The organism is Paenibacillus sp. FSL H8-0048, from assembly GCF_038002825.1.
Taxonomy (GTDB): Bacteria; Bacillota; Bacilli; order Paenibacillales; family Paenibacillaceae; genus Paenibacillus_AQ.
In genome coordinates this window covers 461,374-692,059 of sequence record NZ_JBBODF010000001.1, presented here as the reverse complement: position 1 = coordinate 692,059, position 230,686 = coordinate 461,374, and the positions used below count along the sequence as shown (strand labels likewise).

At 50.9% G+C, this 230,686-nt stretch carries 206 protein-coding genes, 5 pseudogenes and 2 riboswitches (2 of these 213 running past the window's edge); of the genes and pseudogenes, 117 read left to right on the top strand and 94 right to left on the bottom strand.

Translation table 11 applies throughout. The features are described from left to right. From NSU18_RS03230 to NSU18_RS03190, 9 genes are all read left to right on the top strand, one after another. Positions 1-973: the 3' portion of a sugar efflux transporter gene (locus NSU18_RS03230; protein WP_341022006.1), read on the top strand. The gene continues 263 nt to the left of window position 1, outside the view; only the last 973 of its 1,236 coding nucleotides appear in the window; the start codon falls outside the window, past its left edge; the stop codon is at positions 971-973. Beyond that, positions 970-2,103 carry a glycosyltransferase family 2 protein gene (locus tag NSU18_RS03225; protein WP_341148197.1) on the top strand — a complete coding sequence of 378 codons (1,134 nt, stop codon included), beginning with the start codon at positions 970-972 and terminating at the stop codon, positions 2,101-2,103. Before NSU18_RS03230 ends, NSU18_RS03225 begins: the two co-directional genes overlap by 4 nt. A 125-nt stretch (positions 2,104-2,228) precedes the next feature. Next, the gene (locus tag NSU18_RS03220) at positions 2,229-3,221 is read left to right on the top strand and encodes an alpha/beta fold hydrolase (protein WP_341022010.1); all 993 of its coding nucleotides are present in this window, start codon (positions 2,229-2,231) and stop codon (positions 3,219-3,221) included. A gap of 217 nt (positions 3,222-3,438) precedes the next feature. Further along, on the top strand, positions 3,439-4,683 hold the full coding sequence (locus NSU18_RS03215) for an MFS transporter (RefSeq protein WP_341148196.1): 1,245 nt from the start codon (positions 3,439-3,441) through the stop codon (positions 4,681-4,683). A gap of 37 nt (positions 4,684-4,720) precedes the next feature. Further along, entirely contained in the window at positions 4,721-5,407 is a 687-nt protein-coding gene (locus NSU18_RS03210) for a response regulator transcription factor (RefSeq protein ID WP_341148195.1), read from the top strand. Further along, positions 5,394-6,383, top strand: coding sequence for a sensor histidine kinase (locus NSU18_RS03205; protein ID WP_341148194.1), 990 nt, complete (start codon positions 5,394-5,396; stop codon positions 6,381-6,383). Before NSU18_RS03210 ends, NSU18_RS03205 begins: the two co-directional genes overlap by 14 nt. Positions 6,384-6,464: 81 nt before the next feature. Next, positions 6,465-7,148, top strand: coding sequence for an ABC transporter ATP-binding protein (locus NSU18_RS03200; protein ID WP_341022016.1), 684 nt, complete (start codon positions 6,465-6,467; stop codon positions 7,146-7,148). Then, positions 7,145-9,751: an ABC transporter permease gene (locus NSU18_RS03195; protein ID WP_341148193.1), complete on the top strand. Its 2,607-nt coding sequence runs from the start codon at positions 7,145-7,147 to the stop codon at positions 9,749-9,751. Before NSU18_RS03200 ends, NSU18_RS03195 begins: the two co-directional genes overlap by 4 nt. Positions 9,752-10,362: 611 nt before the next feature. Continuing rightward, a complete protein-coding gene (locus tag NSU18_RS03190; RefSeq protein WP_341148192.1) occupies positions 10,363-12,030 on the top strand; it encodes a hypothetical protein in 1,668 nt (555 codons plus the stop codon). 12 nt (positions 12,031-12,042) lie between these two features. On the opposite strand, the gene NSU18_RS03185 is transcribed toward NSU18_RS03190, so the two are convergent. Continuing rightward, entirely contained in the window at positions 12,043-14,334 is a 2,292-nt protein-coding gene (locus NSU18_RS03185) for an AraC family transcriptional regulator (protein ID WP_341148191.1), read from the bottom strand. Between the two features lie 303 nt (positions 14,335-14,637). Between NSU18_RS03185 and NSU18_RS03180 the strand changes: the two genes are divergently transcribed. The 14 genes from NSU18_RS03180 to NSU18_RS03115 all read left to right on the top strand — a co-directional run bounded on the left by NSU18_RS03180 (position 14,638) and on the right by NSU18_RS03115 (position 33,585). After that, entirely contained in the window at positions 14,638-15,564 is a 927-nt protein-coding gene (locus NSU18_RS03180; protein WP_341150975.1) for an ABC transporter permease, read from the top strand. A gap of 15 nt (positions 15,565-15,579) precedes the next feature. Continuing rightward, positions 15,580-16,449, top strand: coding sequence for a carbohydrate ABC transporter permease (locus NSU18_RS03175; RefSeq protein ID WP_341148190.1), 870 nt, complete (start codon positions 15,580-15,582; stop codon positions 16,447-16,449). A gap of 43 nt (positions 16,450-16,492) precedes the next feature. After that, a complete protein-coding gene (locus NSU18_RS03170) occupies positions 16,493-18,061 on the top strand; it encodes an extracellular solute-binding protein (protein ID WP_341022022.1) in 1,569 nt (522 codons plus the stop codon). Between the two features lie 84 nt (positions 18,062-18,145). Beyond that, positions 18,146-21,202 (top strand): CBM96 family carbohydrate-binding protein, encoded by a 3,057-nt coding sequence (locus NSU18_RS03165; RefSeq protein ID WP_341148189.1) that lies wholly within the window; start codon positions 18,146-18,148, stop codon positions 21,200-21,202. A gap of 49 nt (positions 21,203-21,251) precedes the next feature. Continuing rightward, positions 21,252-22,028 (top strand): glucosamine-6-phosphate deaminase, encoded by a 777-nt coding sequence (locus tag NSU18_RS03160; RefSeq protein WP_341148188.1) that lies wholly within the window; start codon positions 21,252-21,254, stop codon positions 22,026-22,028. Beyond that, complete coding sequence (locus NSU18_RS03155; RefSeq protein WP_341148187.1) at positions 22,025-23,191, top strand: N-acetylglucosamine-6-phosphate deacetylase; 1,167 nt, start codon at positions 22,025-22,027, stop codon at positions 23,189-23,191. The genes NSU18_RS03160 and NSU18_RS03155 overlap by 4 nt, the downstream gene beginning before the upstream one ends. A gap of 75 nt (positions 23,192-23,266) precedes the next feature. After that, positions 23,267-23,584, top strand: coding sequence for a hypothetical protein (locus tag NSU18_RS03150; protein ID WP_341148186.1), 318 nt, complete (start codon positions 23,267-23,269; stop codon positions 23,582-23,584). A 73-nt stretch (positions 23,585-23,657) separates the two neighbouring features. Further along, entirely contained in the window at positions 23,658-25,610 is a 1,953-nt protein-coding gene (locus tag NSU18_RS03145; RefSeq protein WP_341148185.1) for a DUF4838 domain-containing protein, read from the top strand. A 30-nt stretch (positions 25,611-25,640) separates the two neighbouring features. Next, entirely contained in the window at positions 25,641-27,209 is a 1,569-nt protein-coding gene (gene nagZ, locus NSU18_RS03140) for a beta-N-acetylhexosaminidase (RefSeq protein ID WP_341148184.1), read from the top strand. A gap of 183 nt (positions 27,210-27,392) precedes the next feature. Then, on the top strand, positions 27,393-28,988 hold the full coding sequence (locus NSU18_RS03135; protein ID WP_341148183.1) for a hypothetical protein: 1,596 nt from the start codon (positions 27,393-27,395) through the stop codon (positions 28,986-28,988). A gap of 131 nt (positions 28,989-29,119) precedes the next feature. Next, positions 29,120-30,997: a beta-L-arabinofuranosidase domain-containing protein gene (locus tag NSU18_RS03130; RefSeq protein WP_341148182.1), complete on the top strand. Its 1,878-nt coding sequence runs from the start codon at positions 29,120-29,122 to the stop codon at positions 30,995-30,997. A gap of 5 nt (positions 30,998-31,002) precedes the next feature. After that, entirely contained in the window at positions 31,003-31,809 is an 807-nt protein-coding gene (locus tag NSU18_RS03125) for a TetR/AcrR family transcriptional regulator (protein WP_341148181.1), read from the top strand. A 23-nt stretch (positions 31,810-31,832) separates the two neighbouring features. Further along, positions 31,833-32,585, top strand: coding sequence for a (S)-benzoin forming benzil reductase (locus tag NSU18_RS03120; RefSeq protein WP_341148180.1), 753 nt, complete (start codon positions 31,833-31,835; stop codon positions 32,583-32,585). Next, the gene (locus tag NSU18_RS03115) at positions 32,578-33,585 is read left to right on the top strand and encodes a hypothetical protein (RefSeq protein ID WP_341148179.1); all 1,008 of its coding nucleotides are present in this window, start codon (positions 32,578-32,580) and stop codon (positions 33,583-33,585) included. The genes NSU18_RS03120 and NSU18_RS03115 overlap by 8 nt, the downstream gene beginning before the upstream one ends. 91 nt (positions 33,586-33,676) lie before the next feature. Here the strand turns inward: NSU18_RS03115 and NSU18_RS03110 are convergent, their stop codons facing one another. Beyond that, positions 33,677-33,913: a helix-turn-helix transcriptional regulator gene (locus NSU18_RS03110; protein WP_341022036.1), complete on the bottom strand. Its 237-nt coding sequence runs from the start codon at positions 33,911-33,913 to the stop codon at positions 33,677-33,679. 236 nt (positions 33,914-34,149) lie between these two features. Here NSU18_RS03110 and NSU18_RS03105 point away from each other — a divergent pair, with 236 nt between their 5' ends. The 7 genes from NSU18_RS03105 (at position 34,150) to NSU18_RS03075 (ending at position 39,987) form a co-directional block, all read left to right on the top strand. Continuing rightward, positions 34,150-35,559: a helix-turn-helix transcriptional regulator gene (locus NSU18_RS03105; protein WP_341148178.1), complete on the top strand. Its 1,410-nt coding sequence runs from the start codon at positions 34,150-34,152 to the stop codon at positions 35,557-35,559. A gap of 256 nt (positions 35,560-35,815) precedes the next feature. Further along, entirely contained in the window at positions 35,816-36,016 is a 201-nt protein-coding gene (locus NSU18_RS03100) for an aspartyl-phosphate phosphatase Spo0E family protein (RefSeq protein WP_341022040.1), read from the top strand. Beyond that, entirely contained in the window at positions 36,006-36,683 is a 678-nt protein-coding gene (locus NSU18_RS03095) for a response regulator transcription factor (protein ID WP_341022041.1), read from the top strand. Before NSU18_RS03100 ends, NSU18_RS03095 begins: the two co-directional genes overlap by 11 nt. Beyond that, positions 36,680-37,690 (top strand): HAMP domain-containing sensor histidine kinase, encoded by a 1,011-nt coding sequence (locus NSU18_RS03090; protein WP_341148177.1) that lies wholly within the window; start codon positions 36,680-36,682, stop codon positions 37,688-37,690. Before NSU18_RS03095 ends, NSU18_RS03090 begins: the two co-directional genes overlap by 4 nt. A 91-nt stretch (positions 37,691-37,781) precedes the next feature. After that, a complete protein-coding gene (locus NSU18_RS03085) occupies positions 37,782-38,495 on the top strand; it encodes an ABC transporter ATP-binding protein (RefSeq protein WP_341148176.1) in 714 nt (237 codons plus the stop codon). After that, a complete protein-coding gene (locus NSU18_RS03080; RefSeq protein WP_341148175.1) occupies positions 38,492-39,241 on the top strand; it encodes an ABC transporter permease in 750 nt (249 codons plus the stop codon). The genes NSU18_RS03085 and NSU18_RS03080 overlap by 4 nt, the downstream gene beginning before the upstream one ends. Then, positions 39,238-39,987, top strand: a complete 750-nt coding sequence (locus NSU18_RS03075) for an ABC transporter permease (RefSeq protein WP_341148174.1) — start codon at positions 39,238-39,240, stop codon at positions 39,985-39,987. The genes NSU18_RS03080 and NSU18_RS03075 overlap by 4 nt, the downstream gene beginning before the upstream one ends. A 9-nt stretch (positions 39,988-39,996) precedes the next feature. Here NSU18_RS03075 and NSU18_RS03070 read toward each other — a convergent pair whose 3' ends face one another. Next, positions 39,997-40,878, bottom strand: a complete 882-nt coding sequence (locus NSU18_RS03070) for an alpha/beta hydrolase (RefSeq protein WP_341148173.1) — start codon at positions 40,876-40,878, stop codon at positions 39,997-39,999. A gap of 99 nt (positions 40,879-40,977) precedes the next feature. Here NSU18_RS03070 and NSU18_RS03065 point away from each other — a divergent pair, with 99 nt between their 5' ends. Next, a complete protein-coding gene (locus tag NSU18_RS03065; RefSeq protein ID WP_341148172.1) occupies positions 40,978-41,886 on the top strand; it encodes a LysR family transcriptional regulator in 909 nt (302 codons plus the stop codon). 73 nt (positions 41,887-41,959) lie between these two features. Here the strand turns inward: NSU18_RS03065 and NSU18_RS03060 are convergent, their stop codons facing one another. Then, complete coding sequence (locus NSU18_RS03060; RefSeq protein ID WP_341148171.1) at positions 41,960-42,595, bottom strand: FMN-dependent NADH-azoreductase; 636 nt, start codon at positions 42,593-42,595, stop codon at positions 41,960-41,962. 243 nt (positions 42,596-42,838) lie between these two features. Between NSU18_RS03060 and NSU18_RS03055 the strand changes: the two genes are divergently transcribed. From NSU18_RS03055 to NSU18_RS03000, 12 genes are all read left to right on the top strand, one after another. After that, complete coding sequence (locus NSU18_RS03055) at positions 42,839-44,413, top strand: peptide ABC transporter substrate-binding protein (protein ID WP_341148170.1); 1,575 nt, start codon at positions 42,839-42,841, stop codon at positions 44,411-44,413. A 445-nt stretch (positions 44,414-44,858) separates the two neighbouring features. Then, positions 44,859-46,598, top strand: coding sequence for an ABC transporter ATP-binding protein (locus NSU18_RS03050; RefSeq protein WP_341148169.1), 1,740 nt, complete (start codon positions 44,859-44,861; stop codon positions 46,596-46,598). Between the two features lie 151 nt (positions 46,599-46,749). Next, entirely contained in the window at positions 46,750-47,496 is a 747-nt protein-coding gene (locus NSU18_RS03045; protein ID WP_341022054.1) for an SDR family NAD(P)-dependent oxidoreductase, read from the top strand. A 45-nt stretch (positions 47,497-47,541) separates the two neighbouring features. Then, positions 47,542-47,889, top strand: a complete 348-nt coding sequence (locus NSU18_RS03040; RefSeq protein ID WP_341022055.1) for a winged helix-turn-helix transcriptional regulator — start codon at positions 47,542-47,544, stop codon at positions 47,887-47,889. 164 nt (positions 47,890-48,053) lie between these two features. Further along, entirely contained in the window at positions 48,054-49,649 is a 1,596-nt protein-coding gene (locus NSU18_RS03035; RefSeq protein WP_341148168.1) for a glycoside hydrolase family 43 protein, read from the top strand. A 201-nt stretch (positions 49,650-49,850) separates the two neighbouring features. Continuing rightward, on the top strand, positions 49,851-50,687 hold the full coding sequence (locus NSU18_RS03030) for a class I SAM-dependent methyltransferase (RefSeq protein ID WP_341022058.1): 837 nt from the start codon (positions 49,851-49,853) through the stop codon (positions 50,685-50,687). A 91-nt stretch (positions 50,688-50,778) separates the two neighbouring features. After that, positions 50,779-51,801 carry a hypothetical protein gene (locus NSU18_RS03025; RefSeq protein WP_341148167.1) on the top strand — a complete coding sequence of 341 codons (1,023 nt, stop codon included), beginning with the start codon at positions 50,779-50,781 and terminating at the stop codon, positions 51,799-51,801. A gap of 32 nt (positions 51,802-51,833) precedes the next feature. Next, positions 51,834-52,013, top strand: coding sequence for a hypothetical protein (locus tag NSU18_RS03020; protein ID WP_341148166.1), 180 nt, complete (start codon positions 51,834-51,836; stop codon positions 52,011-52,013). A 140-nt stretch (positions 52,014-52,153) separates the two neighbouring features. Continuing rightward, positions 52,154-52,738, top strand: a complete 585-nt coding sequence (locus NSU18_RS03015) for a GNAT family N-acetyltransferase (protein WP_341148165.1) — start codon at positions 52,154-52,156, stop codon at positions 52,736-52,738. 220 nt (positions 52,739-52,958) lie between these two features. Further along, the gene (locus tag NSU18_RS03010) at positions 52,959-53,150 is read left to right on the top strand and encodes a hypothetical protein (RefSeq protein WP_341022064.1); all 192 of its coding nucleotides are present in this window, start codon (positions 52,959-52,961) and stop codon (positions 53,148-53,150) included. Between the two features lie 119 nt (positions 53,151-53,269). Continuing rightward, the gene (locus NSU18_RS03005; protein WP_341148164.1) at positions 53,270-54,826 is read left to right on the top strand and encodes a glycine betaine uptake BCCT transporter; all 1,557 of its coding nucleotides are present in this window, start codon (positions 53,270-53,272) and stop codon (positions 54,824-54,826) included. A gap of 137 nt (positions 54,827-54,963) precedes the next feature. Then, positions 54,964-55,515, top strand: a complete 552-nt coding sequence (locus NSU18_RS03000; RefSeq protein WP_341148163.1) for a hypothetical protein — start codon at positions 54,964-54,966, stop codon at positions 55,513-55,515. 257 nt (positions 55,516-55,772) lie between these two features. Here the strand turns inward: NSU18_RS03000 and NSU18_RS02995 are convergent, their stop codons facing one another. Next, positions 55,773-56,672 carry an AraC family transcriptional regulator gene (locus NSU18_RS02995; protein ID WP_341022070.1) on the bottom strand — a complete coding sequence of 300 codons (900 nt, stop codon included), beginning with the start codon at positions 56,670-56,672 and terminating at the stop codon, positions 55,773-55,775. Between the two features lie 229 nt (positions 56,673-56,901). On the opposite strand from NSU18_RS02995, the gene NSU18_RS02990 reads away from it, so the two are divergent. From NSU18_RS02990 to NSU18_RS02975, 4 genes are all read left to right on the top strand, one after another. Continuing rightward, positions 56,902-57,762, top strand: a complete 861-nt coding sequence (locus tag NSU18_RS02990; RefSeq protein ID WP_341022071.1) for a hypothetical protein — start codon at positions 56,902-56,904, stop codon at positions 57,760-57,762. Positions 57,763-58,177: 415 nt separating this feature from the next. Then, positions 58,178-58,396, top strand: a complete 219-nt coding sequence (locus NSU18_RS02985) for a hypothetical protein (protein ID WP_341022072.1) — start codon at positions 58,178-58,180, stop codon at positions 58,394-58,396. Positions 58,397-58,431: 35 nt separating this feature from the next. After that, entirely contained in the window at positions 58,432-59,604 is a 1,173-nt protein-coding gene (locus NSU18_RS02980) for an FAD-dependent oxidoreductase (RefSeq protein ID WP_341148162.1), read from the top strand. Positions 59,605-59,658: 54 nt separating this feature from the next. Further along, positions 59,659-60,330, top strand: a complete 672-nt coding sequence (locus NSU18_RS02975; protein WP_341148161.1) for a TetR/AcrR family transcriptional regulator — start codon at positions 59,659-59,661, stop codon at positions 60,328-60,330. A 52-nt stretch (positions 60,331-60,382) separates the two neighbouring features. Here the strand turns inward: NSU18_RS02975 and NSU18_RS02970 are convergent, their stop codons facing one another. Then, entirely contained in the window at positions 60,383-61,549 is a 1,167-nt protein-coding gene (locus tag NSU18_RS02970) for a DUF418 domain-containing protein (RefSeq protein WP_341022077.1), read from the bottom strand. Positions 61,550-61,732: 183 nt separating this feature from the next. Between NSU18_RS02970 and NSU18_RS02965 the strand changes: the two are divergent. The 4 genes and pseudogenes from NSU18_RS02965 to NSU18_RS02950 all read left to right on the top strand — a co-directional run bounded on the left by NSU18_RS02965 (position 61,733) and on the right by NSU18_RS02950 (position 64,497). Next, positions 61,733-62,295: pseudogene (locus NSU18_RS02965) on the top strand (response regulator transcription factor). Next, positions 62,282-63,589 (top strand): HAMP domain-containing sensor histidine kinase, encoded by a 1,308-nt coding sequence (locus NSU18_RS02960; protein ID WP_341022080.1) that lies wholly within the window; start codon positions 62,282-62,284, stop codon positions 63,587-63,589. Before NSU18_RS02965 ends, NSU18_RS02960 begins: the two are co-directional and overlap by 14 nt. A gap of 44 nt (positions 63,590-63,633) precedes the next feature. Next, on the top strand, positions 63,634-64,041 hold the full coding sequence (gene psiE, locus NSU18_RS02955; protein ID WP_341148160.1) for a phosphate-starvation-inducible protein PsiE: 408 nt from the start codon (positions 63,634-63,636) through the stop codon (positions 64,039-64,041). A gap of 30 nt (positions 64,042-64,071) precedes the next feature. After that, positions 64,072-64,497 (top strand): SRPBCC family protein, encoded by a 426-nt coding sequence (locus NSU18_RS02950; RefSeq protein WP_341148159.1) that lies wholly within the window; start codon positions 64,072-64,074, stop codon positions 64,495-64,497. Between the two features lie 131 nt (positions 64,498-64,628). Here NSU18_RS02950 and NSU18_RS02945 read toward each other — a convergent pair whose 3' ends face one another. After that, positions 64,629-65,027, bottom strand: a complete 399-nt coding sequence (locus NSU18_RS02945; RefSeq protein WP_341022084.1) for a VOC family protein — start codon at positions 65,025-65,027, stop codon at positions 64,629-64,631. A gap of 160 nt (positions 65,028-65,187) precedes the next feature. Between NSU18_RS02945 and NSU18_RS02940 the strand changes: the two genes are divergently transcribed. Further along, complete coding sequence (locus NSU18_RS02940) at positions 65,188-65,754, top strand: dihydrofolate reductase family protein (RefSeq protein WP_341022086.1); 567 nt, start codon at positions 65,188-65,190, stop codon at positions 65,752-65,754. Further along, the gene (locus NSU18_RS02935) at positions 65,744-67,999 is read left to right on the top strand and encodes an excinuclease ABC subunit UvrA (protein ID WP_341148158.1); all 2,256 of its coding nucleotides are present in this window, start codon (positions 65,744-65,746) and stop codon (positions 67,997-67,999) included. The genes NSU18_RS02940 and NSU18_RS02935 overlap by 11 nt, the downstream gene beginning before the upstream one ends. On the opposite strand, the gene NSU18_RS02930 is transcribed toward NSU18_RS02935, so the two are convergent. Both NSU18_RS02930 and NSU18_RS02925 read right to left on the bottom strand, forming a co-directional pair. Further along, positions 67,994-69,757, bottom strand: a complete 1,764-nt coding sequence (locus tag NSU18_RS02930; protein WP_341148157.1) for a sensor histidine kinase — start codon at positions 69,755-69,757, stop codon at positions 67,994-67,996. The two genes, NSU18_RS02935 and NSU18_RS02930, sit on opposite strands and share 6 nt — an antisense overlap. After that, positions 69,754-70,479, bottom strand: coding sequence for a response regulator transcription factor (locus NSU18_RS02925; protein WP_341148156.1), 726 nt, complete (start codon positions 70,477-70,479; stop codon positions 69,754-69,756). The genes NSU18_RS02930 and NSU18_RS02925 overlap by 4 nt, the downstream gene beginning before the upstream one ends. Positions 70,480-70,686: 207 nt before the next feature. On the opposite strand from NSU18_RS02925, the gene NSU18_RS02920 reads away from it, so the two are divergent. Both NSU18_RS02920 and NSU18_RS02915 read left to right on the top strand, forming a co-directional pair. After that, positions 70,687-71,652 carry a M23 family metallopeptidase gene (locus tag NSU18_RS02920; protein WP_341148155.1) on the top strand — a complete coding sequence of 322 codons (966 nt, stop codon included), beginning with the start codon at positions 70,687-70,689 and terminating at the stop codon, positions 71,650-71,652. 163 nt (positions 71,653-71,815) lie between these two features. Further along, positions 71,816-72,193, top strand: a complete 378-nt coding sequence (locus tag NSU18_RS02915) for an MBL fold metallo-hydrolase (protein ID WP_341148154.1) — start codon at positions 71,816-71,818, stop codon at positions 72,191-72,193. Positions 72,194-72,224: 31 nt separating this feature from the next. Here NSU18_RS02915 and NSU18_RS02910 read toward each other — a convergent pair whose 3' ends face one another. Beyond that, positions 72,225-73,829, bottom strand: coding sequence for a M4 family metallopeptidase (locus NSU18_RS02910; RefSeq protein ID WP_341022093.1), 1,605 nt, complete (start codon positions 73,827-73,829; stop codon positions 72,225-72,227). A gap of 677 nt (positions 73,830-74,506) precedes the next feature. On the opposite strand from NSU18_RS02910, the pseudogene NSU18_RS02905 reads away from it, so the two are divergent. The 15 genes and pseudogenes from NSU18_RS02905 to NSU18_RS02835 form a co-directional block, all read left to right on the top strand. Further along, positions 74,507-74,782: pseudogene (locus NSU18_RS02905) on the top strand (alanine--tRNA ligase-related protein); the annotation flags it as partial. After that, positions 74,765-75,274 (top strand): hypothetical protein, encoded by a 510-nt coding sequence (locus tag NSU18_RS02900; protein WP_341023332.1) that lies wholly within the window; start codon positions 74,765-74,767, stop codon positions 75,272-75,274. The pseudogene NSU18_RS02905 and the gene NSU18_RS02900, both read left to right, overlap by 18 nt. A gap of 827 nt (positions 75,275-76,101) precedes the next feature. Continuing rightward, positions 76,102-76,374, top strand: coding sequence for a carbohydrate kinase family protein (locus tag NSU18_RS02895; RefSeq protein ID WP_445321844.1), 273 nt, complete (start codon positions 76,102-76,104; stop codon positions 76,372-76,374). A gap of 591 nt (positions 76,375-76,965) precedes the next feature. Then, positions 76,966-77,421 (top strand): GNAT family N-acetyltransferase, encoded by a 456-nt coding sequence (locus NSU18_RS02890; protein WP_341022096.1) that lies wholly within the window; start codon positions 76,966-76,968, stop codon positions 77,419-77,421. A 197-nt stretch (positions 77,422-77,618) separates the two neighbouring features. Further along, on the top strand, positions 77,619-79,076 hold the full coding sequence (locus NSU18_RS02885; protein WP_341148152.1) for a 4-hydroxyphenylacetate 3-hydroxylase family protein: 1,458 nt from the start codon (positions 77,619-77,621) through the stop codon (positions 79,074-79,076). 62 nt (positions 79,077-79,138) lie between these two features. Beyond that, positions 79,139-79,417, top strand: coding sequence for an NAD-binding protein (locus NSU18_RS02880; protein WP_341148151.1), 279 nt, complete (start codon positions 79,139-79,141; stop codon positions 79,415-79,417). Between the two features lie 126 nt (positions 79,418-79,543). Beyond that, a pseudogene (locus NSU18_RS02875) lies at positions 79,544-80,590 on the top strand (glycoside hydrolase family 3 protein); the annotation flags it as partial. A gap of 336 nt (positions 80,591-80,926) precedes the next feature. Beyond that, positions 80,927-81,397 (top strand): annotated as a pseudogene (locus NSU18_RS02870) (DinB family protein). Between the two features lie 251 nt (positions 81,398-81,648). After that, positions 81,649-83,961, top strand: a complete 2,313-nt coding sequence (locus NSU18_RS02865) for a helix-turn-helix domain-containing protein (RefSeq protein WP_341148150.1) — start codon at positions 81,649-81,651, stop codon at positions 83,959-83,961. A gap of 160 nt (positions 83,962-84,121) precedes the next feature. Then, complete coding sequence (locus NSU18_RS02860; protein ID WP_341148149.1) at positions 84,122-85,756, top strand: hypothetical protein; 1,635 nt, start codon at positions 84,122-84,124, stop codon at positions 85,754-85,756. A gap of 2 nt (positions 85,757-85,758) precedes the next feature. After that, the gene (locus tag NSU18_RS02855; protein ID WP_341148148.1) at positions 85,759-86,688 is read left to right on the top strand and encodes an ABC transporter permease; all 930 of its coding nucleotides are present in this window, start codon (positions 85,759-85,761) and stop codon (positions 86,686-86,688) included. Between the two features lie 15 nt (positions 86,689-86,703). Beyond that, positions 86,704-87,603 carry a carbohydrate ABC transporter permease gene (locus NSU18_RS02850; RefSeq protein ID WP_341148147.1) on the top strand — a complete coding sequence of 300 codons (900 nt, stop codon included), beginning with the start codon at positions 86,704-86,706 and terminating at the stop codon, positions 87,601-87,603. A gap of 39 nt (positions 87,604-87,642) precedes the next feature. Further along, a complete protein-coding gene (locus NSU18_RS02845) occupies positions 87,643-89,484 on the top strand; it encodes a hypothetical protein (RefSeq protein WP_341148146.1) in 1,842 nt (613 codons plus the stop codon). A 96-nt stretch (positions 89,485-89,580) separates the two neighbouring features. Continuing rightward, entirely contained in the window at positions 89,581-90,525 is a 945-nt protein-coding gene (locus NSU18_RS02840) for an aldo/keto reductase (protein WP_341022108.1), read from the top strand. Positions 90,526-90,547: 22 nt separating this feature from the next. Further along, on the top strand, positions 90,548-90,934 hold the full coding sequence (locus NSU18_RS02835; protein ID WP_341022109.1) for a MerR family transcriptional regulator: 387 nt from the start codon (positions 90,548-90,550) through the stop codon (positions 90,932-90,934). Between the two features lie 19 nt (positions 90,935-90,953). Here the strand turns inward: NSU18_RS02835 and NSU18_RS02830 are convergent, their stop codons facing one another. Continuing rightward, positions 90,954-91,697 carry a suppressor of fused domain protein gene (locus NSU18_RS02830; protein ID WP_341148145.1) on the bottom strand — a complete coding sequence of 248 codons (744 nt, stop codon included), beginning with the start codon at positions 91,695-91,697 and terminating at the stop codon, positions 90,954-90,956. Between the two features lie 166 nt (positions 91,698-91,863). Here NSU18_RS02830 and NSU18_RS02825 point away from each other — a divergent pair, with 166 nt between their 5' ends. Further along, a complete protein-coding gene (locus NSU18_RS02825; protein ID WP_341148144.1) occupies positions 91,864-92,397 on the top strand; it encodes a 3'-5' exonuclease in 534 nt (177 codons plus the stop codon). Between the two features lie 186 nt (positions 92,398-92,583). On the opposite strand, the pseudogene NSU18_RS02820 reads toward NSU18_RS02825, so the two are convergent. Next, positions 92,584-92,862 (bottom strand): annotated as a pseudogene (locus tag NSU18_RS02820) (GNAT family N-acetyltransferase); the annotation flags it as partial. A gap of 194 nt (positions 92,863-93,056) precedes the next feature. Between NSU18_RS02820 and NSU18_RS02815 the strand changes: the two are divergent. The 17 genes from NSU18_RS02815 (at position 93,057) to NSU18_RS02735 (ending at position 115,346) form a co-directional block, all read left to right on the top strand. Then, positions 93,057-98,411, top strand: coding sequence for a sugar-binding protein (locus NSU18_RS02815; protein ID WP_341148143.1), 5,355 nt, complete (start codon positions 93,057-93,059; stop codon positions 98,409-98,411). A 268-nt stretch (positions 98,412-98,679) separates the two neighbouring features. Then, the gene (locus NSU18_RS02810) at positions 98,680-99,828 is read left to right on the top strand and encodes an AMP-binding protein (protein WP_341022114.1); all 1,149 of its coding nucleotides are present in this window, start codon (positions 98,680-98,682) and stop codon (positions 99,826-99,828) included. Beyond that, positions 99,821-100,102, top strand: coding sequence for a phosphopantetheine-binding protein (locus NSU18_RS02805; RefSeq protein WP_341022116.1), 282 nt, complete (start codon positions 99,821-99,823; stop codon positions 100,100-100,102). Before NSU18_RS02810 ends, NSU18_RS02805 begins: the two co-directional genes overlap by 8 nt. 26 nt (positions 100,103-100,128) lie before the next feature. Then, the gene (locus tag NSU18_RS02800; RefSeq protein WP_341022118.1) at positions 100,129-100,401 is read left to right on the top strand and encodes an acyl carrier protein; all 273 of its coding nucleotides are present in this window, start codon (positions 100,129-100,131) and stop codon (positions 100,399-100,401) included. Position 100,402: 1 nt separating this feature from the next. Then, positions 100,403-101,362 carry a DUF6005 family protein gene (locus NSU18_RS02795; protein WP_341022119.1) on the top strand — a complete coding sequence of 320 codons (960 nt, stop codon included), beginning with the start codon at positions 100,403-100,405 and terminating at the stop codon, positions 101,360-101,362. Next, positions 101,313-102,686 (top strand): glycosyltransferase family 4 protein, encoded by a 1,374-nt coding sequence (locus tag NSU18_RS02790; RefSeq protein ID WP_341148142.1) that lies wholly within the window; start codon positions 101,313-101,315, stop codon positions 102,684-102,686. Before NSU18_RS02795 ends, NSU18_RS02790 begins: the two co-directional genes overlap by 50 nt. Further along, entirely contained in the window at positions 102,673-104,469 is a 1,797-nt protein-coding gene (locus NSU18_RS02785; RefSeq protein ID WP_341022122.1) for an ABC transporter ATP-binding protein, read from the top strand. Before NSU18_RS02790 ends, NSU18_RS02785 begins: the two co-directional genes overlap by 14 nt. Continuing rightward, positions 104,466-106,010 carry a class I adenylate-forming enzyme family protein gene (locus tag NSU18_RS02780; protein WP_341148141.1) on the top strand — a complete coding sequence of 515 codons (1,545 nt, stop codon included), beginning with the start codon at positions 104,466-104,468 and terminating at the stop codon, positions 106,008-106,010. The genes NSU18_RS02785 and NSU18_RS02780 overlap by 4 nt, the downstream gene beginning before the upstream one ends. Then, a complete protein-coding gene (locus NSU18_RS02775; RefSeq protein ID WP_341022125.1) occupies positions 105,994-106,251 on the top strand; it encodes an acyl carrier protein in 258 nt (85 codons plus the stop codon). The genes NSU18_RS02780 and NSU18_RS02775 overlap by 17 nt, the downstream gene beginning before the upstream one ends. After that, the gene (locus tag NSU18_RS02770; RefSeq protein WP_341148140.1) at positions 106,248-107,390 is read left to right on the top strand and encodes a hypothetical protein; all 1,143 of its coding nucleotides are present in this window, start codon (positions 106,248-106,250) and stop codon (positions 107,388-107,390) included. The genes NSU18_RS02775 and NSU18_RS02770 overlap by 4 nt, the downstream gene beginning before the upstream one ends. Before the next feature lie 4 nt (positions 107,391-107,394). Next, complete coding sequence (locus NSU18_RS02765) at positions 107,395-108,387, top strand: hypothetical protein (protein ID WP_341148139.1); 993 nt, start codon at positions 107,395-107,397, stop codon at positions 108,385-108,387. Next, the gene (locus NSU18_RS02760) at positions 108,377-109,246 is read left to right on the top strand and encodes a sugar phosphate isomerase/epimerase family protein (protein ID WP_341150974.1); all 870 of its coding nucleotides are present in this window, start codon (positions 108,377-108,379) and stop codon (positions 109,244-109,246) included. The genes NSU18_RS02765 and NSU18_RS02760 overlap by 11 nt, the downstream gene beginning before the upstream one ends. Continuing rightward, the gene (locus NSU18_RS02755) at positions 109,243-110,529 is read left to right on the top strand and encodes an ATP-grasp domain-containing protein (RefSeq protein ID WP_341148138.1); all 1,287 of its coding nucleotides are present in this window, start codon (positions 109,243-109,245) and stop codon (positions 110,527-110,529) included. Before NSU18_RS02760 ends, NSU18_RS02755 begins: the two co-directional genes overlap by 4 nt. A gap of 2 nt (positions 110,530-110,531) precedes the next feature. Then, a complete protein-coding gene (locus NSU18_RS02750; RefSeq protein ID WP_341148137.1) occupies positions 110,532-111,800 on the top strand; it encodes a hypothetical protein in 1,269 nt (422 codons plus the stop codon). Between the two features lie 23 nt (positions 111,801-111,823). Next, positions 111,824-112,876 carry a hypothetical protein gene (locus tag NSU18_RS02745; RefSeq protein ID WP_341022132.1) on the top strand — a complete coding sequence of 351 codons (1,053 nt, stop codon included), beginning with the start codon at positions 111,824-111,826 and terminating at the stop codon, positions 112,874-112,876. An 88-nt stretch (positions 112,877-112,964) separates the two neighbouring features. Beyond that, positions 112,965-113,696, top strand: a complete 732-nt coding sequence (locus NSU18_RS02740; RefSeq protein ID WP_341022133.1) for an MBL fold metallo-hydrolase — start codon at positions 112,965-112,967, stop codon at positions 113,694-113,696. 225 nt (positions 113,697-113,921) lie between these two features. After that, a complete protein-coding gene (locus NSU18_RS02735; protein WP_341022135.1) occupies positions 113,922-115,346 on the top strand; it encodes a glycoside hydrolase family 1 protein in 1,425 nt (474 codons plus the stop codon). 95 nt (positions 115,347-115,441) lie between these two features. On the opposite strand, the gene NSU18_RS02730 is transcribed toward NSU18_RS02735, so the two are convergent. Continuing rightward, complete coding sequence (locus NSU18_RS02730) at positions 115,442-116,185, bottom strand: MurR/RpiR family transcriptional regulator (protein WP_341022136.1); 744 nt, start codon at positions 116,183-116,185, stop codon at positions 115,442-115,444. A gap of 218 nt (positions 116,186-116,403) precedes the next feature. On the opposite strand from NSU18_RS02730, the gene NSU18_RS02725 reads away from it, so the two are divergent. Then, positions 116,404-118,266 carry a beta-glucoside-specific PTS transporter subunit IIABC gene (locus tag NSU18_RS02725; protein ID WP_341148136.1) on the top strand — a complete coding sequence of 621 codons (1,863 nt, stop codon included), beginning with the start codon at positions 116,404-116,406 and terminating at the stop codon, positions 118,264-118,266. 51 nt (positions 118,267-118,317) lie between these two features. Here NSU18_RS02725 and NSU18_RS02720 read toward each other — a convergent pair whose 3' ends face one another. Further along, complete coding sequence (locus tag NSU18_RS02720; protein WP_341022139.1) at positions 118,318-118,674, bottom strand: winged helix-turn-helix transcriptional regulator; 357 nt, start codon at positions 118,672-118,674, stop codon at positions 118,318-118,320. A gap of 105 nt (positions 118,675-118,779) precedes the next feature. Here NSU18_RS02720 and NSU18_RS02715 point away from each other — a divergent pair, with 105 nt between their 5' ends. Both NSU18_RS02715 and NSU18_RS02710 read left to right on the top strand, forming a co-directional pair. Beyond that, the gene (locus NSU18_RS02715) at positions 118,780-119,361 is read left to right on the top strand and encodes a flavin reductase family protein (protein ID WP_341022141.1); all 582 of its coding nucleotides are present in this window, start codon (positions 118,780-118,782) and stop codon (positions 119,359-119,361) included. Between the two features lie 19 nt (positions 119,362-119,380). Next, positions 119,381-119,953: a flavin reductase family protein gene (locus tag NSU18_RS02710; protein ID WP_341148135.1), complete on the top strand. Its 573-nt coding sequence runs from the start codon at positions 119,381-119,383 to the stop codon at positions 119,951-119,953. A gap of 485 nt (positions 119,954-120,438) precedes the next feature. On the opposite strand, the gene NSU18_RS02705 is transcribed toward NSU18_RS02710, so the two are convergent. The 3 genes from NSU18_RS02705 to NSU18_RS02695 are packed head-to-tail and all read right to left on the bottom strand — an operon-like array spanning position 120,439 to position 122,267. Beyond that, a complete protein-coding gene (locus tag NSU18_RS02705) occupies positions 120,439-120,933 on the bottom strand; it encodes an arsinothricin resistance N-acetyltransferase ArsN1 family A (protein WP_341150973.1) in 495 nt (164 codons plus the stop codon). A gap of 21 nt (positions 120,934-120,954) precedes the next feature. Beyond that, positions 120,955-121,761 carry an arsenite methyltransferase gene (locus tag NSU18_RS02700; protein ID WP_341148134.1) on the bottom strand — a complete coding sequence of 269 codons (807 nt, stop codon included), beginning with the start codon at positions 121,759-121,761 and terminating at the stop codon, positions 120,955-120,957. A 56-nt stretch (positions 121,762-121,817) separates the two neighbouring features. Beyond that, complete coding sequence (locus NSU18_RS02695) at positions 121,818-122,267, bottom strand: MarR family winged helix-turn-helix transcriptional regulator (protein WP_341148133.1); 450 nt, start codon at positions 122,265-122,267, stop codon at positions 121,818-121,820. A gap of 133 nt (positions 122,268-122,400) precedes the next feature. Between NSU18_RS02695 and NSU18_RS02690 the strand changes: the two genes are divergently transcribed. The 5 genes from NSU18_RS02690 (at position 122,401) to NSU18_RS02670 (ending at position 126,224) form a co-directional block, all read left to right on the top strand. Further along, positions 122,401-122,727: an ArsR/SmtB family transcription factor gene (locus tag NSU18_RS02690; protein WP_341148132.1), complete on the top strand. Its 327-nt coding sequence runs from the start codon at positions 122,401-122,403 to the stop codon at positions 122,725-122,727. Positions 122,728-122,843: 116 nt separating this feature from the next. Further along, positions 122,844-124,133 carry an arsenic transporter gene (locus NSU18_RS02685; RefSeq protein ID WP_341148131.1) on the top strand — a complete coding sequence of 430 codons (1,290 nt, stop codon included), beginning with the start codon at positions 122,844-122,846 and terminating at the stop codon, positions 124,131-124,133. 21 nt (positions 124,134-124,154) lie between these two features. Continuing rightward, a complete protein-coding gene (gene arsC / locus NSU18_RS02680) occupies positions 124,155-124,574 on the top strand; it encodes an arsenate reductase (thioredoxin) (protein ID WP_341148130.1) in 420 nt (139 codons plus the stop codon). A gap of 47 nt (positions 124,575-124,621) precedes the next feature. Further along, positions 124,622-125,053, top strand: coding sequence for a protein-tyrosine phosphatase family protein (locus tag NSU18_RS02675; protein WP_341148129.1), 432 nt, complete (start codon positions 124,622-124,624; stop codon positions 125,051-125,053). A gap of 595 nt (positions 125,054-125,648) precedes the next feature. Then, positions 125,649-126,224 carry a dihydrofolate reductase family protein gene (locus NSU18_RS02670; protein ID WP_341148128.1) on the top strand — a complete coding sequence of 192 codons (576 nt, stop codon included), beginning with the start codon at positions 125,649-125,651 and terminating at the stop codon, positions 126,222-126,224. 19 nt (positions 126,225-126,243) lie between these two features. On the opposite strand, the gene NSU18_RS02665 is transcribed toward NSU18_RS02670, so the two are convergent. Further along, positions 126,244-127,137, bottom strand: a complete 894-nt coding sequence (locus tag NSU18_RS02665) for a LysR family transcriptional regulator (RefSeq protein WP_341150972.1) — start codon at positions 127,135-127,137, stop codon at positions 126,244-126,246. A 128-nt stretch (positions 127,138-127,265) separates the two neighbouring features. Here NSU18_RS02665 and NSU18_RS02660 point away from each other — a divergent pair, with 128 nt between their 5' ends. Further along, on the top strand, positions 127,266-128,306 hold the full coding sequence (locus tag NSU18_RS02660) for a YeiH family protein (RefSeq protein WP_341150971.1): 1,041 nt from the start codon (positions 127,266-127,268) through the stop codon (positions 128,304-128,306). A gap of 5 nt (positions 128,307-128,311) precedes the next feature. Here NSU18_RS02660 and NSU18_RS02655 read toward each other — a convergent pair whose 3' ends face one another. Together NSU18_RS02655 and NSU18_RS02650 are read right to left on the bottom strand one after the other, a co-directional pair. Continuing rightward, positions 128,312-130,129, bottom strand: a complete 1,818-nt coding sequence (locus NSU18_RS02655; RefSeq protein WP_341148127.1) for an ABC transporter ATP-binding protein — start codon at positions 130,127-130,129, stop codon at positions 128,312-128,314. Further along, positions 130,116-131,858, bottom strand: a complete 1,743-nt coding sequence (locus tag NSU18_RS02650) for an ABC transporter ATP-binding protein (protein WP_341148126.1) — start codon at positions 131,856-131,858, stop codon at positions 130,116-130,118. Before NSU18_RS02650 ends, NSU18_RS02655 begins: the two co-directional genes overlap by 14 nt. Positions 131,859-131,967: 109 nt before the next feature. On the opposite strand from NSU18_RS02650, the gene NSU18_RS02645 reads away from it, so the two are divergent. Further along, entirely contained in the window at positions 131,968-132,798 is an 831-nt protein-coding gene (locus NSU18_RS02645; protein WP_341148125.1) for a MerR family transcriptional regulator, read from the top strand. An 83-nt stretch (positions 132,799-132,881) separates the two neighbouring features. On the opposite strand, the gene NSU18_RS02640 is transcribed toward NSU18_RS02645, so the two are convergent. Together NSU18_RS02640 and NSU18_RS02635 are read right to left on the bottom strand one after the other, a co-directional pair. Next, positions 132,882-133,355: a C40 family peptidase gene (locus NSU18_RS02640; RefSeq protein ID WP_341022148.1), complete on the bottom strand. Its 474-nt coding sequence runs from the start codon at positions 133,353-133,355 to the stop codon at positions 132,882-132,884. Positions 133,356-133,479: 124 nt separating this feature from the next. Continuing rightward, positions 133,480-135,261, bottom strand: coding sequence for a glycoside hydrolase family 2 protein (locus NSU18_RS02635; protein ID WP_341148124.1), 1,782 nt, complete (start codon positions 135,259-135,261; stop codon positions 133,480-133,482). Between the two features lie 99 nt (positions 135,262-135,360). Here NSU18_RS02635 and NSU18_RS02630 point away from each other — a divergent pair, with 99 nt between their 5' ends. Then, positions 135,361-136,176 (top strand): helix-turn-helix domain-containing protein, encoded by an 816-nt coding sequence (locus tag NSU18_RS02630; RefSeq protein ID WP_341148123.1) that lies wholly within the window; start codon positions 135,361-135,363, stop codon positions 136,174-136,176. 24 nt (positions 136,177-136,200) lie between these two features. Here NSU18_RS02630 and NSU18_RS02625 read toward each other — a convergent pair whose 3' ends face one another. Beyond that, positions 136,201-136,758 carry a GNAT family N-acetyltransferase gene (locus NSU18_RS02625; RefSeq protein ID WP_341022151.1) on the bottom strand — a complete coding sequence of 186 codons (558 nt, stop codon included), beginning with the start codon at positions 136,756-136,758 and terminating at the stop codon, positions 136,201-136,203. Positions 136,759-137,049: 291 nt separating this feature from the next. Next, positions 137,050-137,253, bottom strand: coding sequence for a hypothetical protein (locus tag NSU18_RS02620; RefSeq protein ID WP_341022152.1), 204 nt, complete (start codon positions 137,251-137,253; stop codon positions 137,050-137,052). A 153-nt stretch (positions 137,254-137,406) separates the two neighbouring features. Here NSU18_RS02620 and NSU18_RS02615 point away from each other — a divergent pair, with 153 nt between their 5' ends. After that, a complete protein-coding gene (locus NSU18_RS02615; RefSeq protein ID WP_341148122.1) occupies positions 137,407-138,009 on the top strand; it encodes a TetR/AcrR family transcriptional regulator in 603 nt (200 codons plus the stop codon). On the opposite strand, the gene NSU18_RS02610 is transcribed toward NSU18_RS02615, so the two are convergent. Continuing rightward, positions 138,006-138,959 carry an NADP-dependent oxidoreductase gene (locus tag NSU18_RS02610; protein WP_341148121.1) on the bottom strand — a complete coding sequence of 318 codons (954 nt, stop codon included), beginning with the start codon at positions 138,957-138,959 and terminating at the stop codon, positions 138,006-138,008. The genes NSU18_RS02615 and NSU18_RS02610 overlap by 4 nt on opposite strands. Before the next feature lie 173 nt (positions 138,960-139,132). Between NSU18_RS02610 and NSU18_RS02605 the strand changes: the two genes are divergently transcribed. Continuing rightward, positions 139,133-139,495, top strand: coding sequence for a ribosomal protein L7/L12 (locus tag NSU18_RS02605; RefSeq protein ID WP_341022157.1), 363 nt, complete (start codon positions 139,133-139,135; stop codon positions 139,493-139,495). Between the two features lie 97 nt (positions 139,496-139,592). Here the strand turns inward: NSU18_RS02605 and NSU18_RS02600 are convergent, their stop codons facing one another. The 5 genes from NSU18_RS02600 to NSU18_RS02580 form a co-directional block, all read right to left on the bottom strand. Further along, a complete protein-coding gene (locus NSU18_RS02600; protein ID WP_341022158.1) occupies positions 139,593-140,231 on the bottom strand; it encodes an ABC-2 transporter permease in 639 nt (212 codons plus the stop codon). After that, on the bottom strand, positions 140,224-141,093 hold the full coding sequence (locus NSU18_RS02595; protein WP_341148120.1) for an ABC transporter ATP-binding protein: 870 nt from the start codon (positions 141,091-141,093) through the stop codon (positions 140,224-140,226). Before NSU18_RS02595 ends, NSU18_RS02600 begins: the two co-directional genes overlap by 8 nt. Next, the gene (locus tag NSU18_RS02590; RefSeq protein ID WP_036695325.1) at positions 141,090-141,470 is read right to left on the bottom strand and encodes a GntR family transcriptional regulator; all 381 of its coding nucleotides are present in this window, start codon (positions 141,468-141,470) and stop codon (positions 141,090-141,092) included. The genes NSU18_RS02595 and NSU18_RS02590 overlap by 4 nt, the downstream gene beginning before the upstream one ends. A 100-nt stretch (positions 141,471-141,570) precedes the next feature. After that, entirely contained in the window at positions 141,571-142,251 is a 681-nt protein-coding gene (locus NSU18_RS02585) for a succinylglutamate desuccinylase/aspartoacylase family protein (RefSeq protein WP_341148119.1), read from the bottom strand. Positions 142,252-142,406: 155 nt separating this feature from the next. After that, positions 142,407-144,953, bottom strand: a complete 2,547-nt coding sequence (locus NSU18_RS02580) for a diguanylate cyclase domain-containing protein (RefSeq protein WP_341148118.1) — start codon at positions 144,951-144,953, stop codon at positions 142,407-142,409. 642 nt (positions 144,954-145,595) lie between these two features. Between NSU18_RS02580 and NSU18_RS02575 the strand changes: the two genes are divergently transcribed. Then, the gene (locus NSU18_RS02575; RefSeq protein ID WP_341148117.1) at positions 145,596-146,753 is read left to right on the top strand and encodes a C45 family peptidase; all 1,158 of its coding nucleotides are present in this window, start codon (positions 145,596-145,598) and stop codon (positions 146,751-146,753) included. Between the two features lie 8 nt (positions 146,754-146,761). Here NSU18_RS02575 and NSU18_RS02570 read toward each other — a convergent pair whose 3' ends face one another. Further along, positions 146,762-147,292: a GrpB family protein gene (locus NSU18_RS02570; protein ID WP_341148116.1), complete on the bottom strand. Its 531-nt coding sequence runs from the start codon at positions 147,290-147,292 to the stop codon at positions 146,762-146,764. Between the two features lie 93 nt (positions 147,293-147,385). On the opposite strand from NSU18_RS02570, the gene NSU18_RS02565 reads away from it, so the two are divergent. From NSU18_RS02565 to NSU18_RS02550, 4 genes are all read left to right on the top strand, one after another. Then, positions 147,386-147,556, top strand: coding sequence for a hypothetical protein (locus NSU18_RS02565; RefSeq protein WP_200869561.1), 171 nt, complete (start codon positions 147,386-147,388; stop codon positions 147,554-147,556). A gap of 194 nt (positions 147,557-147,750) precedes the next feature. After that, positions 147,751-148,566, top strand: a complete 816-nt coding sequence (gene murI / locus NSU18_RS02560) for a glutamate racemase (RefSeq protein WP_341148115.1) — start codon at positions 147,751-147,753, stop codon at positions 148,564-148,566. Further along, positions 148,563-149,336: a GNAT family N-acetyltransferase gene (locus tag NSU18_RS02555; protein ID WP_341148114.1), complete on the top strand. Its 774-nt coding sequence runs from the start codon at positions 148,563-148,565 to the stop codon at positions 149,334-149,336. The genes murI and NSU18_RS02555 overlap by 4 nt, the downstream gene beginning before the upstream one ends. 284 nt (positions 149,337-149,620) lie before the next feature. Next, entirely contained in the window at positions 149,621-150,217 is a 597-nt protein-coding gene (locus NSU18_RS02550; RefSeq protein WP_341148113.1) for a DUF2441 domain-containing protein, read from the top strand. Here the strand turns inward: NSU18_RS02550 and NSU18_RS02545 are convergent. From NSU18_RS02545 to NSU18_RS02455, 19 genes are all read right to left on the bottom strand, one after another. After that, complete coding sequence (locus NSU18_RS02545) at positions 150,195-151,397, bottom strand: response regulator (protein WP_341148112.1); 1,203 nt, start codon at positions 151,395-151,397, stop codon at positions 150,195-150,197. The two genes, NSU18_RS02550 and NSU18_RS02545, sit on opposite strands and share 23 nt — an antisense overlap. Continuing rightward, positions 151,394-153,181, bottom strand: a complete 1,788-nt coding sequence (locus tag NSU18_RS02540) for a cache domain-containing sensor histidine kinase (protein WP_341148111.1) — start codon at positions 153,179-153,181, stop codon at positions 151,394-151,396. Before NSU18_RS02540 ends, NSU18_RS02545 begins: the two co-directional genes overlap by 4 nt. A 91-nt stretch (positions 153,182-153,272) precedes the next feature. Continuing rightward, positions 153,273-154,097: a carbohydrate ABC transporter permease gene (locus NSU18_RS02535; RefSeq protein ID WP_341148110.1), complete on the bottom strand. Its 825-nt coding sequence runs from the start codon at positions 154,095-154,097 to the stop codon at positions 153,273-153,275. An 18-nt stretch (positions 154,098-154,115) separates the two neighbouring features. Continuing rightward, positions 154,116-155,006: a carbohydrate ABC transporter permease gene (locus tag NSU18_RS02530; RefSeq protein WP_341148109.1), complete on the bottom strand. Its 891-nt coding sequence runs from the start codon at positions 155,004-155,006 to the stop codon at positions 154,116-154,118. A 199-nt stretch (positions 155,007-155,205) separates the two neighbouring features. Further along, positions 155,206-156,582 (bottom strand): extracellular solute-binding protein, encoded by a 1,377-nt coding sequence (locus tag NSU18_RS02525; RefSeq protein ID WP_341022178.1) that lies wholly within the window; start codon positions 156,580-156,582, stop codon positions 155,206-155,208. 92 nt (positions 156,583-156,674) lie between these two features. Further along, positions 156,675-157,136 carry a GNAT family N-acetyltransferase gene (locus NSU18_RS02520; RefSeq protein WP_341148108.1) on the bottom strand — a complete coding sequence of 154 codons (462 nt, stop codon included), beginning with the start codon at positions 157,134-157,136 and terminating at the stop codon, positions 156,675-156,677. A 170-nt stretch (positions 157,137-157,306) separates the two neighbouring features. Further along, positions 157,307-158,146 (bottom strand): membrane protein insertase YidC, encoded by an 840-nt coding sequence (gene yidC / locus NSU18_RS02515; RefSeq protein WP_341148107.1) that lies wholly within the window; start codon positions 158,144-158,146, stop codon positions 157,307-157,309. A gap of 30 nt (positions 158,147-158,176) precedes the next feature. After that, positions 158,177-158,407, bottom strand: a complete 231-nt coding sequence (locus tag NSU18_RS02510) for a hypothetical protein (RefSeq protein WP_341148106.1) — start codon at positions 158,405-158,407, stop codon at positions 158,177-158,179. Between the two features lie 107 nt (positions 158,408-158,514). Then, positions 158,515-159,147 (bottom strand): hypothetical protein, encoded by a 633-nt coding sequence (locus NSU18_RS02505; RefSeq protein ID WP_341148105.1) that lies wholly within the window; start codon positions 159,145-159,147, stop codon positions 158,515-158,517. Between the two features lie 152 nt (positions 159,148-159,299). Next, positions 159,300-161,501 (bottom strand): DEAD/DEAH box helicase, encoded by a 2,202-nt coding sequence (locus NSU18_RS02500; protein ID WP_341148104.1) that lies wholly within the window; start codon positions 161,499-161,501, stop codon positions 159,300-159,302. Further along, complete coding sequence (locus NSU18_RS02495; RefSeq protein WP_341148103.1) at positions 161,498-162,817, bottom strand: ATP-binding protein; 1,320 nt, start codon at positions 162,815-162,817, stop codon at positions 161,498-161,500. The genes NSU18_RS02500 and NSU18_RS02495 overlap by 4 nt, the downstream gene beginning before the upstream one ends. Before the next feature lie 9 nt (positions 162,818-162,826). Continuing rightward, positions 162,827-164,572, bottom strand: a complete 1,746-nt coding sequence (locus NSU18_RS02490; protein WP_341148102.1) for a TerB N-terminal domain-containing protein — start codon at positions 164,570-164,572, stop codon at positions 162,827-162,829. A gap of 823 nt (positions 164,573-165,395) precedes the next feature. Then, positions 165,396-167,015 carry a response regulator transcription factor gene (locus tag NSU18_RS02485; protein WP_341148101.1) on the bottom strand — a complete coding sequence of 540 codons (1,620 nt, stop codon included), beginning with the start codon at positions 167,013-167,015 and terminating at the stop codon, positions 165,396-165,398. Further along, complete coding sequence (locus NSU18_RS02480; RefSeq protein ID WP_341148100.1) at positions 167,012-168,832, bottom strand: cache domain-containing sensor histidine kinase; 1,821 nt, start codon at positions 168,830-168,832, stop codon at positions 167,012-167,014. Before NSU18_RS02480 ends, NSU18_RS02485 begins: the two co-directional genes overlap by 4 nt. A 30-nt stretch (positions 168,833-168,862) precedes the next feature. After that, complete coding sequence (locus NSU18_RS02475) at positions 168,863-169,711, bottom strand: carbohydrate ABC transporter permease (RefSeq protein ID WP_341022193.1); 849 nt, start codon at positions 169,709-169,711, stop codon at positions 168,863-168,865. Positions 169,712-169,714: 3 nt separating this feature from the next. After that, positions 169,715-170,623 (bottom strand): carbohydrate ABC transporter permease, encoded by a 909-nt coding sequence (locus NSU18_RS02470; RefSeq protein ID WP_341023342.1) that lies wholly within the window; start codon positions 170,621-170,623, stop codon positions 169,715-169,717. 61 nt (positions 170,624-170,684) lie between these two features. After that, entirely contained in the window at positions 170,685-172,028 is a 1,344-nt protein-coding gene (locus NSU18_RS02465; protein WP_341022195.1) for an ABC transporter substrate-binding protein, read from the bottom strand. 187 nt (positions 172,029-172,215) lie between these two features. Beyond that, entirely contained in the window at positions 172,216-173,433 is a 1,218-nt protein-coding gene (locus NSU18_RS02460) for an MFS transporter (RefSeq protein ID WP_341148099.1), read from the bottom strand. Positions 173,434-173,741: 308 nt separating this feature from the next. Then, positions 173,742-174,509: a DUF1836 domain-containing protein gene (locus NSU18_RS02455; protein WP_341148098.1), complete on the bottom strand. Its 768-nt coding sequence runs from the start codon at positions 174,507-174,509 to the stop codon at positions 173,742-173,744. A gap of 115 nt (positions 174,510-174,624) precedes the next feature. On the opposite strand from NSU18_RS02455, the gene NSU18_RS02450 reads away from it, so the two are divergent. Next, positions 174,625-175,947 (top strand): hemolysin family protein, encoded by a 1,323-nt coding sequence (locus tag NSU18_RS02450; protein WP_341022202.1) that lies wholly within the window; start codon positions 174,625-174,627, stop codon positions 175,945-175,947. A gap of 338 nt (positions 175,948-176,285) precedes the next feature. Here the strand turns inward: NSU18_RS02450 and NSU18_RS02445 are convergent, their stop codons facing one another. After that, positions 176,286-176,792, bottom strand: coding sequence for a GNAT family N-acetyltransferase (locus tag NSU18_RS02445; RefSeq protein WP_341022204.1), 507 nt, complete (start codon positions 176,790-176,792; stop codon positions 176,286-176,288). A 79-nt stretch (positions 176,793-176,871) separates the two neighbouring features. Then, a complete protein-coding gene (locus NSU18_RS02440; RefSeq protein ID WP_341148097.1) occupies positions 176,872-177,231 on the bottom strand; it encodes a VOC family protein in 360 nt (119 codons plus the stop codon). Between the two features lie 149 nt (positions 177,232-177,380). On the opposite strand from NSU18_RS02440, the gene NSU18_RS02435 reads away from it, so the two are divergent. After that, a complete protein-coding gene (locus tag NSU18_RS02435) occupies positions 177,381-178,733 on the top strand; it encodes a TrkH family potassium uptake protein (protein ID WP_341022206.1) in 1,353 nt (450 codons plus the stop codon). Between the two features lie 86 nt (positions 178,734-178,819). Here NSU18_RS02435 and NSU18_RS02430 read toward each other — a convergent pair whose 3' ends face one another. Further along, positions 178,820-179,074, bottom strand: coding sequence for a hypothetical protein (locus tag NSU18_RS02430; RefSeq protein WP_341148095.1), 255 nt, complete (start codon positions 179,072-179,074; stop codon positions 178,820-178,822). Between the two features lie 189 nt (positions 179,075-179,263). On the opposite strand from NSU18_RS02430, the gene NSU18_RS02425 reads away from it, so the two are divergent. The 3 genes from NSU18_RS02425 (at position 179,264) to NSU18_RS02415 (ending at position 182,349) form a co-directional block, all read left to right on the top strand. Further along, a complete protein-coding gene (locus NSU18_RS02425; protein ID WP_341022209.1) occupies positions 179,264-180,508 on the top strand; it encodes an aminopeptidase in 1,245 nt (414 codons plus the stop codon). 51 nt (positions 180,509-180,559) lie between these two features. Next, positions 180,560-181,789: an aminopeptidase gene (locus NSU18_RS02420; protein WP_341150970.1), complete on the top strand. Its 1,230-nt coding sequence runs from the start codon at positions 180,560-180,562 to the stop codon at positions 181,787-181,789. A gap of 383 nt (positions 181,790-182,172) precedes the next feature. Then, on the top strand, positions 182,173-182,349 hold the full coding sequence (locus tag NSU18_RS02415) for a hypothetical protein (protein WP_340753439.1): 177 nt from the start codon (positions 182,173-182,175) through the stop codon (positions 182,347-182,349). Positions 182,350-182,511: 162 nt separating this feature from the next. On the opposite strand, the gene NSU18_RS02410 is transcribed toward NSU18_RS02415, so the two are convergent. The 7 genes from NSU18_RS02410 to NSU18_RS02380 form a co-directional block, all read right to left on the bottom strand. Then, positions 182,512-183,204, bottom strand: a complete 693-nt coding sequence (locus NSU18_RS02410; protein WP_341148094.1) for an AlkZ-related protein — start codon at positions 183,202-183,204, stop codon at positions 182,512-182,514. 36 nt (positions 183,205-183,240) lie between these two features. Beyond that, positions 183,241-183,828, bottom strand: coding sequence for a TetR/AcrR family transcriptional regulator (locus tag NSU18_RS02405; RefSeq protein ID WP_341022213.1), 588 nt, complete (start codon positions 183,826-183,828; stop codon positions 183,241-183,243). Then, a complete protein-coding gene (locus tag NSU18_RS02400; protein ID WP_341148093.1) occupies positions 183,821-184,549 on the bottom strand; it encodes an MBL fold metallo-hydrolase in 729 nt (242 codons plus the stop codon). Before NSU18_RS02400 ends, NSU18_RS02405 begins: the two co-directional genes overlap by 8 nt. 394 nt (positions 184,550-184,943) lie before the next feature. Next, positions 184,944-185,720, bottom strand: a complete 777-nt coding sequence (gene pstB / locus NSU18_RS02395; RefSeq protein ID WP_036695365.1) for a phosphate ABC transporter ATP-binding protein PstB — start codon at positions 185,718-185,720, stop codon at positions 184,944-184,946. A gap of 97 nt (positions 185,721-185,817) precedes the next feature. After that, on the bottom strand, positions 185,818-186,714 hold the full coding sequence (gene pstA, locus NSU18_RS02390; RefSeq protein WP_341148092.1) for a phosphate ABC transporter permease PstA: 897 nt from the start codon (positions 186,712-186,714) through the stop codon (positions 185,818-185,820). Further along, positions 186,711-187,544 carry a phosphate ABC transporter permease subunit PstC gene (pstC, locus tag NSU18_RS02385; protein ID WP_445321785.1) on the bottom strand — a complete coding sequence of 278 codons (834 nt, stop codon included), beginning with the start codon at positions 187,542-187,544 and terminating at the stop codon, positions 186,711-186,713. Before pstC ends, pstA begins: the two co-directional genes overlap by 4 nt. Before the next feature lie 166 nt (positions 187,545-187,710). After that, entirely contained in the window at positions 187,711-188,664 is a 954-nt protein-coding gene (locus NSU18_RS02380; protein ID WP_341022216.1) for a phosphate ABC transporter substrate-binding protein PstS family protein, read from the bottom strand. Positions 188,665-188,924: 260 nt separating this feature from the next. Between NSU18_RS02380 and NSU18_RS02375 the strand changes: the two genes are divergently transcribed. Further along, positions 188,925-189,839 (top strand): LysR family transcriptional regulator, encoded by a 915-nt coding sequence (locus NSU18_RS02375; protein ID WP_341148091.1) that lies wholly within the window; start codon positions 188,925-188,927, stop codon positions 189,837-189,839. A 279-nt stretch (positions 189,840-190,118) separates the two neighbouring features. Here the strand turns inward: NSU18_RS02375 and NSU18_RS02370 are convergent, their stop codons facing one another. The 10 genes from NSU18_RS02370 to NSU18_RS02325 all read right to left on the bottom strand — a co-directional run bounded on the left by NSU18_RS02370 (position 190,119) and on the right by NSU18_RS02325 (position 197,804). Beyond that, positions 190,119-190,955: a class I SAM-dependent methyltransferase gene (locus tag NSU18_RS02370; protein ID WP_341148090.1), complete on the bottom strand. Its 837-nt coding sequence runs from the start codon at positions 190,953-190,955 to the stop codon at positions 190,119-190,121. A gap of 73 nt (positions 190,956-191,028) precedes the next feature. Beyond that, the gene (locus tag NSU18_RS02365) at positions 191,029-191,943 is read right to left on the bottom strand and encodes a DMT family transporter (RefSeq protein WP_341022221.1); all 915 of its coding nucleotides are present in this window, start codon (positions 191,941-191,943) and stop codon (positions 191,029-191,031) included. Between the two features lie 161 nt (positions 191,944-192,104). After that, positions 192,105-193,241 (bottom strand): zinc-dependent alcohol dehydrogenase, encoded by a 1,137-nt coding sequence (locus NSU18_RS02360; protein WP_341022223.1) that lies wholly within the window; start codon positions 193,239-193,241, stop codon positions 192,105-192,107. Positions 193,242-193,332: 91 nt separating this feature from the next. Continuing rightward, positions 193,333-194,145 (bottom strand): VanW family protein, encoded by an 813-nt coding sequence (locus NSU18_RS02355; protein ID WP_341022225.1) that lies wholly within the window; start codon positions 194,143-194,145, stop codon positions 193,333-193,335. 53 nt (positions 194,146-194,198) lie between these two features. After that, the gene (locus tag NSU18_RS02350) at positions 194,199-194,360 is read right to left on the bottom strand and encodes a hypothetical protein (RefSeq protein WP_341148089.1); all 162 of its coding nucleotides are present in this window, start codon (positions 194,358-194,360) and stop codon (positions 194,199-194,201) included. A gap of 96 nt (positions 194,361-194,456) precedes the next feature. Further along, on the bottom strand, positions 194,457-195,179 hold the full coding sequence (gene queE, locus NSU18_RS02345; RefSeq protein WP_341148088.1) for a 7-carboxy-7-deazaguanine synthase QueE: 723 nt from the start codon (positions 195,177-195,179) through the stop codon (positions 194,457-194,459). Continuing rightward, positions 195,172-195,654: a 6-pyruvoyl trahydropterin synthase family protein gene (locus NSU18_RS02340; protein WP_341148087.1), complete on the bottom strand. Its 483-nt coding sequence runs from the start codon at positions 195,652-195,654 to the stop codon at positions 195,172-195,174. Before NSU18_RS02340 ends, queE begins: the two co-directional genes overlap by 8 nt. After that, on the bottom strand, positions 195,654-196,319 hold the full coding sequence (gene queC, locus NSU18_RS02335; protein ID WP_076158075.1) for a 7-cyano-7-deazaguanine synthase QueC: 666 nt from the start codon (positions 196,317-196,319) through the stop codon (positions 195,654-195,656). Before queC ends, NSU18_RS02340 begins: the two co-directional genes overlap by 1 nt. 45 nt (positions 196,320-196,364) lie before the next feature. Further along, positions 196,365-196,865 carry a preQ(1) synthase gene (gene queF, locus NSU18_RS02330; RefSeq protein ID WP_341022235.1) on the bottom strand — a complete coding sequence of 167 codons (501 nt, stop codon included), beginning with the start codon at positions 196,863-196,865 and terminating at the stop codon, positions 196,365-196,367. Between the two features lie 82 nt (positions 196,866-196,947). Continuing rightward, positions 196,948-196,991, bottom strand: a riboswitch (PreQ1 riboswitch). 72 nt (positions 196,992-197,063) lie between these two features. Then, complete coding sequence (locus NSU18_RS02325) at positions 197,064-197,804, bottom strand: ZIP family metal transporter (protein WP_341148086.1); 741 nt, start codon at positions 197,802-197,804, stop codon at positions 197,064-197,066. Positions 197,805-197,980: 176 nt separating this feature from the next. Between NSU18_RS02325 and NSU18_RS02320 the strand changes: the two genes are divergently transcribed. Continuing rightward, a complete protein-coding gene (locus NSU18_RS02320; RefSeq protein WP_341148085.1) occupies positions 197,981-198,316 on the top strand; it encodes a hypothetical protein in 336 nt (111 codons plus the stop codon). 96 nt (positions 198,317-198,412) lie between these two features. On the opposite strand, the gene murB is transcribed toward NSU18_RS02320, so the two are convergent. The 14 genes from murB to NSU18_RS02250 form a co-directional block, all read right to left on the bottom strand. Then, the gene (murB, locus tag NSU18_RS02315) at positions 198,413-199,327 is read right to left on the bottom strand and encodes a UDP-N-acetylmuramate dehydrogenase (RefSeq protein ID WP_341022240.1); all 915 of its coding nucleotides are present in this window, start codon (positions 199,325-199,327) and stop codon (positions 198,413-198,415) included. Positions 199,328-199,493: 166 nt separating this feature from the next. After that, entirely contained in the window at positions 199,494-200,303 is an 810-nt protein-coding gene (locus tag NSU18_RS02310) for a (2Fe-2S)-binding protein (protein ID WP_341148084.1), read from the bottom strand. 9 nt (positions 200,304-200,312) lie between these two features. After that, on the bottom strand, positions 200,313-201,119 hold the full coding sequence (locus NSU18_RS02305) for an ABC transporter ATP-binding protein (protein WP_341022245.1): 807 nt from the start codon (positions 201,117-201,119) through the stop codon (positions 200,313-200,315). 187 nt (positions 201,120-201,306) lie between these two features. Next, positions 201,307-203,124 (bottom strand): APC family permease, encoded by a 1,818-nt coding sequence (locus tag NSU18_RS02300; protein ID WP_341148083.1) that lies wholly within the window; start codon positions 203,122-203,124, stop codon positions 201,307-201,309. A 129-nt stretch (positions 203,125-203,253) separates the two neighbouring features. After that, a riboswitch (cyclic di-AMP (ydaO/yuaA leader) is annotated at positions 203,254-203,414 on the bottom strand. A gap of 226 nt (positions 203,415-203,640) precedes the next feature. Next, positions 203,641-204,075, bottom strand: coding sequence for a disulfide oxidoreductase (locus NSU18_RS02295; RefSeq protein WP_340993133.1), 435 nt, complete (start codon positions 204,073-204,075; stop codon positions 203,641-203,643). Beyond that, positions 204,072-204,836 carry a DsbA family protein gene (locus tag NSU18_RS02290; protein ID WP_341022247.1) on the bottom strand — a complete coding sequence of 255 codons (765 nt, stop codon included), beginning with the start codon at positions 204,834-204,836 and terminating at the stop codon, positions 204,072-204,074. The genes NSU18_RS02295 and NSU18_RS02290 overlap by 4 nt, the downstream gene beginning before the upstream one ends. 93 nt (positions 204,837-204,929) lie before the next feature. Beyond that, positions 204,930-206,849, bottom strand: a complete 1,920-nt coding sequence (locus NSU18_RS02285) for a sensor histidine kinase (protein ID WP_341022249.1) — start codon at positions 206,847-206,849, stop codon at positions 204,930-204,932. Between the two features lie 180 nt (positions 206,850-207,029). Then, on the bottom strand, positions 207,030-208,346 hold the full coding sequence (locus NSU18_RS02280; protein WP_341022250.1) for a hemolysin family protein: 1,317 nt from the start codon (positions 208,344-208,346) through the stop codon (positions 207,030-207,032). 312 nt (positions 208,347-208,658) lie between these two features. After that, complete coding sequence (gerQ, locus tag NSU18_RS02275) at positions 208,659-209,060, bottom strand: spore coat protein GerQ (RefSeq protein ID WP_341150969.1); 402 nt, start codon at positions 209,058-209,060, stop codon at positions 208,659-208,661. A gap of 192 nt (positions 209,061-209,252) precedes the next feature. After that, the gene (locus NSU18_RS02270; RefSeq protein ID WP_036695386.1) at positions 209,253-209,675 is read right to left on the bottom strand and encodes a cell wall hydrolase; all 423 of its coding nucleotides are present in this window, start codon (positions 209,673-209,675) and stop codon (positions 209,253-209,255) included. A gap of 240 nt (positions 209,676-209,915) precedes the next feature. Continuing rightward, a complete protein-coding gene (locus tag NSU18_RS02265) occupies positions 209,916-210,314 on the bottom strand; it encodes a DUF2500 domain-containing protein (protein WP_036695387.1) in 399 nt (132 codons plus the stop codon). A gap of 186 nt (positions 210,315-210,500) precedes the next feature. Continuing rightward, positions 210,501-210,677: a hypothetical protein gene (locus NSU18_RS02260; RefSeq protein WP_341148082.1), complete on the bottom strand. Its 177-nt coding sequence runs from the start codon at positions 210,675-210,677 to the stop codon at positions 210,501-210,503. 327 nt (positions 210,678-211,004) lie between these two features. Next, positions 211,005-212,297 (bottom strand): WD40/YVTN/BNR-like repeat-containing protein, encoded by a 1,293-nt coding sequence (locus tag NSU18_RS02255; RefSeq protein ID WP_341148081.1) that lies wholly within the window; start codon positions 212,295-212,297, stop codon positions 211,005-211,007. A 29-nt stretch (positions 212,298-212,326) separates the two neighbouring features. Next, positions 212,327-213,712 (bottom strand): APC family permease, encoded by a 1,386-nt coding sequence (locus tag NSU18_RS02250; protein WP_341022256.1) that lies wholly within the window; start codon positions 213,710-213,712, stop codon positions 212,327-212,329. Positions 213,713-213,905: 193 nt separating this feature from the next. On the opposite strand from NSU18_RS02250, the gene NSU18_RS02245 reads away from it, so the two are divergent. Then, positions 213,906-214,835, top strand: a complete 930-nt coding sequence (locus NSU18_RS02245; RefSeq protein WP_341148080.1) for an L-lactate dehydrogenase — start codon at positions 213,906-213,908, stop codon at positions 214,833-214,835. Between the two features lie 280 nt (positions 214,836-215,115). On the opposite strand, the gene NSU18_RS02240 is transcribed toward NSU18_RS02245, so the two are convergent. Both NSU18_RS02240 and NSU18_RS02235 read right to left on the bottom strand, forming a co-directional pair. Next, complete coding sequence (locus NSU18_RS02240) at positions 215,116-216,045, bottom strand: tyrosine-type recombinase/integrase (RefSeq protein WP_341022260.1); 930 nt, start codon at positions 216,043-216,045, stop codon at positions 215,116-215,118. 35 nt (positions 216,046-216,080) lie between these two features. Next, complete coding sequence (locus NSU18_RS02235; RefSeq protein WP_341148079.1) at positions 216,081-216,992, bottom strand: LysR family transcriptional regulator; 912 nt, start codon at positions 216,990-216,992, stop codon at positions 216,081-216,083. A gap of 121 nt (positions 216,993-217,113) precedes the next feature. Here NSU18_RS02235 and NSU18_RS02230 point away from each other — a divergent pair, with 121 nt between their 5' ends. Continuing rightward, complete coding sequence (locus NSU18_RS02230) at positions 217,114-218,388, top strand: APC family permease (RefSeq protein WP_341022264.1); 1,275 nt, start codon at positions 217,114-217,116, stop codon at positions 218,386-218,388. Positions 218,389-218,494: 106 nt separating this feature from the next. Here NSU18_RS02230 and NSU18_RS02225 read toward each other — a convergent pair whose 3' ends face one another. Beyond that, entirely contained in the window at positions 218,495-219,877 is a 1,383-nt protein-coding gene (locus NSU18_RS02225) for a DUF4179 domain-containing protein (RefSeq protein WP_341148078.1), read from the bottom strand. Then, positions 219,874-220,410, bottom strand: a complete 537-nt coding sequence (locus NSU18_RS02220; protein ID WP_341022266.1) for an RNA polymerase sigma factor — start codon at positions 220,408-220,410, stop codon at positions 219,874-219,876. The genes NSU18_RS02225 and NSU18_RS02220 overlap by 4 nt, the downstream gene beginning before the upstream one ends. Before the next feature lie 136 nt (positions 220,411-220,546). Here NSU18_RS02220 and NSU18_RS02215 point away from each other — a divergent pair, with 136 nt between their 5' ends. Next, positions 220,547-221,497, top strand: a complete 951-nt coding sequence (locus NSU18_RS02215; RefSeq protein ID WP_341148077.1) for an alpha/beta hydrolase — start codon at positions 220,547-220,549, stop codon at positions 221,495-221,497. A gap of 97 nt (positions 221,498-221,594) precedes the next feature. Here the strand turns inward: NSU18_RS02215 and NSU18_RS02210 are convergent, their stop codons facing one another. From NSU18_RS02210 to NSU18_RS02195, 4 genes are all read right to left on the bottom strand, one after another. After that, positions 221,595-221,951, bottom strand: coding sequence for a hypothetical protein (locus NSU18_RS02210; RefSeq protein ID WP_341022268.1), 357 nt, complete (start codon positions 221,949-221,951; stop codon positions 221,595-221,597). Positions 221,952-222,076: 125 nt separating this feature from the next. After that, positions 222,077-223,297 carry an aminotransferase class I/II-fold pyridoxal phosphate-dependent enzyme gene (locus tag NSU18_RS02205; protein WP_341022269.1) on the bottom strand — a complete coding sequence of 407 codons (1,221 nt, stop codon included), beginning with the start codon at positions 223,295-223,297 and terminating at the stop codon, positions 222,077-222,079. Positions 223,298-223,590: 293 nt separating this feature from the next. After that, positions 223,591-224,595, bottom strand: a complete 1,005-nt coding sequence (locus NSU18_RS02200) for a hypothetical protein (protein ID WP_341022270.1) — start codon at positions 224,593-224,595, stop codon at positions 223,591-223,593. A gap of 537 nt (positions 224,596-225,132) precedes the next feature. Then, entirely contained in the window at positions 225,133-226,917 is a 1,785-nt protein-coding gene (locus NSU18_RS02195) for an ABC transporter substrate-binding protein (RefSeq protein WP_341148076.1), read from the bottom strand. Positions 226,918-227,058: 141 nt separating this feature from the next. Here NSU18_RS02195 and NSU18_RS02190 point away from each other — a divergent pair, with 141 nt between their 5' ends. Further along, positions 227,059-228,300, top strand: a complete 1,242-nt coding sequence (locus NSU18_RS02190; RefSeq protein ID WP_341022273.1) for an MDR family MFS transporter — start codon at positions 227,059-227,061, stop codon at positions 228,298-228,300. Positions 228,301-228,818: 518 nt separating this feature from the next. On the opposite strand, the gene NSU18_RS02185 is transcribed toward NSU18_RS02190, so the two are convergent. Together NSU18_RS02185 and NSU18_RS02180 are read right to left on the bottom strand one after the other, a co-directional pair. After that, positions 228,819-230,183: an FAD-dependent oxidoreductase gene (locus tag NSU18_RS02185; protein WP_341023348.1), complete on the bottom strand. Its 1,365-nt coding sequence runs from the start codon at positions 230,181-230,183 to the stop codon at positions 228,819-228,821. A gap of 17 nt (positions 230,184-230,200) precedes the next feature. Next, positions 230,201-230,686, bottom strand: the 3' portion of a protein-coding gene (locus NSU18_RS02180) for a carbohydrate ABC transporter permease (RefSeq protein WP_341022274.1). 363 nt of this gene lie beyond the right edge of the window; only the last 486 of its 849 coding nucleotides appear in the window; the start codon falls outside the window, past its right edge; the stop codon is at positions 230,201-230,203.

Below are 230,686 nucleotides of genomic sequence, written 5' to 3'. Positions count from 1 at the left end.
CCTGATCTCGACATCAGCCGCCTACGTGCTATTTGCCCTGTTCACCAACTATTATGTGCTGCTGGCCGTGTCTGCGATATTCTTCGGCATATCGTTCGCTTCGTTCCCGCAGGTTTTTGCTTATGCCAGAGACTCCATCTCGAGGTCCAATATCAGTCCCATCAATCAGCCGCTGGCGATGAATATCCTAAGAATGCTATACTCCCTTGGCTGGATTGCCGGGCCGTCGATCGGTTCGGTCCTGGTTAATCAATATAACTTTTTTTACCTTTTTTTGATTGTAGCCGCTACATATATCTTCGTAAGCCTGATTGCCTTCATTCTGTTCCGCAGCCAGCCTGTAACCCTGGCAGTTCAGGAAGACAAGCAGCCTGTACACCTGGGACAATTCATTAAGCAGCCGCAGATTTCCTCCGTGCTGGGTACATTCATACTGCTGAGTATTGCTTCTTCGATGAGTACCCTTGTGCTGCCACTGTTCTTCTCCACCACGCTGCACGGGAATTATCAGCAGCTAGGCTGGCTCTATAGCATTACGGCGATTGTCGAGCTGCCCTTGATGGTTGTTGTAGGAGTGATGTCAAGAAAAATGGGCAAAACCGCGATCATCCTCATCGGTATCATCTCCAATGTCCTGTATTTCCTGGTGTTTGCTCTGGCTCATTCTATTATCCTGCTCTATTTCGCCCAGGTGCTCAGTGCCCTTTCGGTGTCCATTATTATGGGCTATGGCATCAGTTATTTTCAGGAGCTGCTGCCGGAGGAGCCGGGAACCGCAACCACCCTGTACAGCAACACCTCCAGAATCGGCTCCTCCCTGGGAGGCGTGGTCTCGGGAGCCATATCGGGAATGTTCGGCTACCGTTCCGTATTTGTGGCCTGTATGTCTATATCGCTGGCGGCGTTGTCCATCTTCGGGCTGGTCAACACATCGAACAGGAGAACGATCCATAAGGAGACTGGGAAAATATGAGGATAAGCATACTTGTATTGGCGTACAATATTAAAAATCTGGTGGCCGAATGCCTGCTATCGCTTAACCGCCAGGTTCAGGTGCCGGAAGGATGCTTCGAGGTTATTTTCGTTGACGACGGTTCAGATGACGGAACACAAGAGCGGATTACGGCGCTCGACCTTGATTATTCCTTGAAATACGTTTACAAAACGCCGGATGTGTCAAAGTGCAGATCAGCGGCCAGAAATCTGGGCGTTTCACAGGCGGGCGGCGACATTTTATTGTTTTTGGACGGAGATCAGGTCGTAGAGCGGGACTTCATCTATCAGCATTGGAAGGTGCACCAGCTCTGCGGTGAGCCTGTAGTCGTGATGGGCCTGAGAGACTTTCTGGCTGAGGACAACCGGCTGCCGTTCAGCCAGGTGGAAGACAGTAACCGCTCGTCCTTAATCCTGGAACGCAGAGATCCGCGCCTGCCGGTCATCCAGCGGTTCTCGGAGAACGCGGGGAATATTGAGAACATCTGGGCTTTGCTCTATAGCTGCAACTTCTCGGTCCCCCGTGTCAACTACGAAGAAGCCGGAGGCTTTGATGAGGATTTTATCGAGTGGGGACTTGAGGATTGTGAACTCGGATACCGTTTATATCAGCAGGGTGCCAAATTCATCTTAAACACACAATGTGTAGTCTTGCACCAGTATCATCCCACCACCTACGACGAGAAAAAATACCTGGGATGGTTCACGAATCTTGAATTATTCAAGCACAAGCATCCCACACTGGAGGTTGAGCTTCAGAGCATTCTCGGGGATTGGTTCGACCCGGCCCGCCGCAAGCCCTGGAAGGATGCTTTTATCCGGTACGAACTGGCGGTCCGGTCTGTAAAAGGCTTATACAATCAGATGAACAGCTTGTATAATGTGGCCATGATTCACGGCGACTCCGCTCCTGTGGAAGAGTGGCTCTCGAGAATCACCCGTGCGCTGGAATCACACAACGTTCTGGTGCTTGATTATTCCCGTTCTGACCTCCATCTGCTGATTCAGCTCGTTCCGCGGTCCTATGATCTGCTCTATTACAGACAACCGTCTGCAGAAAGAGTTATTGATGTTATGCAATCTGTTGCTGTAAATCTATCCGGGCTGTAGCAGCAAAGCGTCTGCCTGTTCATACTCCGTTCATAATGCCGTCATGTTGAGGACATCTTACTCAAGTAGACTCTATCTATACCGTTAAGACGGATCTACAGAGAGAAGGACAGGAGAAGATGAACATGGCAGATACAATCATTAACCAGGAACCAGGGAAGAAGAGCCGTAAGAAGGGCAAATTATGGTTGAAAATAGTAGGTGGCATTATCGGAGTGCTTGTGCTGTTCATAGGCATCACCTTTATCGTTAATGTCATCAGCACCGGGATCGACAAGAAGAAGATCGAATCGTACGGGCAGTACGTCAACGTGGACGGCAAAAAGATGAATGCAATGATTCAAGGCAGCGGGGAGCAAACTATCGTTCTCCTGCCGGGACAAGGGACCCCGTCTCCTGTACTGGACTTTAAGCCGCTGATTGATGAATTGTCGCCTTCCTACAAAGTGGTGACTATTGAGCCCTTCGGTTACGGTCTAAGCGATGGGACGGATAAAGAAAGAACAACTGAGAATATCATCAGCGAAATTCATGAGGCGGTGCAGCAGCTAGGGCTGAAGCGTTACATTCTGATGGGACATTCCATTACGGGACTCTACGCCGTGTCTTATGTGAAGGAATATCCGGATGAAGTGCAAGCCTTCGTCGGGATTGACAGCAGCGTACCTAACCAGCCAGGGATGGATGTCAAATTGCCTCTCGGAGCGATGAAGTTTGCTAAAGATTCAGGTGTGATGCGGCTGCTAACGAAGCTAAGCGGAGATTCGTTTAAATCGCTTGACTATGATGAGCATACCAAAGAACAGATGAAATACATCTCTGCCGTGCACGGCAGTAATCCAACGCTGATGAATGAGCTTAGCCACCTTGGTTCCAATTTCAAAAACGGCTCAAAGCTGACATACCCGCAGGATCTGCCGGTTCTGCTGTTCGCGCAATCCAATAACGAGCACAACAAGCAGTGGATTCCGCTGCATGAGGAGCAGGTGAAGCAGTCTTCACAGGGTAAATTGATCCCGATGGTAGGCTCCCATTACCTGCACCATACGAAGTACAAAGAAATCGCCGAAGAATTCAAGGAATACATGAAGACCGTTCAATTGAAGCAAGTGAAGTAGAACAGAATAGCCGGATTACAGCTGCGGTGCCGAACAGGGTGCCGCAGTTTTTTTGTGAAGTTTAGCTAAAGCCTCACTTTGGTGCGGTATTCCGAATAATATAATCTTTATAGTTCTGGACCGGGTCCGTATAATAAGGAAGGGAAGGAGAACCATACCGCAGCATTAGATGCAGTATATTTAAGATCATATTTAAGATATATAGGGGGTTAAAGGATTGAATCAGCATGACAAAAGCGCTAGTCCACCGAGCCTGTTCCGGAACAGGTTCCTGCAGACCATTCTGTTATCCAGCGTGCTGCTGCAGATCGGGATCTGGGTGCGTAATTTTGCTATTCTGCTGTATGTTGCGGAGAGGACCAACAATGATCCCTACGCCATTTCGCTGATCAGCGTTGCTGAATTTGCGCCTATCTTTGTTTTTTCCTTCATTGGAGGGACCTTTGCGGACCGGTGGCGGCCGAAGCGGACAATGATCTGGTGCGATTCCCTGTCTGCGGTATCGGTATTCGCCGTTCTGCTCAGCATTCACTTCGGTTCCTGGGAATCGGTGTATCTGGTCGCGTTCATCTCGGCTATTCTGTCACAGTTCTCACAGCCTTCAAGCATGCGGTTATTTAAATTCCATGTGCCTGAGGAACAGCTGCAGCAGGGGATGGCGCTCTTCCAATCACTGATGGCCATCTTCATGGTCCTCGGACCGATGTTAGGCACCTTCGTATACAGCACCTTCGGCCTTGAGATCTCCATCGCAGTAATGGGCGTGGCTTTTCTGCTGTCGGCGCTCGTGCTTATTCGCCTGCCTGAGGATCATATGGAAGCCGGGACAGTTGCCGCGAAGGGACAATTCCGTAAAGACTTCACCGAAGGCTTCCGGTATGTCTGGCAGAGCCAGGTGCTGCGGATGCTTGGACTTGCGTTTGTACTAGCGGGACTTGCTGTGGGCGCAGCCCAGGCACTGAATCTGTTCATCGTCACCGAGCGGCTGGGCAAGAGCGAAGAGTTCCTGCAATACATGCTTATGGTCAACGGTGCAGCCATGCTGATCGGGGGAGGGATCGTAGCTGCCTTCGCCAAAAAAGTTCCGCCCCAGCTGCTGCTCGCCATGGGGATGCTGGCAGGTGCTGTATGCACCACCATCGTCGGGTTCTCAACCAGCGTTCCGCTAACGCTCACCATCCAGTTCCTGAACGGGCTGATGTTCCCTTGCATTCACATCGGGATCAGCACAATGATTCTGAGATGGTCTAATAGCTCGATTGTCGGCCGGGTCAACGGGGTGCTGAATCCGATGTTCGTCGGGATGATGGTGGTATCCATGTCGCTGGCAGGTGCGCTGAAGAGTGCCTTTCCGCTCAGTACCATTTACAGCGGAGCCGGAATTCTGTTCCTGCTGGGCGCACTGATGATGTTGCCGATTATGAAGCATAAGGCGCCGGAGCAGGCACAGGCTGCACAATAAATAGGAAGCAGATTAACTAAAATGGAGGCCCTGAAGAATGCCGCAAATATTACTGGTTGAGGATGATCAGGCCATTGCCAGAAATCTCCTGCTGCTGCTCCGCTCAGAAGGATTCACAGTTACTCACGCCGCTACGCGGAGTGAGGCTGTGGGTATCCTTGGCGGACATCCGTTTGACCTGGCGCTGATCGATATTGCTTTGCCTGACGGGAACGGCTTTACGGTGTACACAGAAATTAAGGCCACAAGGGAGATGCCGGTCATCTTCCTGACAGCCTCAGGGGATGAGGCAAGTGTGGTTACCGGGCTGAATATGGGGGCGGACGACTATATTACCAAGCCGTTTCGCCCGCGTGAACTGATTGCAAGGATTGGAACGGCTCTGCGGAAGAGCGGACGGACCGGGTCTGCTTTTGATATCGGCGGGCTTCATGTAGATACGGCAAGCGGTGTTGTCACCCGGCATGGCAAGGAGGTCTACCTCTCAGCGCTGGAATACCGCCTGCTGCTGGTGTTTGTGAACAACCCCGGAAATATTATTACGCGAAGCAGGCTGCTCGACGAATTATGGGACGCAGCGGGCGAATTTGTTAATGACAACACGCTGACTGTGTACATCAAGCGCCTGCGGGAGAAGATCGAGAGTGATCCGGCAAGCCCGCAGCTCATTCTGACCGTCCGGGGGACCGGATACCGGCTGGGGTGCAGCGATGCTGCGGAATAAAGAAATCCGGCAATTCGCCCTGTTGTATATTATCATGTCCGCTGCTGCGGTTATCATCGGGTTCACCTTACATACGGCAGCGGGATTCCTTGCCACTGGTTGTGCTGTTGCCTTCGGCACAGCATTTTTGCTGTTCACCAGGGCCCGGTACAAGAGCCTTGCACGCATCTCCAATCAGATTGACCGGGTGCTGCATAATGCAGACCATCTGTTCATCGCAGATACAGAAGAAGGCGAGTTATCCATCTTACATAGCGAGATTACCAAAATGACGCAGCGCATCCGGGAGCAGAACCGTGAGCTGATCAGGGAAAAGGGCCATCTTGCCGATTCTCTGGCTGACATCGCCCACCAGCTCCGCACCCCGCTTACCTCAGTGAACCTGATTATGACACTGCTTGCAAATAGTCCTGCGGAAGAGGAGCGGAAAGCTTTTATACGGGAGACCGAGGAGCTGCTGATGCAGATGGATTGGCTGATTACCTCCCTGCTTAAGTTATCGCGCCTGGATGCGGGTATTGTAGTATTTCAAAGCGGGCCTATCGCCGTCATCGACCTGTTGCGCATCGCTGTACGTCCGTTCCTGATCCAGATGGAGCTGCGCAAGGTAGACTTAAGAATCGATTGCCCCTCAGGAGTAGTGATTCAAGGCGATTCTGCCTGGCTGCCGGAAGCGATCCGGAATATCCTCAAGAATTGCCTGGAAAGTGCAGGGGAGAACGGGAAGATAGAGCTGATCTGCACAGACAATCCGCTATACACCGAGCTTACGGTGCATGACAACGGCCCGGGCTTCAGCAAGGAAGAAATCCCCCGGCTGTTCGACCGGTACTATCGCGGCAGCAGTCCTAACCATACCGGCTACGGTATCGGCCTTGCGCTTAGCAAGGGGATTATCTCCCGGCAGGGAGGAAGCATTACCGCACATAATTACCCGCAGGGCGGTGCGCTCTTCAGGCTTCGTTTCCCTAAGTGACGGATCTATCACCTGAAAGTCACAGAGATGTAAGCTTGCGGCTCTATGATAGGGATAGATCAGGGGAAGGGAGAATGCATCATGGAGTTTTTGAGAATTGAGAAGCTGAGCAAGGTCTACGGAAAGGGAGACAACCGGGTTACGGCGCTGGATGAGGTATCGCTGACGATTGAGAAGGGGGAGTTCACAGCGATCATCGGCTCCTCCGGCTCCGGGAAGTCGACCTTGCTTCACATCATCGGCGGTGTCGATATGCCGACAAGCGGCAACGTCTATTTGGACGGACAGGATGTGTATGCCCAGAGCAATGACAAGCTGGCTATTTTTCGCAGACGGCAGGTCGGGCTGATCTACCAGTTCCACAACCTGATTCCTACGCTGGATGTGGTGGAGAACATTACCTTGCCAATTCTGATGGACAAACGCAAGGTCAACGAGGAGCGGCTGAACGACTTGCTTGAGCTGCTGGGACTGACAGACCGGAGAACGCATCTGCCGAATCAGCTCTCGGGTGGACAGCAGCAGCGTGTATCCATCGGACGCGCATTGATGAATGCTCCGGCGGTGATGCTGGCGGATGAACCTACGGGCAGCCTCGACAGCCGGAATGGACATGAGATTATTAACCTGCTGAAATTAAGCAATCAGAAGTACCGGCAGACCCTGCTCATCGTTACGCATGACGAGAATATTGCCCTCCAGGCAGACCGCATTATCGGTATCTCAGACGGCAAGGTTGTGCGGGACGAACGGGTACGGCCATGAATATCTTCAACAAGGTTACGCTCCAGAGCCTCAAAAAAAGCCGCACGCGGACTATCGTAACGATTATCGGGGTCATCCTGTCTACCGCTATGATTACTGCCGTCTCCACCTTCGCCGTGTCCTTGCAGAGCTACATGATCCAGGGGTCCATCGCCAAATACGGCGGCTGGCATATCGGGTTCCCGGCTGTGGATTCCTCCTTCGTGCAGGAAAGGGCACACGATCAGGCCGTATCCCGTGCAGCATCCTTCGAGAATATTGGCTACGCGGCACTTAGCGGCGGAAAGAACCCGGATAAGCCTTATCTGTTCATTGCCGGCGTAAGTGAAGACGAAGCTGCTCCTGACATCTTGCCTGTCACTCTGGTCTCCGGCCGAATGCCGGATAACAGCAGTGAGATTCTGGTTCCGTCACATCTGGCGGCGAATGGCGGGATCAAGTTCGCAGAGGGCGATATGCTCACACTGGCTGTCGGAGACCGGATGAACGGCAACCAGCGGCTGAACCAGCATGATGCCTATTTGGCGGGAGACCCGTCCGGGAAGAACGCAGAAGCTTTGGTGCCCCGGGCAGAGCGGACCTACAAAGTCACCGGAATCTACGCCAGACCTGCTTTTGAGGAGTCCGCTGCCCCAGGTTATACCCTGATTACCAGACCCGATCCGTCAGAACGGGCGGACAGCTTCAGCTTGTATCTTAGCCTGAAGCACCCGCGTGAAGTGAAGGCTTACGCAAGCAGCACCGCCGCAGGCCATGCTTATATCTACAACGATAATGTGCTTCGCTTCATGGGCGTCTCAAGCAATGGATTACTTACCGCTCTGCTGTACACGGTCGGGGGAATTGTAGCTTTTATCATCGTAACCGGTTCGATCTTCATGATCTACAACGCCTTCACCATCTCCCTGAATGAGCGCACACGCCAGTTCGGCATACTCTCATCGGTGGGAGCCACAGCGAAGCAGCTGCGTAACTCTGTGCTGTTCGAAGGTCTGTGTATTGGGTCGGCTGGCATACCGGCTGGCATTATCTTGGGAATAGGCAGCATGGGACTCGTGCTAACGGTTGTATCCAGGAACTTCGGGAATGTTCTCTATACCAATGCTCCATTAACCTTGCAGGTATCCATTCCGGCCATCGCCTGTGCAGCGGCGCTGAGCATGATCACGATTCTGATCTCAGCCTATATACCGGCCAGGAAGGCAGCAGGTACTCCCGTGATGGAGAGTATCCGCCAGACAAACGAGGTCAAGGTTGAAGCCAAGGCTGTGAAGACGTCCGGGCGGGCACAGCGGATCTACGGTCTCGAAGGCACCCTTGCCCTTAAGAATTTCAAAAGAAACAAGAAGCGCTACCGCAGCATTGTGCTGTCGCTCATGTTAAGCGTTGTGCTGTATATATCGGCCAGCGCTTTCGTCACAGATCTGAAGCAGATGTCGGAGCAGGCAGTAGCATTCACCACCTATGATATCGGCTTCGCCACACAATCTATGAAGGACAGTGAAATGCTAGCGCTCTATGACAAGCTCAGAACCGCAGGCGGGATCTATGAGAGCTCTTACCAGACACTCATGAAAGTGACCGGACTTGCCCGGGCAAGCGAGCTCTCGGATGCTTATTGGAGCGAAGAGGGCCGCTCGCATGAGCAGGTATCACTGCCCGTCGATCTGCAGTTTCTGGATGACAGCGCTTATCTGAAGATTCTCGAAGGGCTGGGCTTGTCCGCAGCGGAATATACAGGTCCGGACGCCAAGTTTATCGGCGTTGCCAAATCGATGAGTCCTGCCGACGATAAACGGCTAAAGGAGGTAGACCAGTTCGGTAATTTGTTCAAGCGTTCATCCTCTACCCTAACCATTGCCCCTGAGTCGGAGGGAGGAATGAAGATTGAGCAAGGGGATGATGTAACGGTTACCTTCGTAGAGACCGTACCGCCGGATACCCTCCCGGTTACTGGGAGCCCCGGCGCAAGCCAACCGTTCTTCTTCCGGGTGATCGCTCCTTATTCACTCATCGGCAAGTTTGAAGCGGCGGACAGTCCGCCGGCAGTGAAGGGACTGACCTTTCGCTCCAAGCATCCGGCACAATCGGTAGCGGAGATGGAGAAGACCATCCAAGGCGCACAAATTACGGATGAATATCAGTTGTACAATACCTATGCGATGATGGATGAGAATCGCAATATGATTTTTATCATTAACGTATTCGCCTATACCTTCATTATCATGATCTCGCTGATTGCAATTGCCAATGTGTTCAACACCATCTCTACGAACATCAAGCTGCGCCGCCGGGAGCTGGCGATGCTCCGCTCAATCGGGATGTCCGACCGCAATTTCCAGCGGATGATGAATTTCGAGTGTGCCTTCTATGGCATGCGCGCGCTCTTGTTCGGGCTTCCCATCGGGCTGGCCTGCTCCTGGCTAATCTACCGGGGCATGCTCATCGGCGGGGCGGACCAGATCGGCTATATCTTCCCCTGGGCCAGCATCGGCATCAGCGTGTTCAGCGTGCTCCTGATCGTATTCGTCACCATGCTGTACTCGGTCAGCACCATCAAGCGGGAGAATATCATTGATGCGCTGCGGGATGATATGACTTGATAGCAAGTAGTCTGGAACACCACGCATGTGCATGGTAAAGGATGCGGATGGTTACAGGGGCGCGCCAAACCGTTGGATTTACTACACTTGCTGATATACGAATGAATCTTGGGGAAACAGCAGTTGTATAAACAGCACTTAATATTACTCATATTTGCAAAAGAGAGAAAAACAGCATGATTAGATGCTGTTTTTCCACTTGCTTCGGTAAATCTGCCGAATAGCGGTAAATTAAGGCGCGTTTATCCACTTGTTTGCTGAAGGATCTGCTAACGATAGGTGATCCCAAGCTTGACCCTGACGTGCTGGTGCCGGTTACTGTGAACCAACTTTAATTTTTAGGGAAATCCTATAAAAAGTGCAGCAATACCGTCCCATAAAGGCTGTTTATGCTGAAATCTTGCACGAAATGCAACAAGTTCAGCGTAACTTGCTCTCTACACTGGAATTCCTGCAAATAATGCAACATTGTACCGCAGCCAGTAAATGTAATACAAAAATCCTGCAAGAGGTGCAACAATGCTCTCCATTCCAAACGGCTGGTTCTCTATCTGCAACTATATCCCATTTCTACCGTCCTATATTTATTGAAGAAAGAGGGAGGGTTCAATGTGATAAAGCGAAAACTTCTAGTTCCAGCAGCAGCTATTTCTATAATTCTGGCGCTGGCGGGCTGTACCGGCAGAGATGACGAAGACCAAGCCCTACAAGGTAACAACTCTGTTCATCCCGTATCCAGCCCCATTGATGACAGCAGTACACAGACCATCACAAACTACGAATTTGAGTCCGTCAAGACAATCACGTTTACCAAATTACTCAACAAGACACCGGAGAGCTCTGAAGTTTCGATGGAATACACAGATCAAGAATCTATAGAAGTGATTGTCCGCGCGATCCAAAGTGCAGTCCCCATACCAGGAATTCTAAATGTGTCTGATGCCGGCTACGATATCTTAATGGAGTCTGCAAAGAAGAAATATGCGTTTCAGCTATGGATCAACGAGAAGAGCGAGCAAGCCATGATTATGGATATGAGAGATACGCATACCGGATACACGCTGACTAAGGAAGCTACGGCTGAATTGAAGAAGAAGGTGTTCGCAGCATCAAGCCTGGAAGATCTGACGTTCAGAGCCGTGAGGAATTCTGCCGGAGATCTTGTGGCCAGGCCGATAGGTCTGCCGAAAAATAACTATTCGCTAAGCGGAGGCCCGGCTGTTGAATTACAGGGGATAAAATATCATACCGTGCATCTCTTTTACGGAGACCATAACGCAATCAATGCATTAATATCCCATGATCCTTCTACGGATGAAGTACGTGTAAGATGGAGCGATACATTGAACTCATCAGACAATCGCTGGAATAATTCATTTATGAGCAGTTACAATATGCTGTTTCCAATGGATAACGACCGTCTGTTGTTTCTGGAATCGGAGTTGACGGAGAAGGCAGGACAATACCACTTGTCCGCTTACAATACAGCCACGGGAGCTATTGAACGTCTCCGCGAAGACTTTTGGCCGCTTACACCTGATTACGATTATATTTATAATCAAGAATGGAGAGCGGATGAGCAAAAGCTATTCCTGCAAAGCTACCTTGGAAATGTATGGATCTTTGATCTGAAGACAGGCAAGGATGATGTGCATCTATTAAAATATCCTGTCATCCCTCATTCGACGAGTGGAGCGCCTTCTCTCTTTCTTGCTCCAACGTTAGAGCGGTTTGTCCATGATGATGAGAGCGGACAATTGACATTCTACAATAATAAAGGCGTTCCGTTACGCAGGGTAGCATTGCCGACGAATCAATATGTGCCATCTGAGAAAATAAAGTGGAACCCGGCGGGGACCATTGCCTGGATGAATCAATCCCTTAATGAAAGCAAGCGAATCCTGGATATCGATATTGATTATTTAGAAATAGCTCCGCAGGCCATCCACTTCTACGATAAGGACGGGCTTCCGATTGCTTCCATTCAAACGGAAGACAGCAATGATGATTCGGCAGTGGAGGTTGCAGGTTGGAGGGACGCTAATTTTGCAGTGATAAAATCCTATACGCTGGAGCCTTCGCCCACGGGCTATTCAGCGCCGAAGGCGAAGGATATTTCTTACTTTCTCTATGATGTAAAAAACAAGAAGAAGGGAAGCTCTTCTAATTCTATACCGCCGGATACAACGGTTATTTCAGATCGAGAAGCCGTAGGCACGGGGAATAACGGAAACATTATTGTCAGTAATACGGAAATCACATATAAAGACAGGGACTGAGCTTCTCCCTCCTCATTTCTCCCCGGCCACCGAACCCAGCCCCTGATTATCCCCCGAAGCCCGCTTCCGGTACTCGCCCGGGGTCAGGCCGGAGGCACGCTTGAACATACGGATGAAGGAGTTCACATTCTGGTAACCGACCTGAAGCGCGATGTCCTGGATGCGCAGGTCGATGTTCATAAGCAGCGCCTTGGCCCGCTCGATACGCAAGGTGTTAAGATATTCGCTGAAGTTGATACCGGTCTTCTCCTTGAAGATGCTCGACAGATAGCCGGGGGTCAGATTCAGCTTGTCGGCGACAAGGTTCAGATTGATATCCTCCCCATAATGCTTGTCCAGATACTCCAACACGAAGCTGATGACCGGGTCCCGGGTCTCCGAGCCGTTGCGGACCGCCGCAAGCACCGGAGTCACAATCTCCCGCAGCCATTCACTATACTGCTGCGTGGAATAGAAGGCGGCGTACGGCTCACCGGACAGGGCCGCGACCAGCCCCAGTTCAAGCTCCGGCAGATTCAGCTTCATGACTGTTTTGCTTATCTGCTCTGCAACCCCCGCAGCAAAAGCCCGGAAATCCTCAGCAGCAGCATCCTTATTCTGCAATTGCTCAAGTTGGCGGTCCAGCCACCCGAACACCGCTTCCTCGCTGCCAGACTGCAGCAGGTTATGCAGCTCTTCCCCGTAAGTAATCTTCAGATGGAACGCCTTGGCCGACGAAGCCCGCGGCTCTACAATAATCTGGGTCTCCCCGTTCAGTCTGCGTTCCTTCAGCAGGACCGACAGGTTGTGATAAGCATCGGTAAACGGGGTTTCCCCGGAGTATACCGGACTGACCGCTATCGTGAGGTAGAGGGAGCGCTCCTCTGCCAACAACTCCTGCAGCGTGCCCAGCACCTGAAGAACGCCGCTCTGCGGACCGGGATCGAAGATCAGCAGCAAGAGCAGATCCTGCTCCGGCTGTAAGGCGACATTCTCGGACTCCTCCCCGGTGAACAAGCGCTGAATCAGCTGCCATAACGCCAGCGTATGCTTCTCCGGCTCCTCCGGCGGGCGGGTGAAGCTGAGCTTGAACAGAATGGAGGCATACGGCCGTTCGGAATGCAGGGTATCCTCCAGCTCGCTCAGGCTTGCGCCCAGCGGAATATTTTTTACCTTATGGGTATAAGCATACTGGCGGACCAGTGAATTCTTATGCTCAAGATCATTCTGGATGAAGCGGTTGTTCTCCAGGATGGAGCTTAGGCGGTCGCCGATAATGGCGAACTCTTTAACGCTGCTCACCTTGCCGGGAGCGCCGCCCGATTTGCGGTCGAACGCAGCGATCAGGCGCTGGAGCGGCTGGTTCAGCCGGTAGCTGAACAGGAGGGAGAACAAAAGACTGACCAGCACCGCAGCAGTGAGCAGAACGGCGAGCAGCACCCGCATGCCGCGCAGCCCGCTCGCAATGGCGGCAACCTCGGTGACCCGGACGTAGGTGAAGCCGGTCTGCGCCCCTTTTTGATAGAAATAATAGTTATTCCCGATCCGTTCATGTGAGCTTGTAGCAACGGCATACTCCAGAGCTGGCAGCTCCGTCACTGCGGTGGAGAAGAGCAGACGGTTCTGCGCATCCATTATATAGAAGGGATTCTTCCCGGCATCCCCGTACGCCTGCTCCAGCCGCTGCGGATTCAGCATCACAATGCCGTACACCTCTTCATAAGGAATGGCCTTGATCATGACCGGCATCAGCCGCCCGAGCGGACGCGAGGAATTCATTGTAGTCTCTGTGAAGGAAGCGGCAGGAAGGACCTTCAGATACTGGTTGTCCATGGTCTGGCCGCTCCAGAAGTCCGCCGGATACTCTCCGCTGTAATAATATTTGCCGAACATGTCAGCCGCGGTACTCAGCCCCTCTTTCTCAAGAACATAGTCCTCCGCCTTGAAGTACAGAATGAAATTCTCAATATGCAGAAAAGGATTCCCGTACAGCGTCATCAGGTCCGACTTGACCTCGCTGACAATATCATACCGCCGGTTCTCCTGCAGATGGCTGAGAATGCCCAGGTTGGCCGTCCACGTATCGGACTGGGTCAGCGCCAGAATCATATTCTGGGTCAGCCGGAAGTGATTCTCGTACCCATCCACTGTCTGCTTCAGGCTCTGCTCATTCTGCCGGACCACCTCCTGATAGACCTTCCCGCTAAGATATAGATGAGAAAACAGATTGAATGAAGCTAACAGCAGGATGACGCTCAGGAAGCTGAGCATAAGCTTGACGAACAAGCCATTGCGGGCAAACTGGCCATTGAGCGGTCTCTTCATAGGTATTCCCCCTTGGATGCAGCCGCTTAGTTATCGTTTTATCCTATCATAGCGGCCCAAAGCTGACACGCACAATATGCACTTTTACCGATTTATACACCTAAACCGGGAAATATGCAGATCGGGAGAAAAGTTATATAACATGCTGATAGCGCTTTCTAACACCTTGCCGCTATAATTCGGAGACAAACCCCGGAAACACGGGGGAAGTTAGCTGACATTTAAGTGCGCTGCATCATTAAGAACAAGAGGGGAATGCCTATGGCTCAAACGAGTGTAGTACAAGACAACCTGAGAAAGGAAATGAAAGATCCTTACCGGCGTCAAGGGCGGCTGCGGCGGACCTGGAACCATAACAAAACGCTATGGCTGCTGTTCCTGCCGTGCCTGCTGTACTATCTGATTTTCCGGTATGCGCCGATGTTCGGCCTCGTCATTACGTTTAAGGATTATAATCTGTTTAAAGGAATCTGGGCCAGCGATTGGGTGGGGCTGAAGTATTACCGGATGTTTTTTGAGAATCCTGATTTTTGGCCGCTGATGAAGAACACTCTGCTTCTGGGCTTGTACAAGCTGGTGTTCGGTTTCCCTGCTCCGGTGATCCTGGCTATTCTGCTGAATGAAGTCCGTAAGGCTGCGTTCAAAAAATTCGTGCAGACCGTCAGCTATCTGCCGCACTTCATTTCAAACGTCATTGTAGCGAGCATGGTCATTATGTTCCTGTCGCCGACAGGCGGGTTAATTAACAATCTGCTGGGTACCTTCGGAATCGGACCGGTTAACTTCATGAATGAGCCTGGAATGTTCCGGGGGATCTATGTTCTGTCGGAGATCTGGCAGCATATCGGCTGGGAGACCATCATCTATCTGGCGGCATTGACGGCAATCGATCCGCAGCTCTATGAAGCGGCCGATATGGACGGGGCCAGCCGGATGCGCAAAATATGGCATGTCACGCTGCCCGGCATCTCGCCCGCGATTGTCATCACGCTGATTCTGAATATCGGCAAGGTGCTGGAGATTGGCTTCGAGAAGGTATTCCTCATGCAGAACCCGGCAATCTACGATACGGCCGATATCATCAGTACGTACGTGTACCGGGTCGGGATGGAGCAGGGGAACTTCAGCTATGGCGCTTCGATTGACCTGTTCATGGGCATCATCAGCCTGATCTTCATCTACAGCGCCAATTACATCAGCCGCCGGGTCAGCGAGACAAGTCTATGGTAGAGAAGAGGTGTGGTGATGAGATCACCGAGAATTTCCTGGTTTAATGTAGTAAGTACGTTCTGCCTGATGATCGTTGTGGTTATTACGCTCTATCCGTTCCTGCATATGCTGGCGGTCTCTCTGAGCAGCGATATCAATGTCATCAAGAACACGGTCTCGTTCTGGCCCAAGGGCTTCAATGTGAAGATGTACGAGCTGGTGCTGGGAGACCCGAAGATCTGGACGGCCTATAAAAACACACTGATCTACACCGTGCTCGGCACGCTGATCTCGCTGGTGGTTACGTCTACCGGAGCCTATGCGCTCTCCCGCCGGGATATGGCGCTGCGCAGGACCTTCACCATGCTGATCGTCGTGACGATGTTCTTCAGCGGCGGGATGATCCCGACCTTCCTCGTGGTCCGCTCTCTGAATATGGTAGATACCGTATGGGGGATGGTGCTGCCGGGCGCGGTCAGCACCTGGAATCTGATTCTGATGCGCACCTTCTTCTCGGGTATTCCCAAGGAGCTGGAGGAATCGGGACGCATCGACGGGTTGAATGATATCGGGATATTCATGCGCATCATCATTCCGCTGTCGAAGGCTTCCTTCGCAACTATTGCTTTATTTTATGCGGTGGGCATGTGGAACAACTTCATCTATCCGCTCCTGTATCTGCGCACCCCGGACCTGTTCCCGCTTCAGGTGCTGCTCCGCAATCTGGTGCTGGCCGGAAGCTCAAGCTCGGGGGATGTGACCGGCATCGGGGGAGACAACCAGGTCGTTGAAGAGTCGCTCAAATATGCAACGATTATGGTCTCCACGCTGCCGATTCTCACGGTATATCCGTTTGTTCAGAAGTATTTTGTCAAAGGCGCCATGATCGGTGCAGTGAAGGGCTGATCCGGCCCTGAACCATAACTACTACTTAAGGGAGAGATGAAGAATGAACAAATGGAAGTCTGTAATGCTGCCCCTCGCGGCAGCGGCAATACTGGTGAGCGGCTGCAGCGGGGGCAATAACAATAACGCTTCTCCTGCGGCTACGGCTGCACCCGGGAGCGAGACTTCTCCCGCCACTTCGGAAGCGAAGCAGGCCCATACCTTCACTGCGCTGCTGGACAACAATGCCACCTTCCCGTATTCCAAGGATTGGCCGGTCTGGGGCTGGATCAAGGATCAGACCGGCGTCACTCTGGAGGTGCAGACACCCTCCGGGAAGCTGGCTGAAGCGCTGAATCTCGCAGTGGCCTCCAATGCGCTGCCGGATCTGATGTATATGCCCAACCGCAAGGAATCTAACAAATTCGGCCAGCAGGGCGCACTCGTGGACCTGATGGAATATATGGATAAGCTGCCGAATCTGACCGCCTGGATGAAGCAGTACCCGGATGAGGCGAAGGCCGCACTCTCCGCCGACGGCAAAATGTATATGTTCCCGAACCAGGGCTTCGGGGAGACGAACCGGATGATCTGGATGTACCGCCAGGATGTTTTTGAGAAGGAGGGGATTCAGGCTCCCAAGACCTATGATGAACTGCACACGGCCTTGAAGACGCTCAAGACGAAATACCCGGACAGTTACCCGCTGTCACTCCGTTATGGCCAGATCCCGGATGAGATGAACACGAATATGACGGTCAACTATGGAACGGGTGAAGGGGCTTACTACGATTTCGATGCAAAAGAATGGCGCTATGGGCCGACAGAGGACAGCTATAAGGAAATGGTCGGCATGTGGAAGCAGTTCTACGATGAAGGGCTGATTCCGCCGGATTTCCTCTCGCTGCAGACCAAGCAGTGGCAGGACATGGTGTCCACCGGCAAGTCTTTTGTAACTGTGGATTATATCAGCCGGGTGGACTTCTTCAATAATGCGATGCGCAAGGAGAATCCTGAATTCAATATGCAGTTCATGGCTCCTCCCGCAGGGCTTGAAGGCGGCAAGCAGCTCAATCCTTACTTCCATTACATGGAGGGCGGTCTGACTGTTGCTTCGACCTCTAAGAATATCGAGGATATCATGAGTTATATGGACTTCTTCTATTCGGAAGAGGGCCGCACACTCAGCAGTTGGGGCGTGGAAGGCGAGACGTATGTGAAGGAAGGCGAGACGATCAAGTTCAAGCCGGAATTCACCGATGTGATTGAAATGCGGAAGCAGACAGGACTTCAGACCAGCGGAACATATACGTGGATTGACTTCAATGCCCATCTGTCCTTGTTCTCGGAGGACCTGAAGCACGCCTATGAAGAGGCCGTCAAATACGATCCGGCCAACATGCAGCCGCGTCCGGCCTTCACCGAGAAGGAGAATGAAGTCATCTCGATTACCGGACAGGCGATCAAGAAGCACCGCGATGAGAGCTTCGCCAAGTTCGTCACCGGCTCCCGCAAGCTGGCAGACTGGGATAAATATGTTGAGGAGATCAACAATCTGGGCGTAGACAAGCTGCTGGCAACGTACAAGGAAGCCTATGACCGGGTTCAGAATATTCAATTAAGCAGCAAATAAACGGGTACTGACGCAGGGAAGAACCGCTGACGCACAGGTAAGGCAATAAGGGTATTCGCTTGACCACTAAAGGAGGCGCCGCTAATGAAGCATTGGCTGCAAGGCTCTTGTAAACGGTTTGGATGGATTCTATCGGTGATAGGTCTGATTCTGGTTATTTCAGCAGTGGCGGTTCCGGGCACAGCCCGGGCCGCAGGTACGATTACACTGGACGAACCGCCCGGGGGATATGTGTCCTCCGGCGGGCCAGTTGAGGTCAGCGGCACTTATACTGGACTGTATGATGTCCGGTTGTATGTGAACGGGACAGCCCAGTTCGAGGCGCTGCTGGATGACCCGGACGGGGATGACAGCGGCAGCTGGTCTTATACGCTCGACACCTCCCGGTATGACGGTCCGGTGGAGCTGGTGGCCCGCGGGCTGGATACCACTACCCGTTACGGGGTGTGGAGTCCGTCCGTGACCCTTGAGGTGAACAACCCCGCAGGTGTTGCGCCAGTGGTGAAGATTACGGGACCGGATGAAGGGATTGCCTTGACCGGACAGGTGGCTGTCACCGTTCAGGCAGAATCGGCTACGCCGGTCTCGGCAGTGCAGGTCCGGGTGAACCGGGGCCCTTGGCAACAGGCTGCGCATAACGGCACGGAATATGTATATGCCTGGAATACGGCGGGCATCGGTGACCGCACGCTCAGCCTGGAGGCGCGGGCGACGAATGCGCCAGGACGCTACGGCTACAGTCCGACCGTCTACGCGCAGGTCGGTGCCGGTACCCATGAGCCGGCGGTTCCTTTGCCGGATCAGGACCGGGCGATGTGGATCTGGGAGCCGGAGAGCTATAAGCTGCTGCTGAACCCAGGCTCGCGGGAGGTACTGGAGTCCTTCGTTACGGACACTGCGACCTTCGGATCAGACACGGTGACGACGCTGTATCTGGCCGTAGGCAGCTACGCGGGCTACCGGGCGCTGGAGGAGCAGGAAGACGAACTGCGCTCCTTCATGCGCTGGGCGCATGAGCGGAACTTAAGCGTCCACGCCCTTGTGGCGGGCGGAACCTCCCCGGCTTACATGGGTGCTTATGAGCGTTACCATAGCCATGCCGTCCGCGAGATCGAGCAGATTATCAACTACAATCTTGCGGCGGATGCGAATGAGAAGTTCGACGGGATCAACGTGGACATCGAGCCCTATATTTCCCCGGACTTCAAAGATCCAAGCAAGTTCCTGCAGAAGGAGTATCTGAATGGTCTGCGCAAAATGATTGACCGCCGCGATTCAGCCGGTATCCGGCTGCCCTTCGGTCCGGCTGTACCTAAATGGTATGACTCCTCGGAGCAAGGAGCCAATATCCAGTGGAACGGCACAACGAAGTGGCTATCAGAGCATATCCAGGATATCTCCGATTATATCTCGATTATGGATTACAGAGATTCCGCTGAGGGAACCGCAGGCATTATTGCCGGGGCCGCCGGTGAGCTGGCCTATGCAGAGGCCATCGGCAAGCCGAATTCTGTAGTTATCGGAGTGGAGACGCTGGATATTGCGAACAGCGGCGACCCGGAGACGATTACCTTCCAGGAGGAAGGCCGCAGCCATATGGAAGCTGAGCTGGACAAGGTCTATGCCGCTTCCGGGCTGAGCAGCGCCTTCGGCGGAATCGCTGTCCATCACTATGATTCCTACCGGGCCCTGCCTTCGTATTGGGGACCGGGCGGCGTTTTCTGGACAGCACCGGAAGATCATGAAGCCCCGTCTGCCCCTGCGGGTACGCCAACCGCTGTTGCCAGTGACTATCAGAGCATAAGACTGAATTACGGAATGGCTACTGACAATTTAGAGGTAGACCGCTACGTTATCTACCGCAGTACGGGCCCCGGCTTCACGCCAACCTCGGCGGATATCGCCGGACTTGCCCGGGGCCTGAATTATCAGGACAAGGGACTGCTCCCGGACACCACCTACTATTACCGGGTGGCTGCCCGCGATCTGGCGGGCAATATCGGCCCGTTATCCGGTGAAGTGTCTGCTGTCACCGGCAGTACGGCGCTTAAGCCGTTGATTGTGACGGATATGCAGCTCTCCTACACTGGTACCGCTGCGGCAGCTTCGATGAAGGTGCGCGATTATGCCACAGGGGAAGTGCTTACAGGAGCTGCAATAGAAGGCCGCTTCACGTATTCGGCGGGCCGTTATGCAGCGGCAGTTACGGGCGCGGATGGACGGGCAGCCTTCACCTCGGAGGCGATTCCGACCAGCCGTCAAGCCGGGTTCGAGCCGAGAAGAGTTCAGGCTCCCGGTTATTACTACGCCAGCGCCCATGACCTGCCGCACACCACGGCGCTGTTGCCGCATGGCGGGCTTAACGGATTAACGTTATCGGCAGGAGTGTGGGATAAGCCTTTCGCTGCGGGTGACAAAGCCTATACCGTAACAGTCAACAGCAATGTAACTTCACTGCAAGTCACCCCGGTTACCGCCAAGGCATCGGATGTGGTACTTATAAATGGAATGTCCGTGGCATCGGGAACAGCCGCATCCGTCATGATCGGCTCAGAGCCTGCTGATGTACCGGTCCTGGTGTATCACGAGGATGGAACTGCCGATCTCTATCTGCTGCATATCGCAAGAAGCGTTCAGGCAGATCCCGTGATTCCAGTGACCATGGATGCTTATGTCCATGAGCATCAGCCCTTGGCCAATTTCGGACAGGAGCCTGTGCTGGAGGTCGCCGACCTTCCGAACTCACAGGGCGGAGGGGACCGCATTGCCTTCATGAAGGCGGAGCTGAACCTCCCTGGGATGGCAATGCAGTCGGTCACGCTGAACGTATATGTCACTGCTGCCCCAGCCTCTCCGGTGCCGCTTGCTCTGAAGGGCTACACCGGAGCGCAGTGGACCGAGAGCGGCATCACCTGGAATAACCGTCCCGTCAGCGGAGGGACGAATCTCGGAACGGTCCGGGTCACCGGGGCTGGGTGGTACAGTGCGGATGTGACTGCTTATGTTATCGCAGCAGCAGCGGCTGGGCTGCAGCCGACCTTCCAGTGGAGCGATCCTAATACTTCGGGAATCGTTGTAACGCTGGCAAGTTCGGAGAATTCGGATAACAAGCCATATATGTCAGTCAACAGCGGGTTGTAGAAGTGAAGAGGCGGTCACTTCCGCCCCTATAAGGAGGAGAGGGTTCATCATGGAAGAGACGTTGATTCCGGCGGCGGAGTATCTAGTAGAGCGTATGCGCGTTCTGGTCTATAACGAGCGCAGCCAGATGGGGGTTGCGGCTGCGGCTGCGGTCGGACAGAGGATCAGAGACTTGCAGATGCAGTCTACGGCTCCGGTCCGTATCGTATTTGCAGCGGCTCCGTCACAGAATGAGCTGTATGAAGGTCTGGTCCGGGAGCAGGGAATTGACTGGTCCCGGGTGCACGCTTTTCATATGGATGAATATATCGGACTGCCGGAAGACGCACCCCAGCGCTTCGGAAACTACTTGCAGGAACGGTTGTTTAAGAGAGTCAATCCCGGACGGATTGAGCTACTGGGCCGGACGGGCAATATTGAAGAGGAGTGCCGGAGATACGCAGCGCTGCTGAATGAAGCGCCCATAGATATCGTCTGCCTCGGCATCGGAGAGAACGGGCATATTGCGTTCAATGATCCGCCTGTAGCTGATTTCGCCGATCCGCTAGTTGTTAAAGTGGTCGAATTAGATCAGGCCTGCCGGACGCAGCAGGTGAATGACGGCTGCTTCGCCAGCCTGGAAGATGTACCTACTCATGCGCTGACACTGACCGTGCCCGCCTTGATGGCAGGCCGCCATCTGTTCACCATTGTTCCCGGCTTGGCTAAGCGGGCCGCGCTTCAGGCTGCGCTTCATGGCCCGCTCAGTACCGCGTGTCCTGCGAGTGTACTGCGGACTCACCCCGACATTACGCTGTTCACGGACCGTGATGCCTTCGGCTTATGAACGGTGTGATCTCGGGAAGACATTACAGAACCGGCCTGCCGCTTGAGGTCCACGTTAACGAAGGCGTCATTGAAGCCGTTCATACGCTGGCCGAGAGTCCGCATATGGCTGATTGGCCCTGCCTTGCGCCGGGGCTGGTTGATTTACAGGTCAATGGCGGCTGGGGGCTGGACCTGAACACGCTTCCGCTTAAGCCGGAGACCGTGGCCGGACTCTCGCGCCGCCTGCTGGCCCGGGGAGTTACCTCATATTGTCCGACTCTGATTACGCACAGGCTGGACAAGCTCACCCAGGCAGTGTCCGCGATTGCTGAAGCGGTGCGGACACAGCCGGATAACGCCGGACTGATCGCAGGCATCCATCTGGAGGGGCCTTTCCTATCCCCGGAGGACGGTCCGCGCGGGGCGCACCCCCTGGAGCATATCTGCCCGCCTGACTGGGAAGCGTTCTGCCGCTGGCAGGAAGCGGCGGAAGGGCTGATACGGATCATTACTGTGTCCCCCGAATGGCCGGGGGCCGCAGCCTTCATCTCCCGGTGCAGCGCCACCGGTGTCCGGGTCTCCATCGGACATACAGCCGCCTCGCCGGAGCAGATCCGGGAAGCGGTGGCAGCGGGTGCAGTGATGTCCACTCATCTGGGCAATGGCACACATCTCACGCTCCCGCGTCATCCTCATTATCTGTGGGAGCAGTTGGCTGCCGATGAGCTGTATGGCTGTATGATTGCTGACGGCTGCCATCTGCCGGATACGCTGCTGAAGGTGATTCTGCGGGTGAAGCGCAACCGGGCGATTCTCGTCAGCGATGCCGTCTCGCTGAGCGGCATGGCGCCGGGTGCCTACAGGCTGCACATCGGCGGCGACGTGGTGCTGACGCCGGAAGGGCGGCTGCATCTGGCCGGCCATCCGCAGCTGCTGGCCGGATCAGCCATGATGCTGGCGGATCAGGTGGCCTACCTGGCCCGGGCCGGGCTGGCACCGCTGGCGGACGCCATCGACTGCGCCTCGGTTCAACCGGCCCGGCTGCTCGCACTTCCGCAGGCTGCCGGGCTTACCGCTGGTGCGCCAGCGGATCTGATCGGCTTCCGCAAGGGCGGCGGCGGAGGCCTGGAGATCCAAGCGGTATGGAAGAACGGCCGGATTACATCGGCCGATAAGGATTAGTACTGCATCAGAATTAAAATAGTGACATCTGCATGATGAGCTATAGAGTCAAACAGATGCGAAAAACCGAACACATTGCTCCCGCGAGCCGGTGTGTGGTCCCATGTATGCGAAAAACCGACTACATTCGGATCGGGAGCAGCGCATACGCCAAATGTAATCGGAAAACCGATTACAATCGGACCGGGGGCGGCGCATACGCCCAATGTAATCGGAAAACCGATTACATTAGGACTGGGGGCGGCGCATACGCCAAATGTAATCGGAAAACCGATTACATTCGGACTGGGGGCGGCGCATACGCCAAATGTAATCGGAGAACCGATTACATTCGGACTGGGGGCGGCGCATACGCCAAATGTAATCGGAGAACCGATTACATTCGGACTATGAGCGGGGCGGTAGCTTCGTCTTACTGATCCAATCCACAAAATTAAATCAAACGTTATACTAGGAGGAGAGAGCGATGCTTAGCTTAATACCCGAGCCGAAGCAGATAAGGATGACGGAGAAGGAGCCATGGCGGGCAGGCGGGGAAGTCCGTCTGCGGCTGGCCATGGAAGTGGATGATCCCCGGCTGGTGCTTCATTGCAGGCGGGCTTTTCCCGGCCGGGAGATTATCACGACTGTCTCGGGAGCAGCTGAGGGATACTCGCTGCTGATTGAGGGGTTTGCGGAAAGCAAGGAAACTGAGATCACTGAGAGCACTGAAAGCACTGAGAGCACTGGGAAAACTTCAACGCAGACTGAACTAGTAGCTTCCGGGCAGGATGCCGCATGGGCAACGCCCGGAGAAGCCGGACTGAATAATGGCAGGGCTTCGGCTCCTGATCCTGCTGAGGCAGACTTGTCCGCGCTGAAGGGCCGAACGGAAGGCTACCATCTGGAGGTTATCGCAAGCGGAGCAATTATCCGCGCACTTGACGCTCCGGGGCTCTATTACGGCTTGCAAACGCTGCTGCAATTGCAGAGCCTGCACGCCGATGACGATATTCCGGCGGTTTCCATTACCGACTGGCCCGATACAGAGCTTCGAGTGATGAATTTCGATCTGCGCCAGACCTTCTCGAAGCCGGAGCGGCTGACCCTATATCTGGCGGAATTCTCCCGCTACAAGACGAACGCGGTGCTCATTGAATACGAGGACAAATTCCCGTTCAGCACACACCGCGAATTCAGCCATCCGCAGCACTCGCTTAGCGAGGAACAGCTGGAGGCGCTTCAGGCTGCGGCGCATGAGCATTATATCGAGATTATCCCGCTACAGCAGAGCTTCGGCCATCTGGAGTATGTGCTGCGCCATGACGCCTGGAAGCATCTGCGGGAGACCGAAGAGTCTACAGGCGAGATCTGCCCATCCCATCCGCAGACATATGAGCTGATTACCGGCCTGCTTGCGGAGATGATGGACGCCCATCCCGGATCGCTTTACATCCATCTTGGCTGTGACGAGGTGTACAGCCTGTGTGAATGTGAAGCGTGCAGCATGGAGTTCGGCGGTGTGCGGGAGCGGGCCTTCATCTCCTTCCTGAACCGTCTGATCGAATTCACGGCCAGCCGGGGACGGCAGCCGATCTTCTGGCACGACATGCTGGACAAATGCCCGCCGGAAGAGCTGGCGAAGCTTGATCCGCGCAGCGCAGCGATGATCTGGATCTATAACGGCCGCAACATCAAACATGAAGTTACTTCCCTGACCCATAAGTTCAGGGCGCTGGGCATTGAGGTGATGGGTGCACCGGCGGTCCGCAGCTTCGACTGGGCGGAGCACCAGAACTATCCGGTCATTGATAACCGGACAGATAATCTGCTTCAGTGGGCAGAGACTGCCGGGAAGCTGGATATCCGCTGCATGGTGGCAACGAACTGGACCGGGCCGTTCAGCCTTGGCGTTCCTTATGGCGTGTTCGAGACCACCTGGTACCCGATGCTCCTTCATGCCGATCTCACCTGGAACCGGCATGCGGATGCCGGTACGTTCATCGACCGCTTCCTGGAGCTGTTCCATGGTATCTCATCCGAGACAGGCCATGCACAGCTTGGCAATTACCTGTTGGAGGATTACTACGATATCATCTGGAAGCTGATCGATAATGTCCAGAGGAATAAGGATTACGCCGAGCTAATCGCAATTATGCATGATTTCGAGGTGGCGACCGACCGTTCCAGGGCAATCCATAAGTATGCCTACCGCTGGGAGCTGTACCCGGGCGACAGCGCGGAATGGCGCTCGCTGCTGAACAATTACACCCGTAACCGTAACGGTCGCGAAGCTGTCAAGCCCCGGATGCTGGAGGCGCTTCTGCAATACCAGCCCCGGGATATGGCTGAGCATTTCGTAACATCGCGTTTTTATCTGCATGATTATCTGGAGCGGACGCTCTACCAGGAGCTGGGACTTGTCCACGACGAGGATTAGCCAACAAACCGACAGGAGGATGGAGCAGTTATGCAACTGAATGAAGTGAATTCCCTGCAAGATCCGGCCGCCATGAGCCTGGAGGACAAAATCACGCTAATGTGCGTAGTGGGCACCCCTTCTACAACAGCGGAGCCAGAATTTCGTAAGCGGATGTCCGGGAACCAGTTCGGAGGGATCGGCCTGTTCCCTCATAATGTTAAGGATGAGCAGCAGACGCTGAAGCTGATGGCAGAGGTTCAGTCCATTGCCGGAGACTCCGGCATTCCACAGCCTTATTATATATCGATTGATGAGGAAGGAGGTACGCTCTCCAAGTTCAAGACCTTTTATCCGCATATCCCCGGTAACCGTGCCGCCGGATTAAGCCTGGATGCTGAGACTGCTTATCTCCAAGGTAAAATCATCGGCAGCCAGCTCCGTGCACTGGGCATTCCGATGAATTGGGCACCGGTGCTGGATGTGAATACGAACATAGACAATCCAGTTGTAGGGGTACGTTCCTTCGGCGAAGACCCTGAAGTAGTAGCCGCCTTCGGCAAGGCATATATTCGTGGAATGCATGAGGCAGGGGTGGCCGTAACAGCCAAGCATTTCCCCGGTCACGGACAAGTCAGCGGGGATTCTCATGTAGTACTGCCTGAGTGCGAACTTACAATAGAGGAATTAATGAACGGACCGCTGTTGCCATTCATCGCCGCCATTGAAGCCGGGGCGGATTCGATCATGATGGGCCATCTCGTCTTTCCGGCCATTGCCGAGTCGGAAGGTCTGCCTGCTTCGCTCAGCCCGTTCTTCGCCGGAGAGCTGCTGCGGAGGCGTCTCGGCTTCCAGGGTGTGATCTGCACCGATGACATTGAGATGGGCGCGATCAAGAAGAATTTCAACCCGGAAGATGTGGGAGTGTTGGCTGTACTGGCCGGCAATGACATGATATTGATGTGTCATACGCCAGAATTCCAGGAGCGGGTCATCGCTGGCATCCGACAAGCTGTTCTGGACGGCGTCATCGCCGAGTCCAGAATTGACGAATCGGTCAGCCGCATCCACCGCCTCTATGCGAAATTCCGGCAATACCAGACGGCAGCCCGGCCTATTCCGCGCGAGGGCTGGAAAGAGGCGGCCCTACAATATGCGCGCCGCACGGTCAAGATCAGCCGTGATCCGCAGCAATTACTGCCGCTGTCTGCTGAACGCTCCTATCTGCTGATCTTGCCGCGCCAGGAGCAGCTCACTATCGCCGACAATTCCGGCGGCCAGACCATCGGCTTGGCCTCACTGCTGGAAGACCAGGGCTTGCCCGTGCAGGTAGAATATTGCAGCATGAAGCCTGAAGCTGCTGAGATTGCCGGCTTATGTGCCAAGGCTGCCGGACATACCGTGATCCAGGGAACGCTGAATGCCCACCTGTTTCACGGCCAGCTCGAACTTGCCGCGCAGCTTGCTGCGGCTTGCCCGCTGCTGAATCTGGTGCTGCGCAACCCGTATGACGATGCTTACCTGCCGCAGAACGCCGGAAGCATCCTGCTGTGCTCGACCTCTGATTATTCGCTTCAGGCGCTGGCGGAAGTATTGAGCGGCCGGAAGTCTAAATGTTGACCGCAGTAACGATTACACTTTAGTTAAGATTTTGTCCTATACAACTCTATCAAGAGCAGACTCTCATCATGAATGAGGTCTGCTCTCATTTGTGTTGATAGAGAAAAAAATAGTACTATGTTAAAACATAGAATCCCAATTCCTGGAGGGAATACAACACGACACTGAAGGAGGAGACACAGGATGAAAAGGAAACGCACTATCTCGATATTAAATCTTTTTTTTCTAATCCCAGTCATCATTCTAAGCTTCTACACCTGGAAAGACTACAGAAATTATCTAACGAATGTGAAGGACTACTTCCCCGCCATGGAACAGATCTTTCTGCTGGATGGGGGCAAGCAAATGCTAGGCCTGTCCAAGGAAGATACATTTGATGAGAAATACGACGTATATCTATGGGACACCGCAACCGCAGCGCTGATCCGGCAGACCACCATCCCCACCAGCTTCCAGAGCGAGCCGGGACCAGTCACCTATCAGCAGGATGGTATTCTCATCCCGATCTATACCAAGACCTCAGGACTGATGCTGAATCTCATCCGCCCCACAGGCGAGATCGAGGAGCTGTCGCAAGGTACGCTCCATATTCCGTTCTCCTTAAGTTCGAATGCGTTCTCCTGGCGGGGCAGATTGATTGCCGCCGGGAATATCACGGACTCCGAATGGGTGATTGCCCAGGTGAAGGACGGCAAGCTGGAACGGGCGATCCTGGATAAGCAGAAGCTTCTCCCGGCCAGACCGGTCCGGATGTCTGAGTTGATAGGCAGCTTCCAGAATGAACTGTCGGTCCCATTATTCTCGGTCAGCTTAAAGGATAACCGTTCAGCCTTGGTCAGCGGAATTCTGGACACGGCAGGCAAGCCTGCCGTGCTGGTGGGGCAGGAGGATGAAGCCTCATTCGCTCTGCAGGACCGGGCCAGCGCACAGTTCGCTAAGGTCTTTGGTTTCAATAACGCCAAGCTGGTCCGAGTGCATGACGATTATCCAGGCATAGCTGCCTTCTACAACAGAAATGAGAAGGAATGGGGAGACGCTGTTCCTGTGCCGAAGCCGGTCTACCAAACCCGTGTCTTCCTGCTGAATGACGAAGAGCTGCTGATCGCCGGATCTACGGCAGAGGATGAAGTTGACGGGCAGGTTACAGGATATATTTTCAATGAACGGACCGGACAGTTTCAGGATGCCTCATCACTTCTGAAGCAGTTAGCGTATGACCATATCAAAGACACGGACACCCGGTTCTATAAGCAATTAGGCAGCAGCACGCTATATTATAGCAGCGGCAAACAGGAAGTAGGAGCTGCAGATCTGGAGATCGGGAAGGCCAACGTATACACCAATCAGCAGGTGGAAGGCTGGCTCATAACGGACAACGATACCCGGGTCTCCCTCGTAAGCTTCATGAATTATGCCAAGCAGGGCGGAGGACTTATCATCAACTGGGCCGTATGGGTTGTGATTACCTTGGCCATGCTGCTGGGCTTTGCTATTATTCCACGCATGCTGATGAACGCCAGAAGCAGACAGATCCAGTCAGGCGAGATCGTTCAGGGCCACATTAAGAGTATGAAGGAGACAGGTCTCTATGTTAACGAACAGCCGATGGTCCGCTTCGTGGTGGAGTTCGTGGATGAAGGCCGGCTCAAGGACGTTGAGATTAAGCAAGTCATCTCATTCCTAAGTCCGCTTAAGGCAGGTGATCCTGTGCGCATCAGCTATAACCGCAGGAAGCATAAAGCCGTGTTCATCACCGAAGAGGATCTGGGGCAGCTATAATTTCCAACCGGAGCTTACGCAATTAAGCCGTATGAATCAACTTTATATACGTATCCATCATTGGAATACGACGCCAGCTTCTTTATAATTTCATTGTGCAATCAACGTCATTCCATTAAGGAGCTGCAGCAATGAGAGAACTGAAGGGCAAACAGGTTATTCTTCAAGACCATGATTTGAAGCGCAGAGAGGATGCCAACCGCCGGTATTTGATGAAGCTGACGAATGATAATCTCCTTTTTAACTATAAGGTGGAAGCTGGAAGATATGACGGCAGGGATATCCCGGAAGATGCCCATGGGGGCTGGGAGACACCGGTATGCCAGATCCGCGGTCATTTCCTGGGGCACTGGCTGTCTGCGGCAGCGATCCGGTATCATGAGACCGGGGACCAGGAAATCAAGGTGAAGGCTGACCTTATCCTTGACGAGCTGGCTGAATGCCAGAAGGACAACGGAGGACAATGGGCCGCGCCGATTCCCGAGAAATATCTGCACTGGGTGGCACAAGGCAAAGCAATCTGGGCACCGCAATATAATATTCATAAGTTATTTATGGGACTTGTGGACATGCACCAGTTCACCGGCTGCGGCAAGGCGCTTGACATCGCCAATCGTTTTGCCGACTGGTTCGTCGACTGGAGCAGTACCTTCACCAGAGAGAAGTTCGATGACATTCTGGATATGGAGACGGGCGGTATGCTGGAGGCATGGGCGGACCTGCTTCAGATTACCGGAGATGCCAAGTATACGACCCTGCTGGAGCGTTATTACCGCAGCCGACTGTTCCGTCCATTACTGGAAAATAAAGACCCGCTGACCAACATGCACGCCAACACAACCATTCCCGAAGTGCTTGGCTGCGCCCGAGCTTACGAGGTCACCGGTGAGCAGCGCTGGATGGATATCGTCACAGCCTATTGGAAATGTGCTGTAACTGAACGGGGAATGCTGGCCACAGGCGGCAATACGGCCGGTGAGGTGTGGATGCCGAAGATGAAGATCAAGGCCCGCCTTGGAGACAAGAATCAGGAGCACTGTACGGTATATAATATGATCCGTCTGGCAGAATTCCTGTTCCGGCACACCTCAGATCCGGCCTATGCGCAGTATATCGAATACAATATGTACAACGGAATCATGGCCCAGGCCTATTACCAGGAGTATCATCTGACCGGCAATAAGCACAGCGACCCCGCAACCGGACTGCTCACCTACTTCCTGCCAATGAAGGCCGGGCTGCGGAAGGACTGGAGCACGGAGACAGACAGCTTCTTCTGCTGTCACGGAACGATGGTCCAGGCCAACGCCGCGCTGAATAGAGCCATCTATTATCAGGAGCAGAACGACATCTATGTCTGCCAGTATTTCCGTTCGGAGCTGACCACTGAGATCCACGGAGAGAACGTGCGGATTCAGCAATCTCAGGACCATATGAGCGGAAGCATGCTGAACTCCTCGAACACAGCCGGGCAGCAGGAATTGAATGAGATTACTGCACTTCATGAGAACATGCCGGATTACAGAAAATACGACTTCACCGTTCATACCGGATCAGCCCATGAATTCGCCATCCATCTGCGGATTCCCGATTGGATCATGTCGGAGGCCGTCATCTATGTGAATGGTGAACTGCACGGCAAGTCTGCGGATCACTCTGCCTTCTACACGATACTGCGGAACTGGCAGGACGGCGACCGGATCAGCATCATTTTGCCGGTGGGCATCCGGTTTATCCCTCTGCCGGACGATGAACAGACTGGTGCGTTCCGCTATGGTCCTGAAGTGCTGGCCGGTATCACGGAGCATGAACGGATTCTATATCCCCCGTTAGCAGGTGCAGCCGATGAGATCATCATGGAGAATGAACGGGAGTGGGGGAGCTGGCGCTACTTCTTCAAGACCACCCGTCAGGACCCGGGCATCCAGCTCAGAAGAATCCGTGATATCGGGTACGAGCCTTATCAGGTGTATTTCCCGGTAAAATCCCCCCACAAAGTGGAGTTTTAGCTTCGATGTATATTCAGGTACTTTGCGGGGACCCCGGAAACATATACATTCTTGTCTATTTAAATAAGCATAGGCGTTATTTAGTAGAACAACCACCTGCATCCTTGCAGGTGGTTATTCTATGCGCAATGTTTTTTGAACGATCGGTCGTTAAATTATTGACACTTCATTATACTATTCCTTATAATGACACTAATTCAATAGAAGGGAGCCTGAGGGTTATCAAGAAGAAAGAGATTACATCCGGTTACATCATCCAGGCCGCATTTGAGCTTTTTGCTGAGTATGGAATAGAGAAAACGAGTTTGGGCTTGATCGCCAAAAAAGTAGGGATTACCAAATCCTCTATTTATTATCATTTTGCGACCAAAGAAGAGCTGATCAGCCGGACCTTTGAACATATTTTCCGGGACCATCATTTTACAGCGTACTTTGATACCCAATCCGCCAATATAGACAATTTCGTGGAAATCCTAATCAGCGGCGGTCTAAACATGCTGCCAAGCGGCGAAGAAGAATATCGTTCCACATTAAGGGTGCTCAGTGAGTTTGCGATGCTGGCTGAGCGGGATGAACAATTTAGAGCTCCATTCCTGAGCATCCAACAAGATTTTGTAAAGGGCTTTGAGCAGCTTCTCTCGCTAGGTGCTGAATTCGGGCTTATCGCTTCTCCAACCATCGGGGTTAACGCAGCTATCCTTGCCTTGCTTATCGATAATTTGTCCAGATGTAAGATGATGAAGATGGACCTCGAATATCAGATGATATGGGAAGAGGCTGTCCGAAGAACGTTCATTCGTGAAGACCGCTAATAACTAACAGGGGGCGTATACACTTGAAACATATTATTATTACAGGTACCTCCAGAGGAATCGGTGAATCCCTAGCTAATCAATTCATCGACCCGTCCCACCATCTGATATGCATATCCAGAACGGTTAACCAAGGACTCATGGCACGTGCGAAGGAACTGGATTGTCACATGGATTATTTCAATTATGATTTAACGAATATTGGTGGTCTCGATCAGCTTTGTGAAGAGATTTTTCAACGAATTGCTGTTCATTCCAGCGGCGAAGCCGTCTATCTGATCAATAATGCCGCCATGTTGATTCCTGTGTGCCCGATTGATCAGTTAGTGACGGAGCAAATCGTAGAGAACCTCCATTTGAATCTGTTAGCACCGATGGTGATTACCTCCAACTTTTTACAGCTTACCAAGCATATGAATGTGGATAAAAGAATCCTGAATATATCCTCAGCTTCTGCAAAGTACATACTGCCTTCACAAAGCGCCTACAGTACTGCGAAAGCTGGTTTAGACACTTTTACCAAATGTATAGACATCGAACAAAAGCTGGCTGCCTATCCGGCAAAAGCAGCAGCAGTGTATCCAGGCATGATCGATACAAGCTTGCAATCAGATATACGATCCGTTCCCGCTGAGCTGTTCCCCTATGTTAATGAATTCATTCAGCTATCTGAGGAAGGCAAGCTGCACTCCCCGGAATACACAGCATCTAAATTAATTGAGATTCTTGTAAGTGAAGATTTCGGAAAGACTGCAATTGTCGAAACCATTGATTAATGCTGAGAGAAAGGTGATGAACATCAGTCCCTCCAGAAAAGTAAGCAGCTTTAAGCAGCTTGATGACTTCATAACATACGGCGGGTATATGGAAATACCGGAGAATCGCGGACGGACGCTACGGGAGCTTATGCTTGACTGTCAAGCCAGCTACAGGAGTGAGCACGGTCTCAGCCTGGAATTTGAGTTCCGGCAATGCAGTTTAAGCTTAATCTACACCGTTAAAGGCTACTTCGGTTCGCAGCTTAACTTTAACCGTAGAGGACGGAGAGTTACGGGGGATGACATGCGCCTATGGCAGCAGTTCCCGAATTACCTTGCAGAGCTTGGGCTGACCACCGTAAGCTTCACGCAGACCCGTAAGAGTATTAGAGCACATCTAAGTAACGGACTGCGGGTAATTTTCCAATACTCGGCGGAGCATGGCGATTATCTATTGGATCAGATTAGCAGTCGTTATGGCAACTCGAGCAAACTGAGCCGCATTATAGCTGAGCCAATGATCCTGGAGATGGAGAGCATGGGCTGTACAGTCAGCAGCTACCTGAAGCACGGTGGATTCTTCAAGCTGCCGGGGCAGAAACTCCAGTTTCCGGAGCTGCTCACGCTGTGCACCACCAAAGAAAGCCACAGCAGCATCACAGGAACGATACTGGGATTTCAGTTCAAGCATTGGCTGCTGGAGATCTTTTATGATGAGAAGCTGCAACTCACCGGCGAGAATATGAAGTTCATCCCGGAACACGATGGGGATGCGAATGGTGAAGGGCAGCAGAATAACGAATTCCGTACGTGGGGAGATTTCCAGGGGTTTGCCCGGCATAACGGTATTCAGATCATCGAGCAATGCCGCAGCCTGGATGTCATGATCGTCTTCCTGGATTCAGGGACCAATGTGCACTTTAATTATTCCGAAGACCTGGGGGATTATGTTGTCACTGTGTTGGAAGGCGACGGAATCAGCTTGCGTGACAGCTACAGGAGAATTTATAAGGATTAATGCGTTGTAAAAATAAAAAACCACCGTTGAAGGTCCATCCCTTAACCGGTGGTTTTTTGCTTATCAACGAACTGATAGGTCAAATGGAAATTCAATTGCCATTTTTTTGCGCATCTGCACGTTGATTTGAGTATTTCCATTCATCTACTTCACGGGGATCAACGCCAAGCAAGTGACTGATTAGAAGCGCCAATGTAACGTTCGGGAGGACCACACCGTACTCAATATTCTGGTAGTTACGCAAGGTGCATTTCATGGTGTCATTGATCTGATGTACGATGGATTCTTGGGTATACCCTGCGGCTTTCCGTGCATCCTTTATCCTCAAAATGCAATATCTCCCTCAACTTTTCGGTATGTTTTTATGATAGGGGAGGAAAGAAGTTAATTTAACGCTTTATAATACACGAAATATATTGCGTAAATTGTTTTTCAGTATATAATAATAGATGTAAACGGGATAAATAGTAAAATATCCCTTTGTATTTACCGCCGTTTGATTCAACTTTAGTATCAACTATACGTTTGCTTTTAATCCTATTTTATGGAAGGAGGTGTGTGGGTTTGGGATCGGTAAATTCTATCCGGGAAGACCTGCTCGCGTATATGAACAGCAATCATATGATACATTCCCATTTTGCGGAGTTATCGGGTCTCAATTCAGGTACGCTCAGCCGGATCTTAAAAGGTAAACATCCAATCTCCATGGCACAGCTGGCTGCGATTACTGCTGGAATGGAGCTGCCGGAGGACTATTTTTTTGAAGAATACATTGAGGAATGCTTTTCCTTTGTAGTCTCTATGCGGCGTATACGCCCTTTTATTTTCCGGTGTGCAGAACTAGATCGTTTGGATTGTATTGAACAGATTGTGAACCGTTTGCTGGAGGATTTATCTTATGCCTCTTTACTGTTTGAATTCGCTGAGCAATTTTATGCGGACAATAAACGCAGTGCTGCAAGGATATTGTATCAGGGTGTGAGCGAAGCCGAAAAGTATCAGCATTCCGAACAGTTAGCATTATGCCAGTACCGTATATTTCAGATTGAATTAGAAGAACAACAGGATCTGGAGGAGAAGTTACGTGCAGCCACTCAATTTGAGTTATATGTAAGCCGCCTAGATGCAGCCGATCAGCTCGATGCAATGAAACAGCTAATGCATATATATGGTCTGGTACACAAGTGGAAAAGAGTGGATGAACTCGCTAAGGAAATGCACCGGGTAGCATCTGTTCAATATGAGCTGGAAGGCCGCCGGTCTGACATCATAGAAGAAGGGTTGAAGCGTCCTGAGCGTCCCTTCTACTATTATATCCTGTATGCATATTTAGCCAGAGCTACAGCCAGCGAAGCGAGCGGCGATTACGGGCGGGCCTTATCCTTTGTAGATCTGTATGCAAATGCCGAACGCTGGGTACAGGAGAGCGATGAACAATCCAGGCAGATCACTGCACAATTTACAGAATGGGCTGTTGCTAACACCTATCTATACCGGTTAATGTCCGGAGAATTGGATGTAATCCATGAGTACGTCAATTATATAGCGCTTCAAGAGAATGAAATATTTGTAGCATTGCGTTATATCGTTCAAGCGGCGAATGTATTTAAGCTTAATATTGACAGCATCTTAGAGCGGTTCGCGCCATACATACCCTATGAATCGGGCAAGACAGATTGTGGCGATTACAAGCAGGCCATTCTGCAAGAGAGCTATGCGCAATTCCTCATAGAGCTGGCAATCTATCATTTCAATCAGAAAAAGGATACTGAGAGCGCATTAAGTATTCTACTAACAGGTTTGGAAATATCAATTACCATGAATAGCAGTCGAAATATGATTGCTTGTATGACACTTTTTGAGGAATATAGGGATTTCGCAGATCAGGAACTGCAGGGAAGATTCAAAAATCTATCAAGTGAGGTGTATCAGCTCAATGCGAAAAAAGATCTTATTCTTCTTGACGCTCTGTAGTGTTTCGATTGTTATTTCAACGACGTTAACCTTGGTGACTACGATGGGACATGGCTGGGGAACTTAATCATTTTCGCAAAAATACACAAGGGTGCTCCTGACATCTCGGGGGCGCCTTTTTTATGTTTCGGTGGCCTCGCAATGTACCTGATTCTACATCGAAGCCAAGCTCCACTTTGTGGGGTTGTTTTGTGCAATCAAATAGATATCCTATTATCTGTCATAAAACCCTATGATAGCATAAAGGGAGGATTCTATGGTGAACAGAAACATGCTCGTGCAGGTCCGTATTGAACGTGCCCGGAGCCGGCTTCACATTCTGGCGGAGAAACATCATGATCTTCAGCATCCTGCGGTCCTTAAGCAATCCATGGTATTGGATGAATTGATTAACCAGTATAATATGAAGGGAGAGCAGCAGAGATTAATAGAGAGCAGGAAATCACTTGAGAACTAGCATACTTTATATTGAAGATAATGAGCGAATCGGCACCTGGGTCAAAGAGGAGCTGGAGCAGCGGGGATATACGGTACAATGGCTGCTGTCCGGTGAGGGAGCCGAGGCTGAGGCCGCGCAGCATGATGTCGTTATTCTGGATATCATGCTGCCGGGCTTAGATGGATTCACTATAGGCAAAAGGCTGAAAAAGGCGGCACCCGCCGTTCCGGTGCTGCTGTTGACCGCCCGGACCTCTGTCGACGATAAGGTGGAGGGACTGCAATTCGCGGATGACTATGTGACTAAGCCTTTCCATACCGATGAATTGGTGGCCAGGCTGGAGGTATTGATCCGCCGCAGCGGAGGAGTCTCCTCAGATCTTATTACACTGGGTACTCATATTGAAGTGGATATGAAGCTCCAGACTCTGTATGACAAGCGCACAGGAGAAGAGATCATATTGACAGGGAAGCAGCATCAGATACTGATGTATTTCCTGCGGCATCCGAATCAGGTTCTGCCGAAGGAACAGCTCTATGAAGCTGTCTGGGAGGAAGCTTATATTCCTGGCGACAAGACTTTGCTGGTACATCTCCACCGGCTGCGGCAGAAGCTGGAGCGTGACCCGGAGACCCCGGAGATTATTGAGACGCTGAAGGGAATCGGCTACCGGGTGAAGCGATGAAGCAGCCCCGCTCCTTATTCCGGCATTTTTTGAAGCTGCACTTTCTGTTCATCCTTCTTCCGCCCCTCACGCTGATGGTCTTCTCATCATTCTTTGGAACTTCCGGGCCAGAGGCAAGGTTCAATACGCTGAATCTGTTTTACATTACAGTCCTTATATTCACTGGCATTATTTTGGCGTTCATTGTTCTATCCTGGCTGTTCTTCTGGAAACTCCGCAAACGTCTGACCCGGTTACAGGATGCTATGTCCGCTACTCCCGCTGCTACCGATTCGTGGCCTGAGCCTGTCCTGATTCAAAAGGACCGCATGGATGAAATAGACCAGTTAGGCGGTTCCTTCAACCGGATGATTCAGCAGCTGGAAGACAGCCGCAGGCGGGAGCAGGAAGAGGCAGCGCTGCGGCAACGGCTTATTGCCAACATGTCCCACGACCTGCGGACACCTCTGACCATCATGCGGGGACATGTCACCCGGCTGAACAAAGAACCTATGAGTGCTGAAGCTCAGAGCTCCTTAGCCGAGATCAACCAGACCATTACCCGGACCGGAGAACTGATGGATGATTTGCTCTCGTATACCTTGCTTACCTCAGGAAAATACCCCTTCGAGCCTGCAACCACAGACATGGGGCGCCTGGTAAGAGCCTCGGTTGCTGCATGGTATCCGGTTTTTGAAGAACATGGCATTCAGGTCGATGTTGATCTGCCCACAGAAGAGAGCTTCCACTGGACGGCAGATCCCAAATGGATGACCCGGGTGCTGGATAATCTGTTTCAGAATATCATCCGCCATGCAGCGGACGGAAAATATGCTTATATCGCTGTCGATGTGCAGGAGGAAAGGATTCTTGTCGCTGACAGAGGCTTAGGCATGGATCATTCCGCATACGGTGGCGGGGCGGGAATAGGGCTGTCGACCGTACATTATATGCTGAATACAATGAGCCTGAAGGCTGAATTCAACTCCAGCGGGCAGGGGACAAGGGTAGTCATTGGGAAAATGTAACCTGAAGTTAACCCGGAAGTAAACGGCCTGCCCACCGGGATGTAACCTTGCATCTGTATACTTAGCACCATAACGAAAGGATGTGTTATGGTTGATTACTATCAATAACTTAGTCAAACGCCGCGGCAAGGAGGAGATTCTATCCGGGATCACCTTCGAAGCGAGACCCGGAAGAGTCACAGGATTCCTCGGGCCGAACGGGGCCGGCAAAAGCTCTACACTCCGCATTCTGCTCGGACTGGATCATGCCACCTCCGGCAGCGCCTTGATTCATGGCAAGCCCTTTGCTGAATTACAGCATCCGCTGCGAACCGTAGGTGCTGCACTGGACGGATCTGGAGCCCATCCGATGCGGAGCGGACGCGCACACCTGCGCTGGATCGCTTGCGCTGCCGGTCTGCCCCGGTCACGTGTCGAAGAGGTGCTGGATATTGTAGGTCTTACCAAGGCGGCAGGCACTAGAGTGACGCGATATTCTCTCGGCATGGGGAGAAGACTGGGGATCGCTGCAGCGTTGCTTGCAGACCCGGAGATTCTGATCCTGGATGAACCCGTGAACGGGCTCGACCCGGAAGGCATCCGCTGGATCCGGACCTTTCTGCGGCAACGTGCAGAGGCCGGGAATACGGTGCTGCTCTCCAGTCATCTTATGGGCGAGCTGGCTGAGACAGTAGACGATGTGGTGATCATTAAGCAGGGGAGAATCGTTGCGGACGGCACACTTGGCGAGGTGACCGGCAGCCACTCCACGCTGGAGCAGGCCTTCTTCGCCCTGACCTCGGGACAAGGTGGTGAGCTGCGATGAGGGCCGTTCATGCGGAATGGTCCAAGCTGTTCTCCCTGCCGGGCATATGGCTGGCCTTCCTAATAGGAGTATTGGGACCTGCGGCATTTACCGCTTTGGACTGTATCGCTGAGAAGGAGGATATTCTGGCTGGTATTAGCAACCGGCTGCCGGAATTAGGGTATCTTGGCTTAGGCTTCGGGGTACAGGGCGTCATTCTTCTGGGGGTGCTGGCGGTCAGCAGTGAGTATGCGGCAGAGAGCAGCGGGGCCGGACACGGGCAGCAGATCAACACAAGCTTAACGGCGGTATCCTCCCGGCTTCAAGTGCTCTTGGCAAAAGCAGCAGCGGTGAGCGTAGTCACCCTTCTGATGTGCATCATGGCTATAGCGGCTATTGTGCCGGTAACACGCCTGATTCTCGGAGAATTCGCCCCGGCCATGGAGTGGACGAGACTGGCCGGAGCCATCGGTTACTGGATATTTACTGCGCTGATCGCCTTCAGCTTCACCGTTCTGACGAAGAACGGCATGATCCCGCTTACAGTGCTTATAATCAATTCATCGCTGGTATCCTTCAGTGTCCTGCTCGCTAAGGTGACGAAGCTGGCCTATTACTTACCGGACAGGGCCGGCATTGATATGTTCATGTCTATGAGCGACGCCTATCACACCCCGCTCGCAGGCGGTCTGGTTATGCTGGCCTGGGCAGCTAGCCTTCTGGCCATCGCAGCGATTGTCTTCCGCAGAAGGGATGTTGGGGTATGAAAATCCCGGCTGGAAGGAAGTTCACAAGAATCCTTGGTGCAGAATGGGTGAAGTTAGTGACCCTGCCTGCGGTATGGCTCATTCTGGCAGGGACATTCGTCGCTCAGTGCGTAGTGACTGCGGCTTATACTTCTGTGGCTCTGCAGGAGGGAGCAGGAACGTATACAATCCTGAATGCAGGACTGGCCTCGCTGCGGTATCTCCAAGCTGGCTTCATGATGCTTGGAATCACAGCCACAGCTTCAGAGTATACAGGAGGACAGATAAGGACAACGCTCACTGCAATCCCCTGGCGCGGGCTGCAATTGTCCGTGAAGCATCTGGCATTGGCTATGATCGCGGTGCCTGCGGCGTTTCTTATGGCCGAATCTGGTGTAATGTATTCCTTAACGATGCTCAGAGACACTTCCGCAGACATTGACCCATACCTGATGGCCGCTAGCCTGGCAGGGGCCACAGGCTATTTAACCTTAACCGCGCTGCTGGGTGCAGCGGCAGGCGCTATTTTGAGAAACACCGCTCCCGCCCTGGTCATCTTACTTGGTTATTATTTCATTGTCAGTCCATTGGCCGGAGCTTATCTGCCCGACTATCTTCCAGATGCCGCAGGTTATCACATGTATGCGCCGCCTTCCGCTGATCCCCATAATACTCTTACACGTGTGCAAGGAACAGGAATATCCATATTATGGACAATATTGTTCCTAACAGCAGCGATAATGTTGCACCGTAAGCGGGAAGCTTAGGATCAGAATTCATCTTTGGATGATGTCGATGATTTGCTTCAAGGCCTTCTTGGCTTCAGGAATAGGGAACACTGGAAACACATGATTCATCTTTGGATACTCATAATAATGGATGTTCACGGAATTCCGGGAGGCGAGCTCTCTGAATTTCCGGGCATCCGGCAGGAAGAATTCATGGGTTCCGATGAACAGCGTAAGGGTTCCCAGATTCGTAAGTTTTCCATAGATCGGACTAACCAGATAGTGCGTCCCCGGAAGATCCCCTGCGTATCTTTTCCCCGCTTCCACTAACGTTTCCCAGTCAAGCATCGGTTCTTTATCCAGCATCATTGCGATTTCAGGGTTGCTTAAGGTAATGTCAAGCCATGGAGACAACAGAATGATGTTACCCGGCTGCGGCAAGCCTGCTTCGGACAGATACTGAGCGAAGGCCAGGGACAGCCCGCCGCCGGCTGAATCGCCCATAATCACGATATTCTCAGGCTTCCCGTTCTCCAGCAGATGCTTATAGACACTCAGAACACTCTGGACCGCATCCATCACCTGATAGTTCGGAGCCTTCGGGTATACGGGCACATAGACTGTACTATTTAAATGCTGAGTGAGCTTGTGCACAAAATGCCAGTGCCACACCAAGGGCTGCTCTATATACCCTCCGCCATGGATAAAGAGAATCTGCTTGGCGTCCGCCTGGGAAGCGGATTTCAGGACATAGGTGTCTACCGGAAAGCGGTGGTCCTGAAAGATCTTATATTTGGACTGGAGCTTCACAGGCAATACATAGGGAAGACTGTTTATCGCTCTGCGCTGCTCCATATACTCGCGGGCATTGATTTTCTTTTTATTCAGGAACAGCAGCCGTTCTACCAAGAAGCTTCGTATACTGCGCATGTTATCGACCTCCTGCCCTTAAGATACCCGATTTGTATCATAAAAGATATTTAATTATAATTAAGTGCTATAAACTAAAATTTAAGGATGGCACAGGCTATGAACATTTCACAGCTACAATATTTGATGTCTGCAGCAAGTCTGGGCTCATTCACTAAGGCAGCAAGCGTGCATCACCTGACAGTACCGACCATTAGCCAATCCATTAAGCAGCTTGAGGATGAGATGGATACCGTTATTTTTCACCGTACCAAAAAAGGAGTTGTCCCCACCAAAGAAGGTGTGCTCATCCTGCAGCATGCGGCAGCTATCCTTAAAAATATTGAATCGATGTACACTGAATTATCCGGCCTTAAAGAAGAACATGTAGAGAGCATCACCATATCAACCATTCCCGGCCTCGTTCACCAGGTGGTTCAGGCCACGCTGGAGCTGATGGTCAAATCCCCGTTTCTGAAGGTGCAGATGATCGAAGGGGATACTGAAAGCGTCATGAAGCATGTGCAGGAGGGGGAGGCGAATATGGGGATACTCTCATACAGCCATGCCCAGCGGAATGCTGTTTTTGAATGGCTGCCACTTGCAGAAGGTACTGCTGTACTAATCGTGAATACCGCTTCTCCCTTGCGCTACTATACAACCATCACCCCGGAGGATTTGAAGAATGAAGTGTTTGTACTCTATAAGGATGAGCATATCGGAAAAATTGCCGGCTATCTGATGTCTGCACATGCGTCGAACCGCATTGCGCTGGTGACCAACAATACGGATGCCTTATGCCAAATGGTTGTCAAAGCCAACGCGATTACCATCGCCCCGGACTTTATAGTGAATGCACTATCCTCAGTTTACCGCGAACACCTGGTTACTATTCCGTTACAGCAGCTTACGCTGGATCAGGCCATTCTGGGAAGAATTACTCTGGCCGGGGAACCGGTTCCAGCGAGGGTTAAAGAATTCACAGCTAAGCTAATAGGTTATGTGGACCCTGGTTCGCCTGCCCCTTAACATCCTGCATTGCAAAAAAACTCTGACTGCATACATGCAGATCAGAGTTTTTGTTTGTTCTCCATTCATATCCTTAGAAGGTTTGGGCAAGATCTTGGGCACGGCGGATGGCAGCTTCTTTAATCTCCTGCGCCTCAGCCGGAACTTGATTATGACCTTCAACGAACAAGCCTTCGAAGGAAGGAACGCCGAAGAAATTCATTATGATTTCAAGATGGCGGTGGCCCATTTCAAGCTCTGCTGTTGGAGATTCAGAGTAGAACCCGCCGCGTGCCTGGATGTGTAGTGCTTTTTTGTCAGTCAACAGCCCTACAGGCCCTTGTTCCGTATATTGGAATGATTTCCCGGCCACCGAAACTGCATCAATATAAGCTTTCATGACAGGCGGGTAAGAGAAGTTCCAGAAAGGCGTTACAAATACATATTTATCAGCCTGGATAAATTGATCCGACAATTCAGCGAGGCGTGTAACCTTAGCCTGCTCCTCAGTGGACAATTCGCTGAAATCTGTGCCTGAACGGAGTTTTCCCCATCCGCTGAATATGTCTGCATCGATATGAGGAATATGCTCTTTATACAAATCTACAGTCACGACTTCGTCCTGCGGATGTGCTTGCTTGTAGGCTTCAATGAACGAGTTGCCGACAGCCATGCTGTAGGACTGTGTTTCATCATGCGGGTGAGCGGTGATGTATAATACTTTTGCCATAATTAGTACCATCCTTTGTATTGTAATTTCATCTTGTAACCATCTTTGTTACATGTCATTATATTAGTTACACGTCGCATATTTGTCAATACGCAATTTTATTTTTACCTTAATGCAGCACATTCATGCGAAGGAACACATTCCGCTTATTAGCAGCTGCTGACCGATAATGTTCACATAGTAAAATTTACCAGATATGCTAAGATGGGAGGGTGTGACATTACATAGCTAAGGGGAGTTCAGATGAGAAAAATTTGGTTGGCCGCACTCGTCATTCTGCTAATGGTGCTGGGGAGTGTGCCAGGCAGCGGTGCAGCCGCGGCGGCAGAGAAGCAGGTGCTGCGCATTGGTATGGATGAATTGCCGGTCCTGCTGGACCCGGCCAGTATTGAGGGCCTAGACCGGGACAAGACAACCGTCATAAATGCACTCTACGAGGGTCTGGTCCGGCTGGACAAGAACGGCAAGCCCGTTCCCGGGATAGCCCAGTCCTGGACAATGGGAACGGACGGCAAGACTTACACCTTCAAGCTGCGTTCGAATGCCAAATGGAGCAATGGCAAGAAGCTGACGGCTGCCGACTTTATATGGGCCTGGAAGAAGGCGCTCACACCGGGGCTGAAGTCCGGGAATATATTCAGAATGTACTATGTAGCCGGGGCAGAGAGCTATCATACCGGCAAGCTGAAGGATTTTGCCAAGGTTGGGGTAAAAGCCATCAACGACAATACCCTCCAGGTTACACTCAAGGGCAAATATGCTTATTTCCCTACACTCCTGGCAGAGCCGGAATATTATCCGGTATCGCAGGAGGCAAAGGAAGCGGCAAGCATCTCGAATGGACCTTTTCAACTGCAAGCACGGACCAATACAGAGATTAAGCTGGTTATGAATCCTCATTACTACGACACTGCGTCCATCCGTCTGAGCGAGGTTGATCTGCTGTCTCCCCTGGGACTGAATTCGGAGAATGCGACAGCGGCCTTCGTCAACGGACAGGTGGATTGGGCGGGCGGCGGCAATACCCTGCTGGATTATAAATACAAGGATACAGTAGCAGCCAGTTACTTCTTGCAAGCCCCTTATGCCTCCACCTACTATTATCAGTTCAATGTGGGGCAGAAGCCCTTCAGCAACATCAATATCCGCAAGGCGCTATCCCTGGCCGTGGACCGGAAAGCTTTGAAAATGGCCATACCCGCTTACGGATTCGTACCCTCGCCTATCTTCGGCTCCAGAGCACAGTATCGTACAGAGGTTAGCGATGCAGCCTACTATAGGGAGAATCTGAGCAAAGCCAAGGAGCTGCTGGACAAAGGACTGGGGCAAGAGGGGCTGAGTGAGCTGCCGCCATTCACGGTCCTTGTCAATGAGGGGGACGACCATGCTGCGTTGGTGAAAAGGCTCGTCAAGCAATGGAATGATAAGCTCGGCGTAACCGCCACCATTAAGGTGCAGAGCTGGCAGACTGTCCTGGCCAACCGGCAAAGCGGCAGCTTCCAGATAGCCCGCGCTGGCTGGTCCGCAGATTACAACGATCCTTCCACGTTCCTGAATTACTTCCGTTCGGACAGCGCCGACAACGACTCCGGCTGGTCGAATAAGCGGTATGATGAATTCGTTAAGCAGGCTGAGCAGACCTTCGACTCCACGAAGCGGATTCAGCTCTACGCCAAGGCAGAGCAGCTGCTGATGAGCGAAGCGGTCATGCTTCCGGTGTATAACTATGTAGCCGATATTCTCCGCAATCCCCGGATTGCCGGTGTGTACATCGATTATGACGGCTCCATTGCCTTCAGCCGGGGATATTGGAAGTAATTCTGTAATCATTCATATTGTTAGTCAGAAGCCAGCGATTCCTAGCGGACGCTGGCCTATTTGGTTGTTTGGGAAATCCTGCAAAAAGTGCAACAATCCTGCCCCGTAGAAGCGGTCTATGCTGAAATCCTGCACAAAATGCAACAAATCCAGCGCTAACTTGCTCTAAATACTGAAATTCGTGCAAATAATGCAACAATGTAGCGTAGCCCGTAACCTTTTCGGTAGGAAATCTGCCAAAAGTGCAACAATCCTGCTCATTACATGCGGCCGGTGAGAGAAGGCACCCGCATCCTTCACCCGTCGGGTGAATTTGTTCCGTATTAATCCTAACAAGAATTCTATAATCTGACAGGTGATTATCTATTATTAGACAGGTTAACTTCATTTCCCCTGTCCGGTATGCTTACATAAGCTGCGCTCTTTGAAGGAGGTTTTGCGGCTTATGAATCCGACCCGTACGTTGATTAAGGAGATATTGTCTAATAGTAAGGGAATCCTTGTTATGATTCTATTCTTCAATATAGTAGCCGCATTTGTCTCGACGCTTCAGCCCCGCCTGTTCAAAGATCTGTTCGATGACATTCTGCCAGGCAAGCAGATCGGTACGGCTGCATTCTACATGCTTTTGCTAATTCTTATTCCCGTGGTTTACGCCGCCTTGAACAGCCTCACCTCTTATTACAATAATGAGCTGGGCAACCATTTATCCAAGAATCTGCGCTTGCGGCTGTTCACTGACATACTCCAGACCCGGCCAAGAAACATGGACAGTATCGGCAAAGGGGAGATCATTAACCGGATCACCTTACAGGTGGGGATGCTGTGTGAAATTTTTGTGGTAGACACCCTGATGTCCTTGGTATCGAATGCTATTCTGCTGATCGCAACCCTGTGGATCATGTTCTCCATGAGTGCAGAGCTTACGCTCGCGGCCATCCTTTCGTTTCCTTTGTGTATGTATGGCTTCAGACGTTTCAGGAGCAAGACTCAGCGGCTGGATAAGGAATACTATTGCCTTTTGGAGAAGGGCATCCATTATTTGAATGATTTCTTCGCGAATTTGAAGGCGGTTCACCGATGTAACGGGCATCAGGCAGAGCAGCAGCGGTGGAGCGACTGGAATGACGAGATATGGAAGAACTCCAGACAGTCCAGGCTATTTCATCATGTGGTGTTGAACCTGGTCGCGGATACGGTCATTTCCATCATTACGGGCATCATTTACGGCTATAGTCTGTTCCTGATTCTAAAAGGGCGCATCTCACCAGGCACATTGCTGGCCTTCATTATAATCCTTCCAAGGCTGTATAGCATTTTCAAGTCGCTGTTTACGCTGAACATTGATAGGAGCCGCATGAAGGTTATTATTAATAACCTGAATGACATCCTTGAACTGGAGAAAATCTCATCAGGAGCTACAACTCCCGACTATCACCGTGTCCCCCTCCTGCAAATGAGGAATGTCTCGTACCGTTACGCCTCGTCAGATTCTTTTGGGATCACCGGCTTAACTCTGGACGTTCAGCCCGGAGCCTTCGTGGGAATTGTTGGATTAAGCGGCTCAGGGAAATCTACGATATTCGAGCTGATCCACAGGTTCATAGAGCCGGATGAAGGGGAGATCTGCCTGGACGGGGTTCCGATCCAAGAACTGGACATACATGAACTAAGACGATATGTCGGCTATTCCCCCCAGAAGGGAGTGTTATGGAACAAGTCCATTCTTGACAACATCATTTATCCTCTACAAAAGGAAGAAATGAATGAAGCAGCCTGGATCAAATTCAATGCTGCTGTTAACCTTGCCCATGTGAATTCATTGGTACAAGCTATGCCTGAAGGGTATGACAAGCAGGTGGAGAACCATGGAGACAATCTCTCCGGCGGCGAGGTCCAGCGGATTCTATTAGCACGGGCATTCATGGGTGAACCCCGGATTCTCATGCTGGATGAATACACCTCGGCCCTGGACGCCTTGACGGAGAGTGACCTGAACGATACCTTGCTGAGCCTGAAGGGAAAGCAGACAATTCTGGTAATTGCACACCGGCTGTCCACCGTGAAGAATGCAGATGTCATCCTGGTCATGGATCAGGGCCGCATTGTTGAGCAGGGCAGTCCAGCCGAATTACTGGCCCAACAGGGAATGTATTATAGGATGGTGGAGAAGCAGAGAATTTAGCGCTTCAGCAGAATAACCCAGCCTTAGGCCGCCCTCAATTATCACCTTTTGGTGACTATATCACAAAAAAGTGGGTACTGTTTTTCTTGTAACTTTTCCCCCATACTAGCGTTCATAGGAACTACAAACCATAAAAGGAGTGTATAATAGTATGGGTAGATTTGACGGGAAGGTAGCAGTTGTAACCGGAGGAACAAGCGGCATCGGGCTTGCGGCGGCACGACAGTTTGTGCAAGAAGGGGCTTATGTTTTTATCACAGGACGCAGACAACGGGAGTTGGATGAAGCCGTACAGCAGATCGGTAAGAATGTTACAGGCGTTCAGGGTGACGTCTCAAAGCTGGAGGATCTGGATAACTTATTCGACACTGTACAGCGGGAAAAGGGGCACCTGGACATTCTTTTTGCCAATGCCGGACTAGGGTCATTCCTGCCGTTAGGCGAAATTACGGAAGCCCACTACTACAAGACTTTTGATGTTAACGTCAAAGGAACGATTTTCACCGTACAAAAGGCATTATCCTTATTCCCTAACCAAAAAGGTTCCATTATCCTGACAGGCTCAACTGCCGGTTCAACAGGGATACCCGCATTCAGTATCTATGGCGCATCCAAAGCAGCGATTCGTCAGCTCGTCCGCAACTGGATTCTGGATACGAAAGGGACAGAGATTCGGATGAATGTCCTGAGTCCGGGTTCAGTCGTCACACCGGCGTACGATGAACTGTTTGGCTCCGAACTTGACAATTACCTGGAACAGGCCAAAACAGATATCCCGCTCGGCAGAGTTGGACAGGTAGAAGAGATCGCAAATGCGGTCATGTTCCTGGCCTCTAATGAGAGCAGTTATTTGAACGGCATTGAATTATTCGCAGACGGAGGAGTGGCTCAAATCTAAATCAGCTTAACGTTTGTGCATCAACTCGGGAGATGATGGATTGTTATGAAAATCTTTCACTGTGAACTGGAAGTTACACTAGAGGTGATCGGAGGGAAGTGGAAGGGGCTTGTTCTGTACTATTTAATCAAAGGACCGAAGCGGACAGGGGAGCTTAAGCGGCTTGTTCATAATATCTCGCAAAAGATGCTGATCCAAACGCTCCGGGAACTGGAGACAGACGGATTAATCCGCAGAACCATGTACAATCAAGTACCGCCTAAGGTGGTATACTCAACGACAGAGCTGGGCCAGTCCCTCGAACCGGTTTTGAAACTGCTTTGTAACTGGGGAGAGAATTACGCAGAACAATCCTACGCTCCTGGGGAGATTGAGATTTTAAATTTAGATTGATGCGGTAAAAAGCATAGTTCTAACCCGGGGAGCCTGCTGCCAGCAGGCTTCTTCTGCGTATCCGCCGCTATGTTGACCTTCGGTAGATTTGTAGTACAATGTCTGCAACCCTGTTAACTTAGAGGTAACTTCATTCAGCCGCATACATCAGAGGAGGAGACATAATGACAGCAATAGACTACGCTAACCTATCCAAAGAAGGACAATGGGGTGACCAGGGAGACGGTACCTATGTCAATCCCGTCATGCCCGGAGATTATTGTGATCCGGATGTGATACGAGTTGGCGAAGACTACTACTGTATCTCTTCCACACTACACTGCTCTCCGGGGATGGCGGTATTGCACTCCAAAGATTTGGTGAATTGGAACGTAATCAGTCATGTGGTAGATGATTTGACGGTGATCGGGCCGGAATACCGGTATGACCGGATGAACCGCTATGGCAGAGGGGTGTGGGCAGGGGCAATCCGCTTCCATCTCAATAAGTACTGGGTGTATTTCTTCACACCGGACGAAGGCTTATTCCTGAGTACAGCTGAGCATCCGGCCGGGCCCTGGGAACCGCTTCACTGCATGTGGGAGGTAGCCGGCTGGGATGACTGCTGTCCCTTCTGGGATGATGACGGCCAAGGGTATATGGTAGCCACGAATTTTGCAGACAACTATCAGATCTATCTGTTCAATCTTAGTAACGACGGAAGAAGTCTGCTACAGGACAGCGGCGTAGTGGTGCATCAGTTCAATGGAAGCGAGGCCAGTAAGCTCTACAAGATCAACGGATTGTACTTCCTGTTCCACAGTGAGGTCCGGCGGGAGAAGGGGCAGGACGTGCGGGTAGTGATGATGCTGCGGTCTGAACACCTGTACGGACCCTATGAGGAAAAAGAACTCATTCATACCCACGGAGTGGAACTTGACCGGGAACCGAATCAAGGCGGACTGGTAGAAACCCCGGCGGGCGAGTGGTATTTCATCAGTCATCAAGGGGCGGGCGGCTATTTCGAAGGCAGAACCCTGCATCTGCTTCCGGTGTCCTGGGTGGATGGCTGGCCAATCATCGGTGAAGATACAGACGGTGACGGGATCGGAGAGATGGTGTGGGGCGGAATGAAGCCTGTTAACGGCTATCCCGCAGCGGCCTTGACCATGAATGATGATTTCGATCACCCCGCACTTCAGCCATACTGGGAATGGAATCATCAGCCCAAGGCGGATAAGTGGTCCTTGACGGAGAGAGCCGGATATTTGCGCTTGTATGCCTGTCTGCCCTCCGCGAAGAACGATTTCTTCAAGGTCAGTAATACCCTTTCCCAGCGCGCCTATCGGGTGAAACATAATGTAGTCACAGCTAAGTTTGATTTGAGCGGATTGGCAGACGACCAGGAAGCGGGATTATGCCATTTTGGGCAGACCTATTGTACGATTGGTATTCATCAGCAGCAGGGAACCCGTGTCCTAAGATATAACAACTCCGGCGTTATCCGGTTAGGGCCATCTATCGATACACGGGAAATATGGTTCAGATCCGTTTGGAACTTGAAGGGTGAGAGCACCTGCGCATACAGTCTGGATGGGGAGCAATTCATAAGCTTCGGGGATACGTACCGACTGGGGTGGGGCCACTATCGGGGCGACCGGGTGGGCGTATACAGCTTCAACCATGAGCGCGAAGAAGGTTATATGGATGTAGCATACTTTAATTACGAGTCTGGGGACAACAGCGGCCGGAAGCCCAAAACTTCTCTGGAGTCACGGTAATCCCATACTGAGGAATTTTTCTATGGGAGCTTTTGTTTGAACTTTAGTTTGGAAAATTCAGGATGTCAAATGGGCAGAGGACTAGTATAATAGATGCATACGGATTCCAAGGAGGAGGTGGTTGTATGAGTGCAGGCGATATTAGCGACATTAGCGGCATTACTCCGATGTTCCAATTGAATATGAAAAGGAGAGGCTTTCATGAGCTACAACCCCGAAATCCCAAGAACCCGTTATGACAACTATGGTGACCGTGAATGGACACGGCTTACGAAGGATGGTCCAGGCGAGCTTTTGTATCAGGTGCATTTGGACATTCTACAGCGTTACATCAAGCCTGGGGACCAAGTGTTGGAGATTGGCGCAGGTTCAGGCAGGTACACCAAAGATCTGGCTACCATGTGTGCTGAATTAACTGTTGCTGATCTGTCCAGCCATCAGATTGACTTCAATAAGTCCAAAATGCTGGAGCTGTCTCTATACGACAGAATCAAGGCTTACCATGTGTTAGATGTACTGGACATGAGTGTGTTTGCAGATGCTTCGTTCGACGTTGTGGTATGTATTGGCGGTGTCATCAATTATCTCTTGGACAGAGAGGCGGATGGTATCCGGGAGCTGCTGAGAGTACTTAAGCCGGGCGGCCTACTGATTGTCGGGTCGATGAGCTTCATCGGCGCTTCCATGTATTATCTGGACGGCATCCGCTATGAGAAAGACCAGTTCGGGATCGAGGCGACAAGATGGATCATGAATACGGGGATTCAAGATGAAGAGCATTACCCCGTGCCCAGTAAGCATTACGTCCACATGATGAGGAGCTCTGAATTGGATGCTTTATTTGCCGGATTTCCGGTTAATGTTCTGGAAAGGAGCTCTGCCGGACTATATACGCAAGCCGGAGACGCTGCCTTGGAGAATGCCCGGGCTGACCAGGAATTCTGGAAGCTGCTTGTCGAACATGAAATCGCGTTCACCAAACTGCCGGGCACGCTGGATTGTGGAATGAATCTTATCTATGTGGTGCGTAAGCTATAAGCCTATGGCTTCATAATTATGCCTAATCAAAATCCCGTCTGCCACAAACAGGCGGGACTTTTTATATCCGAAGGAACGGGGGATTACGGGAATGGGAGTATGGACTAGCTCAATGAATGGTGCACCTTGGACAAAAGGTAAAATGGATCAAGCGGTGAAGCAACTGCGCGAGCGTGCGCTTATTTCGTATGTCTTCGATGTGGACAAGCCTCAGGATCTGCTGGACTTAGATCAGCATGTATTTGCGGAACGCCCGGATCTGGTCTTGTCAATTAGCCAAGCGGACACGAAAGGACGATATACCAAGGAATTACTGCAGACCATTGCGGAGTTAAAACATATCACAGCCCTGCAGCTCAACCTGTATCATAGTGTGGATCTGAACGTGCTTGGCAAGCTGGAGCGGCTGCAGTTTCTATCCATTATGGCCAAAAAGCCGGTAGACCTCAGCTTCATCTCCAGCTTCAAGCAGCTGCAATATCTCTCCCTCCATGGACAATTTAAGGACTTAACACCGATAGGCGATGCTTCCAGCCTGGATACCTTAATCTTGCGGACTACGATTCATGAGTTGGAATTTATCCGCCGGTTGCCGAAGCTGCTGTGCCTCTTCATTCACGACTCCATTTTGAAAGGGTCACTGGATGCGCTTGCAGACTCTAGAGTCCCCATGCTGAGTCTGGCGGCTATCCGTAACTTAACTGAGCTAGATGTCCTGGAGTCTATGAGCAATCTTGCATACCTACACTTATCCTTGGCGAAGGTGGAGGGTTTGTGTGACTTCTCTAATATGCCGGGGCTTATACAGCTTGAACTCGATAACATGAAATCCCTGGAAGATATTTCCCCTTTATGGACCGCAACACAGCTGGAAATGCTGGGGCTCCGGGAGATTTCTGCTGCCGTGACAGCGAAGGAGTTAGAGCCTTTAACCGCGATGGAGCACCTGAAACAGGTGGACTTCCAGTTCCTTGATTTCAAAAAAGGAAGGATCGCAGCCTTACGTGAAACGTTTGCCCAGGCAGGCAAGAGCCACCTATTGTATGAGAATATCGCCGAAGCCCAGCGGATCAAGCCCATGTCGTTAGTGCATCTGCGCAAGCATATAGGATAAGTTCAATAATACAAAAGATCGGAGTGATCACGGTGATTGATTTAGTACAACTCCAGAAGCGAGTGTACCAGAATAAGATCGAGAAGGGGTTCAATGTTACTGATATTTATCAGGAATTCTGCCTGACTCACGGCGAATTATCTGAAGCCTGCGATGCTTACCGGAAGAAGAAGGGCGATCTCGGTGAAGAATTAGCGGACGTTGCCATCTAACTGATTGGACTGGCGGAGATTCTGGGGGTTAATCTGGAAGAAGAGATCATGAACAAAATCGTCAAAAATGAAAACAGAGTCTATGAGAATAGGGATGGAGTGCTTGTGAAGGTCGAGGATAATCTAAAAGGAGTGCATTTATGAAGTACTATAAGAAATTAACCGGAAAGAAGTGTTACTTAAGCACAGTGGCTACTGACGATGCAGAAGCTTGGACACGCTGGTTCAATGATCTGGAGGTAACCGCCCCGCTTGGAAATGAAGCCTATCTGCTAACATCTCTGGATAAGGAGCGTGAAGGAATAGAGCATGTACTCAAGTCTGGAACGCATATGTTCAGCATTGTGGATCTGGAGAGCGACATGGCCATTGGACGCTGCCTGCTGTTTGATGTTAATCTTGTCGACCGGAATGCCATGGCAGGTATTTTTATCGGCGATAAGGAGTTTTGGGGAAAAGGCTTCGGCTCAGACGCTATGAGGCTGCTGGTCGATTACGGATTCAATCTGCTGAATTTGAATAACATTATGCTGGGGACGTTCGCCTTCAATCAAAGAGCAATTCAGTGCTATAAGAAGGTCGGATTCAAAGAGATTGGAAGAAGAAGACAGGCCCGTATTATCGGAGGCGTAAAATATGATGCGATTCTGATGGATATGCTGGCCGAGGAGTTCGAATCGGTATTCGTGAAGCCGATTGTCACAGGCTCGCAGGTTAGTCAATAGGGTAGCTGGACAAGACAAAACACACCGCTGAGACACCTGGCGGTGTGTTTTGTCTTGTACCGGCATCCAAAGCTGATTCAGTCTTCTTGATTTATCTATTACCCAATAAGGTTAATGAATGACATCCTTTCGGTGAACTTAGTGCATAAGCACCCCGATAGTATGGAAAAACTTATATGGTGCAGATAAACAGCATGATTAGATTTCTCAGGAGGTTAGTATGATGACAACTCAGGACCCGAAGGAGCTTTTGAAGCTGAAGCATGAGCAGGATGATGAGAAGAGACAGTTCACTAACTTTGCCCGGGCTGTATCCGAAGACGGGGAAGTAGAAGCAGGTCAGGAATTCAGTCACGACCGGCTGCCTGACGACCAGAACCGGATGAAATCGGTGGAGAATAGACAGAACTGAGCAGAACCCTGACGGACAAGAACAATGGATGGACCCTCAGGAAGCCTTTGATGCGTTTCCTGAGGTTTTTTGGTTTGTTGCTTGAAATACTACATACATTACACATGGAGGTTCATTTAATGGTTTTTATCATCTCAATTACTATCGTAGCGATTTTTGCAATCTGGGGAGCAGTGGCGCCTGACCAGATGGCCAGTACTGCAAATGCCGCGTACTCTTTCTCCATTCATAATTTCGGCTGGTTTTATTTACTGGCGACTCTGTTTTTCCTGATCTTCACCTTCTATTTAGCCTTTAGCCGGTTTGGCAGCATCCGTCTGGGAGACGATGATGATGAACCCGAATATTCCACGGTCTCCTGGCTGTCGATGTTATTCAGTGCAGGGATGGGGATCGGGCTTGTCTACTGGGGAGTCGCTGAGCCGCTGTCCCATTATTTATCTCCGCCAGAGGGCGTAGCGGGAGGGACGACAGAAGCCGCACGGATCTCCATGCGGTATTCTTTTTTCCATTGGGGACTGCATCCATGGGCGATCTATGCTGTCATCGGCTTGACGCTTGCTTATTTCCAGTTCCGCAAAGGTTACAAAGGCTTGATCAGCTCAGCTTTTATCCCTTTACTGGGAGAGAAGCTCGTTTCCGGCTGGCTGGGCAAGACCATCGATATTTTGGCAGTGATTGCCACGATATTTGGAGTAGCGACTTCGCTGGGTCTCGGAGCTCTGCAGATTAACGGAGGGCTGCATTATTTATTCGGGCTTCCGAACACCGTAGCAGCTCAGATTGTTATTATCGCAATAGTGACCGTGCTGTTCCTCATTTCTGCTACCAGCGGTCTGGACAAGGGGATCAAAATCCTCAGCAACACCAATCTGGTAATCGCCGTTCTGCTGATGCTGTTCGTATGGATAACGGGTCCGACCTCGTTTATCTTCGAGACCTTTACCACCACATTAGGCAGCTATCTGCAAAACATCGTCAATATGAGCTTGAGATTAACGCCTTTTTCCAAGGGAACCTGGGTAGGGGCCTGGACCTTGTTCTATTGGGCCTGGTGGATTGCCTGGGCGCCCTTTGTCGGAACGTTCATTGCCAGGGTATCGAAAGGAAGAACTATTAAGGAGTTTGTCATTTGCGTCCTGATTATACCGAGCCTGTTTGGTTTTGTCTGGTTCTCCGTATTTGGCGGGACAGGCCTGCAACTGGAATTGTTCGATGCTGCCGAGCTGGCCACAGCCGTTAAACAAGATACGACGACCGCTCTGTTTGTCATGCTGGAGCATCTGCCGTTAGGCACCATAGTATCGTTTATAGCTACCATCCTGATTATGATCTTCTTCATTACTTCAGCCGATTCGGCTACTTTTGTACTAGGGATGCTAACCACAGACGGCAAACTCAATCCCAGTGCAAGAGTCAAGCTAACCTGGGGCATTCTGCAGTCCTCCATCGCTGTAGTGCTGCTGATTAGCGGCGGATTAAGCGGCCTGCAGACCGCTTCCATTGCAGCAGCTTTACCTTTTGCCATTGTGCTGATCGGCATGTGCTTCTCCCTGCTTAAGGCTCTTAAGGAGGAGGACAAAGAGCGCCGTCAACGGGAAAAGCGCCAACGCCAGAAGCTGAAGCGGCTACTAGAGGAACATGAAGCGGCTCAGCCTAATGTGGATTCCATTTGATCATTCTTTTGTGAAACATTAGTTAAAAAAGTTCTCTACCCTCCATCCTCCAAGAGCCGGTGTTATTCTTAACTAAAATTATATAAAGGTGTGTGTTAAAGATCACAGAAGATAGCCTGAAGCTGGAACATAAGAGGATGAGGCTAACACAGCTTGAACGCTATATACCATTTATCATTCTGGCCATGTTTCAATTGACGATGGGCAATCAGCTGTGCAGAGCGCTGTTTCGCCACTGCGACCTGCCGCTGATGCGGTATTCCTTCTACCGGAAGGATGCGCTGCAGCATTTCCGCTTGCGCCTCCGCTGGCTGCTGGGGCGCAATATACTGATCGGAGCAGGCTTGGCGGCTGTTCTGAGTGTGTTTATCCTGATTGTCGCAGAAGGGAGCTTCCATCCGAACCTGCTTCCGGTATGGCTGTTAACGCTGGCGTTAGCAGTGATTTTCTCGGTACATCATTTGCTGCTGTATTACCTCCTCCAGCCTTATACCCCGGATATGACTACCAGTAACCCATGGTTTACTTTGCTGAATAGCCTGGGTTCGATAGGTTTCCTTGCAGCGTTCCTGCTGCGTCCGGCCCCTTGGGGCTTAACTATAACCATCTTCTTGCTCGATTTAGTGTATTTCATTAGTGCAATTCCGCTTGTCTCAAGGTACTCAGGCAGCCGGTTTAGCGTGAAATAATATACGATTTTGATATAATTACAAACGATTTCGGGAGCAGCCCCCCCTTCTTTATACTATTCTGAGAATAGAAATAAGAAGGGGGTGCTGCTTATGATGCTTCAGGTTGCGAGCGGGATTCTGTTGCTTCTATTCCTGTTTTTCGGTATACGGGCTATAGTGCATTCTAAATGGTGTGACAAACTAGCTAGACAACAGGACAAACGGTTCACTCATTATATCAGTCAAAAATACGTTGACGATGAGAAAGACACCTATTAAAAATCGTGGCTGGGAGCAGAAGCTTGCTTGCGGAAGTCCTGTGGAATTTGTCCTAATTGTTTACCGAACACATGCGAAAAATAACTTGCCGTTTGAAATCCGCAGGCCATGGCGATCTCTCCCACAGGCATCGTTGTCTCTTTCAGCATCTCACAGCTTTTTTGAAGACGATAGCGGGTTAAATAATTATTGGGTGACCAGCCAACATGCTTTTTGAATAGCTCATAACATCTGCTTCTGCATACTGAACCGGCGGCGGCAATCTCATCAATGGTTAGTTTAGCGTCATATTGCTGGTGAATATACCCGGTCATTTTACGGATCGTCATCCATACCTGTTCATCATTCGGATTGCCCGGTGCTTGCTGTATATGATCGGCTATACCCGCACATATGGACACAGCCAGAGATACTAACCGGAGCAGGTTCCCTTCATGGCTCTGCACTTCATTATACAACTCAGTTAGTGCGAGCAGTATCTCATGCTGCCAAGACGTTTGAGAAGATAACAGTAAAAAATCATCGGTGCCGGAACCGAATTTTTCTTCCAGATATGCTTTTCCTGCAAGCGTGTTTTCGCCCAGAAGTGCAGGATGAATGACGATGACCAGAAAAGTACAATCGCTCTCCTTAGCAGAGAAGCCATAGTGAAGGCGTTTACTGTTAACAAAAATTCCGTTCCCTTTACCAAACTGGACCGTTTGTCCGTTCACATAATAATCCATTATCCCGTCCAGCACCAAAATAAACTCCAGATCCGGATGCCAATGATAAGCGGCCGCGAACCGGTCGAATTGATGCAGTGCTCCTTTTTTAGCATACAGCGGAAAACCCGGCAGATTATAATTCAGCCTTTCGGATAAATCAGAGAATACCTCAAGAGCGAATTTTTCCATCGCTACACCTCATTCATGAATTATACGATTTTGATATAATAATAACTGATTGAAGAGGGGGAAACAAAAAAATGTCTTAAGGATGGGATTTCCAAAGCAGAGGATAGTTGTATAATAAAGCTTGGAAAGAACTTCTCTGTTTTTGCTACATGCAACCTAATGATGGAACTATGCTAGCAAGATTGGTTGAGGCCTTTACTATGGATATACAAGCGGGGAGAAAACATCTATGAAGCGAAAGAGTTTGATTTATTCACTAATGTTAGCAATTATATTATCAGTCGTATCAGGGGCGGGTAATATAAGTGCGGCTGCACGAAGCATCACCGACATTGTCAAGGTGACCAAACCAACGGAAATTAAAATGGGGGAGTGGAAGTCATACCAAATAGCCATCACGGACTGGACGGATGGAGACGTGGAAAACTATGATTTTACTCCAATTTCCTCAGATGAGAATATTGTAAAGGTTGTCCGGAAAACGAAATGGGTTTCTGAACTTCATGCCTTAAATAAAGGGACTGCAACCTTAACAGTCAATATTGGAGAAAAGTTTGAACCTTATGTGTTCACTGTTCAAGTGGTCGATGATTATACAGTTATACCTGAAACAACTCCTACACCAACTCCTGAACCAACAAGTCCAGTAGTCATAAAGGAACCTACCCATGAAGAAATTATGGTTAAGGACATACAGGATTATATCAGACAGTTGGAACCGCTAATAACCTATGAAGAAAAAGCTATAAATGCACATAATCAGAACAAAGGTCCAAACGATACGACAAGAAAAACATTCTTTCTGTCTTTAAATAATACTGTAGTACCGAACTATACTAAGTTTGTATCCGGGTTGAAGAATTTAAAGCCCAATACTGCAAATGCAGAGTTGAAAGAAATACATAATTACTATGTAGCAGGGGCAAAACTTCAACTTGAGGGATTCACTATAATGCGAGACAGTCTGAAGACAACTAAAATAGATTATTCTAAATTCTATGCAGGTAATAAGAAGGTTAAAGAAGGATCTATCAAATTGGATAAATTGGAAATCCTGATGGACAACTATAAAATGAAATACTTTAAATAAATAAAAAACAAAACCCTTATAACCCTATAAGGGTTCTATTTTTTATTCTAAGAAAAACGCACAAACAACGACGAACACTATTCTTGACGAACACTGTTCGTTATGTTATAAATGTATCATCTAATTAATTCATACGCTTGTCTTAACACAAATATTGCCCATACTTCTAGCTGTTGCTTCAGGAATGTTCCTGGTGATCTTAGACAGCATCATCATGAATGTGGCCGTACCGAAATTAGTGAATGCCTTCGATACCAATCTTAGACCGTTTCTCACCCCAAACGGATGTTTATGATTAGCATTGTCTTATTTGTGCTCGCATCTGTACTGTGTGCAATGGCCCCCCCCCTAGTCACCTTATTATTTTCCGCATCATTCAAGGTTTGGGCGGATCGGCATTAATGCCGGCGGCCGGTTGACCCCCATCACCACTTCAGCCCAGCAGATCATGTCCTCCTTCGGCGTTACCATCACGATGGCTTTTCTGGCCAACCAAATCAGGGGACTTCCCGCACAGCATTCACCCGATCAATTAGGTCATGCCTTCGGCTCAACCTTCTGGATTACTTTGAGCTTTGCAATAGGTGCATTGGTTTTAACTTTGTTTTTTACTGGCAAGAAGCAGGTTTCTTGAGAAAATAACTTTCAACCCAAAGGAGATGTCTACACATGACAACTGTTCATTCTACGGAACAACGCCGGATCGCTATTATTGGAGGTGGACCAGGGGGGCTAACGCTTGCCCTGATTCTGCAGCAGCATGGTATTTCCTCAACAGTCTACGAACGTGAGCATGCGGACCTGAGCCATGAACGCGGAGGCTCCTTAGATATCCATGAAGAATCCGGGCAGCTCGCCTTGAAGGAAGCCGGATTATATGAAGCTTTTCTGAAGGCAGCACGTTTTGAGGGCGAAGACTTCCGGCTCATGGATAAGACGGGAACCCTATACCTGGATGAAGTGGCCGACGAAGAGAGCCCGGAAGGGCAGAGACGCCCGGAGATTGACCGTGGTGTGCTGTGTGACTTGCTTTTAAACAAACTAGATCCATCTACCATACAGTATGGCTATAAACTGGAGAAGGCTGTGTCTTTGGGGGAGGGGAAGACGGAGCTTCATTTTGAAAATGGTCATACTACTGTGGCTGATCTTGTAATTGGTGCGGACGGTGCCTTTTCCCGCGTTCGTCCTCTGCTTACGGATACAAATGTAGCATATTCAGGTCTGACTATGCTGGAGCTTAACGTGATCGCCGCCGATCACCCGGATCTGGCCGCATTCAATGCACGTGGCAAGATGTTTGCACTGGATGATCACAAAGGGATTCTGGGCCAGTTGAACGGCAACGGACGGATCAAAGTATATGCAAGCTTCAAGGTTGAGCGGGACTGGTTAGACGAAATCCGCAATGATAGCCCGCGGGAGATAAAGGCAAAGCTGCTTGAGCTGTTTCACGATTGGAGCGAACCGCTCAAGAATTATATCCGGTATGCGGAGGATGCGGTTGTGCCCAGACGGATCTACATGCTGCCCGTCGGGTTCCGCTGGGAACGCAGCGCTGGAGTGACGTTGATTGGAGATGCAGCACATGTCATGTCCCCTTTTGCCGGAGAAGGAGTGAATCTTGCCATGCTGGATGCGTTGGAGCTGGCCATTGCTATAGTAAGGAACAAGCAGACACCAGCAGCCATTGAAGAATATGAGGAGAAAATGTTCCAGTATGCCTCAGAGAAAGCACATATGTCTAACGAAAATCTCATCCTGAGCTTCTCAGAGAATGCGGCTCCCAAGTTTGCAGCACTCATGCAATCTTATCAAGACCTGTATGAGCAGCAAGGATGAGGTTATCTTCGGCGATGTATTTACTATTGGCTTCCGGCATGTTATAAGAAAAGTATGATGAAACCTAAACGTGAAATTGTGAGCCGCCGTAACCGGCCAGCCAAAGAACCCCTTAGTCATGAAATCATTGTCAAGACCGCATATGAGCTGCTGAAGCAGGAAGGAGCCTCCGGCATGAGCATGAGGAAGGTAGCCAAACAACTGGACACCGGACCTTCCTCCCTATATGTATACGTTAAAAATCTGCAGGAATTGAGCTCATATGTGCTTGACCTTGGTCTCGGTGAGTTGAATCTGCCGGAGCTCACGGACGACAATTGGAAGGAACAGTTATTTCAAGCGCTGCATGCCTATGCAGAGCTGCTTATCGGGCAACCTGGATTAGCGGAGCTGTCTCTACAGACGATTCCTATTGGAAATCATGCCTTTCGTCTGAATGAGTATTTACTTACCGTCCTCCAGAAGGGCGGAATCACCTCTACGGCCGCTGCTTGGGGAACGGACCTGTTGCTCTTGTACGTGTCTTCCATTGCCTTGGAGAAGGCTAAGAGAGAGCGCGGATTGATGGCAACTGCCCAGAGTTACTATAACGAAGCAGATCCGGTACGTTTTCCGTTGATGAACAGTCTGAAGACTGATTTATTCTCTGGGGATACCGCCTCCAAGGAGAGGTTCTTCTGGGCCATTGAAGTGATACTCCAGGGGATAATGCACAAACCTGTATAGCGCGCAGAAAAACGCCGGGGAAAGAGCCTGGCGTTTTTCTGTGTTAATCATTTTACTTACCATATGTCAGCTTGCGCCATATAAATTCCATCGGGCCGTACTTGAATCTCTTTAACCACAATGTACTGAAAATCGTGAGACCCGCATACACAGCCAGAGCAACCATCATCGTTCCAGTGGACTCGATGTGATCCGCAAGTCCGAAGCCGTACCCGAGTAACAGGATGGTGCCAATGATGGAGTGGAGCAGATAACAGGTTAATGACATCCGTCCGACTTTGCTGAAAATCATCAGGGGGCTTCGCAGCATAGGAACGAACAAATACAGCATGGCAAGCGTGCTCATATAGAACATGCTTCCGGTTACCCCCCCGCTTTGACCAAGTGCAGAGAGAATTTCTATCGAAGCCATATTCTTAGAAGGAATAAGCATGTCCAGCATCGTACTGCTCTGCGTGATTAGAAAAGCGGATGTACTAATGATCCAGATTCGTTTCCATAGTTGCTTTTTCATTTCCATGTCTCTGAAGTAACCCGTTTTAACAAAGTATGCACCCATCAGAAACATGAGAAACATGGAGAATACTGTTGAGAAGGAGCTGGCAGCCATCGGAATCATATCTGCCCACCGGGCTCCTATAGAATCCAGGTAAGTAAGTGTGCTATTGTGACTATTCAGAGTGAAATCTGCAAAATACGGTGTCTCTGGTACTGCAGTATTCATAACATTGTACAGAATCGTGAAAATAGGGATGAGGAATTGAATCATGATTAGTGCGATAATCCAGCGCAGCAATGTTTTGGGTGTACGCTTGTAGAAGGCCAATAGCAGGAAGCCGGTTACAGCGTAGAAGGCCAATATATCGCCGACCCAAACAAAGGTGATGTGTAGAACACCAAATCCCAACAGGAAGGTTAGCCTGCGTGCGAACAGTTTGTTGGGACTCTCAACCCGCTCAGCTGCCCGATCCATAAAAATCATAAAGCCAACGCCGAACAGGAAGGAGAAGAGGGTAACAAATTTCCCTTCGCCAAACCAGGAGACCAGATTGTGTAATACATCATCTGAGGACATTTCGAATCCCTTAACGGAATCTACGATCAGAAAATAATTGACAATGATAATGCCCAGCATAGCGAATCCACGGACGATGTCCAGAAAATGAACTCTCTCCCGAAGACTCATCGGTTGCCCGTGTCCTTCTTTTTTAGCATTCATCTCCATGCTCCTTTCCATTACAAAGGTTAAATATAAAGCTCAAATCTTAACCATTTATGAAGGGCCATCAACTTTTTTGGAGTTGTGACAATTTTGTGTCTGATTTAAGTTTTAATAAACTGTTAAGATTTATGCCGTATCTTATAAATTACTAAGCATCAAGAATTATGAGGTGAGAGAGGAATGACCCATCGTATATTAGTGGTAGAGGATGATCAGGATATTGGCGTCCTTCTAAAAGAGTCCCTTATGCGCGCAGGATATGAAGTGTTCACGGCCCAAGATGGGCAGCGGGCTTTAGAACTGGTGAACGATTCTCTGGACTTGGTTATTTTGGACATTATGATGCCGGGGATTTCAGGAATCCAGACCTGTAAGCAGATCAGGGAATCCTCCAATGTACCGATTCTATTCTTAACGGCCAGATCGAGCACACTCGACAAAACTGAGGGGTTACTCGCTGGTGGAGATGACTATATGACCAAACCCTTTGGAAGGAAGGGCAGCAAATCATGCTGTCCGATCTGGAATATCGTATTCTGAAGCTGCTGATGAGTAAACGGAATAAAATTTTTTCTGCCCAAAATATATATGAAAGTGTGTGGAGTCAGCCCTACTTTTATTGTTCCAACAATACCGTTATGGTGCATATCCGGAAGCTGCGGGCCAAAATTGAGGAAGACCCGGCACATCCAGCTTACATTCAAACGGAATGGGGAAGAGGATATCGATTTGTTGCATCGTAAATTTACGCTAACTAATAAACTAGCTATGCTGATCATGGCTGCTGCAGTTGTGAGTGGTGTGTTCTTTGTGACTGCACAAAAAATCACCAATGAGCTGATCGACAGATATTTGAGCTCGGATGAGTATTACCAGGAGCAGTCAGCCAAATACATTCACAAATTCAGCAAGTATGTTTCAGCCCATGAGCTGACCACATCGGATCGGAAGGCTTTTGATGATTGGGTCAAAAAAGAAAATTATATTACCGTCACCATTTTTAAAGACCAGGTGCTGCAATATAATTCCAATTACACTTTTGAAGACGAATCGGCTTATGGAAGGGAAAGAGTGACTCAATACGAACAGAATCATTCTTATCCGGTCAAGTTTCGTAATGGTGAAGGAGAGGTTAGTATCGACGGCTTCTACTCCTCCAGATATGATGACCTGGCTTTTACTCTGGAGCTTCTAGCTGCAACGCTAATCTTTCTGATCATTGTTCTCTTCGGCATCCGCCGCAGTCTCCGCTATCTGCGGACCATTCATCAGGAAATCCATATTCTTGAGGGCGGTGAATTGGACTACGAGATGACAGTAAGAGGACAGGATGAGTTAGCAATGATTGCTGAGAGTGTTGAGGAGCTGCGGAAAGCTTTTCTGGACAAACTTAAAGCGATTGAGGAATTACAAGCTGAGAGCCGAAGCCTGGTCACCGAAATGTCGCATGATATGCGCACACCTCTGACCTCGCTCATCATGTATCTGGAGTTTGCCCAAAAGGAGCAGGATGAGGAGGTCACCCCCAAAGACCGTTATGTGACCAATGCTTATGGCAAAGCCATGAAACTAAAAAACTTGACGGACAATTTGTTTGCTTACTTCCTGCTGGACAAAGAAAACGAGGCCGATCTGGAGAGCGTCGCTGTAAAAGAAGTGATCTACGACCTGATGTCAGATCAGATCGCTATTCTCCATCAGGAGCATTTCCGGGTCCACATCTCGGGAGAACTGCCGGAGACGTATATTAATGTAAATATAGAGGAGCTCGGCCGTGTATTTGATAATGTGATGTCCAACTTATTGAAATACACAGATCCGGAAGAAGAAATCAGCATTACGTTTGTATCAGACCAAGAGATATTCGAGATTCATTTTGTTAATATGATTAAACAACTGGATGTGCAGCCTGAGAGCAACGGTCTTGGGGAAAGAAGCATTGCGCGGATGATGTCCCGGATGCAGGGGCAGTTTCACTGGACACAAGAAAATTCCAAGTATCATACTGTGTTAAGATTTTGGAATACTAAGATGTAGACGATATACGTATCTCACGAATATAATGAAATAGGAGAAATTTAATGGAATATTTAAAAAAGTTGCCTTATCTGTTACAATCACTGCTTAATATTTGCCTGTTTTTACTGGCGTTAGCTCTAAGCGTGCTCCTTATCAGTGAGACCTGGTACATTATGCAGGTTGTATATAAATCATTCTTCACTAGAGTAGACAGCTATTATGAAATGTTGGGGGAATTGCTGATATTCTTCATGTATTTCGAGTTCATTGCCTTGATTATCAAGTATTTCAAGGCAGAGTTTCATTTTCCGCTTCGCTACTTCATTTATATTGGCATCACGGCAATTACTCGTTTGATTATCATCGACCATGATCAGGCGGTTTCAACCTTCTGGTGGTCGGTGTCCATACTTATCATGATCTGTGCATTATTTATCGCCAATAGGAAAAAATCTATGGAACAACATTAATCATCACAGTTGAAAGAGGTGTCTATTGCAATGAAAGAGAATCAGCCGACGAAAGTAACTGTACAAACCGTAGTACAAGCTCCTATCGAGAAGGTATGGCGCTACTGGACCGAGCCGGAGCACATCACCAAGTGGAATCAGGCCTCCGGGGACTGGCATGCACCGAGAGCCGAGAATAATCTGCGGGTCGGAGGTACCTTTCTGACACGGATGGAAGCGAAGGATGGCAGCATGGGCTTTGATTTTGGCGGCGTATACGATGTCGTGAATCAGTATGAGGTGATCAGCTACACCATAGAAGACGGAAGAAGAGTGGAGATTACGTTCGCCCGTCAAGGGAATGAGACGAAGGTCATTGAAACGTTCGATGCGGAAAACGCCAATCCCGTTGAGCTCCAGCAAGCGGGCTGGCAGGCAATCATGGACAACTTTAAAGCCTATACTGAAAAAAACTAATCAGAACAAAATCACCCTAATGGATGAACAAGATTACCTGCTTGCGAGCACCAAAGAAGACGCCGGGGAAGATACCTGGCGTCTTTCTTTTGCAGCCTTATTCGTCGTTAGCCTTGACCCAATGCTTCATCCTAGCTCATACAGTTAATCGCCCACAAATGGCCGTCCAAATCCACGAAGCCCCAATGATACATGAACCCATGATCCTCAGGTTCCGCGTGCAATTTCCCGCCTAAGGAGAGTGCGGTATTCACGATTTCATCAACCTTGTCCCGGCTTTCGAATTCCAAAGCAATCGTCAACTGTGCATACTTGCCCGTATCAACGGTTTCCTTCTCCGTAAGTGTAATAAAAAAGGCTTGATGGATCAGCATAACCTGCAGGTTGTCGCCGATCAAGAGGGCTACCGAAGTCTCATTATCTGGGTATTGCGGGTTACGCTCAAATCCAAGACCGGTGAAAAACGCTTTCGATTGTGCTACGTTTTTTACGGGCAGGTTGAGGCTCGTGAATGCGGACGTTAATGCCATTAGCAATACACCCCTTTGTCAACTATTTTCAAATGTTTCTTATGATTATATCACATCAAAGTTTAACTAAAAGAAGAAGAACAGCCATATTAAAATATGTCATTAGATGTCATGATTAAGCTTTATAATGATAGTAAATCAACGAAAGGAGCAATAAATCATGAGCAGAAGAATTTTATTAGACTTGGCAGTTACTTTGGATGGTTACATTGAAGGGAAGAATGGGGAAGTGGACTGGTGCATTATGGACCCGGAGCTGGAGTTCGCTCAATTTTTGAATCAAGTAGATACCATATTTTATGGAAGAAAAAGCTATGACCAATGGAGAGAACATGCGACAAATCATGAAAATTCGGATAATGACAAAGAATTACGGGCAATGATTCATAGTAAAAAGAAATATGTTTTCTCCAGATCGCAGCAGGGGACGGGTCATGAGGCTATTTTCATAAACGACCATATTCTCGAAGAAGTAAACAAAATTAAGCAGAGACCTGGTAAGGACATCTGGTTATTTGGTGGAGCAAACCTGATTACAACGTTTATTCAATTAGGACTTGTAGATGAATTCAGATTATCCGTTCACCCTGTGGTTCTTGGAGAAGGAAAGCCGTTGTTTGCGGATATCAAAGAACGGTTAAATCTGAAATTGGTTCATACCAGAAGCTTCTCCTCCGGTCTTGTTCAGCTCATATACCATGGGGATGGTGAGCTAGGTGAACGCTAATGATATCGTCATCAAAGGCGCGAGAGAGAATAACCTGAAAAACGTGAATGTCCGTATCCCGAAACGAAAAATCACGATCTTCACTGGCGTCTCAGGTTCGGGCAAATCTTCGCTTGTCTTCGACACCATCAGTGTCGAAGCTCAGCGGCAGCTTAATGAGACGTTCTCCGCATACATCCGCAACCGGATGCCCCGGTATAGTCAGCCAGACGCCGATCTCATTGAGAACTTGTCTGCGGCCGTTGTCATTGATCAGAAAAGACTCGGCGGCAACTCCCGTTCAACGGTTGGCACGATCACAGATATCAATGCCATGCTCCGGCTGATGTTCTCCAGAATCGGCAAACCGTTCATTGGCAATTCGCATGTATTCTCCTTTAACGACCCGGCCGGTATGTGCCCGGAGTGCTCCGGAGTGGGACAAGTGGTGCAGTTCGATGTAGAGAAGCTGCTTGACAGGTCCAGGTCGCTGAATGATGGCGCGATCCTGTTCCCCGCTTTCAAAGTGGGGGGCTGGTTATGGAATTCATATGCCCATTCCGGACTATTCAGCAACGATAAGCAGCTCGCTGACTACACTCAGGAAGAGATGGATGTCCTCCTGCATGGGAAAGAGAGCAAGATTGTGTACAACACCAAGGGCGGAGCCATAGAATCGGATTATGAAGGTCTGCTGCCCAAGCTCACACGCCTATATCTGAAGCGGGACAGCAGCGAGCTGTCCGAAGCCAAACGCGAATCCATTGACCGGTTCTTGTCCTACAGCGAATGCAGCCTGTGTAAGGGAAGCCGGCTTAATCAGGAAGCCTTAGGCTGCCGGATTAACGGATACAACATCGCAGAGTGTGCGGCTATGGAGATTGGCGGGCTTATCCGTATCATCGAAGCCATTCAGGACCCCGTTGCCGGACCTATGAAGGAAGGAATCCTAATCCGGCTGAATCACCTGGTCTCGATCGGGCTGGAGTACCTCAGTCTGGACCGGCAGACCTCAACATTGTCGGGAGGGGAGTCGCAGCGCATTAAGATGGTACGTCATCTAAGCAGCAGTCTTACCGACATGATCTATATTTTTGACGAGCCAAGCGTCGGGCTGCACCCGCGGGATGTTCATCGTCTGAACGGCATGCTGCGCCAGCTCCGGGACAAAGGGAATACGGTACTTGTTGTTGAACATGACCGCGAGGTGATGGAAATCGCCGATTATATTATTGATGTAGGGCCTCATGCAGGTGCCCGGGGGGGTACAATCGTCTATAATGGCGATTTTGCAGGCTTACTCCGTGCGGATACGTTAACAGGACGGTACTTGAAGCAAAGTCTGCCCTTGAAGAGATATGTCAGAGTGCCAAAGGGAAAAATGAGCATAGCCTGCACCAGCCTGCACAATCTGAAAGAGGTGAGCGTTGATATCCCTGTTGGAGTACTGACTGTGGTAACGGGAGTTGCCGGCTCAGGTAAAAGTACGCTGATAAACGGAGCCTTCCTGCCCTCACATCCGGAAGCCATCGTCATTGATCAGTCGGCTGCGGGCACATCCATCCGCTCTAATCCGGCTACCTACACGGGAATAATGGACGACATCCGCCGGCTGTTCGCAGCCGTCAACAAGGTAAGCGCTTCCCTGTTCAGCTTCAATTCCAAGGGAGCCTGTGCCCATTGTCAGGGTCTAGGCATGATCTACACAGATCTGGCGTTTCTCGAGCCCATACGGACGACTTGCGAAGTCTGTGCAGGCAGACGGTTCAGCGATGAAGTACTGGCATACAAACTGAATGGACAATCCATCAGCGACGTCCTTGCTATGACGGTGCGGGAAGCTTCGGAGTTCTTCAGTAAGAAAGAGCTCCTCCGCAAGCTGCAGACACTGGAGGATGTGGGACTCGGATACGTAACGCTGGGCCAGCCTTTGAGCACCTTGTCGGGTGGTGAATGCCAACGTATCAAGCTGGCTGAGGAGCTTCACAAGGAGGGCAGCCTCTACGTTATGGATGAGCCGACAACCGGATTGCATATGTCCGATATCTCTGGTCTGATGGACATCATGAACCTCCTGGTCGACGGGGGCAACTCAGTGGTAGTCATCGAACATAATCTGGATGTGATCAAGAGTGCAGACTGGATTATTGACATGGGTCCCGAGGGCGGACACCGGGGCGGCCAAATCGTATTCGAGGGCACACCTGCCCAGCTTGCTGCAGCTACACATTCTACAACGGGAACGTACTTGCGCAAGACCTTATAGCAATCTTGAACGGGCATCCCATATCAAACGTATTTCCGTTCCCTCTTCGGGACTGGAGCGAACCTCAATCCGCCCTTGCATGGCCTCGATCAGCCCTTTGGTAACCGCCATGCCTAGGCCTGAGCCGACATCAGGCGCACCTGTATCTGTGCCGCGATAGTATCGTTCGAACAGCTTCCATTCCGTCTCCTGATCCATGCCGCGTCCATTATCGGCAAATTGAACGATGAAATCGCCTGCCTCTTTACCTGGCTGCACACTTACAATCAGCTGCGCGTCCGGCGGATTATGGAGCAGGGCGTTGGCGGTCAAATTATCAACGATTCTTTCAAAGGAGGGAATGTGTACTTGTCCCAGTACCTCCGCCGAGGCAGGCTGGAACGTAATGCGGCCCTCTCCATAAGCCGGGTTACGTTCAGCACGATGCACCAACTCCTGAAGCAGAGCATTGATATCCGTTTGCTCAACAGGGGGCTGGTATCCGCCACTGCGCAGACGATAAGTCATGGCCAGGTCGCTTACCAGCCTGTCCATGTACATCGACTTATCTAACATGATGCCCGCAAATTCGCGTACTTCATTAGAAGCCCACTCGTATTTCTCTGCTTCCAGCATGTGTGCATAACCCTGGAGCGAGGATAGGGGTGTCTTTAAATCATGGGTAATTCCAGCAATCCATTCCTCCCGCAGAGAGTCGGTCTGTTTGCGGAGTTCCTTATCCTGCTTCAGGGTATCGGATAACGTTTGGATAGAATGCAACACTTCCGTATATACCCGATAGTTCCGCCGCCATTTCCCGTTCTTCTTCTGGCTAAGCGGCCTGCCGCGGGGTCCGGCCGGCTCCTCATATTGTCCGCGTTCAAGCCGCTGCAGCCATTGGAGCATATGGAGCATCGGATAACCGAATAGGTTGGCATACCAGACAGCAAGCAGGATCAGCAAGCCGATAATGGATACCAGAAGTGCAATCAGAGCAGGTCCAAAAATAAACCCGAAGGGGTTCACGTTGCTCCCTGCCGGATTGCCTGCAAGAGGAACACTCAGCTTCCAGGTGGAATGGTTCTGCTCATCATAGCTGGTCACTGTAGTCATTCCATACCGGGTGGGGTAGCGTGTACGAAGAATCAGATCCTGGATGCTGTAGCTGTCCGGGATGCCTGCTGCGGGCTTGTTGAAAGAAGCCATCTCCTGTCCCTGTTCATCCAAAATCTGAAGATAGGCATCCGCCGTGCGGATGATGTCCTGCTGCCTGGATGCCAGTTCAAGCTTGTTATTGGCATAACGGCCCCCGTTATATGCTTGATCCAGCATGGTTACGGCCTGGTTGTTCTCTCCATACAGCAGGGTGAAATTGATCCCTTGTCGTTCCCGGATAAGCAGATATAGCTCGTAGGGAAAGGGCTTTTGTCCTTGCCAATAAGATATGAGCTCTCCAGGTTTATAGTGATCCGGCACATCGGAAGGGGTATGAAAAGCATCCAGCACACGACCCTGCTCATCGAGAATCTGAAGCCAGCCGTTGTTCTCTTCGATTCGCTTCAGCAGCCCGGGATCATACTTAACACTGCCGTCCGGCAAAATATCGGCTGTACTGATTAGCTGGTCGAGCCCGACAGTGGCAAAATCTTCAACAAGGCTGGCCTCGTGTAGCTGCTGAATGACCCAGTAAGCTATACCTCCGCCGATAACCAGGATCAGGACCACCGTACCCGCAAGCAAGCCAATGAACCGCGTCATCAATCTGCGTCTTACACTCATCGCCCAGGCCCCATGCCGGACTGAATGAGCTTATACCCTAGCCCGCGAACGTTCACCAACAGCTCAGGCGCGGAGGGATCAGCCTCAATACGCTCACGAATCCGGTGAATATGTACCATGACGGTGTTGTCATCCGAAATGGCCTCCGATCCCCATACCCGCTCATATAATTCTGACTTGCTAAAGATACGATTCGGATGTTTGCAAAAGAACAGCAGCAGCTGGTATACCAGCGCAGGACAGTTCACCAGTTGACCCTCTACTCTGAGCTCACCGGCTGGCTCCATGACCTGAAAGCGTCCAAAATCATAGATGCCTTCCTGTGGCAGTTTTTCTGCTTCCGTCTGCCTGGGCAAATACCTTCTAAGCAGGGATTTGATCCGTGCGACTATTTCCAGCGGGTTAAAGGGTTTAACGACATAATCGTCTCCGCCAACCGCGAAGCCGGTCAGCTTGTCGTAATCGGTTGTTTTTGCAGTTAGAAAGAGAATGGGGGCATCTGTAATTTGACGCAGAAACGGGCAGATTTCCAGCCCGCTCCGGCCTGGAAGCATCACGTCCAGCACGATGCAGTGATAGGTTTTCTTTTTACATGCAGCAATCGCATCTTCACCGCTAGTGACCGTATCGATATCCAGGAATTGCTCTTTGAGCAATACCGTTCGGAGCATATGCAGAATCGCCTGTTCATCATCAACAAGCAGGATTGAAACTTCATCCATGACGAAATAGAGCCTCCCAGCTTTTTTATAAGTATCATACCATTCTGAAACGCTGACAGCGTACCGGCAACCTTAACGGATGCTTAATTTTGGAGATAGAACAGGCCGTAAAGTTAAGATAGACGTAAGAGTAGGTTAGACGGCAGGTAAGATTGATTTCGTACACTGAACTAGAAAAATACCGTTCTAACAAAGGAGTGCAGGGAAATGACTAGAGTATATACGAAAAGCTGGAAGGGGCTTGCCGCAGTGCTTGGTACGTGTGTGCTGTTGTCTGCCTGCGGCACTTCGGAAGCATCTGAACCGCAAAAGATTACACCTGACAATTTCATGGATACCTTAATGAAGGGATCGAAGGAGGACATCTACAAGCAGATGAGTCCGGAGCTACAGAAAATCATAACGCTGGACGAATTCAAGACGACTGCCGATAGCTTTATGGAAGGCGTTACTTCATGGAACAAGGTTACGGAAGTTAAACTGAACAAACTGGTTGATCGTTCGTGGAAGGATCAGACGGGGACTAAGGGGATACAGGCCTCTTTTGCCGAAGATCACAAGATTGTGGGGCTGCTTATTCAGCCGCTTGAAACACATGAAGCAACGGATAAGGCGTTGACCAAAACTGAATTCCAGTTTCCGCTGAAGGGCGAATGGTTTGTGTTCTGGGGCGGGAACGATGTGTTATCCAACTATCATTATGCTCATGAATCCCAGCGTTACGCACTCGACATTATCCGCACTCAGAATGATGCAAGCTATCAAGGAGAGGGAAAGGACAACGAGGACTACTATGCTTTTGGTGAACCGCTCCATGCAGCAGCAGATGGCAAGGTGGTTGAAGTCAAAAATGACATCCCGGATAACACTCCGGGCGTGATGAACGCTGAAGATCCGGAAGGGAATGTTGTGGTCATTGATCATGGAAATGGGGAGCATAGCATCACAGCACATCTCAAGAAAGGCAGTGTAGCTGTCAAAAAAGGGGATAACGTCCAGCAGGGAGATCTCATTGGACATCTTGGTAATTCAGGGAACTCTAGTGAAGCACACTTGCATTTTCAGGTATCGGACGGGCCCGACATCTTCACTTCCCGTTCGGTTCAGATCCGTTGGTCCGATCAGAGTCAGAGCCTGACTCGCGGGAATTCTTTTCAGGGACTTCCCAATTAATTGCGTCAGTTTTTATACACGGCATACTTTCCAAAGGACTCTTGCACCCGCAAGAGTTTTTGCCGTTCCAAGTAACGTGCATGTGCTTCGGCCTTCCCAAGCGCAAACCACGTGCTGTCGTGGTCAAAGTAAATAGGTGCTGCTGCGCCGAGGGATGGGTCCCATGCTTCACGCCAGTACATTTATAAAAAATCCTGCAAAATGTGCAACATTGCACATTCATACGGCACTTAAGGATCGAGACATTCTGCCCCTGGCCGGTGGCATTCAAGTCGTTTTCACCCCAGGACACACGCCAGATCATATGTCGCTCTATCATATCCCAACGCAAACGTTAATTGCCGGCGATGCATTAAACTCAAAGGATGATAAGCTCCTGCCCTTCGACAACTATTACACGTTGGATCATTCTACTGCGCTGAAGTTGATTGCCAAGCTGCTAGAACTGGATATTAAAAAAGTGATCACCTATCATGGTAACGAAGCTACTCATCGAATTAAGGAAAATCTCCAGAAAATAGTAAATACAACAGGCCAATGATCCTCAAGATCATTGGCCTGTTATGCTGTTCTTAGTAGACGCCTACCGCATTGTAAGCTTTAGTTACAGCAGTTACTTGAGCCGAGCCTGCGCCAAACAACTCGGTTGCCGATTGAATGACTGCTGTACGTGCAGCAGAGAAGTTGGATGAGGTTGTGAGGTAATATACAAGTGCATTGTAATAGATTTGAACGGCATCCTCACGGCCGATACCAGTGACCGTTACACCGTTAAACGTACCGCCTTGAGCAGCGAGATAGAAAGCTTTGTTATTGATACCGCTGTTCGTATGCACACCGCCTTCGTCAGCGGTACCGGTGTAACGGTCGCTATATTTGTCAGGCTGGCCGTACAATGGCGGATTAGCCAGTGAGCGGAGTGCGTCACCCGCTACGCCCGGTGTATATATTTTATCACCGATCAGCCAGTTCGCACCTTCAATTGAATTTCCGATGATGTCGGAGAAGGACTCATTGAGTGCCCCAGATTCTCCGTAGTATTCGAGATTGGAAGTTTTCTCCGTCACACCATGCGTCAGCTCGTGGCCTACCACGTCCAAATCACCGGACAACAGTGTAAAGGTAGATCCATCCCCATCCCCGAAAACAATCTGCGCACCATTCCAAAAGGCGTTGTTATAAGCAGTGTAGTAATGAACGGTCGATCGGATTTGCAGTCCTTTGTTGTCCAGGCTGTTGCGGCCGAAATGCTGGAGATAATAATCATAGGTTCTCTCCGCATAGGTGTGGGCATCAACCGCGGCTTTGTCTGTCCAGACATTATTAGTGCTGGTCAAGAGCGTCCCCGGAAGAGAGGTCCTGTTCTTCGCGGTATAGGTCACAATGCCCTTGCCGCGGGTGCTGTCATACAGCTGGTAGGTTGAACCCGAGAGGCGTGTCTCGAATGTTTTGGTATCTCCAAAGACTCCAGTGCCCGTGCCCGTCAGGTTCTCTAAGATATTATATTTGAACAGCACGCTGCCATTCTCCGCAGAAATGAAGTACCGTATCCGCAAAGGCTCGGGTTCCAGCACATTCACTTCCGTTTTATAGACTAATTGAGGTTCTCCATCTACGATAAAATAATACAAATCTGCTGTAGGAGTAACTTGGGGCTCACCAAGCGGTCCATGTTCCAGCGTGGCATCCTGACCGGCTGCCAGGATGGCATCTGCTCCGGATATGGTTTGGAGTTGAATCAGCGGCTGCGGAATGGTCTGGTATACATCTTCAACTACACTTCCCAGCAGGGAGGTAACATTCCCGGCTTTGTCGAAATGCAGGGTCTGATCAGCTCCATATACCGGTATCCCCGAGATATACTGGCTTAACCGGTAATGCTGGCTGCCGGTTTTGCTGTTTGTTTCTTGCTCTGTGATTTTAAATTTCCCCCGAATGTCCCCCTTAGCCGAAAGATGCAGGTTCCCTTTAACACTTTCAAGATATCCCCATACCTTGTCCTCGGAAGTGGGGTCTGCAGGGGATTTCCAGGCTTGGTCCGTAATTGAAATAGGGGAAGAGCCTGAGAAGAGCTCTACAGGATTGTTACTCTCATTGTTTTCAGCGGCACTGCCCACCGAGGCCAAGGACCCAAGTGCTACAATACCTGCAAGAAGTGAAGCTACAGTCTTTTTCATAATCATTACTCCTCCGATCATATTAGTTGGTTTAAAGTTGTGCCTGTGTACTTACTCAAGCTGCGATCTGGGGTGCAAGGACTACGGCGGCTAACAACCTCAATGTACGGAGGGAGAGTGTGGAGACGGCAGGACCCCTTTCGTGAAATTTACAACTACATCCTTGTTCAAAGGCGCTCAAAATGGATATTTATGTTAAGAATGTAATTATAGTGTTTTCAGTATATTCAGGTTTTTGCATATCAACTATGATCAGAATCACAATTAATGCAATAAAATTAGTAAACAATAATTGCGCAACATCGAAATTGGAGTCTATATCTTATAATAAATTGACGAAGTAAATTAATTGTGCTAGCATTGCTTTAACTTAAAACGAAAAGGCTATGATGAGAAATAGTAACTATTAAGGATCTCACAGAGAGAAGATGGTTGGTGCGAATCTTCATTGATCTAATAGTGAAGCAGTCTCGGAGGAATCCCGTACTGATAGAGCGCAGAGCAATCTGAAGTTATGTGGTAACACGGACATAATCGTTCGCCCTAAGTTGACAAGAACCATGTCAGCTTAGGGCTTTTTTGTTTTAAGCATAACTAATATTTGATGGAGGTATTACAATGACACCAGACGAGTTGAGACAATCTTATCTTGATTTTATGAAGCTACAGCTTATGAAGATTTAATCCGCAATAAAAAGAAAGTAATCGAAATAGTAGATAAGGAAGAGAATCTTTTCTCCAGAACGTTACAGCAAGGAGAATTTGAAATACAGAAGCATCTGAAAAATAAGGGGAAAGTTACAGGTGCAGATGCCTTTTATTTTTATGAAACCTATGGCTTTCCCTTGGAGTTGACAGAAGAGTATCTAAGTGAAAGCGGATATAGCATGGAGGACAAGGCTTCTTATACAGAGTCAGCAGAAAAACACGCTGAAATGAGCAGAACTGCTTCTGCAGGTAAATTTAAAGGTGGTTTGGCTGAACATTCCGCAGAAACAACGGCGCTGCACACGGTATCTCATTTGTTACTTGCCGGGTTAAGGGAAGTGCTAGGGGATCATGTTCACCAGCAAGGAAGTAATATTACTTCCGAACGATTACGGTTTGACTTCAACCATGATAACAAACTTACCCCCGGGCAAATAGCTGAGGTGGAGAAGTATGTGAATGATGCGATCTCTTCCAAAGCAGTTACCTCTATTTCAGAGCTGCCTAAGCTTGAAGCGAAAGAAAGTAATGCGGAAGGTAATTTCTGGGATAAATATCCGGATATCGTTAAAGTATATACCATCCAAGATCACGAAGGGAAGGTGTGGAGCCGGGAAGTCTGTGGAGGACCTCATGTTGGAGATACCACGAACTTAGGGACGTTCAGTATTATCAAAGAACAATCCTCGGCTGCTGGAATTAGAAGGATTAAAGGAGTCATTTCCGGTAGACACTAACCTAGTCCCAAACCTGCGCAAATTGCAGGTTTTTTTCGGTTGACAGGAGGGAATGGCATTTTAAGAGCCAAGAAATTAATTGACCATAGGATAGAAAAGACTTAATAATGTAATAAATTGGACTGTAAGGATTGTAATAGGAGTTGTTGGAACTTGATGGTATGGATGCCGACTCGTTAATAGCTATGCTAAAAGCTTCATTCTTAGTCTTTGTGCGAAGTCCGCATTAAGATACAACTACCAGGTGGACTGGGCATTGGAAGAATTGCAAAGTGACGTCAAGAAAATTAATGATACATCACCAGCTGTATACGTTAGGTACTACATAGAATATATTCATCTATTATCAATTTATTGGTTTAAACGGGTAAGTGGTAAACTATTCGATAGGGCAGGCTTTAGAAAGCTATTGCTTTTTATGAGCTTGTTAGAGCTGAGGCCAATGTTTCACAGCTACAAGAGTATCATGCAATCATGCGAAATATTTTAGAAGGGGAGTTCAATGATGAAAATTATGAAAAAGAAGCTTTTATTATTGACAACCGTATTGCTGATTAGCTCATTAAGCATTTTGACAGCCGCAAGCGCCGAGGAAATTACTACACTGCAGACCACAAGAGTGACAACCAATAGCCACGGCATGGGCCACTGATTTGTCTGGGTATTGTCCACAAAAGAACTTACTTATACTCCTAGATATCCCAAATCCATATTCAAAGCAAAGAAACCCAGGTCTTTTACAGACTCTGGGTTTCTTTATTTCTTTGAAGTGAATCAACATTGGTATGCCAAAAAAATGAATACAGTGGTACTTAAACCATTAATTCCTGACAGGATGCAGTAACCCTGCAGAGATCGCAGACCGGTTGCTGAAATCCGGGGCTGGTGCTGCCGTAATCAAGCTTGGCGCGGACGGGGCTTATTACAGTAACGGACAGATCTCTGGAACTGAGCCAGGGTTTCCCGTGAAGAGGTTCATAGATCCGATGGGTGCCGGAGACGGTTTTGCCGCAGGCTTTATCAGCGGTTTGCTACAGGGGGGGATCTGCCTTCTGCCGTGCGGCGCGGCAACGCTGTCGGTTCCATTGTTGTCGGGGTAAGCGGCGATGTGGAAGGCCTCCCGTCCCGGCAGGATGTGGACCTTCTCTTGGCAGGGGGAAGCGGCATGGAGGATATTATCCGGTAAGTGAGTGCATTCCCAAGGAGGAGGACAAACATGGACAAAGATTGCACCTGTCCTTGGAAGCATTCAACATGACCTTGGCCTAAGCGGTGCTGTGTCCAGCTTGCTCGTTTCAATGATTCCGGTGTTATGTATGGGAGTCTGCGATGATGGGCCCTTTATTATCCGGCTTTATTAAAAAGCATCTGGCTGACCGGGCATCCTCCATGATTGCAATCTACTCCATGGCTTTAGCCTTGGGGGCAGCTCTAGGAGCGTGCGGGCCACTGTTAACGGGGGTTCTGCATGACCGCACGGGCCATTTCAATGAAGGAATACAGCAAAGCCAAAACCGAGTGTGGCTGGGAGCTTGAGTATCCTTCCTGGAGAACAGCATTTTCTAAAGCTTTAAGTTAAGCTCATGTGCAGCCATAATAGGCTTGTCAGAAAACCTGCCATGGGAGTAATATAATATACAGACGTTTAACAGCTATAATTCATACTTAACATCAACTTAGGAGTGGTTACAGTGAAGATTCTTGAAGATGATTTGAGCGGGACACAAGTGATTGGATTAATTGCAGAACATCTGCAAGGCATGGCAGAGGATTCTCCGCCAGAAAGCATTCATGCCCTTAATCTGGATGGGCTGAAGCAACCGGAAATTACCTTCTGGTGTGCTTGGGAGGATGAAGAGCTTCTGGGCTGCGGGGCGATCAAGGAACTAAACAAAGAGCATGCAGAACTCAAATCGATGCGGACCGCTAAGAAGCATTTGCGCAAGGGTGTGGCCCGAAATATTCTTACTCATATTATTGAAGTAGCCATAAGCCGCGGATACAAACGGATCAGCCTGGAGACGGGCTCCATGGATTCATTCATCCCTGCCCACAAGCTGTATGAGGATTTCGGCTTTACGTATTGTGAGCCATTCGCTGATTATATCCCGGATCCGAATAGCAAATTTATGACGAAGGAACTGTAGTTTAATTTATAACACTTGAAGAACAGCATTCTGCAGCTGCAGAGGATGCTGTTTTTTTGCGTGAACACGCTATTATCTGCAAAGTAAATGTTTGAACATGGACAATGTACTGCTTTTAACGGTACTACGTATTTTAGAGAAACTGGATTAGTCAAATAGGCTGAGCCGTTGGATGTTCATGAATGGGGTGGCGGGCTATGGCAGTTAAGAACGGCAAAGAATATATCGAGCGTATCGACCGCCGGCAGATCAAAATATGGTATCAGGGTAAAACCATCGAAATGCCTTTATCCAGCCATCCTGCCTTCAACGGATTAATGAAGACCCAAGCGGAAATGTATGATATGCAGCATCAGAAGGAAACCATCGAACAAATGGCCTTTCAAAGCGTTACGGATGGTAAGCGTTACGGACTTTCCTTCCTGGCACCAAGAAGCAAGGAGGACCTGGTCCGCAGGAGAATCATGATGGAATTATGGGCAGAGAAGCATCACGGGTTTTTAGGGAGATCCCCGGATTATATGAACACGACGCTGATGTCTTTATATACCGCGGCTCATCTGTTACGAGAATACAATCCCGAATATGAAGATAATCTCATAAAATACTATGAATACTGCCGCAGTCAGGACATCACCTTATCCCATGCATTCATTCAACCATTTGCCGGCCGGTTGTCCGAGCTGGTGGACGAGGTGGAGGATTCCATTACAGCTAAAGTAATCGAGCGCAACGAGAACGGAATGGTGGTAAACGGTTCGTTTATGATGGCTACACAGGCAGCTACCTGTGATGAAATCCTGGTGTTCCCTTCAAGTCTCCCTTCCATGCTGGAACCGGATAATCCATACGCCTTCGCCTTTGCCGTGCCCAATGATCTGGAAGGGATGACCTTCATTTGCCGTGAGAGTTATTCAGGCTCATCTGTTTATGATCATCCGCTAAGCAGCAGATTTGAAGAAATGGACGCCATGGTGATCTTCGATCATGTGTTCATCCCGCGCAACCGGATCTTTTTCTTAGGGAATGAAGAGATTGGAGAGAGGCTGTTCAGCGAAGGGAATTTCCACAGCCATGCCGGTCATCAGGTGCTTACCCGTTACATTGCCAAGACGGAATTTCTGCTCGGCCTGACCGCTAAATTGTCAGATGAACAGAATATCGCTCTCGAAGCGGTGACGATGGAGCGGATATCCCGGATTCTGACCATGCTTGAGAATTTGAAATCCCTTCGCCTGGCTTCGGAAATGATGGCGGAACCGGATGCCAGGGGCTATTATGTGCCTGCCCCAAAGCCGCTGATTGCTGCTACGATGCAGTATTCCTCCTTTTATCAGGAGATGCTGGGGATGCTTCAGGACATCAGCTCCAGCAGCCTTGTGATGCTTCCTTCCGAGACAGACCTGGCATCAGATGCCGGCGATTTTCTCCGTCTTTATCTTAAAGGACAGGATACCTCAGCCCGCGACCGGATTGCTCTTTTCCGTCTGGCCTGGGAGCTGGCGGTTGGTCCCTTCGGCGGCAGACAGAAACAGTTTGAGCGCTTTTTCTTCGGAAATACCCGTACGCTTACTTCCCGGATGTATAGCGTGTACAATCTGGACAAATACAAAGCGATGATTGATGAGTTTCTGCAGCGCGGGGAAGCCCGATAGAATGGCAACTTTTGTAGTTCCTGTTTTGATAACATATTGATCATCATTCCAAGTCCCGTGCCATGGTAGCAACGGTTTCTGGGGAAGTCGTTATTGTCGGCGGGGGCCTTGTTGGTCTTGAGGTTGCCGAATACCTGCATGGTAAAGCCTCCAAGATCACTGTAGTATCTGCGTACCCATGTGATTACGTTGTTGTCGCCATCGGGGCGAAGTCACGGAACTATGAGGGGCTCCAGCATTTTTGCATTGAGCATGATATTCCTGTTCATGTGATCGGTGATGCTTTACGTGCCCGCAGGGCCTTAAACGCCGTCAGCAAAGCGCATGAAGTGCGAGAATGATCTAACCAGTAACACCATACTATGCTCCCAAAAAAGATATCAAATTACCATATTAGTTGGTGAAATTGCCTTATTCTAATAAAGTAAGCGATCTCATTATATTTGATTATCATTGGAGGAGAGCACGTGGAGCGTAATATCAAAGAAATTATCAGTCAAATGACCTTGGAAGAAAAAGCGGTAATCTGCTCTGGACAAGATTTCTGGAACACTATACCCATCGAGCGTCTTGGAATACCTTCAATTATGATGACAGATGGCCCCCATGGACTTCGGAAGCAGGAAGGGGAGGTTGACCACCTTGGCTTGAACCAAAGTATTCCTGCCACCTGCTATCCCACCGGAAGCGGCCTTGCCTCCTCTTGGAATACCGGGCTCGCAGAGCAAATGGGCTCTATGATTGGACTGGAAGCGTTAGCTGCGGATGTATCGATTGTTCTGGGACCGGGAGTGAACATCAAGCGCTCCCCATTATGCGGCCGGAACTTTGAATATTTATCAGAGGACCCGTATTTATCAGGAACACTGGCAGCGAGTTATATACAAGGTGTACAGAGTCAGGGCGTCGGAACCTCCATTAAGCATTTTGCCGTAAACAATCAGGAATTTAAAAGAATGTCAGTCGACGCCCGGGTGGACGAACGAACCTTGCGGGAGATTTATCTCGCCAGCTTTGAGTACGCCATTAAACAAGGACAGCCCTGGCAGTCAGCAAGGGCATATTACCGTTGATCCTGAGGTTCAACATCTTAAGGCCCGTGAAATTGCCGGAGAATGTATGGTTCTGCTCAAGAACGAAGAGGACATCCTTCCTATCGGAACTAAGGATTCAGTTGCTGTAATCGGTGCTTTTGCCCGGAAGCCACGTTACCAGGGTGGGGGAAGCTCCCACATTCTTCCTACCAAACTTGATACGGTATATGAAGAAATGCTTAAGATTGCCGGAAGTGATTCCAGTATAAGGTATGCGGCAGGCTATCCGCTGGATACGGACACGACGCCAATGTTGTAGTTGTACTCAGCAACGGAGGACCGCTAGAAATGCCTTGGCTGGATAACGTCAAAGCTGTGTTAGAGGCATATTTAGGCGGCCAGGCATCCGGAGGAGCCATAGCCGATCTGCTCTATGGGCTTGTCAATCCGAGCGGCAAACTGGCTGAGACCTTCCCTAAAAAGCTAATTCACAACCCGTCCTTTAGCGCCAGCCCCAAGCTGGTTCTGGAGGGAGGACATTTCTGCCCGCAATGTGAGCGCGAAACCTGGAATTACAAAGAGCGTGCCAAACGCGAGCCATTTTTCGCCCAGGTATGGAACCCGCTTCATGGTAAAAATGATGGCCGGGTGTATAAAAAAATTGTTTCTGATTGCAAGAGTGAAGAGTGAGGCTTACTACTGATAAGGGGACAAGCTGATTCCTTGACGTAATGAAATATAATAGTTATTATAGATATCTAAAGTCTTTATTTTGATATTTAGCCGTGTGACTAGAAACAAAAGGAGAGCGAGAAGATGGATGTATTCAAAGGTCAATATGAAATGATCCAACGCACAAGGGAATCATTATTTCGTTATTGCGAATCCATGTCCCCTACAGATTATGTGAAAGAAATAGAAAGCTTTGGCGGAGTTTCTATTCGTAGTCTACATGCACATGTAGCAGATTGTTATCGGATCTGGTTAGGAATTCGCGCCCTTGGTAAATAACTTCCCAAATTAAACGTGGAATCCGTTGACAATATAGAGAAAATGCGTGAAATGTTTAAGAACACGGATGAACTGGTTTATGAATTTCTAGATGATTTTAAAATCAAATGGGACCCTACCGTTCAAGCATCCTGGCAGAGTGACAGTGTAGAGTTAACCGAATTATGGTTATTTACGCACACCATCACCCACGAATTTCATCATAGAGGTCAAATTGTTAAAATGGGCAGGCAGCTCGGGTATATTCCGCCGAAAATGAACCTCGCTAAGCTTTAATGGTCTCATAGAGTAAGATTCCGCGCCCAGCGCGGTTTTTTTGATAGAATTTATATGTTTTGGGGTCCCCGCAAAGTACCTGAGTCAACACCTACACTAAAGCCCCACTTTGTGGGGTTATTTTGTTTTACTCTTACAGTTAACTGCCTTATCTTACTCCATGACAGAGCATACAAGAAAATGGAGGTTTAATTTTGAGACGTTCTACTATACGTTTATTGTAAGCGATTGCAAAAAAAGGGGGGCACATCATGGTTACCAAGTTCATAAATAGACATACGTCCTGGTTGATTTTCGGCAAACGCTTTATAAAATACGGTCTGATATTGGCCATTCTCGTGCTAATGATCATTCCGCTGTATTTCAAATCCTATACGCTCGCCAAGCAAATGACAATGGATAAAAGCGAATCCAAGCTGCTGGACGGCGTGGAATCCATGGAGCAGCAGGTGCTGCGGGCCCAAACGATTACTAACTTGCTGCTCCAGGAGGAATCGTTCATGCATCTGTTTTTTCTAAAGGGTGTTCCTTCCAGCGGGTACTACATGGACATCAAAGTGTTACAGAGCAAATTAAAAAGCCTGGCGCTGACCCAGGATATGTATTCCAACGTATATATCCGCTTCAAGGACAATCCGGTATTTATCTCCAACTATATTTCATCGGACGACTATGAAGATGTCTATGCCCGGTACTACCGGTACGGAAACCTCTCTGCGGAAGAGTGGCAGGATCGGCTGTTCGGCGAGAACTACACCATGAAGCTGTTTCCGGCTAAGGAGGTATTCTCTTCTTATTATAGCCGCAAGCCGTTCGACGGCATTACGGCCGTCATTAACAATTCCTATTTCAACGCCATTAAGCAGAAAAGTATCCTGGCCATCGACATGGACCGTGAGGACCTGGTGGGCAAATTGCTGTATGAGGATCAGACGGATGATCATTTCGTCTACATTGTGGACAGTGAGGACCGTATTTTATTCTCCCATAATTACGAAAACGGTGAGCCGCTGGAAACAGCGGAGACGCTTGCCGAAATTGAGCTTTCGGGCGGCAAGTATATATTGCTTACGCGTTCAAGCGAACGGCTGGGACTTCAGGTTGTAGTCGGCATCCCGGCGGGAGCCTTCGAGGAGAACGTTAATTCCTTGCTCGAACTTGTAGTACTCTACGTCGTGGCGGGTATGGCACTTACCGTGGTGCTGGCATTCCTGTTTTCGATGAGGGAGACGAACGCTTTGAAGAAGCTGGTAGAGACGGCGGCAAGGTCGACCCAACAGGGCTTTACGCTGCGCAACGAATTCGAGTACCTTGACAACGCCTTTACCGAGATTCATACGCGGAGCGAACAGCAGCAAGGGCGGATCGAAGCATTGAATGATTCCATTAAATATTCCATTGCCAAGCATATGCTTATTCTGGGTGCCTTTACGGAGCGGGAAAAGGAAGAAGCGGAAAGCTATTTCGGCTCCGCCTTCGAGCGGTTTGGTGTGGTGAAAGCTATCTACAAGGTGGACAGCCCCCAGGCAAGACTCAAGGACGTGCAGCACAATATCGGACTGGAGCTGGAGGAACGGTTTAACGCCGTCATGCGCCATCGTCCGCTTGCGCTCAATTTTCATGCGGGCGAAACGGTCTTTATCCTGTTTTTCGATCCAGACGAAGATGCGGTAGGGCGTGCGGAGATTAAAGTCCGGTTGTCAGAGTTGATCCGGTCGCTCAATGCCGAATCGCCGCTGGCGGTGACCGTAAGCATCGGAGTCAGTGAAATCATGTCCGGCCCGGAGCAGGCCAAGGCAGCTTATCAACAAGCAAAATACGCCTTGGGTATTAATGAGAACGAGGTAGCCAGCGGAGTATATCTGTTTGAACTTCCTACTGATGAGTCCGATACTCGTCCGTCTTTTGACAATGCTGTGCTGCTGAAGCTGTACGATGCCCTGATCGCTGGCGAGACAAGCCTGGTAGCGCAAATATTAGATGATTGTTTTGGACCTCTGGCCGAATACTCCTTAACGGAGCAGGAGCAGCTGCAGATCTTTTTCTCCGTCCGGCAGACGGTGTTCAGCGCCCATAAGGTGATCGGGGGAGACAAGAGCAGTCCAGGTGGACATGCGCTGACGATTCCGGCTTACGACCAGTCGCAGGATATGATCCGGCTGGCTGACCGCCTGCGGAGGACCGCATTCGATTTATGCGACATTGTGATAGGCAACAAGAAGAGCAACAACAACAGGCTGAAAACTGGTATTTTAAATTATATTGGGGCGCATTTTGGAGAGGCTGGCCTGTCTGCCGGCAGTATTGCCAGCGAACTGCTTATTTCAGAGAAATATGTCTTTTCCTTTGTGAAGGAGCAGACCGGTAAAAGCCTGGGCAAATATATAGAAGAAATCCGGCTGCTGAACGCGGAGCAACTGCTTTTAACCACTGATTATGCCAATAACCGGATCTGGAAGCAGTGCGGCTTTGGCAGCGAAAATACATTCTACCGGGCTTTCTCCAAAAAGCACGGTGTAACGCCAACCGTATGGCGGGAAAACCAGAGCAATCTTACTGACTGACAATGGGGGGGAGAATTACCAGCCCCTCTGATCTTACCCGGTGACAGCGTTTAAGAGAAGTAACGGTATTCACGGTGGGGCTAAGGGCAATACAATCGACCTGTAAGCGATTACAAATAAATATTGTGGATCACACGATCCCAAAAGGGAGGAATACCGTTTGACCCAACAGATCAGTAAAAAGAGGAAGTCGCTGTCGGCAGGTTTGCTGGTTTTTCCTATGCTGGGAACGCTGTTATCGGCTTGTTCGCAAGGCAATCAACAGGCGAACGAGAGCGGAGAGGGAGGACGCCCCGTCATTACGGTTGCCGTTCAGGCTAATCCGAATGTAGAGGACTATGAAACGAACCATTATACGAAGCTTGTGGAAGATGCGATGAACGTCGATCTCAAGTTTCTGGAGCTGCCCAGCCAAGTGGACGAAGCGTTGACCAAGCTGTCGCTGATGGTCTCCTCAGGAGCGGAGCTGCCGGATGTCGTCAACATTTATTTAAATGAATCGACAGTCTTCGATTATGCTGCCAAAGGCGTGTTCATTCCCCAGGACGATTATTTGAATAATCCGGAGCTCGCTGTCAATTTCAATAAAATACCGGAGAAAGAATTCGTTCGCAGCTCGATGAAACTGCCCGATGGCAAGGTGTACGCACTGCCAAGATACGCCCCGCAGAAATGGAATGAAGGCTCCAACCGGGCCTGGATCAACAGCGAATGGCTGGAGAGGCTGAAGCTGGACATGCCGAAAACGACAGATGACCTGTATACTGTCCTGAAAGCGTTTGTAGAGCAGGACCCGAACGGAAACGGCAAGAAGGACGAAGTCGGTTTTGTCGGCTCACTGAACGGCTGGTCGCAGAACCCGCGCGTCTATTTGATGAATGCCTTTATTTACGCCGATCCGGGCAAGAGCTATATGAATGTGAAAGATGGCCGGATCTTCCCGGCTTTTACTCAACCGGAATGGAAGGAAGGGCTGGCGTTCATGAACAAGCTCGTGAAGGAAGGCCTGTTCTCGCCCTTGTCCTTCACCCAGGATGAAACCCAGATGAAGGCGCTTATCAACGTGCCGGTCGGGATGGCTGGTGTTGTTACGGCCGGCAGCTACAGTACATTCGGCCCGGAGCTGGACAATAAAATGACGCTGCTGCCTCCGGTCAAAGGTCCTTCGGGTCTGGCGGCGACTCCGTACAGTCCCTCCCTGCCAACCCAGTTGTGGTTCATCACGAAGGATGCGAAGGACCCGGAGCTTGCCTTCAAGGTCGGCGATTATATGCTGGACCCTGAGCTGTCTATCGTAAGCCGGTACGGCGAGAAGGGCGTTGACTGGAGCGATGATCCAGCCGTTGTGGCCGAGTATGTCGGCCCGTTTGAAGCATTGGAGGGAGTACCTGCAGCCGTGGCTGAGCTGAATCCGTCCATTTGGAACAACCCGCAGAATAAACACTGGAACGATGCCAATCCCGCTTACCGTTCGCTGGAACTGGGGAAAACGGTATCCAATCTAAAGAAGGATGCGGACGATGCACTGCCCAACTGGAGACCTGCATTTGAAGAAGGGTATGTACCGGCTTTTCCGGAAGAAGTCATCGTCAAGCTGGGCTATCTGCCGGAAGAGTTGAAGCAAATCGCCAACAGCAAAACGGCCATCGACAACTACGTGAATGAAAGCGCCGTGGCCTTTATCACCGGCAACCGTCCATTGTCCCAGTGGGACGATTACATTGCCGAGCTGAATAAAATGGGGATTGAGCAGTATTTGGAAGTCACTCAAGCCGCCTATGACCGGTCGAAGTAGCCATGCGAGGATCTGTACTCAATTGGCTGAAAAAAGAAGTTCTGCCGAGCTGGCAGCTGTACCTGTTTCTCCTTCCGGCCACCGTGTACATCATCATTTTTGCTTATGTGCCGATGGCAGGCGTTCAGATTGCCTTCAAAAACTACAATTTCAATCTGGGAATCTGGGGCAGCGAATGGATCGGATGGGACAATTTCAGGCGCTTCTTCGATTCCTATCAGTTTACAACCCTGATTTGGAATACCATTAGCCTGTCCGTTTACAGCTTGCTGATTTCCTTTCCTTTGCCGATTCTGTTTGCCCTGGTGCTTAATTCGTTTACGGGGCAGAAATTCAAAAAAATCGTACAATCCGTTTCTTATATGCCGCATTTTATTTCAACGGTTGTCATCGTCGGCATGTTAGTTCAGCTATTCAATCCGCGTACCGGTGCTTTTGGAGCGCTGTATACGTTCTTTAGTGGTGAATTACTGGCGGATGCCTTTGCCAATCCGGGCGCTTTCCAGCACTTGTATGTCTGGTCCGGCATATGGCAGGGCATCGGCTGGAGCAGCATCATTTACATCGCTGCCTTGTCTTCCGTTGACGAGCATTTGCACGAGGCTGCTCAAATCGACGGCGCTTCGCGTCTGCAGCGGGTGCGGCATATCGATTTTCCGTCCATTTTGCCTACGGCTACCATCATGCTGATCCTGGCGGTCGGAAATATCATGGAAGTTGGATTCGAGAAAGTGTTCCTCATGCAGAATGAATTGAATATTTCGAAAAGCGAAGTCATCTCCACTTATGTATATAAGGTAGGGTTGACGATCGGCTCGGGCGATTTCTCGTTTGCGACTGCGATTGGGTTGTTTAATTCACTCATTAACTTTGTACTGTTGATTATGGTGAACTACGCCGCCAAGAAATTCAGCAATACCAGCCTGTGGTAAGGAGGGAGACCGGCAATGAGCCAGACCAAATTTTCAACGCACCCGGCTTCGGATAAAGTGTACTACATCATTTCCGGCTTTATTTTGACTTTTATTTTAATCGCTGTGTCCTATCCGCTTATTTACGTGCTTTCGGCTTCCTTCTCTTCAGGCAATGCCGTATCGTCCGGCCAGGTTCTGCTCTGGCCTGTCGATTTCAGTCTGGAAGGTTATGAAGCTGTATTCAAAAACAAAGATATCCTCAGAGCTTACGGCAACACGTTTCTGTATACCGTTCTGGGAACGCTGGTGAATGTCACTGTCGTTATGACCTGCGCTTACGCGCTTTCCAGACCGGGGCTGAAGGGCAGAGGCGGCTTTATGTTTCTGTTCACGTTCACGATGTTTTTCAGCGGCGGCCTGATTCCGTTCTATATATTAATGAAAGACCTCCATCTGATCAACACCATGTGGGTGATGGTGCTTCCGGGTGCGCTTTCCGTATACAACATGATCATCGCGCGAACCTTTATCCAGTCATCCATTCCGGGAGAACTGATCGAAGCGACCAGCATCGACGGCTGCAGCGATGCGCGCTTTTTCTTCTCCTTCGTGCTGCCGCTGTCCAAAGCCGTCATCGCGGTCATCACGCTGTTCTCGGCGGTGGGCCACTGGAACGCCTATTTCAATGCTCTCATGTATCTGAATGACCGCTCGCTGTACCCGCTACAAATTATTTTGCGGGAGATTCTGATCATGAACCAGGTCGATGTCAGCATGATTATGGACCCTGAACTGCAGGTGGCCAAAGCTCAGGCGGCGGCTGTGCTGAAGTACTCCCTGATTGTCGTGGCGACGCTTCCCATTTTATGCGTGTACCCGTTCATTCAGAAATATTTTGTCAAAGGCGTGATGATCGGTTCGCTGAAGGGCTAGGTCTACCAAAGAAACAGGCAAGGAGTTGAGCCAAAGGTAATGAGTCCATTAAGTGAGTTGCAGCCGCTGTCCGGCGCCGGTCTGTATGCATATATCGACGCGCTGAAGCGGCCGGCGGCTTTCAAGCCAACCGGTTTCTCCAAGGATATCTATCTGGATCTGATGGAATGGTCGATTCAGGAATACGGGCTGGAGCAGGCAGATAAGAGCTGGGGGAAGGACCCGCAGGGGTGTCCAGAGGATCTCCAGACCTATTGCCGCGTGGTCTCTGTTCTGGCAGGGTTGATGGCGGGCGGACGCAAGCTTGAACTTTATCCGCTATGGGAGAGCATGATGGACACGGGCTGCCGGGAACTGCCGCGAACGACGGGCAATCAGATGGTCGATTTCAGTACCAAGGAGCTGCTGCTGGCCTATAAGGCGATGAAGCCGCATGTTTCCGCAGAACAGTCAGTGAAATGGAAAAATGAATTAACCCGCATTGAGCCTGCGGTCAATTATGTGTATACGCTGGCTTCCGTTTCCGGGCTTGAACGGCTGCACAATATCAATATTTACAACATGGCCGGCGAGTATTTGCGCGAAACGGAGGGAATGACAAACGCCGCCGGTTATTTAGCCAATCATTGGCCGGTGCAGCTGCAGAAATTCGACGGGAACGGAATGTATATGGACCCGGGCTGTCCGCTGTTGTACGATCTGGCGGCCCGCTGCCACATTCAGCTGATATTGGCGGCCGGATATCGTGGAGCGTTTCATGAAGAGTTGAACCACAAGCTGGCGGCCGGCGGAATGATGACCTTGTTCATGCAATCCGCTGCCGGCCAGTTTCCTTTCGGAGGACGCAGCAGCCAGTTCCAGTTCAATGAAGCGCTGGCGGCGGCGTGCGGGGAATTTGAAGCCGCGCGGTATCGGCGGGAAGGCAGGCTCAAGCTGGCCGGCGCTTTCAAACGAAGTGCCAGACTGTCGGCGCAGGCTATCCTGCGCTTCGTCCGTGATATTACGCCGCCGCGCCATGTCAAAAACTACTATAATATCCGTTCCGGTTACGGGACGGAATCCTACGCGTATTATGACAAGTATATGATTACGCTAGGCAGCTTCGCTTATATGGCCTATCTGTTCGCGGAGGATGATATTGCCGAAGAGCCTTGTCCTGCCGAATGCGGGGGATATGTGCTGGCGACCTCGGAGCACTTCCACAAAGTGTTTGCCGCTGCCGGAGGCCAATCCGTGCAATTGGACACTGCCGCCGATCACCATTACGACTCCACGGGTCTGGGAAGATATCACCGTCAGGGTGTTCCTGCGGAACTGGCGTTGTCCAGCCCGCTGTGTGCCGAGCCTGAATACCGGTTGCCCGAAGGGGTCCGGTCTCTGAACGCTGCGATTGGTCCGGGCTGGGAGCGGCGGGACGGGACAGCGGGTTATCTGGCAGATCTGAGCGGCGGGCTGGAGCATGAACTTCAGGTCATCCGGCAAGACAGCGGCCGCGTGGAGTTCAGGATCACCTATCACGGTCAGGGTCTGCCGGAAGACGGGCGGGTGACGGAGCGATACGCTTTGTCGGAGGATGGTTTGGAGATTACTGCCGAGCTTGACGAGCTGGATTCGGGGCCAATTCTTTATCAGGTCCCCCTGCTCTGCGGCAATGGACAGGAATGGAGCACGATAACGGCGGAGCCGCACGCCGTAAATGTTGCACTTGGCCCGTTCCGCTATACAGTTAGTGCAACCGGCTGCTCCTTCGAGGTAGAGGAAGAACACTGCGGCAACCGGAACGGGGAATACCGCCAAGCTGTGATCCGGTCGCCCGGTCCATCCTTGAGTCTTCGGCTTAAATTATGGACCGAAGGGGAAGAGGGGATGGAAAATGGATGAACAGTATTGACTTAGAGTGCACTTAAACTTTTATACTGGTCACGTACGATGCAAAAAAGTAGAAGTTCATTCAATTTGTTATAGGGAGGAAATCGTGTGAAACAATATCCGTTGGGGAATACAGGAATGCTGGTAAGTGCTTATTCTTTAGGCTGTCTGAATTTCGGATCACGAACCGACAAGAAAACCTCTTTCCAGCTGCTTGATCATTTTTTGGAGGCAGGGGGAAACTTTCTGGATACAGCCAATAATTATGCGATATGGAACGAAGGCTGTGTTGGCGGAGAAAGTGAGTCTTTGCTTGGCGAATGGATGAAAGAAAGAAAAAACAGACATCAGATCATTGTAGCCACCAAAGTGGGAGCAAAACCGGTAGTGCCGAAAAGCGAAAAAATGGAAGGCTTAGGCCGTCAAGCGGTTGAGAAGGCAATTGACGAAAGCTTACTGAGGCTTGGAACAGATTATGTAGATTTATATTATGCTCATGTAGACGATAACGAAACTGAACTTGAAGAAACCTTGGAGACCTTTGATTCCTTGGTCAAAGCTGGTAAAGTAAGAGCTATAGGCTGCAGTAATTACCGGTTTTCCAGGCTCCTTGAGGCCAAGGCGATTAGTAAATCAAAAGGGTGGGAGTCCTATTGCTGCCTCCAGCAGCGACATACGTATTTGCAGCCTAGAGCGGATGCGGATTTCGGAGTGCAGGTCAGTGCGGATGAGGACTTACTTGCTTACTGCAGTCAACACGACGATTTTACGCTCTTGGCATATTCTCCCCTCCTTGGAGGCCTATACAACAATAAGGAAGCTGTCCTGCCCGATGCCTACCGGAGAGAGGATCAGATGACCCGATTGGATACTCTAAGGAAGGTTGCCGGAGAGCTGGGAGTGACACCGAATCAGCTTGTCCTGGCTTGGATGCTGCACAAGCACCCGAGAGCTCTTCCCATTGTTGCTGCAAGCGGTCTAACGCAATTGGAAGAAAATTTGGGGGCACTTAAGCTACAAATTAGCTCAGAACAGCTTGATCAATTAAACTAATGTTGAAAGGAGCATACTCGTTATGACTGGTAAAGAGCTGACCATTCAGCAGGCAGCTGAGATGACGGGGTTAAGCGTACATACCCTCCGTTATTACGAAAGGATCGGTCTGATGGACCCCATCCCCCGTGCCGGGAATGGTCATCGGATTTATCGGGAGCATGATTTTGAATGGATCGTATTACTCGCAAAGCTTAGGACTACAGGAATGCCGATTGCACTTATGCAACAGTTCGCTGATATGATGCGGCTTGGCAATGAGGGCATTCCAGAGCGCAGAAAACTTCTGGAAGAGCATGAGCGCAAATTAATCGAGCAGGCTCAAACGATTCATCAGACTTTGGATATTCTGCGGGGGAAAATTGATTACTACCGTTCTTGGGAAGAGGATACCAGGCGGGAGGCCTGAAAGAACAAGAGGAAGACGGTTATTTACAAGCGTTATGTCTATTCGGATTCAGAACAAGGAAATCCTCTGCAAGCTCAGACAGCTTGGCTACCAGTTCGTCCATACCGGTCTTCAGCTTGAACTCCATTTCCTCCTGATATAAAGGAACCAGGAAATAAACCTGCACCTGATTACCATCCTTCGTATGGACGGTGCTAACCTCTTCCGGCAGAGCAAACAGGATCACGCCGGACAGCTCCGTGTTAGCCGCATATGGCTCGTAATCCTCAGTGTTGGGGATCGTATGGCCGTATCCAAGCCAGGTCTGATACATATGCGGGAACCGGGCAAGCATCTTCATTAGCCGGATGGGCCAGTAGTTCTCCTCCGCTTCAAAATCCTCCTGCGTAAGCGGCCAGTCTGCCGGCAAAAACATCATCAGCTCCGCGCGTTCCAGATGCTTGTACTCTTCACGGATCTCCTGCGGGAGTGTCATCGGCAGATCGCTCATCCCATTGGTGTACAGCACCCGGTATGGCTCATCAGGTGTAGCCTCCATAATATTCACATCAATATGTATGATATCTGAAATCAGTTCATGGAACACGCCGGTTTCACGGTTGGGAAAGACCCGATTGAAATGTTCGTTTAAATCTTCCATGTACAAAATATTGGAGGGAGGTGTAATTTGCCGCTCATCCGGAGCGTCATAACCATAAATGGTGGTACCGTCTTCCGATTTGCCCATTGTATTGCCGCCAAACAGCTTTTTGAAAAAGTTCATGACTTTGCTCCTCTGTGTGGTTTATATTCCGATGCTAGATGATAGAAGTTTGAAACCTCACTTGGAAGTATAACAAAAGACATAGTCCCGGAGCGATGGGTCTATCGATTCATCATTGTGTCATAATATGAACTGAAGGTGAAATAAACAATGAAAAGGAGCATATATGAACTACATCATTTTTGATTTAGAAGCCACCTGTTGGGAGAATGACCGCAAAAGGCAAAACGAAATTATTGAGATCGGAGCCGTAAAGCTTAATGAAAAGCTGAAGACTGTGAGCGAATTCCAAATTTTTGTCAAGCCTTCATTAAGCCCACAGCTTTCTGATTTTTGTAAGCAGCTTACCTCCATCTCCCAGGCGGATGTGGATGCTGCAGTGTACTTTCCGCAGGCAATCCGTCAATTTCAAGAGTGGATAGGCAATGAAGCCCATGTCCTCTGCTCCTGGGGGTTCTATGATAAAAACCAGTTGCAGAAGGATTGCGCACTTCATCAAATCGCAAGTGAATGGACGAATAACCATATCAGTCTCAAGCATCAGCACGGGAGGATGATTGGCAAGGAGCGGGGCGTGGGCATGGAGAGAGCCTTGACGATGCTGAAGCTGCCACTTGAAGGTACCCACCATAGAGGTATCGACGATGCCAAGAACATTGCGAAAATCTTCGTTAAGATTTTTGATCAATTGAAGTTTTGATAAAAGCAGTGCATGGCATAAAAACATTTAAAATGGCTCCACTGAAGCAGACAGCCAGTGCAGTTCCTATAACTAAGGGTCCCTTGAAAATGAATGCCATGAACAAGAGTACAACGTTAATCAGAGTTCTGGCAAAAAATATATTCGTTCGAGTTATTTTTTTTAGTGAGAGTGTTAATAAAAGCATCATTTCGATAATAAATCTTTTATCAACAGATAATGCGGAATTCCATCTTCCATAAATTCCTCAGAGTTTGCACTGTAACCTAATTTCTCGTAGAATCCCCTTGCTTGTGATTGTCCATGCAATTTGACCTGCCAAAGTCCCTTCCCCCTTAAAATTTCTTCTAAAGAGTTTATTATTTTTTTCCCAACTCCAAATTTCCGATAGGGTTCTAGAATGCATATGCGTTCGAGCTTTCCTTTCCCATCAAGGTCGCGTACTCTTCCTGTTCCAATGGGTATTCGATAACAACACTGTAGATTGATATTTGAATAAATTGTAAAATTCTGCATAGGTTGAATAACAACAAATTTACGGAGGAGGAAATCATGAAAGCGCTATTATATCCGCTACGATGAAGCAAGCTGTTGAAGCCTTGGTGTTTAAGATATGGGTAAGCCGTAGGCGCACGGATCGAAAAAAAGGAGGATTTTCAATGATGTCAAAACGATTTGGCAGAGTGCTCGCGTTCCTCTGTTGCTTGCTAATGGTGGCGTCACTAATGCCTACCAGCTTTGCCGCCGCCACTGACAACAACGAGTATACAGAAGCACTTAATGGCGACAGCAGTTCTACAGCTCTTACAAGCTTGCAGACAAATGAAACGCCGACCGCCATTTATGGAACTCCCGAACTCGGGTCAGACGACCCGCTGTGGGCCCTGACAATGGAGCATCTCATCAACAAAAGCACTGTGCCCGGCGACCCCAGGCCCCATTCCACAGGCACAGCCAGGATCCTTTGGGACCAAGACTACCTGTATGCCCGTGTAGTCGTGGAGGACAGCAATCTATATCAGGGACCCGGCAATGATTATCAGTACGACGGCCTGGAGTTTTATGCGGGCCCTGGAACCCAAGGCGCGAATCAATGGCGCATCAGCGCGGCGGGCGTCTTTTCAGGGCAAAACGCTCCGGGCAGAGCGGCGTGGACTAAGATCACGGACACAGGATATATCGTGGAGATGAGAATACCTAAAAGAACCTTGAACTTGCAGGCAGGCCCGTTTACCTTTGAAGTTTATATCAATAACTCGTCGGAAAAGGGCGGTGACCGCTATGAAGTCGTGTCCTGCTTCGGAACTCCGGACGCGGCTTACAACAATGCTGCTTCTTTTACAAACAGCCTGAATCTCATTGCCGCTAGTGGAGCGGACGACAGATTCTCAATCACCGCCACGGCGGAATCGGGCGGCCGGATAACGCCGAACGCACCCGGCAATGTTCTGAGATTAGCTGGCGGCTCAGACCAAACCTTTACGGTTACCCCCGATCACGGCAAAATTGTAGACACCGTAAAGGTAGATGGAGAGGATGCAGTTCTATCCGATGATGGCACTTATACCTTTTCAAATGTTGCCGCTAACCATACCCTTCAAGTGACATTCAAAAATGATTCGACCGCGGAGTTGCTCCCCTTTATTGTATGGAATGACAACTTCGCCCGCGGCGAGTACACGACGGCTGTCATCATTGACTTAGGCGAAGGGAAGGCGGTGGAAGGCTCCAAGCTTAATCCGGACTTGTTTACCGTCTCGGCCAGGAACACGACCCTGAACGGCGAATCGGTATCCTTTGAAGGGACGCGCAAGATCACTAGGGTATACGCCAATGACGAACCGAAGGTACGCGGCTATTTGGGGACGGTAAGCCGTTCACCGGATTATCAGGACGGACTGGAACGCGGCCGTTACATCGTAGTTGAGTTCGAGTTCTATTCAGAGAGCGGCGGCAATATAACGCTGGATGGCAATATGAACTCAACAAAACAGGTTTACAGCGTCGTCCAAAACGGCGAGCTCGTACTGACAGAAGGGGAACCGCTTAACTACGTGGTTTTTGAACAGGAAAAAGTTGTGAATCCGATCCTTGACCAATTTACAGCACCTACGGGCAATTCGGTCAATCGCGCGCTCTACCTTCACAAGGATGGAAACGGTGAGGTGTCGCGGGGCTTGCCGCTGTATGTCTATACCCACGGCATGGGACGCGGCGGCACAAGCGCTGCAACTGACCCCAAAGCGGCTATGAAATCCGCCAATGGCTCGGTCGCTCTGATGAAGAAAATGGAAAAATACCCCGAGAAATACGCCAGCCATATCCTGAATATTTCCTATAATGGCACGAGTACTCCCTCCACAGCCAATGTTAAGAAGGTTATAGATGACCTGGTTTCCAGCGGTGCAGTAGACCCTAACCGTATTTACGCGGCGGGCTTCTCATGGGGCGGTCAGTATACGAACAGCTTAGTTAACGCTTATCCCGGCTTTTTTGCGTCTGCCGCACCTATGTCTCCGGTAAGCGGCTCACCGAACGCCAATGCCAACTACCTTCACACCAACCTGGCCTATTGGATGTTTATCAATGAGTATAACGTTGGAGTATACCAGACTAATCTCGCTAACTTCATAACCACCAATATGCCGAAAATGATCAACGCGAGAGCTTCGCGCTTTGAGAGCAATGAGGCTCTTACATGGCCATACAATCAATTTGATCAGCCGAATCAGAAACCGGATCCCAACCATTCACCTGTCCTGAGTGATTCAGTGGCGCACGAAGTGGAAGCGGCGGTTCTTTACAACGACATAACGATGGGGACTTGGAGCATAGCGCCCACAGCGCAGTCCTCTAACTTGCCGGCTTGGAACAATGACTACACTGACGTCTTTGACTGGATGTTCGCGCAGACCGCAGCAAACCATCGGCCTGTTGCCGGATACGGTTCACCTGTACTCGGCACAAACGACAAACTGTGGGAACAAGCTGCAGCGTTTGACATCAACAACAGTAGCGCACCCGACCAGAAGATAGGCCCCAAGGCTACCGGCAAAGCTAAAGTATTTTGGGACGAAGACTTCCTGTATGCACGCGTTGTGGTTACCGACCCGAATGTATGCGTCGGACACACGCCTGGCACTGAGTACATGACCGACAGCGTAGAATTGTATGTCGGTGACGGAAAAAATGGCTCAAACCAGTGGCGCATTGGCGCAAGCGGTATTTTCTCAGGTCAAGCCGCTGCGGGCCGCGACGGTTCGGTTACACGAACGGACACCGGTTATATCGCGGAAGTGAAGATACCTAGAAGAACCATTGAGTTCACGAGCAATTCCCCGATTACGTTTGATGTGTACATCAATAACTCAACGGGTGCGGGGAATGACCGTTATGAGGTGGTATCCGCTTTAGGTAAGCCCGACGCGGGTTATGGCAGTTCTGACAGCTTCAAGAATAGCTTGCTGCTGCTTGGGGGCTCCACGGTATCCAGGCACCCCGTTAACGCCACGCCAGGATTAAACGGCACCATCTCGCCATCCGGCTTGATTCGGGTAGCTGACGGCGGAAGCCAATCCTTTACATTCACTCCTATCACCGGTTATGTCGTAGATACCGTAACTGTAAATGGAGCGCCTGTAGAGATTGCAAACAATACCTATACCTTGAAAAACGTAAACACCGATGACAAGGTAATCCATGTTACATTCAAACCCGATCCGGCCGCTACGTTACTTAACTTTATCGTATACAACGATAACTTTGCCACCGGAGAATTTACCACAGCCGTTATCATCGATCTGGGTGCGGGAAATGAAGCTATGGGTGCCGACCTTAGTTCAAACCTGTTTACAGTCTCGGCGAGGAATACTCTGCTGAACGGTGACCCGGCATATCAAGGCAATCGCACCGTCCGTAGAGTATACGTCAATGACGAACCTAGGCCCAGAGGGTATAAGGGTGTGAACCAGAACTCTCCTGATTACCAGGCTGGACTAACTAAAGGCCGCTACATCGTTGTAGAATTGGAATTTTGGACATTAACCGGCGGACAGTCCACTTTGGAAGCATCCAAATCCACCATCCAGAATTACAACATTGTATCTAGTGGCGATATCAAGCTTGATGGCAAGGCTGCCATTGTTAAGTCAGCTTTCGCACAGTCAGGTACCGTCAATGAAATCATCGACAAATTTGAAGTGGGTCCCAAAATTGACAACGCGGAAGCGATGCAGTATGGACTCTATATTCATAAGGACGGCAACGGCGTTCCGGTAAAAGGGCTTCCCCTTTACATCTATGCTCACGGCTCTACCCGCGGCGGTACACAGGACGGGGATACCTTTGCGCCCATCAGGTCCGCCAACGGAGCCACCGCGCTTATGAAAAAAATGGAGAAGAACTCTAAATACGCTAGTCATATAATCGCTTTGCGGGCGCAAAACAACGTTCAGGCAACACCCGCTACCTTAAAAGCTTATATTGATGATCTCGTAAGGAAGGGACTTGTTGACCAAAGCCGTATTTACATGGCAGGCTTCTCTATGGGATCCGCTTATACGAATAATTTCTTGACGACATATCCCGATTTGCTAGCAGCCGCAGCGCCCATGTCTTTTCCACCATCAATCAACGCGAAACAAGCCGAAACTCTTAAAAACTTTGCATACTGGTCATTCGTTAACACAACTGATTCTGCAACAATAAAAACAGGGGCGGATACTTATATAGCGAATATAATGCCCCTATTGGAAAACGCTAGGCACACGTTCATCGACAGAAATGAAATATTCGTTTGGCCTTATGACCAATGGACAAAGGCGGAAGCACCTGTTAATGGAACCAATTGGATTCCTTCCGGCCATGAGATGGAAGCTTCAGTTCTGTGGAACAATATTTCAGGCTACACGGATACTTTGTCCAATGTAGGTTCCGACAAGGAGTGGAGCCTTAAACCTACGGCGCAGTCCTCTAAGTTGCCGAGGTGGAACAATGACTACACTGACGTCTTTGATTGGATGTTCGCGCAGAGAAAAACGAGCGCACCCAATCCTTCTGGTGGCAGTACGGGCAATACCGGCAATACCGGCAATACCGGCAATACCAGCAATACGGGCAATACGGGCAATACCAGCACCGGGACAGTCACTGGATCGTTGAAGCCGACCTACACAGTCAGCACACCGAAGGATAAGCCCGCGGTCACGGACAAGAACGGCAACACCACCCTGCCCGGCGGCGGCGAGATTGCGACCAAGGGCGGGACGAAGATTAAGGTACCCGAAGGTACGACTATAGACTCAAAAGGTAAGGTGACCCTTCCGGCGGGCAAGAGCGCCGAAGTGACAATACAAGGCGGCGTGAGTGCCGGCTTAGACAAAGGCATGTTGCTGAACATCCATGAAGGTACGGAATTTGTGCTCAATGACGACACCCCGCTGGGCTTCCTCGTGGTGTCTGGCAATCCTTTCAGGGATGTCAACATGGACGACTGGTTCTACAGCTACGTAAACTCCGCCTACACATATCTTCTTTTCACCGGCACGACGTCCACGACGTTCTCACCGGGCACCTCAATGACGCGTGCGATGTATGTGCAGGTACTGGCCAATCTTGAGAACGTAGACCGCTCCGGCTACACGAATTCCCGCTTTAGCGACGTACCGGCTGGGCAGTGGTACACGTCGGCAGTCGAGTGGGCGGCCGAAAACGGCATAGTCAACGGTATAAACGCAGACCTGTTCGAACCCAATTCACCGTTGACACGCGAGCAGATGCTGGTGATGCTGTACAATTACATGAAGTACAAGGGCTATGAGATACCTGAAAGCCAATCTAAATCCTTCGCGGACGAGAGTCAGATCAGCTCATGGGCGTTGAAGGCCGTTCGTGCACAGCAGGGTATCGGAATTGTATCAGGCAAGCCGGACAACATCTTTGCCCCCCAAGCCACCGCCACCCGCGCTGAAGTAGCTGCTATCTTTATAAAGTTCATCGAATATCTGGCTAAGTAAAAGCGTAAACAGAAACATGCGGACCCTTTCAGCTGAGCAAGATTCAGCCGGAAGGGTCTCTTTTCAGTAATCCTGACTACAAGAGAAGGAAAAACGTCGCTCTGTGTCGAAAATACCTAAAGAAGTCAAAAAATCTCATAGGAAAGGAGAACCCATGTTCATTGTTAATAAAGAACATTATGACCAGCATGAGCTGGAACGTCGAATAAACGCGATATATGCATTATTGGGTTCCTCTGTTTGGAAGGAACGGCGGACAGCTGTATGCATGAAGGAACCGGCGAATATTCTGGCCGCCACGGAGCTGATTATCAGGAATGAGGGTTCAGTGCTTCTGATCAATGGCGATACCCCAGTTGAAAGCGCTCTCCGTCAAGCCGAGGACGCAGGCTGTACGGGTCTGCTGACCGACGCAGGAGGCAACGCCGTCTTTCACCCTCTACACTCACGCCTGGATCGGATGGATGGGGAGCCGTCCTTGCTTCAATTCAGCTCCGGCACGACCGGCGCTCCCAAGCTGGTTGAACGGCCCTGGTCTCATGTGCAAATGGAAATCGAGGCCTACAACAAGCTGCTGCCCGGCAGCGGGGAGGATCAACCGATCATTCTGGTGCCCGTGTCCCATTCCTTCGGATTCATCACAGGCACGCTTTCCGCACTGAAGCGCGGAGTCGAGCCGGTTATCGTGACGGAGAAGAACCCCAAGTTCGCCCTGAATCTCATGCAGCAGCATGATCGCCATGTGGTGTATGCGGTGCCCTTCCTCTTTCAAATTCTGCTCAGCCTGATGAGAGAGAAGGTGCTGCTTAGAAAGATGGTATCCTCTGGTTCCCCGATGTCCGCAGAACTGCTGAACAGGCTTGCGGGTGCAGGTGTGGAGGTGATCCAGCAATACGGATGCTCTGAGGCGGGCTGCATCTCGCTTGGCGACCGGCCCTCCGATTCTACGGATGTCGGGATGATTCTGGAGCATATGGCAATTGAAAGGCCCGGAACACGGGAACAGCCGGATGAAATAATCATTGCCACAGGCGGACGCCGGATTCATACCGGAGATATGGGATATTGGCTCAGCGGCAGGCTTCATGTTCAGTGCCGGATGGATGATCTGATTAATGTGTCAGGACTGAAGGTAGCTCCCTCCGAGGTGGAGGATGTCATTCAGAGGCTGGGCGGCGTTCAGGAAGCTGTCGTGCACAAGGCTCCGCATCCCGTCTGGGGGGAAGCTGTCAAAGCTCGAATCATTCGGAAGAGCGATGCGCTGTCTCAGGAGGAGGTGAAGAGGTGGTGCGCGCGGTTTCTGCCTGCGTATAAAGTTCCAGGCTTTATTGCTTTTACGGAGGACATTCCGAAGACGAGTACAGGAAAGGTTATGCGAAAACAATTGGTAGAAGAGGAGTATGGTATTCATGGATAAGGAACAAACGGTATCTCAATTGAGGCAGCTCATGTCCGAACAATTGGAGCTCTCTCTCCCGGACACCATTAAAGAGGAAGATCGGCTGTACGAAGACCTAAACGTAGATTCGATCATGGTACTACAATTGGTGGTATACATCGAGGAAGTGTTCAACGTAACTGTGCCCGAGGAGGAGCTGGACCCTGCCGTTTTCCAAACGGTCGGTTCTTTAGTCGATTTCATCCACGCCCTCAAGGGGGAGCACATCGCCCAAATGGAAACCAAATCTTAAGATCATAGAAAAGGATGGATATGATGATGAACGTGAATGAACAGGATATCGTTCAATTCGTGATTGACCGGGTGGCCGATTTGACCTCCAGACCGGAGCTTACGGAGGAATTGAATGGGGACGCCCCGCTAGAGGATGCCGGCGTGGACTCGGTGCTGCTGGTCAACCTGATGATGCAGATTGAACAGCAGTACGACATTTTTTACGAGGACGACGAGCTTCTGCAGGAGAACTTCGCCACCGCACGCTTGATCTCACAACGCATATTGGCCAAACGGGCCATTAAAACCGGGGTTTGACGTGAAGCAAGCCCATTGCTTTCTGAACGGACTCGGTTATGGCTTGGAGCAAGCCGGATGGGATGAACGTCCGCTCTATATCGGCGCTTGGGACGCGCCATTCAGCGTTACGGAGGACGGCAAGCTGACCTATTTCTCAGCGGACATCACACCGTCCGAATATTTGCGGCTGTTCACCCGCCTGTACGGGGAAGGGGCCATGGAATGGTATGATTACGGGGCCGAAAAGCGCGACAACCTGAAGAGGTTTCTGGAGGTCCTGCGGCGTAATCCGGATCTTCCTGTTTTGGTGCAGCTCGACCTGTTTCATATGCCGTATCAAAAAAGAACGTTCCAAACCATGCATCAGCCCCATTTTGTCATCGTACACGGAATGCGGGGCAATCAATTTGTGGTATACGATCGCTATTTCGAATGGGAAGGGTTAGTGGCCGCGAGCCATGTACACGATGCATTTCTGAGCAATGAGCTGGGCGGGGGACTGCTGCTTCATCCCGAATGGCTCCATGCGCCGGACGCCCACGAGGTGGCGAGAATCTTCGAGGATACGATAGTGACCGATCCGGGTGAACGATCGCTAACCGGCATGGTGAGGCGGAGAATTATGCAGACGGTGGAGTCGCCCGACATATATCCGCCCGGGGCCTTGAAGGATGCTGTATCCCAGCTCGGTATCCTCGCCAAACGCAAATACAGCTACGGACTGCTGTATCAATATTTTTCGGAAGCGCTTACTCAAGGTACGGAGCTATATCAGGAGCAGCTGGAAGGATTCATACGAATGTGGAGTACGCTCGCGTACCTGGCGATCCGTACGTCCATGCCGGGACGAACCGGGGAAATCGGACTGCTGGTGGATAAGGTGGAGCAGCTGCACAGGACGGAGCAACAACTGAAGGAGGAATTGAACGATGTCTATCTTCGCTGGAAACCTCGATTTGCATGCGGAGTGCAGACCTAGGGTGGGCTGCTTCGACGGCCATTCCCCCCGGTTGAATGAACGGGTAATTGATGACCAATGGACCGGGTATCTGGCTGAATATACGGAGCTCATCCGCATTCCGCCAGTACGCTTTGCCAAGATCTTCGGGGGTTCGCTTCGCCAGTTCTCCAAGCAGCCGATGTCTTCGCTTCCGCAAGCATCGGAGCGGCTGGCCCGATTATGCGAGGAATACGGAATTGATACGCTTTATGTCAACGCTCCTTACTTCATGCCTTTCTTGATGCTGGTTCGGAGCTTCGCCAAGCTTCCGCTTCGCTTCATGGTTATCGCCCATTCCGTCGCATCCGCCCGTTGGCTGACAACCTGGCTGTCCTGTGCGCCTTGGATTACAGAACAGGATGTGCTGCTTGCCAGTACGCAATCCTGCAGACAGGCGCTGGTTAATCTCTCACCCCGGTATGCGCATGCCCATAAGATCCCGTTATGCATCGACACCTTGCTGGCTGCGGAGCCGGTTCGGCCGCTTGCCGGTAAACGTCTGTTATCCATCGGCCGGCTGGAAGAGGTCAAGAACATTCATGTGCTCTTAGAGGCTATGGCGGAGATCAAGCAGCGTGTCCCGGACACTGTATTGACGATTGCCGGAGAATATACGGGGTCTACGCAGGAAGCGGACCGGTATAAAGATCGGCTTGAAGCCCTCGTAGCGGAATATAGACTGGAGCAAACCGTGGAGTTCACAGGTCCCGTCCACGGGAGTGAGAAAGACCGTCTGTTCCGGGAATCCAGGCTTCTGGTCAACCTCTCCACCGATCCGGGAGAGACGTTTGGCTTCAACCTCCTGGAAGCGAAAGCCTACGGTCTTCCTGCGGTCTGCACCGGCTGGGACGGTTTCGGGGAGCTGCTTGTTGACGGCGAGGACGGCTCCTTTGTCCAGGTCGATTGGTCCGGTGAACATCCGAAGATAGATCTGGACGGGGTGGTTCGCAGCTGCACCGAGGTTCTGCTGGATGAGAAGCTTCACGTCAAGCTCTCGCAAGGAGCGCGACGTGGCGCTCTAATGTACGACTATCGAACCATCATGCCGCAGATCAGGGCGCTCCTGAATGCTCCGCTTGGACAGATAACGGGTGGGGCAGAGGAGACCGCCCTACTTGAATCTTCTATGCGAACGCTGAACGAAATCTATCATTGCAGCTTATTGGAAGCGACAGGCTGTTTGAGTGAATCGCCGCTGTCGGTTCTGGATTGGCAGCCGCAGGGTGACGCGGAGGAATGGATGCGCAAGGTGAAGCCGCTTATTCAACATTTTGCCGGGAGGAACCATCATGCACACATTTAAACTGTTCCGACGTCTTGCTCCCTACGTGAAGATCAAATGGAATTTAACCTTGATCGCTTATGTTTGCACGTTTCTGCAATTGGGACTCGTCATGCTTCAGCCCTTAATCTTCGCCTACCTGATCGATCACGTGCTGATTGACGGAAACCGTAAGCTGATTGTCCCGCTGCTTAGCCTTTCCTTGGGAATAGGTGTTCTCTCCATCGTATTTCTGTTTATCCGGGTCGGTTTGTTCCGATATCTGGGCATCTGTAACACGCTGGATATCCGGGACGAGCTGTTGAAGCATGTCCGGCAGATCCCCGTTCCGGAAATTCAGAAGGAAGGACCCGGGAAATTCTCGGCCTTGCTCGGGATGGATACAGCTACGATGGGAAATTTCCTCAACCACATTCTGGTCGAGATTACCTCACAGCTGTTTATGATGCTGATATCCCTCGGAATCCTGTACTATATGGACTGGCGGCTTGGCATCGTTGCGACGCTTAGCATCCCCTTCCTCTTCTGGGTGCCAGGACTGTTCCGCAGCCCTGTGGCGCGTTATTCGTCCGACGTTCGGACCCATAATGAAGAGATCGGAACCTATCTCTATGAAGCGATCGAAAGTTCGCAAGAAATCCGGGCTTTAGGACTAGAGGGATGGGAACGGAAGCGGAATGAAACGATGTACAAGGGGCTGGTGAAGGCCAGCACCCGGGAGACGCTATATGCCGTGATGTCGTTTCAAATCAGCGGTTTCGTGATTAGCCTGATCCTGGCTGCCATCTATTGGATCGGCAGCTATCAGGTGCTCGGCCAAATGATGACCGTTGGCATAATGGTTGCTTCCGTAACCTATCTGCAAAACGCTCTGAATCCGGTACAGCAGATTAACAACTTTTTCAGAGAGCTTCAAGGCGCGGAAGTTGCTATGGGCAGAATCGAGCAATTTATCCAGACCCCGATCGATCCCTATTCGGAAAACGAGAGGAAGCAGGTTTCGCCTGCAAGGGAGCCTGAGCTTAAAGCAACGCCATCCGATATCGAAGTGTGCAGTCTGCGCGTCGGGTACGGTGGAACGGAAATCTTGAAGGATCTATCCCTGTCGCTGTCTCCGGGCAAGGTGTATGCTTTCGTCGGGCGAAGCGGGTCTGGGAAATCCACCCTTTTCCGGGCGCTTATTGGGATGATGCCCGTTCTCGAAGGTGAAATTCGAATCGGCGGACAGAATCTGGAGGAGATGACCCGCAGCGCGATCAGCCGCAAGGTGGGCATCGTGTTCCAGGAGCCCTACTTGTTCCGGGGTACCCTTATGGAAAATATTACTGTCGGGAAGCTGGACGCGACGGAGGAGATGGTCATGCAGGCAGCCCGGAACGCGCAGCTCGGATCTCTGCTCGATCAACTGCCGGAAGGACTTAACACGAAGATTGACCATAGAGGCTTCCAGCTATCTGGCGGACAGCGGCAGAGGCTGGCTATTGCGCGTGTCCTCTTGCGCGATCCCGATATTCTGATCCTGGACGAACCGACCTCCGCCTTGGACCAGCTTACGGAGAGTGAACTCATGAATTCCATACGCCACGCCATGGCGGGCAAGACGGTTCTGGTAGCCACCCATCGTCTGCAAACCATTATGAACGCGGACCGTATTCTGGTGCTGGAGAACGGTTGTCTGGTGGCGGAAGGCGACCACGAACAGCTTATGAAGCAATCGGCTGAGTATTATGCTATGGCATCAACCTTCGAGCGCGATACCTCAGTGGCCGGACAGGCATCTCATAAAGAGGAGGTTCTCGTATGAATGGCATAGGCACCCTCAGAGAATTGTTTCAACGTGCACGAAGGCATGACCGGGGAATCACTTACGCGGCACGAAGCGGCGAGTCAGATTGGACAAGCTACGCGGAACTTGGAAACCGCATGGACCTTCTCGCTGAACGGCTGAAGCAGGAGCAGCTGCGTCCGAATTTTATCGGGGCCGTCTGGATGGCTCCGACGCCAGAGTGTCTGGCTGTCATCGGGGCCGTCATTTTGGCGGGAGGCATTCCGCTCCCCATCCACAGCTACATGCCAGGACAGGACATGCTTCGCCTCATCCGCAAATTTGAACCCGAAGCTGTCTTCGTCTCTGAAGAGAAGCTGCCAATCCTTGCGGAATGGAGCAGACAAGGGGAAGTGTTACCATTCTACCTGTATGCAGGTATGGCAGGCGGACCGATTGCAGGAATCGGCGATGCTTTGCGGCCGATACGCCGGTACACACCGCCAGAGGCCGTGCGTATGATATTCCTCTCCTCCGGTTCGACGGGAGAGCCTAAGGGGATCATGCTGAGCGACCACAACATGCTGTCCAATGTAGACGCGATTCTGGACTACACGACTCTGTGCGACGAGGACATCGTTCTGCTCTCGAAGTCACTGGGGTATTGCTCGACAATTGTTGGGGAGTGGTTTACCGCTATGGCCTCTGGAGCCAATCTGGTTCTAAGCGGGGGCTTCATGCATCCCTTCGAGATGATCCAATGCGTCCGTAAGAACAAGGTGACCTTCTTATGCACTGTGCCGTCTGCGATCCTGCCTCTAATCCATTCCGCCAAATGGACGGCGGAGGATCTGCTCACGCTCCGGCAGATGCTCATTGTCGGCGGCCCGATGCCTGCCGTCATGCTGCTTCGTTTGGCTGAGCGTCTGCCTCACGTCCGGCTGACGCCCTCCTATGGACTGACCGAAGCCTCTCCGCGCGTCTCGTATTTGCCCTACGCTCAGTTGAGGACGAAACCGCAATCCGCCGGGATACCTATTAACGGCGTCGAGCTGACCATCATTCAGAACGGAAGGGAGGCGGCAACAGGGGAGAGCGGAGAGGTGGTCGTCCGGGGGCCGAATGTGATGGTCGGCTATTATAACGATCCGGACCGCACCCGCGAGACACTAGACCCCCTCGGCCTGCACACCCGGGATACCGGGTATCTGGATGAGGATGGATATTTGCACTTGACCGGGCGAACCGATAACGCTCTCCTTGTTGGGGGACACACGGTGTACCCGGAAGCGGTCGAAAGCGTCCTATTAAGCTTGCCTGGGGTGGCGGACGCTGCTGTGACGGCGGTAGAAGACCTTCAATGGGGACATCGTCTGATTGCCGTGGTAGTATCCGAAGCTTCCGAAGAGCCTGTCAGCAACTCGGAACTGCAGGCTTGGTGCGTAAAGCGGTTATCCCCGGCCTTGCGTCCCAGGGAGTTCCGCTTCGTTACGGCTCTGCCCAAAACAGCCAGCGGAAAGCTGGACCGCAAAGCCCTGAAATCTATGGTGAAGGAGGAAGATCATGTCCACCCAGCATGAAGATCTATTCTTTAAGGTGAGAGAAACGATAGCCGCTGTGGCCATGAGGCCAACAAGCGAGGTCGAGCTGGACCATGCTTTGGTAGATGATCTGGGAATCGACTCCATTCAAATCCTGGAGCTGCTGGCAGCGCTGGAGGATACATTCGGCTTTGAGCTGGATGTGGACGATATTCGCCCGGAATCGTTCCGAAGCGTCCAGGCTGTATTGCATTTTGTAGAACGCAAGGTGGCTTCATGAAAGTGTTCACCCCGGACCATTTGCAAGAGCTGGCCGACGAATTGTGCCGGACGTACCCATTCTATAACCCTCATACGGACGTTGATTTCCATCAGCTGCCGATTACAAATAAACACTTGATCGCAGGCAACCGCGCCCTTTTCGAACATCCCGATGCGAGGCGGGTGATCGAATCGTTCACCTCGGGAACTACCGGAGTGCCGTTCCGCTGCGTGAAAACCCCGGAGGAGATATGGAAACTCTCGCTGACCCTGTATAAGCATCGAAAAAAGTGGGGGCTGCCGTCCAGACACCGGATGCTGCTGCTGAGCAACCGTCTGCTGGCGGAGCCCAGGTCCCTTAGACATTATGCAGAACAGATCATCAGGGAAGATCCTCATTTTATCCAGGGGAGAGCCTCGGCTCTCTGCGCATTGGCCGAATATATACGTGACGAGGGGTATTCGTTGCCGCCTTCCCTTGTGTTTACCCAGAACTGGGGCGAAACGCTGCATGGCTCCCAGAAAGAACGGATCGGGGAGGTGTTCCGCGTTCCATGCGTAGACTACTACGGTTTGGAAGAGTTCTGGTGTATCGCGTTCGCAGGCCAGAGCGGCCAACTGGAAATTGATGAGTCTGCCGTATATGTGGAAATTATCGATCCGGCCTCTGGACTCCATGTAGAGGAGGGGGAATTCGGCGAAGTGTTGGTCACCTCGCTGATCATGAGGAGTCTGCCTTATGTCCGTTACCGGACAGGAGATATCGGAAGTATTCGCAGGGACCCTGAAACCGGCAGTCTCCTTCTTGGGCTGCTTCCCGTTCGAACATCCCAGATCCGGCTGCCTGGAGCGCAGGTGCATTCCGCCGTCTTCCGGTATTTGGACAAGTTTTTTTGGGAGCTTGCTGCAGCCAGAGGAGTCCGCCAATTTCAGATCGTGCAGAATACATTCACCTCTTTTTCCGTCCGGCTGGCGACTGAAGCCTCGCCAAGCGAGTTCGAGGATGTGCAGACCAAGCTATCCGCTTTTCTTCACCAAGCGGCGGGCAAGCCTGTGAAATTGTTCATAGAAACCGTCTCCCAAATCGAAGCCGATCCTGTCAGCGGCAAAATACCGTCCTTTGTTTGCCGTATTTCATCAAATGAAGAAGGAGAATGAAGATATGACGTCTCATACAGATACACCGGATGCCAAGCCGGAAATGATAAAGCTGGCGGCGATGGAATGTGCAGCTTCCTGTATCTTGACCCACTTATACCGGTCCGGGGCCAACCCTGATCTGTTTCTGCTGAATTACTGGAATGTCAATTATGTTTCGCGCATTATTACGGCGAGCCAGCATGTGCGATTGAACACAAGCTTGCCTTTTCTGTACGGCATCCATCTGGTTTGCAAGGGAGCTGGACCTGAGTCGCTCAAGCAGTTTGTTCAGTCAGGGAACCGTGCGGTAGTGAAATGCCGCCCATCCGATCTGACTTTTTTCCCTTCTAATATGCTGAGCATGGCGGAGAGTGGATTCGATCATTATGTCCTCGCAGATAGCTTCGATGAAGCGCGTAACGCCTTCAGAGTATTCGATCCCATTGTCGATTTCAACGGATTCCTGACCGGAGAAGAGCTGCTGCGGGCATCGGCGGAGCAGGAAGAGGAGGAACTCATTTTCTACGAGCTTCAGCCGGATCAAGAAGGGAAGGGATTCGAGTCTCCCGGCAAGCGTGAGATCTTCGCCTATGCAGCCAAGCGAAACTACGAAATGTATGTCCGTTCTCAGTACAGCTCGGGTACCGCCGCATTGGACAGCTTTGCCCGGGATTTGCAGGAATCTTTAGCTTTAAGCCCGGAACAAACCTCGAACTGGTTGAGCCAGAACTCGATCGCCATTGCTACCATAACCAAGCTCCGGTCTTCTATATGGAATAGCTTTGTCAAGCTGGGCATGATGGACAAGGGGCAGGTGCTGGAAGGAACGAACCGGATCAGCGGGATCGTGAAGTTATGGACGACACTGAATTTCTTGCTGGTGAAATACCGCAAGAACATCGGGGACGAAGCGCTGCTGCGCTCAGCTCTTGCCAGGCTGCAGGAAATTCGGGATGAGGAGCTTCAATTCCTGGCCTGGATGAATGGAATAGGCGGTGATCTGACTGCGGTATAATCTATGCACGATTTCTTTTCGACACGAGCTGGTATCCTTCCGGGAGCTGTTCCGTTATGCTCTTGATACGGGCTTCAACGGTATAGAACTGTGGGGCGTGCATGCCAAGGCTTTGCTTCGCCAACGGGGAAAGGAGCTGGGAGGTATGCTGGACGAGATGTTCAGCTACGGGCTCGAAATCAACATGCTGAGCGATTATATCCCTCTCATGGAGAATATCCCAATGGACGTTCTGCTTCAGGAATGGCAGGAAACCGTACAAGCTGCCAAGGCTTTCCACACAGATAAGCTGAGGATTTTCGCTGGAAACCTGAGCAGTCCATCTCTTGATGAGAAGGACTGGGAGCGTTGCACCAAGCGTCTACATATCCTTTGCGCTGTTGCAGAGAGGGAAGGGGTCTATACCGTGGTTGAGACTCATCCGGGAACCGCTGCCGACGGCTTAGATTCCACACTTCAATTGCTCAGGCAAACCGACCATCCTGCCTTGAAACTGAATTTGGACTTTCTGCACCTTTGGGAATCGGGTGCTGATCCCCTTGCCGCCTACGAACGCTTGAAGCCATGGATGGTCAATATCCATCTGAAGAATGTGGAATCCCGGCAATGTCTCGAAGTATTCTCTCCTGACAATATTTATTCTCCGAGCGGCAGCCGCAGAGGTATCGTACCCTTGGCCGATGGAGAAATGGACTGCCAAGCCATCATGAAGCGCCTTATCTTGGACCCTACCCGAGCCCCGGTATCTCTGGAATGGTTCGGAGCGAACCCATTTCAAATCTTAAAGTCGGAGCTAGGCTGGCTTAAAGGGCTGGAGTATGGTCACAAGCTGGAGAAAGTGGAGGTGAGGGATAAATGAATAACGCACCTTATATGGAGCATCTGACCGGAACGCGCGCAGCGAAGCTCTGGTACTCAAATATTAATTGGGAGCAAGGCAAAGCCGCTCAAGAAATTCGCTTACCTTATATTAACAATGCGTCCGGAGATCGGCTCGTATCGCAAATGGACCTCTACCAAATTTATTTGGCTGACGAAGAAGATCTTGTTCTCCTGAAAGAGGCTCCGGACCCTGAATTCCTATCTTATTTGGAAGAAGAGAAGATAGCCCTCCCCTCCATCGCGATTGGGGCACGGTCTGAATATACGGGTGAGTTTCGCAACCGGATTGCTGTTCCTTACTTGATAGACGAGCAGGAGGAGCAGTTTCTCAAGGAAAACGGCGGGAGATGGACCGGCCCGCCCGCCCGATTGTCCGTGGAACTGAACAGCAAGATCGCAACGCGTAAATTATGCGAAGAAATCGGCTTTCCAGTCAGCGACGGCAAGATATGCGAGGGGCTTGACGCGATCCGCCGTGCTTGCGCCGAGTTGGAGGGACGGCATCCTGGCGCCCGGCTGGTTGTAAAAACCGCTTACGGTTCTTCCGGTAAAGCGCTGTTCCATATCCATCGAGGCGCGGATTTGGAGACGCTGCTTGGATATTTAGCGAGGCAGATCTCTCGGGGAGGCGGGCAACCGGTTGTGACGGTGGAGCGCTGGCATCAGGTCGAGCGCCATCTGACGGCACAACTCTGGCTGGGGGTGACAGATTGCAAGATCCTGGCGATGACCGAGCAGAGGATTACGGATGCAGGAGTGTACAGGGGGAGCCGTCTGCACCCGGACCTGCCCGAATCCTTGACCGTAGCTTATACCGAACGGCTGCAACTGCTGGGTAAAGCTTTACATTCCCGGGGCTACAAGGGTTTCATCGGGGTAGACTCCATACTGGATGAAGACGGAACTTTAATACCGGTGATTGAGATCAATGCCCGTCTTACCATGGTCACGTATTTGCTAAAGCTTCGCAAGCACTTGCTCGAACGCGGGTTTCCTATAATTGAGACTCAATCCTATGATTTCAAGCTCCACCCTGGAGCCCAATTTTCAGATTTTGCCGAAAAGCTGACATCACTAAGGATCTCTGCCGAACAAGGCGGGGCATTCGTGTATGGTTTCCACCAGGATGGGGATTCGGCAGACCGTATCCGGCCTTGCAGGGTCTCGACTCTGACCTGGGGGGTGGACGATGAAGCTGAGAAGCTTGCCCGTCAAGGGCTGGAGGAAGCAATCATGCAATGGAGGGGAGCTGTCGTATGACTATGGTTTCACAACAACTGTCTAATCAGCAGGAGGTAGGCCAACCCTTTTGGCTGGAAGCAGCCAAGTTGTTTGGATCACCCGTTTATGTCTATGACGAGGGAAAGCTGGCCTCCGATTATTTTTCGCTGCGGGATGCTTTACCCAAGGATGTTACGCTATATTATTCCATGAAAGTCAACCCCAATCCGGAGGTATGCCGCCTTATAAACGGCTGGGGTTCGCCGATCGAAGTCGCATCGGTTGGGGAATATGAAATTGCCCGCTCCAGCGGGGTACATCCGCACAGCATCGTGTTTACAGGACCGGGCAAAAGCGCGGACGAGATTCATCATGTGCTTCGCCATGGGATCTACGCAATTAATGCGGAGTCCATCCCGGAGCTATTCGTTATTCACGATGAAGCGGTTGCGCTGGGTATGTCCGCTCCCGTTATGTTAAGGGTCAATTTGTCTACTGGAGCCAAAGGCTCACGTATGTCATCGGTCGGACTTGCCTCCCAGTTTGGCATCGACGACAGTGAAATTCATGAAGCGGTGCAAACCGCCATTAATCTTGCAGGGGTAGAGCTGATCGGGCTGCATACGTACCAAGGCACGCAAAATTTCCACCTCGACTTTTATCGGGAGAGCGTTCCGATGATGTTCGCTCTCACTCGGCAGGTGCGAAGCCAATTCGGCCTGCAGCTTCGATGTTTAGGGCTAGGCGGCGGTTTCGGCGTTCCCATGTTTGAAGGCGATGAGCCGTTTCCTGTGGAAGCTTTCGGGGCGTATCTTGCCGAGGAGCTAGAGCGCAACCGGGATCTGGAGTTGGAGATGGTATTCGTAGAATCAGGGCGGCGAATTGCCGCAACGATGGGGATTTATGCGGTCAGAGTGCTGTACACCAAGCTCTCCAAAGGCAAAGCCTTCGCCATTGTCGATGGGGGAACCCACCATCGGGCTTTTTCCAGCCTGATGGGACGAAGCTTCAAGCAGCCTCTGCCGCTTCAGCTTTGGAAGGCGGGGGAGCGTAAGCTATACGAATCCGGCGAAGGAGAAGGCCGAATCTCCTACAATGTTTGCGGTAAATTGTGTACTCCCACAGACGTGCTGCAAGGCAGCGTCATGCTTCCCCCTCTAGAGCCGGGGGATTGGATCGCGTTTCCCCATGTGGGGGCATATGGCTTGACCTGCGGCAATGTTCATTTTCTGTCTCATGCTCTTCCAAAGGAAGTTATTCTTCGTCCTGACGGTACGTTAAATGATGTGAGCTGGCTATCAAATAAGTAAGTTCATCATAGGGAGTTGACCATGTGACACCTACCCATCGGATTGTGCCTTATAATGACATATGGCTTGATTGTGTCAATAATAACTTGATGTCGATTCTCATTAGTCATCATTCATCGTTCGAGAAGCTGCCTCTGACTTTTAAAACGCAATACTGGAAAAAAATCATCAACCAGAAATTCCTCGAAGGCAGCTTAGAAAGCATGCTTCATCAAGGATTAATGCTGCCGAAGGTTCAATATGACACGGAACAGGTCTATCATTATCTTCGCTTTGAGGATCAGCTTCTTGAGCCATCTGATATACCTTTCCTGGATAAGATGATTCAAGGCGCTTTAGACAAGCAGAAATATGTCTTTCTCGATGTGGACCGCTTTTTTTATTCCAGTGGAAGAGAAGCTGGAAAAACACATTTTATCCATCCGACCTTTATTCATGGAACATGTGCGAGTAGGGAGGCATACACCGTCATTGAAGATTGCTTATCTCCAGGACGAATGCACGATTATCAAACTCCACTTGAAGTCATTAAGGAATCTACCCAATATCTAATGAAAAGCGGCCAAAAAGTTAGATTCATAATGGTTTCTGTGCATGAAGAATCAATAAGAAATTTTAACGATGAATTTTCAGTACAGGACTCGTTTATCTCAGAACTCAGCAGCAATCTATTGGATGATAAAGTCGTTTATCTTGAGCAATATGATCTTAGTTATCAGCTGGGACTAAAAACGTTGACCGATTATGTAGAGGAATTCGAAGAAGTTGTAGGTAATCTGAACGATACTAGCATATTTGCCTTGAGAAGCAGTTCTTTTGCACAGAATCATAAGAAGAACAACAGGCTTTTTAAGTTACTAGAAGATCAGTCGTCCCATCCAAATCTCTATAAGAAGTTAGCAGAACAAAGCTTGGAGCTAAGTCATTTATGGGAAATTTATAGAACCACAGTGATTAGAATGATCGTATCTAATCATGTTCAAAATCAAGCTATCGTAAAACTCGAAGAGATTGTGAAGAAAGAATATAACATGGTCCAGACGATGAAAATGGCAACTGAGGCTAGTAACTCTTAGAAAAGTGTTGACCTCATACTTACTTTTAAGTAATATAACATTCTTGCTAAATGATGGGGTGATCAACGAGCGAGCTAAGTATATTTTAATGGTTTTTCCAATTTTGCAAAGAGGAAAGGAAGATAAAAAGATGTCTGTTTCTCAAATGAATATCGGAATTAAAGCGATAGAGCTTCAAATGGAATACTATGGCGGACCATTTGATGTATATCCAACATTGTTATGGGATGAACAGAATCTTGTGCTTGTCGATACCGGGATTCCTGGGCAATTGGATCAGATCCGCACGTTACTTGAAGCAGAAGGATTTGGTCTAGATAAGCTGACGCATATCATCATCACGCATCAAGATGGCGATCACATTGGCAGTCTGCCGGAACTAATTCAGGCAAGGGGGAACGAGGTAACGGTGCTTGCACATAAGGAGGCTGTACCTTATTTGACGGGAGCCATTCCGCTGCTTAAAAGTAAAACCTTCGCACCGCCTGTGCACGTTCATCAGGCACTGAAGGATAAAGACATTCTGCCCCTGGCCGGTGGTATTCAAGTCGTCTTTACACCTGGACACACGCCAGATCACATGTCGCTATATCATATTCCAAGCCAAACGTTAATTGCTGGCGATGCATTAAATTCAAAAGATGGAAACCTTCTGTCCTTTGACGATGAATACACGTTGGATCATCCTACTGCGTTGAAGTCGATTGCCAAACTCTTAGAGCTGGATATTAGAAAAGTGATCACTTATCATGGTAACGAAGTTACACATGGAATCAAGGAAACTCTTCAACAAATAATAAATACAACAACCTCTATCTGACCCGAAAAATAATGAAATAACCTATGATAATGAAGTCGTCGTTTTGGCGGCTTTTTTGTTTTGCCAGCCTATAGGAAACTCTTGAAACACTGCGTTACTTTTATGTTACAAATGTGAATCTGTGATACCTTGAACTAAATACGAAATAACATGTATTTCATGAAATAATCTCTGTAACATAGATTGTGATCAAGTAAATCGTTATAAGAAAGGTGGACATACCAAATGAATCAAACATTTCAATTTCCTAAGGGTTTTTTATGGGGCGGTTCCGTCTCTGCGAACCAAATTGAGGGTGCATATCTAGAGGACGGGAAAGGACTCTCCATTTCGGATATCATGCCGCACGGCATTCAGACACCTCCAACAGCAGAACCAACAGAGGAGAATATGAAGTTAATCGGGATTGACTTCTACCATCGCTACAAGGAGGACATTAAGCTCCTTGCCGAAATGGGCTTCAAAGTTTTCCGCACGTCTATCGCCTGGTCCAGAATCTTCCCCAAAGGAGATGAACTTGAGCCTAACGAAAAAGGCCTTCAATTTTACGACAACCTGTTTGACGAGTGCCGGAAATACGGGATTGAACCTCTAGTTACGATCTCTCACTATGAGACTCCCCTACATCTCGTTAGAGAATATGATGGCTGGGCGAATCGCAAGATGATCGGTTTCTATGAACGTTATGTGCGGGCCATTTTCAACAGATATAAAGACAAAGTGAAGTATTGGCTCACATTTAACGAGATTAATTCGATTCTGGAACATCCGTTTGTGGGCGGCGGGATTAACACACCGGTGGATCAACTTAGCCAACAGGATCTGTACCAAGCGGTTCACCACGAGTTTGTTGGAAGTGCGCTGGCGGTTAAAATAGGGCATGAAATTAACCCTGAGTTCAAAATTGGCTGTATGGTCATTGCTATGCCGATTTACCCGTTGACTCCTGATCCTAATGATATGATCAGAGTGATGGAAGCTGATCATAAGAATACAGGTTTCACAGATGTCCATGTGCGTGGTTACTACCCGGGCTACATGAAACGTTATTTGAAAGATAACGGGATTACGATTCATTTTGAACCTGGCGACGAGGAGATTCTGAAAAACACCGTAGACTTTATATCCTTCAGCTATTATCAAAGCTGTTGTGAAACTGCTGATCCTGCCAAGCAAATTAAAGGAGAAGGAAACCTAATTGGTGGTGTTCCGAATCCTCTCTTGAGCGCGAGTGATTGGGGTTGGCAGATCGACCCTCAAGGCCTGAGGTACATCATGAATGCGATGTATGACCGTTATCAGAAACCATTGTTTATCGTTGAAAATGGATTAGGGGCCGTAGACGAACTGATCACGGATGAGCATGGCCACAAAACAGTTATTGATGACTATCGCATCAATTATTTGAAGGAGCACTTGCTTCAAGTCGCTGAAGCCATCCAAGATGGTGTTGAATTAATGGGCTATGCAACATGGGGTTGTATTGACTTGGTTAGTGCAACAACTGCGGAAATGAAAAAACGGTACGGATTCATCTACGTGGATCGTCATGATGATGGTTCAGGAACATTGGAACGCTATCGTAAGAAGTCCTTCCACTGGTATAAGAATGTCATTCAGACCAACGGGAGCAGTTTGTTTCGAGAATAGCGATAGGCACTAACATTGGAAAACAGAAAAAAATAACAAAAGGCCGCGAACAGGCGGTTCTTTGTTATTTTACAATTTGATATCTGAACACCCTCTCATTCTAAATTCTCCATTTCTTTGAAAACCTCTCGCCCCAGCCATTCTAACAGGAAAGCAACAGGAACCTGAGTGGTGATGTTAGTTGTTTCGTAATACTCTTCCTTAACATAATAAGGGATACTTACATCTGAAATTTTAGCCATGGTGGATTGGCGATTGTTCGTTATCGCAATAATTTTATTCTTCTCCTGCTTGATCCGCTGGAGATAAGGAAGAACATACGGATTGTCACCTCGCGTCGATAATGCAATCGTAACACTGTTTTTTTGCACTCGAGTATGAACAGGATAATGAGGATCTTTTATGTACACGGAGTAGATCCCTAAATTCGAAAAAAATCTGGCTCCATACTCGCCCATGATTCCTGAGCTGCCAATACCAATAAAAATGACGCTATTGGCTTCAGCAATTAACTTTGCTGCCATTCGAATTTTCTCCTCCAATTCAGGAGCTTGAGAACGTTCAAAAAACTCATAGACCGCATGATGTGGACTTTTCAATTCCTGCTTGGTTAGTTTATCCCTTTGGAAAACAAGCATCTTCAGTTTTACTTTAAATTCTGAAAATCCCTCACATTGATTCTTTCTGCAGAATCTCAGAATGGTGGCTGTAGAGACATGAGTTTCATCGGCCAGCTCTCTAATACGCATGTACGCCACCTTTTCCATGTTTTGAGTAATATAGTTAAACAAGGATAGCTCCAATTCATTATAGGACGAGATTTGCTCACTGGTGAACATGGATATACACTCCCTTAGACCATAATAATAAGAATAGGTAATCTGCTTAGGCAGTATACATCACCTTTTTCGAAAAAACAACACGTTACTTTTTTGTTACAAAAGTCAATATGTGTCACTCCAAACAAAACACGAAAATCTATATATTTGCTGCTCTGATCTGAGTATCATGAATTTATAACATATTACTAATAAAAAAATAAAGGGGCTCAAGTACTATGGATAAACAACAATTGTCCAAGGATATTCTCAAGCTGGTTGGTGGCGAAGAAAATATTGATCAAGTTACTCACTGTATGACTCGGTTGAGATTTAATCTAAACGATAACAATCAAGCAGACAAAACAGCGTTAAAAAACACGCCTGGCGTTATGGGTGTAACGGAAAACGGCGGACAGTTCCAGGTGATCATCGGCAATGAAGTATCCGATGTGTATCAAGCACTAGTGAACAACATGAGCAAGACCAATAAAAAAGACAGCGCTTCAACACAAGGAAAGAAGCAAAGAAATCCGATCAGCGCGTTATTTGATTTCATTGCCGGTATGTTCACGCCAATTCTGCCGGCCATTGCTGGCGCAGGAATGATCAAAGGGATCGTGTCCATTCTGGTGGCTATGGGCTGGATGACGAATACAAGTTCAACCTACATCATTTTGACCGCTGTCGGCGATGGCGCGTTCTACTTTCTGCCTATTATTTTGGCCGTTAGTGCTGCGAAGAAAATGGGGGGGAATGTTTATGTGGGAGCTGCACTGGCGGCCGGCCTAATGCATCCCAACATTACTGCCTTGCTTCAAGCGGGTGATACATCGTTTGCAGGCATTAAGGTTATTGCTACATCCTATGCCTCATCCGTTATTCCTATAGTCATTGCCATCTGGATTGCTTCTTACGTAGAAAGAGCTATTGACCGCATCACTCATGCTTCACTGAAGCTGATTGTTGTACCAACCGTTACCTTACTTATCATGGTACCGCTAACATTGATAGCCATCGGGCCACTTGGCGGAATTATTGGAAACGGTTTATCCGGGGGAATCAGCTGGTTATTTGATAACGCATCCATTTTTGCGAGTATTTTGATCGGGGGCACGATGTCCGTGCTGATTATTACTGGCATGCATTATGCGCTGTTGCCGCTTGCAGTGGGTTCGATTGCAGCACTTGGTTATGATTTCATCATACCGTTAATGTTCGCAGCGAATATGGCGCAGGGCGGTGCTGCATTTGGTGTGGGCTTCAAGTCCAACAATCCCCAGACCCAATCGCTTTCTTATTCTACAGGACTTACTGCTCTTATGGGAATTACGGAGCCTGCAATGTACGGAATTAACATGAAATTCAAAAAACCATTTATTGCAGCGCTCATAGGGGGAGCCGTAGCCGGGGCCTTTATGGGAACCTTTTCGGTTAAAGCCTATTTCATCGGCACTGTAGGTCTTCCGGGAGCTGCCGCATATGTCGGTCCAACTATTAGTAACCTGCTCTATGCACTGATTGCTGCTGTAATTGCATTCGTTGTAGCTGCCGTCATTACCTATATACTGGGCTTCCAGGAAGAGGCGGCTGCACCGTCAGCAAGTTCCCCGACAACATCTGAAGGAACAGAAGATATTACATTACAGGATCAACCCATATTCAGCCCGATGAATGGGGAAATTAAGCCGCTTAGCCTGGTACCAGATCCTGCTTTTTCTGAAGAGATGATGGGTAAAGGATTTGCTATTCAGCCTACTGAAGGACGTGCGGTTTCTCCAGTTAACGGAACAGTAATATCTGTGTCCAAGAGTGGACATGCCATTGGTCTTGTGAGTGATCTTGGCGCGGAGATGCTGATTCACATCGGGATTGATACCGTGAGGCTGAAAGGCCAATTCTTCTCGCCAAAGGTACAGGCTGGGGCTAAAGTATCTGTAGGTGATTTATTGATGGAATTTGACCGTATAGAGATCGAGAAAGCGGGTTACAACATGATTACACCAGTCATTGTTACGAATATGTATCAATATACGGATATCCAATCGGCTGGTCGTACCACAATCAATGCACAAGAATTGATGTACACAGTCAAAGCCTAATTTTCTATAGCGGCAGTGATTCCAAATCTGGAACGCTGCCGCTTTTGTCGATCACTCGTGACTTAGTAGCTCATCATCTATATGATCTACTCCCCATTTGCACAGCTCTTGCAGAGCAGGGATGAGGGACTTACCACGCTCTGAGAGGTAGTACTCTACTTTAGGAGGTACTTGTGCGTATTCATGGCGTGTAATGAGCGAATCAGCCTCTAGCTCTTTTAATTGATTGCTAAGCATTTTGTGAGTAATTCCTTGAAGCGCTTTTTTCAACTCGCCATAACGCATAACCTCTTCCTTCAAAAGTAGGAATAAGATATGTAATTTCCATTTACCGCTAATTAGCGATAAGGTATACACAAATGATTGATGGCTGTTTTCTTTTTCATTTCTTGTTTTACATTGAATCATGCAATACTCTCCTTTTTGATAGTATCTTACTAAAAAGTGCATACTAGTCTATTTCGATGTTTCAATTATACTATATATCATAACTGAAGGGAGGTATTTTTAATTATGAAGGATTTCAGTCCACGTGCTTTTGGTTACGGCTATCCCATGCCACTTTTGATGGTATCTACTTACGATGAGAACGGAACTGTCAATGTGATGAATTTGCACTGGTGCACGATGAATCACGGAGGATATATCAATTTAGGTGTGGGTACAAATAAAAAGACGCACGAGAATATCGAAAAAATGGGGGCCTTTTCGGTTGCACTGGCCACTCAAAGTCTAATGAAGGAAGCAGACTTTTTGGGCTCAGTGTCGGGGTATAGAGATTCAGATAAATTCGCAAAAGCAGGCCTGAAGGCCACTAAAAGCAAATACGTTAATGCACCGATCATTGAGGAGAGTACTTTGGTAATCGAATGCGAACTCGCTGAGATTGTAAGAGGTAATCATATCCATGCGATAGTCGGGAAGATGGTCAATATAGCAGTAGATGAATCAGTCTTGAATGAAAAGGGCAAAATTGATGCTACGAAGACAGGGATGTTGTTTTTTGATTCATTCAGCAACAGCTATTTCACTTTAGGAGATAAAGTGGGAGAGGCGTGGAATGAAGGAAGAGCATTTATGACTCTTAATAATTAAAATGAAAAGGTGAACGATAATGGCAATTAAGCCTGTTGATTTAAAGAAAGCATACCGTTTATTGCAAGTAGGACCAACAACCATGATTTCTGCTAAACATGATGGGATAGCCAATGTAATGGCAGCCGCATGGGTCGGTCTGGTGGGGAATAACAAAGTAATGGCATTTATCGGCAAACAAGCTTTCACACGTGAACTCGTTGAGAAGAGTGGATATTATGTAGTACATATTCCAACTGTTCAACAAATGGAAACTGTCTTGTATGTGGGAGAGCACAGCACTAAAGAGGTAGACAATAAACTTGATAATATTCCAATATTTTACCAAGAAGAGTTTGATTTACCACTAGTTGAAGGATGCGCTGGCTGGCTAGTATGCAAGGTTCTCCCAAATCCTGAAAATGAACAAGAACATGATCTTTTCATGGGTGAAATTGTCGGTGCTTGGAGTGATGATCGAGTATTCAAGAACGGACATTGGATTTTTGATGATGCTCCTGATGAATTGCGAACAATACACTATGTAGCTGGCGGCCAATTCTATGCTATTGGAAAAGGGACTAAGTTTGATCACGGACCTGGTACAGATTAAAATGTTCTTGTTCCTGTCGAAGGACAAGAACTTGGTCCTATAGCCGATTTGATAAATATCTAAAACTATCCTTGGTGCAGTTGCTGCCTCAGTAGTGTATAGGGTTCTTCACGAGTAGACATATGAGATATCAGCGATACCTAGATTAGAACCATTAGGTGTTCATATGCTTTTGACTCGAAAAGCAAACGAACGAGATTGGGATGCGATTAAATCCATTTATGAGGAAGGCATTCAGACAGGGAATGCAACGTTTGAGACCAATGCCCCTTACAAGGAGCAATGGTTTTCCAGTCATAATGATGAGCGTATCACTACATGCTAAACATGGATTCCGTGAAATAGGACTTAGAAAAAAAGTCGGGAAAATGAACGGAGTCTGGAGAGATTTGTTATTTATGAAGAGAAGAAGTGAGATTGTAGGAATAGATTAAAAGGAGAAGTTCCTCCGTTTGCGGGTGGAACTTCTCTTTTTTACTTCATTTTTATAGTAGCTTCTCCATAATCATTACATCAATAAACGCTCCGTCCATCAATCCTTGCTTCTCAAATACACCAACCTGCCGGTAGCCCATCTTCCGATACAATCCTTGACCACTCTCATTAAACGGAAAGGTAAAGAGAACCATTTTATAAAAGCTATTTTCCTTTGCTACCTTGTGTAAGGACTCCAGGAGGGAGCTGCCTACACCTTGCCCACGAAAGCTTCGATCAATATATACAGAAAGGTCAGCGACGCCGTTATACGCGCAACGGTGGGAATATGGGTTCAGTGAGGCCCAGCCCACGACTTCACCTTCGCGTTCAGCAACCAAAACGCTAAAGCGGCCTTGGTGATCATTGAACCATGATTCCATATATGAGGAGTCTTTCGTCACTGTTTCAAGTGTAGCGATCCGGTCCTCGATCCCCTGATTGTAGATACGAAGAATGCTTTGAATATCCTCAGGTGTGGCCTGACGAACAGTTAATGTACTAATCACATGAACATCCCCTTAAGATTACTTTCTCGCTTTAATTACAGCAGAGACGATGTATTGGTCAACATTTGCACCTGGAACCCAATCTTGGATGAATATTTTAGATTCGTCCTTTGGCTCAATGCTGATATCAGTAAAGCCGGATTCATGGAGCATTACCTCTAAATCGGCAATGGAAGAGGCGCCTGAGATACAACCGGAATAGTATTCATCCAGGTCATTTTTGATCTCAGGAGGAAGCTCAGCTGTAGTTACGATATCTGATATGGCAAGACGACCGGCTGGCTGAAGAACACGATAAGCCTCACGGAATACTTGCTGTTTGTCTGGGGAGAGATTAATCACGCAGTTGGAGATAATGACGTTGATCGAATGATCAGCAACGGGAAGATGCTCTATTTCTCCCAATCTGAATTCGGTGTTACTGAACTTACCTTTAAGGGCATTATATCTTGCTCGACTGATCATCTCAGGTGTCATATCCACACCTATAACATGGCCTTCATTACCTACCTGCCGGGAAGCCAGGAAACAATCAAATCCGCCGCCACTCCCTAGGTCCAAAACATGTTCACCCGCCTGCAGTTCAGCAATAGCCTGTGGATTACCGCAACCAAGACCTAAATTTGCGCCTTCAGGAGCTGCAGCGATGTCCTCACTGGAGTAACCCAACTTAGCAGATATGGCACTGAAATCAGATGGGGATTCACAGCAACTGCTGTCAGCAGAAGTTCGGCTGGAAGGGGAAGTCGCAACGTTTCTTACAGCAATCTTTTGATAGCGCCCCCGTACATTTTGGCGGATCTGATCATCCGTAAGCTTGGTCATGATATACACTCCTTAGCTAAAATAATTTGCAACATACAAGTAAAATAGAAGAGAAATTACCCTTTAACGGGTGCACAGCAATTGCTGAGCTTTCCCATAGATTCGTTGAAAAGCTTAATGGACCGTAATAATGTTTCTACTTCAAACTCACTCATATGCGAAAAGGCATCGTTCAGGTACTGATTCATTTGGTGCTCAATAGTTGTAGCTACCATTTTTCCTTCAGGTGTAAGCGACAGGGTAAAAATTCTCCGATCTGTGGGGTTTGGTGTCTTTCTAACCAGGTTCATTTTCACCAAAGACTGGACTTGTCTGCTAAAGGTAGTGATATCCGTGCCAAGGGTTTCGGCGACTTGCTGCATGGAAGGCTCAGGACTCCGATCGATCTCATATAACAGTTGGCTTTGGGTTGCAGAAAGAGTACATCCTCCTACGCTACAACAGTCCTTATTGAGCAATCCTAAACGCCGGGTCATGATCTGAAATAGTTCCCTTGGAGTCTCCATTGTTCTCACCTCTTGATGTAGTTATAGCGCAATTAATTGCATATTGCAAATATTACTTTGCAAAGTTGATAATTCATCTTAAAGGTCTTAGAATATAAGTATCGTCTTATATACGGAGAGGGGAGATTTAAAATTGGATACACTTAATGATCTTGCAGAAGATTTAAAGCTCCTTGGAGATAAGACACGTCTCACGATCCTTACACTTCTAAAAGAGCGAGAATGGTGTGTATGTGAATTCGTGGATCTCTTTGACATTTCTCAACCAGCCGTTAGTCAGCATCTACGTAAATTAAAAAGCAGCGGACTGGTAAAGGAACAGAAAAGGGGGCAGTGGGTGTACTATTCTTTAAACATTGAAGATAACCCCCATGTTAAGGCGATCCTAAATCTCACTCCGGATGCGAGTGACATTCTCTTGCATTTAAATAAACCTTCTAAAACTGCATGCTGCGAGTAACACTTTTCCGTTGAATATATAAGCATATAATTATATAATGATTCGTGACATTAAACTTAACTCTTTGAAGGGAGTGATCTGATGCGTGGAGTTAGACATACAATGGGGGAATACCATTGGTAGCTCTGGCAAGTCTGATATTTATAGTCACATTGATTTTTGTCATTTGGCAGCCTAAAAAGTTGTCCATTGGATGGTCTGCCTGCGGCGGAGCGTTACTCGCCTTACTTGTCGGCGTCGTCAGCTTGAAGGATGTTCTGGATGTTACGCTGATTGTGTGGAATGCCACATTGGCCTTTGTAGCAATCATTTTGATCTCCCTAATCCTCGATAAAATTGGATTCTTCGAATGGGCTGCTTTACATATGGCTAAAGCTGCTAGCGGGAATGGAACCCGAATGTTTATCTATGTCATCATTCTCGGTGCTGTAGTAGCTGCATTTTTTGCTAATGATGGAGCAGCACTCATTCTAACACCGATTGTGCTGGCTATGGTCCGTGCGCTAAATTTTGATGAGAAAAAGGTTTTTCCATTCATCATTGCCAGTGGGTTTATAGCAGATACTACGTCTTTGCCCCTGGTTGTAAGCAATTTGGTGAATATCGTATCGGCCGACTTTTTCGGGCTAACCTTTATGGAATACGCCGGACGGATGTTAATGCCAACCTTATTTTCTTTAGGGGCAAGCATCTTTGTGCTCTATCTCTTTTTTCGTAAAAGCATTCCAAGAAACTTTGATAGCTCCCAGCTAAAGATTCCTGAAGTGGCTGTTAAAGACAAGCAGATGTTTAAGTTATCCTGGTTCGTACTTGCGCTTCTGCTTGCGGGATACTTTGTCAGTGAATTCCTGAACATTCCGGTATCCGTAGTGGCGGGTATCATCGCGATCTTTTTCTTGCTCATGGCAAGGAAAAGTCCTGTTGTCCCCACAATAGAAGTGGTGAAGGGGGCACCTTGGGCCATTGTGTTCTTTTCCATCGGCATGTATGTTGTCGTATACGGTCTAAGAAATGCGGGGCTTACGAATGTATTAGCTGATGTTATCCAGGCCTTTGCGGATCAAGGGTTGTTCGCAGCAACGATGGGGATGGGTTTTATTGCCGCGGTGATCTCCTCGATAATGAATAATATGCCAACCGTAATGATTGATGCGCTGGCCATTGATGCCACGAACACTTCCGGACTGATTAAGGAAGCCTTGATCTATGCAAATGTTATTGGTTCTGATTTAGGGCCAAAGATAACACCAATTGGTTCGCTGGCTACCTTACTGTGGCTGCATGTGCTTTCCACCAAAGGGGTGAAGATATCCTGGGGCACGTACTTCAAAACAGGCATTATTTTGACGATCCCTACGTTGTTCATCACACTGCTTGGTCTATATATAACATTGACCTTATTTTAAACTCAAAGGAGATTAAGACTTATGGATAAGAAAACCATTTACTTTTTATGTACAGGAAACTCCTGCCGGAGCCAGATGGCGGAAGGATGGGCCAAGAAATATTTGAGCAATGACTGGAATGTTTACAGTGCCGGCATTGAGGCTCATGGTTTGAATCCGAGAGCCGTTCAGGCGATGAGTGAAGTAGGTATAGATATCTCAGGTCAAACATCAGATATTATTGATCCGCAGCTGCTGAATAGCTCTGATCTCGTTATTACATTATGTGGAGATGCAGCAGATAAATGCCCCATTACCCCACCTCAGGTGAAACGTGAGCATTGGGGATTCGATGATCCGGCGAAAGCTCAAGGAACAGATGAAGAGAAGTGGGCGGTCTTCCAGCGGGTTCGTGATCAAGTGGGCGAGCGAATCAAACAATTTGCTGAAACGGGTGAATAGTCACGATGGTGGAGTAACTGCTGCTAATGAGACAGGAGAGAACTATAATGGTAAATTATCATGAACTGATTGAAGGTAAAGTATATATTGGCGGGGAGAATGCACTGCTTGATGCCCTCCATGAGCAAGAGATTTCAGATGTGTTTGATTTAAGAGATACTGGCACCAAAGCAGAAGATTTCCCTGAGCAAGTAACCCGTCATCATTTTCCGATTGTAGAGGATGAGAGCGGCCAAGAAGGTTCAGTACAAGCAGCGATCCAAGCGGTAACAGCAGCAGTGAATAACGGGAAGACAGTCTATTTCCATTGCGCTGGCGGACGAAATCGCACAGGTACGGTTGCTACGGGCTTATTGCTTGAATTAGGTCTTGCTGCAACTGTAGAAGAGGCTGAAGCCTTGGCCAAGGAAAAACGTCCGGATATCAACATTAAGCCGGATATGCGTGAGATGCTGAAGGGCTTTTATCCATCTAAGTAAATACGTATAAATTAAAAAGACTAATTTCTAAACGAAGAGTTTCAACAAATACTTAGAAGTTCAAAAACAAATTAACAGTTTAACAGTTCGTAGATGACTTATGTCAACCATAATTAAGTGTGGTTTGCTTAAGTCATTTTAATTCTAATGAACTTTTAGAAAAAGATGACCAAGAATATAGTATCAATAGACATAATTTAACGATACGAGTGAGTCGCAGTTCACTTTTAAATGAATACTTCTTCACAAAACCCGTATTTTGTACATATGTAATACTAATCATCGTCTGACAGGAATTTTGACGGTTTACATACTAAGTTGATTTATTGCTTCCATCCTAACAACGCATCAACTTTCTCGACAGCCAGTATTATGACACCGCAAGATCAAGTTCAGCTTACATCAGCTTATAATCCATTATGATAATACCAAATATTGTTACATTCCTGACCAAGTTCAGCCTAAAATCTTATCTTCAGCAATTTTTCAAGCCACGTTGCCTCTTTCCTGTTCAATCCTTAAATCTTTAATATTCAAAACATAATGAGTTATACTAAGCCTAATAACCACATTAAATATCGGAGGATCAACGAATATGAGAAAACTCGTTCTATTTCTGCACGCTTCGCTTGACGGTTTTGTAGAAGGCCCGAACGGCCCAATGGATATTAGCTGGGTTGCCTATGATGCTGATCTGGAGAGACACGCGAGGGAAATTCTGAGTACTGCGGACACGGTCATTTGGGGCCGTGGTACTTATCAAATGATGCACAGTTATTGGCCTTCCGTCCCGGCAGATCCCTCCGCTTCACAGCACGAGTTGGATCATGCGGAATGGATTGAGAAGACAGCCAAAGTGGTATTTTCCACAACCCTGGAGAACGTTGAATGGAATAATTCCAGACTGGTCAAAGAGAACGTCGAGGAAGAGATCCAGCGTCTCAAAGAGCAGCCAGGCCAGGATATCGTCATTCTCGGCAGTCCCCGGTTCGCACACACGCTTATGCAGCTCGGCTTAATCGATGAATATAAAATTACGGTCTCCCCTGTCGTAATCGGCAGCGGTTTGCCGTTATTCCAAGGTGTCCAGGAGAAGATTAATCTGAAGCTTATTGAAAATAAAACATTTGATTCTGGAGCGATAGGCCTCGTATACCAGACCGTCAAATGACCTAGTCACTTATTCCAATTCAGGCAAATGCACGATCCAGCTTCACCAATCTCTCCACGAACACCTCGTTCGCCCGGCTGGGAACATGACCGGTCAGCCGTACAATCGAGAAGTCTCTTTCAAGGCTCAGGCCCTGTACAGGAATTTCTATGAGCTTACCGGTCTCGATCTCCCTGCGGACCACCCACTTCGAGAGAATAGAAACCCCCAGTCCGGCAGCTATGGCCTCCTTCACGCCCTGACTGCTGTTGATCTCATACGAGCGCTTCATTCTTAAACCAGCCTGTGCCAAAAAATGATTGCTGAACGAACGCGTCCCCGAACCGCTCTCACGCAGCACCCATATCTGATCCTGGAGTACGCTAATCTCCACCGCGCCCGTTCTAGAGAGTGGGTGATTCTCAGCAGCAACAATAATCAGTTCGTCTTTCATAAAATGAACAATCTGCAAATCTGCCGCCTCGATGCTTCCTTCGATCAGCCCTACTTCAATCTTATTCTCCCGTAAAGCTGCAACAATCTCCGTGGAATTGGCAATCGTCATCCCCATGTCTACATCGGGATATTGCTTGGCGAAGGAGGAGAACAGCCGGGGCAACACATATTCGCCAATCGTAAAGCTTGCCCCGATATGTAAGCTTCCGCTGACGGTATCATGCAGCCGGGCCAGATCGAGCTTCACCGACTCATAGAGATTCAGCATTTCCTTCGCCCGTCTATAGAACAGCTCCCCCGCTTCCGTCAGCTTCACCCATTTGGGCGAACGGTTCATGAGCTTTACGCCCAGCTCCTTCTCCAGATTACGGATCTGCAGACTGACTCCAGGCTGTGACAGATGCAGAAGCTCTGCCGCCCTGGAGAAGTTCCGCTGCTCCACTACCGTTACATACACCACCAGGGATTCCAGCATGATGAATCGCTCACCCTTTCTTAAGATAAGTATTCGTTATGATATACATTTAAAATCGGTATTTCACTAATTAATCATAACTAAATATAGTGTTTAAAGGAACTAAATTCAACCTATTGGACGTGACTTCGATGCATCCCCAATTGATTGTACACATGGAGGACAAGAAAAAACTTGGCTTTGCACTCGGTATCGCCTTGCCTCTAACACTGGCCCTGCTCGCCAAATACGTATCGACCTTCCCCTTCTTATGTATTATGGGACAATTAGTAATAGCGATCCTGCTCGGAATGATCTGGAGAGCCACACTAGGCGTTCCAGGTTATCTAACACCCGGAATTGCTTTTACCTCCAAAAAGCTCCTGCGGTATGGAATCATTCTGCTCGGCATGAGACTTAGCCTGAAGGATATCCTTCAGGCTGGTCCCAAGGTGGTGCTAATCGCCTTGGTTTGTATAGGGTTTACGATCTGTATCGTGCTTACTCTTGCGAAGCTGTTCAAGGTAGAATCCAGACTGGGGCTGCTGACGGCCTGCGGCACCGCGATCTGTGGAGCAGCGGCGGTTGTAGCCATCGCTCCTCAGCTCAAAGCCAGTGACGAGGAAACGGCGATCAGTGCGGCAACCGTAGCGATCTTGGGCACCCTTTTCACACTGGCGTATACCTTACTCTACCCTTTCTTTAACGTGACTCTACTGGGCTACGGCATCTTCTCAGGAGCCACGCTTCATGAAATCGCTCATGTCATTGCAGCAACCGCGCCAGCAGGCAAGTCGGCAGTTGATCTGGCTGTCATCGTCAAATTAACGCGTGTCACTATGCTGGTGCCGGTCGCTGTAATCATCGGAGTCTGGGCCAACCGCAAGGAGCGGCAGGCGAACCCGGAGGCCGGGCCCTCCAATTGGAGGTCTGTACCGGTTCCGTGGTTCATCCTGGGGTTCCTGCTGATGAGCACCGTCAATACTCTGCAGATCATCCCTGAAGCAATCACGGATAAACTTATATTTGCTGCGTACTTCCTCATTGCAATGGCTATGGCGGGCCTGGGTCTGAACGTAGATTTGGCTGCTTTTAGACGCATGGGCCTGGGGGCCTTCGGAGCCGGCTTGATCGGATCGGTTCTGCTCTCCGGGTTAGGCTTCCTGCTGGTGAAGGTTTTGAACTTGGGTTGACGTACTCATTCCCATTCAAACGCTCCCGTATACAGCTGATAATAAATACCTTTCCGTAAGATCAGCTCCCCGTGATCCCCGCGCTCCTTGATCCGGCCCTTGTCCAGCACCATGATGGCATCGGAATTCCGTACCGTGGACAGGCGGTGGGCAATGACGAACACAGTTCTATGATCCATTAGATTATCCATCCCCTTCTGCACCAGTGCTTCCGTCCGGGTATCGATGGATGAGGTTGCTTCATCGAGAATCATCACCGGCGGATTGGCAATGGCTGACCTGGCAATCGCCAGCAGCTGGCTTTGGCCCTGTGACAGCCCATTCCCGTTCCCGTCCAGCAGAGTCTGGTATCCGTCCGGCAAGCGTTCGATGAAGCTTGCGGCATAAGACAGCTTGGCGGCCTGCATAACCTCCTCGTCAGTGGCTTCCAGCCTTCCATAGCGGATATTATCGGCCACCGTACCGGAGAACAGATGCGTGTCTTGCAGAACAATACCAAGCGACCGGCGCAGGTCCGCTTTGCGGATACGCTGTATGTTGATGCCGTCATAGATGATCTCGCCTTGTGTGATATCGTAGAAGCGGTTCAGCAGGTTGGCCACAGTCGTTTTTCCGGCACCTGTAGCGCCTACAAAAGCAAGCTTTTGCCCAGGCTTCGCATACAAAGTAATCTCCTGCAGCACCTGCTTCTTCCCGTCATATGTGAAGCACACATCCTTGAACTCGACCTTCCCGGCAAGCCTTACGGTAGAACCATCCTCCAGCCGCCATGCCCATCCAGAGCCCTGCGGGTCTTGCTCCAGGGTCACGCCTCCCTCGTCCTCTTCCGGCTGTTCATCCATCAGGTTGAAGATCCGCTGTGCGCCCGCAAGCGCCACCACAAACATATTGATCTGGGAGGAGATTTCAGCAATCGGCATCGTGAAGTTACGGGAGAGACTCAGGAATGCCGCAATACTTCCCAGCGTTAAGCCTTCATTCCAGTCGGAGATCGACATGGCCCCACCCGCTATTGCCACCAGCACGTAGATTAAGGTAGCCAGATTGGCATTCACCGGCATCAGAATATTGGAATATTTGTTGGCTGTCGTGGAATTATCGAACAACTGACGATTGAGCTGTGCGAACTGTTCGATGGATCGCTCTTCACGGCCGAACACCTGCACAACCTTTTGCCCATGAATCATTTCTTCGATATATCCGTCCAGTGCGCCGATCGATTCCTGCTGCTCGAAAAAGTGGTGTGTCGCCTTCCCCCCAACCTTCTTGGTAATCCATAGCATCACTAATGCGCCTAATACCACTACAATCGTAAGCGGCACATCCAGGTACAGCATCGTACCCAGTACCACTATAACCGTCACAACCGTCGACAACAATTGCGGCAATCCGTCTGTGAGCATCATATTCAGTGTATCTACGTCATTCGTGTAGTGACTCATAATGTCACCGTGCTCCTTACGGTCGAAATACTTAATCGGCAGCTTCTGCATATGAGCGAACAGATGGTCACGGATTCTTTTCATAATGAGCTGTGAGACTGTAATCATCAGCCGCTTGGAGATGAATGTGCTGAGGACACCGGCGGCGTAAATGACAGCAAGAATGGCCAGTGCCTGGAACAAGGCGTCAAATACCGGATGCTGATCGCCCAGCAGGGGCGTGATGAAGTCATCGATGAGCAGTCTCAGGAACGTAGCGGAAGCTACAGATACCGCAGAACTTACCAGCACCAGCAGGAGGGCCAGTGAGGTTCTGAACTTGAAGAGCTTGAAGTAGGCCAGGAGCCGCTTAATCGTTCTGCCGTAATTAATGTTGTTCATGCTGTGCTTCCTCTCCCTTCGTCTGTGTGTTGTAAGCTTCCTGATAGATCGTACTCCGGCTCAAAAGCTCCTGATGCGTCCCGATATCCGACAGCTCCCCGTCATCCAGCACAATAATCTGATCTGCATCTTCCACAGACGCGATCCGCTGGGCAATAATGATCTTGGTCGTATCCGGAATACTCTCCTTGAATACGGTCCGTATTAATGCATCGGTGCGTGTATCCACCGCACTGGTCGAATCGTCCAGAATCAGGATTTTGGGCTTCTTGAGCAAGGCCCTGGCAATACATAACCGCTGCTTCTGTCCGCCGGACACATTCGTCCCCCCTTGATCCAGCCGGGTATCATATCCGTCAGAGAAGGCCGTGATGAACTCATGGGCCTGCGCGGCCTTGCAGGCTTCGATCAGCTCTTCGTCGGTAGCCGCTTCGTTCCCCCAGCGCAGATTATCCTTGATGGTGCCGCTGAACAGTACATTTTTCTGGAGCACCATAGCGACCTGGCTCCGCAGCACCTGCAGATCATAGTCCTTCACATTAGTTCCGCTAACGAGCACTTCACCCTCAGTAACTTCATAGAGACGCGGAATGAGCTGCACCAATGTGGACTTGGCACTGCCCGACCCGCCGATCATACCAATTGTCTGTCCCGAGCGGATGTGAAGGTTGATCCCGGATAATGCATCCTTCTTGGCCTTACTGGAGTAACGGAAGGATACATTGCAGAACTCTACCTCTCCTGTATGCAGTTCAGTTACCGGGGAGGCTGGACTTGTGATATTCGGCTGTTCATCCAGCAGATCATGGATACGTCCGGCAGAAGCGCGGGCAATCGCCACCATCACGACCACAATCCCCAGCGTCATCAGGCTCATCAGAATTTGCATAGAGTAGGCGAACACACTGGTCAGTTCTCCGGTTGTCATATTGCCGCCTACCACCAGCTTGGCTCCCACCCAGGAGATAATCAGCATTACACCATATAGAATCACCTGCATAAGCGGCAGCTCAAAGGCCAGGATGCGTTCCGCTTTGGCCATCTGTGCGAAGATCCTCAGCGATACGCTCTGGAACTTGGAGATCTCATGCTCCTCCCGCACATAGGATTTGACCACCCGGATACCGCGGACATTCTCCTGTACGACCTTATTCAGCGCATCGTAACTGTCGAAGGCCCGTTCAAAGACCGGGAAGGCAAATTTCAGAATCAGCATCATCCCTGCCGCAAGCACCGGAACAACGGCGACAAACCAGGTAGCGATAGTTGGACTAATCCGGTAGGTCATAATCGTGGCAAATATAATCATCACCGGGCTGCGGAACGCAATCCGGATAATCATCAGAAAGGCATTCTGTACATGCGTGATATCCGTGGTCAGCCGGGTGACGATCCCTGAGGTCGAGAATTTATCCATATTGGAAAAAGACAGCCGCTGCACATGACGGAACAGGTCTTCACGTAAGTTTCGCCCGAAGCCGGACATCGCGGTGGCCGAGTGTTTACCGGCAAGTGCGCCGAATACCAGGGAGACCAGAGCGAACAGGATCAGAATCAGTCCATACTTCACGATCTGGTTCATCTGTCCCCCCGTAATGCCCTGGTCAATTAATTCAGCCATGAGCAAGGGAATCAGCACCTCCATGGCCACCTCTCCAAGCAAAAATATAGGAGTCAGCCATGTATCCTTCTTATACTCCCGTACACTTTGCAGTAACTTCCTGATCATAAGCATTCTCCTTCTTTGTAATGAACAAGTTGATTAACCGTAAGAACAGAGGTTATTATAAACTGTATAGTAACTATACAGTCAACCCGTTCTTTCGAAGGAGATTAAGATGGCTAAGCTTAAGAATGATTTGATGTCCATTAGCGCTTTTTCCAAGCTGTCCCGAGTTCCGCGCAAAACGCTCATTTTCTATGATCAGATCGGCTTATTCAAGCCCGCCTTCGTTGCTGACAACGGCTACCGGTATTACATCCGTAGCCAGTTCGATACGATTGGCGTGATCTATATTTTCAAGGAGCTGGGCATGTCGCTGGAGGATATCCGGGCGTATATGGAGCACCGTTCTCCTCTAAGCACCCTGGAGCTTCTTCGAAAGCAGGAAAAGGCAGTTCAGCAGCAGATCGCAAAGCTCACCCTGGCCAAGGAGATGATGCTCCAGCGCGCGGAGAATATCGAGCACTCTCTGAATGTGGACACCAGCCGGATGGTTGTTGTCCACCAAGAACGGAAGCCGATCCTGCGCAGCTGCCGCATTCATGATTCCAGGCGGGAATTAAACGAGGAGCTGTGGGATGATTTTCAGGAGCGTCTGCACAAGGAGAATGCACCGGCCGGATATCCGGGCGGAGCCATTATCGGTAAGGAGGACCTGCTGCGGCGGGACGGGGATATGATCTCCTATATGTTCTGCTTCATTACTACACAGCATTACGAACAAGAATATATGCCGGAAGGCTACTATCTTGTGTCTTACACCCGGGCTGATTATGAGGATACCGAGAAGATTTATCCGCGGATTTTTGACTATATTGAGAAGAATCATTATGTCGTTAAGGGAGATGCTTACGAGGAATTCCTGCTGGATGAGATCGTTATGAAGCATCCGGAGGACTATCTGGTGCGGGTGATGGTGCATATCGAGGAGCCTGGAAAGTTGTGAACCCCTATTAAAAACGGCGACCCGCCCCGGTAGATCCAGGGCAACGTCGCCGTTTGTTTATAATATAAGGATTAGTGATCGGATTAATTGCCAGTCATCTTCTGATACGTGCTCTCAGAAATGGTTCTTCTGGCGGTAACATAACGTTCTTTATAGTAACCTGAGGACAGGCTGGTGATCGTAACGCCCTTATTGCTGGAGGAATGTGCAAATTTGTTGTCGCCCACATAGATGCCTGCATGCGAGATGCCGTTGCCCCCGGTTTCGAAAAAGACAAGATCTCCAGGACGTAAATCGGACTTGGCTACATATTCGCCTGCACTAGCCTGCGACTTGGATGTTCTCGGAAGATCTAAGTTGAACTTGCCAAATATGTATATTAAAAATCCGGAACAGTCAAACCCTTCAGATACCTTGGTGCCCCCCCATTTATAAGGAGTTCCCATAACCTCATTAACCTCTTGGTCAAGCCTGGAGCTGTCATCCGCAGATGCTCTTTCAGATCCAAACGATAGCAGTATTACAATACTCAGTAGCCACACGATTCCTTTCTTCAAAAAGAACTCAGTCTCCTTTCTTGCCGGCTAATGCTGCCTGACAGATATTAATTTTTTGTAACTATTATGAATGATAGTGTAATATTCTCCGTTCGTCAACCCCTTCTATGTTTTTTGAAAGAGTTTACATCCCCGGGCGCAGGTTAATCTCCCGTATCCGTTCCAGTGGCACCTTCGGCACGCGCTCCGCCGTCATTAACCCGTTGACCTCATCCTGAACGTCTGTAACCTGTGTATAGCAGTACCCTGAGATGAATGGAATGGCCTGAATCGCCCGGGTTAAGCTGCTGAACCGCTCCAGAAAAGCCTCCTCTCTATCCACCTGATGGCCATACCCCCAGCCATGCTCGCTCTGGAAGGCAATCCCCCCATATTCGCTGATGATGATCGGCTGCCCCTTATAGCTGTACCCTTCTGCAAAAGCAAACTTCCATTCGTTATACGTGCCGCTGCTGCCGGTAATAGAGTCTTTATCCTTGTAAGTTTCATATAATGCTTCTCCCCGCTCGACATAATCATGCAGCGTCAGAATGTCGGACACGGTATGCTCCCAGCCGTCATTCGTAATCACCGGGCGATAGGGATCGATAGATTTGGTCAAATAATAGATCCCTTCCGTGAAGGTCTGCTGCCGGACGTCATGAAGAATATTTTGTACCCCCCACGATTCGTTAAAAGGCACCCAGGTGATAATACACGGATGATTATACTGCTGCTGCACGATTTCCAGCCACTCCCGGGTGAACCGCTCCAGCGCCTCGTCGTTATATTCATAGGCAGCCGCCATCTCCGACCAGACCAATAGCCCTTTGACATCGCACCAGTACAGGAACCGGGCATCCTCCACCTTCATATGCTTGCGCACACCGCTCCAGCCCATCTCCATAACCGCCTCAATATCTTGAATCAGTGCTTCTTCCGACGGCGGGGTCAGATGAGTACCGGTCCAGTAGCCCTGGTCCAGGATCAGTCTTTGGTACAGGGGGATATTATTCAGCAGGATCTGGCTGCCCTTGATTGAGATATTGCGCATACCGACATAAGAGCCAACCCGGTCAAGCTCCTGTTCACCCGCATACAGCACGAATTCGATGTCAAAAAGATTTGGATTCCCCGGTGACCACAGGTTCTGCAGCCAAGGCCCGTTAATGCCGCCCATCATGCTGACCTCCACAGTCATGCTTGATCTGTCCACCGGCAGGCTAAGCTTATTGACCCGCTCTCCTTGAAACGTAATTTCGGTTTCCAGCCGGAGGTTCCGGGCTTCGCTTAGGCCGTGTACACGATAATCCAGCCGGAGCATTTGGCGGTTAATGTCGGGTGTCATTTTCACGGAATCCAGCCGGGTAGCGTGGACATGCTCCAGCCAGACGCTTTTCCAGATGCCAGTGGTCTGCACATAGAATGAATCATGGTTCCGGCCCGCCCAGCGCTGCTTGCCCCGGGGCTGGAGACAGTTGTCGCTGTCGGTCACCATCAGCACAATCTCGTTCAAGCCATCCTGCCTGAGCAGATCGGTAATATCGAAGGAGAACCGCGCATACGCCCCCTCATGCTCCCCGGCGTAGCCGCCGTTCACCCAGCAGACCGCCCTATAGTCCACGCCTTCAAAATGCAGCACCATCTGCTTCTCTTCTACTGCCGGGGACAGGACGAGCTGCTTGCGGTACCAAATTCGTGGGTGGAAAGTCTCCTCACCGATGCCGCTGGCTGCTGTCTCGTAGGAGAACGGAACATTAATGGTATGTGTGGCCGGAAAATGATCCATCCAGCGCGCCGCAACGCCTGCATGGTCATCATCGAAGCTAAAGTCCCATGCTCCGTTCAGATCCAGCCACTGGCTGCGCACAAATTGGGGTCTCGGGTAGCCCGGGGTATAGAATTTCGTCGCTGCTGTTCTAGTCATATTAGTTGTAGCCCTCTCTCTCGTTACTGAAGTATTCTCCATATTCACTATCACAGAGTACTCCCTTGTCCCTTGAAAGAAAATGATTTATCCTATCTATTGACTGATCTATTCTCTAAAAAGGCGGGAATCATTATGTTCACCCTGAAACGATGCGGTTCAAATGTTATTCATTCAGAGGGCATGACGATTGACCGCCCGGAAGGCTCCGGCGATTATGTCTTCGTATTCTTTCGGAGCAAAATGGAGCTGAGGCAACAGGCGCGGAGCGTGTATGCTGAACCGAATACTTTCATTATCTATAACAGAAACAGCCATTACTTCTACAGAGACGCTGAGCTGCCGCTGGTGCATGACTGGTTCCATTTTGAGCTGGAGGAGGCAGATGCTTGGTTTGAGCGCTTGAAGCTGCCGCTGGACACCTTAATGAAGGCCCATGACCCGCTCTATATCACCAGAAAAGTAAATGAGCTGCACTGGGAGAATCTGCAGAACGGCAGCTTCCGCCAGGAGATTATCGACTCCATTGTCCGCTGCCTGTTCATGAAGCTTAGCGATATGCGGCAGCATGTGGAGGCCAGCCAGCCGGTCAGCAAATACTACGATTCGTTCCTGCATCTGAGAAATGAGGTGCTCAGCTCCCCCTCCACCTGGTATTCTGTCGAACAGCTGGCGGAGCGGATGAACATGAGCCCGTCCTATTTTCAGCAAATCTATAAGCAAATCTTCGGTATCCCGGCCGTCAGCGACATCATCCTTAATCGTGTGGACCATGCCTCCTATTTACTGAAGAACACCACTTATACCGTCAGCCAGATCTCTGCGGGTTGCGGCTATGAGAACGATGTCCATTTCATGCGGCAGTTCAAGAAGTTCACCGGCCAGACGCCGAGTGAATATAGAGGGAAGAATTGATCGCGAAGGAAGAGCGGCTCGGGGTTATTGGTTTAGGTGAGCGGGATTTATGATTCCGTAATACACCAAATCCTCGTAGGTATCAATCTTATGTACTTGATCTTTCAGTGTACCTTCACAGGTCATTCCGCATTTCAGCATAATTCTGCCTGAGGCCGGATTGGAGGCGAAATGCCGGGCATAGACCTTATGATACTTCTTCTCGGTAAAAGCAAATTCAATAACCGCCCGGGCCGCCTCGGTTCCGTAACCGTGCCCCCAATGGGCTTCGCCGATCCAATACCCGATTTCACCGTTATGATGGGACGGATGATTGGATAACCCAACCGCTCCATATAACCGGCCGTCTGCCTTGTCTGTGATTGCGAAGTCATACATCTTGTCCTGGTCAAAGTTCTGTTCATGATTCACGATCCAGTCCACCGCACACTCCAGCGGATACGGGTACGGAAGGGTCAAAGTACTCTTGTATATATTGTAATTGTTACAATGATAGCTGACATCTGTTGCATCCGCTGGCTTGAATAAGCGCAGCAGTAACCGTTCAGTCTCAATCACCCGCTCAGCCCGGTGATATATCATTTAACTTCTCTCCCTATCAATTCATTTGGAGTTGTTATGTTAAGATGCTATTAAGAAGTTAACAAAAAAGCAAAAGAAGTGGAGGGGAAATTTGGAACTGTAGGAGCGATAGCGTCCGCCTGAAAGCTTTCCGAAGGAAAGCTCGCATCGTAAGCATAAGCTGTATTTGGATTTCTACCGCGAAAAGCGGTTCTAGTCAGGAAATCCAAATACAACAGCGGCCGGAGGGCCAAATGTTCACCGCAGCGACGACCATGCTTCAAGTTATAATCTTATGTGCTTTTTATTTAACTAAGAAATCCACATGATCACAACAATAACCAAAGCAATAACACCCACCGCAATCAACAGATCAGAGATCTGCCGCCAGAATCCCAAAGGCCCTTCACGATGAAGCTTCTGTTCATTGACGTCATGATTGGCTTTGTGCCCGCCGGGGTCATTTGAATAGATAGAAGGGCCAGGGTGTCCACCGCCAGTAGGGAATTCAGTCATCAGAATCACCTCCCTTTTCATAATTATACACCATTTACTCTCATTTTTGGTAAGCGGAATGGGTATAGTGTAGCTAGCATTTGAATTTTGGGCGGAAATATCCTATTTTTAAAAGATAGAGTTTCAGCAGTTAACGGAAGAGGCGAACACAATATGGGTGAAATACATGAGATGATGTCAGCGGGAACCCGGGCTTTAATCGAGGATAACTTCCTCCAGCTTATGGAGCAGGATGGATTTCACAAGGTGAGCGTCCGCCAGCTGGCGCTTAGGACACATATTAACAGGGGAACGTTCTATCTGCATTTTACGGATAAATACGATCTGCTGGAGCAGCTGCAGCGTGAAATACTGACAGGTCTGGAGCAGGTGATGGTTGTCAAAATCGTACGTGAAGAGATGTCCGGGCATTATCTGAAGGGCTTGCCCTATCCGCCCCTGGTGCATATCCTTGAGTATCTGCAGCAGCACGGCGGGCGAATCCGCTTATTTCTCGGGGCTAAAGGGGATGCGGCATTTCCGGGGCAATTCAAGGAGGTTATCAAGCGCAGCTTCTACCGGAAGCTGGAGATGAATGGCGTATTTGAAGGCCACCCGGCGGTTCCTCCGGAGTATCTCGCTGCGCATTCCGCGTCTATTTTTCTCGGAATTACGGAAGAATGGCTGCACAGCGGGATGCCTTATACTCCGGAGGAGCTGGCGGTGATCTATAATGAGATCTTATTCATGCAGACGACTCTAATCGCGAAGCCTTAAATTGTAATCAATACCTTACCACGGATCTTACCGGCCTCGCTCATGGCATGGGAGGCAGCCAGCTCAGCTAGCGGCAGACGCTCCGTAATCCAGAGCTTCAGCTTGCCCGCATCCACCAGCTCTGCAACCTGTGTCAGCAGCGTACGATCCTCTCGTGCGAACAGCTGATGTGCCTTAACGCCAAGCTGTGCTGCCAGCGCTTCGTCCGCAGGATTCACCGCCGAGATCAGCGCTCCTCCCTCTTTTAGCAGCGGCAGCCAGCTATTAAGTACCTCTGTACTCTCAGGGGACAGATTGAGGATCAGATCCACCTTGTCCTTCAGCTTATCCGTGACGCTCTCCTTGGTGTAATCAATCATCTCGTCAATCCCCAGCTCCCGAAGCTTTGGCATACTGGCCGCAGAGGAAGTCCCTATGACATACGCCCTATGCTGCTTGGCGAATTGCACAGCATAGCTGCCTACCCCGCCGGCGGCTCCGGCAATCAGCACACGCCCGCCCTGCGGCAGGTTACCATGATCGAATAACCCCTGCCATGCGGTTAAGACTCCTATCGGCAGCACAGCTGCATCGGACAACTCCAGAGAAGCGGGCGCCAGCGCAGCATACTGTGTTTTGGTGACTACATACTCTGCGGCAGCGCCGTCCCGGGACATATCAAGCGCAGCATAGACTCTGTCCCCCGGCTGAAAGTCTGTCACCTCTGCTCCCGCTGCCTCCACTGTACCCGACACCTCAATGTTAGGAATGTATGGGAATTCATGCGGGAAAACGGCTTGCAGATAGCCCTTGCGGATTTTGACATCTGCTGCATTGAACGCAGTTCCTGCCACCTTAATCAGAATCTCGTCCGCTGCGGGAGAAGGAATCGGCGCATCCTCATACCTTAGCTCTTCTATCCCTCCAAACTGATGTATCCGAATCGCCTTCATATGTGTAGCTTCGTTCATTGCGATCACTCCTATAGATGGTTTGGGAATCCGCGTACCGTTGAAGCAATAGGTGTACCGTTCCTGTAACTCATTCTAGGCTCCCGCCCAAGCGGATACAATCAACAATCAGGTCTGAAGTGTTCATTCTTCCTTCTTACGGGTAGTAAATTATTAGGGAAGGAGCAAAGCCTATGGAACATATGGATACGATTGATCTCATCGCCATTCTGGCTCTGGTGCTGGCGCTATTGCTTATGCTCAGTGTGTTCAGTTTGAAAAGGCGTGTGAACGAGCTGGAGTCCCGGTTAGCGCAAAGAGATGCTTACAGCGGAACGTACTCATCCCCAGCGAGCGGCAGAACTGCCGATATCCCGGCTCCCCTGTTCGTGCAGAACCCGGAGCTGGCACCGGACCTGGAGCGTAGAATCCGCCTGTTAATGGCCGAAGGCAAGAAAATTCAGGCAATCAAGGTCATGCGCGAAGCACGGAATCTGGGCCTCAAGGAAGCCAAGGATTTCGTAGAGGACCTGGAGCGAGGCGGAACCTTCCGCTAAGTGTATTATGTACGAATAATCAAAAATGACCTCAGACTGCCATGGGAGTGTGGAAGCTGAGGTCATTCTTGTCATGTGGCTTATACCGTCAATGAAGCTAGATATCCTTGTGCATATAAATCCGCAGAGAGACTAAATAAGAAGCATAGATAATCACGAGATAGGCCAGGACACTGATGGCAACAAGCAAGACATTCTCCAATCTGCCAGTGCTAATCCATTCGGCAAGTGCCGGAAACCGTTTAGACAAGCTGGTAATTGCCGTGAAATTCAGCATGATCACCATAATAAAGATGAAGTTGACGATCTGCATCCCTTTTTGTCCCAGCCAGTAATACAGCGGCAGATAAATTGAGGCCAATAAAGGGAACGCGGCAGTAGCTATTCCCAGCTCTCTCCAGCGCAGCGGTTCATCCAGCTTGCCCATCGTAAAAGCACCCAGATACAGCAGAATCGTACAGGTCAGGCTGAACAAGGAGAATGGAATCAGCGTCATATATTTAGCCTGAATCAGCCGCTGTCTCGGGACCGGGAGCGTAACCAGAAACTTCTGATTGTTATGCTGCATATCGATGGTACAGGAGTTAATGAGCAGCAGCATAGCCGGAAACAGCGAGAACACCGTATAGGCTTCAGCGTTCATATAACCCATAATCAGATAATAGGGAATCAGCAGGAGGATAAACTTCCGGGTAAGCATGAAGTCTTTACGGATCAGAGCGATGGAGTTATACATGTGCTTCACTTCCTTTTACCGTATAGTACATAATCTCTTCCAGTGTAGGTGTCTCGCAGATTGCGGTGTCCCTGAAGTAACGTTCCCCTTCCGCACGGTTGCTGATCAGCCCTTCGAAGCCCAGCCCGTTCTCCCGCAGCCCCACGAACCACCGCCGGACATCCCGGTCCAGCAGCTCTTTCCCGCCTTTGACCAGCAGATAGCGTTCGCTCAGACTCTCCTTCATCTCATTGAATACAATCCGTCCCTCATTAATAAATACAATATAGTCGGCAATCCGGTCCAGATCTGTGGTGTTGTGGGTAGAGAACAGAATCGACTTCTTCTCATCCTGGATATGCTCACTGAGCAGCTCCAGCATCTCCCGGCGAAAAATCGGATCAAGCCCCGAAGTAGGCTCATCCATAATCAGCAGATCGGCACCATGGGACAGGGCGATAGCGAGGGAGAATTTGATCTTCATCCCCTTGGACAGATCCTTGATCTTCTTACCCGGCGGAAGCTTGAACAGCTCCTGAAACTTCACATATGTATCATTATTCCACCCGGGATAGAACGGGGCGATAATACTCTTCATCTGCTTAACGGTCAAGTGCTCATAATAGATATTCTCATCCGAGACGTAACCGATACGCGCTTTAAAAGCCGCCAGGTCCTGCTGGTTGTTCTGGCCGAACATCAGAATGTTGCCTTGGTCCGGGAAAATTAACCCCATCATCAACTTGATCATGGAGGTCTTACCTGCACCATTCGGGCCGATCAGCCCGGTAATGTAGCCCTCCTTGATGGGCAGCGAAATATCCCGCAGCTCAAAACGGTCGTAGCGCTTGGTCACATGGTCCAGCTCAATTACATTACTCATTCCTGTTCCTCCTCATAGAGCAGCTTCAGCATCTCCGCGAGTTCAGCGTATTCCATGCCCAGCTGCCTGCTCTCGTCAATAATCTCCTTCAGCTTGCCCTCCACCATCCGCAGCCGCTGTTCCCGGATATATTCCTGATCGGCCCCGGAGACAAAAGATCCCTTGCCGACAATCGAGTTGATCAGTCCTTCCCGCTCCAGCTCCTCATAAGCCCGCTTCGTGGTAATGACGCTAATCTGCAGCTCCTTCGCCAGTAAGCGGATCGATGGCAGCGGCGTCCCCGAGACCAGCTCGCCTTGGAGAATCATCTGGCGGACCTGTCCCACAATCTGGGCGTAGATCGGTTCGCCAGATGTACTTGATATCACGATATTCATGCAGCAGCATCAGCTTCCTTTGTGTTTTTTGTAACTAGTGTATATATGTAATATATACACTATATTCAGTTGTGTCAATCCCTTAGTGTGATACCCTTAATTAGCCGATCATTCCCTGAGACCGCAGAAAGTGGTAGACGATCTCGCTCTGTAGTCTTACCCTTAAGGCATAATCCAGGCTCCAGCAGGTCTCTACGGTCACCGCCCGGGCACCGAGCAGGCGCTGGAAGGCCATCCGGGAGGTTCCAGCACGCTCCCTATGCCGTATGTTGAAGCGGTAAGCTCTATTCGTGATGGTCTGATTCATCCGCATCACAATTTGCTTCGCCAGTCCATGCGCCCGGCTGACCGGGCTGATGATCAGAGTCTGGCCGACCCGCTTCGGATTCAGCTCGGACAGCCCGTTCGCCTCATGCAGATCCAGCACCCATGAGGGGCGGTAGCGCAAGGCAAGCTGCCATACGGCTGCCGACAACGGATGACGGGCAGGGGCGCCTTGTTGGCGCGGGAAGGTACGGTTCAGGTCGGGCTTCCCGCGAATCCCCTTGCGCCGTGCGATTTGGTTCACCAGCGGGACGATAATCAGCTTCCCTGAGCGCAGCATCAGATCACCCCGGTTGAACCTGCTCGCAATGCCCTGTGCTGCGCGGCTGCTCGCCGGCTCATTGCCGTGAACACCGGAAATGATCATGAATACAGGTCCGGGGACACCGCTGCTAATGACATAATAAGGTGTGGCATAAGGCGTTCCTGCCGCCAGCATGTGCTTCTCTACAGACACAGTAGTTCACCTCGCTCTGGATGGTGCGGATCATGTGGATGTTACTCTGTAATGTATGCGGATTACCTGCGGAGGATTGGACGAATAGAACAGCAAAAAGCCGGACAAGTCCAATATGGACTCATCCGGCTTCTGCTCTGAATGCACGACAGTACTTAATAAAATACGACCTGGTTCTTCCCGGCAGACTTCGCCTCATAGAGAGCCTTCTCCGCCTTGGCAATGAAGTCAGACGGACGGTCAGAGGGAACCGGTACCTTCAACAGGCCGCCTATGCTTACAGTGACCACACCTTCCTCTTCAAACCGGTCACGGGGGATCTGCAGATCAGAGACGCCTTGACGGACGGATTCGGCCAATTGCTCTGCCTGGGAAGCGGACACACCCGCCATCGTAAGGATGAAGTTCGCCCCGCTGAACCGGGCCACGAAGGTGCCGTGCGTAATGCTGATAATATTCAGCACATCCGCTACCGACTGAATGCAGAGATCGCCGCCCTTCAAGCCGTGTACTGCATTATAGGAATGGAAATCATCGATATCAATCGATAGCAGCAGCAAAGGTTCCCGGGTATTCAGCGTATCCTCCCAGCGCTGATCCAGCTCATGCTCAAGCGCCTGACGGTTCGGCAGATCGGTTAGGGAATCGGTGGTCAGATAGCTTTGCATTTGATTAGCTGCATCAGCATAGGCTTCGCTCTTCGCCTCTGTACCGGTTGCGGTGTTAAGCACCGCCATAATGGACGGTCTGCCGCCATGAATAACTGAAGCCAGACTGAGGCTTACCTCCAGCGGTTGCCCGTCTCCGCTCAGGAACTGGCCCTGATCGGATACGAACTGGGTCACATTCTGGCTCAGATCTGAGAAGTGCTTCTTAAGGGCTGGCCGGTAAGACTCCTGCACATTGTTCAGGAACGGCTGCCCAATCAACGATTTGCCCTTCTCTTCACCCATCAGCTCCACAGCGCGGTTATTGCTGTAGGCAATCACATCGTCGGTAATCATGAAGAAGGCTACCGGGGACAGATCCATCAGCTGCAAATACCGCTGTTCGTTGTGGCGCAGACTGCGGGCATTCTGCAAGGCCTGTTCTTCCGCCTGACGCAGCTGGTTCTCCGTCTGCCCGCGCAGAATAGATTTGAGCTGAGGCAGAATGTTAAGATGCTGCTCTCTCCACGGGAGTGAGGTGGATTGAACTACCTGCCGCCATTTCTCAAAGGACTTGCGGGGAGACAAGCGCAATCCGTCATTCTCCTGAATAACAGCCTTCGCCGGATCTCCGGCCCAATCCACAATCTCCACCACCTCAGGCCTGAACCAGATCATGTAATTCTGGTGTCCTGGAGTCAAGGCGAGATAGATGGCACCGGAGGCCTTGTTCTTGTAAGCTTTGGCCGATTCATATTCCAGACTGAGTCTGGAGGTGCAGTAGGTGTAATCCTTGGATTTCCCGGCCAGCCAGCCGGCAAGCTCCCGTACCTGCTCCTGAGAAGGCGTTACTCCGAACAGCATCAGCTTGTCCTGATAACACACAGCTGCGCCTGAAGCCTCCATCATACCAAGCAGTGCCTGCTCTTCATCGCCGAGCTGCTCAATCACCCGGGAAGAGCTGACGTTACCTGTGAAAATATCGACAATTCTCATCGCCTTGGTCCGCAGCTCAAGCTCCGTCTGATAATTGTCGAGCTGCTGACGCTGGTACAGTTCACTGGAGAAGAAGGCACCCAGGAAATTAGACAAATTACGGATACGGTGCGGGACATACTTGGGGGAATAGTGGTGACAGGTGATCAGTCCCCAGAGCTTGTTGTTGTTAATCAGGGAGATGGTCGTAGTCGCCCCCACTCCCATATTCTGCAAGTACTCGATATGAAGAGGAGACACGCTGCGGAGGATGGACAAGCTGAGGTTCAGGGGCTTACCGGTAAGCGGCTGCAGCACCGGGGTGATCGGTACCGGAAGATAGTTCACATCGACGATCGTCCGCAGCCAGTTGCGCAGATACAGCTCACGCGCCTGCTTCGGAATGTCGGAGGCGGGATAATGATGGCCAAGGAACGGCTCCAGCCCCGCCTCCCGGGCTTCAGCTATCACCTTGCCATTCCACTGTTCATCGAACTCATAGATCATGACCCGGTCATAGCCCAGCATCTCCTTGACCTGCTCTGCGGCGGCCTGGCTGGCTTCCAGCCGGTTCTCTTTGTGCTTCAGACGTCCGAAGAACGTGCGAATCCAGTCGAAGTCGTTGGTGCTGTCGCTCTGATCGATAGAGGCAGGCTCCAGTTCAACGATCATTAACCCTTCACTTTCGTGAATGATGCAGAAGAAGTCCTGCGGCTCACCCGCGACTTCAATCTGTATTACAATATATTGCAAATCGGCAGTTTCTTTCGCATTCACGCTGCGTATACGCAGCATCTCCAGCTGTTCCGTGCCTACCAGGTCAGCCATTGGCGTACCTAACAGGGCTTCGGCAGTTGTTCCCAGTAACTTATCCGTGTTCAGACTGGCCTGGACAATTCTATGGGCTGTGTCCTGAGTTACAGCCAGCAATACGCCATGCGGTTGAATAAGCCCGGGAATATGGATGGGCTCCTTCTCGCAGTTATTAAGATCCACGGGTTCCTTGGGGTCCAGTCCTGCTTCGTTCAGCAGGGTCCGGTTCAGCGGTTGATTCTCATGTTCTATATTAAAATCTGACATAGGTGTAAAGCCTCCATTGAAGTAAATGATTTCTAAGCTGTTAAGGCGTAGATACATTCTATCTTACTTTGGGCAGCAATAACAAACATAAGTTTGGTCTGCACAGCCAGTCTTGGCTTGTATTACAGTCTTGGAATAATTATGTATAATATGGATGGATAGCGCATAACCTGTGACGGCTAATCCATTCCTATACTCCGAGGTGACCATAATGCGGCGAACCAAACGTTCAGGCAGAGATATGGTTTCTATTCTGCTAAGCGCCTTCTCCATAATGATCATTGCCTTCTTTATCATCCGCTATGTGCTTCAGACCGTTTCATTCGCACCTTAATAGCCTGCCCACGCAAAAAGGAGCATTTGGGGGAAATGCTCCTCTTTGGCTTGCATATACCATGTATTAGGTTACACTTCCGGAAGAACTTTAATCCGAAAGTCTTACCAATAATTTACCTTAAAAACCTCAATAATACAAGTATTTCCTTCTATTCCAGTGAAAATGTGACTAATTCATAACAGCGCTTCTCCACTTGGCTGCGCATCAGGGGATTTGAGGCGCAGCGGGCTTTGCCGCCTGATCTATACGCCCGATATAATGAACCTACTCTGCGCAGAGAATAACGAACAAGAAGGAACATTCACATGGATGCTAATCCCCTGTTACAGCGCAAGACCGCACAATTTACACATCTCGTTACCGAAGGCACTCATTATGAGGTCGGACGCGCCTTGGGCGCCCATCATAAGAATAGCTCCGCCATGCTATCCTTCTTGTCCTCCCCCTTCATGGGAGCCCCCCAGCTGACATCTTATGCTGCGGACAATGCCATGGAGAGCTTCGAGCGTTACTGCCCCGGCTTGAATGAAGAAATTCAGGGCTTCGCCGATGAGACCGGAGTAACGGCCGCCCAGGTCGTATTCTATTATTCCTACTTTCAGGCAGCGGGCCACTGCACACAGGCAGCCTACCGAACCGGAGCAAGTGCGGCTCAGAGCGGACAGATCTGTCATATGCGTAATTACGATTTTGGCTGGGAGGATGAGCCGTATAATCAGCTGTTGCTCAGCCTGGCCCGCGTGAAGGGGAAACTGGCGCATACCGGCTTTGCGCTGCAGCTGTTCGGGCGTTATGACGGGATGAATGAGGCAGGACTTACCGTAACCACCACCTCGGGGAGAGTCCGGGCGGAGATGACCGGGGAGGGCTTTGTTTTTCCAGGCGTAGTCCGGGCCTTGCTGGATCAATGTACTTCTGCGGAAGAAGCGGTCCAGCTCATTCGCAGCATACCGATGGCAGATTACAGAAACTTCCTGATCTCTGACGCCCAAGGGAACATCGCCCTCGTAGAGACGGCTGGTGCCGAGAAAGCGATCCAGTATCACCCGGCTGCCGACAGCTTAAGCGCAAGCCAGCTTGTACTTTCGGCGAACCATTACATCCTGCACACTATGCAGCTACATAATCAGCAAGTCATGGAGAACTCCTGGACCAGATATGACGCACTGCGGACAACACTTATGGACGATAGCACCGCTATACATCCTGTAGAAGCCATGAAAGCCGCCGCAGGACGCGAATATCCCGAAGGAATCTGCTGTCACCATTACAGCGAAGGCTTAGGCACCTTATGGTCCATGGTCTGTGACAATACAGCCCGCGAGCTGCATATCTGCTTCGGTTCCCCGCAGCTGAACGGCTGGAGAACATTCGGATTCCATGACCCGGCAGGAGTACGTGTATATGAGGCAGTGCTGCCGGACAAGCCGTCCGCAGAGGGGTTCTGGACCCGTCCCGGCTAAGCACTCACTCATTCTTGTTGCTGTGAAGCCTTCTTCAAAATAGACTGCACAAACGCCGTCTTCCCGTCACAGTAAGCATCAATGTCATAACGGTACGCTTCAGCCAGCCGCTGCTTGACCGTCTGATATTCCTCCCGGGCAGCGGGATGGCTGCGCAGATAATCTCGGAACAGAATATGCTCCACGTAACCCTTGCCGTCCTTGGGACATACATACAGATGGTATTTCATGAATCCGTCATCCTGGTTGCTCTTGAAGGCCTCCCTGCCCTCAATGCCCAGATTGCCCTGATGCTCATAACCGGACGCCTGCAGTCTGCGGACGATCTCCGGCAGCACATCATAGCTCTCCATCACCAGATCGATATCAATCACAGGCTTGGCCCACAGCCCTTCAATCGAGGTGCTGCCCACATGCTCTGACCGGATAATCAGATCGCCGGCGATCTCCAGCATCCGCGCCTCAATTCTGCTGTACTCCGCCTTCCAGGCCGGATCATAAGGAACCACTTCAACAACCTTGGTCTTCTCCGCCATCATCCTTCTCCTCCTTCGACTATAAGCTATACCGCACACTGGAATAAAATACAAACCGCTATCTCATACTAACCCGCAGGGACGGAGGTGAACAGTATGCCCAAGAATAGTGCAGACCCGAAGCATGACCGTGCAGATAACCGCGCCGATTCAAAAAACAATCAGCAGAATCACGCCAGCATCAGCGAAATCCCCCAGATGGTGACTCCTGATAAAGCGGCAGATGTCGTGCCGAGTCTGAACGGCGTTACTAAGAACGAGAGCTGATTAACGCATTGCTATGCTCGCTGACCAGGCTTCTCCCATTGCATGAGGGAACAGCCTGGTCTTTTGCTGTGCAGAGCAGTTATACTATAAACTTAATGATAGAAATAGAATATCTCTGGAGTCACGCCCATCCCGTAATGGATACCCTACAAGTATAATCTATGGAATAGAATCATCAAGAAAAGAGTGGACGTATGCGAATTGGATTTTTTGACTCCGGCATTGGCGGGTTAACCGTGCTTCATCAGGCGCTTAAGCTCTTGCCGCAAGAGGACTACCTCTTCTATGCAGATACCGACCATGTGCCCTATGGAGAGAAGACGAAAGACGAAGTCAGGGAATACATCCTGCAAGCGGTGGATTTCATGGCCAGTCAGCATATAAAAGCGTTGGTTGTCGCGTGTAACACAGCCACCAGCATTGTGATTGAAGAACTTAGGCAGCGGTATGACTTTCCGGTCCTTGGGATTGAGCCGGCAGTGAAGCCTGCGGTTGAACAATCGGAGGGCAAGCAGAAGAAGGTGCTGGTACTCGCCACCCGCTTAACGCTGCAGGAGAAGAAGTATCATGATTTGGTGCACCGTATCGATCACGGGGAGATTGTAGACAGTCTGCCGCTGCCCGGGCTGGTTGAATTTGCGGAGCGCTTTGATTTTGACGAAGAGAGAATCATTCCCTACCTGACTAGTGAGCTGGCAGACTTGGACCTTGAGCGGTACAGCACAGTGGTTCTTGGATGCACCCATTTCCCCTACTTCGAGGAAAGCCTGCGGAAGATATTCCCTGATACGGTTGACTTCATCTCAGGCAGTCTCGGAACCGCCAGACATTTGAAGCAGATTCTTCAAGCGGGGGGCCGGATCAATGAGGGAACGGGCGATATCCTTTTTTACAGATCCGGTGTCCAGGTAGATGATCCCGCACTGTTATCCCAATACGATAGTCTGTTCAAGCGTCTGAATGATATTGAACAATCAATGAATCTGAGCAAAAGGAGTGATCCCGCTTGAGTCACTATACAGCCATAATGGAGAAATTACGCCGGAACCCGCTGAAGAATGTGACGCTGCTCAAAATGATGACGGCGTATCATGCTCAGATCGACAGCGTGCTGATTGAACAGCTGGATGAGTGGGGCGTGCTGCTGCTTATGCCTGCGGCCACCTTCGGCTATGATCACCGGACCTACCCGGAGGCTGACACCGTTGTACTGATGGACTACAGCAGTCCTGAGGTCTTCCCGGCCCTGCTCAAGCGGCTGCCGCAGGACGCCAACCTGGTCTTCAAGCTTCAGGAGGATGCGTACCGGGAGGCACTGGAACCGTATTTCACGCTGCGGCGGGTCCGCAGTCTCTACTCTTATTCTTCAGCCGAAGGCCAGAGGTTCAGCGCAGATGAAGCCTGCACGGTCAGTGAAGCTATCGATGAACGGCTGCTGCCGCTGTGGATGGCGAATGATTATTCGCTAGAGGAGATCACGCATTATTTTGAAGACGGGGCGTTCGCTGTGACGTTGTTTGAAGGAGATAAGCCACTCAGTACATGTATGGTGTACCGCAATGAGGAGCGAATCTGGGAGATTGGCGGCGTACGCACCATAGAAGCTGCCAGACAGCGAGGATTGGCACAGCGCGTAGTCCGCACAGCAGTCTTCCACACCCTCAAGCGGGGCTACATTCCCAGGTATCAGGTGCTGGAGAACAATCTCCCCTCCATCCGCCTCGCCGAATCCATTGGACTTACCCGCGCTGTCACGCTGGAGCATTGGGTTAATTATTGATGGTGTTCTTCAAGGGCGTTTGGCTTAGCGTAACGGACTGAGGTGCTTTTATTTGGGAAGAAAGTCGCCTATTGGGCGAGTAACGGACTCCACAGGTCTTATCCTTGGCACGTCAGCTCCGAAACGTCTCAGAGAGAGACTATAAGGTCGCCTGAGTCCCTTAAGCTGCAAAAAGTGGCGTTTTCGCGGGGATAAGATCTCTCCGGTCCGTTAGATTTTGGGTTGACAGGGTTTAACAAGCTTATCCATCCTTTTTAATCTGATGCTCTACTAGGAGGCCGACTATGCAAGTAAGCGAAAGGTACGTTTACCACCTTGTAACCCGGAAGAAGATGGCCCTGAATCAAATCATTAATTTTGACAACCAGCAGAAAAACACCTTGTATCGTTTCTTTTTCGAGCAAGAACAGATGAATTCCAAAGGTGAAGACGTTATGCAGATCCTGCACGGCAATTATACTGAGGACGGTTTGAAATTGGATAAAGAAGATGCAGATGTTACGGTTAAGTATGCGGAGCAGACCATCAGAGCGGTTCGGGAGGTTATCGTTGAAATGGTTAGGCTACAGGAACATCCGGAGTATCCTTCACGTTTGTCTTGCTTATACGCAGCGAAGAGCTATGAAGACGCCCTGATGTGGAAAAACATATTCGATTCGTATCACCGGAAAGTGTTGCAGATCGTGAGACTTAAAGTCACTGGAGCCATTTTTGAAGGGGACGGCAGTCTGTTGCCCATGGAAGACGCGGCTCCATTCTCCCGTAAAATCGAACAAGCCAGAGAATACTGGAAAGGTAATATCAATAATGCGCTTCCAGAGCTGTTGATTAACGGAAGAATTGAAGTAGCAGACATTCTCACAGAGTACCCCTGCTCCTAAGAATGCTGATGCTCTCCGCTTGGCGGTATTCGGTGGGGGTCAGCTGGTATTTCTTGCGGAACATTTGGGTAAAGTGGCGCATGTCCTGGTAGCCTACCCGCTCCGCGATCTCGGCCAGCTTCAGCCCCGGGTTCAATAGCAGCAGCTTCGCCTGCTCCAGCCGCAGCGAGGTGACGTATTCCTTATACCCCTGCCCCGTCTTCTGCTTGAACAGCTGGCTGAAATACGCCGGATTCAGGAACACCACCGAAGCGATTCTCTCCAGCGACAGCTCCTCGTAGAAATGCTCCTTGATGTAGTGCAGCGCCACTTCAATCGCCTTCTCTCCACTCCCCTTCATGGGTTCTAGCGGCGGTCCCTGGAAGGCCGAAGCTTCACGCATCCGCTTCACGATCTGCGGCACCGTATGGAAGTCACAACTCAGCCCGGAATGGATCATCTGAAAAGGGATTTTCAAATAATGCGTCAGATGCGTCTTCACCTCCTCCTGGAACTGCTCTATCCGCACACTCTCGCCCGGTGAGATCAGGCCCAGCAGGTGCTGGCGGTCATAGCTGACCACGAAGCCCCGCCCATACCGCTCGATCAGCTCAGAGAGAACATTCTCCACAATGAAATGCTCCAGACGGGCGCTCTGATCCCCCGGCTCCAGTTGAATCATGACCAGATAGAAGGAATGATAATCTTCAATGAACGTGTCAATGTCCAGATTCCCGATATCAAGCCCCGAGGCCAGCCGCTGAAACACCCCCTCGCGCAGGAACCGCAGACTGGCCTTCAGCCGCTCGCCTTGCCGCGAGATTTGGTTATCCTGCTGGATTTCGGTCGTCAGGCTGTCGATCAGTCCGGTCAGCTTATGCTTGCCGATCGGCTTCAGCAGATAGTCGCGCGCGCCCAGCCGGACTGCTTCCTGGGCGTAGGAGAACTCGCTGTGGGCAGAGATGACAATCCATTTCACGTACGGATACCGGCGCTTTGAGATTTTCATGAATTCCAGCCCGTTCATGCCCGGCATCAGAATATCGGTCAGCACGATATGGATATGCTGCTCCTCCAGAATCTTCACCGCTTCCTCCGCCCGCCCGGCCACGAATACCTGATGATCTGCACTAATCTGCTTGATCGTACGCTTGATGCCTTCACGAATGGCCCGTTCATCATCGGCGATAAGAATATTCACTTCAGCAGCTCTCCCTCCACTGGAATAGGCAGCACGATAGCCACCTGCGTCCCCTCACCGGGGAAGCTCTGAATCTGCAGACCGTAGCCCTCTCCGAACATGAACCGCAGGCGGCGGTGCAGATTCTGGAGTCCGATCCCGCTTTTGCCGCCTTCTCTGCCACTGGCGCCCGCACTATCTGGACTATCCACATTCAGCGACTCCTGTAGCCTTGCCAGCTGCTCCCCGTTCATTCCATCCCCGTTATCCTCTACAATTAGCTCAAGATGATCGCCCTCCTGCCGGGTGTAGACCTTGAGAATCCCCTGACGCGCCAGCGGCTCCAATCCGTGCTTGACCGCATTCTCAATGACCGGCTGCACAGTCATCTTCGGGACCCTGATGTTCAGCCAGCATTCATCGATATCGGTCACGATCACGAGGCGGCCCTCCAGCCGGATCGAGATAATCTTCAGGTAATGCCCGATCTGCTCCAGCTCCTCGCTTAGGCTTACATCAGCCCCGTCTTCCCACTGGCTGCTGTAACGGAACATCGAAGACAGAGAGAGCACCAGCTCCCCAAGCTGTTCATTGCCCTCCTCATCCAGCATCCAGTAGATCATATCCAGCGTATTGTAGAGAAAATGCGGGTTCACCTGGGACTGCAGAGCATGCAGCTCCGCATTCTTTTCGCTGACCGTGGACAGCTTGACCCGCTCTATCAGCTCCTCGATCCGCCGGACCATCCGGTTGAAGGAAGCTACCAGAATGTTAATCTCCTGATAGGAAGAGACCTTGACCATGCCGCCGAAATTCCCCACCTCCACCTGCCGCATCTCGCGGATCAGCTTCTTCAGCGGTGAAGAAATGGTCTGCGATACAATCGACGCAATCAGCGTAGAGACCAGGATCAATGCCGAGATCACGATCAAGAGATAACGCTTCAGCTCCACCAGCTCCACGTTCAAATCCTTGTCCGGAGTAATACTCATCACCCACCAGCCCGAGAAAGACAGCTTGGACGCCACAACCAGTTGCCCGCGCTCCTGCTGAACCATCACCTGCTCCGAAGCGGGGAGCTTAGGCAGACGGGCAGCGTCCGGCTGCGGATCGGTGGCCGAGGTGACAAACCGTCCATCCGGGGACATCAGGTAGACCTGGCTGTGCGTACCCAGCTTCAGATTCTCCAGCGCATCCAGCACCGGCTGCGGGTCCGTCTCATACAGCACGATGCCGATCGGCTTATGCTCATTCAGGTCATAGAGCTGCCGCCCGAAGGCGAAGACCGGGCTATCCTCCACCTGGTCGATCAGGGAGTGCGGATACACTCCGAGCCAGACCATTTTCCCCGAGGAAGCCTGCAATTGCCGGTACCAGTCCTCCTGCCTGTAATCCGGATCGACCACATTCATATAGTTGCCATAGTTATAGATCTTCCCGCGGTCCGTGATCACATGGATACCCACCAGATCGTCCCGCGAATAAAAAATCGAACCGATGATGTTCGTCACCGTCTGCTCATTGATATAGGCCACCGCCGGCCCGTCCGTCTTCTCATTAATCAAGCGGATCATCTCGAAGTTATTGCTGAGCGATTTGGACAAAGCGTCATACCCTTTATAGAGAAGCGTGAATAAGCCTGCGCTCTGGGCAACGTTTTTTTGCGACAAATCACCGATCTTCTCATGCAATTGGTCTGTAGTCCGGTTATAGTACAGCAGGCTGACAATAAGCAGAATACTGGACATGCAAAAAAGAAACAGCAAGAACAACCGATGATGAATGGAATGAAAGCCGAGCTTCATAAGACTCTCCCCTTTACGCACCCGGTTCTGCCGTTTCTTATTATAAAACTTTACCATTTTTATGCAATGGGGTAATTCGGTATGCCATGCCTTATCCCTTAACCGCTCCTGCCACCATCCCTTTAGTAATCTGATTCGACAGGAAGAAGTAGATCAGAATCACCGGCAGCGCGCCCATCACCAGGAAGGCCCCGATATTGCCATAGTTGACCGAATACTGGCTCACGAAGGTGTAGACCCCGAATGGAAGGGTTTTGAGCTTCTCAGACGAGATGAACGTGGCGGCCAGGATGTACTCGTTCCAGATGTTGATGAAGGTTAGGATACATACGGTCATGACAGGCGGAATGGACACCGGCAGGATGATGCTGCGGAAGATCCGGTACACACTCGCCCCGTCGATGAACGCCGATTCTTCGATCTCATGTGGAATAGCTCTCATGAAGCCGCTCAATATGAACACGGCGATAGGAGTTGAGAACGCGATATACGGCAGAATCAGCGACCAGTGCGTGTTGAGGATATGCATATTTTTGAAAATAATCATCAGCGGCAGCAGCGTGGCCTGCATCGGAATCATCATCCCCATCAGGAAAATGGTCATCACGACATTGCCGTACTTCCACCGGAACCGGGAGATTGCATAGGCTGCCATCGAAGCCAGCAGAATGACACAAATCATCGTAAGGCCAGTAACGAACACGCTGTTCGACAGGTACTTCAGATAGCTGCCCGAGGTGTAAGCCTCATAGTAGTTATGCCACTGCAATTTATGGGGCAAAGAAAAGAAGCTCCCGTCCAGAATCTCCTCATTCGTCTTCAAGGAGTATAACAGCAGCCACAGCAGCGGGTAGAGCTGGGTAATGACAGGAATGGCAAAAAGAAGATACACGATTCCTTTTTTAAGCATACGCATGGTCCGCGCACTCCTTCCCTATTCGAATTTTCGCTCAAGCCGGTTGAAGATCATATTAATAATGCCTGTAAAAATCAGACAGACCACCACGAGGAACGTCGCAATCGCGCTGCCGTAGCCATACTTGAAGGATAAGAAGGAGCTGTTATACATATGGGTGGAGATTACATCCGTTGCATGCGCCGGACCGCCGCCAGTCATGACCATCACCAGGTCGAAGGCTTGCAGGGACCCGATAAACGCCAGGATTATCGAGATTTTGAAAATCGGAATGATCAGCGGAAGCGTAATATAACGATCCGCCTTGAAGCCGTCCGCTCCGTCAATCCGGGCCGCTTCGTACAGCTCGTCGGGAATGTTCTGCACCCCGGTGTACTGGATCAGCAGATGGTAGCCGAAATATTGCCACAGGGAGACCAGATACAGCGAGTACATAGCGATATTAGGCTCTGTCAGCCAGTTATGCGTCCAGCTCTCCAGCCCCAGTGACACCAGCACACCGTTCAGCATGCCCCCCATCGAAGTAGGATTATAGATGGTCTTCCAGAGTTGTCCAATAATAACGACCGATAAGATCACCGGCGTGAAGTAGATCGACACCAGCGTGTTGGCTCTGCGCAGATAGCGGTTAAGCAGGATCGCCATCCCCAGACAGAGCGGGATCTCCAGCATGGAAGCCACAGCATACAGCAGCGTTCTCCGCACAGAGGGCCAGAACACCGGGTCATGCCAGAACATATTCTTGAAGTTGCCGAAGCCGACGAACTGAGAGGTCGTTAGACCGTCCCACTTCAATAGGCCGGTGTACAATGAGACCAGTATGGGAACGAATACCAGGCACACATAGAGCAGCAGACACGGCACTATGAAAACGGCGATTGTGTATGCCGGCACCTTAAGGACTTTCATCTTTCCCGCCTCCTAATCAAGCAGATTCTTCTTTGTCTAATAATTTATACCGTTAATGATTAATGCAATTAACATATTGAAGTGCATGATAAACCCGATGCGAAGTAGCCTGATCGGCTTGCTTCGCATCGAGTAGAACAGCTTTCCATTTGCAGTATCGATATGGCTTAAGTTACGTGAACATTTGAAACTAAGCGGCTTATTTGTTGGCTTCGAACGCAGCCTGATGCTCTTTGGCTACCGCCTTGGAATCCATCTTCTGGACGAACAGGTTCTGGATGCTGCTGAGGTGGACCTGTGCAGTTGCAGGGTTCATGGTGTTATCGAATGCCAGGTCGCCGCCCTTCACTTGGTTGAACAGTCCGGCAATGTTCACGGCCAGATCCGAGTACCCGGCTGCCTTGAGGTCGCCGTCTACCTTTTGGCCGATCCCTACAGCGTTCTTCAGCTCAAATTGCTTCTTGGGATACTGGGTGCCGAAGAAGTTGAGGAAGTCCTTGGTTTCCTGCAGATGCTCACTGTTCGCAGATATAGCGAAGGCGCTGCCGGGGGCGAGCATGAATTCGTTGGGATCGCCTTTGCCGTTCACTGTCGGGAACTGGAAGGCCCCTACTTTACCGGCAACCGGGGAAGCATCAATCGCGCCAGTCTCCCAGGAACCGATCGACCACATAGCAGCTTTGCCTGTTTTGAAAATATTTCCGCCCGCATTGGCATCAATAGAGGTGGCACCGTCAGGGAAAGCGCCCGCTTGAACCAGAGCCTGGAAGGCATCAACCGCTTCGACAAATGCAGGATCTTCAAAGGTCTTTTTGCCATCGAGCACATCCTGCAGGAAGCCGGGGCCGCCGTTGGTGCGCAGCAGAATGTTCATGAACAGGAACGAGCCGGTCCAGGAATCCTTTTCGCCTATAGCCAGTGGTGTGATGCCCTTATCCTTCAGGATCTTCACATCCTTCAGCATCTCCTCGAAGGTAGTTGGAGGGGCCGCGATGCCGGCTTGGGCGAACAGGTCTTTATTGTAGTAGACGACTTCAATGTTGTTGCCGTCGGGGATGGCATACACATTATTGTCGAAGCTGTAGTAATCGAGGAGGCCCTTCTGGTACGTGTCCTTCAGGCCATTCTGTTCAAGCATGTCGTTCAGCGGAGCGAATAATCCGGCATCCACAAACGGTTTCATTTGCGCTGCCGGGTTCACGATGGTGATGTCCGGCACTTCTTTGGAGGCAGCCTGTGTCTTCAGCTTCACCTTCTGCTGGTCCGTATTCAGGGTGTCCAGTTCAATTTTCACATTGGGATGCTCTTTCATGTAGGCGTCCGTAAGCTCACGGATCATTTTGTAGTTGGGCGTTGCGGGATCGGGGTAGATGTTCTGGAAAGTAAGCGTTACCTCTTTGTCCTTCGGTGCGTCTGTAGCTGCGGCATTGCCGCTGCCTGTGGCGGCGTTCGGTGCGGCGGTGTCCTTAGCCTTGGTATTGGCGTTGTTGTCCGAGTTCCCGCATGCGGCAAGGCTAACTGCCATTAGCGCGGCGAACGCGACGGTAGCGGTTTGCTTCATTTTTCTGTTGACCATTCATTAAAGCCCCCTCTGTCGTGATAAGCTAATTATCATCAGGGGGAGCGTTTCGGGCAAGGTGGGAACTGCAGAAATGAGGTTTGTTTTTTCTAGGGTGTGCTTGGGCGGGCTTCATCCGCCAGCTCTTTCTCTAACATCTGTTCATCGTCTTTGACATAGCCGCAATCTTCGTAGGTCCGAATGGCCGCAGCGTTCCTTCTGCCCGTCAATACCTTAACCCGTTTCACTCCACGCACTCTAAGCTCGTCTTCCAGACAAGTGATAATGGCTCTGGCAGCTCCCTTTCTCCGGGCGGTATCTTGCACATAGAGTTCTGTAATTTCTCCATAAGGCTCTTCATAGCAAAAAGAATACAGGCTTTGGGCGCAGCCAAAACCTACGATGATACCGTTCAACTCGGCTACAGCAATACATTCGTTACGGTTAGTATGTAGATGTTCAATAATCCGGGCAGGGGGTCTGCGGACGCCGCCGTTGAACTCTTGGTTGAGTCCCGACAGTGCCTCAGCATCTGCTATGGACGCCAGCCTTACCCTTATAAGTGAATTCATTTGGAGTCACCTCGTTTATTTATATATAGTCATTTATGTTTGCTCGACAAGAAGCTGTCCCAGAAGCCATGAATTGACTGCTTAGGACAGCTCTTAAATAGGAGTAAGATTTACGTAAGCACTTGGGTGGACGCTCCGCAAACGAAACGTTGTTTAAGCGGAATCCAAGATCAATCTTCTACACTTGCAGAAAGATTATTCCCTGCTAAGTCCGGCTTCGCGTACATTTTATTCAGAATGACCGTCTGCACGATAATGAATATCCCGCCAACCACCCAATACAGCGGCAACGCTGCGGGTACCTGAAACGAGAACAGGCCCATCATGACCGGTGACAACCATCCCATCCAAGACAATTGGTTGCCCGGGCCTTGCTGATTCTGTACAGCTGCGGATTGCGATACGCGGAACTGCACGTAATAGACCGCAGCGGCAATAAGCGGCAGAATCATATCTGTGGTCCCCAGGTTGAACCACAGGAAATCGTGTGCGGCAATCTCGGGGGTACGGCGGATAGCGTAGTAAAAGGCCAAGGTGACCGGCCACTGGAGCAGCATCGGCAAGCACCCCATACTGAACGGATTGAACTGATGCTTCTGGTAGAGCTGCATCATTTCGGCCTGCTGCTGCTTAGCGGCATCCGCACTGACATCGTTCTTATACCTCTCCTTCAGCTCCGTTAACTCCGGCTGGAGGATGGCCATCTTGGCTTTCATGGCCATTTGCTTCTTCGTCTGGTTCATCATCAGCGGCAGGATCGCAAGCCTGATGATGAACGTCATCAGCACAATCGATAAGCCGTAGTTTCCTTGGAATGCATCTCCGAAGAATTGGATTAAGTACGAGAACGGATAAATAAAGAAGTGGTTGAATATCCCCGGTGAATCTGCAAGAATCGGGCTGGCTTGGGATGCTGCTGAGCAGCCGCTAAGCACTATGGCCGGGATAAGTCCCATCGCTAGGACGAGAATAGGCTTGGCCCATTGTGGATACAGGTTCATATTGTTCATTGTTGTCCTCCCTAATTGAATGTATGGATCTCAATGTGGGGAAGGACGATTGTCTTCGTCATCAGGAGCTTCTCTTCGCCTGGCGGTTCGTGCGATCCAGCGCTGAATACTGCTCGGCTGCATCAGTCTGACTGCTACAGACCAAGTTAAACCGGGTGCAGCCAGTTCATAACCCCAGTGGATCTCCTGAATAGAAAAGTAGGTGAAGGGAATCGACACTACCGAATAGATAAGAGCGATGGAGAATGCCAATTGAATCAAGTCATAGAAATGCTCCAGTCCGGTTCACCTCCGCCTGTATGCGTCATAATGGAATTTGAATAATGATTAAACATCTATACGTCAGAGTGGCGGTGCGGTTCCACGATTCAGGGTAATAGCTTTAATTCTTGAAGAACTTCCTTTACGTCACAGCTGGAATTCAAGATATGAATCATCTCTTCCGTAATGGGGAGATCCTCGTAGATTTTTGCAACCACCTCTAAGGATAGGGATAATTCAAAATAATCTGTTGCAAATTCCACAAAATCCTCTGGTGTATGGAATATACAGCCCAATAAAAAATCAGAACCATCGCTTGTACCTTCTGGAATCTCAACCTTTCCTTTGTGCCAGCTGGTGTCACTGTTTTTATGCGAAATACAAAAAGTCACATCTTCTTTTTCAATTGCCTCATCTTCAAGTAATGATAATAATTTCTTTGGGACGTCATCATAAATCCCTTGCCATACTTTATGTTCATCTTGGGCATACGGGCTTAATTCAGATTCGTGATCGAAGCCTTTTATGATGGTGCCTTCATTGGAAAACAAAATAAATAGATGATCTCCTGCTCCATTATCTATTTTCGCCATAGACACACCCTCATTCCAATCTTGAATAAAGCTATGGTAACGAAGCCACTCCTCCTGGCAAAGAATAATATTCAGTGAAGCTTGGATTTTCATTAGCTTTTGTAGCATTGTTGGATTTGGTAAACGCTCTAACGCTTTTGCTTCCATAGAATCCTCACCCCCCATAATATTTACCTATATTTACCATTTATTCGTGTATTTCCGTGGATAAACAAGCAGCAGCTGATCACGATTAGGATCGACTGCTTCTTGTTGTATAAGCGAGATACATCTCCGTATATTGGTTATCGCTATATCAATTATACCGGAGGCTGCTTCCAATGTTTGACCACGCTTACCAGACCCGGCACATCAAGGCCGTCGAGCGAAAAAGCTTTGCGCAGCAGCTCATGCGGGATGAACTCATCGTATTTGCCGAGATAAGGGGCTTCATCCGGCTTCAGGAGCGTGAGTGCATCCGTAGCCGCAGCGGTCTCGGCGATGATCTCATCCTCCAGCTTCTCTGCATCCACTTTACCGGCGACCACCATGTAATACGGTTCCATGGGCACGACCGAGCGCAAGCCAAGAGGTTCCTTCAGGTTGTTCTTGAGCAGGCGCTCCAGGGTACGGAACTGGCGGCTGCCTGCCCACGGAAGGATGAACATGGAATCTCCCCCGGCTGGCAGAACCGAATGCGTCAGCAATCCGCTCTCCTTGGCGAGCCTGCGGGCCCGTTCCAGTCTGGCGGCCGCACTTGGCGCAAGGTAAGGGTATAGGGCCGTAGATCCTAATACTTCGCGAATCTTCGTCATGATCCGGGTATGCACATCTCCGCCTGCGCCGAGCCATAGAGTGTCCACTTTGCCGCGTGAGCCTTTGACATAGACGGCCTTGTGACGGTTGTCCACCTCTTCGACCTTCCACAGCTTGCCTGCCAATGTGAAGCAGTAGCCCGGAGGCGGCACGGTGGTAATGGACCCTATCTCCTCCGTCCCGTTATAGACGACATGTTCTTCATCGTCTTTGAATACCGCATAGAAGCGAAAGTTGTTGACGATCTTCTCGCCCGCCATCCCGATCAGAAGGCTGCCCTCATCCATCTTCTCGATATGGCCCATGCCGAGCATGTACTCCATGAAGTCATCATAATCAGCAGGATCGATGCTGCGGAAGGACGGCAGGCTCAGCACAGCCTCCTTCAAGTCCTCCGGCTCTGCTTCCCCCATGCTCTTCAGAATGCTCATCGTCTGATGATACAGGAGACCGGCCGGCAGCTGGCGCACGACCAGCGGCTCTACCCATTTCTCGCGTACGTACAGCTCGATTACGGCAATGGCCCGCAGCAGCGTCCACGGCATGCGCGCCGGGAGCTGCGCCTCCTCGTCCTCCTCCTCGGGCGTGACGAAGATCATCTCGGAGGCGGCGTCCCCGCGCCTGCCCGAGCGGCCCAGCCGCTGCACGAAGCTCGCGCAGCTATAAGGCGCGCCGAGCTGCAGCACCCGCTCCAGCTCGCCCAGATCAATCCCCAGCTCCAGCGTCAGCGTCGCTGCAGCTACAGCCGGCCCCGCACCGTCACGGAGCGTGGCCTCGGTCTCCTCGCGCAGCATAGCGGAAATGCTTCCATGATGCACATGGAAGACATCCCGCTCGCCGCGCTTAGCGGCAATGCGCCGCATCTCCAGGATGGCCTCTTCGGCATCGCTGCGGCTGTTCGTGAAGACGAGCGCCTTCTTGACATGCGTGTGATCGTAGATAAACCCGTAATACGCCTGTCGCGCCCGCTCCAGGTGCTCGGCCTCCTCCTCATTCCGCGCATCCGGGAACGAGAAATGCTCCACGCTCAACCGCAGCTTGCGCCCGCCCTGCGGGGCGCTGACCTCCACGCTCTCGTGCGTGCCTGCCGCCAACCACTCCGTAACGGAGGCGTAATCACTCAGCGTCGCTGAGAGGCCGACCCGCCGCGGATGACAGCCCGCCATCCGCGAGATCCGCGCCAGCTGGCTCAGCACCTGAATGCCGCGGTCCGCGCCCATGAAGGCATGAACTTCATCGATAACGATGAAGCGCAGATCATGGAACAGGGCCGGAATCGCATTCGGGCGGTTCATCAGCAGGCCCTCCAGCGATTCCGGGGTAATCTGCAGCACTCCCGAAGGGTTCTGCATAAGCTTGGTCTTGTCCGCCTGCGGCACATCGCCATGCCAGTGCCAGACCGGAATGTTCCCTTCACGCAGCAGATCGTTCAGCCGCGTGAACTGGTCATTGATCAGCGCCTTCAGCGGCGCGATATACAGGATGCCTACAGAGGCAGACGGACGTTCATACAGCTCCGTGAGCGCCGGAAAAAAGGCCGCTTCGGTCTTGCCTGACGCCGTCCCTGAAGCGATCAGCAGATGATGCGGCGTGTCAAACAGCACCCGGCAGGCATCGACCTGCGCCTCGCGCAGCGTATCCCAGCGGTTCTTATAGATGAATTCCTTGATGAACGGAGCCAGCCGGTAGAACGGGTTATCACTCATAGGTCGAACTCCGCCAGGAAGCCGTCCAGCTCATTCTGCTCCGTCTCGGCAGGCCGCGAAGTCCGCTCTCCGACCAGCTTCTCGAATGAAAGCTCGGGATGCTGGTGCAGGGTATGCAGCAGATCCATGAAGTCACGCACCACCTCGCGTGCGGTGAGCAGTTCATCAGCTCCCAGCCGGTTGACCGCCTCTTCCATGAAATGCACCAGTTGCTCCTGTGTTAGTCTTGCTTCATATCCGTAGTGCAGCGCGTGGATATCCCGCAGCTTCTGGAGCAGAATTAGAATCTCTTCGTGGGAAAGCATGTCCAGCGCGATAATCGGCCCTGTGTAATTGTTCAGCCCGTTGCCTGCATACCGTCCGGCCACCAGCCGGGAACGAAGCGCCTCATAGCTGAACAGTCCGCGCCGGTGGTCCTCCACGAACTGCGGCGTACCGCCGACGAAGATGCCCAGCCGCTCTGCTTTGCCCTGCATCGTATCATTGAACATGGTCAGCAGCTTCTCGTAATTGCTCTGCCGCGAGATGCTGTTGGTAATCTTGTAGAGGTTCACCCCTTCATCGATGAACAGCAACAAGCCCTTATAGCCGATGGCTCCGGTGAATTCCGCCCACAGCTTCATATAGTCATACCAGTTGTCATCGTCGATGATGACACCAACGCCGAGCGCCTTCCGCGCTTCCGTGCGGGTCGGGAACTCTCCCCGCAGCCAGCGCAGGGAATCCTGCTTCAGTCCGTCATCGGCCAGCTTGTGCCCGTTCCAGTAGGAGGCCAGCACCTTGGCGAAGTCGAAGCCATGAACCAGCCCGCGCATCCCGGAGGCTACCGAATAGATGCGCTGCTCCACCTCATCGCCCAGCTCCGGTGCATCGGGGCCGTAGCCCTTCTCCTGCATCATGGCCTGCTGCAGCGTCATGATCCACTTCTGCAGCATAATTTCCAGCGCCCCTCCATCCGGGCGGGTCCGGGTCGAGAGATGGCTCATCAGCTCGCGGTAAGTGGCGAGCCCCTGGCCCTTCGTGCCAACCAGCCGCCGCTCCGGCGACAGGTCCGCATCGGCAACCACGAAGTCGCGATCCATCGCATAGTTGCGGATGATCTGGAGCAGGAAGCTTTTGCCGCTGCCGAATTTGCCTGTAATCAGCTTGAAGGCGGCTCCGCCATCAGCGATGTTCTCCATATCGCGGAGAATCGCCTCCACCTCCGGACGCCGGCCGACAGCGATATGTTCAAGCCCGATCCGCGGCACGACTCCCGCTGTCAGCGAATTGACGAGTGCGGTGGTCATCCGCTTCGGTATTTTGAGTGGGTTCATTTACGAATTTCACCTCTTTATATAGTCAAGCATGGATAGACATTCTTCGGTCAGCTCTTCCCCGTCGATGATGAGGTCTCCCAGACTGTCCATGGCCAGCTCATTAATCTTATCGTAGAGCAGCTCTGCCATCGTTCCTGCTCCCGCAGCCAGCCGCTGCACCTTCGCAGAACCGTCCTCCTCTGCCAGAGCCAGCACGGCCTCCCGTTGCAGCGGAGTCAGCTCGGAGGCGAACAATATCCAGCGGTCCGCTTCGCTATCAGAGGCTGGCGGCAGGGAAGCGGTTAGCTTCTGTATTTCAGACGGGTGGTTACCTGTAGGGTCTTCATGGCCCCGCTTTATCCGCTCACCACCAACCATCGCAACCGCTTGCTCTTCAGCTCTTGCAGAGCTACCGGAGACACTTTCCGCATTTGCTGATACCGCTGATTCAACTCTTGCATCCGTATTTGCGGTGCTTCCATGCGCATCTGCACCAGTTCCAATACCGGCCAATCCGGCTCCTCCAAGTGCTCCTTCAGACTCAATTGTCCATTCCGCATCATCTTCCTGACCCGGTTCCCCGGTGTCCTCCACCGTAAGCAAGGAACGCACCACCTCGGAGTCGCTTGCCAGCTGCTCCAGCTTCTGCTGGTCAATGACCACTGCCGGTCCCTTCTCCTCCTGCTCCGCCTTGCGGAACTCACGCTCCAGGAACCGGGTGACGAGATCATCCATATCGGCATCGACCCGGACATCCTTCAGTCTTCCCCGGTAGCCCATCAGCGCCCGCAGCTTATTCTCGGTCAGCCGGAACAGGCGGGTAATCAGGCTGCGCAGCGGTGGAGACTTGCTGACCCGTATAACAGGCACAAGAACAGAATAGCCATACAGGGAGATATCGTATACCGCACTGCGGAACAAATAACGCTCACGGACGACAGGCGGGGCGGGCGGGAACATCGTGATCAGATTAGAACCGTGCTTCCGCGCGACATAAGCATCAATTAGCGCTACAACCTGGGGAATATAACGATCCGCAGCGATTTTACCCTCGCCGGTGTAGAATTTCGACTTGCTGATATCATAGTCTGACATCACACTCAGTACTAGGGTGCTAAGCTGCTCCGGGGCAGCCGACAGGCAGCGGACCAGTTCAAGCTCAGCCAGATCCCCCGCCAGCCCGCGCGAACGGGCCACAATCTCTGATAACGGAATATCCAGCTTATGGACAAAAGAGAAATCCGCAATCCACCCGCCAAGGTACTGATCCAGACGTTTGTAACTGTCGCGGTAGGCCTCCCATAGCAGATTGAGCTGACGCCAGCCTTCCAGAGGCTCGTCCCAGCCCACGCCGTTAATCAGCTCATAGATATGCAGGAAAATATAGGAGAGATCGGTCTTCGGATATCTCCCCTGCCGGACTTCATCCCGCCAGAAAAAATACCATCGGCTCTGCGCGCCGGTCATATGCCCGTAGGTAGGCCAATAGCTTTTGAACGGGACGAACAGCGCCGCTGGCTCCTTATGCTCTACAAGCTCACGTGCACGCTGGACGAACTCACTCTCTGTAGTGGTTACCGGCTCCACACTCTCTTCCATATCCCAGAGTTCGAGCTGGACTGTATTATAACCGGACGTCTTCTTCGTAACCGGCTCTGACTTAGGCTTCCGGCTGCCTTCATCTACAGTACCGCGCGGCGGAATCGCCACATTCCGCTCCGTACTCTCCCAGACCAGCTCCGTGAAATGCAGCCCCTGCCTGTCTTTAGCCATGCTTCATCGCCCCACCCGTATGTCTTGGTAATTCTCACATTATATCATATACCCTATGAAGCGGCTGCAGCCGTTCCAGACTCTTACTCCCCGCCCGCTCTGCCGGACTGAGATTCCGTTATGCTGAACAAATCAGGCCAATATGGCGGTCAAGCGGACTCAGAATCCCTTAATTAGACAATATCGTCTCATTTCAGGGCCGAATAACCCAACTAAGCGCCACCCGGTCCGCTCGGGCCTCATAAAGTAGCTTTTTGAAGAAATAACGGATTCTCGGTCCGCATCACCGCTAAAATATCTGAGGTGCCCGTCCCTGTGCCCGTTCCCATCTATGTAGTCGCACACTCGCACAGTTGCACAGCAAAAATCCACCTGCCTCAGATTTCCCGCCATAAATCAATAAAAAGACCTTGAGAGACTAACTCCTCAAGATCTTGGATGAGAGCGCCTGTCACCGCACCGCAACTTAATGTTACCTGCCGGGCAATGAGAACGTTCGTTTGTGTCTCCATAAGAATATACTATACTCACCCTGCGGGCTGCAATAGCGGAGCAAGGCTGCAGGTGTTTACTATATAAATTGAACTAAAAAATTCAAGTTAAAGGAAAAGGGGCGGAGGGGAATTTTGGAACTGTAGGAGCGGAAGCGACCGCCTTTGTGTTTGAATTTCTACCGCATAATGCGGTTTAATTCAGGAAATTCAAATACAACAGCGGCCGGAAGTCCAAAACTTCTCTGGAGTCACGGCTATTCCCAAATCATAAAAACCAGTAGTTCAATTTATATAGTATGTGCACCTGCCCTTGCTCCGCTATTGCCCCCTCACCCCTTCAAATAATCACTAGGGCTGCGCCCGGTAATCATTTTGAACACTTGGCTGAAATAGGCGGGATTGTTGAAGCCGACCATCTCACTGATCTCATATACCATATGCTGGCCGGATTGCAGGAATTCAATGGCCCGGTCCACCCGGTACTGGTTCAGGTAGCTGACGAAATTCTCGCCGCTGATCCGTTTGAACAGCTGGCTTAGATATTTCGGGTGCACATGCAGCTCCTGCGCGAGGCCCATGAAGCTGATCTCTTGGGTATAGTGGGCTTCCACATAGCTTTTGACGCTCTCCACCAGCCGGTTCTTCTTGACGTTCATCTCGGCAAAAGCTGCGGTCAGGACGGCCGGGATCATCTGGCCCATCCACTCCGTCAGGCTCCTCCAGGTATAGTAGCCCGTCACCGCCTGCAGGAATTCGGACATGCTCATAGGGGGAGTACGGCCCGGACAGCAGGCATTCCAGTAATACATCAGCGTAGTGAACAGACCGACACACACCGTCTGAATATCCTGTATGTTATTCTGGTTCTCCTGCCGGAGCCTGCCGAAGATAATCTCCCAGGTCTCCCATATTTTCGAGGAATCCCGGCACAGCAGCACCTCATTCCACTCTTGGAGCAGCCGGGAATAATCCTCCAGCGTCCACGGATTGGCACTTACGCACGGCTCATAGGCGTAAATGGGGCTGGTCTCCTGAAACTCTGCGGAAGCAAGCGCCTCCCGGCTCTCCAGGTACGAATCTATCAATTCATGGATGGCCGCCTTGACCGAACCGATGCCGGCATAGGCCTGAAGCTGAATGTAATTCCGGATCTTATCCATCGTCTCCTGAACCACTTCCTTCAGAATGGGGATCGGCTCTCCCGCCTCACGGTCCAGCAGCAGCACTACCAGCAGATCGTCGGAGTAGTCCAGCACATGCCCCTGCACAGAGGGATGTCCGGCAAGCTTGTGCTGGAGTGTCTCCCGGCAGATATTACCCGCTCCGAAGCGCAGCAGCTGCCATTCGCGCTCCTTCAGCTTATGCAGCGGCGAAGGCCGGTTAAGCTGGATACTGGCCGCCGCCAGCCGCTGCGGACGGGTAATCTGCAGATATCCGAGCCGTTCCTCAGAGCATTCCTCCGCACTGTAGCGGGTGGTCAGCAGCTCCATAAGCAGGCGTTCCCGCAGAAAAGGAAGCGTACGGCCGATCTCCTGCTGATAACGCTCCTCCAGCCGCTTCTTCTGCTCTCCCGCATCCAGATCCAGCAGTACAGCGCGGAGCACAGCTTCGATCTCGTCTACCCTGGCCGGCTTCAGCAGGAAATGGCTGACGCCCCAGCGCATCGCCTGCCGGGCATTCTCGAATTCCTCGTAGCCGCTCAGAATAATAACCGGCAGCTCCGGTGCCAGCTCCCTTAGTGCCTCTGTAAGCTCCAGCCCGCCCATGCCCGGCATATAGACATCGGTCATCACCAGATCGGGGGAGAGCCTGCGGAACAGCTCCAGTGCTTCATGGCCGTTGACCGCTGTTCCAGCCAGAGTCAGGCCCAGCTTCTCCCAGCCCACATGTCTCGTAAGGGCTTTCAGAATATGCGGGTCATCATCTACGAGCAGTATGGAGCGGCTCATAGCTGATCGCGCAGCAGCCGCTCCAGCTGCTCCTCCGTCTCAATGACTGGCAGCGTAATCATAGCCGCAACCCCTCTCTCCGGCCGGTTGGCCAAGTATAGTCCATACGGTTCCCCGCAGTACAGCTGAATCCGGCTCATCACATTCCGGGTGCCGATGCCGCTCACCTGTTCCATCGACCAGCCTTCCTCTAAGCCCCGGCCGTTATCCAGCAGCGTAATTTGCAAGTAAGGCTGCCTTCCCGGCGTCTTCATCTCTTGCACCTCCAGGTGAATCTGCAACGGGCCGGAGCCAGGCTCCCTGCTGCCATGAATAATTGAATTCTCAATCAGCGGCTGGAGAATGACCTTCGGTATGAAATAACTCCGGACCGCCGGGTCCGCAATCGATTCCGTGTACTCGATGGCAATCGGCAGCCGTTCCTGCTGGATGCTCACATAACACCGCGCATGCTCCAGCTCGTCGCGCAGACGAATGAGCATTCTGCCGCCGCTCAAGCCGATGCGCAGCATTTTGCCCAGTTGGGTGATCATGTAGCTGATATCCTGGGCCTCGTAATCCATTGCCTTCCAGTGAATCATATCCAGTGTGTTGTACAGGAAATGTGGCTTGATCTGGGCCTCCAGCAGCCCGGCCTGCGCCTCCCGCTTCGCGGCGCTTGCTTCCCGCTCGCTCTGCACCAGCTCCTGCAGCCGGTTCACCATGTGGTTGAAGCCGTAAGACATCTGCGTGTATTCCTCCGTCAGCGACTCACTCATACTGGCCCGGAAATCTCCGCGCTCCAGCTTCCGCATCTCCTGAATCAGCCTGCGTACCGGACGGATCATATTACGAATGAAGAAGTACGCCAGCAACGCCGACAGGAGCAGACAGAGCATTCCGATCCCGATCACCTGCCTGTCCGCCTTACGAACCTCCTGCAGCAGCTCACGCGTCGGTATGACCTGGACCAGCCGCCAGGAGATCGTGCTCGGTCTGGAGAACAGGACGAGATAGGACTGCCCGTCCTTTTTCAGCAGCTCATAGCCTTCATTGCCCTCATACGTATGCTGGTTAAGCCACTTGGCCTCCAGAACAGCCTTGTCCGCAGCCGCCGCGCCGTTCTCTTTGTTAACCAGCAGCAGGAGATTGCCGCTTGTATCCACCAGATGGATCTGGCCGTCCAGCACAGCCGGAATATCCTTGAACTGTTTCAGGATATCGTCTGCGGACAGCCTGATATAAAGGTAGCCGATCGTTTTGCCTTCATTTCCGAACAGATGCTGAATATGGCCGATCAGATAAGGCTCATCATCGCCGCCGCTGCCCTCCAGGGGAACCCAGAGCGAATCCGCCTGCTTCAGCCGGGGATACCAGCTCTCGTTCTTAATCGAAGAGACCGGAAAGACGAGGTCCGTGGAGCTTTGCGGCACTCCGCTGAACAAATCACTGTAAATCTCAATGGAGCTTACCCCTTCGTTCAGCACCAGCGAGTGCTGGAGAATCTCCGTAATCTCCCGCCTTCTGGAGATCATCTGATACTTGGAAGCAGGCGTGTTCTCAAGCCCCTCAATAACGCTCTTGTTCGCTGCAATGGAGTAGGCGGTCCCCGACACATTGGTCATGAAGTCGAAGCCGCGCTTCGTACTCTCATTCAGCAGCGCAAGCCTGGTCGTACTGATCTCGCGGAAGGTTACGTCCGAGAAGGTCCGGTACGCCAGCAGGACAATGAATCCGAGAAAAATCAGATTGAACGTGATAATACTGGCCGCCATCAGCGTGGAGAGCTTGCTCCGCCTGATCCGCAGCAGCCAGGTGCCGAGTATTCTTTTTTGCATCTGCCCCATCCCTATGCTTTTCCCACGATTCTATCCTTTCAGACCGGATGTCGCAATTCCTTCGACGAAATACTTTTGCAGCGTGATGAAGAGAATGAAGCATGGCACGAGCGACAATACCGACATGGCGAACATCGGGCCCCAATCCGACTGCGAGCTGGAGTCCAGGAACAGCCTTAGCCCGAGCGGCACTGTGTATTTTCCGATATCGCTAAGGAAGATGAGCTGGCTGAAGAAATCATCCCAGGTCCACATAAAGGTGAAAATCATCGTCGTGATCAGCGCAGGCAGCGCCAGCGGAATGATAATCCGGCTGAAGATTTGAACCGGCCCGCAGCCGTCAATCGTTGCCGCTTCGTCCAGCTCCTTCGGCAAGCCGCGGATGAATTGTACCGTCAGGAAGATGAAGAAGCCGTCCGTTGCCATCCACTTGGGCAGAACCAGCGGCGCGAAGGTGTTCACCCAGCCCAGGCTGTTAAAGAGGATATAACGCGGGATAAGAGTCACATGCAGCGGCAGCATAATCGTCATCAGCATCAGCGCGAAGCCCAGTGCCTTGAACCGGAAATTCAGCCGCGCGAATGCATAGGCTGCCATGGAGCAGGTGATGACATTGCCAAGCACTGCCCCCAGAGAGATCAGAGCCGAGTTCTGCAGGAACTTGGCGAAGGAGCTGCCCTGGAAGCCGAACCAGCCGCTTACATAATTATGGAAGTTCCACTGCCGGGGCCAGAACCAGATTTCCGAGAAAATCATATTCGCCGGCTTGAACGAGCTGCCCACCAGCCACAGCACCGGGTACAGCATGACAAAGGCGATTAGACAGATGATGAAGTGCTTGAGCCAAATGGCACTTTTCGATGCGCTGCCTGTATCCATAGCTTATTTCCCCCCATCTTCATAATGCACCCACAGCTTGCTGCTGCCGAATAGCAGGAGTGTGAATATCCCGATCAGCAGCACCAGTACCCAGGCCATCGCCGAGGCATAGCCCATCTGGAAGAAGGAGAAGCCCTTCTTGTACAGGTACAGGGAATACATCAGGGTGGAATTCACCGGTCCTCCGCTGCCGTTACTGATAATGAACGCTTGGGTGAACGACTGGAAGGCGGTGATCGTCTGCATGATGACGTTGAAAAAGATAACCGGAGACAGCACCGGCAGCGTAATATGCAGGAATTGCCCTACCTTACCTGCACCGTCCACCGAAGAGGCGTCATAATATTCCGGCGGCACCTGCTTCAGCCCGGACAGGAAGATGATCATCGACGAACCGAATTGCCATACCGACAGCAGAATCAGCGAATACAGCGAGTATTTGGGATTCGATACCCAGTCAGGCGCCTGTATCCCCACCATGGCCAATAGCTGATTCAGCAGCCCGTCGCCGCCGAGCATCTTGCGCCACAGCATCGCAATAGCGACACTGCCTCCAAGCAGCGTAGGGATGTAGTAGACCGTCCGGTAGATGCCGAGGCCCCGTATTCCTTTGTTAAGGAGTAGGGCCACCGCCAGGGCGAACATCAGCTTCAGCGGCACCGATACGAATACGAAGATAAACGTCACCTTAAGCGACTGAATAAATAGCGGATCTGCGGTGAGCATCGTTCTGAAATTATCCAATCCGATCCATCTGGAGCTCTCCAGAATACTGTAATCTGTAAAAGAAAAATAGAGTGAGGCCGCCATCGGCCCCAGGGTCAGGCACACCAGCCCCAGCAGCCAGGGCGACAGGAACAGGAGGGCGATCCCGTTCTGGTTGTAACGCATCTTTGCTCTGCGCCGCTTCATGCCTGCTGGTCTATCTACTGTCATCAAATCTGCACTCAATGGCTCTCTCCCTCCTCTATATTTATTTGGCCTTGTCCAGTATGGCGTTAGCACCGGAGATGAACTGTTCGGTTACCTGCGGAACGCCAGCCTGACCGAAGGATATCTGCTCGCTGGCGCTCTTGAAGTTCTTATCAATCTCCGAGAAGCCCTGCGGGTAAGGCGGGTCAATATCACTGGAATGCTTGGAGACCACATCGATAAAATCAAAGATTAACTGCTCCTCGGCGGTTAGCGACGGCTTCAGCTGCTCCCGGACTGCGGAATTGACCGGCACTCCCCGTTCAGCCCCGAGAATAGCGGTGCCTTCCGGGTCGTTGACCATGAAGTCGATGAGCTTCGCTACCTCCTTGGGATACTTGGTCTTGGCATTCCCGGAGATGAACTGGCCGGGCTTCAGATATTCGCCGATCTTCTGCTCTCCTTCCATATGCGGAATCACCTGCATCTTCAGCTTCTGGCTCTGATCCTTCAGCACATTCTGATAGGTAATCAATTGGTTGGACCAGGCGAAATCAAGGGCAGACTGGCCAACGGACAGCGGCCGGGTCTCCAGCGCATTCGTCATCGCGGCAGTTACTTCTGCCGTTGTAGCGCCGCCACTGTCCCGCAGCTCCTGCCAGTACTTGAACCATTCATCGATGACCTCCTGGGAGACCCCGAGCTTGTTCCCGGCGAACAGTCCGCTCCCGTTCTGGCGCACGAATACCTCGAAGATGTTCGTAGTGCCCGAAATATCCGGCGTCCCATAATAGCCGTCGCCCTTCTTCTTAGCAATCGCATTCGCCATCTCCGCAAAATCCTTCCACGTCCATGACTCCTGCGGCTCCGCAATTCCCAGCTCCTGTAGCACAGAGGCGTTATAGACGACGCCGGGAGCGTTCACTCCAAGGGTAACGGCATACAATTTGCCGTCAATGCTTCCTGCCGAGAGCATGCTGCTATCATGGTCCTCTGTCCGCAGCGTGCCATCCTGGGTATAAGGCGTCAGGTCAAGCAAGGTGCCGCGCTTGGCGTAATCGGACAGGAACGCATAGTCCATCTGAATGATGTCCGGAGCATTCGAGCCTGCTACCTGAGTAGACAGCTTATCGAAATAGCCGTCCCAGCCGGAATATTCCGGTTTAATCGTGATGCCCGGATTCTTCTCCTCGAAGCGCTTGATCATCTTGGTGGTCAGATCGTGGCGTGTCTGTGAGCCCCACCAGGTCATGCGCAGCTCAATTGCAGGTGCCGAGCCCTCTGTCTTGGATGAAGCCTTGGCTCCGTCCGGTGCATTCGCATCGCCGGATGAGCATCCGGCCGTAGTCATCAGCAATATGGAGCTTAGAAGCAGTACAAGTCCTTTAGTCCCCTTGATTGTCATCTGTTGCCTCCTCAAATTTGTGAAGTAAGCGGTTACATAAATGATTATACGGAAGGCTCTGCATAGGGTAAATCCAGAAAAGTAAGGGGTTCTATCAAATAAGTAAGACAAAAGCCAGCCGGAATCTTCCGGCTGGCCTATTAGTCCTGGATTGTTCTGTTAAGTATGAATCTGTTCGGTAAGCAGTCTACTCTAGCTCCAGTCCCTTCGTTTCTTTCCCCAGGAACAGCACCGCCAAGGCGCCGATTACAATCGTGACGAAGAAGATCATGAAGATGGAGCCGATCCCGACCGCCTTGCCGACCATCAGCCCGACCAGCGTTGGAGCAATAATGCCGCCTATCCGTCCAAAGGAGGTGGCGAGTCCGGCACCAGTGGAACGGATTTTAGTCGGATACAGCTCAGGCGTATATGCGTACATCCCGCCCCAGGCTCCCAGGTTGAAGAACGACAGGCAGATCCCGGCAGCCATCAGCATCCCCTCGGTCGTTGAATTCCCGAACCAGGCCGCGCTGACGGCTGTCAGCAGGAGGTAGATGACCAGTACGAATTTGCGGCCGTATTTCTCGATGAAATAGGCGGCGGTGAAATATCCCGGCAGCTGGGCGAGTGTCATGATCAGCACATATTCGAAGCTTTTGACCAGACTGAAGCCCTTCAGCACCATTACCGTCGGCAGCCACAGGAACATTCCATAATAAGAGAAGACTACAGTGAACCACAGAATCCACAGCATGATGGTCGAGCGGCGGTGCTCTGCCGACCAGACTGCCGCCACACGCTTACGCAGGGGCACTGGAGGAGCTTTCTTGATCTCCGCGAACTTCGGTGAGTCATCGATTGCCCTGCGCAGATAGAGCGCATATAGCGCCGGTACCGCCCCGATGGCGAAGGCGACCCGCCAGCCGTAATCTGGAATGACGAAGTACGCAATCAGCGCCGACAGAATCCAGCCGAGCGCCCAGAAGCTCTCCAGCAGCACCACAGCCCGGCCTCTTTCCTTGACCGGCATGCTCTCGGATACCAGTGTCGAAGCCACCGGCAGCTCTCCGCCGAGCCCGAAGCCGGCAATGAAGCGCAGCACACACAGTACTGCATAGCCTGCGGCGAAGGCCGACAATCCGCTTGCAATCGAGAAGATCAGCAGCGTCCACAGCAGCACCGATTTGCGGCCGAAGCGGTCCGCCATAATCCCGGCTGCAGCCGCACCGACGGCCATCCCCACTGAGTTAATGCTGGTTAAATAGCCGATTTTCTCCGGTCCCAGCGACCATTCCTTGGCCAGTGCAGCCACGACGAACGAGATCATCCCTACATCCATCGCGTCGAACATCCAGCTTAGACCTGCACTGAAGAGCAGCTTCCGCTGCTTCGGATTCTGCAGCAGCGACATTTGATTCCACATGACTTAAGGCCCCTCTCCCCTGATTCCCGTTACAATAATACCTAACTATATAGATTGAACTAAATAGATTGAACTAAAAATTTAAGTTAAAGGAAAAGTGGCGGAGGGGAATTTTGGAACTGGAGGAGCGGTAGCGACCGCCTTTGTCTACGGATTTCAACCGTTAAAAACGGTATAAAATCATGAAATCTGTAGAAGGGCAGCGGCCGGAAGTCCAAAACTTCTCTGGAGTCACGGCTAATCCCAAAACACAAAAATCATAAGTTCAATTTATATAGTATCACTTACACATTCTAGAAGTGGATGGTTCAAAAATCAAGGAATAACACCGCATTAAAATATTGCCGGGCCATCGCCTGAAAATAACAGGTCTGCACCGAGATCGCAGCAATCAGCAGCATATTCTGCACCGCATCCCGCTGCCCTCTGCTCAGGTGGCTGAGCCGCTTCATCATTTTGTCCATGGCCGACTTAATTCCGCTGTCCGATTTCCACTGATATTCCTTGGGATTCCCTGTCAAAGCCTGTCCCTCAGCCGGAACCGGGGAACGGCTCTTAATCTCCTCGAACAGCTCCGCATACCCGTGATACAGCTGGGCCGGTTCCACCAGATCATCGTCATCACGTTCAGGCGCCAGGAACAGCATTCGGAAGAGCTGCCTGATGCTCTCGAAATCAAGCGCCGCCTTCAGATCGTCTATTATAAATAGGATGGCCGCCTGATTAATGGAGTACTTCTTCCCTTCACGCGGGGACCCGAGATATTCCTTGAAATCTCGCTTCACCCAATTCTGCATAGCAGAGACGGATAACGTGGAATACTCAATCAGACCGCCAAGCGAAGCAATTTCACCCAGGGACAGCCCTTTGACGCCGCTGCCTTTAATCAGCTTATGCAGAATCGGGGGGATATCCGTGGATAGAAAAGCGGGCAGACTTGTCCCCTCCCGCACCTCGTCGCGGTGGAACTTCGTCCAGGCTTCCTGCAGAATATGGAGCGGCTTCCGCTCCGAGTTCGGCCCTAGAGACAGTAACAGTCCGGACATCTCTATCCGGCTAAGTGTAAAAGCTTCCATAGCTGGCAACCCTCCACCGTTTGATATTTCACTGAAAAGTTCGTACAATAGGTTCATAAGAACTCATAATATGAGTATAACCTATTTTAGGGACGAAAGGGATGGTAAAGATTATATGGGTATAGGACTTAGTTTGACGCTCGTGGCAATTTTGATTATTTTAACCGCATTTTTTGTAGCGACGGAGTTTGCAGTAGTGAGATTACGGGGAAGCCAGGTCAGCCAAATGGTGCTGGACGGCAAGAAGAACGCACTGGCAGTACAGCGGGTAGCCGCTAACCTGGACGGATATTTATCCGCCTGCCAGCTCGGTATCACGATTACTGCACTCGGGATCGGGGCATTGGCAGAGCCTGCTTTTGAGCAGCTGCTCATTCCATTGTTTGATCTGGCTGGTGTGAGCCATAACGTTAGTAAGCCCATTGCTTTTGCTTTGGCCTTCATTATCGCTACCTTCCTCCACGTCGTGGTCGGTGAGCTTGCACCGAAGACCGCCGCTATTAATATTCCGGAGAAAATTGGTCAATTTACCGCACCGCTGATTATTTGGTTCTACAGAATATTGTACCCTTTGATTTGGTTCATGAACGGTTCCGCCAACCTGCTCGTCCGTATGTTCGGCATGAAGCCTGCCAGTGAACACGGCGACGCGCACAGTGAAGACGAGATCCGCCTGATCCTGTCCGAGAGCTATGAGAGCGGCAAAATCAACAAAGCGGAATATGGTTATGTTAACCGGATTTTCACCTTTGATGAGATGCTCGCTAAGGAAATTATGGTTCCCCGGACAGATATGGTATGCCTGTTCACCGATCATTCGCTGCAGGAGAATATTGATATTATCCGCAAGGAGCAGTACACCCGCTTCCCTGTAGCTGACGGCAGCAAAGACAATATCATTGGTATGATCAATACCAAGCAGCTCTACCTGCAATACGACAACAATCCTGATTTCGATTTCAAAAGCCTGATCCTGCCGCTGGTGACCGTATCGGAAGTTACGCCAGTGAAAACACTGCTGACCCGTATGCAGAAGGAGCGCGTCCATATCGCCCTGCTGTTGGATGAATACGGCGGCACCTCCGGCCTGATTACGATTGAGGACATTCTCGAAGAGATCGTCGGTGAGATCCGCGATGAGTTCGACGAGGATGAGCGCCGCAATGTGGAGAAGCTGAGCGATACTCATTATCTGTTCGACGGCAATGTCTCCCTGCTGGAGGTCAAGGATCTTACCGGACTTGATTTCCATGATGAAGAAGTCACCACCATCGGCGGATGGCTCTACAGCCATATGGAAGAACCGGCTGTCGGCAAAAGCCTCACCTACGAGCATGTCACCCTGACCGTCCGCGAAATGAACCGCCACCGTATCCGCAAGGTGGAGATCCTGATCGATCTTCCAGTCACCGAAGATTCGGATGCACACAGCGAGTAAAGCGTATAGATAAGCTGCAACAAGTAAGGCGCTCCCCTTGAGTTACGGGGGAGCGCCTTATTTCGTTCCTATATTAGCAAACTATAGAAAGGTTGAAGGTATGATTAAACCGAATACAATTGACTGGTACATCGGCATACGGACCAAATGTATGTGAAAAACAGTATAAATTGTGCTACAAACGGGTATATGGTCTGAGTGTATGTGAAAAACAGCATACATTGTGCTCGCAAATAGGCACACGGTCTGAATGTATGTGAAAAACAACATACATTGTGTTCACGCGAAGATAATCTTCTTTATCAGTTGAAATGATTTTGCCCTTATAGTTAATGCGATTAACTATACACTTTACCCATATAGTATTCATCCACCCATTGCCCGTCCACCAGCAGCGATTTTGGCTTCAATCCCTCGATTTCAAAGCCTTGCCTCTTATACAGCGCAACCGCCCCTTCATTATGCTGCATCACGGTTAGCTCCAGACGCACCAGGCTGCACTGTCTGGCCCACCGGTCCATTTCACTGAACAATGCGCTGCCGATGCCCCTGCCCTGATACTGCTTCAGGATGCCGGTAACAATATAAGCACTGTGTCTATTGCGGCTGAAGGTACCTCCTTCGACTGACAGATAACCTGCAAGCTCACCGTCTGCTTCCGCTCCCAGAATAAGCGAGTTCTCCGCTTGGCCTAAGCCTCTAATCATGTCTTCCACCTGTGGAATGCCGCTCTGTCTCTCGCCCGGGGCCAGGAGCATAAAGGCGGTTTCCCCGTCCAGACGATGCTGGAGGTTCAACAACGCTGCTGCATCTCCCGGAAGCAACTCCCGCAGTGTTACGTTCAATTTTATTCCCCCTACGATAAAAGCTGCATATTATCCTTGTATAATTAATGTAATTAACAAATATAATTAATCCGATTAACTAATTGACGGAGCGGCAGATCATCAGCACATTTCCGTCCGGGTCCTTGAAGTTAAACCAATGGTCATTCTCAATATCCGTAAGGATCTCTGCTCCGCTGGCTTTGACATAATCATAAGCGGCATCGATGTCCTCTGTAAGCAGATGGAAGGTCGGTACCTTCAGTACGGACTCCGTCGTGAATATTTTGCTGTCCAGTACAATCCCCGGTCCCTGCATCGGCACATCATACAGATGCCCGAACAATACCTCGCCGTCCAGCGGCAGCCCCAGCAGGCTACAATACCAGTTTTTGGACCTTTCGATATCACTAACCGGAATGAAGACAGCGCCAACCTGATTGCGTATCGGACTTGTCACAGCAGTATAGCCTCCTCATATAAGTGCAAGTTGTTGAATCCTATAGCCTATAATGATTTCGATAAAATATGTCAATATCCTGCCTGCTTGGTGACGGGAATAGAAGTTATGCTATAATCTTGTCAGATCCTATCCCTATTGTCAGGAGAATGAACTTGGCTAACCTTTTCTTTGGACATCTGAAGCTGACACCGCCCAAAATACTATCCCTCGGCTTCGTGGTCCTGATCGCTGCCGGAACCCTGCTGTTATCTCTGCCCGCTGCTTCTACGGGCGGAAGAATCTCTTTCATTGATGCGCTGTTCATGGCAACCTCGGCCACCTGCGTAACCGGACTTGCTGTTATCGACACCGGAACACAGCTCTCAACCTTCGGCCAGATCGTACTGCTGGTGCTGTTCCAGTTCGGCGGTCTCGGCTTCGTAACGATGGCGACGCTGATCACTCTGGTGCTGAACAAACGAATCTCATTGAAGGAACGCCTCTTGCTGCAGGAATCCATGAACCAGAACTCCATGCAGGGGATTGTGAAGCTGATCCGCCGGGTTCTAATCTATTCCCTGGTGATTCAGTTGACCGGGGCCATTCTGCTGGCTGCCCGATTTGTAGTGGATATGCCGGTAGGCAAAGCAGCTTATTATGGACTGTTCCATAGCATCTCCATCTTCAACAACGCGGGCTTCGATTTGTTCGGGGATATTCACGGGCCGTTCAGCGGATTAACCCGGTATGTAGAAGATCCTGTTGTGAATATTACCTCCATGCTGTTGATCTTCCTGGGCGGAATCGGCTTCATCGTCTTATCCGATGTGATCGATTACCGGAGGAGCAAGCGGCTGATGCTGCACTCGAAGGTTGTGCTGGCGACCTCAGCCGTGCTGATTCTGGTCGGAGCAATAATCTTCTTCTGGCTGGAGCTGAACGCTACACTGAAGCCGCTGCATGCCGGAGGCAAGATTATGGCCTCCTTCCTGCAAGCTATTACGCCCCGTTCCGGCGGCGTGACAACCATCGAGATTCCGCTGCTTCGGGAATCCACCCAGTTCCTGATGATTCTGCTGATGTTCATCGGGGCGGCTCCAGGCTCTACCGGCGGCGGAATCAAGATTACCACCTTTGCCATTCTGGCCAGCACCGCCTACGCCAAGCTGCGCGGCAAAGAAGATATTGTAATGTTCCGCCACCGGATCTCGAAGGAGAATGTCTATAGGGCTATTACCATGACCTTACTCTCACTGATGCTGGTGGTTATCTCCACGATGCTGCTGTCCGTAACAGAGCGCGCAGATTTCCTGACCGTATTGTTCGAGGCAGTGTCCGCCTTCGGCACCTCAGGCATCACCATGGGACTGACCACAGAGCTGACCACGATCGGCAAGTTGCTGGTAATCATTCTTATGTTCGTGGGCCGGACCGGACCGCTTACCCTGGCCTATGCGCTGAAGCCGAAGAACAGCAAGGAGCTGTACCGTTACCCGGAAGGCAATATCACCATCGGATAACGGCCGGCGGCCACAAAAAAATGCGGCCCTGCTCGTCCAAGGCAATCTGCCGGGCGGGGGTCGCATTGTTTTATCCGCAAGTAAGCTTATGCTTCCTCTTCCGGGATCTCCTGGGTATCCAGCGCTGCATCCAGCAGCTGATTGTACAGATCATCGTCATTCTCCAGCAGCGCATCCACTTCCAGGAACTGTTCCTCACTCCCCGGCTCACCGGCGAAGCTCAGGCTGTAATCCCATTCGGTTCCACGGGAACTGTAGAAAGTGATCTCATAAGGGGAACGGTGATTCTCTAATGTAAAGACCGTTCTCCCCACAAAACTTCTATCCTCTACTTGTTTCATTTCTGCTTTGGTGATTTCCAGGTTCATCCTCTTTCCTTCCTTTCATCTGATCATGCCCACAATATCCAGTATAACATTGATATGTCAGCATTTCTCTTTCCTTTTGCGCTGTAATTGACTTTTTTCATCCGGCGGTTAATAATTTAGTACAATGCTTATATAGAGCTAAAAATTATGGTAATGGAGGAAATGTCAATGACTGAAACAGAGCTTCAGGACAAGCTAAGTAAATACGCTGATTTAGCAGTACAAATCGGTGTGAATGTTCAGCCGGGACAAATCCTGGTCGTGAACGCCCCGATCACTGCGGCCGGGTTCGTCCGCCTGATTACGGCCAAGGCTTATGCCATCGGTGCCAGCCAGGTGAAGGTGAACTGGAGTGACGAATTCATCACCCGCCAGCAGTTCGAGCATGCGTCGCCCGAAGTATTCACCAAGGCCCCAACCTGGTTTGCCGGTGAAATGACTGAGCTTGCCGAGAACGGTGCCGCCTTCCTGTCGGTCATTGCCGAGAACCCGGATGCCCTCAAAGGCATTGATCCTGAGCGGATTGCGAACTTCCAGAAGACTCGTGGGGCAGCGCTTACGAAATACCGTGAATTACAGATGTCCGATAAGGTTAGCTGGAGTATTGTAGCGATCCCGTCCCAGCCATGGGCAGACAAAGTTTTCCCTGAACTCCCTGCTGACCAGCGCGTAGACAAGCTGTGGGAAGCTATCTTCCATACCGTCCGCCTGGACCGTGAGGACCCTGTTGCCGCCTGGCAGGAGCATCTCGACACCCTTGAGTCGAAGGCTAATGTTCTTAACGCGAAAAAGTACGCCAGCCTGCATTACATAGCCCCTGGAACTGACCTTAGCATCGAGCTGCCTGAAGGCCATTTATGGGCGCAGGGGGACAGCATCAATGCCAAAGGTCATTCTTTTGTCGCCAACATGCCGACGGAAGAAGTCTTCACGGCTCCCAAGAAAACCGGCGTGAACGGTACAGTCCGCAGCACGAAGCCGCTCAGCTACGGCGGGAATGTGATTGACTGCTTCTCAATTACTTTTGAACAAGGCCGGATTACCAGTGTGAGCGCAGAGCAGGGCCAGGAAGCCCTCGAATATCTGATCAGCCTCGATGAGGGCGCCAAATATCTGGGGGAAGTCGCGCTGGTGCCGCATAAGTCGCCGATCTCGGAATCAGGGATTCTCTACTTCAATACCTTGTTTGACGAGAATGCCTCCAACCATCTGGCTATCGGTACCGCCTATGCCTTCTGTCTGGAAGGTGGCAAAGAAATGACCCAGGACGAACTGACCGCCCGCGGCCTCAATAACAGTGTGACCCATGTTGACTTCATGATCGGCTCGGCCGAGATGGATATTTACGGAATTACTGCTGACGGTAAGCGCGAGCCGGTCTTCCAGAAGGGCAACTGGGCCTTCTAACCCCCTTATACGCTATTGCATTTCATTAGATAACGAATGGAGCTGAAGCTATTGCTGGATTTCAATCAAAAGCTGGAGAATTATGCACTGCTCGCTGTAAAGATCGGCGTTAATATTCAACCCGGCCAGACCCTTGTGGTAAATGCGGATATCGTAGCGGCTGAGCTGGTCCGCCTGATTGTACGCCAGGCCTATGAAGCAGGTGCGAAGCTCGTCAAGGTTAACTATTCCGATGAATTCGTCACCCGTACCCGCTATGATCTCGCGCCGTCCAAGAGCTTCCTTGAGCCTCCTAAGTGGCAGGCTGATGAGCTGGAGGATCTGGCACGGGGCGGAGCCGCGTTCCTCACGATTATCTCAGCGAATCCGGATTTGCTAAGCGGTGTAGATCCAAGCCGCATTGCGGACCATCAGAAGACCGCCGGTCAAGCTATGGCTCCTTACCGTGAGATGCTGATGGCTAATCAGGTCAGCTGGACCGGCCTCGCCTTCCCATCCGCTTCCTGGGCTGCGAAGGTATTCCCTGACGCCGCGCTTGAGCAGCAGATTGACCTGCTCTGGGACGCCATCTTCAAGGCTGTGCGCGCAGACCAGGAGAATCCGGTGCAGGCCTGGAGTATCCACCTGGCTGGCCTGAAGCAGCGCTGTGAGCTGCTGAACGCCAAGAAATACCGCAAGCTGCACTATACGGCTCCGGGCACCGATCTGACGATCGAATTGCCTGAAGGTCATATCTGGTGTCAGGCCGGTGCGGTGAACAGCCGCGGCATGTCTTTCCTGGCGAACATTCCGACCGAGGAAGTGTTCACCGCTCCGCTGAAGAGCGGTGCGAACGGCACGGTCCGCAGCACGAAGCCGCTCAGCTATGGCGGCAACATCATCGACCGTTTCAGCCTGACCCTGGAGAATGGTAAAGTGACAGACTTCACAGCTGAAGTGGGCCAGGAAGCATTGGCTTCTCTACTGGCTATGGATGAAGGTGCCTCCTACTTCGGTGAAGTGGCGCTTGTGCCTTTCCACTCCCCGATCTCGGAGAGCGGCATTCTCTACTACACCACCTTATATGACGAGAATGCTTCCTGCCATCTGGCACTTGGCGCTTCCTACGCGTTCACCTTACAGGACGGCATTAACATGACTAAGGAACAGCTGGTGGACAAGGGCATGAACCAAAGTCTCACCCATGTCGACTTCATGATGGGCTCCCCGGAGATGAACATCGACGGAATTGCCGATGACGGCTCCACCGATCCGATCTTCCGTAATGGAGACTGGGCGTAAGCTTATTCTTTGTACTATGAATGAGACCCTGCTATTTCCTCTTGAGGAATGGCGGGGTCTTTGTGTTTTCCAGAGGGACTTTTCTCCTGAGTGTGCTATGGGATGAGAGTACTGTATTTTGTACAACAGATTTCCGGATTTCAGCTCTAAACCGCCGTTTTCTCAAAATTCTAGTGTATAAAGTGCAACCAGAGGTGAAGTCTAGTGGCTCACAACACCCCAAAGAGCCCAAATGTGAACATTTAGTCAAAGAATTTTCACAATATTGTTGAAATTAGTTCACAAATATGTCACAATACAATTATAGATAGTGTTTACAGTGCCAAATGAGGAATGTTTTAGTCCACGAGTAATCTCATGAATAATCTAAGGAGGGAATTCTGATGAAAGAATCTTTCAATCATGACAACACAGATTCTACGGAAACAGAACGTCTGGAAGTTCAGGCTCCCAAAGACTTAAGTATCGTTGCCTCCGACGCTATCAAGTACACCGCCTATATCATGCTGCTGTTCGGATTCCTGTACTTCCTGGTTGCCTACCTTGGCCCCATGCTGTAAGGATGCTTCAATATACACAAGACATGCAGGACAATCATATATTCGTAAGCGCTTACGGCCGGTCTGCTCCTGCGGGAATGAGATTAGCCGTTTTTATTTGTTCTTCATCTTAAAATGCCAAAAACGGCAGCCCTCTTCATTCAGAGGACTACCGTTCTTTGTCTATTTCCAGCCCAGCGCCTTGTTGATCCAGGCAACCGCCTCCGGTGCCCATGCTGCTTCCATACGTGCACGCAGCCAAGCTATCGCCTCTTCTCTCGATCCCTCAAAGGGTGGAATGCCCGCTTCATGCATCCAGTGCCCCGAGGTTTCAAAAGAGGTGCTGTTCCAGCCATTCGGCTCTCCGTCCGCATTCACCCGCTGCTTCACGCCGGAGATTACAGTATCCAGAGACCCTTGCAGCTCCGTTACCGCATTGTCAAAAGCCGTCTTCTTCTCCTTGGCCTTCATATCCGCCATAGAGCGCAGCTGGCGCGTCTCTATGCCCTCATTCGCCCGGATAATCTCCAGCAGCGTCAGCGCTTCTCTAGTAGCCAGGCCACTCTTATACCGCTCTTCGAGAGACTGCTGAGGTCCGGCCGCTGCCAAGTACGCCGGAAGCCAGTCGCGGGATACGAGCACGGCTTTTTTCTTGATGAATTTGCCGTAGCCGGCTAAGCCTTCTCCGGGAAATCTGACTCGCCATCCCCAAGGGTCCAGCTCTGTATCGGTATGCCAGTTCTCCTTCAGCGTCAGTCCGTTCACGGACGGATGCTCCGGGATCAGGGGTGCCAGCGGCACAATCCCCAGCCTGGCAACCACCTCAGCCATCTCTTCAAAGGTGGTTACATTCTCTTGCTTACCTGCTTCGCCCACGTAATTCAGCCTCCTAGATCAATCTGGCTTGTACACCTAGTTAAGCTTATCATAAGCATCCGATCCCATACAGCGGATTCCGGCAATATAGGTGTTAATCAGCCGGGTGAGCGTGACATTCAGATCCAGCGGCATTCCAAATCCGCCTTGATGCTCCAGGGTGGACAATCCGTGCAGGATACTCCGTAATCCACGGACTGCATGCAGATTGCCTTCCTCATCCAAGCCGAACGCGGATATCAATTGGATGATGAGAGACAGGATCTTTGCACTCGCCGCCTCCAGAGCGGTGTCTCCCGGTTCGGGTGCTTGGAGCGTCGTCTGATATAGCCCCGGGTGTGCTCTGGTGAATCCGAGGTAAGCCTGACTCATGGCATGTAATGCCGCTTCTCCGCTGAGCCCCTCCGTTGCCTGCGATATGATCTCATACAGCTGCTCCAGGCCATATACCGCCATCAGTGTACGCAGCCCCGCCAGCCCGTTGATGTGATTATAGAGTGACGGGGAACGGACACCCAGCTTTGCGGCAAGTGCAGCCAGCGTCACTTCTTCCATACCGTGTTCATCCGCCAGCTCTGCGGCAGCCAGCACCAGCGTGTGCGTGTCCAGACCTGCTCTAGCCATGTACTTTCTCTCCTCTCTTGAATTGCCCTTCAGCCTCCGCAGCCGCCCGCTTCATCGCCTCCACCGGAGCTATAAGCAGATCACCGTGTCCTACCGCCAGTACAGTTGGGGTAAGATCAATCAGCCTGTAAGCACTCACCAAGGCCTGTTCGGGACTCCAAGTCGCCATAGCCGGAAAAGGAAACCAGGCGACCTTCTTACCGGACACCGCCGTGGCCCGGAAGGTCTGGAACGCATCACCAACGATCATCGCTCCACTGCGCCGGTCCTGAAAAGACATCGATCCCGGCGTATGTCCGGGAGTGCTGAACGCGGTCAGCGAACCGATGCTATCGCCGTCATGCAGCAGAATATCGGGGCGGGTAAGGATTTTGGCGGGTACACTGCCCTTAATAGGAGTCTGCAGCTCACCGGCTCTTAACGAGCGGTCACCGGCCAACAATCCAGCATCCCGCTCCGAGATATAGACCTTAGCCTCCGGAACCTGCTTCTTCAGGGCATCAAGCGCCCCGACATGATCCATATGACCATGAGTTAGCACGATCCGGGTTAGCGGCTTCTGAAGCTTCGCAGACTGTAACAGAATCCCCTTCATACTATAGGACATGCCCGCATCAATAAGTGTAAGCTCCTGTTCTTCTTCGATCAAATAACAATTCACTGGAAAAATACGCGGCAGCCATGTAAGCTGATGCAAACTGCCTTCTCTTGTCACTCTCATTGTAAAGTCCTCCCCAAAACTAATGTTATTAGTTAGAATATAAACTAATGTCATTAGTTTTGCAAGAGATATTTACTATTACAAAAATGAACTGGTTAGACAGCGGTGTTACGAACATCTCTGCACATGCAGGTTGTGGTCATTTTTTTGATTTCATTCCGTCCACTCGCCTCCGCCTAGCCCAATGTAATCGGTTTTTCGATTACATTCCGCCCACTCGCCTCCGCCACGTGCAATGTAATCGGTTTTTCGATTACATTTACCCCGCGCATCCCTTTCCGGCCCATTATCCTTCAAACAGCAAAAACACCACCCGTAATGGATGGTGTCCTGAACGATCAGTGTTATCGAATTTGTATTTGCCCGTCTATACCCGTCTGTACCCGTCTCCCAATCAACCAAACCGGCCCATAATGTATTCCTGCGTCATCTGGTTCTCGGGGTTCGTGAAGACCTTCTCGGTCTTGTCGTATTCCACCAGGGAGCCGAGATAGAAGTAGGCGGTGTAATCCGAGATTCGCGCAGCCTGCTGCATGTTGTGGGTCACGATCACGATGCGCAGCTCCTCCTTCAGCTCCTTGATCAGCTCCTCTACCTTCCCGGTCGATACCGGGTCAAGGGCCGAAGCCGGCTCATCGAGCAGCAGGATCTGCGGGTTGACCGACAGCGCCCGGGCGATACACAGACGCTGCTGCTGTCCGCCTGACAATGCCAGAGCGGAATCCTTCAACCGGTCTTTGACCTCGTCCCACAGGGCGGCGCGGCGCAGGCTGCTCTCCACGATTTCATCCAGTGCCTGCTTGCCCTTGATGCCATGATATTTCGGGCCGAAGGCGATATTGTCGTAGATTGATTTATAGAACGGATTGGGCTTCTGCCAGACCATACCGATCTTTTGCCGCAGCTTGATTACATCCGTGCCTGTAGCATTGATATCCACACCGTCAATCCAGATGCTGCCTTTGGTTGTAGAGCCGGAGATGTCGTCATTCATCCGGTTCAGTGAACGGAGAAAGGTTGATTTCCCGCAGCCCGACGGGCCGATCAATGCGGTAACCGTATTCTGGGCAAAAGGAAGGCTGATCCCCTTCACCGCCTCATACGTCCCATAATAAATACTCAGATCCTCCGTTTGAAATGATTCGCGCACCACTGGTTCCGCTATTCCCATCTCTTACTCCTCCTAAAAGTTCTGATAGCTTACACGTTCTGACTCTTCTGCGCAAAACTCGCTTCGGAAGCCTATGCCCTCCCTGTGCGTAACAAGCCTAGCTCATTCTTTTAGATGCAGTAAGCTTGCGGTAGATGAATCTGCCGAAATAACGGGCAGCCAGATTGAAGATTAATACGGTCAGCACCAGAACGGCTGAAGCGCCCGCTGCAATCTGAAGGGCATCCGGTGCCAGGCCTTCACTGTTGACCTTCCAGATATGCACCGCCAGCGTCTCCGCCGGACGGAACGGGTTAAGCGGTGAGGAAGGACTGAGCGGATTCCAGTTGCTGAAGTCCAGGCGCGGGCTGCTCATCCCTGCGGTGAACATCAGCGCAGCCGCTTCGCCGAACACACGGCCGGCAGACAGGATCGTGCCGGTGATAATGGTCGGCAACGCTACCGGGAGCAAGACCGAGGTAACGATTTTCCACTTGGATAATCCGAGCGCGAAGCCTGCCTCCTTCTGCTGCTTGGGCACCGTGCGGAAGGCTTGCTCCGTAATACGCACCATTAGCGGAAGGTTGAAGAAGGTTAACGCGAGCGCGCCTGAGATCAGGGAGAATCCGAGATTGAAGGTGTTAACGATCAGCAAGAGACCGAACAGACCCACGATAATCGACGGGAAGGAAGACAATACCTCCACGACCAGACGGATGAAGTTGGTCAGCTTGCCGGGACGGGCATACTCCGCCATGAAGATTCCGGCGCCCAGACCGAGCGGCACGGTGATGATCAAGGTCAGCACCAGCAGGAACAGAGAGTTGAACAACTGCGGCCCGACGCCTCCGCCTGCGCGGATCTTTTGCGGCGTGGAGGTAAGAAAGTCCCAGCTAATATGATTGAATCCGCGGATCAGGATATATCCGAGCAGGCTAACCAGGATGGCTACGATCAGTAATGCGAAGGTTACGATAACGACAGTGGCTATTTTATTCGCAGTTCTCGGCTTCAAATTTTATTTCTCCTTTCGAGCATTCTCACCAGCAGGACGAATACAAAGGTCATCAGCATCAGCACCAGCGCCATACTCCACAGCGCATTATTCTGCGGTGAACCCATTGTTGTATTCCCCATGCCCAGCGTGATGACACTGGTAAGTGTGGATGCGGACTCGAACAGAGAGTGCGGCACGAACGGCGCGTTACCGATAACCATCTGCACGGCAAGAGCCTCGCCGAAGGCGCGGGCCATGCCAAGCACTACACCCGTCATAATCGCCGGGAAGGTCGTCGGTAGAATGACCCGGGAGATTGTCTGCCAGCGTGTAGCACCGAGCGCAAAGGATGATTCTTTCAAGTTTTGCGGCAATGAAGCAAGCGCGTCTGCAGCCACGCTGGTAATCGTCGGCAGAATCATAACCGACAGCACTAGCGCGCCTGCAGCCACCCCGATGCCCTGTCCGGGCAGCGTATCCCGCAGAAATGGAACAATGACGCTTAGTCCTACGAAGCCGTAGACAACGGATGGAATACCTGACAGCAGCTCGATGACCGGCTGCAGCAGCTTTTTACCCCAGCCCGGCACGATCTCTGTCATGAAGAGCGCCGCGCAGATGCTGAGCGGACTTGCGATCAGCGCAGCCAGCAGGGTAACCAGGAAGGAACCCGAGATGAACGGGAAGGCTCCATAGGATGGTGTGTCTGCTTCAGGCGACCATTTCGTGCCGAACAGGAATTCTGAGACCTTGACCTCACCGTTAACGAAGTTGGCTACGCCTTTGGAGGCTACGAAATATACCATGGATATAATGATGACAATGAGCAGCAGCACGCAAAAGGACATGTAAATACGTCCGATTAAATTTTCTATATGATGTTTTTCCAGCCGCTTGTTAGTTGGTTGTCCCCTCAAGATGCTCCCTCTTTCTAAAGTGAAAAGAGAGGCAGAAGATCTCCGCCTCTAATCACATTAAAGTTTAAATCCAATCCTAACTATGAACCGGTGAAGCTTATTTAGGTGTTACAGTACCTGCCACATCACGCGATACCTGCATTTTGGAAGCCGGGATGTAGCCAAGCTCTACAACGTCGCCAGTCTGTACTTCATCCGTCAGGAAGTAATCCAGGAACGCTTTTACAGTCTCATTAGGTTCACCGTTGGTGTACATGTGCTCGTAAGCCCACACCGGATATTTACCGGCTACTACGTTATCTACCGAAGGCTCAACGCCGTCATAGCTTAAGGTTTTTACGGAATCATCGAGGTAGGACAGGGCCAGATAACCGATCGCTCCCGGTGTTTCGCCGATCATTTTCTTAACCGTACCGGAGGAATCCTCCTGGATCGAACCCTTCAGGTCCTCTGTCTTGGTGCCAAGAGCGAAGCTCTCGAAGGTAGCACGGGTACCTGAGCTTGCCGGACGGTTGATGATCTGGATGGCCTGATCTGCGCCGCCGACGTCTTTCCAGTTCGTGATTTTACCTGTGAAAATATCCACCAGCTGTTGCTTGGTCAAGCTGTCTACGCCTGCCTTCGGGTTGCTTACTGCCGCAATCGCTACAACCGCCACTTGGTGATCCACCAGCTCAGCCGCTTTAGCAGCATCCTTCAGCTTCTCTTCGGCGAATACATCCGAGTTCCCGATATCGACTTGCTTCTCAGAGACCTGGGTCAAGCCCGTTCCGCTGCCGCCGCCTTGAACCTGAATGTCCACGCCGGCATTCGCATCCATGAATTTCTCAGCTACCTGCTCTACGAGCGGCTGAAGTGCTGTGGAGCCCGAAGCCAGGATCGATCCGCTTAATTTAGCACCGCTGCTGGATTCTGTGTTTGTTGCAGCCGGTGTATTTCCTCCGCTATTGGATGCTGCCTTGTTTCCCCCGTTGTTTCCGTTCCCGCATGCTGAAAGTGCCAGTACGCTTGTAAGAGCCAAAGCCATGATCCACGATTTTTTGAATTGCATTGTTTGTTTTCCTCCTAAAGGTTTTGTGAGTGTCTGCTGCGTTCCATCTGCTTCGTACAAAACTCACTTGGGAAGCATTATTGTGTATCTATCAGCGTCTCTTCTGACTCTTCTTATTCTAGGACCCGTTCGTTAGATAAAAGTACTGAGTTTGTAAACCGAAGGATAAAAGTTATAATATAAATTGAGTAGTTGAATAGATAAAATCTATATCGAAACAACAATAGCGGTCTTTTGGCCCCATTCCCGGAGGAATCCTCATGAACCTTGTAAAGCTGCAAATCTTAGTTCTTATCGAAAAATATAAAAAAGTAACGGATGTAGCCGCCGAGATGAACCTTAAGCAGCCTACCGTCTCCTTCCATATGAAAAGTCTGGAGAGTGAGCTTGGCGCTTCCCTCTTCCAGTACCGGAGCGGCCGGGTCCTGCTGACGGATGCCGGACGCGCCTTGTATCAATATGCGGTCCGCATTGTCTCGCTAAGCGCGGAGGCCGAGCGGACAGTCAGACAGTTCACCTCGCTCGCCTCGGGGAATCTGGAGCTTACCGCCAGCGATATCCCTGCCAGTTATCTTGTGCCCAAACTGCTGTCCCAATTCACACAGCATTATGACGGGATCGATGTTTATCTATCCGTACTGCCGGATGACGCCATCCGGGAGCGTCTGCGCAGCCGTGAGATCCAGCTTGCCGTGCTGCATAGTACAGAGGGCCAGGATGATACCTTCCATACACAGGTGATTGCTGAAGAGGAGACGGTTCTGGTCTTTGCGCCGGAGCATCCGTTTGCCGGGGAGCAGGAGCTGACCGCCCAAGCCGTAGCCCGCGAGCCTTGGGTGCAGCATGAAGCCGCCTCCTTCCTGCGCGGAATCTCTGACCAGTGGGCACAGCTTAATAATGTAAGGGTCTGGAACCATGCGGTGCTGGGCTCCCCGGAGGCAGTCAAGGGGATGCTGTACACAGGCCGGATGGTGGGCGTGTTCTCCCGTTCCGGGATTGAGGCTGAAGTAGCAGCGGGCCGTCTGGCTTACGCAAAGCTGCCGGGAATACTTCCGATGGACGGGTCTTTTGTGCTGGCTTGGCGCAAGGATTATACACTCTCTCCGCTCCAGCAGGCTTTTGCCGGGATGGCGGCGGGTTATGTACAAGTAGAAACGGCTTCGCCGTCCTTTTAAAGGACGGTACCGTTTCAGCGAGAAATAGAAGGATAATGTTTTTGCCATACATTTGATCCATGTGCTGCTGTGCCTGCTTGCGAGCATAATGTATGCTGTTTTTCACATACATTCAGGCCGTGTGGCTGCTTGTGAGCACAATGTATACTGTTTTCCACATACATTTGGTCCATAGGTCGCTATACCAGAAACTGTAGTTTCCTAATATAACAAAAAAAGGTATCCCTGGAGCGCCTGTGTAAGTGCGCTAATGGGGATACCATGTGGTGGTGAACCTTATTATCTTTTGACAGCGACCAGGGTGAAGGTCTTGGGAATTCCCTTATCGTACACATCCGACGACAGGTTGGGCTCCTCCACCAGTTCCTTAATCACCAGTCCGCTGGCTGCGGCAGCAGTAACCAGCTCGCCCAGCGTCCAGCGCCGCCAGTAGACGACATTCGGCTTGTCCGCTTCCGCCGCTGCTCCTGAGGAAGGCATGTATTTGGAATAGGACACCTGCTTCTCTTCAAGCGCCGTATCAAAATAATCCCCGCTCACCTTATGCTTGCGCACCTTGGCCGTCGACCCCTTGGAGGAGATCAGCTTGGTCGTCACCGGATGGAAATCCCGCAGCACGAACGTCCCGCCCGGTGCCAGCAAGCGGTAGGCTGTAGCCATGAACGGAGCCAAATCCGTAAAATAATGAACAATTCCCATTTCGGCAAAAACTACATCATAAGAGCCGTTAAGAAGCGCTTCCGGCAGCTCCAGGACATCCGACACGATATAGTCTAGCTGCACCCCGGCTGCCTGGGCTAGTTCACCGGCATAACGGGCATTGGCCTCCGAGAAATCCGCTACAGTTACCTCAGCCCCCAGCAGCCCCAGTGCCACCGCCTTCATGCCGTTCGAGCCCATCAGGTTCATGATCCTCCGGCCCTTCACTTCATCGAGATAGGTATTCAGCGGATACAGCTTCCCCGCAGGGTCCTTCGACAGCTTCTCCGCAGCCTCTGCCGGGGTTCCGAACCGGCTGGTCCAGGCCGCATAGGTATCCTCATTCCACAGCTCCTCGCTGGTGGGTGCCGCCTCCTTACTCAGGCCATCCGGTTCATTCTGATTAGGTTCATTCATTGCTTTCGTTACCCCTTTATCTAAGTTCTATAATATGCAATCAAGTTTGCCTCTCGGGTCTGCCCGCGTATAGCTAGGAAGCGTTCGGCAGAGATTGCCGGAGCTTCAGCGCTTTCCTGCGTCCGGCATACAGATAGACGCCCAGCCCGGCCATGACCAGTACGCCGCCCGCCCACTGTAGACCGCTAAGCTGCTCACCCAGCAGCAGGAATGCCAGAATGCTCGCGCCGACAGGCTCTCCCAGGATATTCATCGAGACCGTAGTCGCCGAAGTATATTGAAGCAGCCAGTTGAACAGGATATGGCCGAAGACGGTCGGCACCACCGCCAGCAGGACGAAGATCCCCCATTCCCGGGCCGGATAATCGAAGAACGGTGTGCCGGTCACGAGATTGTAGACGGCAAATACGATGGCCGCAGCGATAAATACAATCAGGCTGTACAGATAGGACGGCATACGCGCCACCAGCTTTTGTCCAAGCAGCATATGTGCGGCTACCGCTACGGTTCCGCCAACCGACAGCATGTCGCCCTTCAGATTCTCAGCAGACAAGCCAATGTCTCCCCAGCCGATAAAAGTAACGCCAAAGATGGCAATCGCCATTCCCAGGATAGCAAAAACCGAATTACGCTCTTTATACAGTATGTACGCACCGAGCATAATGAATAACGGCTCCAGCGCCATAATCATTGTTGAGCTGGCCACCGAGGTATAATTCAGCGATCCCATCCACAGCAGAAAATGCAGGGCAAGCATGACACCGGACACTCCCAGCAGCAGCCAGTCCTTCCGCCGCAGCTTAAAGAGTGCGCCGCTATAGGGACGGGCGAACGGCAGCATCAGCAGCGAGGTGAACAGCAGCCGGTACATCCCTTGGACCGATACGGGCGCGGAGGACCATTTAATGAAGATAGAAGAAAAAGAAATGGCCACAATTCCGATTACCATCAAGAGAGGTACGGGAACGGGCGGTTTATTGGTACGCATGACAGACGCCCCTTCATAGGATGTAAGACTCATTATGTTAATTTAACGCAATTCGGCGAAAAAAGCAGCATTTTTTCATTTCACGCACAAATAAAGGCACAGAATCCGCTCTGACGGGTCCCATGCCTTATAGAAGCCTAGCTGACAGATGCTGCCCCCTGTTACGGCTTAAGCACTACCTTGATACAGTCCTCTTCCTTATCCTGAAACACCTTGTAGCCATGCTCTGCGCGGCTGATCGGCAGCCGGTGGGTGATAATATCTGTGGGATCGAACTTGTTCTCCTTAATCATCTTGTAGAGCTCAGGCATGTAGTGAATCACGGGAGCCTGTCCCATCTTCAGCGTGATATTGCGTTCGAACAGATGACCCAGCGGGAACATATTGTAATTCAGGCCATAGACACCGATTAACTGAATGGTGCCAAACTTGCGGACCACCTCGGAGGCGATACGGAAAGCCCCCAGCGAACCGCCCTGCAGCATCAAGGCTGTCTCCACCTTCTCAACAACCGTCTTCTTGGCATCCAGTCCCACGCAGTCGATCACCACATCCGCTCCGCCCCGTGTAATCTCCTTGAGATTCAGCTCTACATCCTTGGTCTGCTCAAAATTCACCGTCTCCACATGATTCGTCAGCCTCGCATGCTGGAGCCGGTAATCGACATAGTCCACCGCAATGACACGGGATGCGCCTTTCATCCAGGCGAACTTCTGTGTCAGCAGGCCTACCGGGCCACAGCCAAGTACAATGACGGTATCACCGGGCTTCACTCCGGCATTCTCGACGCCCCACCAGGCGGTCGGGACAATATCCGAGAGGAACAGCAGCTTCTCGTCTTCCATCTCCGCATCCTGCGGGACGACAAACGGCCCGAAGTTGCCGTAAGGCACACGCAGCAGTTCCGCCTGCCCTCCGGCAAATCCGCCGTAAGAATCCGAGTAGCCCAGGTAGCCGCCGGTATCCTTGGCATCATTGGCATGATCACATTGGCTCTCCATCTCATGCTGACAGAAGAAGCATTGCCCGCAGGCTACATTGAACGGGACAATGACCCGGTCGCCCTTCTTGACCCGTGTCACCTCAGGACCCGTCTCTTCCACAAACCCCATCGGCTCATGTCCGATAATGTAATCATCATGCATTCCCGGGATTTCTCCGTTATAGATATGCAGATCCGAGCCGCAAATAGCAGTTGAGGTGATACGGACGAGGATATCATCCTTCTTCTCCAGCCGCGCATTGGCGACCTCCTTGACCTCTACCTTCTTCTTGCCTTGATAGGTTACTGCCTTCATAAGTGTGGGTCACTCCTTCGGATGTAAGGTTATGGTCATGGCAAGCTGATCGGAACAGCCTCACTATGGTATAACCCCAAATCCTGCGGATTTATCCGTGCAGCAGCGGAGAATACATCATCAGCGCGTGGTTCTCGGCCACCGCTTCGTCACCGGCCAGCTCTCCGCTATGCGTCAGCACTCTGCGCCGGATCGCGTTGCGCCGGATATACCCGCCCCACGGCTCCAGACTGATGCGGTGCCTATCTTCATACACTTCATAATGGTAGAGCTGCTGTCCTGCACAGCGCCATTCTCCGTGCAGATTAGTCTCATCCAGGTGCAGCTTAAGCTGATAGGCATGCTCTGTATCATTGCGCAGCTGGAGATCCAGATAATTATAGGCACAGGTAGCCCCGCTGCCGAAGGGCTGGGTCCGCTGCTCATCCGGAAAGACATCATAGCTGTGCCGGTGCCGTTCGGTAACCGTCAGCGGCGTATGCAGCGTCATCCAGTAGATCAGATTGGACAATTGGCATAGCCCGCCCCCTGTTCCGGACCGGAATCCGCCATAATGGAGCACCATTCCGTCGAGGTAACCTTTTCTTCGTGTCGGCTTGCCAATTCTGCGCCAATAGGAGAAGCTCTCGCCCGGTTGAATGACAAGCCCGTCCAGCTTCGCCACCGCGAGCCTCAGGTTCACGATTTTGTTGTGCTGAAGCTGCATATCCACAGCCCGCAATTTGCGCAGCAGCGGCGTAGCATGGCTGGCCGCCTCATAAGGCAGAGCTTCACTGCGCTGTTCAGAAGCCAGACGTCCGCTGGCCGTGATCCATTTCCAGTACCTTTTCCAGGTAAAATACCGCTTGCCTGCAAACAACCGCAGTTTGGAACGCCGGATGGGCTTCATAGCCTGCATCGTCATTGCTATACCTCCCACGTGTAGCTATTGTGCCGATTCTATAATGATATTACCCTCTACTCTGGAAGCTTCTCAGAGATTACCAGAATAAATGTGGCAAGCGGTCCCAGCAGCAACGACAACAGAAACCAGTTCATTCCGCTCCGGTTCTTTCCTTGCGCGAGTCCGGCATTAATCAGAGCCAGTGTACCCCAGCCTGCATAATAACTATTCTCCATTATAATTCCTCCCCAGTTTCCTGCAAATAGTAAAAGACCGGGCCTCCCTTCCCAGGAAGCCCAGTCTTAAGTATAGCTAATTTTTATGAGAAAATCTTACTTTCCCCGCTTATTATGCCAGATCAGGGCGTGCAGCTGCGGCAGCACGCGTGCACGGTTCATCTGCGTATCGGCAATGACCTGCCCGAACAGCCATTCCAGCCGCCCCAGCAGACGGCCTGAAATGTCGCCTTCCTCGGTGACGTTATCGTTGCCCGGCTGCAGGAACAGCGGGACCTCAGGGTACCTGAAATGTACCTTACGGGCATATTCATAATCCTCCTGGTTAAATACAACCACCTTCAGGCTATGTGCTGACTTGCCGTTATCAGCGACTCTACGCATAATCTCATCCAGCTTATCCCAGTCCGTGTGCATCCCGGAGCTGGGCGGCTTCGGGCTGATCGTCAGCACATCCACCTCATGGAACCAATCCTGCCAGCGGCTGCCCTGCGTCTCAATCGCCGCCTGAATGCCGCGTTCGTGGAGCAGGGAGATGAATTCTCCCATGGCCTCTCCGATCAGCGCCGGGTTCCCGCCGGAGATGGTGACACAGCCGAAATTCTCCCCGGCCAGCTCCTGCAGCCCGGAGAGAATCTCCTGTGGTGTAAGCATCGTCACTTTATCCTTGGCCGAACCGTCCCAGGTGAAGGCGGAATCGCACCAGCCGCAGCGGTAGTCGCAGCCGTAGGTGCGGACGAACATCGTTTTGACGCCGATAACTGCCCCTTCCCCCTGAATCGTCGGACCGAACATTTCAATCACGGGAATTCTACTCATAATCACAGCCACCATACAGACGGTAAGCCGGTCCCTCCTCGGGAATATCTGCTGCCAGCACTTCAGCCCAGGAGGTAGGAGTCTCCCATAGCTTGACTGAGTACACCGGCAGCGCCGCTTGCTTCAACTCATAGGCAATGTAGGAAGACAGATTCTCTGCTGTGGTGCGGAAGGAGAGCAGAGCGACCTTGGAGCCTGTTGCGATTAGTGTCTCCAGCACAGGCTCATTGCCCATCGCCAGAAAAGCATGATCCAGCCGTTCAATCACCGCCTCCTTTACAGCCGCCTTAATATCGCTGAAATCGATGACGAAACCTTCATCCGACTGCCCTTCCTCAACAGACGGCACACCCTTCAGCACTACCTCCAGCTTGTAGGTATGCCCATGCAGATTGCTGCATTTCCCTTTGTGTCCGATAAGCTGATGTGCAGCATCGAAGGTGAAAATTTTGCAGACGGCTACTTCGCCCCGCATTATAGTCCCGCCTCCTGACGCTCTGCCTCATATTGCTCCAGACCGCGCTGACGCAGGAGACAAGCCGGACAGGTGCCGCAGCCGCTGCCAATGATTCCGTTATAGCAGGTCAAGGTCTGCTCCCGGACATAATCGAACTGGCCCAGCTCGTCTGCCAGCTTCCAGGTTTGCTTTTTGTCCAGCCACATCAGCGGGGTATGAATGACGAACTCCACATCCATCGACAGATTAAGCGTGACATTCAGCGACTTCACGAACACATCGCGGCAGTCCGGGTATCCGCTGAAGTCCGTCTGGCAGACCCCGGTGATAATGTTGGAGTAGCCGAGCTGCTTGGCCAGAATGGCCGCGAAGGACAGGAACAGCAGATTACGTCCATCCACGAACGTACTGGGCAGCTCCTCTCCCTCACCTGCGGTAATGTCAATATCATCCCGGGTCAAGGCGTTCGGGGCAAGCTGGTTCAGCAGCCCCAGGTCCAGAATATGCTGCTTCACGCCGAACCTCGCGGCAATTGCCTTCGCGACTTCAATCTCGGCCGCATGGCGCTGATTATAATTGAACGTGACCACCTGAACCTCCTGGAATTCCTGCAATGCCCACGCCAGGCAGGTCGTGCTGTCTTGGCCGCCGCTGAAGACGACTAATGCTTTTCTATTTACCATAGTGATCTCTCCTCCTGATGACTCTGCGAAGCTGGTTCCTGCGGATTAACGGTTGTCCACTTTCTCGGGATACAGATCATGATTCATCAGCCGGTGTTCGGCCATCGCCTCATATTTGGTTCCCGGACGCCCCCAGTTGCAGTAAGGATCGATGGAAATGCCGCCGCGCGGTGTGAATTTGCCCCACACTTCGATATAACGCGGCTCCATCAGCGAGATCAGATCATTCATAATAATGTTGACACAGTCCTCATGGAAATCGCCATGATTGCGGAAGCTGAACAAATAGAGCTTCAGTGACTTCGATTCCACCATTCGGATATCAGGAATGTACGAGATATACATCACTCCGAAATCCGGCTGACCGGTTACGGGACACAGGCTGGTGAACTCGGGACAGTTGAATTTGACAAAATAATCACGTCCGGGATGCTTGTTATCGAACGCCTCCAGAATCCCCGGATCATAGCCGAACTTGTACTGTGTGCCTTGGTTGCCCAGCAGGGTAACCTCCTGCATTTCCTCTTGCGTTCTACCTTCTGACATGACAAAAAACCCCTCTCTTTTCCCTAGGCTCATGGCCTGAACTGGAAAGAAGAACGAGATTTCGAAAACCTGGCTCTACTAAGATAGCTTAGTTTTTTATAGAGGGAGTTCGCGAACCTCTCCTGCGCGCGGCGCAGATTCCTTCTTTATCTTGGTGCGTCTTGAACTATACCATGATTGCAGCGGGCTTGACAACCCTCACAGCTGATCCAGAATCAGCGAGCAGAGCAGTCCCATCGCAGCGATGAACCCCGTGAGCGGCCCCCCTTCTTCGTAGGCTTCAGGCATCATGCTGGAGGACACCATAGCAATAATTCCTCCTCCGGCAAAAGAGGCAATCACCGCTTCAGTATAACTGCTTGCGTGATCCATGAACGCATACCCCGCCCCTGAGGCCAGTGTGGAGATAGCGAGTACGCCGAGCCACAGCAGCATAATCTTGCCTTTGCCATAGCCGTCCTTCTTCAGTCCAGCCGTGCTGGACAAGCCTTCGGGAATATTGCTGATGAAGATGGCAATGACCAGCAGTACGCTAACGCCCTGACCCGCAATGAGACTTGCGCCGATCATGATCGATTCAGGAATCGCATCCAGTACCGTTCCTGCGAAAATTGCCAGCCCTCCGCCCTTGGCGTCGCTCTTCCCGGAAGAGGCTCTGGCTGAGCGCTTGCGTCCGGCTCCGCCCTTGCGTGAGATCAGCCAGTCGAACACCGTGAACACCAATGCTCCGGCGGTGAACCCGATGATCGTCGGGGGCAGCCCGCCGTCACTGGCAGAATCCTCTATCAATTCATACGCCGCCGCGCCGATCAGCACCCCGGTCCCGAATGCCATAATGAAGCCGATCAGCTTGCTTCGAATCCGCAGGAATACGGCCACGAGCGCGCCAATCAAGACTGCCGAGCCGGAGACTGCGCCCCATAATAATGCGTTTCCCATTCAATTCACCTTCTATATAAGATATTGGCATCCTTACAATGCATAAGAATAGTTTACACACGAATGAAGGAAGGCAAACACCCTGCATAGTACAACTAAATTGCACGGATTCAATTACACTCAAAGGGGTAACTTAGAATTAACAATCTCTATTAACTGAAGGATGGGATCATACTATGGAAGCAAACGTACAGAAGCTTATCGATTGGCTGGAAGCCCGTAAGGATACAACGCTTGTCATTAAGAAAAGGGAGCTGGAGGATCTGGATACCGTTCATTTCAAGCTGGAGACCGTTGACTACCGGAACGCTGACGATGTCATTGATGATTATCTGGACAGTGCGGTCATTCTGCGCGGGACAGGCAGTACCCTGAATGCAGATGGAGAGCTGGTGCCCCTACCGCAGCCGGGCTATGAGCTGGCAGTGAGCGGACTGCAGCTTCATGAAGTATCCGAAGCCAAGGTGGATCTGCAGACGAGCCGGGCGAAATATTCGCTGGCCGTAAGCTGATTATACGGCGGCTCCGGCCGTAAGAATCTAAAGAGGGTGCAGCTCTAAGCCAACATTCCGGCTCAGGACTGCACCCTCTTTTTCCATAACTATCGCCTATAATTCTTCCCCGATAATCTCCACTTCCGTCTCCAGCTCCACATCGAACTTGTGCTTCACGGCTGAGCGTACATGCTGGATCAATCCGATATAATCACTGGCGCTTGCATTGTCGGCGTTGATAATGAAGCCCGCATGCTTGCGCGACACCTCAGCGCCGCCGATGCGCGTACCCTGGAGTCCGCTCTCCTGAATCAGCTGCCCCGCGAACCGGCCCGGCGGCCGCTTGAATACACTGCCGCAGGACGGATATTCAAGCGGCTGCTTCGATTCCCGCAGATAGGTTAACTCATCCATGGACGCCTTAATTGCAGCAGGATCGCCTGGAAGAAGCTTGAATCTGGCCTCCAGTACAATGTACTGTCCGCTGGCGAAGATGCTGCTGCGGTATCCCCATTCCAGCTGATCGCCGTGCAGGGTGAGCAGCTGGCCGTTCTGATCGATCACGAGCGCACTGTGCAGCACATCCTTCACTTCCCCGCCGTAGGCTCCCGCATTCATATACAGCGCCCCGCCTACCGTGCCGGGGATGCCGCAGGCGAATTCCAGACCGGTCAGCTTCTGCTCCAGCGCATAGCGTGAGACATCGATAATCTTCGCCCCGCACTGCGCGTAGAGCAGCCCCTCGCGGATGCCCATACCGGACAAATCCGAGGTCTGGAGCACGATGCCGCGGATGCCTCCGTCCCGGATAATCACATTGGAGCCATTGCCGAGAATCGTAAGCGGGATCTGATGATCATGGGCATAGGCGTAGATGCTCTGGATCTCTTCATATGTAACTGGGGCAGCCAGGATATCTGCTTCGCCGCCCATGCGGGTATAGACCAGATTCTTAAGGCTCTCCCGTCGTTTCAGTGAGCCTGCGGTAACCAGCGGCTGCAAATCCTCATATATGTTGTCAATATTCATTCTTCATGCTCCTACTCTATGAACAAGATAATGGTGGGGCTCATCGCCGGGCAATCACGCTTCAGCAACCACAACTTTATCAACGAACAGGCTCCCTTGTCAATGACAGGAGCCTGTTAAGAAGCTGCATACAGCATTATTATGTTTCGAATTTTCCAATTATACCCTATTTGCCTGCTGCAGCGTACCCGGAACGGAATTCCTCCCGCCGCGCGGACCGCTCCTCCTCTTTCATCCGGGGACAGGTATAACACAGCCTCCCGCCCTCAGTCCGGTAATACATGCAGCAGCGGTTACGCATTTGAACCGTCTGCTCCGGGTCCGTGAGCGATTCGATTCTCCGCACCTTCACCTGGAACGGATTCCGCGGCATCCCGAATACGGCAGCGGGCAGCTCATCCTTCAGATAGGTGTAATCCTCCTCCAGCCGGTGTAGCAGGAGCGGATCTGTAAGCTCAGCGGCAAAGGCTTCCGCATAATAATTGAATTTGGTCGGCAGCTGTCCCCAGATCTCCCCAAGCGAAAGACCGCTCACCTGTGAAGCCTTACGGATCAGCGGCCCGGCTGTGCTCTGGTAGAAGCTGGCGAGCACCTCACTACGCCAAGCCTTTCGGCCCGGCTCATCTACCGGAGCTTGTACCATCCCCCATTCACGAAGCGAGAAGGCAACACGGCAGTAGCCGTCGGCCGGAACCAGATGCAGCTGAAGATTCCGTAGACTGAAATCCGGTACGTACAAGAAGCCGGTCACTGAATACTGGACAGCGAGCGCAATCATGCTCAGATAACCGCCGAAATACGCGCCGGCCGCTTTATCGTCAAGCGCCTTCATCAGCGGCCGGTAAGCCTCCATGAAGGTCCTCATTCCCGCCTCTTCTGCCAGTTCAGCAGCTGAGAAGGAATACACCGCTCCCTCCGGCACCTCAGAATGGAGATCAAACTTGGAGCTGTATTCTTGCCTCAGGAATTCATTCATGCTGCCGTCCTACAGCCCGACTGCTTTGTATGCAGCCAGCTCATAAGGCAGACACAGCGGCACACCTGTACGCGGATCAGGCACAATATCCGCCTCAATGCCGAATACCTCACGCAGCACCGCCGGTGTCATTACCTCGTTCGGAGCGCCCTCGCTGATTACATTGCCGGATTTGATCGCAACCATATGCTGCGCATATCGGGAGGCATGGTTCAAATCATGGACAACCATAATGATCGTCCGGCCTTCCTGCTCATTGAGCTTCTGCAGCAGCTGAAGCACCTCCAGCTGATGGGCCATATCCAGGAAGGTCGTCGGCTCATCGAGGAATAGAATATCTGTCTGCTGTGCCAGCGCCATGGCGATCCAGGCCCGCTGCCGTTGTCCGCCGGAGAGACGGTCAATCGGCCGGTCACGGAATTCATTCATGCCGGTCAGCGCAATCGCATCGGCAATAATGCTGCGGTCTTCAGGCGTGAGGCTGCCGAAGCCCTTCTGATGCGGATACCGTCCATAGCCTACCAGCTCAGATACCGTTAAGCCGTCAGGGGCGGTAGGATTCTGCGGCAGAATCGCCAGCTGGCGGGCCACTTCTTTGGTGGACAGATTGTGAATGGACTTCCCGTCCAGCATTACACTCCCGCTCTTCGGCTTCATGAGCCGGGCCATCGTCTTCAGAATCGTGGATTTCCCCGAGCCGTTTGCCCCGACAAGCGCCGTAATCTTCCCTGTCGGAAGCGACAGATTCAACCCCTTCACAATCATAGTCTCCGCATATCCGATGCTCAATTGCTCTGTATTTAAACGTTCCGACATGATAACACTCCTCATATAAATGTACTGGAGCAAGGCTCCTCTATGATAATTTCGGCTATACAACAGACAAGCTCAATTACTGCTTATAGATTGATGATATTGATTCTCATTATCTCTGTCAACTAAAACGTAAAAACGGCCGCCTCCGCATGAAGCAGAAGCAGCCGTCTTCCTGTAATCTTCTATATTATTTATGCAAATGGAAAGGAACCGTGGCGATGACAATGTCCTTCTGATTCATTAGATAAGAGCGGATGAACAAGCTGGTCTGATTATGCAGCACCGCCTGCCACCAATGCTTGGTCACGAATTGCGGAATCAGGACGGTAATATGATCCGTTGAAGAGGTCTTCCACTCTACTGTATCGATGAACTTCACCAGCGGGCGGATAATGCTGCGGTAGCGGGAGCGCAGGACGATCAGACGTACCCCAGGGTTCCACTCCTCCCACTTCTGCTCCATCTTGTGAATCTCTTCTTCATCGAAGCCTACATATACAGCGACGACATTATCAGTCAATGACTTCGCATAGCTGATCGAATGCAGTACAGCGCGGGTCACACCGGCGACAGGAACGACTACGGTGCTTCCTTTGATACAAGGCTTATCTGTAGCCGGACAGATCCGCAGCTGATCGGCAATATTCATATAATGGCGGTGAATCCGGTGGAACACAATAATGACGACCGGCAGGAAGATGAAGGCCATCCACACGCTGGAGAATTTGGTGATGATGAAGATCATGGTGATCGTTAATGTAGTTAGCATCCCGACCGTATTCACAGCGAACTTGCTCTGCCAGCCTTGCGGCTTCGTCCGGTACCACTGGACCATCATGCCAAGCTGCGACAGCGTGAACGGAATGAATACCCCTACTGCATATAATGGAATGAGTCCTTCCGTATTCCCGTGAAATGCCGCTACCAGCACTGCCGACATCACGCCGAGGAAAATAATACCGTTGGAGAAGCCCAGCCGGTCGCCGCGCACCATGAAGGCATGGGGCAGATATTTGTCTTTGGCGAACATGAACGCCAGCAGCGGGAAGGCTGAGTACGCCGTGTTGGCTGCCAGGAACAGGATAACCGCCGTAATCCCCTGAATGAAGAAGTACAGTCCGCCGCGGCCGAAGGTAGACTCGGTAATCTGTGAGACCACGGTGGCCTTCTCATCGGGCATAATGCCGTACCAGTAAGCGAGCAGCGTAATGCCTGTGAACATCACCCCGAGAATGAGGCCCATGAGCATCAGCGTTTTGGCTGCATTTTTCTCCGCCGGCGCTTTGAAGTTAGGAATAGCATTGGAGACAGCCTCAACCCCGGTCAGAGCCGAACAGCCGGAGCTGAATGCCTTCAGCAGCAGGAACATACTCACGTTCGACACCGCCGAGCCAATCTCAGGAATTTGCGCATGAGCGCCGCCAGTTAGATATTTGAAGATCCCTGCGATAATCAGCACGAAGATGGAGACGACGAACAGATAGACCGGGATAGCGATGAACGAAGCCGATTCGGTCACCCCGCGCAGATTAACAATCGTTAAGAGTACGATAACAGATACCGCTATGAGGACACTATGATTATGCAGACTTGGAAAAGCTGAAGTGATCGCATCCGTCCCCGCCGAGGCGCTTACGGCCACCGTCAGAATGTAATCCACCAGCAGCGAGCCGCCGGCCAGTAAGCCGGTATGCACCCCAAGATTGCTTTTGGCGACAATGTACGCGCCCCCGCCCTGGGGATAAGCGAAGATCGTCTGCCGGTAGGACAAAATCAGAATAGCCAGCAGGCCCAATACGGCTAATGCGATTGGCAAGGAGTACCAGATGGCGGTGAACCCGGCGGCCACCAGTACGATTAGAATTTGTTCTGTTCCGTAGGCTACAGACGAGAGCGCATCAGAAGACAGGACAGCCAGTGCTTTCACCTTGGATAACTTTTCATGATCGAGTTCGTTCGACTTCATCGGACGCCCGATCAATAGTCGTTTTACCTTGCTTACCATTGTAGTAACAGTTCCTCTCTTGGTTAAGTTGAAACGGGCTTTCCCTGCGCTGTTTTCATAAGTGGATTTCATAAATGCAGGCACCAAAATAAGCATACGGAAATGATCCGCATGCCTTAGAGTGCATGGTCATTATCCCACTTGTAGCTTACGAGGTTAGCTGGCGGATTCGGACTGTGGTAGCCCTACGGTTACAGGCCCTTGCGGCCCGTTCCGATTCACCCCTTTTGGCCTTGGCCAAAGTGTGGTTCCCCCGTTTTTCCATCCGGAAAATTCAGCGCATATTCAACTTCTCACAAGGACTAATATTAAGCTACAACGCGTCTTCCGTAAAGCGTGGAAACAAATGAAAAAAGAATGAAAAGCACTCAAAACAACCAAATTCATCATCCGGTATGTCTTGGTCTTTCATTCTCTTTCATTATCCCTTTAACACGTGATTTTACAGGGTTTTTGTATATTATTTTTTGCTAAAATTAAGGGCATTCTCTTCTCTTCCTTCTGCCCCTCAGCTTCTTACTCCGCAGGCTCCTCCTTGCGTCCTGTCCAGAGCAGAATGGAGATTAAGGCAAAGGCTATAAGTGCAAGCAGAGGGACCGTTACAAATCCGAACCAATTCAGATAGTCCTTGTTGCACGGTACGCCGATGGTGCAGGGAAGCACCTTGCTAAGGGCGGGAATTTTCTGCTCTGCATAGTGATAAATAGAGATGCAGCCCCCGATCAGACTAAGAGGAAGCACATAAGGAATGATCCGCTTGTCCGCCCGGTAGGTGGCGATCCCCAGCAGGAACAGCTGCGGGTACATGAAGATCCGCTGGAACCAGCACAGCCTGCACGGCTCGTAATGCAGGACCTCACTGAGATACAGGCTACCCGCTACAGCCACCACACAGACGAACCAGGCCAAGTACAGACAATTACGCCGGCAGAAGGCAGAGAAGGCGGTCATTGGGCGGCTCCTGCTCCCGCTGCTGCTGTTGCTGCCTGAATCTGGGCATCAATCGCCTCCATATTGAAGGGCTCCTTCACCTTGATGCCGTTCACATACAAGGATGGCGTATTCGTTACGCCCGTATCGGTGCCCACCTGAATATCCCGGTCCAGCTCCTTCTCATAGGTACGGTCATCAATATCCTTACGTAGCAGATCATAATCCACCGGCAGGTCCAGCTGCTTGGCAAGACTCACCAGGAAGTCAGATGTAGCCCACTCCTCTTCTTCATTTCCCTGATTCGCATAGATCGCATCAAAGTACTTCCAGAACGCTTCCTGGTTCTGATGATACACCGACAGCGCAGCCAGGGAGGCTGTTCTGGAATCCTTGCCGATAAAGGCCAGATTCACGAAATAGAAGGCCGCTTTATTTTGGTCCACATAACCTTGAACGATCTGCGGTTTGATCACACCGGTGAACTGGGCGCAAGCCGGGCATTTGAAATCGCCGAATTCCACAATTTTGACCGGAGCATCCTCCTTGCCAAGCCGCATCATTTCGCTGTAATTGAAGGCAACTGGCTTACTGTCTGTACCGGCAGGCGAAGAGTCCTTCGAAGCCAGCATGAATAAGCCTACAAAAATAATAACGACAATAGCTACCGTACTCACGATCAGAATTCTCGTTTTCTGCTTCTGCTGTTCCTGCTCTGCCCTGCGCTTCTCCTGCTTGCTCATCTGGGGAGCCATGACAGTGTTCTTTTTTGTTTTGCTCAAAGAGAGTTCCTTTCCGTCCTCAGGACTGTCGTGATAAAAGAATAGTTACTTTCAAATTATATAATGTTAACTCTCTTGTTGGCAATCGCTGTCTTATACGGCTTCGTTCTCGTCTGCCGATTTCCCTTCCCCGGTATCCTTGCCGAAGAATACCTCCGGGGAATGCTCCTGCGACTGCAGCTTAATCCTGAAGAAGAATTGTGTGCCGCCACCCTCTGCCGGTTCTGCCCAGATCTCCCCTTGCATCAGGTCTACCAGCTTCTTGCAGATCGCAAGGCCCAGACCTGTACCGGGGTATTTGCGGGTATGCGACCCGTCCACCTGGGAGAAGGACTGGAAGAGCAGCTGCAGCTTATCCGGAGAGATACCAATGCCTGTGTCGCGCACCATGAATTGCAGAGCCTGAGCGGTCTCTCTGACGCCATAGGATTCCACCTTCACCATTACCGTACCGGATGGCGTGAATTTCACCGCATTACCGATCAGATTGATCAGAATCTGGCGGACACGCGCCGCATCCCCGGTGAACTTGTCGGGAAGCCCCTCTTCGATCTCAAGCTTCAGGGATAACGGCTTGTCTTGTGTGCTCACCGTGAACAGATCCATACAGCCTTGGAGCAAAGCCCTCAGCCCGAAAGTATCTTTGTTCAGCGAGAGGCCGTCCGCCTCCAGGCGGGAGATATCGAGAATATCGCTCATCACATGCAGCAGAGCGTGGCTGCTTGTACTCTGAAGCCGCAGAAGCTCCAGATGCTCTGGATTGCTGATCTCCTCGGCCAGCAGCTGGTTGACGCCGATAATGCCGTTCAGTGGTGTGCGGATCTCATGGCTCATGGTGGCGAGGAACTCGCTTTTCATCGTCACAGCACTCTCCGCGGCATCCCTGGCCTCCAGCAGCTCATACTGATACTTCATCAGAGCAGTCACATCCTCGGCCACAATATAGACCCACTGCTCCGTATGATGCAGCAAAGGAAAGACGGTGACACTGCAGATCAGCTGCTCCCCGCCTTTGCTCCGGACCTTCAGCTCCAGCTTGGAGGACTGCCCCCGTGAAGCGCGTGTTACAGCATCCCGTACGGCCGCTTCATCCCGTTCGCTGTACAGGATCGCCTTATAATTCCCCAGTTCTTCTCTGCTATATCCGGTAATGGCCCGAAGAGCAGGATTAGCACTGATAATCTTCTTGCGTGCAGGATCAATACAGATCACCATATCAGGGTTATGCTCGAACAAGGCAGTATACCGCTGCTCATTGAAGGCTGCAGACTGGAGTATCCGCTGCCGGTCCCTGTACAGCAGAGCAAGGACAATCGACACAATGAACAGGAAAGAGCCGCAGAGAATCATTGCCAGTATGGAGTCCTGTAAATAAAGCACTTGTCCGGCAGCACTGGATTGTTCTCCTATGGGGAATGTAGCGCCCGCCATGGCAGCGTAATGAATGCCTGTGAACGCGCCGGTCAGGGTCAGGACAAGCAGCAGCTTTTTGAAGCTGAACATATTATAGGCCTGCTCCAGCCATTTCGGATCATAAGATGCGGTGACCACCGGGACAATCAGGGCGAACAATACCGCCAGTGTAATAGAGAAGGCGCCTTGCTCATAAGTTGCCGTAAGTCTCATCGACAGAATGCCGCTGAAATGCATAATCAGGATGCCGCTGCTGAACAAGAGTCCGCCCAGAGCCAGATAGACCCTGCTGCGGGTGTGCGGGTTATTCAGCATAACTAACAGCATATAAGAAGCTGCGACGGGGATCACTAGAGAGAACGCCAGGAGAGGCAGATTATACGATACAGGAACGCCCATTTCCATTGCGCGCATCCCGATGAAATGCATGCTCCACAGGCCTGTGCCAAGCACCAGAGAGATGAGCAGGATGAACCGGGAGCTCCGATGGCCGCGAAGCAGACGTTCCGTCAGGTCCAGCGCCGTGAAGCAGGAGAGAAAGGCTATCGCAACCGACAAGAGGACAAGCAGATCATTGTATGTGTTAAAAGGATGCTCCAACGCTCCCGCCCCTTTCTTGAATCGGATAGATTACATGTATTTACACTTCCTTACCCGCCTTAAATCCGGCCGAATCGCAGTAACGCCAGTACAATTCATCCTTATTATGACAAAAAATCTTATAATAACAAAAAAGCATAGCGCTATTGTAGCGCCATGCTTAATATTGTATGCAGCAACTTATGCTCCGGCTTCTTCCGTCAATAACTGCAGCTTCAGCAGCTTAATCCGGGAAATCCGCTTATTCTCGGTTTCTTCGACCACGAATAAATGATTGTCGAACTCAATGGACTGGCCCTTTTGCGGCGGATTGACCTCCAGCTTGGAGTACAGCCAGCCGCCGATTGTATCATAGTCATCAGTCTCCATATGAATTCCAAGCTTGTCGTTAATCTCTTCAATCAGCATCAGTCCGTCAACGGAGTACTCATCCTCTCCCAGCTGTTCAATGCCGGGCCGCTCCTCGTCGAACTCATCCTGAATCTCACCAACAATCTCTTCCATAATATCCTCCAGTGTAACCATCCCCGAGGTACCGCCGTACTCATCAATAAGAATGGCGATCTGGGTCTTGGCACGCTGCATGACCTTCAGGAGGCTGCTGATCTGAATCGATTCCGGTACCGTCAATATCGGACGGATCAGTTCACTATAGCTCGGCGCCTTCTCCCGGATCATATCCTTAATATGAATGAAGCCAAGAATATGGTCCTTGTCACCGTCACAGACCGGATAACGGGTTCTCATGCCATCGAAGGCAATCTCCAGATTCTCCTCCGTCTCCAGATGCGTGTTCAGACAGATCATCTCGGTACGCGGAATCATAATCTCCCGGGCCATCGTGTCGGCAAATTCGAAAATATTATCCACCAGTGTCATTTCTGTGTTGTCGATCAAGCCGCTTTTGTTACTCTCCTGCATCAGAATGCGGATTTCTTCCTCCGTATGTGCAGTAGCCAGCTCGGAAGCCGGCGTCAGACGGAAGATCCGCAGCAGTCCCCGGGCCAGCCCGTTAACCACCCAGATAAATGGAAACATGATCCGGTAGAAAACGTTCATCGGTCCCGCAGTTAACAGAAGCACCGCCTCAGCCTTGTTCACAGCAATGGTCTTCGGTGCAAGCTCGCCGAGTACGATATGGAGAACTGTGATGAACATGAAGGCAATAATCAGGGAGATGACAAATACAGTCGTTTCATCAAAGCCCAGACCTCTGACCAGCGGCCCCACAATCGTGGCCACGGCCGGTTCTCCCAGCCAGCCCAGTGCAAGTGAAGCAAGGGTTACCCCTAGCTGGCAGGCCGACAGAAATCCATCCAGATTATGGACGATCTTACTTGCGGCCAGTGCTCTCTTGCTGCCTTCCTCAATCAGCGATTCAATGCGCCCGCTGCGCACCTTCACCATCGCGTACTCCACCGAAACGAAAAAACCGTTAAGCAGCACAAGCAAAATAATAAGTCCTACATGTAATATACCGGGTAAAGGGTCGCTCAATTTATACTCCTATCCACCGTAATCTGTACGGCTGGATAGGCCCACCTCCTTCGTTTGCTCAAAATATCAGACTCGATTACGCTAAGACCCTTGCGTATCAATTCCCCAATGCCCTCATCTCCTATACAAAATCACGGATTATAAATAATACTTTCATTATATAAATATATTAGGTGAAACAGCAAGCATGCGTGTCCCCTCGAAAAATACAGCATATGTACGTACGGGAGCATAAGTAACGGCTGACCGCCTCAAACCAAGGCGGACAGCCGTTTTTGGACGAATCTATGGATAAATGGCCGGAAAACCGGTTTAGCAGTTGCGCACTCCCAGCGGATTCCCGATAACGCCCGGATATTGATAGACAAGCGGCTCTTCGAAAGTGGCGTAATCAAAGTTAACCATCAGCAGCACCACCCGCTGTCCGGTAGCCCGGTCGCTGATAATCAGGTGGTCACGGCCCGCAGCTTCAAGCACCCCGGTATAGACCTTGGCATTCCAGTCTTTGTTATTCTCATATGTGAAATAGAAGGTGCCCACTTTGCCCAGATTCAGGCGGAAGATATTCTCCACATAGGACTGTTCAAATACGGGCGCGGCCGTGGAAACCACTGTGCCGCCGGGCATCATGGGACTTCCGCTGCTTACCTGAGGCGGCATGGCGGTCATGGTGCCCATGTTCCCCATATTTCCCATAGTGCCCATTTTACCCATATTGCCGATTTTCCCCATGTTATTCATGTTGTTCATATTGTTCACATTGTTCATATTGTTCATGTTCTCCATATTGTTCATATTGTTCATGCTGCCTGCTGGATTGCTGCCCATCATATAAGGAACTGGGCGGTACGGTTGAACGATCATGTACGGATTACCTCCTAAAGTGTAATAATTGCATTGTTTTGCCTAATATACTGCCGGACAATCCCCCTGTGTCGGAGTGAAGAAGCAGTGGGCCTTGTAGCGTCCGGTATTCTGCTGATTGTACCAGGTTGCCGGGCAATCGCCGACAGGGCGGAAGAACCAGAGCGCATTTGAGGCCGGCCAGGTCCGCTCCCCGTTAATCGCACGTTTCGCCAGCCGGATATCAGCTTCCCGCGCCCGCTGGTAGAAATATCCCTTCTGCGGGGCTTCGAAGCCGCCGGGGCTCTGGTACACCATGTCGTTCACACTGCGGATATTGTTGAAATCCAGACAGTTGCCAAGAATCCGGTTCACGCCGACATTGCCGACCATCAGCATGCCTGACTCCCCATCCTCTTCAGCCTCGGCCCGCATCAGCCGTGCAAGCACTCTTACGTCCTCCGAGTTTGTTTTGATGACAGCCACGCGTTCTCCTCCTTACATTCTTTTCATTGACGGGTGAAGCTGTGCAGACTATTGGTTTCTCCGTTGTTCTTTTGCTGCTCGCTGTATTGTATGTGTATTCGCCCAGGAGGTGACAGTCTGCAACCAATTTCCTGCACCCTCCCCATTCGTGCCCATGCCGGCAACACGCCAAAAAACCCCTTGCTCCAGAGCGGGAACCAAGGGGTTACAATCGCCATCTATAATGCATTGCCAACTTAGCTACTCTGCCGTGGAGTAATGAGGACGCCGCTGAAAGCCATGATACCGGGTCCCCTGATACGTCAGTATGCCTTGGTCTCCCTCAGCGCTCATCCCGTATTCCTGTCCCTCTACCTTGAATTCCCTGCGCACCCCATCCTCAGCTTCATAAGTCAAATAGTAGGTGGTGCTGGTCCGGCTGGAGAGACTATCCTCCTGGGACTGCTGCTGGCGCACTTCGGTCCGCTTGCTCACGATACGGGCGGGAATGGACTGCAGGGGGGCTTTATTGTTCCGGCTCCACTGAAGCAATCCCCGGCCCGCAGACACAGCGATGATCCCCACGACCAGAGCGAGAAAGACCGGCAATACCGTTCCTGTAAAATCGAACAGCCAGGATGGATCACTTCCCGTTCCCATTGTCTCTTCCCCCTTATTCCCAAGTAGTTAGCCCACCTGCCCATATAGGCTTCTCTACATGTATATGCCTCTTGTCTGCAAGACAGCACCGTTAGAAACGCAAGTAGAAACGGCAAAAAGACCATTCAGGTTCCGGTACTGTCTGGAACTTAAATGGTCTTCTATAATACCCGAACGGCGGTTACATTAAGCATGTACGAGGTCTAACAGTTGTCTGGTTTCGTTCGCTTCTTCCGGCATCATGCCGTTGTCTACCCAGCAGGCTTTGCATTGTTCTTCAGTCTGGCACAGGTGAGCATCATCGCAGTTATAGCACAGTTGCATCAGGTTTCTAGTCATATAATTCGTTTCAAAAGTTGTCATTGTAATCTCTCCTCTTCGGGTTGGAAGTTTGTTTGAAAGTTTGTGAAAAAAGTAACTTGTTCTCTATGTGTTAAATATATCACAGGATTCAGAATTTGTCATGTGATTTTTTTCACATTTTTAAAGAAAATTTTAAATAAGATTTTTCCTTATATTGTAGAGGCCTTTAGGCAGATTTAATGCAAGTGGAAACGGCTTTGCCGTCCTTTTAAGGACGGTACCGTTTCAGCGGAAAATAGAAGGATAAGTTATCGTGTGCAACATATAAATTCTTATATTTTTTAAAAAAGAGGCTATCCGTCAGAACGGATAACCTCTTGCAGGGTATTACATTACACGCCAGCTCTCGCCGCCGTTGGTGGTCTGAAGCAGGATCGACCTGCGTTCCTCCTCCTTCGAGATCAGCAGCCAGCCAACATCGCTTGAAATGAATTGCAGCTTCACTACCTCCGGATATTCCAAGAGCTTGGACTGCAGCACTGTGCTGGCCGGAAGGGCCGTCCAGGTCACTCCCTGGTCCACCGTCTTATAGAGCAGGTTGCCTTCCAGCGACCATCCTGTCATGGCATTCAGGAAGTCGGGTGCCACATTCCGGTTCATGCCGGAGAGCGCCGGCCGCCCGAATGTGGTGAACTTCCAATTCTCTCCCCCATTGGCGGTAAAATAACCGTTAAAGCTCATGCTGCCTTCTTTGTCCTTCTGACAGCCAACCGGCATCCAGCCCCCGGCTGCATTCTTCCCGAAAAACTCAGGGACACCCGTAACCACCCGGTCACATCCGGCAAAGCTATCATTGACCAGGAATTCCGAACCGGGTACCCAGGTCGCCCCTCCATCCCTGGTCATATAGATCTTCGGCAGAGCGCCAGTCTGCAGCATAACAAACCCGCGGCTCTCGTCATTAAAGATCATCCCGGTCGTGACCCCGGCATGCGGAATCGAACTAGTCGGCAGATTCGGATTATACTGCTCATTCTGCATCACCAGATTCCAGGTGGCTCCGCCATCCTTGGTAGCATATAAGGCTTTACTCTCTTTGGTGGCACTAGCGTCCCACTTGGTCATCAGCCAGCCGCTGCGGCTGGAGCTGAAATAGATGGAGGACAGCTTGTTGGAATCAGGGAACGCTGAGATCTGCCAGCTGTGTCCCCCGTCTGTGGTGCGCAGCACTACGGTCTCGGTGGAGCCGAATGAACTGCGGATAATCCAGCCGTGCTCGGGGTCGGTGAAGAAGATCTCTTTGCCATAGACCGGATTGCTTAGAAATTGCACATTCGTAGCTGGTGAGATATTCGCCCACGTCTTGCCGTTATTGAGCGTCATGTACATTCGCAGCTCGTTGCGCGTTACCCCCCAGGCCAGTCCCGCCGAGGAGTTGAGCAGCCGGAAGTCGGTCAGCCGCGTCTGAATCTGGTATTTCTTTGCGTTCTCAGGTTCGACATTCTTGTTATCCGGGGTGATGACCGTAATCATCTGCCCTTCTTCCGGCGCTTCAGTCGGCTGAGGAGGCCGGGTAGCCTCCGGCTTAGGGGCGGACGAGCAGGCCGAGAGAACCAGCAGAGTCATAAGAAGCATCAACGCCACACTTAGAATCTTGGAATATGAAGCTTTGGCTGACAATGCGCTCTCTCCTTTTCTTCATATAATAATTATTTCTTCGTATTCAAATTACTGCGTTTGTAGCCGTACAACGAGTAGATCACCAGTCCGAACGCTACCCAGATGATGAAGCCGATCCAGGTCTCTTTGCCGAGATTGTACATTAAGTAGCCGCAGCCTGCCGCACTAAGGAGTGGAACCAGCGGAACCCAAGGAACCCGGAAACCTCTACGGAGATCTGTCTTCGTCCGGCGGAGCATAATGACCCCGAGTGACACAACCAGGAAGGCAAACAAGGTACCGATACTCGTCAGATTCGCCAGCCTGTCCAGGGGAACGAAGCCGGTAAGTACAGCGATCAGGCTGCCCACCATCCAGGTGCTGCGCACCGGAGTATGCGTCTTGGCGCTAACCTTGGACAAGCTCTTCGGCAGCAGCCCGTCACGCGAGATCGCGAACAATAGCCGGGTCTGGCCGAACAGCATAACCAGCAGAACCGTTGTCATTCCGGCAATCGCCCCGATGGAGATCAGTCCGGCGATCATATTCTGGCCCACAAACCGCAGCGCAAAGGATACCGGATCGCTGACATTCAGGCTCTGATAAGGCACAATACCGGTCAGAACCAGGGATACGGCGATATATAAGACTGTGCAGATGGCCAGGGAAGAAATAATTCCGATCGGAAGATCACGCTGCGGGCGCTTCACTTCTTCTGCGGCAGTTGAAATGGCATCAAAGCCGATATAGGCAAAAAATACAGTAGCCGCGCCGTTCATTACGCCATGAATCCCAAACGGCAGGAAAGGTGTCCAGTTCTCCGGCTTCACATAGAAAATACCGGTGATAATGAACAGCAGCACTACGGAGATCTTGATTGCGACCATCACTGCGTTGAAGCGGGCGGTCTCCTTAACCCCCCGTGTCAGCAGATAGGAAATCAGCAGGATTATAATGACGGCAGGCAGATTGATGAACGTTCCCTTATCCGCATTATACGCTCCAGACAAAGCTGTCGGCAAATGTATCCCGAAGCCCTCCAGCAGCCCCTGGAAATAACCGGACCATCCGCTGCTTACCGCTGCGGCAGCAACCCCGTATTCCAGTACAAGATCCCAGCCGAGCACCCAGGCCAGCAATTCGCCGAAGGCCACATAGCTGTAGGCATAAGCACTGCCGGAGACCGGCAGGGTCGAAGCAAATTCGGAATAGCACAAGGCGGACAGCACGCAGGCAATCCCCGCGATGATGAAGGACAGCACCAGTCCCGGACCGGCATGCTCTGCAGCAGCCACACCCGTCATTACAAAGATCCCGGTGCCGATAATAGCGCCTACCCCAAGCATCGTCAAATCCAAGGCGCCCAGTGTCTTGCTAAGCTTCTCCGCTCCGGCATTCTGGGGAATGGCCAGCGGTTTTTTGCGGAATAAATCCATACTTCAGTTCGCTCCTGTCAAGTGGTTGAGTGGATAATAGAAAAACCTTAGTTAGCTTACCCAATTTCGGGTAATGGATGAAAAGCGGACAGCTTGAAAACACTATCCCTAGCGATTATGATGGATAAGATTGGACAGCAAGTGGAACGGCTCTGCCTTCCTTATACTACCAAAATACAAATGCTGGAGGAGATTGAACATGGCCCCATTTAAGCCCAATCGTGTTGTAGTCATCGGTACCGGTGCAGTCGGAACCACTACAGCCTATACGCTGCTGCTGCGTAAGCGCATGCCCGAGCTTGTACTAATTGATGTGAACCACCAGAAGGCGCTTGGTGAAGCGCTGGATATGAACCATGGTATGCCTTTTGTAGGAGGCGTGAAGCTATGGGCCGGTACCTATGAGGATTGCCGCGAAGCCGACATTATTATCGTCACAGCCGGAGCCTCCCAGAAGCCTGGTGAAACCCGGATCGACCTGCTCCGCAAGAACATCTCGATCTTCAAAGATATCATCCAGAAAATCACGAAATACAATCATCATGCCATCCTGCTGATTGCAACCAATCCGGTCGATATCCTGTCATACGCTACCCTGAAGATCAGCGGCTTCGACCGCAGACGGGTTATCGGCTCAGGAACGGTCCTCGACAGCGCCCGCTTCCGTTACCTGATCGGAAAGCACAAGGAGATTGATCCGCGCAGCATTCATGGACAGATCATCGGGGAGCATGGCGATTCCGAGCTGCCGGTCTGGAGTCTCGCCAATGTCGCCGGGATTGATCTGGGCTTCGATGAAGCCGAACGCAAAGAAATCTTCGAGGATACGAAGAATGCCGCTTACGAAATAATCGATGCCAAGGGATCGACCTCCTACGCCATCGCGCTCGCACTGGACCGCATTGTAGCGTCCATCCTGAACAATGAAGGCTCCGTTCTGAATGTCTCCACATTGCTGAACAACTACAACGGCGTCTCCGATGTGTTCCTCGGCGCTCCATGTGTTGTAGACCGCTCCGGGGTGCGTGAGGTACTGGATCTTCCGCTCAGCGAAGAAGAACAGAGCTTATTCCAGCAGTCCGCTGACAAGCTCAAGAGTGAAATTGCCAAGCTGGAGCTGTAATTTCAGCCGAAACAAGCCGGCCGCCAATCCGCAGGGATTGGCGGCCTTTTTTTGAAATCTAAGCATTGAAATCTAAGCATCCAAGCATTTACAAACCGCGAAGACGCGTTAAGCGACTAAAGTGAATGTTGCGGTTGATTTCACAATCCGTTTTTCCCTTTCTCATGGTAGCAATTCATAGACAAGTTGTCATCATAAAAATGCACATTCCATGTAATTTATGCGTTAGGGTATGAACAAAAGTTCATACTTCAAGTGATATGAATGCTGGACAAGCCGATTACAGGCTGCCGCTCAGCTTATCAGGGCTGCTGATTTGCAGCCGGGACATCGCCTCTTCCTTCTCCCGGCTCGTAATATGCGTATAAACTGTAGTCGTCTGAATGGACGAGTGACCCAGCAGCTCCTGCACGGTCCGCAGATCTGCCCCTTTACGCAGCAGCATGGTGGCGAATGAATGACGCAGCTTATGACTCGAATAGGCACGCTGCTGTGATGAGGGCAGTCCGCTCTGGAAGCGGCTGAAGGTATCCGCAGCAATGCCCTGAATTCCCCGGATCGACAGTCTGCGGCCCTTCTGCGAGATGAACATCGCCTCTTCTTTGCTCCGCCAAGGGACCAGCCGGTCTGCAACCGCCTGATCAAGATAAGGGGCCACATCCTCCGGCACCGGAATGCCCCGCCATTTGCGCCCTTTGCCGAAGACCCGCAGGGAACGTCTGTCTACATTGTAATCACTCAGATTCAGCGTATGTACTTCCCCAACCCGCAGCCCCATATAGGACATAAGCAGGAAGACTGCCAGATTGCGGCTTCTGTACTTGCCGTTCACCGCCGAGAGGAAACGCTCCAGCTCTTGCTCCTCCAGATAGACCGGCTCACGGTTTTTGTCGGTCTTGGATTTCTTGATGCCTGCCGCAGGATTAATAGATAACAGCTCCAGCTCGGACAGTGCCTTGAACAGACAGTTGACCGAGGCATGCTTGCGGTTACGGGTGGAATCACTGACGCCCCGCTCACGGACCGAGGTCAGGTAGGACACCACATGCAGTTTTTTTACCGTTCCCAGCTCCCTGCCGTTCAGACTGTTCAGGAATTCCCGCACATCGGCAAGGTAGGATTTCTGGGTGTGCGCTGTATAACCGGCATCCTTCATCCAGATCAGGAAGGCCTCCAGCTCTTCTTCGTATGTTAACTCCAGCTCATTCATAATCTGTCCCCTCCCTCATAAGTACAACTATTATATCATTCCTCCGCAGCAGCTTCCCTCCATCCGGCAGCATGCTTCTCTACCATTCTGAGGAACTCACTGAGGGCAGGAGACTTCCATTTCTTGTTATGGTAAGCGATCTGGGTGGCTACCCGCTGCGACTGGTCATTCCAGTTCAGCCGGCCCAGCTTGCCTTCCGCCAGCTCGCGCTGTACCGTAATCTGCGGCAGAAATGAGAGGCCGAGGCCGGCCATCACGCACTGCTTGATCGCTTCAATGCTCCAGAACTCCAGATTCGGATCAGGAAAGACGCCGTGGCTGTTCAGATGACGTTCAAATAAGGTGCGATAGGTGCAGCCCGCCTCGGTATGCAGAATGGTTACATTCTTCAGCTGCTGCGGCTCCACTTCAGCAAGCTCCAGCAGCGGATGATCCAGCGGAGCCACCAGAGCCATGGCTTCATGAATCAGCGTCTCACAGTACATATCCTTATATTCTGTTTCCGGCTGCAGCAGGAAGGCCAGATCCAGCTCCCCGGAGCGGATGAATTCGGTCAGCTCCCAGCAAGCTCCCGGCTTCAGGGTAATCTGCACCTGAGGATAACGGCTGCGGAAATCCTTAATAATACCGGGAAGCCGGAAGGCCGCCAGGGATTCCGGTGCGCCAATCCGCAGCGAACCGGTTATTTCGCTCCCGGACCGGAGGGCATTCTCAGCCATCGTGTGCATTTTGGAGATTTCCTGGGCATACGGCAGCAAGCGGCGGCCTGCATCCGTGAGCATAATCTTTTTGCTGATCCGGTCGAACAGGGGCTGCTTCAGCTCTGCTTCCAGCGCCTGAATCTGAGCGGTAATGCTGGACTGGGCATAATCCAGCTTCTGCGCAGCGCGGGTGAAGCTGCCGGTCTCTACCACAACGAGAAAGGTGAACAGATGCTTCGATTCCATGGCGGACCTCCCTTTGACCCATCGGTTTTTCGAATGGATGTTATTTGTTAATTCCGGTTTTCCAATGGATCTATTATCTGATACTCTATAACTAAATACAAGGAAAGCGGGATTAATACATATGAAGAAACACAACTCGTTAGGGCGTACCATCGGTATGCCTCAGGCCATTGCTTTATACATCGGTGCTGTCCTCGGCTCAGGGGTTTTAATTGTACCCGGACTGGCCGCCGAGATGGCTGGCCCTGCTTCGCTGCTGGCCTGGGGCTTCATGACTCTGCTCATTCTTCCGCTTGCCTTATCCATGGGCCTGCTCTCTGCCAAGTTCCCTAACGCCGGGGGCGTCTCCCACTTCGTTACACTAGCCTTCGGGCCAAAGGCCGGGGCTCTGGTCGGCTGGTTCTTCCTGATGTCCGTTCCGATCGGTGCGCCAGTCGCCGCATTGACCGGTGCAGGATACATGACCGCAGCGATGGGCTGGGGTGATCCGGCAAGAATCGCCCTTGCCGCCGGGATGCTGGTGATTGGACTCCTAACGAATTGGATCGGCATGCAGGTCGCCGGTAAAGTACAAATTGCTGTGGTCATCGCTATAGTTGCCGTACTGGTCTTCTCCTTTGCCGCTGCGCTTCCTGGGATGGAGCGTGCCCACTTCACTCCGTTTGCGCCGCATGGCTGGATGAGCGTCGGGCAGGCGGCGGCTCTCCTCTTCTGGTGCTTCATCGGCTGGGAAGCCGTTTCGCATCTGTCCGAAGAGTTCAAGGAGCCTGAACGGGCTGCGGTTAAGGGTGTGACCATCGCAGCCATCATTGTGGGCGTCCTGTATTTCCTCTCCGCACTTGCTACCGTTGGTACGCAGAGCTATCTGCACGGCGGAGCAGATAGCTCCCTGCTCTGGATCATCAGTCAGCCGCTCGGGGCATGGGGCGGCTTCATCGCCGGACTCACGGGTCTCTTCATCTGCACAGCGACGATCATTGCCTATGCAGGCGCAGCTTCACGCGTGGCTTATGCCTTGTCCCGGCAAGGCTATGCTCCGGGTTGGATGGGGCTTTTATCGAGTCGTTATCAGACGCCTGTGGGAGCAATCGGCTTCCTGGCGCTCTGCTTCACCCTGATATTGTCGCTCTACGGCAGTGGGGCGCTATCGTTAACCACACTGATTACCTTCCCCAACGCCACCTTCATTCTTACCTATATTGGGGGCTGCGCCGCCGGTATTCGCCTCTTGCGCGGCAGCCGTGCAGGCGTAACAATCAGCTTCATTTCTTTTGCCGCCACACTGGCCGTGTTCCCGTTCACAGGGTGGGCGATTCTGTACCCGCTGCTGATTACAGTGGTGTTTGCCGGAGTGGACTATTTGAGATTCGGGGTAAGGCGTGTGGGGGAGCGGTGAGGGGATTTAAGTCTGACTCGAGGGTACTATCAATGCACATACTTAAAAATGGCCACGCCCATCCATGACAGGACAGGCGCGGCCATTCATTTATAAACGTTGAATTTCAGCAGCTTTTGGTCCACTGAACCGGAATCCGCAGACGGAATTGCTGCATATCCTCTGGATATGAGAAGTACTCGGTTATAATCTCAAGATTGTCAGAAGGCTGCACTGGCGGGAAAAGCAGCTTAAATGCCAGTTTATCTTTACTCATTCGTACCCGCGTTCCTATCTGTAAAATCGGCTGATCGTGTCCTTCCTGTAGGGTTATTGAAGTTAACTGGCTCATCACCTGACTGGCCTCATAGTATACAACCGTCTGCTTCTCCTCATATTCAACAGCCGTAATTGTAACGCTTCCTCCCTCATTCCCCTTTAGTGTCAGCGGGAGTGGACCACTCAAGCGCTGACGATCTTTATACGATTTAACTTGATTATTGTTCTCTGTTTCAGCGATAACCAGTGTCATATATTCCGGTTTGGGATTAAATTCAGTCAGCGGTGAGAAGTTGAAATAATAGTACTCTTCAGTCGCTCCATCTCCACCCTGATTCATATACAAGGTCCCAATATCATCTTCAAGCATTGCGTAAAGAGATGGATGAGGATATCTTTTCATCAAAATAACTTGCGAAGTTACTGGACCAAGAGTTAGCTTGTCTACAGTGTAAAGTGAGTTATCGTACATAAAGTCCAAGTCATTAGGATAAACAGTTGTACTTATCGCAGCGCTCTTCCCCCTATCCAGCAGGACAGATACATCCCAGTTCCCCCTCGTTGTCCCGATACAATCAACACTCATATTAAGCCTAAGCTGATCCGGGAGATCCTTGTCCCCAAAGCTTAGACGGGTTGTACCTACGAAGGTGTGATCTCCTGTAATCGTAAAATCATGAGACGAGATTCTTTGCGGATCATGTCCTTCGAAATTAAGCTTATAGAAGACTGCCGCTTCCTTGCCGGTAATGGGCGCTGACGATGATGGGTAGGTCACCTCATAATTAATCACTAATGAAATACCGTCATAGTATTCCTCTACCAGATTGAAGGTAATACCTTTATCGGTAACCAGCGCACCTGCCGGATTACTGAGATGCTTCTCCGCAATCGGCCTCAACTCCCCGCGGTCGGCTCCTTTGTCATACAGATAATCGAAGAACGGAATAACACGCAGCGCTTCAGCAACCGGGGGTGAGATGAATCCGATCCCAATAATTGATCCGGCTGTAGCCGCCAGCGCAGCTGTGGTGCCGATGACCCACTTCTTGTACAGTGATAACCGGCCTCTGTCCCTTGGAGCTTCCTTTACTCTTCCTATATGTAGCTGCCACAATTCATCAAAATGTACAGAAGAAGGCATACTGAGTATCATATGTTCAGCTTCTTTTTGCAATTGTGCGGTTACGGCCTCGGATTGAGCATCCAGCCTGTCCTTAGCTGTCGTCATTTAAGCCCCTCCTTCATCATCAGCGCGCCGGGGTCAAGATCTCCGCATTCCCTCAGCTTGCGCAGTGCCGCATGAAGCCTGGACTTGCAGGTTCCCAGCGGAATACTTAATACCTCTGCGGTTTCGGGAAGCGATAATCCCGCATAATAGTGCAGGGTGATCACTTCGCGCAGCTTCGCGGACAGATGGCTGACCGCCTGCCATAACTCCAGCTGATTCTCACTATGCAGAGCGAAGCTCTCGGCGGAGTGCTCTTTTCCCTCTATAGGAACGCCCGCCAGCAGTTGTATCCAAGTCTTCCTGCGCAGCAGATTACGTGACGTATTGACGGCAACCCGGTACAGCCAAGGCCGAAGCGGCCTGGAGGGATCGTATAAATGATATTTTGCAAAAGCACGCAGAAAAGTCTCCTGGGTAATATCATCGGCCAGCACCCGCTGCTTGGTCATCATAAGGGCAATCCCATAAATATAAGCGGAGTGTGCTTCAAACATGTCCTTGGCCTGCTGTTCTGTGATGGGATAATCCTTCACGCTCGCTTCCCCCCTTTCTTACTGGATATACGCTTTGACCCGGGACATCCGTTCGCTTTACGTTTCAGAAACTTGTCTGGCGGTTATGGATGAGAAGAGCTTGCCCTAATCTGCTAGAAGAAGGAGACTATAAACTATGTCTGATCATACAAAAGTTATTCTTGAACCAGCAGCTCAGAAATTCGCCGATGATAATGCCAAGCCTCCCTTCCTGCCCGATCTGGGTCCGGAAAAAGGCCGCGAAACGGTCAACACCGTTCAGGCTGGCGATATCGAAAAACCTGAGGCAGATCTTCAGGATCTGACTATAGCGGGCGGTCCAGGCGGTGAAGTGAAGGTCCGCATTGTCCGTCCGGTAGGCACCTCCGGCACTTCCCTGCCGGTCATTCTCTACATTCATGGAGCAGGCTGGGTCTTCGGCAACAGCCACACGCATGACCGGCTCATCCGCGAGCTGACTGTGGGTACGGGTGCTGCCGTGGTCTTCCCGGAATATAGCCTGTCCCCGGAAGCCAAATATCCAACGGCTATTGAAGAAATCTACGCGGTTCTGGAGTGGATTGCTAGTGAAGGCTCCACGTACGGGCTGGATGCAACCAGGCTGAGTGTCGCCGGAGACAGTGTCGGCGGCAACATGACGGCAGCCATCACCCTGATGGCCAAAGAACGCAGCGGTCCGGCCATCGCTAAGCAATTGCTTTTCTATCCGGTTACAGATGCTTCCTTCGATACCGAATCGTATCATCAGTTCGCGGAAGGCTATTTCCTCCAGCGCGAAGGGATGAAGTGGTTCTGGGATCAATATACCACCGATCCTGAGGAGCGGGCACAGATTACAGCATCTCCGCTGCGGGCCAGTCTGGACCAGCTTAGCGGTCTGCCGGAAGCCCTAATTATCACTGGTGAAGCCGATGTGCTTCGTGATGAAGGGGAGGCTTATGCGAATAAGCTTCGCGAAGCAGGCGTTCCCGTTACGGCGGTGCGCTTCCAGGGCATTATCCACGATTTCGTGATGCTGAACGCGCTGGCAGACACTAAGGCTAACCAGGGAGCTTTGCTGCTGGCAACGGCTTGGTTGAAGCAATAACCCCTGCGATCACCTATGATAGAAGAAAGCCCGTAACGGAACATCACTCCGCTGCGGGCTTCTTTTCGTTTCATGTATATCAGCTTATCGGTATCCTCTATTTCCGCTGTGAATAGAACTCCGCTGCTTTGATCAGCATATCCTTCAGTGAACCGAAGGAAGTAGTCTTCGATACATGCTCATCCAGCTGATCCTGCGGGAGCGACTTTATCTCCTCTGCCGAACCGGCAGAGAATCCCCCTTTTTGCAGCAGATCCTTTAGGGACTCGAACGGAGTGAACTTTTGCAGAAAAGAACTGGATAGCAGCTGCTCCAGCGGGAGCTTCTGCAGCAGTTGCTCGACAGGCAGCTTGTCTAGCGGTAATTTCTGCAGCAGCTCTCCTACCTTACCTTCTTTGAGGGAACCAACTACTCCTTGCAATTTATCGCCTAATCCTCCAATGTTAAATCCCATAAGGTCAACCTCCTGAATAACTGTAGTTGATCCTTATTACCCAGAATTAAGATCTACGAATTATACAGGTTAACATAATAATGATTATGTTACTCAACGATATTTCTCAATAGCACTTCTCTACCTTACCTGCCTGAACGCAGAAACTTCCCGATCCTCCTGGTAGCTTCCAGCAGACGCTCCTCCTCCTCTACCAGTGCGATCCGCACATACCCTTCCCCCTGGCTGCCAAAAGCATCTCCCGGAATCACCGCTACCCCGGTTCTCAGCAGCAGGTCATGCGCGAAACGGCGCGATCTTCCCGCTTCTCCTTGAATTCCATAGGCATCCGGCAGCTTGGCCCAAATAAACATAGTAGCTTCCGGCGAGGGCACCGCCCACCCTTCAAGGTGCAGCGCCTCCACCACAAGATTCCGCCGCCGCTCATACAGCGCAGCCACTCCTTGGTCGGGTCCAGAGTCCATCGCTTGCTCCAGTGCCACAACCGCCGCTTCCTGAACCGGCTCGAAGACGCCGTAATCCACATTGCTTTTCAGCTCCCGCAGCGCCCCGACGGCCTGAGCATTCCCCGCCATGAAGCCGATGCGGCAGCCGGCCATGTTGAAGCTTTTGGAGAAGGAGTGGAATTCAACGGCGGTATCACGCGCCCCAGGCACCTGGAGGATGCTGATCGGCCGGTATCCATCGAACCCCATCTCTGAATACGCCAGATCATGTACAACCAGCACATCCCACTTCCGGGCAAGCTCCACGAGCCGCTCCATATAAGCCAGATCCACCGTAACCGAAATCGGATTGCCGGGAAAACTGAGCAGAATAAATGAAGCTTCGCTCCATACCTCATCGGGAATTCGCTCCAGATCCGGCCGGAACGCATTCTCCTCCAAAAGCGGCAGCGGCCAAGACCTAACCCCCGCTATAGCTAGTGCCCCTGAATAAATAGGATAACCCGGGTCTGGCACAATCGCCAGATCGCCGGGATTGCAGATCGCCAGGGCCAAATGCGAGAGTCCATCCTGCGAACCCATCAGGGACACAATTTCCTCCTCCGGATCTACCTCTGCACCGAATCGCCACTGCATCCATCTCGCCGCCTGATTGCGGAACACTGCACTCCCCTTGGACGACGGATAAGCATAACTATCCTCCCGAAGCACTGCATCACTTAACGTCTGACGAATCCCGGGCAGAGGCGCCCGGTCCGGACTGCCAATTCCAAGATCGATGATGCCCAGGCCCGATTGCCGGGCTTCCGACTTCCAGGCCGCCACCTCGGCAAAGATCGATGATCCCAGATGAGCCAGCTTGTCTGATCTCCATTTATGCTGCTTGCTGCTATGAATCAATGGACTCCCTCCAACGTATGTTTTTTAGAATAGTATAGCATGGGTTCGAGACTCATTATTCTACTAAAATCACTCTATTTAAGGCGACAACTAGTGCGTAAAGTGATATAAAATTGGATCTGAAGTGAAACAGCGTATAATTTATGTTATATGCTGTTTTTTTGACGCAGATATGGCCATTATTCTGTGGTACAAGCATGATTGACGTCTTACTCATAGAAAAGGCCACACCGTCCCTATGGATGGCGCAGCCCTATCAACTTAACGATCATTATTCATAGATTAAGCATGGATCATTCAGCCTCTTCGGTTATGTATTCCATGTTGGACAGTCCGGTCCGTACAGAGAGTCCCCAGCCAAACTGCTCTGTGTTCATCACCTCAGCGCGAATGGTGTTCCTTCCAGCTCTCCACTGAACCGGCACCCTGGCATAATCTGAACGAATACGCCCATCACTTACAGGAGGATTCCAAACCCAAGTTCCCTGGTAGATTTCTTCTTCATTAATCCAGACACGCACTTGGTCACTGAAACTGAGCGATACGTAACTCTCTGTCTCTTCAGGAAGATGGAAGGTGCTTCTTGCCCGCACCACGCTCCCTTGCTTGGCGGTGAAGCAGCGATTGAAGTTCAGGATTCCATTCTCTTCTACAACGGCTCTTCTCCAGTCGCTACCGGAGGATGCGGAAACCATCCATTCGGTTACGAAGGTATCTGCGGACAACTGCTGTAGATCTGTTTCAGTTCGCAGGATAGGGGCCGGTTGTATTTCTTCGATCACTAGATTGCGTATATAACAGGGAGCGAATCCCCAGAACCCTATCTTTCCGGCAGGAACTCCGTGCTGAAGATCAGTAATCACCAGTTGAGGAGCTGTCTCTTCCCCCATATAGACCCTTGCACCTTCAGGTTGCACCTCCACGGCGAAATTCACCCATTTTCCCGTCGTATCGGGCAGCGGCTTTTGATACTTAGGGCCATTGTAAATTTGCCAGGTCATTGAGCCATTCATCACGGGGTCGTATTGAATTTCGACTGGAGCCAAATAGACCAGCTCATAATTAAGTTCATCTTTTGCACCGAATATAAGTCCAACAAAGCCTACTTCTCCAGGAATCGCAACCTCAGCTTGAAGACGATAGCAAGGAAACGTGATGTCCTCGCAAAGGAACACGGCGGAACCTGCTTGTTCGAGATATGCCGCTTGACGGCCCTTATAACTTCCTGCACGGACGCTATAATCTCCCCATTCAAACCGGTCCAAATCATTCCACAGGGTAAAAGATAATTGATTCATTTGTCCTCCTCTGTTGATTTGAGATCTTTTATTATAGGCAGAAATTCCTTTATGATTGCATCCACATCCTTCCCATTCGTATTCAGCTTATGTGTATTCAATGCTTTGTAGTTCTCTAACCGGTTGATGCTATTCTCGATTCCACTCTCGCTTCTTGCATTCTGACGCATACGCTTTATTAACTCTTCCTCAGAGCACATTAGCGTAACTTTTATTAGCTCATCTTATGAATCACCCAAGTGAAGAAGACATACTCAAACATGGAATTATCCAGATACTGGTTCAGGATTCAGTTTATTTAGCCCCCTCTGAAATTCATATTAAAAACTCAAGATTCTAACACTTTCAATTTACCAAATTTATATAACTGAGTATATAGATAGATTAATTGGATTCTGCGGGTGAGAAGCTCACGGTTTTCAAGAAATGTGGCGGCAAACAGCAGCAGGCAGTTTGAATTACACGTTACGCCCATCGCAGGACATATTCAGAAACGGCTTGCACGTCCACTTCGGACAGCAGCCGTTTCTTTTTTGCCTACTGAAATCCCGGTTTCACCCACAGCTTAGAGATATCCAGGAATCCGAAGGACCCAGCCTCAAGCCCGAACAGACTCTGGCTAAATTGCGCCTGCTTGTTCATATGGCAGCCATACATCACCCAGCAGTTATCGCGCAGCTTACTTTCCGCCAGATCCAGCAGTTTCGCGCGTTCCTCCGCCGCCAGCCGGGAGAACGGCTCCAATATCTCCGCTAACTCCGCCTTCTGGCTGTCCAGTAACAGATCATGCAGATAATTGGATTCATTGTGGAAATAATTAATCATTCCCCATTGCCAGTCGTCCTCCAGCACTTCTTCGCAAATGAAGAGATCCACATGGTGAGTCAGCTCTGGCAGCCCATATTCGGTGACCGGATACAGCACAAGATTCAATCCAATCCTCCTGCCGCGTTCCAGCAGCCATAACGCCTCCTCCTGCTCCTCTTTGCGGGTGCGGTAAGCCAGCCTCAGCTCTTCCCCTTGGTATCCGCCTGCTCGAAGCAGCGCCTGAGCTTCCTCCAAGGGAGGCTCATTGAACAGATGCCCGCTGCTCCGCCAGGGAAGGAAGCTGTCCGCCGGCAGACTCCGGCTCCCTCCAAGCTCCCGGACCATGGAGAGCGGGTTATAGAGTATTCTCAGCACCTGACGGATAGCCAGCTGATGATGTATGCCTGCCGTTCTGAAGTTGAACATGATGTAGCGGCAGCCAAGTGAAGGATATTCAATGCTGTGGCCCTGAACCTCCTGAGCAGCAGTAAGCCCCCCTTGATCGGCGCTGGCATCCGTAAGCTGGTACTGGCGGACGCTTGAGGCTAAGTGCGGCAAATACCAGATTTCGACCCGGTCCAACAGCGGACGGATACCGTAATAGAGATCAAATGCACCAAGCACCAGCACATCCTTGCTCAGATCGAGCACTTGATAAGGCCCTGTTCCGACCGGATGCTGTGAGAAATCGGCATCATAAGGCAGAATAGACATATAGATTGAGCTGAACAGATGGAAGAAAAATAGATTAGGCTGCCGCAGATCGAAGCGGATGCGGTAATCACTTTCCAGCTCTACATGTGCAATGTCCTTGAAGTGACAGGCTGCAGGGCTCCCAAGGTTAATTAGACGCTGCAAGGTCTCTTTGACATCCCGTGAGGTCATCATCCGGCCATGGTGGAATCTTACGCCTTTGCGCAGATAGAACAGATAGCTGGTGCGGCTCTCGTTGGCCTCCCACGTATGGGCAAGCCCCGGCTGAAATACTCTGCTCTGCGCATCATAGGTAATTAATGTACTGCAAATATGCCCGAGCAGGTACGTCTCAAAAGCTGTGTAAACGGTAGCCGGGTCCAGCTTCTCCATCGAACGGTTACGGGAAATGCGCAGCACCTCCTGGCCCGATGCTGAGTCCGGTTCACTCCGCAGTCCCATCTGCTTGTCAAGCACCGCCAGCAGGCGTTCCTTCAGCGGCTCACTGACCGGATACTCAGCCATCAGCTCAGTAGCGTGTTTCATCCGGCCTTTGCTTACCATATCCTGGAACAGCTCCTCCAGCACCTCATCCCGGCTGCGCAGCAAAGTCAGCTGAGAACAGTGGCCTCTTCCTCTGCCGGGAACCCAAGCAATCAGGGCTTGCTCTTCCAGCCTGCGCAGGATGAACTTCACATTGCGCGGAGTGCAGCACAGGATGCCGGTCAATTGCTCAATCGTTACCGGAATCGGCTGCTGGATCGGAAAGGCGGGGACCAGTGCTGTGGCCAAACAGAGATAATGTGTGCTGCTAGTGTCCATATATCGCGCTCCTTTTAAAGGTGAAAAGTCTTCGGAGAATCTTACACTTTTATTTCCCCCTTTGATCTATACAATTATACTTAATAATTCAATAAGAAGCATGCTTCACATTCAAAAAATGGACTAGGAGACGGGATTCAAATGAAACAACATCTGCGCCACATTCACCCGCTGGCCTGGACCATCATCATCGGAACGATGTTCGGGCGGCTGGTTACTTCAATGAGCATTCCTTTTCTATCTATTTACCTCACACAGGTGCTAGGCGCTTCCGCCACCCAGACCGGCTTCACAGTAGCCGTCAGCTCGCTGGCAGGCGTGCTGATCAGCTTCTACGGCGGTTACATCTCAGATGTAATCGGGCGCCGGATCGTCATGCTGGTGTCCGTCTTCGGCTGGGCCTGTGTATTCTTCGGCTTCTCGGCGGCGCAGCATATATGGGTGTTCTTCCTGGTGAACACGCTCAACGGACTGTGCCGCGCTGTATTTGAACCGACTTCACGGGCATTATTGTCGGATATTACCCCGCCGGAGCAGAAGCTGCTGGTCTTCAACCTGCGGTATGCTGCGGTGAATCTGGGTGTGGTCTTCGGCCCGATTATCGGCCTCCAGCTCGGCTCCGCCAAGTCTACCTTCCCGTTCGTAATCGCAGGGATCGTGTACATCGCCTATGGTCTTGTTCTGTTCCTGCAATTCTCGGTACACCGTGCCAGCCTGCCGGTTCATGGAGAAGCCCGGACGCCCAAGCTGCTGGATGCGCTCGCAGTCACCGGCCGGGACAAGGTCTTCCTGCCTGTTCTGCTGGGAACTATCTTTTGCGTACTCGGATATGGCCACTTCAGTTCCACACTGGCGCAGTTTCTCGCGATGAACCCCCACTTCAGCAATGGCAGCCAAGTTTTCTCTTATATGCTGTCGCTCAATGCTGTAACTGTACTGGTGGTGCAATACCCGCTTGTACGTATATTTAGCCGCTTCCCCCCGCTTGTTCCGCTGATCCTGGGTAATGGCTGTGTCGCACTTAGTCTGCTATTGTTCGGTCTGCCGGGGGGAGTACCGCTGCTGATGTTTAGTGTAGTGTTATTCACTGTCGGAGAGGTCCTGCTCTTCACCATGATGGATATGCTGATCGACCGGATTGCGCAGCCGGAATGGAAAGGTACCTACTTCGGCACGATTGGCTTCAATAACCTGGGGAACGTGATGGCCCCTATCCTGGGAGGGCTGCTGCTGGACCAGTTCGGCGCTCTGAATGGACCTGCTGTATTCGTACCGCTTGCGCTGACCACGGCGCTCGGTCTTCCTTTCCTGATTACCGCGCATAAAAGACTTCGCATCCGCGAAGCCGCCGAAGCAAGTGCACAGCGTGAGCTTGGTGCTTGAGGTGTTAACCACATGAATAATCCCCTGACCTGCTGTAAAACGGGTTTGGGGGGTTATTTACTTTCATGCAAGTAATCTCTTAAAAGTTAACATAACATTTATTACGTTACTAAATGGCAATGTACTTTATTCCAGCCCTGCTTCTAATTGCCGACGTACTCTTGTAGCTCTGCTGGGTAGTCCCACACAAAGTCAGCTTGAACTACTAGTAGCCGCACCAAACGTCGTACCAGCCCAACCAGATTCTGTTTTTAACATACATTCAGCCCAGATACCTTACCCGAGTCGATTGTATGTTGTTTTCAACACACATTTGGCCCCATGTACCTCACACCAGTCGATTGTATGCTGTTTTTAACACACAATCAGTCCATGGACCTTACGCTAGCCGATTGTATGTTGTTTTCAACACACATTTGGCCTAGCTGCCAATGTATATGCTTATAACACCCACGCCCAGCAAAAAAACGGGCAACACCCACCGTAAATAACGATGCGTGTCGCCCGCCCTCTATATCTTATAATACTACCCCATCCCGCTTCAGCTGCTCCTGCAGCTGCGGAATATTGAGCGCCTGCGGCTTCACCCCTGCGGCAGCCGCGAGTGCTGCTGCTGTTCCGGCCGCCTGGCCCGTGGCCATGCAGCTTGGTGTCAGGCGGGTCGTGGCCAGTGCTTCGTGCGAGGTCGAGATGCAGCGGCCTGCGGCCAGCAGATTGGACACATTGGCGGATAGCAGACAGCCGTACGGAATATCGTACGCACCGTCTCCCGCGATGAAGGAGGCTGTTACCCCCTTGCCGGACGGATCGTGAATGTCGATCGGGTAGCCGCTGCGGGCAATGGCATCACTGAACTTGCGGCCTTCTATGACATCTTCTTGGGTCAGCTGGTAGTAGCCCTTGATCCGCCGCGATTCGCGGATGCCGATCTGCGGCGCAACCGCTGAGATCGAGGCCCGTTCGAAGCCCGGAACGTCGCGCTTCAGAAACTCGGCCATTAGCAGAACCTGCTTGCGGCCCTCTTGTTCAGCCAAGGTCAGATCCTCCGCATTCGTTGCATCCAGCCCCTGAACGCGGGTGCAGTTGATCAGCACCTCATCGTCTGCCGGACCGGCGAAGAACAACACCTGATCACGGTTAATCGGTACCTCGGCCCGCTTCCATTGCGAGTAGAACCCGCTTACCCCGGTCAGTGGCAGGTCTGGCAGCTCGGCAATTGGCGTTTTGCTGTAGAACTCTTCGGGATGGCTGATCATATACGCTTTGACCTTGTGCAAATCAACGCCGCGCATTCTGAACTTCATCGTCATCGGCTGGGAGCGGTTGTCCCCCTCCCGGCCCTGAAGCGTTTCGGCCCCGGACAGCTTGGCTACATCGGCGTCTCCGCTGCAATCCACGAAGATGCTCCCTTTTATAGGTGTACGACCGGATTTATTAGTCACTACCACCTGTTCGATCACGCCGGCACTGACCATCACCTCATCCACAAAGCTATGCAGCAGCAGCTTCACTCCAGCTTCGCGCAGCATATCCGTGGCCACCACCTGATAAATCTCAGGATGGTACGGCGTTAGCGTATGCACGAAGCCGACCGTATCCCGCAGGTGGCCCGGCGAACCGCCGCTGGCCTGCAGCCGGTCTACAATTTCCTGAGCGATGCCCTTAATAACCTGTTCCCCTGAGTCCGTGTGAAAAGTCATCCACGGATAGACCATAGCAGCGGTAGACATTCCGCCCACGAACCCGTATCGTTCAATGAGCACCGTCTGCGCCCCAAGTCGTCCGGCGGCGATGGCCGCCGTGATTCCTGCCGGGCCTCCCCCCACGACAACGACATCTGCCTCTATTGCAGAATTCATATCCTCTACCCCTCTCTGGTGTATTATTCGTTACCGGTGTGCTATTCCTTCAGTCCTGTCATAGCTACGCCCTCGATGAACCGCTTCTGCGCCAGGAAGAAGACGATCAGCAGCGGCACGGTTGCCATAACGGTGGCACTCATCAGGTAATGCCAGGAAGTGCCCACTTCATCTGTAAACAACGATAATCCGAGCGGCAAGGTCATCAGCTCACGCGTATTAATGAAAATAAGCGGGTCGAAGAATTCATTCCAGATGGACACGAACGTGAAAATCGTCAGTGTTGCCATCCCGGGACGGGCAATCGGCAGCATGATCTTCCAGTAAATGCGGAACCGGCTGCAGCCGTCGATCATCGCCGCCTCCTCAAGCTCCGTGGGTACGGTAATGAAGAATTGCCGCATCACGAAAATCCCGAACACACCGCTTGCGCCGAAGATCGGCAACAGAATCAGCGGCAGATGCGTGTCAATCCAGCCCAGGTCGCGCATGAACAGGAACATCGGGATCGCTGTCACTTCATGCGG

Coding starts and splice junctions, on each gene's coding strand:
- NSU18_RS03055 (WP_341148170.1), top strand. CDS start 42,839: ATGAGAAAAATTTGGTTGGCCGCACTCGTCATTCTGCTAATGGTGCTG.
- NSU18_RS03060 (WP_341148171.1), bottom strand. CDS start 42,595: ATGGCAAAAGTATTATACATCACCGCTCACCCGCATGATGAAACACAG.
- NSU18_RS02975 (WP_341148161.1), top strand. CDS start 59,659: ATGATGAAACCTAAACGTGAAATTGTGAGCCGCCGTAACCGGCCAGCC.
- NSU18_RS02375 (WP_341148091.1), top strand. CDS start 188,925: ATGAACCTTGTAAAGCTGCAAATCTTAGTTCTTATCGAAAAATATAAA.
- NSU18_RS03165 (WP_341148189.1), top strand. CDS start 18,146: ATGAAGCATTGGCTGCAAGGCTCTTGTAAACGGTTTGGATGGATTCTA.
- pstB (WP_036695365.1), bottom strand. CDS start 185,720: ATGGGAATAGCGGAACCAGTGGTGCGCGAATCATTTCAAACGGAGGAT.
- NSU18_RS02765 (WP_341148139.1), top strand. CDS start 107,395: ATGACGTCTCATACAGATACACCGGATGCCAAGCCGGAAATGATAAAG.
- NSU18_RS02250 (WP_341022256.1), bottom strand. CDS start 213,712: ATGGATTTATTCCGCAAAAAACCGCTGGCCATTCCCCAGAATGCCGGA.
- NSU18_RS02235 (WP_341148079.1), bottom strand. CDS start 216,992: ATGGAATCGAAGCATCTGTTCACCTTTCTCGTTGTGGTAGAGACCGGC.
- NSU18_RS02880 (WP_341148151.1), top strand. CDS start 79,139: ATGGTAGCAACGGTTTCTGGGGAAGTCGTTATTGTCGGCGGGGGCCTT.
- NSU18_RS02460 (WP_341148099.1), bottom strand. CDS start 173,433: ATGTGGAATCAAATGTCGCTGCTGCAGAATCCGAAGCAGCGGAAGCTG.
- NSU18_RS02450 (WP_341022202.1), top strand. CDS start 174,625: ATGGGTATAGGACTTAGTTTGACGCTCGTGGCAATTTTGATTATTTTA.
- NSU18_RS02370 (WP_341148090.1), bottom strand. CDS start 190,955: ATGAATGAACCTAATCAGAATGAACCGGATGGCCTGAGTAAGGAGGCG.
- NSU18_RS03035 (WP_341148168.1), top strand. CDS start 48,054: ATGACAGCAATAGACTACGCTAACCTATCCAAAGAAGGACAATGGGGT.
- queF (WP_341022235.1), bottom strand. CDS start 196,865: ATGTCAGAAGGTAGAACGCAAGAGGAAATGCAGGAGGTTACCCTGCTG.
- NSU18_RS02920 (WP_341148155.1), top strand. CDS start 70,687: ATGACTAGAGTATATACGAAAAGCTGGAAGGGGCTTGCCGCAGTGCTT.
- NSU18_RS02500 (WP_341148104.1), bottom strand. CDS start 161,501: ATGAGTGATAACCCGTTCTACCGGCTGGCTCCGTTCATCAAGGAATTC.
- NSU18_RS02660 (WP_341150971.1), top strand. CDS start 127,266: ATGCATCCCCAATTGATTGTACACATGGAGGACAAGAAAAAACTTGGC.
- NSU18_RS02600 (WP_341022158.1), bottom strand. CDS start 140,231: ATGTATAACTCCATCGCTCTGATCCGTAAAGACTTCATGCTTACCCGG.
- NSU18_RS02260 (WP_341148082.1), bottom strand. CDS start 210,677: ATGACAACTTTTGAAACGAATTATATGACTAGAAACCTGATGCAACTG.
- NSU18_RS02655 (WP_341148127.1), bottom strand. CDS start 130,129: ATGAACAACATTAATTACGGCAGAACGATTAAGCGGCTCCTGGCCTAC.
- NSU18_RS02355 (WP_341022225.1), bottom strand. CDS start 194,145: ATGACGATGCAGGCTATGAAGCCCATCCGGCGTTCCAAACTGCGGTTG.
- NSU18_RS02735 (WP_341022135.1), top strand. CDS start 113,922: ATGAATCAAACATTTCAATTTCCTAAGGGTTTTTTATGGGGCGGTTCC.
- NSU18_RS02980 (WP_341148162.1), top strand. CDS start 58,432: ATGACAACTGTTCATTCTACGGAACAACGCCGGATCGCTATTATTGGA.
- NSU18_RS02700 (WP_341148134.1), bottom strand. CDS start 121,761: ATGACCAAGCTTACGGATGATCAGATCCGCCAAAATGTACGGGGGCGC.
- NSU18_RS02710 (WP_341148135.1), top strand. CDS start 119,381: ATGGCAATTAAGCCTGTTGATTTAAAGAAAGCATACCGTTTATTGCAA.
- NSU18_RS02650 (WP_341148126.1), bottom strand. CDS start 131,858: ATGATCAGGAAGTTACTGCAAAGTGTACGGGAGTATAAGAAGGATACA.
- NSU18_RS03200 (WP_341022016.1), top strand. CDS start 6,465: ATGGAGTTTTTGAGAATTGAGAAGCTGAGCAAGGTCTACGGAAAGGGA.
- NSU18_RS03160 (WP_341148188.1), top strand. CDS start 21,252: ATGGAAGAGACGTTGATTCCGGCGGCGGAGTATCTAGTAGAGCGTATG.
- NSU18_RS02300 (WP_341148083.1), bottom strand. CDS start 203,124: ATGGTAAGCAAGGTAAAACGACTATTGATCGGGCGTCCGATGAAGTCG.
- NSU18_RS02810 (WP_341022114.1), top strand. CDS start 98,680: ATGAAGGAACCGGCGAATATTCTGGCCGCCACGGAGCTGATTATCAGG.
- NSU18_RS02400 (WP_341148093.1), bottom strand. CDS start 184,549: ATGAGAGTGACAAGAGAAGGCAGTTTGCATCAGCTTACATGGCTGCCG.
- NSU18_RS03180 (WP_341150975.1), top strand. CDS start 14,638: ATGAAAGATCCTTACCGGCGTCAAGGGCGGCTGCGGCGGACCTGGAAC.
- queC (WP_076158075.1), bottom strand. CDS start 196,319: ATGGTAAATAGAAAAGCATTAGTCGTCTTCAGCGGCGGCCAAGACAGC.
- NSU18_RS02675 (WP_341148129.1), top strand. CDS start 124,622: ATGGTAAATTATCATGAACTGATTGAAGGTAAAGTATATATTGGCGGG.
- NSU18_RS02720 (WP_341022139.1), bottom strand. CDS start 118,674: ATGATTCAATGTAAAACAAGAAATGAAAAAGAAAACAGCCATCAATCA.
- NSU18_RS03015 (WP_341148165.1), top strand. CDS start 52,154: ATGAAGTACTATAAGAAATTAACCGGAAAGAAGTGTTACTTAAGCACA.
- NSU18_RS02580 (WP_341148118.1), bottom strand. CDS start 144,953: ATGTCAGATTTTAATATAGAACATGAGAATCAACCGCTGAACCGGACC.
- NSU18_RS02620 (WP_341022152.1), bottom strand. CDS start 137,253: ATGACTGAATTCCCTACTGGCGGTGGACACCCTGGCCCTTCTATCTAT.
- queE (WP_341148088.1), bottom strand. CDS start 195,179: ATGAGTAGAATTCCCGTGATTGAAATGTTCGGTCCGACGATTCAGGGG.
- NSU18_RS02610 (WP_341148121.1), bottom strand. CDS start 138,959: ATGAACGAAGCTACACATATGAAGGCGATTCGGATACATCAGTTTGGA.
- NSU18_RS03225 (WP_341148197.1), top strand. CDS start 970: ATGAGGATAAGCATACTTGTATTGGCGTACAATATTAAAAATCTGGTG.
- NSU18_RS02605 (WP_341022157.1), top strand. CDS start 139,133: ATGGAACATATGGATACGATTGATCTCATCGCCATTCTGGCTCTGGTG.
- NSU18_RS03100 (WP_341022040.1), top strand. CDS start 35,816: ATGGTGAACAGAAACATGCTCGTGCAGGTCCGTATTGAACGTGCCCGG.
- NSU18_RS03090 (WP_341148177.1), top strand. CDS start 36,680: ATGAAGCAGCCCCGCTCCTTATTCCGGCATTTTTTGAAGCTGCACTTT.
- NSU18_RS03040 (WP_341022055.1), top strand. CDS start 47,542: ATGAAAATCTTTCACTGTGAACTGGAAGTTACACTAGAGGTGATCGGA.
- NSU18_RS02865 (WP_341148150.1), top strand. CDS start 81,649: ATGGTTACCAAGTTCATAAATAGACATACGTCCTGGTTGATTTTCGGC.
- NSU18_RS02945 (WP_341022084.1), bottom strand. CDS start 65,027: ATGGCATTAACGTCCGCATTCACGAGCCTCAACCTGCCCGTAAAAAAC.
- NSU18_RS02885 (WP_341148152.1), top strand. CDS start 77,619: ATGGCAGTTAAGAACGGCAAAGAATATATCGAGCGTATCGACCGCCGG.
- NSU18_RS02790 (WP_341148142.1), top strand. CDS start 101,313: ATGTCTATCTTCGCTGGAAACCTCGATTTGCATGCGGAGTGCAGACCT.
- NSU18_RS02360 (WP_341022223.1), bottom strand. CDS start 193,241: ATGAAGGCAGTAACCTATCAAGGCAAGAAGAAGGTAGAGGTCAAGGAG.
- NSU18_RS02425 (WP_341022209.1), top strand. CDS start 179,264: ATGTCAATGACTGAAACAGAGCTTCAGGACAAGCTAAGTAAATACGCT.
- NSU18_RS02835 (WP_341022109.1), top strand. CDS start 90,548: ATGACTGGTAAAGAGCTGACCATTCAGCAGGCAGCTGAGATGACGGGG.
- NSU18_RS02475 (WP_341022193.1), bottom strand. CDS start 169,711: ATGGATACAGGCAGCGCATCGAAAAGTGCCATTTGGCTCAAGCACTTC.
- NSU18_RS02995 (WP_341022070.1), bottom strand. CDS start 56,672: ATGGAAAAATTCGCTCTTGAGGTATTCTCTGATTTATCCGAAAGGCTG.
- NSU18_RS03130 (WP_341148182.1), top strand. CDS start 29,120: ATGAGAGAACTGAAGGGCAAACAGGTTATTCTTCAAGACCATGATTTG.
- NSU18_RS03010 (WP_341022064.1), top strand. CDS start 52,959: ATGATGACAACTCAGGACCCGAAGGAGCTTTTGAAGCTGAAGCATGAG.
- psiE (WP_341148160.1), top strand. CDS start 63,634: ATGGAATATTTAAAAAAGTTGCCTTATCTGTTACAATCACTGCTTAAT.
- NSU18_RS02570 (WP_341148116.1), bottom strand. CDS start 147,292: ATGATGGCGGAGAAGACCAAGGTTGTTGAAGTGGTTCCTTATGATCCG.
- NSU18_RS03170 (WP_341022022.1), top strand. CDS start 16,493: ATGAACAAATGGAAGTCTGTAATGCTGCCCCTCGCGGCAGCGGCAATA.
- NSU18_RS02470 (WP_341023342.1), bottom strand. CDS start 170,623: ATGAAGCGGCGCAGAGCAAAGATGCGTTACAACCAGAACGGGATCGCC.
- NSU18_RS02725 (WP_341148136.1), top strand. CDS start 116,404: ATGGATAAACAACAATTGTCCAAGGATATTCTCAAGCTGGTTGGTGGC.
- pstC (WP_445321785.1), bottom strand. CDS start 187,544: ATGTCCTTTTGCGTGCTGCTGCTCATTGTCATCATTATATCCATGGTA.
- NSU18_RS03045 (WP_341022054.1), top strand. CDS start 46,750: ATGGGTAGATTTGACGGGAAGGTAGCAGTTGTAACCGGAGGAACAAGC.
- NSU18_RS02900 (WP_341023332.1), top strand. CDS start 74,765: ATGAGCAGAACTGCTTCTGCAGGTAAATTTAAAGGTGGTTTGGCTGAA.
- NSU18_RS02815 (WP_341148143.1), top strand. CDS start 93,057: ATGATGTCAAAACGATTTGGCAGAGTGCTCGCGTTCCTCTGTTGCTTG.
- NSU18_RS02595 (WP_341148120.1), bottom strand. CDS start 141,093: ATGAGTAATGTAATTGAGCTGGACCATGTGACCAAGCGCTACGACCGT.
- yidC (WP_341148107.1), bottom strand. CDS start 158,146: ATGAACAATATGAACCTGTATCCACAATGGGCCAAGCCTATTCTCGTC.
- NSU18_RS02525 (WP_341022178.1), bottom strand. CDS start 156,582: ATGGTCAACAGAAAAATGAAGCAAACCGCTACCGTCGCGTTCGCCGCG.
- NSU18_RS02195 (WP_341148076.1), bottom strand. CDS start 226,917: ATGGACACTAGCAGCACACATTATCTCTGTTTGGCCACAGCACTGGTC.
- NSU18_RS02750 (WP_341148137.1), top strand. CDS start 110,532: ATGGTTTCACAACAACTGTCTAATCAGCAGGAGGTAGGCCAACCCTTT.
- NSU18_RS02465 (WP_341022195.1), bottom strand. CDS start 172,028: ATGACAATCAAGGGGACTAAAGGACTTGTACTGCTTCTAAGCTCCATA.
- NSU18_RS03135 (WP_341148183.1), top strand. CDS start 27,393: ATGAAAAGGAAACGCACTATCTCGATATTAAATCTTTTTTTTCTAATC.
- NSU18_RS02495 (WP_341148103.1), bottom strand. CDS start 162,817: ATGAACCCACTCAAAATACCGAAGCGGATGACCACCGCACTCGTCAAT.
- NSU18_RS02240 (WP_341022260.1), bottom strand. CDS start 216,045: ATGAATGAGCTGGAGTTAACATACGAAGAAGAGCTGGAGGCCTTCCTG.
- NSU18_RS02635 (WP_341148124.1), bottom strand. CDS start 135,261: ATGACTAGAACAGCAGCGACGAAATTCTATACCCCGGGCTACCCGAGA.
- NSU18_RS03185 (WP_341148191.1), bottom strand. CDS start 14,334: ATGAAGAGACCGCTCAATGGCCAGTTTGCCCGCAATGGCTTGTTCGTC.
- NSU18_RS03000 (WP_341148163.1), top strand. CDS start 54,964: ATGAGGCTAACACAGCTTGAACGCTATATACCATTTATCATTCTGGCC.
- NSU18_RS02365 (WP_341022221.1), bottom strand. CDS start 191,943: ATGCGTACCAATAAACCGCCCGTTCCCGTACCTCTCTTGATGGTAATC.
- NSU18_RS02800 (WP_341022118.1), top strand. CDS start 100,129: ATGAACGTGAATGAACAGGATATCGTTCAATTCGTGATTGACCGGGTG.
- NSU18_RS02215 (WP_341148077.1), top strand. CDS start 220,547: ATGTCTGATCATACAAAAGTTATTCTTGAACCAGCAGCTCAGAAATTC.
- NSU18_RS02940 (WP_341022086.1), top strand. CDS start 65,188: ATGAGCAGAAGAATTTTATTAGACTTGGCAGTTACTTTGGATGGTTAC.
- NSU18_RS02695 (WP_341148133.1), bottom strand. CDS start 122,267: ATGGAGACTCCAAGGGAACTATTTCAGATCATGACCCGGCGTTTAGGA.
- NSU18_RS03125 (WP_341148181.1), top strand. CDS start 31,003: ATGTATATTCAGGTACTTTGCGGGGACCCCGGAAACATATACATTCTT.
- NSU18_RS02925 (WP_341148156.1), bottom strand. CDS start 70,479: ATGGATGAAGTTTCAATCCTGCTTGTTGATGATGAACAGGCGATTCTG.
- NSU18_RS02505 (WP_341148105.1), bottom strand. CDS start 159,147: ATGGAAGCAAAAGCGTTAGAGCGTTTACCAAATCCAACAATGCTACAA.
- NSU18_RS02405 (WP_341022213.1), bottom strand. CDS start 183,828: ATGGCTAGAGCAGGTCTGGACACGCACACGCTGGTGCTGGCTGCCGCA.
- NSU18_RS03025 (WP_341148167.1), top strand. CDS start 50,779: ATGGGAGTATGGACTAGCTCAATGAATGGTGCACCTTGGACAAAAGGT.
- NSU18_RS02770 (WP_341148140.1), top strand. CDS start 106,248: ATGAAAGTGTTCACCCCGGACCATTTGCAAGAGCTGGCCGACGAATTG.
- NSU18_RS02200 (WP_341022270.1), bottom strand. CDS start 224,595: ATGAATCAATTATCTTTTACCCTGTGGAATGATTTGGACCGGTTTGAA.
- NSU18_RS02340 (WP_341148087.1), bottom strand. CDS start 195,654: ATGCGGGGCGAAGTAGCCGTCTGCAAAATTTTCACCTTCGATGCTGCA.
- NSU18_RS02715 (WP_341022141.1), top strand. CDS start 118,780: ATGAAGGATTTCAGTCCACGTGCTTTTGGTTACGGCTATCCCATGCCA.
- NSU18_RS02845 (WP_341148146.1), top strand. CDS start 87,643: ATGAGTCCATTAAGTGAGTTGCAGCCGCTGTCCGGCGCCGGTCTGTAT.
- NSU18_RS03080 (WP_341148175.1), top strand. CDS start 38,492: ATGAGGGCCGTTCATGCGGAATGGTCCAAGCTGTTCTCCCTGCCGGGC.
- NSU18_RS02265 (WP_036695387.1), bottom strand. CDS start 210,314: ATGGGAACGGGAAGTGATCCATCCTGGCTGTTCGATTTTACAGGAACG.
- NSU18_RS02530 (WP_341148109.1), bottom strand. CDS start 155,006: ATGAAAGTCCTTAAGGTGCCGGCATACACAATCGCCGTTTTCATAGTG.
- NSU18_RS02225 (WP_341148078.1), bottom strand. CDS start 219,877: ATGACGACAGCTAAGGACAGGCTGGATGCTCAATCCGAGGCCGTAACC.
- NSU18_RS03070 (WP_341148173.1), bottom strand. CDS start 40,878: ATGCGCAGTATACGAAGCTTCTTGGTAGAACGGCTGCTGTTCCTGAAT.
- arsC (WP_341148130.1), top strand. CDS start 124,155: ATGGATAAGAAAACCATTTACTTTTTATGTACAGGAAACTCCTGCCGG.
- NSU18_RS02740 (WP_341022133.1), top strand. CDS start 112,965: ATGGTTTTTCCAATTTTGCAAAGAGGAAAGGAAGATAAAAAGATGTCT.
- NSU18_RS02850 (WP_341148147.1), top strand. CDS start 86,704: ATGAGCCAGACCAAATTTTCAACGCACCCGGCTTCGGATAAAGTGTAC.
- NSU18_RS02805 (WP_341022116.1), top strand. CDS start 99,821: ATGGATAAGGAACAAACGGTATCTCAATTGAGGCAGCTCATGTCCGAA.
- NSU18_RS02775 (WP_341022125.1), top strand. CDS start 105,994: ATGTCCACCCAGCATGAAGATCTATTCTTTAAGGTGAGAGAAACGATA.
- NSU18_RS03155 (WP_341148187.1), top strand. CDS start 22,025: ATGAACGGTGTGATCTCGGGAAGACATTACAGAACCGGCCTGCCGCTT.
- NSU18_RS02825 (WP_341148144.1), top strand. CDS start 91,864: ATGAACTACATCATTTTTGATTTAGAAGCCACCTGTTGGGAGAATGAC.
- NSU18_RS02755 (WP_341148138.1), top strand. CDS start 109,243: ATGAATAACGCACCTTATATGGAGCATCTGACCGGAACGCGCGCAGCG.
- nagZ (WP_341148184.1), top strand. CDS start 25,641: ATGCAACTGAATGAAGTGAATTCCCTGCAAGATCCGGCCGCCATGAGC.
- NSU18_RS02435 (WP_341022206.1), top strand. CDS start 177,381: ATGAACTTGGCTAACCTTTTCTTTGGACATCTGAAGCTGACACCGCCC.
- NSU18_RS02520 (WP_341148108.1), bottom strand. CDS start 157,136: ATGAATTCACTTATAAGGGTAAGGCTGGCGTCCATAGCAGATGCTGAG.
- NSU18_RS02645 (WP_341148125.1), top strand. CDS start 131,968: ATGGCTAAGCTTAAGAATGATTTGATGTCCATTAGCGCTTTTTCCAAG.
- murI (WP_341148115.1), top strand. CDS start 147,751: ATGCGAATTGGATTTTTTGACTCCGGCATTGGCGGGTTAACCGTGCTT.
- NSU18_RS03175 (WP_341148190.1), top strand. CDS start 15,580: ATGAGATCACCGAGAATTTCCTGGTTTAATGTAGTAAGTACGTTCTGC.
- NSU18_RS02325 (WP_341148086.1), bottom strand. CDS start 197,804: ATGGGAAACGCATTATTATGGGGCGCAGTCTCCGGCTCGGCAGTCTTG.
- NSU18_RS02550 (WP_341148113.1), top strand. CDS start 149,621: ATGCAAGTAAGCGAAAGGTACGTTTACCACCTTGTAACCCGGAAGAAG.
- NSU18_RS02430 (WP_341148095.1), bottom strand. CDS start 179,074: ATGAAACAAGTAGAGGATAGAAGTTTTGTGGGGAGAACGGTCTTTACA.
- NSU18_RS03220 (WP_341022010.1), top strand. CDS start 2,229: ATGGCAGATACAATCATTAACCAGGAACCAGGGAAGAAGAGCCGTAAG.
- NSU18_RS02575 (WP_341148117.1), top strand. CDS start 145,596: ATGGATGCTAATCCCCTGTTACAGCGCAAGACCGCACAATTTACACAT.
- NSU18_RS03030 (WP_341022058.1), top strand. CDS start 49,851: ATGAGCTACAACCCCGAAATCCCAAGAACCCGTTATGACAACTATGGT.
- murB (WP_341022240.1), bottom strand. CDS start 199,327: ATGAATATTGACAACATATATGAGGATTTGCAGCCGCTGGTTACCGCA.
- NSU18_RS02950 (WP_341148159.1), top strand. CDS start 64,072: ATGAAAGAGAATCAGCCGACGAAAGTAACTGTACAAACCGTAGTACAA.
- NSU18_RS02535 (WP_341148110.1), bottom strand. CDS start 154,097: ATGCGTATGCTTAAAAAAGGAATCGTGTATCTTCTTTTTGCCATTCCT.
- NSU18_RS02780 (WP_341148141.1), top strand. CDS start 104,466: ATGAATGGCATAGGCACCCTCAGAGAATTGTTTCAACGTGCACGAAGG.
- NSU18_RS02480 (WP_341148100.1), bottom strand. CDS start 168,832: ATGCAAAAAAGAATACTCGGCACCTGGCTGCTGCGGATCAGGCGGAGC.
- NSU18_RS03065 (WP_341148172.1), top strand. CDS start 40,978: ATGAACATTTCACAGCTACAATATTTGATGTCTGCAGCAAGTCTGGGC.
- NSU18_RS03210 (WP_341148195.1), top strand. CDS start 4,721: ATGCCGCAAATATTACTGGTTGAGGATGATCAGGCCATTGCCAGAAAT.
- NSU18_RS02230 (WP_341022264.1), top strand. CDS start 217,114: ATGAAGAAACACAACTCGTTAGGGCGTACCATCGGTATGCCTCAGGCC.
- NSU18_RS02990 (WP_341022071.1), top strand. CDS start 56,902: ATGAAGCGAAAGAGTTTGATTTATTCACTAATGTTAGCAATTATATTA.
- NSU18_RS02615 (WP_341148122.1), top strand. CDS start 137,407: ATGGGTGAAATACATGAGATGATGTCAGCGGGAACCCGGGCTTTAATC.
- NSU18_RS02730 (WP_341022136.1), bottom strand. CDS start 116,185: ATGTTCACCAGTGAGCAAATCTCGTCCTATAATGAATTGGAGCTATCC.
- NSU18_RS02590 (WP_036695325.1), bottom strand. CDS start 141,470: ATGAATATCGTGATATCAAGTACATCTGGCGAACCGATCTACGCCCAG.
- NSU18_RS03145 (WP_341148185.1), top strand. CDS start 23,658: ATGCTTAGCTTAATACCCGAGCCGAAGCAGATAAGGATGACGGAGAAG.
- NSU18_RS02785 (WP_341022122.1), top strand. CDS start 102,673: ATGCACACATTTAAACTGTTCCGACGTCTTGCTCCCTACGTGAAGATC.
- NSU18_RS02305 (WP_341022245.1), bottom strand. CDS start 201,119: ATGTCGGAACGTTTAAATACAGAGCAATTGAGCATCGGATATGCGGAG.
- NSU18_RS02970 (WP_341022077.1), bottom strand. CDS start 61,549: ATGAATGCTAAAAAAGAAGGACACGGGCAACCGATGAGTCTTCGGGAG.
- NSU18_RS03005 (WP_341148164.1), top strand. CDS start 53,270: ATGGTTTTTATCATCTCAATTACTATCGTAGCGATTTTTGCAATCTGG.
- NSU18_RS02210 (WP_341022268.1), bottom strand. CDS start 221,951: ATGGGATTTAACATTGGAGGATTAGGCGATAAATTGCAAGGAGTAGTT.
- NSU18_RS02485 (WP_341148101.1), bottom strand. CDS start 167,015: ATGAGCCGCTCCATACTGCTCGTAGATGATGACCCGCATATTCTGAAA.
- NSU18_RS02295 (WP_340993133.1), bottom strand. CDS start 204,075: ATGACCGCCTTCTCTGCCTTCTGCCGGCGTAATTGTCTGTACTTGGCC.
- NSU18_RS02670 (WP_341148128.1), top strand. CDS start 125,649: ATGAGAAAACTCGTTCTATTTCTGCACGCTTCGCTTGACGGTTTTGTA.
- NSU18_RS03205 (WP_341148194.1), top strand. CDS start 5,394: ATGCTGCGGAATAAAGAAATCCGGCAATTCGCCCTGTTGTATATTATC.
- gerQ (WP_341150969.1), bottom strand. CDS start 209,060: ATGGGTAAAATGGGCACTATGGGAAATATGGGGAACATGGGCACCATG.
- NSU18_RS02380 (WP_341022216.1), bottom strand. CDS start 188,664: ATGCAATTCAAAAAATCGTGGATCATGGCTTTGGCTCTTACAAGCGTA.
- NSU18_RS02310 (WP_341148084.1), bottom strand. CDS start 200,303: ATGAATGAATTCCTGAGGCAAGAATACAGCTCCAAGTTTGATCTCCAT.
- NSU18_RS03195 (WP_341148193.1), top strand. CDS start 7,145: ATGAATATCTTCAACAAGGTTACGCTCCAGAGCCTCAAAAAAAGCCGC.
- NSU18_RS02190 (WP_341022273.1), top strand. CDS start 227,059: ATGAAACAACATCTGCGCCACATTCACCCGCTGGCCTGGACCATCATC.
- NSU18_RS02415 (WP_340753439.1), top strand. CDS start 182,173: ATGAAAGAATCTTTCAATCATGACAACACAGATTCTACGGAAACAGAA.
- NSU18_RS02915 (WP_341148154.1), top strand. CDS start 71,816: ATGCTTCACGCCAGTACATTTATAAAAAATCCTGCAAAATGTGCAACA.
- NSU18_RS02540 (WP_341148111.1), bottom strand. CDS start 153,181: ATGAAGCTCGGCTTTCATTCCATTCATCATCGGTTGTTCTTGCTGTTT.
- NSU18_RS02910 (WP_341022093.1), bottom strand. CDS start 73,829: ATGAAAAAGACTGTAGCTTCACTTCTTGCAGGTATTGTAGCACTTGGG.
- NSU18_RS02565 (WP_200869561.1), top strand. CDS start 147,386: ATGCCCAAGAATAGTGCAGACCCGAAGCATGACCGTGCAGATAACCGC.
- NSU18_RS02490 (WP_341148102.1), bottom strand. CDS start 164,572: ATGGCTAAAGACAGGCAGGGGCTGCATTTCACGGAGCTGGTCTGGGAG.
- NSU18_RS02830 (WP_341148145.1), bottom strand. CDS start 91,697: ATGAACTTTTTCAAAAAGCTGTTTGGCGGCAATACAATGGGCAAATCG.
- NSU18_RS02350 (WP_341148089.1), bottom strand. CDS start 194,360: ATGGAGAATAGTTATTATGCAGGCTGGGGTACACTGGCTCTGATTAAT.
- NSU18_RS02455 (WP_341148098.1), bottom strand. CDS start 174,509: ATGGAAGCTTTTACACTTAGCCGGATAGAGATGTCCGGACTGTTACTG.
- NSU18_RS03050 (WP_341148169.1), top strand. CDS start 44,859: ATGAATCCGACCCGTACGTTGATTAAGGAGATATTGTCTAATAGTAAG.
- NSU18_RS02855 (WP_341148148.1), top strand. CDS start 85,759: ATGCGAGGATCTGTACTCAATTGGCTGAAAAAAGAAGTTCTGCCGAGC.
- NSU18_RS02625 (WP_341022151.1), bottom strand. CDS start 136,758: ATGATATATCACCGGGCTGAGCGGGTGATTGAGACTGAACGGTTACTG.
- NSU18_RS03075 (WP_341148174.1), top strand. CDS start 39,238: ATGAAAATCCCGGCTGGAAGGAAGTTCACAAGAATCCTTGGTGCAGAA.
- NSU18_RS02930 (WP_341148157.1), bottom strand. CDS start 69,757: ATGAGTGTAAGACGCAGATTGATGACGCGGTTCATTGGCTTGCTTGCG.
- NSU18_RS02320 (WP_341148085.1), top strand. CDS start 197,981: ATGGAAGCAAACGTACAGAAGCTTATCGATTGGCTGGAAGCCCGTAAG.